Annotated in this window: 168 protein-coding genes, 5 tRNA genes, 1 rRNA gene and 15 pseudogenes (2 of these 189 running past the window's edge); 137 read left to right on the top strand and 52 right to left on the bottom strand. The window is 49.4% G+C overall.

Translation table 11 applies throughout. The features are described from left to right. From GHH_RS10995 to GHH_RS10965, 6 genes are all read left to right on the top strand, one after another. A 23S ribosomal RNA gene (locus GHH_RS10995) occupies positions 1-1,280 on the top strand (it extends 1,648 nt beyond the left edge of the window). Between the two features lie 56 nt (positions 1,281-1,336). Further along, a tRNA-Gly gene (locus tag GHH_RS10990) sits at positions 1,337-1,408 on the top strand. A 10-nt stretch (positions 1,409-1,418) separates the two neighbouring features. Next, positions 1,419-1,492, top strand: a tRNA-Arg gene (locus GHH_RS10985). A 102-nt stretch (positions 1,493-1,594) separates the two neighbouring features. Further along, positions 1,595-1,665, top strand: a tRNA-Gly gene (locus tag GHH_RS10980). Positions 1,666-1,978: 313 nt separating this feature from the next. Further along, positions 1,979-2,055 (top strand) — tRNA-Arg (locus tag GHH_RS10970). Between the two features lie 391 nt (positions 2,056-2,446). After that, positions 2,447-5,260: a lipopolysaccharide assembly protein LapB gene (locus GHH_RS10965; RefSeq protein ID WP_015375236.1), complete on the top strand. Its 2,814-nt coding sequence runs from the start codon at positions 2,447-2,449 to the stop codon at positions 5,258-5,260. Between the two features lie 103 nt (positions 5,261-5,363). Here the strand turns inward: GHH_RS10965 and GHH_RS10960 are convergent, their stop codons facing one another. Continuing rightward, complete coding sequence (locus tag GHH_RS10960) at positions 5,364-6,605, bottom strand: aminopeptidase (RefSeq protein ID WP_015375235.1); 1,242 nt, start codon at positions 6,603-6,605, stop codon at positions 5,364-5,366. A 321-nt stretch (positions 6,606-6,926) separates the two neighbouring features. Here GHH_RS10960 and GHH_RS10955 point away from each other — a divergent pair, with 321 nt between their 5' ends. Beyond that, complete coding sequence (locus GHH_RS10955) at positions 6,927-8,363, top strand: sodium/proline symporter (RefSeq protein WP_015375234.1); 1,437 nt, start codon at positions 6,927-6,929, stop codon at positions 8,361-8,363. Between the two features lie 56 nt (positions 8,364-8,419). Here the strand turns inward: GHH_RS10955 and hpaB are convergent, their stop codons facing one another. Continuing rightward, a complete protein-coding gene (gene hpaB / locus GHH_RS10950; protein ID WP_015375233.1) occupies positions 8,420-9,865 on the bottom strand; it encodes a 4-hydroxyphenylacetate 3-monooxygenase, oxygenase component in 1,446 nt (481 codons plus the stop codon). 72 nt (positions 9,866-9,937) lie between these two features. Beyond that, entirely contained in the window at positions 9,938-10,438 is a 501-nt protein-coding gene (locus GHH_RS10945; protein ID WP_015375232.1) for a diguanylate cyclase, read from the bottom strand. A gap of 181 nt (positions 10,439-10,619) precedes the next feature. Between GHH_RS10945 and GHH_RS10940 the strand changes: the two genes are divergently transcribed. The 8 genes from GHH_RS10940 (at position 10,620) to GHH_RS19185 (ending at position 17,305) form a co-directional block, all read left to right on the top strand. Continuing rightward, positions 10,620-11,135: a DoxX family protein gene (locus tag GHH_RS10940; RefSeq protein ID WP_015375231.1), complete on the top strand. Its 516-nt coding sequence runs from the start codon at positions 10,620-10,622 to the stop codon at positions 11,133-11,135. Between the two features lie 253 nt (positions 11,136-11,388). Beyond that, the gene (locus GHH_RS10935; protein ID WP_015375230.1) at positions 11,389-13,044 is read left to right on the top strand and encodes a class I adenylate-forming enzyme family protein; all 1,656 of its coding nucleotides are present in this window, start codon (positions 11,389-11,391) and stop codon (positions 13,042-13,044) included. A gap of 61 nt (positions 13,045-13,105) precedes the next feature. Next, positions 13,106-14,653, top strand: a complete 1,548-nt coding sequence (locus GHH_RS10930) for an acyl-CoA carboxylase subunit beta (protein ID WP_015375229.1) — start codon at positions 13,106-13,108, stop codon at positions 14,651-14,653. Between the two features lie 331 nt (positions 14,654-14,984). Next, positions 14,985-15,269, top strand: a complete 285-nt coding sequence (locus tag GHH_RS10925; protein ID WP_015375228.1) for an autorepressor SdpR family transcription factor — start codon at positions 14,985-14,987, stop codon at positions 15,267-15,269. Then, positions 15,256-15,903: an SdpI family protein gene (locus tag GHH_RS10920; RefSeq protein ID WP_015375227.1), complete on the top strand. Its 648-nt coding sequence runs from the start codon at positions 15,256-15,258 to the stop codon at positions 15,901-15,903. Before GHH_RS10925 ends, GHH_RS10920 begins: the two co-directional genes overlap by 14 nt. A gap of 24 nt (positions 15,904-15,927) precedes the next feature. Next, entirely contained in the window at positions 15,928-16,710 is a 783-nt protein-coding gene (locus GHH_RS10915) for a YhfC family intramembrane metalloprotease (protein WP_015375226.1), read from the top strand. After that, entirely contained in the window at positions 16,707-17,075 is a 369-nt protein-coding gene (locus tag GHH_RS10910; RefSeq protein ID WP_015375225.1) for a VOC family protein, read from the top strand. Before GHH_RS10915 ends, GHH_RS10910 begins: the two co-directional genes overlap by 4 nt. Before the next feature lie 92 nt (positions 17,076-17,167). Further along, complete coding sequence (locus GHH_RS19185; protein WP_015375224.1) at positions 17,168-17,305, top strand: hypothetical protein; 138 nt, start codon at positions 17,168-17,170, stop codon at positions 17,303-17,305. A gap of 46 nt (positions 17,306-17,351) precedes the next feature. On the opposite strand, the gene GHH_RS10905 is transcribed toward GHH_RS19185, so the two are convergent. After that, entirely contained in the window at positions 17,352-17,534 is a 183-nt protein-coding gene (locus GHH_RS10905) for a small acid-soluble spore protein H (RefSeq protein WP_011231614.1), read from the bottom strand. A gap of 207 nt (positions 17,535-17,741) precedes the next feature. Here GHH_RS10905 and bioF point away from each other — a divergent pair, with 207 nt between their 5' ends. After that, positions 17,742-18,914 (top strand): 8-amino-7-oxononanoate synthase, encoded by a 1,173-nt coding sequence (gene bioF, locus GHH_RS10900; protein ID WP_015375223.1) that lies wholly within the window; start codon positions 17,742-17,744, stop codon positions 18,912-18,914. A 79-nt stretch (positions 18,915-18,993) separates the two neighbouring features. Here the strand turns inward: bioF and GHH_RS10895 are convergent. Together GHH_RS10895 and GHH_RS10890 are read right to left on the bottom strand one after the other, a co-directional pair. Continuing rightward, a tRNA-Pro gene (locus GHH_RS10895) sits at positions 18,994-19,067 on the bottom strand. A 367-nt stretch (positions 19,068-19,434) separates the two neighbouring features. Further along, positions 19,435-19,896: a Uma2 family endonuclease gene (locus tag GHH_RS10890; RefSeq protein ID WP_015375222.1), complete on the bottom strand. Its 462-nt coding sequence runs from the start codon at positions 19,894-19,896 to the stop codon at positions 19,435-19,437. Positions 19,897-20,031: 135 nt separating this feature from the next. Here GHH_RS10890 and GHH_RS10885 point away from each other — a divergent pair, with 135 nt between their 5' ends. From GHH_RS10885 to GHH_RS10850, 8 genes are all read left to right on the top strand, one after another. Next, positions 20,032-20,607: a Uma2 family endonuclease gene (locus GHH_RS10885; RefSeq protein ID WP_015375221.1), complete on the top strand. Its 576-nt coding sequence runs from the start codon at positions 20,032-20,034 to the stop codon at positions 20,605-20,607. 174 nt (positions 20,608-20,781) lie between these two features. After that, complete coding sequence (glsA, locus tag GHH_RS10880) at positions 20,782-21,708, top strand: glutaminase A (protein WP_041470525.1); 927 nt, start codon at positions 20,782-20,784, stop codon at positions 21,706-21,708. A gap of 13 nt (positions 21,709-21,721) precedes the next feature. Further along, positions 21,722-22,126 (top strand): hypothetical protein, encoded by a 405-nt coding sequence (locus GHH_RS10875; protein WP_015375219.1) that lies wholly within the window; start codon positions 21,722-21,724, stop codon positions 22,124-22,126. 428 nt (positions 22,127-22,554) lie between these two features. Next, positions 22,555-23,871 carry an ABC transporter substrate-binding protein gene (locus GHH_RS10870; protein ID WP_015375218.1) on the top strand — a complete coding sequence of 439 codons (1,317 nt, stop codon included), beginning with the start codon at positions 22,555-22,557 and terminating at the stop codon, positions 23,869-23,871. Between the two features lie 173 nt (positions 23,872-24,044). Continuing rightward, positions 24,045-25,352 carry a carbohydrate ABC transporter permease gene (locus GHH_RS10865; protein ID WP_015375217.1) on the top strand — a complete coding sequence of 436 codons (1,308 nt, stop codon included), beginning with the start codon at positions 24,045-24,047 and terminating at the stop codon, positions 25,350-25,352. Between the two features lie 15 nt (positions 25,353-25,367). Continuing rightward, positions 25,368-26,195 carry a carbohydrate ABC transporter permease gene (locus GHH_RS10860; RefSeq protein WP_015375216.1) on the top strand — a complete coding sequence of 276 codons (828 nt, stop codon included), beginning with the start codon at positions 25,368-25,370 and terminating at the stop codon, positions 26,193-26,195. A gap of 263 nt (positions 26,196-26,458) precedes the next feature. Beyond that, the gene (locus GHH_RS10855; RefSeq protein ID WP_015375215.1) at positions 26,459-26,905 is read left to right on the top strand and encodes a MaoC/PaaZ C-terminal domain-containing protein; all 447 of its coding nucleotides are present in this window, start codon (positions 26,459-26,461) and stop codon (positions 26,903-26,905) included. A 159-nt stretch (positions 26,906-27,064) separates the two neighbouring features. Continuing rightward, positions 27,065-28,360, top strand: coding sequence for an MFS transporter (locus GHH_RS10850; protein WP_015375214.1), 1,296 nt, complete (start codon positions 27,065-27,067; stop codon positions 28,358-28,360). Between the two features lie 100 nt (positions 28,361-28,460). Here GHH_RS10850 and GHH_RS10845 read toward each other — a convergent pair whose 3' ends face one another. Both GHH_RS10845 and GHH_RS10840 read right to left on the bottom strand, forming a co-directional pair. Next, on the bottom strand, positions 28,461-28,898 hold the full coding sequence (locus GHH_RS10845) for a GNAT family N-acetyltransferase (RefSeq protein ID WP_015375213.1): 438 nt from the start codon (positions 28,896-28,898) through the stop codon (positions 28,461-28,463). Positions 28,899-29,102: 204 nt separating this feature from the next. After that, on the bottom strand, positions 29,103-29,999 hold the full coding sequence (locus GHH_RS10840) for an Rpn family recombination-promoting nuclease/putative transposase (protein WP_015375212.1): 897 nt from the start codon (positions 29,997-29,999) through the stop codon (positions 29,103-29,105). A 258-nt stretch (positions 30,000-30,257) separates the two neighbouring features. On the opposite strand from GHH_RS10840, the gene GHH_RS10835 reads away from it, so the two are divergent. The 5 genes from GHH_RS10835 to GHH_RS10815 all read left to right on the top strand — a co-directional run bounded on the left by GHH_RS10835 (position 30,258) and on the right by GHH_RS10815 (position 35,551). Beyond that, positions 30,258-31,262: a LacI family DNA-binding transcriptional regulator gene (locus tag GHH_RS10835; RefSeq protein WP_015375211.1), complete on the top strand. Its 1,005-nt coding sequence runs from the start codon at positions 30,258-30,260 to the stop codon at positions 31,260-31,262. 142 nt (positions 31,263-31,404) lie between these two features. Beyond that, positions 31,405-32,484 (top strand): Gfo/Idh/MocA family protein, encoded by a 1,080-nt coding sequence (locus tag GHH_RS10830; RefSeq protein WP_015375210.1) that lies wholly within the window; start codon positions 31,405-31,407, stop codon positions 32,482-32,484. A gap of 60 nt (positions 32,485-32,544) precedes the next feature. Continuing rightward, positions 32,545-33,294 (top strand): ThuA domain-containing protein, encoded by a 750-nt coding sequence (locus GHH_RS10825; RefSeq protein ID WP_015375209.1) that lies wholly within the window; start codon positions 32,545-32,547, stop codon positions 33,292-33,294. Continuing rightward, a complete protein-coding gene (locus tag GHH_RS10820) occupies positions 33,291-34,445 on the top strand; it encodes a Gfo/Idh/MocA family protein (protein ID WP_015375208.1) in 1,155 nt (384 codons plus the stop codon). The genes GHH_RS10825 and GHH_RS10820 overlap by 4 nt, the downstream gene beginning before the upstream one ends. A gap of 134 nt (positions 34,446-34,579) precedes the next feature. Further along, on the top strand, positions 34,580-35,551 hold the full coding sequence (locus tag GHH_RS10815; RefSeq protein ID WP_013144983.1) for a sugar phosphate isomerase/epimerase: 972 nt from the start codon (positions 34,580-34,582) through the stop codon (positions 35,549-35,551). 96 nt (positions 35,552-35,647) lie between these two features. On the opposite strand, the gene GHH_RS10810 is transcribed toward GHH_RS10815, so the two are convergent. The 7 genes from GHH_RS10810 to GHH_RS10785 all read right to left on the bottom strand — a co-directional run bounded on the left by GHH_RS10810 (position 35,648) and on the right by GHH_RS10785 (position 41,079). Next, a complete protein-coding gene (locus GHH_RS10810; RefSeq protein ID WP_015375207.1) occupies positions 35,648-35,980 on the bottom strand; it encodes a hypothetical protein in 333 nt (110 codons plus the stop codon). Positions 35,981-36,376: 396 nt separating this feature from the next. After that, the gene (locus GHH_RS10805; protein WP_015375206.1) at positions 36,377-37,657 is read right to left on the bottom strand and encodes an IS110 family transposase; all 1,281 of its coding nucleotides are present in this window, start codon (positions 37,655-37,657) and stop codon (positions 36,377-36,379) included. A gap of 163 nt (positions 37,658-37,820) precedes the next feature. Then, positions 37,821-38,042 (bottom strand): CBO0543 family protein, encoded by a 222-nt coding sequence (locus GHH_RS19550; RefSeq protein ID WP_231925949.1) that lies wholly within the window; start codon positions 38,040-38,042, stop codon positions 37,821-37,823. A 40-nt stretch (positions 38,043-38,082) separates the two neighbouring features. Further along, a complete protein-coding gene (locus tag GHH_RS19545) occupies positions 38,083-38,289 on the bottom strand; it encodes a hypothetical protein (RefSeq protein WP_015375205.1) in 207 nt (68 codons plus the stop codon). Between the two features lie 301 nt (positions 38,290-38,590). Continuing rightward, on the bottom strand, positions 38,591-39,121 hold the full coding sequence (locus GHH_RS10795) for an IS630 family transposase (protein ID WP_015375204.1): 531 nt from the start codon (positions 39,119-39,121) through the stop codon (positions 38,591-38,593). Continuing rightward, positions 39,118-39,648, bottom strand: coding sequence for a winged helix-turn-helix domain-containing protein (locus GHH_RS10790; protein WP_015375203.1), 531 nt, complete (start codon positions 39,646-39,648; stop codon positions 39,118-39,120). Before GHH_RS10790 ends, GHH_RS10795 begins: the two co-directional genes overlap by 4 nt. An 81-nt stretch (positions 39,649-39,729) precedes the next feature. Next, positions 39,730-41,079: a 5'-deoxyadenosine deaminase gene (locus GHH_RS10785; RefSeq protein WP_015375202.1), complete on the bottom strand. Its 1,350-nt coding sequence runs from the start codon at positions 41,077-41,079 to the stop codon at positions 39,730-39,732. A gap of 463 nt (positions 41,080-41,542) precedes the next feature. On the opposite strand from GHH_RS10785, the gene GHH_RS10780 reads away from it, so the two are divergent. The 6 genes and pseudogenes from GHH_RS10780 (at position 41,543) to GHH_RS10755 (ending at position 47,690) form a co-directional block, all read left to right on the top strand. Continuing rightward, positions 41,543-42,868 carry an NCS2 family permease gene (locus tag GHH_RS10780; protein WP_015375201.1) on the top strand — a complete coding sequence of 442 codons (1,326 nt, stop codon included), beginning with the start codon at positions 41,543-41,545 and terminating at the stop codon, positions 42,866-42,868. Positions 42,869-42,953: 85 nt separating this feature from the next. Next, positions 42,954-43,406 (top strand): annotated as a pseudogene (locus tag GHH_RS19540) (XdhC family protein). Positions 43,407-43,425: 19 nt separating this feature from the next. Further along, positions 43,426-44,091: a nucleotidyltransferase family protein gene (locus GHH_RS10770; RefSeq protein ID WP_256380232.1), complete on the top strand. Its 666-nt coding sequence runs from the start codon at positions 43,426-43,428 to the stop codon at positions 44,089-44,091. Then, a complete protein-coding gene (locus GHH_RS10765; RefSeq protein ID WP_015375199.1) occupies positions 44,042-44,908 on the top strand; it encodes an FAD binding domain-containing protein in 867 nt (288 codons plus the stop codon). The genes GHH_RS10770 and GHH_RS10765 overlap by 50 nt, the downstream gene beginning before the upstream one ends. Before the next feature lie 2 nt (positions 44,909-44,910). Further along, positions 44,911-47,208: a xanthine dehydrogenase subunit D gene (gene pucD / locus GHH_RS10760; protein ID WP_015375198.1), complete on the top strand. Its 2,298-nt coding sequence runs from the start codon at positions 44,911-44,913 to the stop codon at positions 47,206-47,208. Continuing rightward, a complete protein-coding gene (locus GHH_RS10755; protein WP_015375197.1) occupies positions 47,187-47,690 on the top strand; it encodes a (2Fe-2S)-binding protein in 504 nt (167 codons plus the stop codon). The genes pucD and GHH_RS10755 overlap by 22 nt, the downstream gene beginning before the upstream one ends. Before the next feature lie 114 nt (positions 47,691-47,804). Here the strand turns inward: GHH_RS10755 and uraH are convergent, their stop codons facing one another. The 4 genes and pseudogenes from uraH to GHH_RS10735 all read right to left on the bottom strand — a co-directional run bounded on the left by uraH (position 47,805) and on the right by GHH_RS10735 (position 52,282). Next, a complete protein-coding gene (gene uraH / locus GHH_RS10750; protein WP_015375196.1) occupies positions 47,805-48,167 on the bottom strand; it encodes a hydroxyisourate hydrolase in 363 nt (120 codons plus the stop codon). Then, entirely contained in the window at positions 48,164-49,663 is a 1,500-nt protein-coding gene (pucL, locus tag GHH_RS10745) for a factor-independent urate hydroxylase (protein ID WP_041470521.1), read from the bottom strand. Before pucL ends, uraH begins: the two co-directional genes overlap by 4 nt. Positions 49,664-49,684: 21 nt before the next feature. Beyond that, positions 49,685-50,453 (bottom strand): annotated as a pseudogene (locus tag GHH_RS18345) (solute carrier family 23 protein). 212 nt (positions 50,454-50,665) lie between these two features. Further along, on the bottom strand, positions 50,666-52,282 hold the full coding sequence (locus GHH_RS10735) for a PucR family transcriptional regulator (protein ID WP_015375193.1): 1,617 nt from the start codon (positions 52,280-52,282) through the stop codon (positions 50,666-50,668). A 176-nt stretch (positions 52,283-52,458) separates the two neighbouring features. On the opposite strand from GHH_RS10735, the gene GHH_RS10730 reads away from it, so the two are divergent. The 12 genes and pseudogenes from GHH_RS10730 to GHH_RS10670 form a co-directional block, all read left to right on the top strand. Then, complete coding sequence (locus GHH_RS10730) at positions 52,459-53,697, top strand: allantoate amidohydrolase (RefSeq protein ID WP_041470520.1); 1,239 nt, start codon at positions 52,459-52,461, stop codon at positions 53,695-53,697. A gap of 32 nt (positions 53,698-53,729) precedes the next feature. Beyond that, entirely contained in the window at positions 53,730-54,986 is a 1,257-nt protein-coding gene (locus GHH_RS10725) for an ArgE/DapE family deacylase (RefSeq protein ID WP_015375191.1), read from the top strand. 300 nt (positions 54,987-55,286) lie between these two features. Continuing rightward, positions 55,287-56,774 (top strand): NCS1 family nucleobase:cation symporter-1, encoded by a 1,488-nt coding sequence (locus GHH_RS10720; RefSeq protein WP_015375190.1) that lies wholly within the window; start codon positions 55,287-55,289, stop codon positions 56,772-56,774. 13 nt (positions 56,775-56,787) lie between these two features. After that, the gene (locus GHH_RS10715) at positions 56,788-58,152 is read left to right on the top strand and encodes an allantoinase (RefSeq protein WP_015375189.1); all 1,365 of its coding nucleotides are present in this window, start codon (positions 56,788-56,790) and stop codon (positions 58,150-58,152) included. Positions 58,153-58,525: 373 nt separating this feature from the next. Next, positions 58,526-59,571 (top strand): annotated as a pseudogene (locus GHH_RS18340) (IS630-like element ISBs2 family transposase). Between the two features lie 89 nt (positions 59,572-59,660). Further along, on the top strand, positions 59,661-59,966 hold the full coding sequence (locus tag GHH_RS17755) for an AraC family transcriptional regulator (protein ID WP_081601535.1): 306 nt from the start codon (positions 59,661-59,663) through the stop codon (positions 59,964-59,966). Further along, complete coding sequence (locus tag GHH_RS10695) at positions 59,963-61,054, top strand: XdhC family protein (protein ID WP_015375187.1); 1,092 nt, start codon at positions 59,963-59,965, stop codon at positions 61,052-61,054. The genes GHH_RS17755 and GHH_RS10695 overlap by 4 nt, the downstream gene beginning before the upstream one ends. 21 nt (positions 61,055-61,075) lie before the next feature. Beyond that, on the top strand, positions 61,076-61,681 hold the full coding sequence (locus tag GHH_RS10690) for an NTP transferase domain-containing protein (protein WP_015375186.1): 606 nt from the start codon (positions 61,076-61,078) through the stop codon (positions 61,679-61,681). Positions 61,682-61,772: 91 nt separating this feature from the next. Then, positions 61,773-63,053 (top strand): IS110 family transposase, encoded by a 1,281-nt coding sequence (locus GHH_RS10685; RefSeq protein ID WP_015375185.1) that lies wholly within the window; start codon positions 61,773-61,775, stop codon positions 63,051-63,053. A gap of 394 nt (positions 63,054-63,447) precedes the next feature. Then, positions 63,448-63,639: pseudogene (locus tag GHH_RS10680) on the top strand (IS982 family transposase); the annotation flags it as partial. A gap of 151 nt (positions 63,640-63,790) precedes the next feature. Next, a pseudogene (locus GHH_RS19535) lies at positions 63,791-64,349 on the top strand (DUF6431 domain-containing protein). Between the two features lie 140 nt (positions 64,350-64,489). Further along, positions 64,490-64,906: pseudogene (locus GHH_RS10670) on the top strand (helix-turn-helix domain-containing protein); the annotation flags it as partial. 151 nt (positions 64,907-65,057) lie between these two features. Here the strand turns inward: GHH_RS10670 and GHH_RS10665 are convergent. After that, the gene (locus GHH_RS10665) at positions 65,058-66,425 is read right to left on the bottom strand and encodes an ISLre2-like element ISGsp3 family transposase (RefSeq protein WP_015375182.1); all 1,368 of its coding nucleotides are present in this window, start codon (positions 66,423-66,425) and stop codon (positions 65,058-65,060) included. 191 nt (positions 66,426-66,616) lie between these two features. On the opposite strand from GHH_RS10665, the pseudogene GHH_RS10660 reads away from it, so the two are divergent. The 3 genes and pseudogenes from GHH_RS10660 to GHH_RS10650 form a co-directional block, all read left to right on the top strand. Continuing rightward, positions 66,617-67,460 (top strand): annotated as a pseudogene (locus tag GHH_RS10660) (DDE-type integrase/transposase/recombinase); the annotation flags it as partial. Next, complete coding sequence (locus GHH_RS10655; protein ID WP_015375180.1) at positions 67,453-68,253, top strand: ExeA family protein; 801 nt, start codon at positions 67,453-67,455, stop codon at positions 68,251-68,253. The pseudogene GHH_RS10660 and the gene GHH_RS10655, both read left to right, overlap by 8 nt. A gap of 202 nt (positions 68,254-68,455) precedes the next feature. Further along, positions 68,456-69,055: pseudogene (locus tag GHH_RS10650) on the top strand (IS66 family transposase); the annotation flags it as partial. 105 nt (positions 69,056-69,160) lie between these two features. On the opposite strand, the gene GHH_RS10645 reads toward GHH_RS10650, so the two are convergent. The 4 genes from GHH_RS10645 to GHH_RS10630 form a co-directional block, all read right to left on the bottom strand. After that, complete coding sequence (locus GHH_RS10645; protein WP_015375177.1) at positions 69,161-70,192, bottom strand: ABC transporter substrate-binding protein; 1,032 nt, start codon at positions 70,190-70,192, stop codon at positions 69,161-69,163. Between the two features lie 209 nt (positions 70,193-70,401). After that, on the bottom strand, positions 70,402-71,262 hold the full coding sequence (locus GHH_RS10640) for an ABC transporter permease (protein WP_015375176.1): 861 nt from the start codon (positions 71,260-71,262) through the stop codon (positions 70,402-70,404). Next, positions 71,263-72,045: an ABC transporter ATP-binding protein gene (locus GHH_RS10635; protein WP_015375175.1), complete on the bottom strand. Its 783-nt coding sequence runs from the start codon at positions 72,043-72,045 to the stop codon at positions 71,263-71,265. Between the two features lie 18 nt (positions 72,046-72,063). Further along, positions 72,064-73,491: an 8-oxoguanine deaminase gene (locus tag GHH_RS10630; protein WP_015375174.1), complete on the bottom strand. Its 1,428-nt coding sequence runs from the start codon at positions 73,489-73,491 to the stop codon at positions 72,064-72,066. Positions 73,492-73,912: 421 nt separating this feature from the next. Between GHH_RS10630 and GHH_RS18325 the strand changes: the two are divergent. Next, a pseudogene (locus GHH_RS18325) lies at positions 73,913-74,957 on the top strand (IS630-like element ISBs2 family transposase). 107 nt (positions 74,958-75,064) lie between these two features. Further along, the gene (locus GHH_RS10615; RefSeq protein WP_015375171.1) at positions 75,065-76,162 is read left to right on the top strand and encodes a nuclease-related domain-containing protein; all 1,098 of its coding nucleotides are present in this window, start codon (positions 75,065-75,067) and stop codon (positions 76,160-76,162) included. 2 nt (positions 76,163-76,164) lie between these two features. On the opposite strand, the gene GHH_RS10610 is transcribed toward GHH_RS10615, so the two are convergent. Together GHH_RS10610 and GHH_RS10605 are read right to left on the bottom strand one after the other, a co-directional pair. Next, the gene (locus tag GHH_RS10610; RefSeq protein ID WP_015375170.1) at positions 76,165-78,225 is read right to left on the bottom strand and encodes an exodeoxyribonuclease V subunit beta; all 2,061 of its coding nucleotides are present in this window, start codon (positions 78,223-78,225) and stop codon (positions 76,165-76,167) included. Positions 78,226-78,228: 3 nt separating this feature from the next. Beyond that, the gene (locus tag GHH_RS10605; protein ID WP_371198445.1) at positions 78,229-81,066 is read right to left on the bottom strand and encodes a hypothetical protein; all 2,838 of its coding nucleotides are present in this window, start codon (positions 81,064-81,066) and stop codon (positions 78,229-78,231) included. Between the two features lie 163 nt (positions 81,067-81,229). Between GHH_RS10605 and GHH_RS19180 the strand changes: the two genes are divergently transcribed. Genes GHH_RS19180 through GHH_RS10595 form a run of 3 tightly spaced genes read left to right on the top strand, consistent with a single transcriptional unit; the run spans position 81,230 to position 83,804 of the window. After that, a complete protein-coding gene (locus GHH_RS19180) occupies positions 81,230-81,403 on the top strand; it encodes a DNA modification system-associated small protein (RefSeq protein WP_015375168.1) in 174 nt (57 codons plus the stop codon). Between the two features lie 17 nt (positions 81,404-81,420). After that, on the top strand, positions 81,421-83,436 hold the full coding sequence (dndD, locus tag GHH_RS10600) for a DNA sulfur modification protein DndD (RefSeq protein WP_015375167.1): 2,016 nt from the start codon (positions 81,421-81,423) through the stop codon (positions 83,434-83,436). Then, entirely contained in the window at positions 83,433-83,804 is a 372-nt protein-coding gene (locus GHH_RS10595; protein ID WP_236612613.1) for a hypothetical protein, read from the top strand. The genes dndD (GHH_RS10600) and GHH_RS10595 overlap by 4 nt, the downstream gene beginning before the upstream one ends. 65 nt (positions 83,805-83,869) lie before the next feature. On the opposite strand, the gene GHH_RS10590 is transcribed toward GHH_RS10595, so the two are convergent. Genes GHH_RS10590 through dndC form a run of 4 tightly spaced genes read right to left on the bottom strand, consistent with a single transcriptional unit; the run spans position 83,870 to position 88,798 of the window. Further along, positions 83,870-85,018 carry a cysteine desulfurase family protein gene (locus GHH_RS10590; protein WP_015375165.1) on the bottom strand — a complete coding sequence of 383 codons (1,149 nt, stop codon included), beginning with the start codon at positions 85,016-85,018 and terminating at the stop codon, positions 83,870-83,872. Further along, positions 85,015-85,401 carry a DNA sulfur modification protein DndE gene (gene dndE, locus GHH_RS10585; protein ID WP_015375164.1) on the bottom strand — a complete coding sequence of 129 codons (387 nt, stop codon included), beginning with the start codon at positions 85,399-85,401 and terminating at the stop codon, positions 85,015-85,017. The genes GHH_RS10590 and dndE overlap by 4 nt, the downstream gene beginning before the upstream one ends. 3 nt (positions 85,402-85,404) lie before the next feature. Then, positions 85,405-87,426 carry a DNA sulfur modification protein DndD gene (gene dndD / locus GHH_RS10580; protein WP_015375163.1) on the bottom strand — a complete coding sequence of 674 codons (2,022 nt, stop codon included), beginning with the start codon at positions 87,424-87,426 and terminating at the stop codon, positions 85,405-85,407. Continuing rightward, complete coding sequence (gene dndC, locus GHH_RS10575; protein WP_015375162.1) at positions 87,416-88,798, bottom strand: DNA phosphorothioation system sulfurtransferase DndC; 1,383 nt, start codon at positions 88,796-88,798, stop codon at positions 87,416-87,418. Before dndC ends, dndD (GHH_RS10580) begins: the two co-directional genes overlap by 11 nt. Before the next feature lie 403 nt (positions 88,799-89,201). Between dndC and trpB the strand changes: the two genes are divergently transcribed. Further along, positions 89,202-90,365: a tryptophan synthase subunit beta gene (trpB, locus tag GHH_RS10570; RefSeq protein WP_015375161.1), complete on the top strand. Its 1,164-nt coding sequence runs from the start codon at positions 89,202-89,204 to the stop codon at positions 90,363-90,365. Positions 90,366-90,574: 209 nt separating this feature from the next. Next, positions 90,575-91,687 carry an IS200/IS605 family element RNA-guided endonuclease TnpB gene (gene tnpB, locus GHH_RS10565; RefSeq protein WP_015375160.1) on the top strand — a complete coding sequence of 371 codons (1,113 nt, stop codon included), beginning with the start codon at positions 90,575-90,577 and terminating at the stop codon, positions 91,685-91,687. A 312-nt stretch (positions 91,688-91,999) separates the two neighbouring features. Here the strand turns inward: tnpB and GHH_RS18320 are convergent, their stop codons facing one another. From GHH_RS18320 to ade, 3 genes are all read right to left on the bottom strand, one after another. Further along, a complete protein-coding gene (locus tag GHH_RS18320) occupies positions 92,000-92,584 on the bottom strand; it encodes an exosporium glycoprotein BclB-related protein (protein WP_236612565.1) in 585 nt (194 codons plus the stop codon). Further along, positions 92,571-93,677: a glycosyltransferase gene (locus GHH_RS10555; RefSeq protein WP_015375158.1), complete on the bottom strand. Its 1,107-nt coding sequence runs from the start codon at positions 93,675-93,677 to the stop codon at positions 92,571-92,573. The genes GHH_RS18320 and GHH_RS10555 overlap by 14 nt, the downstream gene beginning before the upstream one ends. Before the next feature lie 254 nt (positions 93,678-93,931). After that, positions 93,932-95,665, bottom strand: coding sequence for an adenine deaminase (gene ade, locus GHH_RS10550; protein WP_015375157.1), 1,734 nt, complete (start codon positions 95,663-95,665; stop codon positions 93,932-93,934). 196 nt (positions 95,666-95,861) lie between these two features. Between ade and GHH_RS10545 the strand changes: the two are divergent. The 3 genes and pseudogenes from GHH_RS10545 to hxlB form a co-directional block, all read left to right on the top strand. Then, a pseudogene (locus GHH_RS10545) lies at positions 95,862-95,933 on the top strand (DUF4004 family protein); the annotation flags it as partial. Between the two features lie 413 nt (positions 95,934-96,346). After that, positions 96,347-96,982, top strand: coding sequence for a 3-hexulose-6-phosphate synthase (hxlA, locus tag GHH_RS10540; RefSeq protein ID WP_015375155.1), 636 nt, complete (start codon positions 96,347-96,349; stop codon positions 96,980-96,982). A 3-nt stretch (positions 96,983-96,985) separates the two neighbouring features. Continuing rightward, positions 96,986-97,543, top strand: coding sequence for a 6-phospho-3-hexuloisomerase (hxlB, locus tag GHH_RS10535; RefSeq protein ID WP_015375154.1), 558 nt, complete (start codon positions 96,986-96,988; stop codon positions 97,541-97,543). Positions 97,544-98,061: 518 nt separating this feature from the next. On the opposite strand, the gene GHH_RS10530 is transcribed toward hxlB, so the two are convergent. The 4 genes from GHH_RS10530 to GHH_RS10515 form a co-directional block, all read right to left on the bottom strand. Further along, a complete protein-coding gene (locus tag GHH_RS10530; RefSeq protein WP_015375153.1) occupies positions 98,062-99,105 on the bottom strand; it encodes a bis-aminopropyl spermidine synthase family protein in 1,044 nt (347 codons plus the stop codon). A gap of 287 nt (positions 99,106-99,392) precedes the next feature. Next, positions 99,393-100,064, bottom strand: coding sequence for a hypothetical protein (locus GHH_RS10525; protein WP_015375152.1), 672 nt, complete (start codon positions 100,062-100,064; stop codon positions 99,393-99,395). A 15-nt stretch (positions 100,065-100,079) separates the two neighbouring features. Beyond that, positions 100,080-100,754, bottom strand: a complete 675-nt coding sequence (locus GHH_RS10520) for a GNAT family N-acetyltransferase (protein WP_015375151.1) — start codon at positions 100,752-100,754, stop codon at positions 100,080-100,082. A 519-nt stretch (positions 100,755-101,273) separates the two neighbouring features. Then, positions 101,274-101,639 (bottom strand): helix-turn-helix domain-containing protein, encoded by a 366-nt coding sequence (locus GHH_RS10515; RefSeq protein ID WP_003252445.1) that lies wholly within the window; start codon positions 101,637-101,639, stop codon positions 101,274-101,276. Between the two features lie 303 nt (positions 101,640-101,942). On the opposite strand from GHH_RS10515, the gene GHH_RS10510 reads away from it, so the two are divergent. The 20 genes from GHH_RS10510 (at position 101,943) to GHH_RS10415 (ending at position 119,041) form a co-directional block, all read left to right on the top strand. Further along, the gene (locus GHH_RS10510; protein ID WP_015375150.1) at positions 101,943-103,109 is read left to right on the top strand and encodes an iron-containing alcohol dehydrogenase; all 1,167 of its coding nucleotides are present in this window, start codon (positions 101,943-101,945) and stop codon (positions 103,107-103,109) included. Positions 103,110-103,447: 338 nt separating this feature from the next. Next, positions 103,448-104,905 carry a glucose-6-phosphate dehydrogenase gene (gene zwf, locus GHH_RS10505; RefSeq protein WP_015375149.1) on the top strand — a complete coding sequence of 486 codons (1,458 nt, stop codon included), beginning with the start codon at positions 103,448-103,450 and terminating at the stop codon, positions 104,903-104,905. A 99-nt stretch (positions 104,906-105,004) separates the two neighbouring features. Then, complete coding sequence (gene gnd / locus GHH_RS10500) at positions 105,005-105,907, top strand: phosphogluconate dehydrogenase (NAD(+)-dependent, decarboxylating) (protein ID WP_015375148.1); 903 nt, start codon at positions 105,005-105,007, stop codon at positions 105,905-105,907. Between the two features lie 72 nt (positions 105,908-105,979). Beyond that, positions 105,980-107,317, top strand: coding sequence for a glucose-6-phosphate isomerase (locus GHH_RS10495; RefSeq protein ID WP_015375147.1), 1,338 nt, complete (start codon positions 105,980-105,982; stop codon positions 107,315-107,317). A 233-nt stretch (positions 107,318-107,550) separates the two neighbouring features. Next, on the top strand, positions 107,551-107,829 hold the full coding sequence (locus GHH_RS10490; RefSeq protein ID WP_015375146.1) for a hypothetical protein: 279 nt from the start codon (positions 107,551-107,553) through the stop codon (positions 107,827-107,829). Positions 107,830-107,871: 42 nt separating this feature from the next. Then, complete coding sequence (locus GHH_RS10485) at positions 107,872-109,380, top strand: hypothetical protein (protein WP_015375145.1); 1,509 nt, start codon at positions 107,872-107,874, stop codon at positions 109,378-109,380. A gap of 255 nt (positions 109,381-109,635) precedes the next feature. Beyond that, positions 109,636-110,601, top strand: a complete 966-nt coding sequence (locus tag GHH_RS10480; protein ID WP_015375144.1) for an RNA-guided endonuclease TnpB family protein — start codon at positions 109,636-109,638, stop codon at positions 110,599-110,601. 499 nt (positions 110,602-111,100) lie between these two features. Beyond that, positions 111,101-112,363 (top strand): glycoside hydrolase family 18 protein, encoded by a 1,263-nt coding sequence (locus tag GHH_RS10475; RefSeq protein WP_015375143.1) that lies wholly within the window; start codon positions 111,101-111,103, stop codon positions 112,361-112,363. A 274-nt stretch (positions 112,364-112,637) separates the two neighbouring features. Continuing rightward, on the top strand, positions 112,638-113,027 hold the full coding sequence (locus GHH_RS10470; protein ID WP_011231562.1) for a DsrE/DsrF/DrsH-like family protein: 390 nt from the start codon (positions 112,638-112,640) through the stop codon (positions 113,025-113,027). Between the two features lie 16 nt (positions 113,028-113,043). Continuing rightward, positions 113,044-113,613: a class I SAM-dependent methyltransferase gene (locus GHH_RS10465; RefSeq protein ID WP_015375142.1), complete on the top strand. Its 570-nt coding sequence runs from the start codon at positions 113,044-113,046 to the stop codon at positions 113,611-113,613. A gap of 89 nt (positions 113,614-113,702) precedes the next feature. Next, positions 113,703-114,095, top strand: coding sequence for a hypothetical protein (locus tag GHH_RS10460; protein WP_015375141.1), 393 nt, complete (start codon positions 113,703-113,705; stop codon positions 114,093-114,095). Then, positions 114,062-114,322 (top strand): metal-sensitive transcriptional regulator, encoded by a 261-nt coding sequence (locus GHH_RS10455; protein WP_013145015.1) that lies wholly within the window; start codon positions 114,062-114,064, stop codon positions 114,320-114,322. The genes GHH_RS10460 and GHH_RS10455 overlap by 34 nt, the downstream gene beginning before the upstream one ends. A gap of 103 nt (positions 114,323-114,425) precedes the next feature. Beyond that, on the top strand, positions 114,426-114,653 hold the full coding sequence (locus tag GHH_RS10450) for a sulfurtransferase TusA family protein (protein WP_015375139.1): 228 nt from the start codon (positions 114,426-114,428) through the stop codon (positions 114,651-114,653). Positions 114,654-114,704: 51 nt separating this feature from the next. Then, positions 114,705-115,187 carry a DsrE/DsrF/DrsH-like family protein gene (locus tag GHH_RS10445; RefSeq protein WP_015375138.1) on the top strand — a complete coding sequence of 161 codons (483 nt, stop codon included), beginning with the start codon at positions 114,705-114,707 and terminating at the stop codon, positions 115,185-115,187. Between the two features lie 12 nt (positions 115,188-115,199). Further along, positions 115,200-115,565, top strand: coding sequence for a rhodanese-like domain-containing protein (locus tag GHH_RS10440; RefSeq protein ID WP_015375137.1), 366 nt, complete (start codon positions 115,200-115,202; stop codon positions 115,563-115,565). A 12-nt stretch (positions 115,566-115,577) separates the two neighbouring features. Beyond that, the gene (locus GHH_RS10435; RefSeq protein WP_015375136.1) at positions 115,578-115,874 is read left to right on the top strand and encodes a rhodanese-like domain-containing protein; all 297 of its coding nucleotides are present in this window, start codon (positions 115,578-115,580) and stop codon (positions 115,872-115,874) included. Positions 115,875-115,895: 21 nt separating this feature from the next. Then, positions 115,896-116,465 carry a sulfurtransferase TusA family protein gene (locus tag GHH_RS10430; RefSeq protein ID WP_015375135.1) on the top strand — a complete coding sequence of 190 codons (570 nt, stop codon included), beginning with the start codon at positions 115,896-115,898 and terminating at the stop codon, positions 116,463-116,465. A 48-nt stretch (positions 116,466-116,513) separates the two neighbouring features. Further along, positions 116,514-117,650 carry an MBL fold metallo-hydrolase gene (locus tag GHH_RS10425; RefSeq protein ID WP_015375134.1) on the top strand — a complete coding sequence of 379 codons (1,137 nt, stop codon included), beginning with the start codon at positions 116,514-116,516 and terminating at the stop codon, positions 117,648-117,650. Between the two features lie 72 nt (positions 117,651-117,722). After that, entirely contained in the window at positions 117,723-118,505 is a 783-nt protein-coding gene (locus GHH_RS10420; RefSeq protein ID WP_015375133.1) for a sulfite exporter TauE/SafE family protein, read from the top strand. A 149-nt stretch (positions 118,506-118,654) separates the two neighbouring features. Further along, entirely contained in the window at positions 118,655-119,041 is a 387-nt protein-coding gene (locus GHH_RS10415; protein ID WP_015375132.1) for a DUF302 domain-containing protein, read from the top strand. Between the two features lie 149 nt (positions 119,042-119,190). On the opposite strand, the gene GHH_RS10410 is transcribed toward GHH_RS10415, so the two are convergent. After that, complete coding sequence (locus GHH_RS10410) at positions 119,191-120,309, bottom strand: acyl-CoA desaturase (protein WP_015375131.1); 1,119 nt, start codon at positions 120,307-120,309, stop codon at positions 119,191-119,193. A 280-nt stretch (positions 120,310-120,589) separates the two neighbouring features. Next, positions 120,590-121,003: an EamA family transporter gene (locus GHH_RS10405; protein ID WP_011231547.1), complete on the bottom strand. Its 414-nt coding sequence runs from the start codon at positions 121,001-121,003 to the stop codon at positions 120,590-120,592. 370 nt (positions 121,004-121,373) lie between these two features. On the opposite strand from GHH_RS10405, the gene GHH_RS10395 reads away from it, so the two are divergent. The 10 genes from GHH_RS10395 (at position 121,374) to GHH_RS10350 (ending at position 133,295) form a co-directional block, all read left to right on the top strand. Next, entirely contained in the window at positions 121,374-122,225 is an 852-nt protein-coding gene (locus GHH_RS10395) for a Cof-type HAD-IIB family hydrolase (RefSeq protein ID WP_015375130.1), read from the top strand. A gap of 187 nt (positions 122,226-122,412) precedes the next feature. Further along, positions 122,413-123,807, top strand: coding sequence for a hypothetical protein (locus GHH_RS10390; RefSeq protein WP_015375129.1), 1,395 nt, complete (start codon positions 122,413-122,415; stop codon positions 123,805-123,807). A gap of 318 nt (positions 123,808-124,125) precedes the next feature. Next, positions 124,126-124,968, top strand: a complete 843-nt coding sequence (locus GHH_RS10385; RefSeq protein ID WP_014196107.1) for a citryl-CoA lyase — start codon at positions 124,126-124,128, stop codon at positions 124,966-124,968. Between the two features lie 9 nt (positions 124,969-124,977). After that, entirely contained in the window at positions 124,978-126,405 is a 1,428-nt protein-coding gene (locus tag GHH_RS10380) for an aldehyde dehydrogenase family protein (RefSeq protein WP_015375128.1), read from the top strand. 17 nt (positions 126,406-126,422) lie between these two features. Next, positions 126,423-127,421 (top strand): zinc-binding dehydrogenase, encoded by a 999-nt coding sequence (locus GHH_RS10375; protein ID WP_015375127.1) that lies wholly within the window; start codon positions 126,423-126,425, stop codon positions 127,419-127,421. Continuing rightward, positions 127,418-129,181 (top strand): thiamine pyrophosphate-binding protein, encoded by a 1,764-nt coding sequence (locus tag GHH_RS10370; RefSeq protein ID WP_013145031.1) that lies wholly within the window; start codon positions 127,418-127,420, stop codon positions 129,179-129,181. Before GHH_RS10375 ends, GHH_RS10370 begins: the two co-directional genes overlap by 4 nt. A gap of 31 nt (positions 129,182-129,212) precedes the next feature. Then, positions 129,213-130,049, top strand: coding sequence for a sugar phosphate isomerase/epimerase (locus GHH_RS10365; protein WP_015375126.1), 837 nt, complete (start codon positions 129,213-129,215; stop codon positions 130,047-130,049). Positions 130,050-130,324: 275 nt separating this feature from the next. Then, positions 130,325-131,341: a TRAP transporter substrate-binding protein gene (locus tag GHH_RS10360; protein ID WP_015375125.1), complete on the top strand. Its 1,017-nt coding sequence runs from the start codon at positions 130,325-130,327 to the stop codon at positions 131,339-131,341. 79 nt (positions 131,342-131,420) lie between these two features. After that, complete coding sequence (locus GHH_RS10355; RefSeq protein ID WP_015375124.1) at positions 131,421-132,011, top strand: TRAP transporter small permease; 591 nt, start codon at positions 131,421-131,423, stop codon at positions 132,009-132,011. Next, positions 132,012-133,295 (top strand): TRAP transporter large permease subunit, encoded by a 1,284-nt coding sequence (locus GHH_RS10350; RefSeq protein ID WP_015375123.1) that lies wholly within the window; start codon positions 132,012-132,014, stop codon positions 133,293-133,295. A 189-nt stretch (positions 133,296-133,484) separates the two neighbouring features. On the opposite strand, the gene GHH_RS10345 is transcribed toward GHH_RS10350, so the two are convergent. Continuing rightward, entirely contained in the window at positions 133,485-134,798 is a 1,314-nt protein-coding gene (locus tag GHH_RS10345; RefSeq protein ID WP_201764075.1) for an MFS transporter, read from the bottom strand. 588 nt (positions 134,799-135,386) lie between these two features. Here GHH_RS10345 and GHH_RS10340 point away from each other — a divergent pair. From GHH_RS10340 to GHH_RS10315, 6 genes and pseudogenes are all read left to right on the top strand, one after another. Continuing rightward, on the top strand, positions 135,387-136,154 hold the full coding sequence (locus GHH_RS10340) for an IclR family transcriptional regulator (RefSeq protein ID WP_015375121.1): 768 nt from the start codon (positions 135,387-135,389) through the stop codon (positions 136,152-136,154). A 13-nt stretch (positions 136,155-136,167) separates the two neighbouring features. Continuing rightward, positions 136,168-136,941: a type I 3-dehydroquinate dehydratase gene (gene aroD, locus GHH_RS10335; protein ID WP_015375120.1), complete on the top strand. Its 774-nt coding sequence runs from the start codon at positions 136,168-136,170 to the stop codon at positions 136,939-136,941. A 24-nt stretch (positions 136,942-136,965) separates the two neighbouring features. Then, positions 136,966-138,165: a CaiB/BaiF CoA-transferase family protein gene (locus GHH_RS10330; protein WP_015375119.1), complete on the top strand. Its 1,200-nt coding sequence runs from the start codon at positions 136,966-136,968 to the stop codon at positions 138,163-138,165. A 174-nt stretch (positions 138,166-138,339) separates the two neighbouring features. Then, entirely contained in the window at positions 138,340-139,377 is a 1,038-nt protein-coding gene (locus GHH_RS10325) for a LacI family DNA-binding transcriptional regulator (RefSeq protein ID WP_015375118.1), read from the top strand. A gap of 6 nt (positions 139,378-139,383) precedes the next feature. After that, positions 139,384-139,950 carry a shikimate kinase gene (locus GHH_RS10320; protein ID WP_015375117.1) on the top strand — a complete coding sequence of 189 codons (567 nt, stop codon included), beginning with the start codon at positions 139,384-139,386 and terminating at the stop codon, positions 139,948-139,950. A gap of 138 nt (positions 139,951-140,088) precedes the next feature. Next, positions 140,089-141,111, top strand: a pseudogene (locus GHH_RS10315) (hypothetical protein); the annotation flags it as partial. Between the two features lie 115 nt (positions 141,112-141,226). On the opposite strand, the gene GHH_RS10310 reads toward GHH_RS10315, so the two are convergent. Then, positions 141,227-141,670, bottom strand: a complete 444-nt coding sequence (locus GHH_RS10310) for a hypothetical protein (RefSeq protein WP_015375115.1) — start codon at positions 141,668-141,670, stop codon at positions 141,227-141,229. Between the two features lie 153 nt (positions 141,671-141,823). On the opposite strand from GHH_RS10310, the pseudogene GHH_RS10305 reads away from it, so the two are divergent. The 3 genes and pseudogenes from GHH_RS10305 to GHH_RS10295 all read left to right on the top strand — a co-directional run. Beyond that, positions 141,824-142,195 (top strand): annotated as a pseudogene (locus GHH_RS10305) (ArnT family glycosyltransferase); the annotation flags it as partial. Continuing rightward, positions 142,188-142,682 (top strand): annotated as a pseudogene (locus tag GHH_RS10300) (glycosyltransferase); the annotation flags it as partial. The pseudogenes GHH_RS10305 and GHH_RS10300, both read left to right, overlap by 8 nt. Then, entirely contained in the window at positions 142,654-143,058 is a 405-nt protein-coding gene (locus GHH_RS10295; protein ID WP_015375112.1) for a GtrA family protein, read from the top strand. The pseudogene GHH_RS10300 and the gene GHH_RS10295, both read left to right, overlap by 29 nt. Positions 143,059-143,149: 91 nt before the next feature. Here the strand turns inward: GHH_RS10295 and GHH_RS10290 are convergent, their stop codons facing one another. Next, positions 143,150-144,394, bottom strand: a complete 1,245-nt coding sequence (locus tag GHH_RS10290) for a glutamate-5-semialdehyde dehydrogenase (protein WP_015375111.1) — start codon at positions 144,392-144,394, stop codon at positions 143,150-143,152. Continuing rightward, entirely contained in the window at positions 144,391-145,515 is a 1,125-nt protein-coding gene (gene proB / locus GHH_RS10285) for a glutamate 5-kinase (RefSeq protein WP_015375110.1), read from the bottom strand. The genes GHH_RS10290 and proB overlap by 4 nt, the downstream gene beginning before the upstream one ends. A 504-nt stretch (positions 145,516-146,019) precedes the next feature. Between proB and ilvD the strand changes: the two genes are divergently transcribed. The 16 genes from ilvD to GHH_RS10210 all read left to right on the top strand — a co-directional run bounded on the left by ilvD (position 146,020) and on the right by GHH_RS10210 (position 160,721). After that, on the top strand, positions 146,020-147,699 hold the full coding sequence (gene ilvD / locus GHH_RS10280; protein ID WP_041470513.1) for a dihydroxy-acid dehydratase: 1,680 nt from the start codon (positions 146,020-146,022) through the stop codon (positions 147,697-147,699). A gap of 259 nt (positions 147,700-147,958) precedes the next feature. Beyond that, the gene (locus tag GHH_RS19670; protein WP_164832339.1) at positions 147,959-148,069 is read left to right on the top strand and encodes a phenylacetate--CoA ligase; all 111 of its coding nucleotides are present in this window, start codon (positions 147,959-147,961) and stop codon (positions 148,067-148,069) included. Further along, on the top strand, positions 148,044-148,415 hold the full coding sequence (locus tag GHH_RS10275; RefSeq protein WP_236612564.1) for a phenylacetate--CoA ligase family protein: 372 nt from the start codon (positions 148,044-148,046) through the stop codon (positions 148,413-148,415). Before GHH_RS19670 ends, GHH_RS10275 begins: the two co-directional genes overlap by 26 nt. Positions 148,416-148,510: 95 nt before the next feature. After that, positions 148,511-149,479, top strand: a complete 969-nt coding sequence (gene paaA / locus GHH_RS10270; RefSeq protein WP_041470508.1) for a 1,2-phenylacetyl-CoA epoxidase subunit PaaA — start codon at positions 148,511-148,513, stop codon at positions 149,477-149,479. Positions 149,480-149,491: 12 nt separating this feature from the next. Beyond that, positions 149,492-149,845 (top strand): 1,2-phenylacetyl-CoA epoxidase subunit PaaB, encoded by a 354-nt coding sequence (gene paaB / locus GHH_RS10265; RefSeq protein ID WP_014196085.1) that lies wholly within the window; start codon positions 149,492-149,494, stop codon positions 149,843-149,845. Continuing rightward, entirely contained in the window at positions 149,821-150,654 is an 834-nt protein-coding gene (gene paaC, locus GHH_RS10260; RefSeq protein ID WP_015375106.1) for a 1,2-phenylacetyl-CoA epoxidase subunit PaaC, read from the top strand. The genes paaB and paaC overlap by 25 nt, the downstream gene beginning before the upstream one ends. Positions 150,655-150,809: 155 nt before the next feature. Continuing rightward, the gene (gene paaD / locus GHH_RS10255) at positions 150,810-151,286 is read left to right on the top strand and encodes a 1,2-phenylacetyl-CoA epoxidase subunit PaaD (protein WP_015375105.1); all 477 of its coding nucleotides are present in this window, start codon (positions 150,810-150,812) and stop codon (positions 151,284-151,286) included. 24 nt (positions 151,287-151,310) lie between these two features. Next, positions 151,311-151,622 carry an EthD family reductase gene (locus GHH_RS10250; RefSeq protein WP_015375104.1) on the top strand — a complete coding sequence of 104 codons (312 nt, stop codon included), beginning with the start codon at positions 151,311-151,313 and terminating at the stop codon, positions 151,620-151,622. Next, positions 151,615-152,391: an enoyl-CoA hydratase/isomerase family protein gene (locus GHH_RS10245; RefSeq protein WP_015375103.1), complete on the top strand. Its 777-nt coding sequence runs from the start codon at positions 151,615-151,617 to the stop codon at positions 152,389-152,391. The genes GHH_RS10250 and GHH_RS10245 overlap by 8 nt, the downstream gene beginning before the upstream one ends. 12 nt (positions 152,392-152,403) lie before the next feature. After that, positions 152,404-153,177, top strand: a complete 774-nt coding sequence (locus GHH_RS10240) for an enoyl-CoA hydratase-related protein (protein WP_015375102.1) — start codon at positions 152,404-152,406, stop codon at positions 153,175-153,177. Between the two features lie 17 nt (positions 153,178-153,194). Continuing rightward, the gene (locus GHH_RS10235) at positions 153,195-154,712 is read left to right on the top strand and encodes an aldehyde dehydrogenase (protein ID WP_015375101.1); all 1,518 of its coding nucleotides are present in this window, start codon (positions 153,195-153,197) and stop codon (positions 154,710-154,712) included. Between the two features lie 251 nt (positions 154,713-154,963). Further along, entirely contained in the window at positions 154,964-155,827 is an 864-nt protein-coding gene (locus GHH_RS10230) for a 3-hydroxyacyl-CoA dehydrogenase (protein ID WP_015375100.1), read from the top strand. A 26-nt stretch (positions 155,828-155,853) separates the two neighbouring features. Next, the gene (locus tag GHH_RS10225; RefSeq protein WP_015375099.1) at positions 155,854-157,065 is read left to right on the top strand and encodes a 3-oxoadipyl-CoA thiolase; all 1,212 of its coding nucleotides are present in this window, start codon (positions 155,854-155,856) and stop codon (positions 157,063-157,065) included. Between the two features lie 209 nt (positions 157,066-157,274). Further along, on the top strand, positions 157,275-158,132 hold the full coding sequence (paaX, locus tag GHH_RS10220) for a phenylacetic acid degradation operon negative regulatory protein PaaX (RefSeq protein WP_015375098.1): 858 nt from the start codon (positions 157,275-157,277) through the stop codon (positions 158,130-158,132). A gap of 300 nt (positions 158,133-158,432) precedes the next feature. Further along, the gene (locus GHH_RS10215; RefSeq protein WP_256380228.1) at positions 158,433-159,392 is read left to right on the top strand and encodes a nitronate monooxygenase family protein; all 960 of its coding nucleotides are present in this window, start codon (positions 158,433-158,435) and stop codon (positions 159,390-159,392) included. A gap of 186 nt (positions 159,393-159,578) precedes the next feature. Next, entirely contained in the window at positions 159,579-160,721 is a 1,143-nt protein-coding gene (locus GHH_RS10210; protein ID WP_015375096.1) for a Glu/Leu/Phe/Val dehydrogenase dimerization domain-containing protein, read from the top strand. Positions 160,722-160,773: 52 nt separating this feature from the next. Here the strand turns inward: GHH_RS10210 and GHH_RS10205 are convergent, their stop codons facing one another. Continuing rightward, positions 160,774-161,652 carry an IS982-like element ISGsp1 family transposase gene (locus GHH_RS10205; RefSeq protein WP_015374857.1) on the bottom strand — a complete coding sequence of 293 codons (879 nt, stop codon included), beginning with the start codon at positions 161,650-161,652 and terminating at the stop codon, positions 160,774-160,776. Between the two features lie 391 nt (positions 161,653-162,043). On the opposite strand from GHH_RS10205, the pseudogene GHH_RS19530 reads away from it, so the two are divergent. The 3 genes and pseudogenes from GHH_RS19530 to GHH_RS10190 all read left to right on the top strand — a co-directional run. Then, positions 162,044-162,355: pseudogene (locus tag GHH_RS19530) on the top strand (ABC transporter ATP-binding protein); the annotation flags it as partial. A gap of 25 nt (positions 162,356-162,380) precedes the next feature. Then, entirely contained in the window at positions 162,381-163,451 is a 1,071-nt protein-coding gene (gene pdhA / locus GHH_RS10195; RefSeq protein ID WP_015375094.1) for a pyruvate dehydrogenase (acetyl-transferring) E1 component subunit alpha, read from the top strand. Beyond that, positions 163,448-164,443: an alpha-ketoacid dehydrogenase subunit beta gene (locus tag GHH_RS10190; RefSeq protein WP_015375093.1), complete on the top strand. Its 996-nt coding sequence runs from the start codon at positions 163,448-163,450 to the stop codon at positions 164,441-164,443. The genes pdhA and GHH_RS10190 overlap by 4 nt, the downstream gene beginning before the upstream one ends. Positions 164,444-164,582: 139 nt before the next feature. On the opposite strand, the gene GHH_RS10185 is transcribed toward GHH_RS10190, so the two are convergent. Both GHH_RS10185 and GHH_RS10180 read right to left on the bottom strand, forming a co-directional pair. Next, positions 164,583-165,107 carry a gamma carbonic anhydrase family protein gene (locus GHH_RS10185; protein ID WP_015375092.1) on the bottom strand — a complete coding sequence of 175 codons (525 nt, stop codon included), beginning with the start codon at positions 165,105-165,107 and terminating at the stop codon, positions 164,583-164,585. Positions 165,108-165,271: 164 nt separating this feature from the next. Next, positions 165,272-165,481, bottom strand: a complete 210-nt coding sequence (locus GHH_RS10180) for a hypothetical protein (RefSeq protein ID WP_015375091.1) — start codon at positions 165,479-165,481, stop codon at positions 165,272-165,274. A 449-nt stretch (positions 165,482-165,930) separates the two neighbouring features. Between GHH_RS10180 and GHH_RS10175 the strand changes: the two genes are divergently transcribed. The 6 genes and pseudogenes from GHH_RS10175 to GHH_RS18295 form a co-directional block, all read left to right on the top strand. Then, the gene (locus GHH_RS10175; RefSeq protein ID WP_015375090.1) at positions 165,931-167,421 is read left to right on the top strand and encodes a peptide MFS transporter; all 1,491 of its coding nucleotides are present in this window, start codon (positions 165,931-165,933) and stop codon (positions 167,419-167,421) included. A 195-nt stretch (positions 167,422-167,616) separates the two neighbouring features. Then, the gene (locus tag GHH_RS10170) at positions 167,617-168,720 is read left to right on the top strand and encodes an ABC transporter ATP-binding protein (protein WP_015375089.1); all 1,104 of its coding nucleotides are present in this window, start codon (positions 167,617-167,619) and stop codon (positions 168,718-168,720) included. Continuing rightward, positions 168,717-169,661: a carbohydrate ABC transporter permease gene (locus tag GHH_RS10165; RefSeq protein ID WP_015375088.1), complete on the top strand. Its 945-nt coding sequence runs from the start codon at positions 168,717-168,719 to the stop codon at positions 169,659-169,661. The genes GHH_RS10170 and GHH_RS10165 overlap by 4 nt, the downstream gene beginning before the upstream one ends. Continuing rightward, entirely contained in the window at positions 169,658-170,470 is an 813-nt protein-coding gene (locus tag GHH_RS10160; RefSeq protein ID WP_015375087.1) for a carbohydrate ABC transporter permease, read from the top strand. The genes GHH_RS10165 and GHH_RS10160 overlap by 4 nt, the downstream gene beginning before the upstream one ends. A gap of 17 nt (positions 170,471-170,487) precedes the next feature. Further along, complete coding sequence (locus tag GHH_RS10155; protein ID WP_015375086.1) at positions 170,488-171,807, top strand: ABC transporter substrate-binding protein; 1,320 nt, start codon at positions 170,488-170,490, stop codon at positions 171,805-171,807. 1,082 nt (positions 171,808-172,889) lie between these two features. Beyond that, positions 172,890-173,090: pseudogene (locus GHH_RS18295) on the top strand (PTS transporter subunit IIC); the annotation flags it as partial. A 150-nt stretch (positions 173,091-173,240) separates the two neighbouring features. Here GHH_RS18295 and GHH_RS10140 read toward each other — a convergent pair. Further along, positions 173,241-173,693 carry a hypothetical protein gene (locus GHH_RS10140; protein ID WP_015375083.1) on the bottom strand — a complete coding sequence of 151 codons (453 nt, stop codon included), beginning with the start codon at positions 173,691-173,693 and terminating at the stop codon, positions 173,241-173,243. A gap of 235 nt (positions 173,694-173,928) precedes the next feature. Between GHH_RS10140 and GHH_RS10135 the strand changes: the two genes are divergently transcribed. Then, positions 173,929-175,092, top strand: a complete 1,164-nt coding sequence (locus GHH_RS10135) for a CapA family protein (RefSeq protein WP_015375082.1) — start codon at positions 173,929-173,931, stop codon at positions 175,090-175,092. Positions 175,093-175,137: 45 nt separating this feature from the next. On the opposite strand, the gene GHH_RS10130 is transcribed toward GHH_RS10135, so the two are convergent. Then, positions 175,138-175,731, bottom strand: a complete 594-nt coding sequence (locus GHH_RS10130) for a class D sortase (protein ID WP_015375081.1) — start codon at positions 175,729-175,731, stop codon at positions 175,138-175,140. After that, the gene (locus GHH_RS10125; RefSeq protein ID WP_015375080.1) at positions 175,732-177,045 is read right to left on the bottom strand and encodes a processed acidic surface protein; all 1,314 of its coding nucleotides are present in this window, start codon (positions 177,043-177,045) and stop codon (positions 175,732-175,734) included. Between the two features lie 199 nt (positions 177,046-177,244). Here GHH_RS10125 and GHH_RS10120 point away from each other — a divergent pair, with 199 nt between their 5' ends. The 3 genes from GHH_RS10120 (at position 177,245) to GHH_RS10110 (ending at position 179,924) form a co-directional block, all read left to right on the top strand. Next, positions 177,245-177,565 carry a hypothetical protein gene (locus GHH_RS10120; protein WP_015375079.1) on the top strand — a complete coding sequence of 107 codons (321 nt, stop codon included), beginning with the start codon at positions 177,245-177,247 and terminating at the stop codon, positions 177,563-177,565. Positions 177,566-177,817: 252 nt separating this feature from the next. Next, positions 177,818-178,792: an MBL fold metallo-hydrolase gene (locus GHH_RS10115; RefSeq protein WP_015375078.1), complete on the top strand. Its 975-nt coding sequence runs from the start codon at positions 177,818-177,820 to the stop codon at positions 178,790-178,792. A gap of 154 nt (positions 178,793-178,946) precedes the next feature. Next, positions 178,947-179,924, top strand: coding sequence for a bile acid:sodium symporter family protein (locus GHH_RS10110; protein WP_015375077.1), 978 nt, complete (start codon positions 178,947-178,949; stop codon positions 179,922-179,924). Between the two features lie 191 nt (positions 179,925-180,115). On the opposite strand, the gene GHH_RS10105 is transcribed toward GHH_RS10110, so the two are convergent. From GHH_RS10105 to GHH_RS10095, 3 genes are all read right to left on the bottom strand, one after another. Beyond that, positions 180,116-180,934, bottom strand: coding sequence for a rhamnogalacturonan acetylesterase (locus tag GHH_RS10105; RefSeq protein WP_015375076.1), 819 nt, complete (start codon positions 180,932-180,934; stop codon positions 180,116-180,118). Positions 180,935-181,024: 90 nt separating this feature from the next. Then, on the bottom strand, positions 181,025-181,417 hold the full coding sequence (locus GHH_RS10100) for a CBO0543 family protein (protein ID WP_015375075.1): 393 nt from the start codon (positions 181,415-181,417) through the stop codon (positions 181,025-181,027). Then, positions 181,407-182,558: a DUF2515 domain-containing protein gene (locus tag GHH_RS10095; RefSeq protein WP_015375074.1), complete on the bottom strand. Its 1,152-nt coding sequence runs from the start codon at positions 182,556-182,558 to the stop codon at positions 181,407-181,409. The genes GHH_RS10100 and GHH_RS10095 overlap by 11 nt, the downstream gene beginning before the upstream one ends. Before the next feature lie 85 nt (positions 182,559-182,643). Here GHH_RS10095 and shc point away from each other — a divergent pair, with 85 nt between their 5' ends. From shc to GHH_RS10050, 9 genes are all read left to right on the top strand, one after another. Further along, entirely contained in the window at positions 182,644-184,500 is a 1,857-nt protein-coding gene (gene shc / locus GHH_RS10090) for a squalene--hopene cyclase (protein WP_041470505.1), read from the top strand. 230 nt (positions 184,501-184,730) lie between these two features. Beyond that, complete coding sequence (locus GHH_RS10085) at positions 184,731-185,981, top strand: lipase (RefSeq protein ID WP_041470719.1); 1,251 nt, start codon at positions 184,731-184,733, stop codon at positions 185,979-185,981. A gap of 126 nt (positions 185,982-186,107) precedes the next feature. Continuing rightward, the gene (locus GHH_RS10080; RefSeq protein ID WP_015375071.1) at positions 186,108-186,695 is read left to right on the top strand and encodes a Uma2 family endonuclease; all 588 of its coding nucleotides are present in this window, start codon (positions 186,108-186,110) and stop codon (positions 186,693-186,695) included. A gap of 2 nt (positions 186,696-186,697) precedes the next feature. Next, a complete protein-coding gene (locus GHH_RS10075) occupies positions 186,698-186,988 on the top strand; it encodes a 4a-hydroxytetrahydrobiopterin dehydratase (RefSeq protein WP_015375070.1) in 291 nt (96 codons plus the stop codon). A 102-nt stretch (positions 186,989-187,090) separates the two neighbouring features. After that, positions 187,091-188,464 carry a sigma-54-dependent Fis family transcriptional regulator gene (locus GHH_RS10070; protein ID WP_144052013.1) on the top strand — a complete coding sequence of 458 codons (1,374 nt, stop codon included), beginning with the start codon at positions 187,091-187,093 and terminating at the stop codon, positions 188,462-188,464. A 254-nt stretch (positions 188,465-188,718) separates the two neighbouring features. Then, positions 188,719-189,405: a CoA transferase subunit A gene (locus tag GHH_RS10065; protein WP_015375068.1), complete on the top strand. Its 687-nt coding sequence runs from the start codon at positions 188,719-188,721 to the stop codon at positions 189,403-189,405. Positions 189,406-189,434: 29 nt separating this feature from the next. Continuing rightward, complete coding sequence (locus GHH_RS10060; RefSeq protein WP_041470504.1) at positions 189,435-190,094, top strand: CoA transferase subunit B; 660 nt, start codon at positions 189,435-189,437, stop codon at positions 190,092-190,094. Positions 190,095-190,116: 22 nt separating this feature from the next. Beyond that, positions 190,117-191,436, top strand: a complete 1,320-nt coding sequence (locus GHH_RS10055) for a GntP family permease (RefSeq protein WP_020279038.1) — start codon at positions 190,117-190,119, stop codon at positions 191,434-191,436. Between the two features lie 240 nt (positions 191,437-191,676). Then, a protein-coding gene (locus GHH_RS10050) for a 3-hydroxybutyrate dehydrogenase (RefSeq protein ID WP_015375065.1) crosses the window boundary here: on the top strand, positions 191,677-191,749 show its start. 707 nt of this gene lie beyond the right edge of the window; the window shows 73 of its 780 coding nt (coding positions 1-73); its start codon is at positions 191,677-191,679; its stop codon lies beyond the right edge, outside the window.

The raw sequence follows: 191,749 nt of genomic DNA, 5'->3' as shown, positions 1-191,749 counted from the left end.
CGCAAACCGACACAGGTAGGCGAGGAGAGAATCCTAAGGCGCGCGGGAGAACTCTCGTTAAGGAACTCGGCAAAATGACCCCGTAACTTCGGGAGAAGGGGTGCTCTTTGGGGTGAAGAGCCCTGAAGAGCCGCAGTGAAAAGGCCCAAGCGACTGTTTATCAAAAACACAGGTCTCTGCGAAGCCGAAAGGCGACGTATAGGGGCTGACACCTGCCCGGTGCTGGAAGGTTAAGGGGAGCGCTTAGCGGAAGCGAAGGTGCGAACCGAAGCCCCAGTAAACGGCGGCCGTAACTATAACGGTCCTAAGGTAGCGAAATTCCTTGTCGGGTAAGTTCCGACCCGCACGAAAGGTGTAACGACTTGGGCGCTGTCTCAACGAGAGACCCGGTGAAATTATACTACCTGTGAAGATGCAGGTTACCCGCGACAGGACGGAAAGACCCCGTGGAGCTTTACTGCAGCCTGATATGGAATTTTGGTATCGCTTGTACAGGATAGGTGGGAGCCTGGGAAGCCGGAGCGCCAGCTTCGGTGGAGGCGGCGGTGGGATACCACCCTGGCGGTATTGAAATTCTAACCCGCACCCCTTAGCGGGGTGGGAGACAGTGTCAGGCGGGCAGTTTGACTGGGGCGGTCGCCTCCCAAAAGGTAACGGAGGCGCCCAAAGGTTCCCTCAGAATGGTTGGAAATCATTCGGAGAGTGCAAAGGCACAAGGGAGCTTGACTGCGAGACGGACAGGTCGAGCAGGGACGAAAGTCGGGCTTAGTGATCCGGTGGTTCCGCATGGAAGGGCCATCGCTCAACGGATAAAAGCTACCCCGGGGATAACAGGCTGATCTCCCCCAAGAGTCCACATCGACGGGGAGGTTTGGCACCTCGATGTCGGCTCATCGCATCCTGGGGCTGTAGTCGGTCCCAAGGGTTGGGCTGTTCGCCCATTAAAGCGGTACGCGAGCTGGGTTCAGAACGTCGTGAGACAGTTCGGTCCCTATCCGTCGCGGGCGGAGGAAATTTGAGAGGAGCTGTCCTTAGTACGAGAGGACCGGGATGGACGCACCGCTGGTGTACCAGTTGTCCCGCCAGGGGCACCGCTGGGTAGCTATGTGCGGACGGGATAAGCGCTGAAAGCATCTAAGCGTGAAGCCCCCCTCAAGATGAGATTTCCCACCGCGTTAGGCGGGTAAGATCCCTCGAAGATGACGAGGTCGATAGGTCCGAGGTGGAAGCGTGGCGACACGTGGAGCTGACGGATACTAATCGATCGAGGGCTTGACCTATAAGCGGCTTCTTCCGACGGTTATCTAGTTTTGAAGGAATGAATTCTTCTCATGATGCGGAAGTAGTTCAGTGGTAGAACACCACCTTGCCAAGGTGGGGGTCGCGGGTTCGAGTCCCGTCTTCCGCTTTTCCATCATGCGCTCGTAGCTCAATTGGATAGAGCATCTGACTACGGATCAGAAGGTTAGGGGTTCGAATCCTCTCGAGCGCGTTTATTAACTAACTTCAAAAAAAGATATTGACAAAAAAAACAATTAGCGATTATATTTTTATTGCAGTCGTTTCTAAGACAAGTCCTAATGATATTGATCATGCGGGTGTAGTTTAATGGTAAAACCTCAGCTTCCCAAGCTGAAGTCGTGGGTTCGATTCCCATCACCCGCTTTCCTTTATTTTATCGTGAATATCGTATGGATATTGTTCCAGCAGCTCAGCTGGATAGGGCAACGAGCAAAGTCATCTTCGAAATGGCTACGAGTTGTCCCGACGCACCAAGCTTCCTTGAGTAGGCTTGTAGAGGAAGGGACAGCAGGAATGTTGGGGTGTCCTGTTGATTATGTCCCAGTAGCTCAGCAGGATAGAGCAACGAGCAATAGCTTCTTTGAAACAACTGCGAGTTGCCCCGACGCATCGGGCTTCTTCGAATCGGCTTGTAGAGGAAGGGGCAGCGGAATAATGAGAGTGTCATGATTGCTATGTCCCAGTAGCTCAGTAGGATAGAGCAGCGGCCTTCTAAGCCGTCGGTCGGGAGTTCGAGTCTCTCCTGGGACGCCATTTACATACGGAAGGAACGCACGAAGTAGCGTGAAAAAAAGTCTCCTATTGCGAGCGCCGGATCAGAGGGCGCTGTGATAGGAGACTTTCGTTTTTTGATTAAACATATACGGCGAAATCGCACGGAAATCAATCTCCTATCGCGGTTTAGCTGAATTGTGATGGGAGATTTTTTTCTTCCGTACGCAATAGAACCTCTATTTGTCTGGGCCGGGCTTGCCGACCTTTCTCTCTTTTGGCATCGCACGCTTACTGCGATCGCAGAAGCATTTTCTCGTTAATGGAACAGCTGTGTTTTGTCTTGCAAATGAAAACAAATTGAAACGTTCCTTTCGGCGAAAGTTTGTTAAAATGTATAGGATAGAAATAAAATCATAAAACGTGCCATACAATGAACATGCATGGCAAATATACGAGTCAGGTGATCGACATGGGGTTTGAACAGCAACTTGTTCATAAAACATTTTACGAGACGCTCGTCGAGGCGGGGGAACGCGACGTTGTCAGCGCGCTTGGCGATATTTTTTTCACGGCGCATCGGGATGGCGCTGATTTGTCGTCGATTCGCTTTGCCCAAGGGGAAGTGTATTTCCACCGCCGCGACTACGAAGCGGCGATCTTTAAATGGGAACAAGTCCATCACGACGATTTGCGCCCGTGGGCGCAAAAAAATATCGCCGACAGCTACTATGAGCTTGGACGGCTCGAGCTGGCCGAGGAGCTGTACCGTTCGATTGAGACGGAAAGCGAAACGTTGCATGCGGAAATCATTTTGCGCCTGTTTTCGCTCTACCGTGAGTTGGGGGAAAACGCGAAAGCGGATGATATGATTAAGCGCGGTGTGACGTTGTATCCGGATTATCCGAACATGACCGAATGGGCGCGCGCCTTTTTCGAGGAGCAAGGTGATTGGGAAAGCGCCGTCGAGCTTGCTTTAGGAGAGGCGGTGCGGACGTCGGCGCGCCGCTGGGCGGACATCTTGACCGGTTATGTGGAACAAGGACATGCGCGAACGATGGCGCCTGCGCGGTTTTCACGCTGCCTGGCGCTGTTGTACGAAACGGATCGGGTGAAGTTTGAACGGCTTGTGCAGGCGCTATGGAACGGTTATCGGGATGGTGACCTCTATTTTTCGTGGCTCGCGGAGTGGAATCGCCTCTATGATGAGTTGTCGATCGGCCGCGACTACGACTGGAAGCGAATTCCTGGCCTTTTAGGGGAAGCCTATGCAGGATTGATGAAAGGCCCGTACCGATTGAAAGAGTTGGTGGAAGTGGCGCCGCCGCTTGTCAAAAGCTGGGTGAGTTTAGCCGACGGTCCGGAGACAGCGGTGGCCGCGGCTGCCTTGTTGGCGTGGAGCGAGAAATTTCCTGAGGCGTTTGAAGAAGAGACGGTCAACGACGCCGCTAAGCGGCTCGTCCATGCGAAACGGCAAGCTGGGGAAGCGGGTGTGTCGCTATTTGAAGAAATTGCCGATTGGGCGGAAGAACAGCGGGCGGGTTCGCACTTCCGCTTCCGCTGGGTCGTGCGGCAGTTGTCCGATTCGCGGACGCATTGCGTTTTGGTCGCTGGAGCGTCGCGCCATGAACGGTTGGCGTTTTTGCGGACGTTGGTCGGCGAGGCGGCGTTGGCGGCGCCATCTGCGCCGGTGCTGGCATGGAGAAACGGCGGGGAGCTGGAAGTGGCGAAAATCAGCGATGATCAGTTTACCGTTTTCTCGAGCATTGATGAATTTCAACAGGCGGCGGGAGGACGCGCCAACCGATTTCCTGATGATGTTGTCATTGAATGTGCGGCTCCGTTCTCACTCGTGCCGCAAGGGATTGTCTTGCTGGATATCGGGCCGCTCGGCGGGCGCGCTTCATTCGACCATGAAGCGTTCGTATCGTTTTCGCTCGCTGACAGCGTTCTTTTTCTTCTGAACGGCGAGGATCCGCTTTCCAGCGCTGATGAGCAGCTGTTGCTGCGGCTTCATGAGCGGGCGCCGCATGTGCCGATGTACGTGCTGCTTCCTCCGGGCGACGGGATGGTGGATGAAGAGGAGACGGCGCGAATGGTGGAGGAAGTGGAAGCGCACGTTCGTACGATCGTTCCGGAAGCCCGTGTCATCGTCTATTCCCCGCATGCGCCAAGCCGCAAGCAGCAGCAAGCCCTCGTCGGCTGGCTTGAGGAGATGCGCCGATGCGTGTCCCCTGTCCGCCGCGAGGAAGCGATTTTAACGACGATCCGCCAGTTCATCGCTCATTTGTTCCGGCAGCGGGCCGAGGCGGAAAGCCGACTGGCGGAGCTGGTCGTATGGAAAAAAGAAATGGCGGCCAAACTGAGCGGCGCCATTCATCAGCTTGGCGACCTGCAAGAGGAGAAAACGGCCAAAACGGCAAAGTCGTTCCACACCGTCTTGGCGGAAATGCGGGGCGAGCTGTTGACGGCGATTCCCGATCTGTTGCGCAGCATGGCGGATCTTGTGAGCGAAGACAGCGATTTTTCCCGCTTGCATCTTGAACTGAACGACAAAGCGAACGAACGGCTTCGCGCTTACCTTGATGAAGAGGCGCTGCCAAAGCTGCGCCGCGCCATGGAACAGTGGATTGCAGCGACGGAAGACGAATTCAACGAATGCCAGGTGTTTTTGCATGAAATGGGCGAAGGGTTTAACGCCATGTTCGGCCAGGAACGGCTCAAGCTCGAATGCGATTTTCGCATTCTCGCCGATTGGCGGCGCGATACGGATCGGTTGATCAACGGGGTGCAAGTGGGCAAGGTGAACGTTTTCTTGCGGAGAACGCCAAGCCAGCTGCTGTTGAAAGGGGCGGGCAAACTGCTCGGCGCCTTTGCGCAAAACAAGGCGATGCTGGCGCAAAAGTATAAGCAGTTGATCCAGACGCAAGATTACGCTGAGGTGGTGGAGGCGATCATCCAGCAGTTGCTGCTGCCGTTTGAATGGTTTGCCAAATCGCTTGAGCGTGATGTCACTCAATTTTTCCATGCGCCATTGACGGCGCTCGATGAAATGTTGAAACGGCTGGAGCTGGAGATCGCTGCCCAGGAAGGCGAGCTCAAACATATGCGCAAAAACCCTGAGGCGTACCGCGACCCGCTCGTGCTCTTTGGCATTCGTTTGCGGCAATGCGAGCAGCTGGCGCAGGCGGCATCTGCCGCTGTGCAATTGCTGCAGGACGAAAACAAACCAATCCGTTCGGTCTAATGGTTCCGTGCAAAACCGTGCTTGAACGGAATAAGGCTGCGCCAACGGTCGGGTCTGGCCGCTCGTTTGGCGCAGCCTTATTGTTTAGAGCTGGTGAAACCGATTACGCCAGTTCGAATGCCCAGTTGCCGCTGCGGAAAATCGGCTCGCGCTTCCCGTCTTTCGTCACGCCGTCAATGTTCAGATCAGCTGAGCCGATCATAAAGTCGACGTGGACGAGGCTGTCGTTGACGCCGCGGCGGTCGAGTTCGTCTTTGGACAATGAAGCGCCGCTCTTGATATTGGTCGGATACGCCTTGCCGAGCGCCAAATGGCAAGCGGCGTTTTCATCAAACAGCGTGTTGTAAAAAATGAGATTGGACAGCGACACCGGCGATTGGTGCGGCACGAGGGCGACTTCCCCGAGGCGGCGCGCGCCGTCATCGGTGTCAAGCAAGTGCTTAAGCGTCTCATATCCTTGTTCGGCGCTGAAGTCGACGACTTGACCGTCTTTGAACGTGAGCGTAAACCCATCGATCACGTTGCCGTTGTAATTGAGCGGCTTCGTGTTGCGCACCGTGCCGTTGACGCCGTCTTTATGCGGCATGGTAAACACTTCTTCGGTCGGGATGTTGGGATTGAAGCGCACGCCGCTTTGACTCGTCGCCGCGCCGCCGTGCCAGACGTGCCCGTCGACGAGCTCGACTGTGAGATTGGTGCCGGGCGCTTCGTAAACGAGTTGTTTGTATTGCTTGTTGTTTAAGTAATCGACGATGCGGGCGAGCCGGTCGTTATGTTCGCGCCAGGCAGCGATCGGATCGTCATGATCGATGCGGGTGATGCGGAAAATCGCTTCCCATAATTTGTCGATGGCTTCTTCATCGCGCAGATCGCCAAATACTTTTTGCGCCCACGCCGGTGTGGGGACGGAAATGAGCGACCAGCAGTTCCGGTCGGCCATAATGGCGCTCCGATAGTTGGCGAGCGCTTGCGCCGCTGTTTTATTGGCGGTCGCGATCCGCTTTGGATCGACGTCTTTTAACAAGTCCGGATTCGGGGCGTAAATGGATAAAAAGGCAGCGCCTTGTTCGGCGAGTTCTTCCATCGCTCTTGCCCGCCACATCGGATATTCGGAAAACGCTTCCTCTGGGGCGTGGTGAAATTTAATGTATGTAAGCGCCTCGTCGTTCCACTCGACATACACATGCTTTGCCCCGGTTTCGTACGCCGTTTTGGCGATTTTGCGGACGAGCGGCGCCGCCTCGAGCGGGGCGTTGACGAACAGCGTTTGCCCAGGCTGAATGTTGACGCCGACTTTCACGGCCAATTCAGCGTATTTGTGTAACTCGTTTTCCCAGCGATCCATATCGTTCACTCCTTTTTTTGGTGTCAAGTCCACTTTATTACATGACGATGCGTTTCGCAACTTTTTGAACAACGAAACGTGATGACTGCCTAAGGAAAAGAAAGGTGACAACGAGTTGAGTTAGGATTTAAAAAAGCAAACCGGCATAAATCGCTTCTTATCGTCATAATGGTAGTAATGAAATAAATAAGTCATGAAGCTGCACTTTTATTGGCTGCACCGGCATTGTCGTCTTCGTTCGATGGCAATGTCGGTTTTTTTACGGGGGAAACGGTGGGCGGTGGTGTCGTGAGGCAAACAATATAGCGAGGGGGAGAAACAATGAATGGCATCATCTTGGCGGAACTCGTGCTGTATTGTCTTGTGATGGCAGCGCTTGGCTATTGGTATGGGAAAAAGGAGATGAGCCATTCCGACTTTTTGCTTGGCGGAAAAAAACTTCCCGGTTGGGCGCTCGCGTTTTCCGAGCGGGCGACGGGCGAATCGGCATGGCTGCTGCTTGGCTACACGGGGTTTGTGTTTGCGAGCGGTCTTTCCGCGATTTGGGTGGCGGTGGGCATTGTGATCGGCATTATCGGCGCCTGGCTTTTTTTGGCTGACCGGTTTCGCCAAGAGGCGGAGCGGTACGGCGCGCTGACCTTGCCCGGCTATTTGGCGAAACGGTTCAGCGCGCATGGGCAAACGATTTTATGGCTTGCGACCGTCCTTATTTTTAGCTTTATGATGTTTTATTTCAGCGCACAAATTGCCGGAGCGGGCAAGACATTGTTTACCGTTTTCCATATCGACCCAGCGCTTGGCATGGTCATCAGCGTGGCGATTGTCATTATCTTGTCATACACCGGCGGATTTGTCAGCGTCGTCTGGACGGATATGATTCAAAGTGTGCTCATGCTGGCGACGCTCGTGATTTTGCCTATCGTGGCAGTGGTGGAAATTTACAGTGGTGGCTTGTCGATCAGTGAAGCGCTCCATCACGCAAAACCGGGCCTCGATTCATGGACGGGGGGAGTCACTGGATTTGCGCTTGGGCTATTGTTGTTTAACAATTTTGCTTGGTTTTTCGGCTATCTTGGCGGACAGCCACAGTTGAGCGTCCGCTTCATGGCGTTGAAAGACGCCCGCGAGGCGAAAACGGCCAAAACAGTGGCGATCGTTTGGACATTATTGGCGTATGGCGGAGCGTTTTTGATCGGCCTTGCGGCGATTGCCCTTTACCAAGGACAATCATTCACCGATGTCGAGACCGTGCTGCCGCAAATGGTGTTGGACTTGTTGCCGCCATGGTTGGCCGGGCTGCTGTTATCCGGCATTTTGGCCGCCATCGTGACAACGGCCGATTCGCAGCTGCTGGTGATCACGAGCTCCATCAGCGAAGATATTGTCCGCCGCTCGCTGCGCCTCCGCCTGTCGGAAAGGCAGCTTGTCGCGCTTTCCCGCGCGGTGGTGGTCATCGCCGGGCTGCTTGGCTTGGTGCTGGCGATGACATCTGAGTCGCTTGTGTATTTCATTGTCAGTTGGGCATGGGCAGGGATCGGCTGCACGTTGTCGCCGGCGATTTTGCTCTCTTTCTTCTGGAAGCGGTATTCCGGCGTCGGCGTCATCGCAACGATTGTGGCCGGTTTTGTCAGCACGGTCATTTGGATTTCTTCTCCGCTTGAGGCCATCGTTAGCTCGCGGTTTACGACATTTGCCATTGCGCTGGCGGCCGGGGTGCTGTTTAGCCTGTTGTTCCCTGACCGGCAACGGACGAAGTAGCCTGCCACGCGGCTGATACGGATGCCTCCCCCGCGCGTCAGGGGGAGGCATCGCCGTCATGGCTGTTCGCTGTCCAAAAACTGACGCACGATCTCGGCGCATGCCTCTCGGTCGTACCGGTGGTAGAACGTCGTTGCAAACCGAGCCGGATCGCCGAAGAAAAACCGCTCATACAGCGTTTGCCGCGTCCCGAAGGCGCTCATCGCCATATCCCAGGCGAAGCGGAACAGCCGCACCCGTTGTTCGGCGGGAAGCATCGCCGCTTGCAAGTACCGATCCAAATCTGGACGGAGCGGGGAAGAAAAGTCCGCTTCCGTCGGCAGGCAGACAAGCCCGCTGGCGCCAAGCAGCTGAATGATGTCGGCAAAGCGTGGATACAGGCGCTGGTATAAAAAGGCAGCAGCGTAAAGCGGGGCGGCGTCCGGCACCATTGTGCCGCGCCGGTCTGGTTTGGCATGGAGTTCCGAGGCAAGGAGCATTCCCCTGAGCGCCTCCAAAGCAGCGGCGATTTCTCCGATTTTTTCCTGCACATGCTGGTACCCGCCGATTTGGATCGCCTCGCTAAGCAGTTCCACCGCCCCAAGGAAAAACTCGGTTTTGACAATGCGCCGCGCCAACACTTGATGCAGCAGCATAATGGACAGGTGGGTTTCCTCATCCAGTTCTTTGGCAAGCCAGGCGTTTTTGTAGAAAAATACCCGGTCCCAGGGCACAAGCACTTCATCGAATACGACCATGGCATCGATTTCATCAAAGCGCGAGCCAAGAGGGGCGTCAAACGACGAAGTTCCTGCAGCCAACGGCGGCCGGCAAACGAACTTCAGCCCCGGCGTATTGCTCGGGATGGAAAAGGCGTACATGTATTCATCGCCAAGAAGCGTCCCGCCGGCCGGCAAAACGAGCAGTTCATCGGTCATGCCGCCTTGGGTGGCGAGCAGGCGGGCGCCTTTGATGAGGAGTCCGTCCGCTGTTTCACGGACGACTTTGGCGGCGATCGGCCCGCCGTCTTCTTCCATATAGCCGAGGGAGCGGTTCACTTGCGGATTGACGAACGTATGGGTAAAGGACAAGTCATTGGCGACCGCCCGCTCATATAGACGCTCGATATGCTCGGCATAGGACGGGTGCTGCTGTCCAAAAAAGTCAGCCGCAGAGGCAAGTGCCATCACCGCGGTATTCATGTAATCAGGAGAGCGCCCCATCATCCCGGCGGTCAGGCGTGCCCATTCCTGAAACGCCAAGCGCCGGTGTTCGAGATCTTCTTTTGTCATCGGCCGCAAAAACGATGCGCCGGCCAGTTCCCCCGTTGATGTGTGGAATGTCAGCACCGGCTGCTTCGTTGGGTCGTGCTGGGCATCGTATAGACGCGCCTGGCTTCGGATCGCGCCGGCGAAGGCCGGGTGCTCCGACAACTTTCCCACGACCCGCTCGCCGTTGATCCATACATTGGACCGAAGATGGTCAATGCGCTCGATATATTGGGTTCCGTTAATAATGGCCATAGTTTCCATCCCCTTTTTCCGTAAAAGCCGTTTATGACCATTGTATGCGCGCCTAGGAAAAAGGGGAGGGATTCATTCACGGACGAAACAGGCTACTTCCGTCCGGTTGCGCCCGTTTTGCTTGGCCCGATAAAGCGCCTGATCGGCAAGGGAAAGAAGGGACTCCGCGCCTTCATTTGGCTGTGGGACGGCGACGGCGGCTCCGACGCTGACCGTAACAACACAAGCAGCAGGGGAGGAATCGTGCGGAATGGCGAGCCGTTCGACGTTTGCCCGCACCGCCTCAGCGGCAGCCGCTGCTTCGGACGGCGAAGTGTGCGGCAAAATGACGGCAAATTCCTCACCCCCATAGCGCGCTGCCGTCCCGCCGTATTGCTTGGCTGTTTGTTCAAGCGACAAGGCGACTTTGCGCAAACAGTCGTCCCCGCATTGATGGCCGTACGTGTCGTTGAACCGTTTGAACGCATCGATGTCGACCATCATGACGGCAAACGGCGCTTTCTGCCGCTTTGTGCGTTCCCACTCGCTGGCGAGGCGCTCATCGAATGAACGGCGGTTGGCGATGCCGGTCAATCCGTTTTCCTATGGATAAAGACCTAATGCTTAATATTGTGAATGGATCTCGTAGTCATAATTCCACCATAACTTTTTGAATATATTGTGAAATAGTGAGCAAATATGCTCCGCCAGACGAAAAAAACGATTAAGATAAAAGTGTAAAGAACATTTTCTAAAACGAAAGGGGAGAAATACGATGGTTGTCAAATGGTTGCGCGAGCACGTCACAGCGTCGTGGTTGATGATGGTGTTCCGGTTGTATTTAGGGTATGAGTGGGTAATGGCGGGATGGGGGAAAATCACGCAAGGGTTTGACGCCACCGGATTTTTAAAAGGAGCGTTGGCGAAAGCCGCTGGGGAACATCCGGCCGTGCAAAGCTGGTGGGCGGCGTTTATCGAACACGTGGCGTTGCCGAATGTCGGATTGTTCAACGTTCTTGTGCCATGGGGTGAATTTCTCGTCGGGATCGCGCTCATTCTCGGATTGTTTACGACGTTTGCCGCCCTCATGGGAGCTGTTATGAACTTCGCCTTCATGTTCTCAGGCACGACGAGCACGAACCCGCAAATGGTGCTTCTTACCGTCTTTCTCCTCGTCGCCGGGGCCAATGCGGGACGCTGCGGTTTGGACCGTTGGGTGTTGCCATATCTCCGCCATTGGTGGATAAATAAAACGCATCGTCCACACCGTCCGGCTACGGCGCATCAATGACCGCCATCAAGCCGCGTAAGCTGCGCCGGGCTTTCCTCCTTTTCCGAACGGCCGCTCCTTCTCCAACGTGGAAGGGGGTGGTCGTTTGCCGCGTCGGATAAAATGATTGGCTGTTCGAGAAAGGAATTTGGCGAATGACGGCGAAATGATATGCATATGGATGAAGCAGGAGACATGAACAAGTATTTGAAAGCGTTTTCTGCAAGGTAACATACTAACCGTTCAGTATTTTTTATAAGGGATGGTGAAACGAATGAATGAAACACGCCCATACTGGCCGAGCGGGCTGCCGAAGGAACTCCGCTATGAGCTCGGCGAACAGCCGCTCTATGGCTATTTGCGCCATCGCGGCGAACGCGAGGAAAACGAGCCGGCGTACATTTTCTATAACAAGGTGATCACGTGGGGAACCTTGCTCGATCACGTTCACCGTTTTGCCCGCTATTTGCGGGAAAAAGGGGTGGGGAAAGGAAGCTATGTCGCTTTGTACATGCAAAACTGCCCGCAATACATCATCGCTCACTTTGCCGTTCAGCAGCTCGGCGGCATTGTCGTCCCGCTCAACCCGATGTACCGCGAATCCGAGCTCGCCTATTTTTTCGCTGAAGTGCCGCTTGCCGGCATCATCGCCGGAGAGGAAGGAGTGCCGCGCGTTCGACAAGCGGAACAACAAACAGCGCCGTTGTCGTTTACCGTATCGTGCCATTACGGCGAGTACCCTGATCCATCTGGAGAGATCCCACTTTGCGAGGAGGTGCTGCAACCGAAGCAGGCGTGTGAAGGCGTGGATGAGTTCGCCGCCATCATCGCCGCTTATTTGCCGTTTGATGAAGCCGCCCCTATTGACTTATGGAACGATGTCGGGCTGATCATTTTTACCTCAGGGACGACCGGACGGCCGAAAGGAGCGATGCTGACATACGGCAACGCGCTGTTTAAGACGGCTGCATCCGCGCAGGCGAACCGGCTGACGGAAAAAGCGGAAGTGCTGATGGCCCATTCGCCGCTTTGCCATATTGCCGGGATGGTGATGGGGTTGAATACCCCGGTGTATACCGGCCACCCGTGCGTGCTGTTCACCCGCTTTGACCCGTTGGCGACGATCAAGGCCATCGAAACGTACAAGGTGACCGCCTGGTACAGCATCGCGCCGATGAACGCTGCTATATTGCAAGTGCTGCCTACGACTTCGGCTGATGTGTCAAGTTTAAAGCGCAATTTGGCCACCAGCTTCGGTCTGCCAGTGACGAAAGACCTTGCCGAGCGGTGGGCGGAAGCGACCGGCGGCTGCCTGTTGTACGAAGCCGCCTACGGGTTGAGCGAGACGCATACGTGCGACACGTTTATGCCGGATGACCGTGTGAAATTTGGATCGTGCGGCATCCCGACATATGAGACGGACATTCGCATCATCGACCCGGAAACGAAACGGGAGCTTGGGCCTGGGCAGTCGGGGGAAATTGTCGTCAAAAATCCAGGTGTCTTTAAAGGCTACTTCCGGCGCGATGACGCGACGAACGAGACGCTGAAAGACGGGTGGGTGTACACGGGCGATATCGGGTATGTTGATGAAGACGGCTATTTGTATTTCCAAGGGCGGTTGAAAGAAATGATCAAAGTGTCCGGCTACAGCGTCTTTCCGGAAGACGTCGAGGCGCTGTTGAACGAACATCCGGCCGTCAAGCAATGTGCGGTCATCGGCGTGCCTGACCCGATGAAAGGGGAAGTGCCGAAAGCGTTTGTCGTGCTTCATGATTCGCGCAAAGGAAAGGTGGCGCCGTCTGAGTTGATCGAATGGGCGAAAGCGCATATGGCGGCGTTCAAGTATCCGCGTTATATCGAATTCATCGATGAATTGCCGGCGACGCCGTCAGGCAAAGTATTGCGAAAGCTGCTTCCAAGAGAATAAATATAGCGGCGGAGTTTGGCGCGGGCCGCCCCGCCTTTTCCGAAAAAAAGGGGGGATCACGGTGGACAATTTGCGGCAATTAACAGACGAACTGATGGCGAAAAAAGCGCGCGCCGTGTTGGGCGGCGGCGAAGAGAAAATCGCCAGGCAACATGAAAAAGGGCTGCTGACGGCCAGGGAGCGGATCAGCTTGCTTGTGGATGCAGGAACTTTTATCGAGTTCGGACAGCTGAACACATCCGATCAGCCCGGCTTGGAAGAAACGACGTACGGGGATGGACTTGTCGCCGGCATCGGCAAAGTGGACGGCCGCCCGGCGGTCATCATCGCCGGGGATAAGACGGTGCTCGCGGGAACGGAGGGGAGCGTTCATTTGCGCAAGTCGCGGCAAATGCATGCGCTGGCCGTAAGAAACGGCTTGCCGATGTTTTTTCTCCATGAAGGCGGCGGGTTGCGCATGCCGGATGGGATGGGCTCGGACGGGATCAGCGACAAATTGTTTCCTCGCGAGCTGCTCACCCACCACCGGCAAGTGCCGACGATGGCGGCAATTTTGGGGGACAGCTACGGCGGGCCGACATGGACGGCGGTCAGCTGCGACTTTGTCACGCAGCTGAAGGGGACGTGCATGGCGATCGCTGGACCGCGCATGCTTGAGTTGGCCAACGGGCAGCGCGTCGCGCCGGAAGAGCTCGGCGGCGTCGACATCCACCATCAATACACCGGACAGATTGACGCCGATGGCAAGACAGAGGCAGAATGCATTGGGCAACTAAAAAGGTTTTTTTCGTACATGCCGCAAAACGCGAACGAGCGGCCGCCGCTGCGGAAGACGGACGATGATCCATACCGGATGGTGGAGGAAGTGTTTTCGATTTTGCCGGACAGACGAAGCCGCGTCTATGATATGCGGCGAATCATCGCCTGTCTTGTCGATGACGGCGATTATTTTGAGTATCAGAAATCATTCGGCAAAGCGCTGATCGCCGCTTTGGCGCATCTAAACGGCCATGTCGTCGGCATCATCGCCAATCAGCCGAGCCAATATGCGGGGGCGCCCGGGCCGCAGGAATGTCAAAAGGCGACGGAATTCATTTGCTTGTGCGACTCATACCATATTCCGCTCATCTTTTTGCATGACACACCGGGGTTTCGCATCAGTGTCGAGGCGGAAAAAGCGAAAATGGCGACGAAAATCATGGTGTGGAATCAGGCGCTGGCGCTATCCACTGTCCCGAAAATCTCCGTTGTCATCCGCAAAAGCATCGGCGCGGCGTACGGCAATATGTGCGGGCCGGGGATGGGAGCGGATGTTGTTGTCGCTTGGCCGAGCGCGGAAATCAATTTCACCGGTCCGGAAGTCGGCGTCAACGTCGTATACGGCCGCGAACTTGAACGCGCCGACCACCCGCACGAGCGGCGTCAGGAGCTGCTCAAGCAGTGGTCGTTTGACAGCTCGCCGTATGGAGCGGCGCGCAAACATTTGATCGATGACGTCATCCATCCAGCAAAGACGCGGAAATTCCTTTGCCAGACACTTGAATATTTGCTGACATCGAAGCGCGAAAAAAGCGAGCGGCTGCTCGCCGCTTGGCCGACGGGGGTTTAATGGAAGTTAATGGGGAATCCCCCTCCGCCAGTGGCGGAGGGGGTGGCGCTGGGCTGTTTCTCTTTCATCGAGGGGCAGCGGTCGGATGCCGCATGTGAGAGGTGAAAAGTCGAAAAATACATTGACAATCCAATGGAAATGGAATATTCTTTAATTAGAAAGATGTCTAAATATCGAATGTTTTTGTCCGTATTTAGATAATTTCCTAAATGTCTAACTATAGACCGGCATGAAAAATCGTTTGCATGTGCCGCGTACGAAGCTGTGATAAACGAAAGATGCCCCTCAGCGGTTCATCCAACGAAAACTCGTTTGCAGGGTGGGATCGCCATTGTCATTCAACGAAGCGTTTAAAGCGATCGCCGACCCGACGCGCCGGAAAATTTTATCCTTGTTGCGGAACGGGGAGTTGACAGCAGGGGAGATCGCTTCGCATTTTGATATGCAAAAACCGAGCGTCTCGCATCACTTGAAAATTCTCAAACAGGCTGATTTGGTGCAAGACCGGCGTGAGGGACAGCATATCTACTACTCTCTGAACACGACGGTGTTTCAAGATTTGCTGCGCTGGTTTTACGATTTTGTCGAAAGGGGAGAGAAACATGTGGAAGAGTAATCGGCTTGCGATCATGCTTACAGTTTTCGCCTATGTCATCAGTCTGGCTGCCATTCCTTATTTGCCGGATCAAGTGGCCATTCACTGGAACGCAGCGGGTGAAGCCGACGGCTTCAGCAACAAATGGTTGGGTGCCTTCCTTCCCCCCTTATTGATGACACTTCTCATCATGTTGATGGGAGTGTTGCCGAAGTTTGACCCGAAAAAAGAAAGTTACGGCCGTTTTCAAAAAAGCTATCGCATTGTCAACGCGGCGCTCGCCTTCTTTTTCTTGCTCCTGCATATCGCAACATTGGCGTACAATCTCGGAGTTCCGGTCGATGTTGGACGGCTTGTGCCGATTGGTGTCGGAGTGCTGTTCATCGTGTTGGGAAACTACATGCCGAAAATCAAACCGAATTATTTTATCGGCATCCGCACGCCGTGGACGTTGGAAAGCGAGGCCGTTTGGAACAAAACGCACCGCCTTGGCGGCAAGGTGTTTATCGCGATGGGGATTTTGTCGATGCTCACCGCGTTTTGGCGCGGAGAGATGAGGGCTGTTTTGTTTCTCGTCATCATCGTTGTCGGCAATTTGTATCTCATCGTTCAATCGTTTCTTTATGAGCAGCAAGAACAGCGCAACCGTTCATAAATAAGCGGCAGGGGGGAGAGGGACGTGGGAATGATCGGTGCGGCGGTGCAGCTTGCCATTTCACTGCTTGTTCCTGTTGGTCTCGCATGGTACGGGAGAAAAAAAGGATGGCTTTCATGGAAAGCGCTCGGCGTCGGGGCTGTTGTGTTTCTCGTTTTCTCACAAGTATTGGAAAAAGCGCTGCACATCGCTGTGCTCGAACCGGGCCGGCCAGCGTTAAAAGGAACAGACAGCGTTTGGCTCTTTGTCCTGTACGCCGCGCTCGCCGCTGGCGTGTTTGAAGAACTTGGCCGCTATGTCGGGTTCCGTTGGCTGCTAAAGCAACATCGCGGATATGGCGATGGTTTATCATTCGGGCTTGGGCACGGCGGGACGGAAGCGGTATTGCTCGGGGCGGTTGGCGCGGTCAATGTCATCGTGCTTGCGAGCTTGATTCAATCCGGATCATTCGACAAAACGATCGCCCCATCGCTTCCGGCAGGACAGGCGGAGCTGATCAAGGAGCAAGTGTTGCACACGCCGTTTGCGATGTACGTGTTAGGCGGCTTGGAACGGCTGTTTGCGCTTACAGTGCACGTGGCGCTGTCGCTCCTCGTTTTGTTTGGGGTGCGGGAGAAGCAATTCCGCTATGTCCTGTACGCCATTTTGATCCATGCGGCGATGGACGTGATGCCGGCGCTTTACCAAGCGAAAGTGGTCACGAACGTTTGGGCGGTCGAAGCGGTGCTGCTTGTTTGGGTGCTCGCCGCTGTTTCGTTCATCCGCCGCATACAACCGGCATTCGAACAGGGAGGGGAAAACCGATGATTCGTGTCAAACGGCTTGACCATGTGCAAATTTGCATTCCGTTTGGCGCCGAAGACGAAGCGCGCGCCTTTTACACCGGTGTGCTTGGTTTTCAAGAAATCGAAAAGCCGGCATCGCTGAAAGGAAACGGTGGGCTTTGGTACAAAGTCGGCGATATCGAGCTCCATATCGGGGCGGAACAACGCGACGGCTACAACAGCAAAAGCCACCCCGCTTTCGAAGTGGAAGATGTGGAAGCGGCGCGCCGTTATTTGGAAGAGCACGGCGTCGCGACGCAAGACGAAAAACCGATCCCAGGAGTGAAGCGCTTTTCATTTCGCGATCCGTTCCGCAATCGGATCGAGCTGTTGGAAAAAATCAGGTGAAACCGTGCTTGAGGCGAGAAGGGCCGCTTTCCCCTTCGCTATCGTAAACCCGTCTCATTTGGGGCATGCTAGGGATGAAGGAGGGGAGGGCGATGAAACGGAAACCGGACAACCAACGCGCCGGGCATCCGGCCCGCGCCGCCGACACACGGACGGCAGGCCGGACAGCGATGAAGGAACAAACGGTGCAAGAGGCCTACAAAGAGCGGGAAGAGCTGACGGCCGATTAAATCAAAAAGCGGGAGAAAGGACGCGTCCTTTCTCTCGCTTTTTTCGTTACGAATGCTCCTCTAAGCTTGCGACCGGCACGCTTTGCTTTTGATTTGGGTTGTCAAGCGGGTGGATCGTTGCTACGCCTTTTTGTTGGTCAACATGCTCAATGTAAATGCGCTGGCCGTTGTACGTGACGTTTGCCATCACCGGCGACGACGCGATTTCTTGCGCCCGACGGACGTCCATTTCCACCACCTCCTTTTTGCCGATAACACGCATAGTATGACATGTCTGCGATTGAACTATGCATGCGGTCGAGGGTGGAAAAGAATAATTTCCAAAACAATGTGCTAAATAATCAATTAACAAAACCGATCATCTTTTCCTAGCCGAGTTGCGGGTTTTAATGTAAACTATTTTTTATAAACAGTTTACATATAAGGAGGGATAGGGATGAAAACCGAACTGACCGTCAAACTGCACGAATGGGAACAAAAAGCGCAAAAACGCCAGCTGCGCCGGGCAGAGGCTTCAGGCGCTACGGTCATCCTGAACGGAAAGCCGATGTTGAATTTAGCGTCCAATAATTATTTAGGGTTGGCGGATGATAGGCGGCTCATCGAAGCGGGCTGCGAAGCGATGCGGGCCTACGGAGCCGGAGCGGGCGCGTCGCGGCTCGTCGTCGGCAATCATCCGCTCTATGAGCGGGCGGAAGCCGCATTGAAACAATGGAAAAGAGCAGAAGCGGCGCTTATTTTCAACAGCGGCTATACAGCCAACATCGGCGTATTGACAGCGTTAGTCGGCCGCGATGATCTTGTTTTTAGTGACGAGTTGAACCATGCGAGCTTGATTGATGGCATCCGCTTGAGCAAAGCCGCCTGTTTCTGCTATCGGCATAACGACATCGATCAGCTGGAATCATTGTTGAAGCAATCTCCGCCCGATAAGCGGAAATGGATCGTCACCGATGCCGTCTTCAGCATGGACGGCGATCTAGCGCCACTACCGAAGCTTGTCGAGTTGAAACGGCGCTACCGCGCGATATTGATTGTCGATGAAGCGCACAGCGGCGGCGTGTTTGGACCGAACGGCGAAGGGCTGCTTCACCATTTCGGGTTTGACAAGGAAGAGGATGTGATCGCCATCGGCACCTTCAGCAAAGCGCTTGGCAGCTTTGGCGCGTATGTAACAGGAGAGCCGTGGCTGGTCGACTATTTGATCAACAGCGCCCGCAGCTTCATTTTTACCACCGCCTTGCCGCCGGCGGTTCTCGCCGCCAATGAAGCGGCTATTCATATCGTTCAATCCGAGCCAAAGCGGCGCGAGCGGCTGCACGCCCTAAGCGAAAGATTCCGCACCAAGCTGAAGCGGCTTGGGTTTGACATAGGCGGCAGCGAGACGCCGATCGTTCCGGTGATTGTCGGTCCGAACGACCGGGCCGTGGCCATGAGCGAGCAGCTGCAAGAAGCTGGCATCGCGGCCGTCGCCATCCGGCCGCCGACCGTCCCTGAGGGAACGGCGCGCATTCGTTTTTCCGTCACCGCCGCCATGACGGCAGAAGACATTGATATGGCGGTTGACCGTATCGCTTGGGCAGGAAGGCAGATCGGATTGATTTCATAGGGAAAAACGGCGTCACGAGGAGGAAACGCGTGAGAGAACAAAAAACCAGCCGGACGTTTTTTCGGCTGGTTTCCTTCGATCGGGATGACAGGATTTGAACCTGCGACCCCACGCACCCCATGCGTGTGCTCTACCAAGCTGAGCTACATCCCGAAATGGATGGTGAGACATCTTCAATTATACAAGAAAAGCAGGACAAAATCAATGGCGAATTTTGCGTTGAGTTGGAAAAGGATGCCGTTGAAAGACTAGCGGCATCCTTGTTGCTGACAAGTCTGTTTTTTTCTGTTTTCATGCTCCTTTGAACGTATCTTCCTCTGTCTGTCCGCCCCTGCTTTTGCGACAGGGAATTCGCCATTGATTATACGACAAAGCATGCAAGATGTCCCGCTAAAGAACTCGTGATGGGAAACGAGTTGTTCAGCAGAGACTCTTTTTAAGTTGAGGAACTTTGCAAAATCGACTCGACTTCCGCCACAAAAACCGCCGATAGGCCGAAAAGAATGGTTTTCCCCGTCTTCTACACGCCTTGGAAAACGAGCGCGGTGTCAATCGTTCCGATCACAGAATCGAACGTTTCTCCGCAGGCGATGATCGTCTCGGCGTATCGATCATGTTCGAGTGTGCACTGACGGATCGTTTTGTTGTATGGGTCAACGATCCAGTATTCTTCCACTCCGTAGGCGCAGTACAAATCTTTTTTCAGTGTCACATCGATTTTGTAGGTTGACGGGCTGACCACCTCGATGACGATGAGCGGCCGCCCCTTATAGCCGCCGATGATTTTTTCCGGCCGTTCGCAATAGACAGCGACATCCGGCTGGATAAACTCGTTCATCACGTTTCCGTTCTTCTCGAGTTTCACGGACAAGTTGGAAATCGGTTGACATGGGCTTTTTCCTTTGATCACGGAAACAAGATTGTCGCAAACGATTTGATGTTCCCATGACGGGGATGTGGACATGTTGATGGCTTCTTGCACGCTCCTCACCTCTTTTTCATTATACTTGAAACGGTTCTCCTTTGTCTGCAACGGGTTGTGGAGAAAAAGAAAACGCTAGGTTGCCAGGTGGTATTCAAGTATACTAAAAAGAAAAGAGGAAAGGAGGCCGTTTTCATGCGAGCGCCGGGAAAAGGGCAGCCGTTCACTTATGCGCAATATATGTTGCTCGACGAAGATGTACGCTATGAGGTCATTGACGGCCAAGTCTTCAACATGTCCCGCGCTCCGACGCCGAAACATCAGGCCGTGCAACGTGAATTGTTGGTGGAATTTGCGACATATTTGCGGGGGAAAGAATGCACCGTATTTGGTGCTCCGATCGACGTTTGTTTGGCGGATCGGGATGATCCGGAACAAATTCGCGAATGGGTTGAGCCAGATCTTGTCGTTGTCTGCGACAAAAGCAAAATTCGCGAAAAACGAATTGTCGGCGTGCCGGATCTCGTTGTGGAGATTATTTCAAAATCGACGGTGCGCAAGGACAAAATTGTCAAATTTCACCGTTATGAGCGGGCAGGGGTGAAAGAATATTGGATTGCCGATCCGATGAATGAGACGATTGATGTCTATGTGCTCGAAGAAGGAAGATTCCGCCATCAAGGGATGTATGTCCGCGATGATACGATTCCTGTCCGTCTGTTTCCCGGATTTGCGATCGAATTAAAAAACGTATTTGCCGAAGAAGAATAAGAAAAACGGCTGCTGTTCAAACAGCAGGTTCAGGCCGCCGACTGGAGGAGAGCGGGGCGGTTTTTGCCGGCGGTCCGCTTGGCGAGGGCAAAGCGCCCCCCCTGTCTGAAATCGCCGCTGTTTGCATCGTTTGGGCATAGAAACGGAAAAAACAGGCGATACTAACGATCGGTGATGCCTGTGTACAGTCAAGAACAATTGGTCCGCTTTGTCGAAGAAGCGAAACAGTACGCCCGCTATGGAAAAGTAGCCGATTACATTCCCGCCTTGGGCAAGGCCGATCCAAATGAACTGTCAGTTGCCGTTTACACCCCGGACGGCAAGGTGGCAAGCGCCGGGGATGTGACGGTGAAAGTGACGCTGCAAAGCATTTCCAAAATTCTTGCCCTGGCCCTTGTGTTGATGGATCACGGAGAAGATGAAGTGTTCCATAAAGTCGGCATGGAGCCGACGGATTATCCGTTTCATTCCATTGCCAAATTAGAGGAAAAGCCTGCCAAGCCGCTGAATCCGATGATTAACGCCGGCGCGCTTGTCGTCACGTCGATGATTCAAGGCGGCTCGGTGTCCGAACGGCTGGAACGGCTGTTGGCGTTTGTTCGCCGATTGGCGGGCAACGAACAGATCGCGTATTCGGAGGAAGTGGCCCGCTCCGAATTTGAAACCGCGTTTTTGAACCGTTCGCTTTGCTATTTTCTCAAGCAGCATCGTATCATTGACGAAGATGTCGAAGAGCTGATGGATTTGTACACGAAGCAGTGCGCCATTGAAATGACGTGCATCGACCTGGCGCGCATCGGCTTGGTGTTCGCGCTTGACGGGCGCGACCCGCATTCGGGCGAGCCGATCATGCCGCTTGATGTCGCCCGCATTTGCAAAACATTTATGGTCACGTGCGGCATGTACAACGCATCCGGCGAATTTGCCATCAAAGTCGGCATCCCGGCGAAAAGCGGCGTTTCAGGCGGCATTCTCGCCGCCGTCCCGGGCCGGTGCGGCATCGGTATTTTCGGCCCGGCTCTCGATGATAAAGGGAACAGCGTGACCGGGGTGAAACTGCTCGAGCGGCTGTCAAAAACGTATTCATTAAGCATTTTCTAAGGAGGCAATCACGATGAAAACATTTACGGTCCAGTTTCACCGCGAAGACGACGTCGAAGCGATGAACGTCGGCAAGTTGAGCCAAGAGGATTTTGACAAGGCGACCGAAGGCGGGACGCGGCATTTGTTTGACCTTGACACCAATATCGGCTATTTCGTCTTTTTCGACGCTGAGGACAACGAAGGCAACGTATCGTATTTAATGCTTCAATATGAAGAAGACAACGAAGACCCGAGCGCGTGCTACAGCTTTGAGCTGAAAGACTTTTACGAATTTATGGCGCTGTATTTGAACGACCTTGAATTCGCCGACGAAGAAGAAATGACGGAAGACGGCGAAGAGGAATACGGACCGATCCACCACCTGGCGCATTTGCTTTATCATATCGTCGAGGAAGGGAAGACGGTGGAGGTGTGAAGGAACATCCCAAGCGAGTTTGCTTGGGGTTCTTTGTTTATAAAGCAAAAAAAGCATTTAGGGACTTGACGAACGATTTTTCGGCAATGTAAGATGATTTTGTAATCGATTACATAACCAAGGTGCAAAAAGAAGCTGGCAAAGCGGGCAGGGTGACCGACGGCCTAGACAGGTTGCTTTGGTTGAACAGGGAAGCATGGGAACACTGCACGTTTTCAGCTTCGAGAGGAAAGAAAAAAGCGGACATGAGGGTGTTCATCGTTTTGTATGTAATCGATTACAAAGAATGTGTATAGACAAGCAGTGGGGGATGCCAAGTCAAACGTCAATGGATGTCATGTCCAGGAGGTGATTGGGGCAGTCGAAGCAACCACTATACGCGATGCCATGCGGTGTTTGACAAATCCAAAATTTAAAGGGGGAGAATCATGGTGAAAAAGACACTCAAAACATCGGCTGTTTTGTTAGCGCTTACGATGGGGCTCGCGGCATGCTCCGGCGGCCAAAGCGAGAGCCAGACGGGCCAAGACAGCAAAAACGAAGAAGGGAAAACGAGCCAGTCTGAAAAAGTGAAAATTGTCTATGCCCGCGGCCAAGATTCCACGAAAGCCACCGAAAAAATCATTGAAGCGTTCGAGAAAACGCACCCGAACATCGATGTGGAATTTCGCGAAATGCCGGCTGACACCGGGAAGCAGCATGATGCTTACGTTACGATGTTAAATGCGCAGTCATCGGAAATCGATGTCATGGATCTTGACGTCATTTGGCCGGCGGAGTTTGCACAAGCGGGTTATACGCTGCCGCTCGACCGTTTTATTGAGAAAGACGGCATTGACCTCAGCAAATACAACCAAGGGGCGCTTGCGGCCGGCAACTTTAATGGCAAGCAATGGGCAATGCCGAAATTTATTGACACCGGTATGCTGTTTTATCGCACCGACCTCGTGCCTGAGGAGAAAGTGCCGAAAACATGGGATGAATTGTTAAAGACGGCAAAAGAGCTGAAAGGAAAAGGCGGCACGAAGTTCGGTTATTTGATGCAGGCCAAGCAGTATGAGGGGCTCGTCTGCAACGCGGTAGAATTTATCGCTTCGTATGGAGGGAAAATTGTCGACGAAAACGGCAACGTCGTCGTCAACAGTCCCGAAGCTATTAAAGGTTTGAAAAAAATGGTCGAAATCGTTCAATCGGATGTCGTGCCGAGCAACGTGACAACGTTTATGGAACCGGAATCCCATACCGCGTTCATTGAAGGACAATCGCCGTTTATCCGCAACTGGCCTTATCAATACGCGCTAGCGAACGACAAAGAACAATCGAAAATCGTCGGCAAAGTCGGCGTGGCTCCGCTTCCGGCCGGAGACAAAGGTTCGGCTGCCGCGCTGGGCGGCTGGATGACCGCGATCAACAAATATTCGAAACATCCGAAAGAAGCATGGGAATTTGTCAAATTTATGACGGGGCCGGAGGGGCAAAAAATTTCTGCGATTTACGGCGGTTTAGCGCCAACGCTTCCGGAATTGTTTAAAGATCCAGATGTCTTAAAAGCCAATCCGTTCTTTGCGGAAGAAGGATTTGTCAATGCGTTGAACGCCGCTGTGCCGCGCCCGGTCGTCCCGAACTATCCAGAAATTTCGGAAATCATCCAAATCAACGTATCGAAAGCGCTGGCCGGGGAGCTGACGGTCGAACAAGCTGTGGCCAATATGGAAAAAGAAATGAAAGCAGCCTTGAATAAGTAAGTCGAATGACTGGGCCAGCGCGCTGCAGCCGATCCGAATCGGGCCAGCGCCCGGCTGAGGCCCCATCAGCCAAACACGTTGTTTGACTACTTTTGGTTCATTAGCCTTCAGCCCGTCATCTACCCGGTGCTGAAGGCTAATATCCTTTTCCAAGCAGAAGGGAGAGAACAGCGATGAGGAATGAAAAGCGAATGGAGCGCCTATTAGGCTATTCGCTTGTCGCACCGGCCATGCTGCTCATTTTAGCGATCGCCATTTGGCCTGTCATCCAGTCCTTTTATTACAGCTTGTTCGACTATCGGCTCAACGACCCGACCAAATCGTCGATTCACTGGAGTTACAGCCTCGATCTGGAAGGATATCTACAAAACTATCCGTTCCTCAAAAGCGCTCTTAAGCAGGAAATGGCGGCTGCGGATGGACAAACGAAACAAACGTTGGCGCAAATCGAACAAAAGCTCGCGAAACTGGATGCGGCGATCCGTTCGAATGATCAAGTGGCAAGGCAATATGACAAAGTGAACGAAGTGCTCGACAATTTCGAGACGCCAAGCGATGAGCTGAAGATCGTCGAGCTGGACAAACAGACGGCCGAGCGGCTGACCGACACGGTTGATGATGTCGTCCGAGCGCTGAAGGAGATGAAAAAAGCGGGCGAACTGCAGCAGGCGGATAAAGTCGTCGGCTTGGCCGAAGGGCTCGAAGGGGTTGTGATCGAGCCGAACTTTGTCGGCCTCAAGCATTATAAGGACAGCTTCAGCGACATGCGCTTATGGAAGGCGTTATGGAATACGACGTTCTTTACGGTCGTGTCGGTCGCCATTGAGCTAGTGTTAGGGCTCGGAATTGCGTTGCTCATCAATAAGGCCTTTTTTGGACGAGGGGTGGTGCGGGCGACGATTTTGATTCCGTGGGCGATTCCGACTGCCGTATCGGCGCTGATGTGGAAATTTTTATATGATGGACAAAACGGCATTGTCGCCCATTATTTTGAAACAATCGGTTTGGTCGACCGGATGGGAGATTTGTTGACGACGGAAGCGGGGGCGATGTTTGCGGTCATTTTTGCCGATGTATGGAAGACAACCCCTTATATGGCGCTTTTGCTGCTGGCCGGGCTGCAAACGATTCCGAGTTCGTTGTATGAAGCCGCCTCGATCGACGGGGCTACCAAATGGCAGCAATTCACCCAAATCACGCTGCCTCTGTTAAAATCAAGCATTTTAGTCGCATTGTTGTTCCGCACGCTCGATGCGTTCCGCGTGTTCGACCTGATTTACGTCTTAACCGGCGGAGGGCCGGCGAACTCGACGGAGACGATTTCGATTTTAGCGTATAAAGTCATGTTCTCGCAGACGAATTTCGGTGCGGGATCGGCGCTCGCTGTCATCGTGTTTCTCTGCGTGGCGGTGATTTCCATGATCTATATTCGCTGGCTTGGGAAAGATTTGTTGTCTGATGGCTCCAGCGTCAAACGATAACGAAGGGGTGAGACGATGCAAAAAAAAGCCGGTCCGTTCTTTTACGTGTTTTTGGCCCTGTTTGTGTTCTTTGTGATGTTTCCGTTTTTATGGGTTTTGCTCAGTTCCGTTAAACCGCTCAGCGAATTGTTTGGCGACAAGGCGTTTGAATGGTTTACAAGCCATCCGACGTTGAAGTCCTATGTATCGGTCTTTGTCAATTACCCGTTTTTGCGCTATTTATGGAACAGTACGGTCGTGGCGACCATTACGACGGTGTATACGGTCTTTGTTGCCGCGTTTGCGGCTTATGCGATTGCGCGCTTGGAGTTTAAGGGCAAGACGGTCATTCTCGGCTTGGTGTTGGCTGTATCGATGTTTCCGCAAATTGCCACCATTTCTCCGATTTACATGTTTGTGAAAAAGTTCGGGTTGACGAACAGCTACTTGGGATTGATCATTCCGTATACGACGTTTGCCTTGCCGCTCTCGATTTGGCTGCTTGTCACCTTTTTCCGCAAGATTCCGTTTGACTTGGAAGAAGCGGCGAAAATGGACGGGGCGACGCCGATGCAGACGTATTTTAAAATTATTTTGCCGCTCGCTGTGCCGGGGGTGTTTACGACGTCCATTCTCGTCTTCATTGCCGCATGGAACGAATTTTTATTTGCCTTGACGATCAACACAGCGGAAACATACAAAACCGTTCCGGTCGGCATTGCCATGTTCCAAGGCCAGTATACGATCCCGTGGGGCGAAATTTCTGCAGCCACCGTGGTGGTGACGATCCCGCTTGTGATCATGGTGCTGTTGTTTCAGCGCCGCATCGTTTCCGGGCTCACGTCCGGTTCGGTAAAAGAATAAAGAACGAACATGAAAAAGGATGCCAGGTGAGCATCCTTTTGTTTTTTGGGTAATGCCCATTTTGAAACACGAAACAGAGGAGGAGCAGTTCTATCCGCTTCACTCCGTTCATATGTTAATGACAGACGGCTGGCGGGGAGGGATGCGCAAAGGAAAATCTACACAGACAATATTCTGAATATTAGAAAAATATAGCTGTCAGACCGGAAGGGGGTGGAATTTCATTTTACTCTTTTTTGCACCAATCAAGAGGAGGGGAAGGCGTGCGATTTGACCGTCCGTTTGAACAGTATGCACTTGGCGAGCGCCACCGTTCGCGCGGGCGGACGATTACCGAAGCTGATATTGTGCAGTTTGCCGGCGTTTCCGGTGATTTTTATCCGCTCCATCTCGACCGCGAGTACGCACGGCAGACGCGGTTTGGCGAACGGATCGCCCACGGGATGCTGACAATGTCGGTGGCGACGGGACTATGGGTGATGGAGCCGGGATGTGTGCTCGCTTTTTACGGCATCGACGCGCTCCGCTTCGTCCGTCCGGTGAAAATCGGCGATACGATTTACGTGGAATCGGAAGTGAAGCGGTTGACGGAACGGGGCGAGGAAGCCGGGCTCGTCACGGTGCATCAGCGGATTGTCAACCAGCGGGAAGAAACGGTCGTCGATGCCGTTGTGCATGTGCTTGTAGCGCGGGAAGGGAAAGCTCCATGACGGGCTTGTGAAACGTCATGACGGTCTGACAAAGAAACGAGTCCATGACGGTTTGTTTTTGGAAGCGCTAACATTATGTTCGTTTTTTTGCTATCATCCATTTGTTTTTCCGTTTCCATGAGATGCGCGCACTTTGATTGCGTGAAAGGGGTGTTGTGAATGGCTGTAACGATGATGGATACGGTGGAATTGAAGCGTCAAAAAAAGCGGGCGGCGATTTCCAGTGTGGTCGGCACGACGATTGAATGGTACGATTTCTTCCTTTACGGGACGATGGCCGCTCTCGTGTTTCCACAATTATTCTTTCCAGAGGGAGATTCGTACGTCGCCCTGATGCAATCCTTTACCACCTTTGCGTTAGGATTTATCGCCAGGCCGGTCGGCGCCGCGATTTTCGGCCATTTCGGCGACCGCATCGGGCGGAAGGCGACGTTGGTCGCCACGCTGCTGTTGATGGGATTGGCGACGGCGTTGATCGGCCTGATGCCGACCTATGAGCAAATCGGCCTGTGGGCGCCGGTGCTAGTGACCGCGCTGCGTCTCATTCAAGGCATTGGCGTCGGCGGGGAATGGGGCGGCGCAATTTTGATTGCGATGGAGTGGGAAGAAGGCAAACGGCGTGGGTTTATGGCCTCGCTGCCGCAAATGGGCGTGCCGTTCGGGCTGTTGTCCTCTTCCCTTGTGACGACGCTGATGCTTGCGGCGGGCGGCGACAGCTTTTATGCGTGGGGATGGCGCGTTCCGTTTCTCATAAGCTTCCTTCTCATCGCCATCGGGCTGTACATCCGGCTGAAAGTGCTCGAATCGCCGCTGTTCCAAGAAGCGATGAAAAAACAAGAAACGAGCAAGATGCCGGTCGGCGAGGTGCTGGTCAAGCATCCGCGCGAAATTCTATGGTCAGCGCTTGCGCGGGTGATTGAAAACGGGTCATTCTACATTTTTGTCACATTTATCGTCAGCTATGGGACGACATTTTTGGGGATGGAAAAAAGCGTTTTCGTCAATGTGACGATTATCGCTGCGGTGATCAACGCGCTTTCGATCGTCTATTCCGGCCATTTATCCGATCGGTGGGGCCGCCGCCGCGTCTACATGACGGGCACGATTTTGTTGATGCTTTGGGCGTTTCCGTATTACTGGCTGGTCAATACGAAAAGCGTCGGGCTCATCTTCTTGGCGACGGTCGTGGCCATGGTGTTCCACGGCATGCTGTATGGCCCGCAGGCGGCCATGATCGCGGAAAACTTCCCGACGCGGCTTCGCTACAGCGGCGCTTCGCTCGGCTACCAGCTGGCCTCGATCATCGCCGGCGGCCCAGCCCCGCTCATCAGCACGTGGCTGTTGCACAAATACGGCAGCGCCACCGCCATCTCCTTCTATATCGTCGTCATGGGCTTGATTTCACTCGCTGGGGTGAAAATGCTGCAAGACCGTGCGCGCCAGGCGATTGATTAGATGAATCGGACTGAACACCACTATGGGCGCCTTTGCGTTCGGGCAAAGGCGCTTCTTCTTGCCGCCTGCTAAGGATGACGGTGGGCGGGATATGTTTGCCTTACACGTTCATGCTCATGATAATGGTGTGGTGCTTGAATCCGAGTGTTTCATACAGTTTCATCGCTTGATTTCCTGCATATACACGCAAACGAACCTCTGAATATCCATCTTGTTTCAAATGTTCGATGCCGGCTTCTATTAATTTCCTTGCCATTCCCTTTCCTCTAAATTCTTCTAACACAAACAATTCATAGATGAATCCATATCTTTTCCCAGTAAGCAGGTCTTGACTTGCTCCGATTAAAATCCAACCTATCAGATGATTGCCTTCCGTTGCGATCAAATAATAGCTCCCTTTCTGCAATAATGGCTCAATCAGTTGTTTGACTTTTTCATCTGACGGTTTTGCTTCGCCTAATGTGCCTTCGAATAATGCTTGTGGTGTGAGTGATAAAATCGTTTTGTATTCCGAATCGTTTGGTTTTCTAATTTCCATGGAGTTCCCCTCTCCCAATGATTCATAGATGGTTGGTTAGGCTTTTTTAGGCACTGGATCTTCGAAAGTCACGGGCTTCACAAACACGGCGGTCTCCGGGCATCTTTAGGCCATGCTGTTCGTACGACGATCGGTTGGCCGCTTGTCGCCGCCAACCGTCTTCTTTCGGTATTTTCCAGGGCCATCCACTTGCTTTTGATTTCCCTACTTTTCAAGCAATCCCCGAACATCTTCCTCTGGGAGATCCACCAACCGGGCAATGTCTTCCACCGTCATTCCTTTGCGCGCCATGTTGCGAATCAGTTGCTTCATTCCTTGTTTCATTCCTTGCTTGATCCCTTGTTCAATCCCGCGTTTCATTCCTTCTTCCAATCCCTCTTTCCTTCCCTTTTGCTCATAGGAAATGATCAGCTCCAACACTTTTTCTCTTTCTTTCGTTTCCATCGCCTTCACCTCTCTTTGCAGTTGTTGCTCTTCCTCCTCCGACAGCTTCACATACGTTTCAAAAAAGCCCAACAAGAGCCGCTGCCTCGCTTTATCCAGCTCCAATCTCGCCAACATGCGCAAACACTCTTTTTTCAACTCGACTTTCTCACTTTCAGTATACCCCATTTTGCCAAGGAGGGCAGCTGCGATCGGATTGTCATGCCGGATGTAGTCTCTCCAATGTTTCTTGCGCAGCTCTACGGGGAAAAAGCGAAACTGCAGCACGTCGCCAAAGGGAAACTCGATTGAGAACACGGATGGTTCCTCGCGAAGGGCATCATGGCTGAAGACAGCGATCGGAACGATGCGCGTGCGGTATTTTTCAAACAGACGGCTGAAATAGATAAACATGCGCTCTGGAAACGATGGTTGCACGTAGCTTTGATTCTCCACATGAACGATGATCAGCCCATTTTCCCCTTTCAGCTTCGTCTCGACCAATAGATCGACGCGGTATTTTTCACCTGCCGTGACATCGGTAAACAGTTCTTCGGACAGAAAAGACAAATGGCTGAAATCAATGTGTTCGTGCATGTCGGGGAAAAAGAGGAGAAGAAACTCTTCGAAGAACGTTTGAATCAGCTCTTTGAACAATCGGTCATGGTCAATGGCCATTCGATCACCTCATTTTGAAACGTTACATGATAAACTGGTTCGTGAGCAGAAGAAAAAATCCTGCATGGAAACTATAAAAAATCGATTACGAGAAGGCTGGTGGAAAAACGGCTGTCACCAGCCAATCAACGGCATTTCGCCAAAAAGAAGGAGCAACCCATGTCTGAGACGGATAGGAAAAACAACGCTTGACAACCGTCCTGTCTTTCCGATACGATGGTGATGTAATCGATTACATAAGCGAGAGGACTACGACCAATGGCAAGCATAAAAGACGTGGCGAAGCGGGCGAACGTATCGACGGCGACCGTGTCGCGCGTGTTGCGCAACACGGGCAATGTCACCGAAGAGACAAGGCAGCGCGTGCTTGAAGCCATTGAAGCGCTGAACTACCAGCCGAACGTGCTCGGCCGGTATTTGCGGCGGATGGAGACCGAGACGGTGCTCGTCGTCGTGCCCGATATTACGAATCCATTTTTCTCGAAAGTGCTGCGCGGCATTGAAGCGGTCGCCCTCAAGCACGGCTATCAAGTGCTGCTTGGCGATACGCAAAACGATGCCCGGCTTGAGGAGCAATATTTGAACGTATTGCCGCAGCGGCAAGTCGACGGGATGATTTTTTTGACCGCCCGCATCCGCAAAGAGCTGGTGGAAGAGATGGCGCGGCAGTTTCCGATCGTCTTGGCGTGCGAGTATTTGGAAGGGGCGGACATCCCGACCGTTTCGATCGACAACATCAGCAGCGCCCGTAAGGCGACCGAACACTTGATCCGCCTCGGCCATCGCCGCATTGCCCACCTGTCCGGGCCGATGGACGTCATTTTAAGCCGCGACCGGCTGCGCGGCTACCAACAGGCGCTGGCGCAGCATGAGCTTGAGGCGGACGCTGCGCTCGTGCAGGAGGGTGATTTCACCTATGAGTCCGGATATCATTTGACGCTCAAGCTACTCGCCCTTGAGAAGCCGCCAACCGCGATTTTCGCCGCCAACGATGAGATGGCGATTGGGGCGATCAAAGCGGTTCGCCATCGCGGCGGGCGCGTTCCCGACGATGTAGCCGTTGTCGGATTTGACGACATTCAAATGGCCTCGATTTTTGAACCGAGCCTTACAACCATCGCCCAGCCGATGTTTGAGATCGGCCAAAAAGCGATGGAGCTGCTGCTTCGGCTCATTGAAGGAATCGATGTCGAGCGGCGCCAGCTCGTTCTTCCCGACCGGCTTGTCATCCGCGATTCATGTGGAGGCGGGCGCTCTGTCTGAAGAACTGGACAGAGCGTCCCGTTCCGGTCCTGGGGGACGGGCGGATTTTCCGGTGATGATGTAATCGATTACATCAAGCAAATGATGGGAGAACCGATGGAATATGGAAGCCGCAAACATAAAATGCAAGGGGGAAAAGGACATGGGGAACACGATTCCAATCCGCCTCGGCTTGATTGGAGCTGGAGGCATTTCCAAAGAACATATCAAGGCGGCGCTCGCCCTGCCCGAGCGCGTCGTCTTGCAGGCGATTTGCGACGTCAATGAACAAGCGGCCGCGGAGAAAGCGAAAACGTACGGCATCCGTGAAGTGTATCGCGACTACAAGGAACTGCTCGCCTCACCAGATGTCGATGCCGTCATCATTACCGTGCCGAATTTTTTGCACGCCCAAGTGGCGGTCGACAGCTTGCGGGCCGGGAAACACGTGCTTTGCGAAAAGCCGATGGTGACGAAAGCGGAAGAGGCCGACGCCATCATCCGCGCCCGTGATGAGTCGGGAAAACAGTTTATGGTGTCGTTGAACAACCGCTTCCGCCAAGCGGCGCAATGGCTGCATGAGCGAATTCAATCCGGTGCGTTCGGCGAGATTTATTACGCGAAAACGGGCTGGGTGCGCCGCCGCGGCATTCCCGCATGGGGGGCATGGTTTTTTGACCGCGAGCGCTCCGGCGGCGGTCCGCTCATTGACTTGGGTGTCCATATGCTCGATGTGACCCTTTGGCTGCTCGGCAATCCGAACCCGGTTGCCGTGACGGGGAAAACGTACGCGAAGTTTGGCCCGCGTCGCCAAGGGGCATGGCCGGGAACGACGTTTTCGCCTGATGCCGCCTATACGGTCGAAGATTTCGCCGCGGCGTTCATCCAGCTCGAAAACGACGCGACGGTGCTGCTGGAGACGAGCTGGGCGTCGCACATTGAAGAAGAGCGGGCATATGTCGAATTTCTTGGCACGGAAGGCGGCGTGCGCTGGGAGTGGAACATCGCCGGCAACCGCCAAGAAGTGAAATGGTTCCGCAACGAACACGGCGTTCCGGCCGATGTCACGCTCCATTTTGAGGACCAGGGCGAACGGGTGGCGCTCCTTGACCACTTTGTCACGAGCATCACGGAGGAGACGGCACCGCTTTGCACGGCGGAACAAGGGCTTATGATCGCTAAAGTGTTGGAAGCGATTTACGAGTCGTCCGAACAAGGGCGGCAAGTCCGCATTGAATGGTAAAGATTAACTGATTTGTGCTTGCCGCGGCAAGCCGAAATCCAATCGAGGGGGAACGAACCGATGACCACACCCATCCGCGTTGTCGTCTGGAACGAATTTCGCCATGAAAAGAAAGATGAACAAGTAAGAGCGATTTATCCGGAAGGAATGCATACCGTCATCGCGCGCTACCTGGCTGAAGCGGGGTTTGACGCTGCGACCGCTGTCTTGGACGAACCGGAGCACGGCTTGACCGACGAGGTGCTCGACCGGTGCGACGTCCTCGTCTGGTGGGGGCATATCGCCCATGACGAAGTGAAAGATGAGGTTGTCGAACGCGTCCACCGCCGCGTGCTGGAAGGAATGGGGCTCATCGTCCTTCATTCCGGTCATTTCTCGAAAATTTTCAAAAAGCTGATGGGGACGACATGCAATTTGAAATGGCGCGAAGCCGATGAAAAAGAGCGTCTCTGGGTCGTCGCCCCGGGCCATCCGATCGTGGAAGGAATCGGACCGTACATCGAGCTTGAGCAGGAAGAAATGTACGGCGAGTTTTTCGACATCCCCGAGCCGGACGAAACGATTTTCATCAGCTGGTTTGAAGGCGGAGAAGTGTTCCGCAGCGGCTGCACGTTCACGCGCGGGAAAGGGAAAATTTTCTACTTCCGCCCCGGCCATGAAACGTATCCGACGTACCATCACCCGGATGTGCTGAAAGTGATCGCCAACGCCGTCCGCTGGGCCGCGCCGGTCAACCGCGGGGAAATCGTTTTCGGCAACGTCAAGCCGCTTGAGCCGATCAAAGCGAAACAAGGAGGAGTGACGCCATGAACCGGATCAACGTCGGCATTATCGGCACGGGCTTTTCCGCTTCTTCCCATATTGAGGCGCTCCGCCGCCTGCCGTTTGTGAACATTGTCGCCATCGCCTCAAGCAGCCAAGAAAAAGCGGAGGAAGCCGCGCGCCGGTTCGGGATTCCGAAAGCATACGGCGACTACCGCGCTTTAATTGACGACCCCGATGTCGAAGCCGTTCACAACTGCACGCGCAACGTCCTCCATTTCCCGATCAACAAGGCCGCGCTCGAGGCAGGGAAACATTTGTTGTCGGAGAAGCCGCTCGCCATGGACAGCGAACAGTCGGCGGAATTAAAGCGGCTCGCTGCACAAAGCGAAAGCCTTAGCGCGGTCTGCTTCAACTACCGCCACTACCCGCTCGTTGTCGAGGCGAAAGAGCGGCTCGCCCGTGAGGCGAAGCGCGTTCATTTCGTGTACGGCGGCTATGTGCAAGACTGGCTCTTGTATGACACGGACTACAACTGGCGGCTCGACCCGGCGCAAAACGGCCCGTCGCGCGCCATCGCCGACATCGGCTCGCACTGGTGCGACACGGTGCAGTATGTGCTCGGCAAGAAAATCGTCGAAGTGTTTGCCGACTTGCGCACCGTCCATCCGGTTCGCTACAAGCCGAAACAGGAAGGGAGCACGTTTGCATCCGGCCGCAGCCAAGACGCGGAGCCAGTCCAGATTGACACCGAAGACGGCGGCAGCGTGCTCGTCCATTTTGACGACGGCACCCACGGGGCGTTTACGATTTCCCAAGTGAGCGCTGGCCGGAAAAACCGGCTCTATTTTGAAATCGCCGCCGATGAGATGACGCTCGCCTGGGACCAAGAGCACCCGAACCGCCTCTGGGTCGGACGCCGCAACGGCCCGAACGAAGAAATCGTCCGCGACCCAGCGCTCTTGTCGCCGCAAGCCGCTGCTTACGCCCATTATCCAGGCGGTCATGAAGAAGGCTGGCCGGACGGGCTGAAAAATTTGTTTCGTGATTTTTACAGCGCCATCATCCGGAAACAACGCGGCGAGGCGCTCGGGGAACTGCCGTTTGCGACGATCGCCGACGGCCATCATACGATGAGGATCGTCGACGCCATTTTGGAAAGCCATCGCACCAAACGGTGGGTGCGGGTGGCGGAATAAGCGGCGTCAGCACCGCGGAGACGTCGGCCTCGTTTCGCTGGCTGGGTGCTAGAATGATGCCACAACAAAATGGAACGGCGGAGCCGGCCGCCGACCGGCCGGCTTCACACCGCTAGAAAGGGGAGAAGAACGAGATGAAAGTAGGCGTATTTACCGTTTTGTATCAACAGCTGCCGTTGGAAGACATGCTCGACAAAGTCGCCGCCATGGGCATTGAGGCCGTTGAGCTTGGCACCGGAAATTACCCGGGCAACGCCCATTGCGATCCTGACGCGCTGTTGGACCAACCGGAAAAAATCAAAGCGTTGAAAAAAGCCGTCGCCGACCGCGGCCTTGTGATCAGCGCGTTAAGCTGCCACGGCAACCCGCTTCATCCGGACAAAGCGTTCGCGAAACAGTCGCATGATACATGGAGGAAAACGGTCAGGCTCGCTGAGCAGCTTGAAGTACCGGTCATCAACGCCTTCTCCGGCTGCCCGGGCGACCATCCCGGCGCCAAATACCCGAACTGGGTCACGTGCTCTTGGCCGCCGGATTACTTGGAAATTTTAAAATGGCAATGGGAAGAAGTCGTCATCCCGTACTGGCGCGAAGAAGCAGCGTTCGCCAAGGAGCACGGCATCACGCAAATCGCCTTTGAAATGCATCCGGGCTTCGTCGTCTACAACCCGGAAACGCTCCTCAAACTGCGCGAACACGTCGGTGAAGCGATCGGCGCCAACTTTGACCCGAGCCACCTGCTTTGGCAAGGCATCGACCCGGTTGAGGCGATCAAACTGCTCGGCCGCGAAAAAGCGATTTTCCATGTCCATGCGAAAGACACGTACCTAGACGAAGCGAACATCCGCAAAAACGGCGTGCTCGATACGAAACATTACAGCCAAATCCTCGACCGCTCGTGGGTGTTCCGCACCGTTGGCTACGGACAAAGCGAAAAAATGTGGCGCGACATCGTCAGCGCCCTGCGCGCCGTCGGCTACGACTACGTGCTGTCGATCGAACATGAAGACATGCTCGCTTCGATCGATGAAGGGCTGTCCAAAGCCGTCGCGCTTTTGAAAAAGGTGCTGTTCAAAGAAGAACTGCCGGAGATGTGGTGGGCGTAAAAAGAAGGCGGCAAGGGAAAATGATCCCTTGCCGCCCGCCGTTTCAGCGTAAGCGCGAAAAAGACCCTCCAACGCCTGCCAAGAGGCGCACCTGCTTTAGACCACTTGCGCCGTCTCGCGGCCAACGCGCCCTTTCATGAACAGCAGCCGGTGCCCGTCCACCGTCAAATCGATCATCGCGCCATCCAACACATCATCGCCTGACTTTTTTCCGTTTGCCTGCAAGTACGCGACCCGGTACCACTTGCGCCCGTACTCAAAATACATGTACCGCCCGCGCCGGAAATCGATCCAAAACTTCACCGCCTCGCCATTTACGTTCTTCCATACATACCCCCACGCCCGGTCTTGGCGGATCGGCGCCATTTTTGGACGCGCGGAATTGATGGCTTCATAATACAGGCGGTGTTTGATGTCAAACAGCACCATCCCGTTTGCCTCCCTCTAGAAATGTTGATTTATCAAGGCTTTTCGGCCCCTCAGGGGTGTCCAAAAAATATTTTTCGACAAAATCTCTTACATCCTTTTTCAGTTTTGTGGATATCTTACAGACCTAGGGTGCGCTTCGCGGCCACGGCTGGTTATATTTTCCTGCCGTGGGGGGAAGCGTATTCGATGCACCCTTTGGATCTCCGCGTCGCTGATGAGGACGAACCCTCCCATGTCTCCGGGCGTCTTCGCGCCAACATTCCCTCGTTCGGTCTCGTCATCAGGCGGAGGCCGGCCAAGCTCCTTTGGGGACTCAAGGTCGAATGGATAAAATCACGCCAGCTTCTCCGGTGTCATCCTGTTGTCCAACGATTCTTCCGTTCGCAGGGGGAGGCCTTAGGCCGCCCGTTGCACCTGGGACAAGACGTCCTGTTTCATTCGCTCCGCGTCAAAGGCTTGTTTCTTCGTACAAATCGCAAACAGCACATTCAACAGCTTCCGGCACAAGGCGACGATGGATTGCTTTCCGGTCAGCGGGTTGACGGATCGGGTCGTGTAATATTCATGCAGCTCGCGAAACGCCTCGTTGTGCCGGATCAGCGGAATCATCGCCCGAAACAGCACCGAGCGCAGCCGTTTCCGTCCCCGTTTGGAGATGTGCTTTTGCCCTTTGCGCTGGCCAGAGGAGTGCTCCTTGAGCGTCAGGCCCGCCAACTTCACCAATTGGCGCGGGTCCCGATAATGGGCGAAGCTGCCGATCTCCGCCAACAGATCGATGATCGTGGCGTCTCCCAACCCGTCGACCGTTTTCAACCATTGATACTCCATCGTCGTTTGAACCAATGCCTTCAACTCGGCGTCCAGTGCGGCGATCTCCGTCTCCAATTGGCGGTATCGGCGGACGAGCGCGGCGATCTCAAACCGGGCCATCGTCGTCCCTTCCGTCACCCCAATGGAGTCCTTCGCGGCGTTGATCAACGCCTGAATTTTGGCCTTCTGCGGGCATTTCAGCCCTTCGCTTTGCCGGTACACCTCGATGAGCTCCTCGGCGGTCCGACCGGCCATATCAGCCGGAAGCGGCGTCCACTCCAACACCGAAAGCGCCGTTTTCCCCAAGTCACGAAACACGGTCCAAAACTCTGGAAAATACCGATCCGTCCAGCGGACGATCGCGTTTTTCACCGCCGTCTGTTCCTTGCGGAGCTTCTCTTTGAGCGTGCTCCCCACGCGCAAATCGGCTTCAATCTCGTGCAGCAGCCGGGGGACGAGGAATCGTCCGTCTTTCGCCAGTCTGGCAATGACCAGGGCGTCTTTGGCGTCGTGTTTCGTCGGCAGGTTGTCATCGAGTTCTTTCGACCGGCACACATGCGCCGGGTTGACCATGACCAACGGGATCCCGTGCTCCTCGAGGAAGTAGGCCAGGTTCAACCAGTAGTGCCCGGTCGGCTCCACCGCGACGATCACCTCTGACTTCCCGAACGCTTGCATCGCCTCCTGAATCGCTTCATACAGCTGGCGAAAGCCCTCTTTCGACTGGAAGATCGGGAACGATTTGCGAAGCACACGCCCCCGGTCATCCACGAAGCAGGCGTAGTGGGTTCGTTTCGCGATATCGATGCCCACGACAAGCGTTTGTTCGGTGACTTGATCAATTTTATAGTTTTGTGTACAATTCATCTGAAGTCCTCCTTGGTATGGTGAGTGATGTGTTTGACACCCCTGCATCATACCAAGAGGGCTTTTTTTGATCAAGTCCCCGGAAAAGCTCCTAACGGGAATGCTCCTTTTGGACATGATACTATATGTATAGCGCCAAACGGGCAAAAATAGACATGCTGGCTCACTCATTTCGTCTCAGCATTCGCCCAGCGAGCAACCGAACGGCCAACGTCAACAGAAACATTGTAACGAGTGAGTATTCCCACTTCCAACCATGATATTCGATCAAATCCGTATGCCGTTCAAAGACAACCTCAAGGGCTGTCAGCACCGCCGCATACCCCGCGCATTGCGCCGCCACACCCGGCCAGCGCGCTCGGCGCGAGGTGGCATAGACGTACACACTGACAACCGGATAGAGAAGATATTCAAAAATGACGCTGTTATTTGTAGTTATTTGTATAAGAAGCAAAAAAACGGACCGGATACTCGAGCAGCCCGGCCCCCGCCACGATCGAACCGAAAAAACTCGCCGCATATGCATTCAGCAAAAACGACACCCATACATCCCGCGCCGGCAAAAAGCGGAAACTCAACAGCAAAAGCCCCACCCCGACCGCAACAAGCGCCCAAAGAATCCATTGTTCCATGATCGCCCCCTGGATGCGAATGATGTCGATTTTTCTTTAGCATGGGATGAAAGAGGGGGGAGTATGTGAAATTTTTGGTGTTTTCATTTTGCAACAGGCAATAGGCCTTAGAAGTGATGGTCTTATGTATGTTCTGTCCTATGAAAAAAAGTGGAATTTTGTAAAATAGTAGGCTCTTCACCACAAAATATACTTGACAATCAGGTTGTTTTCTGATCAAGGGTACAAAAAATGCGAAATTTCCTGTATGGTAAAGGTGACCAAACCATTATAAATGCACCTTGAAAAGTTAACCTTTGCATCACGCTGCACACCCCAAGCGTCGAAGCACCTCTTCCGGTTGTTGATCTATATATTCCATAAACCGGGCAATGGCTTGGTCAATATCCATTTGATCTTTGTGAAACACATTGGCAATGACCGCATCCTTGAGCCATTTCCACAAGCGTTCGATGGGATTCAGCTGTGGGGAATAAGGAGGTAAAAAGATCAAGTGAAACGATTCCCCTTCTTGGCGCAAGAAATCTCTCACCATTTTGGCATGGTGGATGCGGGCATTGTCGAGCACGAGCACGATCAGCTGGTCTGGATAACGGCTCTTCAAGATCTTTAAAAAATCCAAAAACGTCGTCGCATTCGCAGCGACTGCTCGATGAAGAACGGTGTCCCCATTGAGCACATTCACCGCCCCAAATACAGAAACGTGGGCATGATGGCCGTACGTGGGCACTTGTTTTTGTCGGCCTGCCTCCGACCAAGTGGCCCGCAGGATTTGATAAGACCGGACATGAGTTTCATCGGCATATAAAAGAATCGTATCGGGAGTGATCAATTTTTTTTAATGAGATCCATTTGTTTCTCAAACGCCTGCTGTTGTTCGGCATCGCCTTTGGCCAGGGTATAGGTGGGACGAGTCCAAGACAATCTCATTCGATGTAAAAGTTTGCGAATTCCTTCCCGGGACATGTCCACCTCGTAGTGTTCACGGATATAAGACTGAAGAATCCGCGTATTCCAAGAAGAAGCGATGTCCCAACCGAGTTCGGCCGGGGTGTGGGTCAAGATCGTCTGTTTCAGTTCCTGTTGCTGTTCCAGTGTCAAAAACGGCTCCCGGCCCGGCGGATATTTCCGATCGAGCAGGAGATCGAGCCCTCCTTCGTTGAATAAGGAGACATAAAATGCGACGCTTTGGCGGCACAGGTTGAGCATGGAAGCGACGTCTTTCCCCAGATACCCTTCCATGACGAGGCGAACGGCCATGACGCGTTGACGCAGGGAAATGTTTTTGATTTTTTTCTCTTCCTTTCGAAGGGTTCGTGGCGTCCATCCATGGTCATTGGTGATTTTCAATCGTTTCATTCCGTTTCCGCTCCTTTTCTTCGTGAAGTACCTAGGAGCAGTATAACCGGGGTGGAAGCCACTTATACGGACGTTAATGTTTCAATGTGCATCTATATAAATAAAGCTTGCTCTTTTTAAAAGTCTTTTAATGGAACGGTTTGCTTCATATAAAACAATATTTTGGTCAATAGTTTTTAACACTTTATTTTCCATGACAATTTGTCCGTTAATGATGGTTGTTTCGACGTCATCTCTCGAAGCAGAATAAACGATTCGAGAAATGGGATCGACATCATAGGAAGGATACGTATGGAAATTGTTCAAATTTAAGATAACTAAATCTGCTTTTTTGCCAACTTCAATACTTCCAATTTCATTCTCTAATCCTACTGCTTTGGCACCGCCAATTGTGGCCATTTCGAAGACGCTTCTGGCATTCATAGCTGTAGGTCCGTATGTAGGTTTCTGGATAAGTGCTGCTAGTCTCATTTCATTAAACATATTTAAATTGTTATTGCATGGGGCTCCATCGGCACCTAGGCTTAAAGAAACGCCCATGCTGAGTAAATCTGGAATATCAGCGATTCCTGATGCCAGTTTTAAATTTGATCCGGGACAATGACTGATATGAACCCCTTTTTCTTTGATTATTTTCTTTTCCTGCTCATTTAGCCATATGCAGTGGGCTAGTATCAATCGTTCATTTGCCAGCCCCAGATAATCAAGATATTCAATGTTTCTCATGCCTGTTTCTTTTTGCACTATTTCAACTTCTTTTCGATTTTCTGCTGCATGGGTATGGACTTTCACATTATACTCTTCTGATAAATTTCTGATCTCTTTCAATAACTCTTCCGTACATGAAATGACAAAGCGAGGAGAGAAGGCATAGCGAATTCTCCCATTATCAAACATATTCCATTTTTCTAACAAATCGACGCTTTTTTGTATAGAATCAGACGTCTTTTCTTGTAATCCAATTGGAACATCATCGCCTTTATCCATCATCACTTTTCCTGACAAAGCTCTTATCCCGCTTTTGGCGATGGCTTGAAAAGCAAACTCTGTATGATGGACTGTTTCCATATCGACTACCGTCGTTGTCCCGCTTTGAATAAGTTCCCCGATTCCAAGCATTGCAGAATAATAGATTGAATCTTCATCATGTGCTGCTTCCAATGGCCATATTCGCTTTTTCAACCAATCTAGTAACTCTAAATCATCTCCTCTCCCTCGGAAAAGAGTTTGGCATAAGTGAATGTGAGTTTGTATAAATCCCGGTATAACGGTACGATTTTTCGCATCGATGATTTTATCAACATGATTTGGATTTAATTCTGAACCGATTGAGTGAATCGTGTCATTTTTTATGAAAATGTCGCCAATTATAATCTCATTAGCTGGATTCATTGTAATAATTTGTGCATTTTTAATTAACAAAGTTCCCATTCGATTCCCCCCCATTGCTTGTCGCAACTATTTTATTGTTGGCTAACATAGCGTAAATAATAGCTGTTTATATGAATGCAAATTGACTTTTCAGCATGAGTGAAACGTTTTAACAACTCGTTTTACTGATGTTTTTTAATCTATGGTTGGTGTACAAGCATATGTATTCGTCGTTGATAACGATATCCTAAAATAAAGATAAATACATTTCAACAAATATGTAACAAATTATTACATGTATTCAAAGCGGAAAATAAAATTAGCCGTATTCGAAATTATTTCATTTTTTGTGTTATAAAAAATAACAAATTAAATGATAAAAAATTCTAAAAAAAATATAATCGAAATCGAATCATTAATATTTCGTGAGGAGGTCGATTGTTTGGAGAGCGGTATTTTACTTTTACTTAGTCTCAATAGGCACAACTGAACATTTATATACTAAAGGGGGACAAAGAAGGAAGTGAGAAAGTATTTCCAGTTTGATGAACTCGGCACAAACTACCGGACAGAAATCGTTGCCGGGTTAACGACGTTCTTATCGATGGCTTATATTTTATTTGTAAACCCGTTCACGCTTTCATTGGGAGCGGTGAAAGATTTTCCGAACGAACTTCGAATTGATCAAGGTGCGGTGTTTGTCGCAACCGCATTGGCTGCGGCGTACGGCTCGATTTTGATGGGGATTTTAGCAAGATATCCGATCGCGTTAGCGCCAGGGATGGGATTGAATGCGTTTTTTGCATTTACGGTTGTATTGCATATGCAAATTCCTTGGCAAACAGCGTTAGCAGGCGTATTTGTTTCAGGAATGATCTTTACAGTTTTAACGTTGACAGGTATTCGCGAAAAAATTATTGATGCGATTCCGATAGAATTAAAATATGCGGTCGGAGCGGGAATTGGTCTATTCATTACATTTATCGGATTCCAAAACGCTGGAATCATTGTCGACAATCCAGCGACGTTAGTCGGTTTAGGTGATTTTAAAAACGGGAATACGTTATTGGCCATTTTCGGTTTGTTTGTTACTGTTGTTTTAATGGTGAAAAAAGTAAATGGCGGTGTTTTTTACGGAATGGTGATTACCGCTGTTGTAGGAATGATTGTTGGATTAATTGAAGTTCCGCATAAAATTGTTGGAGCGATTCCTGACATTTCTCCTACTTTTGGAGTGGCGTTCGAACATTTGGACGACATTTTTACCTTAAAAATGTTAGGGGTTGTGTTAACGTTCTTTATCGTTGACTTTTTTGATGCGACCGGAACGCTTTTAGCGGTGGCGAACCAAGCGGGATTGTTAAAGGACAACAAGTTGCCGCGCGCAGGAAAAGCACTGCTTGTCGATGCGACAGCAGTGATGGTCGGAGCGATTTTCGGAACATCAACAACGACTTCTTACATTGAGTCATCCGCAGGTGTTGCGGCAGGCGGACGTTCAGGATTTTCAGCCGTTGTCACAGGGATTTTATTTTTGTTAGCGTTATTCTTCTCGCCGTTATTAAGCGTTATTACTGCTCCGGTAACAGCGCCAGCTCTAATTATCGTCGGGGTGTTAATGGCGTCTTCAATTGGGGAGATTGATTGGAAAAAATTAGAGGTTGCTGTCCCAGCCTTTTTCACGCTGATCACGATGCCGCTTTCTTACAGCATCGCCACGGGAATTGCGGTCGGTTTCATCTTCTATCCAATCACTATGATCTTAAAGGGCCGCGGCAAAGAAGTTCACCCAATTCTATATGTATTGTTTTTTGTTTTCCTTGCTTACTTTGTGTTCTTAAGAGAATAGAACGAAAAGAGGGTGCTCGCGAAAAAGGGTATCCCGTTTTACTTCTTTTTGTTATTTTCACTGTTTCCAACCAAAACCTCGGCTTATTATTTTCGGCGCCAGCCCTGATGCGGTTTCTCTTGCCAGTTTTGCAGCAAAAACCGGCTTTTCTGTTACTGTATGTGATTGGAGAGCAGCGCTATGCAATAAAAAAATTTTTCCTAATGCAGATCAGCTCATTGTTGGATCCCTGCAAGAAGCAGTATCGAAATTACAGTTTACCCCTCGGGATTTTGTTGTCATTTTAACTCATCAATTTCAACGAGATAAAGAACTGTTGTAATTGCTGGCGGAAAAAGACTTGCGGTACATCGAGGTGATAGGTTCTAAACAACGAACTTCTCGATTACTTGACTTCGGAGAATTGCCATTTCAAATCAGCACACCGGTCGGATTGACTATTGGAGCTGAAGGCCCTGAAGAAATTGTTATTAGTATTCTTGCTGAATTAATTCACGTAAAAAAGATGCTGTTAAAAAGCAAGGTGCCATTTTTATGAAATCCGTTAGAATTTTGGGATTTTCTTAGCGGCGGGAAAAAGCAGCCGAATGGGGACACATAAGCTTTCCCTTCCCATCAGGGATCGGACGATAGGAAGTTTATCTCTGTATGCGGCTGTTACATCTGAACTTGACCATATCTTTGCAATTACAAGAGGGGATGACACGTTAGATTGGATTGATTGGGTGTTAAGAATGAAAGCATTGAAAAATCGCTGGACGGTTGTCCGTTGTTGCGAGGCAGAAAAAGGGCAATCGTTCTCTTTAAAAGCGGGTTTATCTAGGGCAAAAGAGGAGAAAGCAGATGGGGTGGTCGTTCTCCTTGCTGATCAGCCTTTTATTCGAGCAGAAATGATTAACGAACTAATCTTTCAGTACGAACAATACGTAAGCAACCATAAAAAACTAGATTTTGTAGCCGCGATGTTTGGGAACTTATTAAGGCCGCCTGTTTTACTATCAAAAAATCTTTTTCTAAAACTGATAACACTCACAGGAGATGCTGGTGCACAAGGAATTATACGCCAAAATCCCGATTTAAACGGGATTTCCATCATCTATGAAGATCGAAAGGCTTTTTTGATATTGATACAAAGGAAGATTACCAATTGGCGAGAGAAGGAGGGATATAAAAATGAGCATGAGGATACTGGCTGCAAAAGTTTGGACTCCAACAGACATTAAAGAGGCATGGACATTAAGGGAAAAATTTCATTTGCAATCATGCTTTGTTGCTGGAGGGACACTGCTACAAACTCAGTGGGAAAAGGGGGTACCGTATCCTCCTCAACTGATAAGTCTTGAAAAAGTAGAAGGACTTGAGGGGATTAACTACAAAACGGAAGGAACAAAACGTTTTCTACAGATTGGTGCAATGACCAAGTTGGCCACTTGTCGCAATCATCCTGTTATTAAAGAAAAGTGGTCTTTATTATCAACAGCAATTCAGCAAATTGCTGCGCCAGCCATTCGTAACTTAGGAACGATTGGTGGAAATGTAGCCTATGGATTTGGTGATGCCATTCCTGCTCTTTTAACGATGGATGCGGAAGTGTCATACTTTGATGGAAAAACAATAAAAACCGAAAAACTAGATCATTGGTTGAATACAAGACAAAATAAGGAGGTTCTCCTTACTGGCGTCATTCTGCCAGAATATCGTCACTCTTCATTTGTTACTCAATTTTATAAAAAGGTTGGACGGAGAGAGGCTTTTTCAGGATCAGTTGTGACGGTTTCAGGAGTGATAGGCAAAAATGATGCAGGGGTGATCGATTTTGTTCGATTAGCAGTAGGTGGAGGAGATAATCGTCCTCATCGTTTAAAAGCAACAGAACAATTGCTAATAGATCAAATGATAAATCCCAAGTTGTTAAGGAATGTATATGAAACGATCCTTAATGAATTTCATCCCATTTCTGATGTTTTTTACTCTGATGACTATCGGCGATGGGTGACGGCCAATATCATTATTTCCGAATTAAGTAGATTGGAGGGATAATCATGAAATTTACCTATTCTAACAATTTACAGAGATCCCTTATACGACCAGATGGAGTAGATAAGGTAACAGGTAAATTAAAGTTTTTAACAGATCTTTCTTTTCCTAATATGCTTCATGGGAAAATTTTACGTAGTGCGTATCCTCATGCCAAAATTATTTCTATCTCTACAAAAAAAGCGGAAGAGTTGCCGGGAGTGCGAGCTGTTATTACTAGTAAAGATGTGCCGGGATTAAATCGATTTGGGTTAATTTTTCCCGATCAGCCGGTTTTGTGCGATGAGCGGGTTCGATATGTAGGAGATGCTGTTGCTGCTGTGGCAGCAGAAACGGAAGAAATAGCGGAAAAAGCGCTTCAGCTAATCGAAGTGGAATATGAGCCTTTGCCTGTTATCGATGATCCGGAACAGGCTCTTCTTCCTTCAGCACCTCGATTACATCCTGACGGAAATATTCTTCATCAAGCTTCCTATCAAAAAGGAAATGTAGAAGAAGCCTTTCAAACATGTGATGTGATTGTGGAAGAAACGTATGAGTTGCCTCGTCAAATGCACGCGTATATGGAAACGGAAGGAGGGGTGATTGTTCCAGAAAAGGATGGAAGGATTACTGTGTATGTCGGAACACAACATGGATATAAAGATCGTTTCCAATTAGCCCGAATTTTAAATGTTCCTGAAAGTAAAATCAGGGTGGTTTCCAGTCCAATCGGCGGATCTTTCGGCGGCAAAGATGAGTTGAATATTCAGCCGTACGGTGCATTATTGGCGATAAAAACTGGATGTCCGGTGAAAATTCACCAAAGCAGACGCGAATCTGTTAGATCCGGACTAAAAAGGCACCCAATGAAGATTACGATGAAGACAGGTGCCAGCCGTAATGGTAAAATTCTTGCTCATCAAGTACGAATTATTGCGGATACGGGTGCTTACGCTACGTTAGGTCCGGCTGTATTAGATTTTGCGGTTGAGCATGCAACAGGACCTTATATTATCCCAAATGTGCATGTTGAAGGGTTAAGTGTCTATACAAACAATGGTGTTGCTGGAGAGTTCAGAGGATTTGGAGGAAATCAAGTGACCTTTGCGTTGGAGGGGCAAATCGACCGTTTGGCGGTCAAGCTTGGAATCTGTCCAATGGAGTTGAGAAAAAGAAATCTCCGCAAAGCCGATGATCTAGGTCCAGTAGGTCAAGAGATTGCACCTACTGATGGGGCAGCACAAGTTTTAAAAGCGATTAGTCAATCTCCTCTTTTAAATAAAAAAGAGAGCATAGAGTGGGGAGAAGGCACTGATCGATGGAAAAAAACAGGTATAGGCGTTGCCATTGCGATGCACGGAGGAGGACTTGGATATGGACGTTTAGACCCAGCAGGGGGCCGTCTATCGTTAAATGAGGATGGAAAAATTGAAATTGCTTTCGGCTTCGAAGAATTTGGCCAAGGGCTGCTTTCTGTCATTGAACAGCTAGTAATAAAAGAAATAGGCTGCTCAGCAAATGATATAAAAATCACGATTGGCGATACTGATCGCGTTCCCCGCTCCGGTTCTTCTACCGCTTCACGGGGAACAAGCATGGTGTGGCATGCGCTTCAACGGATGAAAGATCCTTTTAAAAAAAGATTATTAGAAAAAGCTTCTCAATGCACTGGAGTGCCAGCCACTCAATTGTATTTAGGTCCCATTGGAATTTGGTCCTGCGGATTGAATTCTGAGCCTCTCATCACTTATCAGCAAATAGCCCATGAAACGAAGGATGATCCCATCCAAATCGAGACGGAATTTCATTTTCCAACGACTCCTCATTCCATTCCTGGCGGGCACTATTTATATTCTTTTGCCGCTTGTGCGGTAAAAGTCGAAGTAGATGAATTAACGGGAATAGTGCGAGTGAAAAATTTGGAGCAGGCGGTTGCTGCAGGTCCGGTGATTTATCCAACAGGCTACTTGGGGCAAATTGAAGGTGGCTCAGTTATGGCATTAGGATATACGTTACTAGAAGAAGCGATAATGGAAAAGGGAAAGTACGTAACAGAAAATTTCGACTCCTATCTTATTCCTACCATAAATGATATTCCGCATTCTATGGATATAACAGCTATAGAAGAATTGTACGAGGGAGATCCTTATGGTCCAAGAGGTGTAGGCGAAATTGGGACGGTGGCCGTTGCTCCGGCGATTGCTAAAGCTATTTATGACGCGATTGGCTTGTGGGTTACTAAGCTGCCTGTGTCTCGTGAGGAAATTGTAAAAGCAGTGAATCAAAGGGAGATGAGAGAGTGGTTGACAACAAAATTGTAGGAAAAGCTAAACCTCCGTTGGAGGAAAAAATAAAAATCTCGCTTATTGTTAATGAACAAGCAAAGGAACTGTTTGTAGATGCAACTATGCGTCTTGTTGATATACTAAGAGAAGAATTGCAATTAACGGGCACAAAAGTTTCTTGTGGAATTGGTCGATGCGGTGCCTGTTCAGTCATTATGGATGGAAAATTAGTCAATTCTTGCTTAGTGAGGGCCTATCAATCAGATCAGAAGGAGATTATAACGATTGAAGGTCTAGGAAGGAATGGACTTCATCCGATTCAAAAGGCTTTTTTGGAAGAAGGAGGCTTTCAATGCGGATACTGCACACCGGGAATGATAATGGCTGTAAAATCCATTTTTGATCAATATGCCAATCCAACTGCGGAGCAAATTCTCGAAGGATTATCAGGAAATCTTTGTAGATGTACCGGTTATGGCGGCATCATCAGAGCGATTCAGAAACTGGCTCAATTATAAAAATATAAAGAGTACGGGTTTTCCCGCAAGTTTGCGGGAGATCTTTTTATAATCGGTTTCATAGCGTAACAAAAGGGCTGATTCAACGTGTATTTGAATCAGCCCCATATATTTTTAGCTTCCTCGATATACTTGATATCCCCACGGAGAGATGAGCAAAGGAATGTGGTAATGGGAATTAGGTTGGGAAATTCCAAAGTGAACTACAACTTTATCTAAAAATAGAGGTTCATCCAATTTTAGGCCTTTTCTCAGAAAATAATCACCGATGTAAAATACAAGTTCATATTTCCCTGGAACGATTTCGTGCTCATCTAATAATGGCCGGTCAATGCGACCATGTTGATTTGTGATAGTCGTTTGCAGCAACCATTTTTTTGTTTCCAATTCATCATCGAAACGAAACAACTTTATTTTTACATTTTCAGCTGGTGTTCCATGTGTTAAATCTAAAATATGTGTCGTTAACCCGCTCATCTAAGTGCTCCTTTATATTGAATTTCAGCAGAAAGCATTTTGTGTTGCAAGTCTTCTTGTGTAACAGTAAAGCACTGAAATCCGTATGGTGGTCGCGGTTCAGTATATACTTTTCCTTGTGATCCAGGAATTTCTTCAACGATTTTATCCCATGTATGGTTTTGAGATTCAAAGTTTATTTCTTGGAGTTGAGGGAATCTTTCTAATATTCTGCAACCGATTAAATAAATTAAGTGTTGGATGGAAAGTGTTTCTGTTTCATGAAATACCGAAGTGGCAATGTCGCGAATTTGTTCGGCTGCAACATAATATTCTGGATTATCACCAAATGAGTCTTCAATGTTTTTGTATTTCCATTTGATGTTTAAGTAAACAAATAGCGGGCGGTTTGTATCCTCTGGAAGGGTTGTGTATTCGTCGCGAATAAAACCGACAAAAGAATTACCGCTAACTTTAATTAATTGAAGGTCAGAAATTCCGCTGTATTGATCGATAATATCTATACTGTCATTTTCTCTTCGAACCATGTTTAAAGTAGCAAAGGAATATTCATTTCGGGATCTTTTAAAAACTAGGTCACTAGCTGTTATATTTCCATCACTTAATGTGAAAGTTGTTTCAAATGGAATTTCCTCTCCAATCAATGAAATAGTTTCAATATGAGAATATTTCTTTAAAAATGAAGTTGCTACATATTTTAAAAATCCTTCAATCGTTGTTCCTGTATAGCTGGCTAAATGTCTTTGAATAAAATTTTTCATCGAGTCCGTTGCAACGACTAAGCTATTATCTCCTTCCGTAAAAGAGGTTAACAACTTTGCTCCTCCCACTGCTATTTTTACATTTACTCCAAAAATAATATTATTTCGACCAGAAAAAGAAGATTCAGGAATCGTTCTTATCCCTGTAAGTGGTTTTAAATTTGTGCGGTAGGCAAATACGTCTCCTTTTCCATAATACATGACTCTTTCTTTATTATTGGTCATAGAAATCATCTCTCCCCCATTAATTATTTCTTGTAAACGAAACATCGCGATTTTTTTTATTTCTTCTAATGCTTGTTCAAACTCTGTTCTATAATTATTTTTTAGTCTTTCTTTTATCGTTCTATAAATATCTTGTTTTGTTTTTCCGCGAACTGCCATTACGAAAGGGAATCCAAACTTATCCATATATTCTTTGTTGAGTAGCATTAGATGATTATGTTCATCTTCTGTTAATTCATTTAATCCAGCATGTTTCTGTTCCTTTTGAGAGAAATCTGTTACTTTTGCATTAGTGCCTAAATGTGGGTGCATTCTAATTAATTTTAATTTTTCGTTCTCCGAAGCTGTTTCGACAATCTCCACCATTTTATCATATAGAGATTGAAATGAGGAGAATGGCCGATAGGGCTCTGCCCGTTCTGCCACCCATGAAGAATGCTCAAAAACTCCTCCTAATTGATTAATAAATTCAGAAGCACTCATTTCGTTTAATTGTTCTAATCGCATCATTTTCCCCCTTTTCTTGTGATTCTATTCTATTGTTGTTTTTAAAGTGTTATTAACAGTTGGCTTTTCCTTTAATGAAAGATTAAAAAACAAGTTTAAGATAATAGCAGTTAAGCTGCCTGTTACAATTCCATCTCCTAAAAGAATTCGCATGATTTGCGGCAATTGAGCAAAGAGATTAGGGACCACTGTTGAACCAAGCCCTAATGCAATCGAGCAGGCTACGATTAATAAGTTATTTTGCTGTTGAAAATCTACAGAGCTAAGCATTTTAATGCCTGAGGAAACTACCATTCCAAACATGACAACCATTGCTCCCCCTAATACAGGAGTAGGGATAATGGTTGTAAAGGCAGCGATTTTAGGAATTAACCCAAGCAAAACAAGAATGCTGCCAGCGGCAATTACAACGTTTCTCGTTTTAATCTTGGTTAGTTGAACAAGTCCGACATTTTGAGCAAAAGTGCTGTAAGGAAATGCGTTAAATAGGCCGCCTAAAATAAATGACAATCCTTCAGCGCGGTATCCGCGAACTAAGTCTTGATCGTTAATATCTTGTTCACAAATTTTGCTTAGCTATTCCAAAAAACTTGTTCTTCCAAGCTTGAAGTAATGTTGCAATTCCGCATGTCAGCAAATCGATGGCTACTAAATATGCTAGCTCCTTTGACGATAGATGTAACGCTCTTCCGACGATCAGAGGAACTAAAATGGCGCCAGCATACATGGCTAATACATGCTGTAAACCGAGAGAAACAATTTGGGCCTTTCCAAGATTTTTGTTCAATGGCATTCCCTCCTCTTTTTTGTAAATAAAATGACATTAATTGTTGCTTTATATAACATAATAAAGTAAGGTGATGTAGATGTCATTAGTTAATTTGTACAATTATTTTTTTAGAGGAGTTGACAAATTGCATAAAAAACAAAAAGTTCAGTATGAAATTAGGCGGAGTAGGTAAATATCGATGTTACAAAATCTAACAATTATAAAAAAGACTTTTTTTATAAATGAAGTAAATTTTTGATGCGAAACGCTAAACGAAGGCGGAAGGTAGTATCAGGATCTTTTAGGCTTTTTCCGATTAGTTTTTCGCAATTTTCTAAACGATAAATTACGGTATTTCGATGAACGTATAGTTTCTTCGCTGTTTCTGAAATTTGACAATGGTTCTCTAGAAATACAAATAATGTATGCAATAGGATTTGGTTTTCGTGTATAGACTGATCTGATAATTTTTGTAATGTTTCGTTGTAAAAATCTTTTAAATCTTGTGTGGGGATCATCTGTAAAAGTTCGGAAATATCTTTTCTTCGATAGATTTGAATAAACTGGCGATTTCCTGACAGCCGGCCAGTCTGCAATGCTTCCAAAGCTTCCCTGAATCCTTTTTGGACATCTAAAAATTGTTGGCATAAGTTGCTAAGTCCGAAAGAAACAGTCCGATTATATCTGTTTTTGATTTTAATCTGCAGCTCTTCTAGGAAAGGGAGAATGATCGTATTGAGTTCTGTCCAAGATTCTGTGATAGGGAATAGTAAAATACAAATATTTCCTTTTACGAAATGATGAATGGATTTAGAAAAGATGTGACTTTCTTCTTCTATAAACTCAAAAATAGTATCAATTTCTTTGTGGGATTCTGTGAAACTTAACATCGTCCTGCTCTCATCAAGTTTTCCAACTGCACAAATATAGGATTGGTCGTTGATAATCTGAAATTCTTTTGCCTTAATAGTCACTTCTTCTAGGGATTGAAATGCCCCTTCTGTAAAATTAATAAAAAACTCATTGCGCACTTTTTTTGTGTATTGTTTTAATGCATTTTCTTTCATTAATTCAAAGGAAATAACATTGGCTGCTTGCTCAATGGTTAAAATCATTGACGGGTTAGAAAAGGGAATCATACCTATTACAGCTAAGCAACCGCTGTTTTCCTCATGGGTGTAGATTGGAAATACAGAAACAACCTCTCGGTTAGATATAATGGAAAAACAAGAATAAGAAGTGTTTGGTAAAAAAAAGCGAAATCCATTTGTGTATAGTTTCCTGAGTTCATCAGAAAGATTGGAGAACGGATGAGAAGAACCGATAATTCGAAAATGCTTATTCAGTAATATAATTGGATATTTAATCATGGAAGATAAGCTTCTGAGCAAGGATGTTAACCCTTTGCCACTCATAATATGCTTGGTAAATTTTTGATGCGTTTCAATAGCTAAGAGCAATTCATTTGTTCGTTTATCAAGAATATAACTTAATAATTGGTTGACAACTTCTCCTAATGAAATATCTATTGGCAGTTCTATGATGGGGAATCCGATTTCATTGGCATAGGCAAGAGCGTTTTCCGGAATTTCTTCTAAAAACCGTTTTGTTTTAATGGCAAGACCTGCACATTGTTGTTCCACCATGCTTTTGATTAACTCAAGTAAGTCGTGTGGGTTGTCTTTAAGGTGATATGCTGTAGTTACAAGTAATTCATTCGGTTTTAAGTAATAGATGATATCGGGAGCATCCATCATATTTACACTATACACCTCTCTTTCTTTTCCCTTATGCCCCGCAATTAATCTTGCATTGTGGAAAGCAGGTATATGTAATATATCTGAAATCTTCATACTCCTCACTCCTTTTGGTTAAATTGCACAAAAAATTATAAAATTTATAGCGATTTTACCAATGATTATAGAGGAAAATCAAGCTAAAATCAACTTATATAACACAATATGTTATATTTTATAACATTTTATATAACATTTATTTTCATTTGAAAAAGAAAGAGGCGAGAGTGGGGATGCAGACGCTTTATCAAAAAGTAAACGCAGATCGAATCGTACGGCGGATTGAAGAACTTGCGAAATGCAGCATGACTAAAAAAGGAGTGACCCGCCTTTCCTTTTCAAGGGAAAGCGAAATGGCTAATGAGCTGGTGGCGCAATGGATGCAGGAAGCAGGCATGACAGTTCGCAGGGATGGTCTTAATAATATCATCGGTCGTTACGAAGGGAAATGGCCTGACGCGCCAGTACTGCTCATTGGGTCGCATCTCGACTCTATCATTGAAGCTGGGAAATATGACGGGGTACTTGGCGTGATTGCAGCGATTGAAGTGATTCAAACCCTATATGAAAACGGTATGAGACCCAACAATCCAATTGAAGTGATCGGCTTTTGCGATGAGGAAGGTGCTAGATTTCATACAACGCTGCTTGGCAGTCGGGCAATTGCGGGTAATCTGCGGGAAGAAGAACTGTTTGCGAAAGATGCAAATGGGATTACATTGGCAGAAGCCATGAAAGAGATCGGTCTTGATCCATTTCAATACCACACGGCTGCCCGTCATCCGAAAACAATCCTTGGTTATCTTGAATTGCATATTGAACAAGGTCCAATTCTTGAACAAATGAATCAAGCCTGCGGGGTCGTATCCGGGATTGCTGGACAGTCCCGATATAAATTCCGGGTGGAAGGATTAGTGGGGCATGCGGGAACCGTACCGTTGCCGCTGAGAAAAGACGCACTTGCCGGAACAGCAGAAATGATCCTGGCAATCGAACAGATCGTTCTCCAATATGAGAATCTGATGGCTACCGTAGGAAAGCTGTCTGTATTTCCGGGGGCCAGCAATGTGATTCCGGGATTGGTCGAAGGAACACTTGATGTCCGGTCGATTGACGATGGAACTAGAAGAACCGCACTGAACCGAATCATAGAGGAATGTAAGGAGATTGCCAAACAACGGGGATTAGTTTGCGAGTTTACAAAAGTCATGGAATCTCCTGCTGTGCTATGTTCGAGTCGTTTTATCGATGTGATTTCTTCGGTTCTCGAGGAGCGCAAAATGAAGTCAGTTCGACTTGTTAGCGGAGCGGGACATGATGCGATGGCATTAGCTTCTATAACTGACATTGGCATGATCTTTGTCAGATGCAAAAATGGTCTGAGTCATCATCCTGACGAATTTGTAGCAGCCGAGGACATTAAAATAGGAACCTCTGTGCTGCTGGATGTTGCTCTGAAGTTGACATCATAAAAAAGTCTTAAGATTAGAAGGGGGAATCATCAATGGCAACTATCAAATGTCAAGCGAAGCAGGAAATTTTGCAATGGATTGAATCTGAAAGGCACAACCTCATCAAATTTCTACGGGAACTGGTCGCCATACCGTCGGACAATCCGCCGGGCGACTGTTATGCCATCGCAGAGCACATTTATAAACGTCTGCATGATTTTCAATTTGAAGATGTCGCGCTGTTGGAAGTAGACCCGGAGGAAGTCAGGGAAAAAGGGATGGTTCGGGTGGCAAACGTTGTCGCTAAAACCATCTTTGGGGACGGAAAAGGGCCTGAAATTGTCCTCAACGCTCATGGAGATGTGGTGGCGCCGGGACTTGGCTGGACGTATGATCCGTATGGCGGACAAATCGTTGACGGGAAGCTGTATGGTCGCGGTGCTGCCGTATCCAAATCGGACATTGCATCGTATACCTTCGCGGTCATGGCCCTTCGTCAAGTGACAGAGAAGTTGTCGGGCAAAGCGTCCTTGGCATTTAACTTCGATGAGGAGACAGGCGGAGAAATCGGTCCGAAGTGGATGATCGAAAAGGGATATATTCAGCCGGATATGGCGTTTTCAGCTGGATTCACGTATTCGATTGTAAACTCCCATAACGGATGTCTGCACCTTGAGATACGAATCAAAGGCAAGTCGGCACATGCAGCAGCGCCGTATACAGGACATGACGCCATCGAAGCGATGACCGGTGTGCTACAGGCGCTGTACGACTATCGCCGGACGTTAGATCAAAAACGTTCCAGTGTTCCTGGAATCGAGTCTCCCACATTAGTAGTCGGATTAATCTCGGGAGGAATCAACACTAACGTGGTGCCGGATCAGTGCACAATCCGGATTGACCGCCGGTTGATCCCTGAGGAAGACGGGGAACAGGTGGAAATGGAAATTCGCGAACTGGTGGAACAGGTGGTTAAGCGCTATGAAGGAATCCGGGCGGAGTTTGAACGCATACTGCTGGCGAAAAGCTTCAAGCCGACACCGGTAGATTCCCCATTGATCCAGACGCTTATGGCAAACTGGAAAGAAATTATGGACGGAGAGCCAGAGATTCACGGAATTCCGTTGTACACCGATGCGAGACATTTTGCGGAAGCCGGAGTTCCTGTCGTCCTGTTTGGCGCGGGTCCTCGGACCTTGTTGGAAGCCAACGGCCATCGGGCGGATGAACATGTCCGGATTGAAGATTTGGTCAAAGCAACAAAAATTGTGGCACTTACTCTTTATGATTTGCTTCGGACAGACAAATAACTTTATTCTCTTTGCGCTTTAAACAACAAAAGAGGACTCCTTGGTACCGCGAGTTGGCTGGTCGTTGTGGAAACAGAATTGCCTACCAAGGAGTGCCCAAAATCCTTTGAATGTGATGGAATCCAACCGTGTTCTTGTCATTACACTTTTTGTTTATTGCTATAGCACAACGAACATCCTTGCGGTTTGGTGTTTGAAACAAAAATGAGAGTACAGTGTACAGACAGTGTGAGTAAGTAACACGGTATGACCAAATCTAGTAATCAAGTTCATAACAATCTATGGGGAGGGGGATTACAAATGAACAATAAAGTGGACAATGTGCAGGAGGAATTATTTACTGAAACGATTACCGACTATAGCGAGCGGCTCTACAACGAGGACTTGGCTCCGCCAAAGGAGCGAAAATGGGGTTTCTTTAGCCTGTTGTCAATGTGGATGTCTGACGTGCACAGCATCGGCGGCTATACATTTGCTGCAGGACTGTTCTTTTTGGGGCTTGCAGGCTGGCAAGTTTTCATTGCGATCATTCTCGGTGCCCTGCTTGTAAATTATTTTGTCAACCTACTCTCTATTCCCGGAACGAAAATGGGTCTTCCGTACCCCGTTATGGCGCGTATTTCATTTGGCGTGTTTGGTGCAAACATACCGGCGCTTATACGGGGAATTATCGCGATTTTTTGGTATGGCATACAAACATACCTTGCCTCGAATGCGGTGGTCGGTGTACTGCTACTATTTATGCCGGGTTTAGTTACTCTAAATGATACATCTTTTCTAGGCCTTTCTTTATTGGGGTGGATCGGATTCCTGATTCTCTGGGCTTGGCAATTGCTTATCGCAGTATATGGCATGGAGAAGATTCGCAAATTTGATAATTTTGCGGGTACCGCAGTATATGTGATGATGCTGTTCTTGCTTATTTGGATCGTTGTTAAGGCGAATGGAAATATCAACATCATGGACAGATTTGTTGAAGCGTCTGCAGGTAAACAAATTCATTCTTTCTTTGCGGCAATCGCATTGGTAGTAGCGTATTTCTCGACACTGATGTTGAATGCCTGTGATTTTACACGTTTTTCTACTTCAACAAAGGTAACAAAACGTGGTAATTTCTATGGTATACCAGTTAACTTGACAGCATTTTCCTTGGCTACTGTAGTTATTACAGCAGGTACAATTACAGTTTTTGGTGAGGCAATTGTTGATCCTGTTTTGATCGTGCAAAAGATTGAGAATAGTGTGGTCAATTTAATTGCAGCAATTGTTTTCATCGTTGCAACGTTAGCCATTAATATTGTCGCGAACCTTGTATCTCCTGCATATGATCTTGCCAATGCAGCGCCGAAACATATAAATTTCAAGAAAGGAACGATTATTACCGCGATTCTGTCCGTTCTTGTCATGCCCTGGAAAATTTATGGGAGCCCTGTAGCTGTCAACTATTTCTTGGGAGGGCTTGGAGCTTTCCTCGGTCCAATTTTCGGAGTAATGGTTATTGACTATTACTTAGTTAAGCAGCAAAAAGTTGATGTTCACTCTCTTTATAAGGAAGGTGCCACATCCCCTTATTGGTATAAAAATGGGTTTAACCTACAGGCGTTGGCTGCCTTTATTATCGGATCTATTTTCGCTGCAATTGTCGCACTAGTTCCAATGTTTTCATATTTTGCTCCCTTTTCATGGTTTATTGGTGCAATGATTTCTGCCGTCGCCTACCGCGGATTAATGCAACGCAATCAACAAATAGTTGTGGATAAAACTCAATCTATATCTGTAATCGAGTAAAAGGGGGATTGGCGTGAAAGAAAGTAGTTACGATCTTATTATACGCAATGGGCAGATTGTTACCGAAGATGGAATATTTCAAGGGGACATTGCCGTGTGCGAGCAAAAAATCGTTCAAATTGGATCTATACCGTCAGGGAGAAAAGCCAAGCTAGAGATTGATGCTTTCGGTCTGCACGTCTTGCCCGGTTTGATCGATACCCATGTTCACTTTAATGAACCCGGTCGGACGGACTGGGAAGGTTTCTACACAGGCTCCCGAAGTTTGGCTGCGGGGGGAGTCACAACTTTCTTTGATATGCCTCTTAATAGCAGTCCCCCGACTACATCGACATACGGCTTTCAAGTCAAAAAAGAAGCGGCCATACAAAAATCGATTCTTGATTTTGGCCTTTGGGGAGGACTTGTTCCAGGAAATCTGGATTCCCTGGAACATCTTAAAGATTTAGGTGTTATTGGATTCAAAGGTTTTATGTCCGATAGCGGCATCGATGAGTTCCCTCACGTAGACGATTGTACTTTATTTAAAGGAATGCAAAAAATTGCAAGGCTGGGTTCCATCCTGGCCCTCCATGCCGAAAGTGATGTCATTACGAAACAACTCGCAGATTGGTATAAATCACAAGGGAATCGGACTGCACGGGATTATGTGGCTTCCCGTCCCGTTATATCAGAAATCGAAGCTGTAGGCAGGGCAGCGGCATATGCGGAAATTACGGGATGCAAGTTGCATATCGTACACGCAAGCAGTGGTAAGGTCATCAAGTATATAAGCGAAGCAAAACAAAGGGGGGTTGATATAACTGTTGAAACTTGCCCCCATTATCTGTCTTTTACCATTGAGGATCTGGAACGGCTTGGCGGAATGGCGAAATGTGCACCGCCTCTGCGGGAACGGGAGGATGTAGAATCGCTGTGGGAAGCTTTAAAATCCGGTGAAATTGATATCATCGGTTCAGATCATTCTCCTTCTCCTCCAGCAATGAAAGTTGCTTCGGATAACGGTGATTTCTTCAGTTTGTGGGGCGGAATATCGGGCGCACAGACAACCTTGAATGTTATGCTTGAGGAGGGGTATTGGCGGCGTGGAATTCCCTTGGAAGTCATTGTACGAGTAACAGCGACCAATCCGGCAAAACGGTTTGGTCTGTATCCACGGAAAGGTACTATTGCCGTTGGGAGTGACGCTGACCTGACATTGGTCGATTTGCAATCTTCTTTTGTCCTGAAGGAAACAGATCTTTTATATCGGCATCAACAAAGTCCGTATATAGGGAAAAGTTTCCGGGGGATAGTAACGCATACAATTCTTCGCGGAAGGGTTGTTTTTCAAAGAGGTGAAATAATTGACAGCAACATTTCTGGGCAAATAGTATAAATTATAGCCTGTTTCTTCTTCTAAGAAAATGGCATGAGTATTTCAGCTAAAGAGTAGAATGATAAGAAAATGAATGGATAATATTTGAAGAAATATAAAAATTCAGAATAATAATGCATATTCGCGCATGTAACAGACGGCGGAGAAACCCGTACCAACGTGGCTGTTCCAACTGGTTCAGGACATTTAAAGAGTCCATCGCAAAGTAGGTTTTCAATAAAGAAACATTTGATCGGCGTCTTTTTCAACACTGGTGGTTTTCTGTTACATAAAATAAATAAGAGGAAATTGATCTATATAAATTGAAATAAAGGTTTTCTCCCGTTCCACGGCGAATAAATACAAAGAGAAAATAGGGGAACGGAGAGAAAATATGATGCCAAATCACAAAGACGAGATCGAAAAGTTGTCCACTGCCATGAAAGAAGCAAAAAGTAAACGAGCATATGAACGCTACCAAGCGATTTATCTTCATTTGCAGGGATATACCAAAGGAGAAATCGCAACGATTATTGGTCGATCCAAGAAAACTATTTATAACTATATTCATGCCTACGCCCAGCGCGGTCTTGATGGACTGGAGATGAAATACTCACCTGGCGCCCCACGTCGATTGACCCCTGAGCAGGAAAAAGAGCTGGCTTTGATCATTGAACATCAGCTCCCCGTAGATGTGGGATTCGAAGCAAAATATAATTGGACGCTTGCGATAATCGCTGAACTCATTCAACAAAAGTGGGGGCCAACATACACGCTTCGCGGAACAAGTGACATTCTGCATCGGTTAGGGCTAAGCTATACGAAACCGACCTATACACTAGCCAATGCCGATGAAGAGAAACAAAAAGAATTCGTCGAAATCACCTTCCCTGAAGTAAAAAAAAACTGGTAGATGGGAACATCGCCCATGTCCTCTTTCAAGATGAGTCGATGATTCGTGATTACTAAGCAATTCAAAAAACATGGTTTGTCAAAGGAAAACAACGAATCATTCCGACGTTTGGAAAACATCAAGGGCTGAAGCTGATTGGCACGTTGAACTACGAAACAGGGGAAGTGTTTTGCATCGAAGAAGAACGCTATGACGCGGAAACATTTCTTCGATTTCTTCAACTTGTGTTAGAACGCTATCCCACAGGCAAAATAGTGATGATTTTAGATAACGCTCGAATTCACCATGCCAAACTCATTCAGCCATTTTTAAAAGAACACGAAGATCGGTTAGAGCTCGTCTTTTTGCCACCATACAGTCCGCAATTGAACTTGATTGAAGGGCTATGGAAATGGCTGAAATCAGACGTGATTTACAACGTGCTCTATTCGAGTGTGCAAGAAATTAGAAAGAATGTCCAAGCCTTTATTCAGCGAATCAACCAGAAACCAGAACAAACGATCGATCGTTTGTGTGTTCAGTTGTAAATCTTTAATTCAACTTATATATCAATGGGAATAGAAATTTTTCTTCAGACTTAAAAAACCCTATTGAAAGCGCTATTCAGTTTATTCAGATGAACTATGGATACTCTCTTACGCTAAAAGAGGTAGCAGATCAGGTATATTTAAGCCCATCTTATTTCAGTCGATTATTTAAAGAAGAAGTCGGTATGACATTTGTGGAATATTTGTCGTTTGTTAGAGTGCAGAAAGCGAAAAGTTTACTTAGATTTTCCAGTCTGCCGATTGAAGTCATAGCTCATAATACGGGATTTTCTAATCCTGGCTACTTTGCGACTACTTTCAAAAAAATTGTGGGAAAAACGCCAAGTGAATATCGGGAGCAATTCTATTTTCAGGAAAAGGGGGTAAAGTCGTGATTGCTATAAAAAAAGAATTGGAACGTTGTAAACAGGAAGGGCTTTCAGGAGTACTTGGAACGATTATTTCGACAGAAGGATCTACTTATCAAAAAGCAGGAGCAAAATGTTTTATTTCAGAAGACCGGAAGCTTACTGGGCTTTTAAGTGGCGGATGCGTGGAATCAGATATTATTGAACACGCCATGAAAGTTCTAGAGACTGGAAAACCGACCATCATCCATTATGATTTTTACGGAGACGATGACATCGTTTGGGGTCTTGGGGTTGGTTGCAACGGAAAAATGAATACTTTTTTACAGCCGTATCTTCCTGCCAAACAACCTGAAAAGGCAGCTATTATTGATCGGTACTTTTCGGACTCTCTTCAAAAAACGTTACACACTGTCACGATTGTGAAAGCGAAAGACGAATCGCTGCAAGGGAAAATGTGGGTCATTGATAGTGCTTTCGATAATAGCGACATACCTATCTCTGTTCGGGAGATTGCCGTCGATTATATGATGAGAAAAAAGGATTTGAAAAATGAAATGGTTTATTTAGGTGGCGAGCAAGATTTGTACGTGTATTATGAATCAATAAGTCCACCGCCTCATCTTATCGTTTTCGGCGCGGGTCCTGATGCCATTCCACTTGTCAAGATGGCGAAAAATTTGAAGTGGCTAGTTACTGTGCTTGATTATCGCTCATCTTATTGCAATGAGGAAAATTTTCCAGAAGCCGATTTCATTCATGTCTATCCTGCTGGTAGCGTACCAAACGTTTCCCTTCATGAAAACTCATATGTTGTCATTATGACACACAACTTCTTGCATGATAGGGAAATTTTAGAATCTATTTTAAATTCAAATGCGGCCTACATCGGACTATTAGGACCGAGAAAAAGAACGGATAGATTGATTGCGACAAGCAACACCCTCCTATCCAATGAAAATGTCTATCGCATCCATAGTCCGATTGGACTGGATATCGGAGCGAAAACGCCAGAAGAAATCGCACTCAGTATTTTGGCTGAAATCATGATGGTATATAGAGGAGGAACTGGAAGAAAACTGTCGCAACTGGCATCTATGGCGCATTCTGTATGAAGGAGGTGCCAGTCTATTAAGATGAGAAAGAACATATGGGGAATTATCTTAGCTTCAGGTTTTTCAAAGCGCATGGGAAAACCAAAGCTGCTTCTTCCGTACAAAGGTAAACCTATTATCCGGCATGTGATTGATGAAAGTATGGAGTCGCGTTTAAGCGGTGTGGTTGTCGTAGTCAATCCCGAGGTTGCCGAGCTTAGAAATGAAGTTTCTAGGTCGTGCGTGAGCAAACTCGTTTTGAATGAACAGGCGGGACAAGGAATGTCAACATCGTTAAAAGCAGGGTTGATGAATCTGCCTTTAACGGCTGATGCTGCTGTTGTGTTGCTTGGTGATCAGCCGCTTGTCTCATCAGATGATATAGATGCGGTAATTGAATGTTATGAATCGAATGGCGGCCCCCTCATTGTCCAAGCAAGCTATCAATCGAAAAGAGGGCATCCTGTTCTGTTTGATTGCTCGATGTTTCCGCATCTTTTCAATGTAACAGGCGATGAAGGCGCGAGATCTGTTTTAAAAATGTTCTCGAATAAGATCTGTTTTGCTAGAATCGATAAACCATTCCCAAGTGATATTGATACACCGGAAGACTATGAGCAGCTTCTTAGGAAGGAGCATTCCCGTTAGGAGCTTTTCCGGGGACTTGATCAAAAAAAGCCCTCTTGGTATGATGCAGGGGTGTCAACCACATCACTCACCATACCAAGGAGGACTTCAGATGAATTGTACACAAAACTATAAAATTGATCAAGTCACCGAACAAACGCTTGTCGTGGGTATTGATATCGCGAAACGAACCCACTACGCCTGCTTCGTGGATGACCGGGGGCGCGTGCTTCGCAAATCGTTCCCGATCTTCCAGTCGAAAGAGGGGTTTCAACAGCTGTATAAAGCGATTCAGGGGGCGATGCAAGCGTTCGGGAAGTCAGAGGTGATCGTCGCCGTGGAGCCGACCGGGCACTACTGGTTGAACCTGGCCTACTTCCTCGAGGAGCACGGGATCCCGTTGGTCATGGTCAACCCGGCGCATGTGTGCCGGTCGAAAGAACTCGATGACAACCTGCCGACGAAACACGACGCCAAAGACGCCCTGGTCATTGCCAGACTGGCAAAAGACGGACGATTCCTCGTTCCCCGGCTGCTGCACGAGATCGAAGCCGATTTGCGCGTGGGAAGCACGCTCAAAGAGAAGCTCCGCAAGGAACAGACGGCGGTGAAAAATGCGATCATCCGCTGGACCGACCGGTATTTTCCGGAGTTTTGGACGGTGTTTCGCGATCTGGGAAAAACGGCGCTTTCGGTGTTGGAGTGGACGCCGTTTCCGGCCGATATGGCGGGTCGGACCGCCGAGGAGCTCATCGAGGTGTACCGGCAAAGCGAAGGGCTGAAATGCCCGCAGAAGGCCAAAATTCAGGCGTTGATCAACGCCGCGAAGGACTCCATTGGGGTGACGGAAGGGACGACGATGGCCCGGTTTGAGATCGCCGCGCTCGTCCGCCGATACCGCCAATTGGAGACGGAGATCGCCGCACTGGACGCCGAGTTGAAGGCATTGGTTCAAACGACGATGGAGTATCAATGGTTGAAAACGGTCGACGGGTTGGGAGACGCCACGATCATCGATCTGTTGGCGGAGATCGGCAGCTTCGCCCATTATCGGGACCCGCGCCAATTGGTGAAGTTGGCGGGCCTGACGCTCAAGGAGAACTCCTCCGGCCAGCGCAAAGGGCAAAAGCACATCTCCAAACGGGGACGGAAACGGCTGCGCTCGGTGCTGTTTCGGGCGATGATTCCGCTGATCCGGCACAACGAGGCGTTTCGCGAGCTGCATGAATATTACACGACCCGATCCGTCAACCCGCTGACCGGAAAGCAATCCATTGTCGCCTTGTGCCGGAAGCTGTTGAATGTGCTGTTTGCGATTTGTACGAAGAAACAAGCGTTTGACGCGGAGCGAATGAAGCAGGACGTCTTGTCCCAAGTGCAACGGGCGGCCTAAGGCCTCCCCCTGCGAACGGAAGAATCGTTGGACAACCAGATGACACCGGAGAAGCTGGCGTGATTTTATCCATTCGACCTTGAGTCCCCAAAGGAGCTTGGCCGGCCTCCGCCTGATGACGAGACCGAACGAGGGAATGTTGGCGCGAAGACGCCCGGAGACATGGGAGGGTTCGTCCTCATCAGCAACGCGGAGATCCAAAGGGAGCATCGAATACGCTTCTCCCCACGGAAGGAAAATATCCCCAGCCGTGGCCGCGAAGCGCACCCTAGGTCTGTAAGATATCCACAAAACTGAAAAAGGATGTAAGGGATTTTGTCGAAAAATATTTTTTGGACACCCCTGAGAGGCCGAAAAGCCTTGATAGATCAACATTTCTAGAGGGAGGATCCCTATGCAAGAGCACTTTCATTTTACTACAGATCGGGCCAAGATTCAAAAGCAATATGCCGCCATTTTCGTTTTTGTTTCTGCTCAACTTTCATGCATTCAGGTGCATCTTCATCGTCGAAATCGCCATTTGGTCAAGCAAGAGGACGCTGTCATCATCGCCATTCATCTTTTAGGAAAGCTGCTCGGTTTTACTGTAAATTATCACTTTATTTCGGAACAAAAGAGCCATTTTTTTGCACATTCCTTCAGAAAGCCCTCTCCCCTTTTCTGAAAGAATGTGCTAAATTTTTTGTGAATTATTTCGGAAGAGAAAATCCATCGGTTCATAGGAGGGGGAGGAGGACGTGATTCAATTTCATGACTTTGGCATTGACGTCCAAACGTATGCAGAGCGTGGAAAAGAAAACGACTTCCCTCTTCTGAAAAAGTGTCCGCATTGCCGGGCCAAGCGCCCGTTGCACCGCCACGGTTACGATGAGCGAAACGCATTGACCCCACATGGTGATGATCGCATTTGGATTGTCCGGTATCGCTGTCGGGAATGCTTGAAGACGGTGAGTGTGCTGCCTTCCTTTCTCCTCCCGTATTTTCAGTATACGTTGTCCGCCATATGGCAAGTTGTGAAAAGAGCAGTTGGGATTGACCGAGGGGACGAACCGGGCTCCGTTCCTCCTGACAAAGGACGGCATCATCTTTTATGTCCGACGGTTCTACCGAAACCTATCAAGCCTTCATAGCTTTTTTGCGAGGCGGTGGAGGATCATAGGCCCTATCGTGAAAAAAGAAAAGGAACGGGCTTCCTGGTGGATCCGGACGTTGGAGAAACACGGTCTTGATTCGGTCATCAGAGACATGTGGGAGGACGGATTCCGACACCCTTTTGCGAATCAAATGGGATCCTGATTTTACATACATGCCCTAAATTGGAAATAGTTGAGGTTCCCACAAACCTTTCCTATCGACGGAGAAAAAGCGATCCGGTACGATAAGGGCAGACGGACCGGAACGGTCCTGATTCCAAGTGAGACCAGGAGGAGATTCGAATGGATGAGTCGATGAGACACGACATTGCCCTGTTTCGGTACGGGCTAATCGCTCCGTTGGTGAATGGGCAGGTGGAACCGAAGACGTATCTGAAAGAGGTGAGCGAGCGAGTGCACCATGTTCCCCACCAGGGCGACAAACGAATCGCAGCCAAGACGATCCTCGATTGGTGCACCCGATACAAAAAAGGGGGCTTTGACGCCTTAAAGCCGAAGCGCCGTTCGGACCGCGGCCACTCAAGGCGTCTGTCGCCCGATGATGAGGATCATATTTTAGCCCTAAGAAAAGAACATCCCACCATGCCCGTGACGGTGTTCTACGAACACCTGATCGAGCAGGGGGAAATCCCAGAAAATCATACCTCTTACTTTACTATATACCGATTGTTGAAAAAACACAACCTGGTGGGAAAAGAAGAGTCAGTCAAGACTTTGTGGAGAACATTTTTTCGGTTCACTACGGGCGTTGTCAATCACTAGTTAGCGAACCATTTTCAGGAATTAATATCGTAAGCGCTTTCGGACTCTCATCCCTCATCTTGAGGCGATGATACGATATTCCATTTTTTTACACCCAACCACCATCCCGGAGCGCCGACAACGCTTGATGGATCGGTGTCCCGGATGACCGCTGCAGACACGGTAGATTCTGACGCACCACATCTGCCCATAACCGTCCGGCCTTCCGTTTGGCCTGTTCGATCCGCTTGGACTTTGTTGAGGCCGAGGCCGCCGTTCGGGTCTCTTCTTCCTCCACCAACTGCCCATTTCTCCGCCAAATCCCGTCGATTCGGGCCGCCATCGCCCTCAGAAACGCCCGAAGCCCTTGGTCTTTCCAGCTGCGGCGGGATTTCACCCGATGCGCAAACCGGCTCATCACGCTCTCGGCGTGGCCCATCGGACGCATGCCGGTCGTCTCCACCCCTTGCTCCGACAGCCACTCCCGATAGTCCCGGATGCATCCCGGCATCGACTCGATCCGGCGGATCATGGCAGCCATCTGCTTCTCTTTCGCTTCGTCCTCCAACGTGCCGACCGCGCTGTTCAGCTCCACGAGAAGCCCCTCTTCGTCTTGTTTCGCCAGCTTCTTCCGCACCTCCCGCCAACGCGGATGGCCGGACAGACACTGACGCAGCTCCCGCGCCACATGAAATCGATCCAGCTGAAAGCACGCCCGCTTCCCAAAATACTCCCGGCAGGCCGTGATCCACGACGCCGCGTCGCCGTTGATGATCAACAGGTCCCGGCACGGATCATAGGCATATTCGTTCATCAGCCACTCTTCGAACCGTTCCCACACGTCTCCCTCCCCTTCATGGAGGTAGTGGCGCCGGTTCACGAGCTCGAGCTGCGAACCGTTTCGTTTCCATCCCTGGTGAACCGCCAGGATTTTCTCTTCTTTCGCCCGTTTCCCTTTCCCCTGGCGGGAAATAAACAGTCCATCCGCCTCCACAAACAGCACCCGGCCGTGCCGTTGGGAAACAGGGCGGTGCAGCGAGACAGGGGCCTCCAGCACCAGTTGGCGAATCGCCTCGTGGCTCATGACCGCATACCCCACGATCGACTCCAACGTACGGGCCGCTTTGCGGTAGGAAGAGCACTCTACGGCCAACTCGACCGCCGTTTCCTCGAGGCAAGGACTGATCGATCGGGCCCCATCAAAGCCTAATTCGGCATCCAGCAAGAAGGTATAGTTCCCCGTTTGCCGGTCATAGTAGTAGTTCCGTCGAAACGTCACTTCTCCAAACAGCGTTTGGATCGTAGTCGGCCGTTTGTCTTTCAGCTGATACCGGCGCTTGTCCCGCGCTTCCGCCAGTTGTTGATCAATCTCCTCCAAAAGGGCCGCCAACAAGACAGCGAACACCTTTTGAAGAGTTCTGACTAATTGTTCCTCCAGCTCTTTTAATAAAGGCCATTCTGTGGTAAGATGTTTCATGGACTCTCTCCCTCCTGTTTTCGGTTGATGTTGACAATCACCATCATAGCAGGGAGAGAGTCCTTTTTGCATGACATTTGCTTTTTTCTACCGCGCTTCGCTTGGTGGCCCCGACGAGCGTCGCGAACAAAAGTTCGCAACCCTCGTCGGGGATCATTTCGGAATGTCACCCACAAATATTTTACTCACACGGAAAAGAAATCTTGCCGATGCCGGAGCGAAAGCGTTTTGCGTATGACCAGATCAATGAGCTATGGCAAGGGGACTTATCCCATGGACCCACGATTCGCGTCCATGGGAAAGCCCAGAAAACGTTTTTGATCGCGTATATCGATGACTGCTCGCGGTTTGTGCCGTACGTATAGTTTCCCTTCGGAGAAGTTTGACGGGCTGCGGATCGTCACGAAGGAAGCGGTGCTTCGTTGCGGGAAGCCGAAACGCATTTACTCGGACAACGGGAAAATTTATCGGTCCGAGGTGCTGCAGTATGCGTGCGCCGAGATGGGGATTACACTCATCCACACCCAGCCGTATGACCCGCAAAGCAAGGGAAAAATCGAACGGTTCTTCCGCACCGTACAGACACGGTTTTATCCACTGTTGGAGCTGAATCCGCCGAAATCGCTTGACGAGTTGAACGAGCGTTTTTGGAAGTGGCTTGAAGAGGAGTATCATCGAAAACCGCACGCCTCACTGGACGGAAAAACGCCGCATGAGGTGTTTCAATCGCAAGTGCATCTCGTGTCGTTCATCGAAGATGGCGATTGGCTGGATGCGATTTTTCTGAAGCGGGAGCACCGCAAGGTCAAAGCCGATGGAACGATCACCTTGAACAAGCAGCTGTATGAAGTGCCGCCCCGGTTCATTGGGCAATCGATTGAACTCCGCTATGACGAACGGGGCGTCTATGTGTACGAAGATGGAAGGAAGGTGGCGGAGGCCGTTCGGGTTCGTTTGGAGGACAACGCCTATGTAAAACGCCATCGGTCCCCGTTTGCGGCGATTCCGGCGAAGGAGGGAGAACACGGTGTATAAATCGTTTTACTCCCTTTCGCGGGAGCCGTTTGCGAAAGAAACAGACCCGTCCGAGGCGTATCAAGGGGCGTCATTTCAGGAAGCGTTGCGGGCGCTGGAGTACGTGAAACGAACCCGGGGGATCGGGCTGTTGATCGGAGAGCCGGGGGCGGGCAAGACGTTCGCCCTTCGGGCGCTGAAAGAGTCATTGAATCCATCATTGTATCATGTCGTCTACTTTCCGTTATCCACCGGAGGCGTGATGGATTTTTACCGTGGACTGGCCTTGGGATTAGGAGAGGAACCGAAGTACCGCAAGGTAGATCTCTTCCGCCAAATCCAGCAGGCGATCGAGCGATTGTATCATGAACGACGGATCACGCCGGTGTTCATTTTGGACGAGATGCATTTAGCAAAGGATGCATTTTTACAGGACATCGCGATCTTATTCAACTTTGAGATGGATTCGACCAACCCATTTGTCTTGATTTTGGCCGGGCTGCCCCATTTACAGGGGAAGCTGCGGCTCAATCAGCACCGCCCTCTCGACCAGCTGATCATCATGCGATACCGGATGGGGCCGCTGGAGAAGGAAGAGGTGGCGGGCTACATCGAACATCGGATGAAACAGGCCGGGGCGAAGCATCAGATCTTCACTCCATCGGCGTTAGAGGCGATTGCCCTGCAGTCGCGGGGATGGCCTCGGGTGATCAACACGTTGGCCACGACGTGCCTGTTATACGGGTATCAGCTGAAAAAGGACGCCATTGACGAAGAAATGGTGCGCATGGCCGCAGAGGAAATGGGGTATTAGCACGAAAGGGGCCGAATCGGCTCTTTTGTGCTTTCTCTTTTCCATAGGTCCATCAGGCGCGCTGGAAATCTTCATCTGAAAGAGCGTGCAAATGTTCCGAAAGAATGTGCAAAATCCGGAACAATCCGCAAAAATTTTGCACATTATTTCCGAATCCGCCTGAAATAATTTGAAAAAGGGATTCTGAAATAATGTGCTAGTTTACACTCATGCGCGTAGAGGATTTACAGACGCCATAAGATCCATGCCCGCCAATAGTGTAAAACCAGTGACCGCAACCGAAGGCCTGAATTTCTGTAATCAACTGTTTGCGGTGGAACGTAAATTAAAAAAATTAGATCCTAAAGATCGGTATGAAGAACGTCTAAAGCAAAGCAAGCCTATCTTAGACGCTTTTTTGTCATGGCTTCAAAAGCAAGAACAACAAGTGTTGCCAAAGAGCGCACTAGGAAAAGCCATTGCATACTGTCTGAACCAATGGGACAAATTAATAGCCTTTTTAGAGGATGGGCGACTGGAGATCGATAATAATCGCAGCGAACGCTCCATCAAATCGGTGGTCATAGGAAGGAAAAATTGGCTTTTCGCCAATACACCACAAGGTGCACGAGCAAGTGCCATCATCTACAGCATTGTGGAGACAGCGAAAGCGAATCAATTAAATCCATATTACTATCTTCGCTATCTTTTTGAGCAGCTTCCCAATATGGATTTGTCAGACAAGAATGCATTGGATCAAATGCTTCCTTGGTCAACCACACTCCCTGTTACATGTATTGCTTTTAATCAGCTAACTAAATAATACCTTAAGCTCCGGCCTTCAAAAAGGTGGGGGCTATTTGACGTTTACATTTATAAAACAAAAAACTGAGCAACCATGAAGCTGCCCAGCTTTTGTTTTCAGATTTTACTTCGATTCACGTCTTGGCAAATATTTGGTTGTAAAAATTTCTTTTGCATCAAACGTCTTTTCTAATAAACCTAGATCATACAACTGTTTAATAAGTGTTGCCCAGCGTTCTTCAGTCATATACCCGACTCCATGCTCTGCTGCATCCCCTCCATATACAAAATCTTTTTGTGCTTCCGCTTCAAATTTCAAAGATTCTAACTCCATATCAGTGTTGTTTTTCTGAATCACTTTATTGATCTCTTCGTAAGAATCTTTATATAAATACCATCCTTCAACAAAAGCCTCTACAAAAGCTTTTACAGTTTCTTCATTTTTTTCTAAATAGTCTTTTGTAACATATAAGACTATGTTATACGGATTATACCCTGCATCAGATATTAACTTCGTTTCGACCTCTACTCCATCTTTTTTTAAGAAGAACGGCTCTGATGTAACAAAGGCTTGGCTTACGGAATTGACATCGCTAATAAAATTCGAATGTTGGCCAGTATAAGCCAATTCTTGTACATTATTTAAATTGTATTTTGATTTTAAAAAATCCCAATACGTAATACCAGGTTGAATATACACTTTTCTTCCATTTAATTCATCAAAATCATTGATTCCTTTCCCTTTATGGAACATTAATGCTTGCGGGCTTCCTTGCATGGCAGCAGCTACGGCGACTAATTCAATTCCTTGATTTCTAGCAATAACCATTTGGTCAGCATGTGCAAGTCCAAAGTCAGCACTTCCAGATGCAACCATTTGAATAGAGGATACTTGCGGCCCGCCCGGTTCAATCGTGACTTTTAAACCTTTTTTTTCAAATAATCCATTTTCTTGTGCTGCATACAAACCGCCATGCTGCGCTTTAGGGAACCAGTTTAATACAATTTTTACATCTTTTAAGTTTTTTTGTTCTTCATTTGAATTGCTATTTCCCTCGCTTGTCGAACTGTTCGACTCTTGCCCACTGCAGGCGGCAAGGATAAACATGAATATAATCCCAATTAATAAAAAATTTGCTTTGCGCAATGCCTTCATTTTATTTTCCCCCTCGTATAGCACTTTGTTTTTTACTACCAAAATTGTAGTTTTGAAAATATTAAACTGCTCCCAACTTTATCCCTTAATTCAGCAAGCCATTGGCTATTAATTGCTCTGATTTTAAACTTAATTCCACTCATGCCAGTAATAAGCAATATTATGTTAAATTTATATAAATCTCTTTTTAAACGCGCATTGCGTAGATTTTATTTGTCTCCCTTCATCGCTGATTCGTGCCATGATCTAAGCATGAAATGAGAAAACAAACTTATGAGAAGGTAAAAGACAATCCCAAAAATAGCAGCGGCAATTCCACAAGCAAATAAATATGGTGTTTTTAATTGAACAGCTGCGACCGTAATACCATAACCTAAACCACCTTTCCCTCCGCCAATCCCTGCTATATATTCACCCGTAATAGCACCAACGATAGATAGTGTGCTAGATATTTTTAACCCGGTCATCATGTAAGGCATAGCAGCTGGTATTCGAAGCTTCCACATTCTTTGCCATTTTGACGCATTATATAAAGTAAATAATTCGCTCATGTTTTTGTCGACTGAATTCAATCCCATTAAAGTATTTGAAATGATGGGAAAAAATCCGATTAAAAATGAAATCATCACAATCGAGTTGAAGCCTGAACCGAACCAGATAACAACGATCGGTGCAACGGCCACAACTGGTATCGTTTGTAAAATAACCGCATATGGGTAAATGCTTATTTCTAAAATTCTGGAACTAGCTAATAAAACCGCGACGCCAATCCCAATGATGGCACTTATTAAAAATCCAATCACAGATTCAGCTACCGTTATTTTTATGGCTGGCCATAATAAATCCCAATCTTCAATCGCCGCTTGAATAACATCTGTCGGTTTTGGAAGTATAAACGGCTTCACACCAACCATAATCGGAACAAACTGCCATAAAGAAAGAAAAACAACAAGCGCAACAATCGGACCAATGAACTTCCATTTTGACTTGTTCCGTACTTTAAGTCTGCCAGTATTATTGGGTTGAGTGACAATTTCCTTCGTTTGAGTAGTTGCTGTTTGTACAGACATTTATCCCAACTCCCTTCGAGTTGTACTATCCTCAAGACTTCGCGCGGCAATATTGACATACTCTGTAAACCTTTCATCTGTTCGCTCCCTTGGATAAGGAAGGTCGACATCGATAATAGAGGATAATCTGCCAGGCCGCGCTGACAACACTGCAATTCTAGTAGAAAGATATACAGCTTCATATACATTATGGGTCACGAACAAAATCGTCATATTCTCCCTTTTCCATATTTCGAGCAGTTCCGTCTGCAAAGTCTGTCTTGTAATCTCATCTAATGCAGCAAACGGTTCATCCATTAAAAGCATTTTAGGTTTTGCAGCTAACGCCCGAGCAATAGACACTCTCATCTTCATTCCGCCGGATAACTGCCTAGGATAAGATTTTAAATGATCTTTTAACCCCACCATCTCTAATACTTTGATCGCATCCTCTTTACGTCTTTTTTTATCAGCCCCCCTTAATTCTAACGGTAATAATACGTTTTCGAGCACTGTTCTCCATGGAAGTAAATTAGCATCTTGGAAAACGAACGCAATATCATTTGTATTTTTTATAATTTCTTTAGGGTTTTGCCCAAACACTTTTACCTTGCCCTCAGTAGCTTCGCCTAATCCTGCTACCATTCTTAATGCCGTTGATTTCCCGCAGCCTGATGGACCGAGAAAACTTATAAATTCCCCTTCTTTTATCGAAAAATGAAATTGGCTTAAAGCGACAGTGCCAGTATTGTAAATCTTACTAACATGTTGAAATGAGACAACTTCGTTTTGAATTGCGTCCACCGCTATCCCTCCTCATAATTATTTTGTTAGAATAGCTGAGTTTGTTAATCTCGATTTTCTATAATTGACTTTTGTATGCTTTGCAGCCGTTTCCAGCATTTTTTCGGCAGCTTTTTGCGCCCGAATGGCAAATTGTTCTTCATCGATATTCACGAGACGCCCTTCATCTACAACAATCTTCCCGCCAACGATGGTCATATCAACTTGCGGTGTGCCCGCAAGAATCGGAAGCGCCGTATCATTAAAGAGAGCACCGGCAAACTCTAATCGATTCGTATCGATCAAAAACATATCTGCAGCCTTGCCGACTTCTAAGGAACCAATGGCATCTTCCCAACCAAGCACTTTAGACGAACCTCTCGTTGCAATCGATAAACAATCTTCAGCGCTCAGCGCTGTTGTTCCATGCTGAAGATTATGGAGCAAGTTCATGATTTTTAAATCAAGTAATAGATTAGATGAATCATTGGAAGATGAACCATCGACACCAAATCCCACTTTTACTCCTGCATGTAACATGTCCATAATTCGCATCGTTCCGGATGCCATTTTCATATTGCTGCTCGGACAATGAGCAACTCCGCAGCCGCAAACACCCAGCTTTGCAATTTCCTTGTCATTAAACCAAATTCCATGCGCATACCACACGTCACCGCCAACCCAACCTGTTTCTTCCATTAATTCTAACGGACGCATGCCAAGCTTTTCTCTGCAAAAGTCCTCTTCATCGATCGTTTCCGCCAAATGGGTATGCATCCGAACACCATAACTGCGGGCTAAATTTGCTGATTCACGAAGCAAGTCTTTACTAACTGAAAATGGCGAACATGGTGCAACACCTACCCGCAACATTGAAAATTTACTAGGGTCATGATAGGTTTCAATAACCCTCATGGAATCTCGAAGAATAACATCTTCGCTTTGAACGACTTCATCTGGCGGCAATCCCCCTTTTGATCTACCTAAACTCATAGAACCTCTAGTTGGGTAAAAACGAATTCCAATCTCACGAGCTGCCCGTATTTCTTCATCGATTAATTCCCCACTTACTCCATTTGGAAACACGTAAAAATGGTCAGCGGTTGTTGTACAGCCACTTTTAAGCAATTCGCCTAATCCGACCATAGCACTTAAATACACATCTTCTGGCTTTAAATGGCGCCAAATATCGTACAAAGTGATTAACCAATCAAACAACTCAACATTCTGCACCCAAGGGATATTTCGAGTGAAAGTCTGATATAAGTGATGATGTGTATTGATTAACCCCGGATAAACAATTTTTCCACGTGCATCAATAACAGTGTCCGCTGTCTCAAAAGGCAAATCATATCCGATCGCTTTAATTTCTTGTCCAACAACATACATGCTGCCGCCTGGGTATTCCGTTCGCTTTTCGTCCATCGTAATGATGTTTTTGGCATTTTTTATTAATAATGTCCTCATTTGTTCAACCCCTTATGCCAATCTCAACTTTATGTTAATTTTTATAACATTACACGTAATATATTCTTATTATATACGCTTTTTAATAGTTTAACATTAGAGGATATTTACAATTTTGAATATTATTTTGTGCATTTTAACTAAATTTTTTTGAATGATATTATTTATAACAATTATATGTAATATATTTTAACAAATAATACAATCACCTTATGAAAAGGATTCAATTAAAAAACTGTAGTTTCCCCTTTTTTTGCTATTTGTTCAATAAAAAAAGCCCAGTTAACTGAGCTAATGATCCCTTTGTCAACTACCACTGCGTCTCCATTATTTTTTACCTTCTATATAAATTGAAATAAAGGTTTTCTCCCGTTCCACGGCGAATAAATACAAAGAGAAAATAGGGGAACGGAGAGAAAATATGATGCCAAATCACAAAGACGAGATCGAAAAGTTGTCCACTGCCATGAAAGAAGCAAAAAAGTAAACGAGCATATGAACGCTACCAAGCGATTTATCTTCATTTGCAGGGATATACCAAAGGAGAAATCGCAACGATTATTGGTCGATCCAAGAAAACTATTTATAACTATATTCATGCCTACGCCCAGCGCGGTCTTGATGGACTGGAGATGAAATACTCACCTGGCGCCCCACGTCGATTGACCCCTGAGCAGGAAAAAGAGCTGGCTTTGATCATTGAACATCAGCTCCCCGTAGATGTGGGATTCGAAGCAAAATATAATTGGACGCTTGCGATAATCGCTGAACTCATTCAACAAAAGTGGGGGCCAACATACACGCTTCGCGGAACAAGTGACATTCTGCATCGGTTAGGGCTAAGCTATACGAAACCGACCTATACACTAGCCAATGCCGATGAAGAGAAACAAAAAGAATTCGTCGAAATCACCTTCCCTGAAGTAAAAAAAACTGGTAGATGGGAACATCGCCCATGTCCTCTTTCAAGATGAGTCGATGATTCGTGATTACCAAGCAATTCAAAAAACATGGTTTGTCAAAGGAAAACAACGAATCATTCCGACGTTTGGAAAACATCAAGGGCTGAAGCTGATTGGCACGTTGAACTACGAAACAGGGGAAGTGTTTGCATCGAAGAAGAACGCTATGACGCGGAAACATTTCTTCGATTTCTTCAACTTGTGTTAGAACGCTATCCCACAGGCAAAATAGTGATGATTTTAGATAACGCTCGAATTCACCATGCCAAACTCATTCAGCCATTTTTAAAAGAACACGAAGATCGGTTAGAGCTCGTCTTTTTGCCACCATACAGTCCGCAATTGAACTTGATTGAAGGGCTATGGAAATGGCTGAAATCAGACGTGATTTACAACGTGTTCTATTCGAGTGTGCAAGAAATTAGAAAGAATGTCCAAGCCTTTATTCAGCGAATCAACCAGAAACCAGAACAAACGATTGATCGTTTGTGTGTTCAGTTGTAAATCTTTAATTCAACTTATATAAAAACAGAGAAGCGGTATAATAAATGCATGAGAAAACTTAATAAAATTTCTATGACGAATGGCATGTTTGAGAGAGGGAAAAGAAAATGGCGTATATTATTCCAGAATGTCCGACATTTAAAACAAGAGGAGAAGAGAAGCTATTTAATGCTTTAAAAGCAAACCTGGACGATTTATGGACAGTGTATTATGAACCTGTAATTAACGGGAAATATCCGGATTTTGTACTTTTTCACGAATATTACGGCATTCTTATACTGGAGGTAAAGGATTATACTACCCAGACGATTCTGGAAATTAGAAAAGATTACTGGAAAATATACAGCCAGGGGAAGGAGGTCAGTATAAAAAACCCGTTTAGTCAAGCAATTGAGTATCGAAATGAGTTAATAAATCTACTAAGCAAACACAAGGAATTAGTGGAACAAGCAGGAAACTTTCAAGGGAAATTGAAGTTTCCAGTCGCTGTAGGATGTGTTTTTGTAGATTTGACAGCGTCTGATATTATCAACTTGTGCATTGATCAGGTGATTCCGCTAGGACAATTGTTCTGTATGGAAGATCTTGAGGACAGTCATGTCTTTAACGAAAAAATCAACGGCATAATGGAAACACTCTTCACCATTAACAGTCTTTCACGAGAAGAAGCCCGCATTGTAAAACAAGTTATTTATCCAGTGATTAAAGTTAATTATTCTGGACAAGTAGATAGATCATTGGAAGAGGAACAACAAACGGGAAAAGAGGAGAAGGAACGAAAAGAAATATTGAATGTCCAATTGATTTCTTTTGAACATTATGTTGATGAATTTTATTATGTTGTTGATCGAATCCATCATCTTTGCCAAACGGGAGCAGCAAGAAACATAACGATTGCCTATCCGTTAAATCGCTTCTTGAGAAGAGGAACAGTAAAGGAGTTTATTAGTGATTTATTAAAAAGCAGAGGGCTTTTGGCAAAAAGAGGGCTAACACTGAAGCTTTTTGAGCTGGAACAGTTAAGCGACTATTGTAGGAGTACCGACTATCTCTTTATTGTCGACATTAACTCTATTCGTTCAACTGATGTTTATGAACGACAGCTAAGACCAATTATAGAGGGAAAGATTTACAACGGTCCTATCATGTTAACGGCGAATAAGCCATCATGGCTGACGAAGAAGCTAAAAAATCGATTAGCGTAACGCTAATCGATTTTTAACCAATTTTGATAGCAAATTTTGCTTTTTGGACAGTTCGCAGAGCCAACGAGTACAAGTTTTTCCTTGGCTCGTGTTAAGGCAACATATAACACTCGCAGTTCTTCCGAATAAATTGAATATTGATTTAAGTTTACGGCTTCCTCATAGTTTTTTGAAACAATTTTTGTGCCTGTTGAATAATATTTTTCATAACAAAATTCGAGTGTCATTTGGTGACGATGATATAAAATTTCAGGATTTAGCGCCCGTTGGCTAATGCTTTGATCCAAATTTGGAAGGATCACAATCGGAAACTCGAGTCCCTTAGCCTTATGAATCGTCATCATTGTTACATACCGGTCATCGGAATCAGCATCCAAAACATCTGCCTGCGGTTCATCTTTCTTCGCTTGAATCATAGCTGAGAGCCATTGGATGAACTGCCCTAACGTAATGTGTTCATTGAAGCCTAGATCTCTTGCAAGCTGTTTTAATTTTACGAGATTGGCATAAGCTTGTTTCGGATACGCTTTATGGGCAAGGGTAAACTTATAAATATAGTCTAATATTTGTGCCGGAGTAAATTTTGGGATTAACGGCTTTATATTTTTATAAAGTTCGTCGAGTTTATTGTGATCATAATTAATAAAAATAGTACCCAATGCCTCAAAAGCGTACTTGCTCATTGTTGGCATGTATAGATATTGGAGCAGCTTCAGGGCATCGATGATTTCCCGGCAGTTGTAAAAATCTCCGCTTCCAATCACCTTGAAAGGAATTTTTTGCTTTGTAAATTCTTTCTCAAATGCTTTAATCTCAAAGTTCTTTCGAAATAACAGACAATAACGGCTAGGATCGTCATTGCTTAATTTTTTCTTCAGCCACTCAGCTACCTTTTTCTCCTGCGATTCCGTCGGATTGCATAGAATCCATTCCGATATTTCGCTAAAGCTTATATGGGCCTCCTCTTCTTTTGGTTTCAGTGGTTCTTGGTAAAAAGTATAATTGCTGCTTTCCTTTTTCTTAATGCGGTCAAAAACGGTGTTGACAAACATTACTAGCGACGGATTGGAGCGCCAGTTTGTTGATAATGTCAGCACCATGCCATCCTTGGCAATCCATTCCTCAATTTTCGAGTATGAGTCGATATCAGCTCCCCGAAACTCATAGATCGATTGTTTCAAATCGCCGACGAGAAATAAGGCAGGGGCATCGTCGGATCCATCGCAAATTAATTTTACCATTTCCGCTTGGTATAGCGATGTATCTTGAAATTCATCAATAAAGATGTATCTGTACTTTTGTTGGATTTTCCGCAATAAACCATAATCGTTTTTGAGTATTTTATAGCAGTACTCAAGAAGATCATCGACGTCTAACGAGTTATATTTAAGCAAATAATTGTGTTCATGAATGCGTTTTAGCAATTCAACCAACTCTATTTTTAATCTCCTTGTTGTCCGCTCTTCCAACGACGAATAGCGTTTCGTGCGAGTCAGCACTGTCTCAATGTCCAAGCCTTTCGTACGGAGCAATTCATATGACGTCGAAAGTATATCTTTTAACTTATGGACAGGCATAATATTTAGATGTTCTACAGGCTCGTTATTGGCTCTTTTTTCTTGAATCCAGACTTCGATGACTTCAGTAATGGCCTGTTTATGTGAATCATTTTTTATATGGAAGTTTGGATTAAACAGTACATCATCTAAATAATAAGGGCCAGCTTCATTTAAAATGTTCTTGCAAAACTTATGAATGGTCGAAATTTGGGAAGAGTTGAGCAGTTCAAGTTCATACCGAAACCGTTTCCGCTCGCTTTCCGATGAACAACTGCTCCATTTAGCATAAAGGCGATTTTTTAATCGTGCTTGCAATTCTTCTGTTGCTTTATTCGTAAACGTAATGATCGCCATCTGCGTGATGGATAAAGATGGGTCTTCCTCGATTAACCGAACAATTCGCCGAATCAATACTTCTGTCTTCCCAGTTCCAGCACCGGCTTTAACTAGAATTTTTCGGCTGTTTGCATCAATCACTGCTTGCTGTTCTTTCGTCAGATTCATGTCTCAGCCTACTCCCTTTTCTTTACAGGCATTTTCAAAAGCGCAGTAGCGGCAGTGCGCTCCAGCTTTTTTAGAAAAGTGGCCTGATTCGATTTGTTGTGCGTAATAGGATAATGATTGTTCTGCCGCGCGTTCTTTTCGGCAAAACCTGCTAAGCAAATCAAAGTAATCCTTTTTAACTTGATCGAGCTTTTGCTGTTCATCCCTCGTTTCATTTGCAGAGAATGATAATATCTTCCTCATATTGGTAATAGAGTAATAATGAGTGATTGTTGGATAGGAAACGCGCAATTGACGCTCGCCGACAAATGTATATCCTTTAATTTTTGATTCTTGTCTTTGTTGTGTAATGGATAATGATGCTCGGTTGTAATCTGGGTTTGATAATATTTGGTTAAGCAATCTTTGTAGATGGAAATGAACACGCATTTTTACATCTTCCCAATAACGCTGCGCCATTGGAAAAGCAGTTTTTAGTTCTTTCTCTGCATGAGCAATAATATTAGGCAAGGCATGCGTAATTGTATGCATATTTTCCTTGGAGACTTCAGGAAACTGATTTACTAATAAAACAACAGCCTTCTCATACAAAAAAGAAGCTGCATAGTTTTGAAGGTGGAAGGCGGATGAATATACGTATTCATGCTCCAAGTTTTTTTCGTAATAAAATCTCCTTGGACAGAGTTGGTAAACTGCAACATCTTCAATCGTGATGATTTTATCCTTAGACATAGGCGGCAGATTTTGTTCATAGAATGGCAAAACCTGAGCATCGGAAAGTCTGCCGGCGTCAAATAGCAGACCTTCTTTTTCTAATAGGTTTTCAATGGATGACAGGTCGTCGTCTGTTTCCCCAATTCCGAGTGCTTTAGCTATGTCATATAAGTAATGAGATGGGGATAATTTAATTCCGTCCTCAAACCGCGAATAGCAAATAAAAACAGACTTTTTCGCTGCTTGTAGAGCAGTATAGATATAATATACTGAGCGGTCTGCATAATAACGCAACAAGGAAATTTCATTCGAAAACTTTTGTACAGTGGCGGTGTTTAAAATTTTTCGTTCAATGTCCGCCGACATCGGCCATGCATAAGCAATCCGTTCTGGATACATATGCTGGTTGAATCGGGTAATAAAAACATATTCGTATTTTTGGTACTCTACGTTGTTTGGTCCGGTGACCAAAACTTTGCTCAGTCGTACTTTTCTTTGATCATTCTCTTTTTCATGCTGCTTGTCATTCAAAACTGCATAAATGCGTCTTGCAAATTCGGAACGAGTAATTGCAAGATGGTTATGAAGAGTCAATTCTTCCACAATTTCCGAAAGCCGCTCTTTGATTTCCTCCTCTATTTCATTTGTATAAGGTGATTCTTCAAAGTAACGAACAATATGGTCAAGATGTTCTGTAAACGTCATATCCGATGCGGACATTAAATCAGAACTGATCGTTGCAATGATTTCAATGATATTTTTTACGTTAATTAATGTGTCCTTGCTAATGTAATATAATGGGTGAGATGTATAATCATCATTTATTTGATCCTTCGCTGCAATTAGTTCGTCGATTTTGTTGAACCAATCAGGAAATGTTTTACAGTCCTCGAAAAAGGCCTGCAGATCGACGATGCACTGAAATACAGCTTTATCAGGAATCTGTATTAAATCACCTTCAATGAGTTCAAGAACCATGTTTATATCTATAAAATGAGGAAGTTCTAGCACTCCGATACGGTCATCGGTATGGATTTTGAGCAAATTAAAAACGGCTCTTCCATGAGGAAGATGAATCAACGAGCGTTCAGGAACTTCCATTGCAATTCCATAGATTTCGGCAAGTTCTCGAACCGTCGGGCGTAGCTCCATTGGATTCGGTGTAATTAAGGCAATTTCATGAGGTTTTGCTGCTCCTTGTTCGATCAGTTTGCCTGCACGCTCTACAATATAGTCCAGTTCTTCCTCTTCAGAAACGAAACGCAATACTGTTACTGAACGATCGCTAATCTCATTAACTTTAGAGTGAAAAATGGATTGCGCAAGTTGCCGGACAGTACTATGGGCAATTTGTTGTGATTTGATCGATTTCCACTCTGTCATAGGTGCGAAGTTCACATAGGTTGTTTTAACTGCTTCGAACGCAGGGTTATTCGGAAAGTCTAGGTCGATAGGAATAAAGCAAATAATTTTTTTATCCACTTGTTGAAAACGGTTGATGAGCATTTGATGTTTTGGCAATATGGGCAAGAAGGCACCATCAAGCAAAAGCATATCAAAACTTTCAAAGTCGCATTCTTGAAGAAGCCGTACACACGCCTGTCCGTAGTCAAGTACACCTTGTTGTGAAAGCTCTGCTAAATAATTTTCATACAAGTCGCAAATGAGTCTCCACGACTGTGTAGCATCAAGAGCGCGAATTTCCTCTAGGGATAGGCCGCTTTGCGAAAGTGTAATGAAGCACTCAGAGATATCTTGTAATGAAGATTTCCAAGCAATATTATTAGAGAATGAATGACTTTCTAAAACCCGCCCAATTATTACTGCAGATTCTCGTTTGGACAAAACGGTATATGGTCCAGTTTTGATTAATTTTAGCAGGAAACGGTCCATTTCATAAAGGAAAATTCCTTTTTGTTCTAATGTTTTAGCTACTGTTCGAAAATCAGTTTCATTATTTTGAAATAACTCTTTGTGTTGATTTCTGTAACTTTGCAATCTCTTTCGATACAAAATAAGGGTTGGTACAATATGGAGTATTTTTTTTTGACTGTATAAACTAATCTTTTTATTAAGCCATTTGTCTACGTCGTCTGTATAAGGGGTACAAAGTATTTCCAAGTTCATCCCACCTGTATATATTTTCTAAGAGATATAGTATAATATGAAAATAGGAATTATCAACCTTTATTATAAAGCAGTTTTTGTGGCTATGGATCCCATCAATTGTATATTTTTGCGGAACAAAAGACATTAATTTAAGTCAAAAGGCATAAAAGGAGGAACAGCAATGAATAAGGATGATGAAAAACTTCTGGAATCTATATGCCAAAAACATGGCGTCCATCCTTCCTATCTTAAACAGTTGTTTCTTATTGAGAAAGAATATGCGGATAGAAATATGTATACAAGAAGTGGTATCTATAAGGATATTAAGCGTAAAATTGACGAATGGACGAAATGAGGTAAGGAGAGAGGGTCATGATTTTTGAGTATATAAAATTCAAAAACTATCGCCCTTATTATGGGGAGCAGATCCTTCATTTTCGCGGCCGGAAAAAAGAGCCGCCTTCGGCATACAAGAAAAATATTATATTAATTGGAGGATTAAACGGTCACGGAAAAACGTCATTAATTAACGCGATCTTTATTTGCTTTTATGGTCGCCGTAAATTCAAGGCCAAAGAGTATGAGGAATTGCTTCGAAATGCAGTAAACAAAAAGCATCTTGCCGAGGGGGGGAACGAAGGGTCCGTTGAACTTGCTTTCACCGACCATACGGGGAGCTATGCCATTGAGGTGGTCTTTAATCACCGGGATCTTAAGGAAACTCGTCGCATCTATCAATTAAATGAAGAGATGCAGAAAGTACGGGAAATCGCCACGACAGAGCAAGCATTTTTCGAGTTTATCGACCAACGCATTCCAATGGATGTATCACAATTTTTCATATTCGACGCAGAAAAAATTCGCGATTTAGTCGGCGAACAAGACAGCGCAGAGACGATCCGCGCCATTCAAAAAGTTGTTTCTTTGGAGCTTTACAACCAATTGTTAAAGGACTTGGATCACATATCGAGGGAGTTGACAAGGGATTTAAAGAAACAAGTGAAAGATAGCGACATTGAGGCGATTCTTGACCGCGCTGATGAAATAAGTGACAAGCTTGATAAATACAAAGATGAAGAAACTAAGATCGATGAACAGCTAGCTGTGCTGTCTGATCAAGTAAGGCATCTTGAGCGTGAGCGGCGGCAGCTTATTGCGCAATCGAGCGCGACAAAGCAAGAATTGAGCCGATGGATTGGCGAGTACGAAGAAAAGGTTAATCAATATCGGGCCTTTTTAAAAAAATTTAAAGAAAAAGAGCTTTATCAGTTGATCTTGCTTCCGGCAATTCGTCAATTAAAACAAAACATAAGAAAAGAACGGGAATATTTAGATGCGAAATATAAAGAAAAAATGCAGTTTGCGCCATACGAGCAGTTTATTGAGAAACTTCTGGAAGTGAGTGTTTTTCCACCTCTCTTAAAAAGTCAGAAAAACCAATTAAAAGCGAAAGGTAAAGACATTTGGGCCCAACTAAATAACATTCAACGGTCACTTCTTAAAGAAGATGTAAATGTTATTCATGATTTATCGAATAAGGATTATCACTTTTTATTGCAGTACCCTGAAGCGAAAGCGCAGAACATTCGCACGGTTCTCGAAGAAATGAAAAAGGCGGAGGATATGTTAGAAAAGTATAGAGCTCAATTTGATGAGGCTCCTGATGCGGTGGATACAACCGAGCTTGATGAGCAAATTAAGGAATCCCATCAGCAGCTTGGGGAGTTGCGGCAAAAAAAGAAAGATGTATTTTCCATTGTTCGTAAGTTGCGTGATGAACACACAAAACTTCAACGAGAAATTACAGAAAAGCAAAAGTTAAGGGACGAGCTCGGGCCGGTCGAGAAAAAAATCCAGTTGTTAAACAAGCTCCGTAGCGCAACACAAGAGTTTATCGACCAAGTGACGTTGTTGAAAGCCAAGCAGTTGAAACTTCAAGTAGAGACGATCATGGAACAAATGTTTCGGAAAAGCGAATTTGGTGAAGTAAAATTCCACCCAGAAAAATTCACGTTAACTATTTACAACAAAGAAGGCCAAGAAGTTGACTTAATGTCACGATCGGAGGGTGAGAAGCAGTTGATTGCCCTCGCGATGATTTGGGCGTTGACGAAAGTATCGGGAAGCCAGATTCCGTTTGTCATTGATACGCCATTAGCGCGCTTGGACAGCATTCACCGGTCTAACCTTGTACAACATTACTTTACGAAGCTAAGCGACCAAGTCATCATTTTATCAACGGATACAGAGATCACAAGCGATTTTTATAGTGAACTTGCTCCGTTTATTGAAAAATCTTATATTTTAAACTTTGATGAGGAAGAACAATATACGAAAATTGAGGAAGGATACTTTTTTGAGAAGGTGAAAAATCCGTGGCTGGTATGAAACTATCAAAGAATGGATTCGAAATTTTACAAAGAGTGATGGCAGAGCTCGAAATGGAACGTCCTGACGTGTTAAGACTCGCGTTTGCCAAGGGATTGACGGAATCGGAACTAATTCAGGAAAGAGAAAAAGAGGAGATGGCGAATATCGATATTCCGGTATCTGTTATCGCGAAAGGTGATGATATCGTATTGATCAAACATCTGTTGATCGATAAAGTGCAGACTCAAATTAATGATGAAGCGTTGGATAAGCTTATTATCAGCTGCATTGAACAAGGATTAGAAATTATGAATGAGGAATTAAATCAGCTGACAGGGGCGGATAGCTATTTTTTCTACTTATTAGAAAAGCATGGGATTGCATAGGGATGTATAAAAAACAGGGGATGATGAATTTTATGATCATCCCCTGTTTTGTTTTAAGTAGATGTTTAAATAGACAAGCTTTTTACAGCATGATCCAAACAGACGCAAAAACGGTCGATGTCTTCTTGACTGATGTATTTATTCAGCGAGACCCGGAAAGAACTACGGATTTGAATAGCATTAAGCCCCATTTCTTTCAAAACATATGAAGGTTCGTTAATGGAGCAAGCTGAGCCGGTCGAGATCGCAAATTGATCCTTTAAGGTACGAATGATCAACTCATTGCTTACATTAGGGATTGTAAAGTTTAATATTCCAGGAATTTTGTCGATTGGATGTCCGTTAAATTGAATGGCCGGAAACAAATCCTTTAGCTTATTTACTAAGTATGTTTCCAATTCCATCAACTTCTGATGTTGATCTTTGTAATTCAGTTTTGCCAGTTCGGCAGCTTTCCCTAGCCCGACTATATTATGGACGCTTAACGTCCCGGAACGGTATCCGTTCTCCTGATTGCCGCCATGGAGAAGGGGAGTGATTTTTGTCCGCAAACCAAGCTCCTGTTTCCGGATAAAGCAAGCGCCAATTCCTTTTGGTCCATACAGTTTATGGGCAGATAACGAGAGAAAATCGACCGGTGTTTTAGAAAGATCGACCTCAATTTTCCCGACCACTTGGGTTGCGTCTGTATGAAAAAACGCATTCGGATAGTGCGATTTAACATATTGGGATAAAGCGGGGATATCATTCAAAGTTCCGGTTTCATTGTTTCCCCACATGATCGATACGAGAATGGTATCCCCACGCATGGCCTTTTTCAACGATTCCAATTGCACTTGTCCAAGAGAATCCACGTCTAAGTAGGTGACCTCAAAACCTTCTCCCTCTAAAAACTTGCACGTTTCTAAGACGGATTTATGTTCGGTTTTGGATGTAACGATATGCTTTCCCTTCTCTTTGTAAAAATGGGCAACTCCTTTTAGGACAAAGTTGTTGCTTTCAGTAGCACAGCTTGTAAAAATAATTTCATCTGGATCGCAAAAGAGGAGGGAAGCGACGTGGGAGCGCGCTTCCTCTACCGCTCTTTTTGCATTTTCCGCAAGGGTGTAATATTTGCTTGACGGGTTACCATACTCTTCAGTCAAGTATGGCCACATCGCTTTGCTGACTTCCGGATCGATCGGAGTCGTAGCGCTGTTGTCGAGATAAATCATCGTATCATCTCCAACTCAAAGTTTGCTAACCCTTTAATTAACTTTTCATAATTGCCGGCATACTTATACTCATTTTCTAACCATTTAGCCCCGCGGTCCAGATGTTTTTTGATCAAGGACGGAAAGTATTCATCATCTGTGATGGGACGGCCCAGCTGCTGAGCGATCAGCGCTTTGTAAACAAAATCGTACTCCCCCGTCAACGTATTGCGGTTGAATTCCAAGCCGTTAGTATCCGACTCGAACGATTCGATTGGCTCTTTCGACAGCAGGGACAATGCAATAGCCAGACGTGCGAGGACGTTAGGCGTAAGATTTGTGCTGGATTGCAGCTGTTTTAAAATATCCATTGTCTCCTTTGACGTTTTTAGGCGAAACTGCATAGATCAAATCCTCACTTTTTGGAAGAAGTAATGGTTATTAACATGGACTCGGTTTGAACTGCGGTCATAATGTAAAGAAAATTCCCGCTGGATATAAGGTTTCATTTGATTATAGTAGTATTCGTCCACTTCTGTATTCGTTGACAAGATAATGACCTGATTGGCAGCGATAGGCAAGTATTTTTGGATTAAGTTTTCTTTATGCGTCCGATCGAGGCGGCCAAACAAGGTGTCCAGTACAAAAGGTATTTGCCGTTTAGACGCTTTTAATAGCGCCCAAAGCAGTGATAAAAAGAATAATTGTGTTTCCCCTGCTGATAAGGAGTGTTTAAATACAGGTTTATTGGAATAGTTTAGCATCGTGATTTCAAACGTTTGCGGGTCAATTCTAAAAGAGTTTAAAAATTGGCCTTTCCGCATCAACGAGTTAAACATTTGCAGGAAATACCGTTCTACTGTTCCTAGATATTTTTTGATCTGTTCCTCCTGATAGCGAGATAAAACGCGGCTCAGCTTTTGACACAGTTCAAAAATGTTTTCATCTTTTTGCGCTTGGCGGATTCGTTTCTGTACTTTTTCTCTCTTAGCAATCAATTCTTGATAAAATTTTTGCGCTTCAAACAGTTTGGCCGTGTTTGCCTCAGTTTCATATTTGATTTGTTCATGGAGACGGGTATGCTCGTTTAGCTTGTTGATGATCTCCTTCAGCGACTCGTCTGTAAGACTGTGCTCAATCTGCTTTTTTATCGTATAAATTTCATTTGTCAAATGTTGAATCCTTGCGAACCATTTATCAATCAGTTCTCCATCAAAATGACGCACTTGCTTGAACAAATTTCTAATCGTCTGCTTTTGTTCCGAATTCATTTGGTGAATAAATTGGAAACGCTCAAAGTTAATGCCAACCGGTTTCATTGACTGAAACAATTTCTCTTTCATCGCCTCGGTGAAAGAGGACGTTGCTTCTCTTCCATCAAGGTCCGTAATGCGGAAATGGCGCGAAAGCTCCTTAAATAACAGCGGAAGTGTTTCGTTGTTTAACTCTTCTTTCAATGTATTGTATCTCTCGACACGTTCCTCTGCATCAATTTGGGTAACCGTCTGCTGCAAAAGACTCTGCACAATGACAAAAGGAAGCAACTCCGAAGCCGTTTCTTTAATTTTTTCGGCGATCTGTTTCTTTTCTTGCTCCATAAGAAAAATTTGTTCGTTTAGTTTTTCTCGCTCGCGAGCCATCATTCCCCCTTTGACGGAGAATTCCCGTTGGAGCTCTTGGATAGTTACTTGAATATCTTTCTCCTGTTCTTTCAATTCCTCAATCCGCCTTTCGAGGCTACGGATCACATGTTCCTGATTGCGGAGATCATATTCGATTTGTGTGTACTCTTTTTGTTCCTGGGTCAGGCTGGTAAATATGTTGTCCTGTTTCAAATACTTAAGCAAGTCTTCCTTTAACGTATCAAACAAGTCTAAGTTGAACAGTGTCATAAATGCTTCTTTTACGTTCTGTTCAAATTGTGCATCGAGGACGTATTGCTGAACTCTTTCACCGTCAAAAAACAAAAAGTCAAACAGGCTTGGCGGCAGGTTGCGCCGCAAGAAGTGATAAAACTCCTCCATTTGGTTGTCGGTAAGCGGAATGCCGTTTTTGGAAATTTGCAGATGCTCCTTTACGGTCTCTCTCGTGAGCTCCCACTGCCGGATTATATAATAATTTTCCGGCTCTCCATTATTATACAGAGTAAAATCTATTTCCACCCCGGCCATTTTGTTGCCTTCGGCTCGGGAATAGATATTGATTTTATCTTTAATAAAATCGATATATTTGGCGTTTGCCGATTTATATCCTAAAAACAGCGGACCGTAAAGCGCCAATTTGATGGCAGACAGGAAGGTCGTTTTCCCTGTTCCGTTCTCCCCCCCAATCAAAATAATGTTGGCGCGCCCCTTTTTGTTTCCAAAGACAAATTCATTTCGTCCATAATAAATGCCAAAGTTTGTAATTACTAGTTGGTTAATCTGCATAGTCGTCACCTTGTTGTAGTTGATTAAAATGTAGCCATTCCTCATTCAAAATCCGGTTGATATCTTTTAAAATGCCGTATCGATGCTTATATCCATAATGTTGAAATTCAAGGTGCACAAGTTTTTGGACAAGTTCAAACTCCAATTCTTCTTCATGGCACAGCTTTTTAAGCAGCTTGATGTCCTCGCTTTCAAGAAACTTGCTTTCTTCTATGTCCCAATTCGGGCGATGTCCGTATACTTCCTCGTAAATGGCTAAAACGGAGTCTTCCCAATCCCCTTTTTCAAACCAAATTTTACGTATTTCTTTCAGTTCTTCGACAGTGATCAATTCATATTTGGGTTGATGAGGATGTTGCAACTGCTTTTCTGTTTCCAACAGCTTTCTTAAAATTTCTTTCCGATGTTCAAGGGTATATGGACCTAACCCTAACCGTTTATTGTCCTCGTCGCCAATTAAATATACTGAACCGTTCGCCCGCTTCTTTTCGCGATAATCTTCTTTGTCACGGTTTTCCATGAGCCAGTTTCGAAACTTTAGGAGCGGTGTTAACCATTCATCACCAGACTCGATAAACCCTTTTAACGATTTATCTTCTTGCACAACTGTACATACCCAGCAACCGAAGCGGCTGTTGCCGCACGAGGGCGTTGAATTGTCGATGACTAATGGACATTCCCCCTGACTGTCTTGGTACAAGGCAAGCAAGTCGGCGTTATCAGCTCCCCAAGGATTTGGCACTTGCATTAAATATGTCCAAACATCGTCTAACGAGAAATCTTCAATCGGCGCATAAACGTAAGAATTAGGGAGTTTAGTATGACGCCGTAAAATTTTCCCTTCAATTTTATGGGTATTCATGACTTGCGCCCTAGTCGAGCTTTCCGATTTCCGCACTCCGAGTACGACGACCGTTTCACCAAACTCTGACACTTTGTTTAAGATGAAGTTGTTGGCTGGGTCTATTTTTAAACGGTCTGTACACCACCTGAATTTCTGTCGAGGAGCCGGGTAACCCCGACCGATCAAGTTGACCCAGAAAGTGTTTGTAATGTTTGGCATTACTTTTTCAACATGAATAGGAAGTTCAAGCTCGTTGGCAGCTTTTTTCATTTTCAATAGCTGTGTATCGATGTGTTCAAGTATTTTAGGGTTTTCTACCATCGTATCGGATGAGATAATGTAGACAGGTTTTGTCAATTCATTTTTGCTCATTGATGACAGCGCATAAAAAATAATCTGAACAACAACAGTAGAGTCCTTGCCACCACTAAAGCCCACAACCCAGGGGCGGTCATCCGATTTGTATACTTCCTGAACGTTTTTATACAAATCTTCTTTTTTATGATTTAAAAAATAATGAAGTCCCATTCGCTTATACTCCTTTTTTTCAAAAATACAACATAATGCAATCGACAAGAGATTTATGTAACAGGTAGTTTTTGTGTATTGATAGAAACTATGTGCACATAGTACGTTGTTCGATAATCATCGGTAATGCAAAAGGGATCTATTATATTATTTTAAACTATTGATTATATAGATTCAATTTGAAGGTTTGACATTTATATATACATGCAACATGAAGTCCAAAAATCCAACAATATCGCGGCATGGGCAGCGGTCGTTGGATGAAACACCGTTTCGCCATCGTGGATAGATTCGGAAGTCTATTTATTTAAATGTTTGAAAAATATAAATTATTTATTGACTTGCTTGCCAAAACGGTTTATGCTGATGTTATGACTTTTAGAAAGCAGAGGAGAGATGAGCAATGAGTGTAGCGCAGGAAAGAAGAGGGTATTTTGGCGAGTTTGGCGGCAGCTTTGTTCCGCCTGAACTGCAGGAAGTGCTTGACTACTTGGAAGAGCAGTTTCTGAAATATAAAGATGACCCGGAATTCAATGAGGAGTTTCGAACCTATTTGCGGGAGTATGTCGGCCGTGAGAGTCCGCTGACGTTTGCGGCGCGGTTGACGGAGCGGCTCGGCGGGGCGAAGATTTATTTGAAGCGCGAAGATTTGAACCATACCGGTTCGCATAAAATCAACAACGTGATCGGGCAAATTTTATTGGCGAAGCGGATGGGCGCGAAGCGGGTCATTGCGGAGACAGGCGCAGGCCAGCACGGGGTGGCGACCGCTACCGCATGCGCCATGTTTGGCATCGATTGTACCATTTATATGGGAGAAGAAGATACGAAGCGCCAGGCGCTTAATGTGTTCCGCATGGAGCTGTTAGGGACGAAAGTCGTGTCGGTCTCGAAAGGTCAAGGACGATTGAAGGATGCCGTGGACGAGGCGCTGAACGATCTTGTGCAAAACTATAAGACTACATTTTACTTGCTTGGTTCGGCGGTTGGTCCGCATCCGTACCCGTCGATGGTGAAACATTTTCAGTCGGTTATTAGCGAAGAGAGCAAGCGGCAGATTGTAGAGAAGGAAGGACGTCTTCCGGATGCGGTAGTGGCCTGCGTCGGCGGGGGAAGCAACGCCATCGGGGCGTTCGCCCACTACTTGGATGAACCGAGCGTGCGGCTCATCGGTGTCGAGCCGGAGAAGGCAGCGACGCTAACGAAGGGCGTTCCGGCCGTGTTGCATGGATTCAAGTGTTTGGTGCTCCTTGATGAAAATGGAAACCCGCAGCCGACATACTCGATTGCCGCCGGGCTTGATTACCCGGGCATTGGTCCGGAACATAGCTACTTGAAAGTGTCCGGGCGGGCTGAGTATTATACGGTCACGAACGAAGAAGTGCTTGAGGCGTTTCAACTGCTGTCTAAAACAGAAGGAATCATCCCAGCTCTCGAGAGCGCCCATGCGGTGGCGTACGCTATCAAGCTCGCGCCGACGTTAAGCAAAGACCAAATCATCATTGTGAATTTGTCGGGGCGCGGGGATAAGGATGTTGAGCAAGTGTTTTCCATGTTGCAATCGTGAAGAAAGCAGGCGGTTGTTCACGACGGTGTTCGCGTGAAGCCGCCTGCTTATTTGTGATCATCTTCCGCCGAGAAAATCTCGCTTTTACCCGTAAATGTAAGTCGGGATGAATCCGGGCTTCCTTTGCGAATCTCCCTATTGCCCCCAATGGGCAAAAAGTATACAATGGATGTAAATAGAACAAACGTTCTTTTTGAGGAGGGAGGGCTATGCACAAAGCCTATCGCTTTCGGCTGTATCCCACCCGAACACAGGCAAAACTCCTCAACGAGACGATTGGGTGCTGCCGATTTGTGTACAATCACTTTTTGGCCGAGTGGAAGGAGACGTATGAAACCACGGGAAAAGGACTCGGCTACAACGAGTGTTCCAAACGATTGACAGCTTTGAAGAAAACCCTTCCATGGCTGAAAACCCCTGATTCAACCGCCTTGCAAAACGCACTGCAGCAGTTGGCCGAGGCGTTTGACCGGTTCTTCGAGGGAACGGCGAACGCTCCCCGCTTCAAAAGCAAAAAACACCCGAACCAATCGTACACCGCCCAGTGCAACTACCCAAAGAACGGACGCCCTACGATCGAAGTGGACGGCCATCGGTTGAAACTTCCCAAGCTCGGATGGGTGAAGTTCGCCAAAAGCCGCGAGGTGGAAGGCCGCATTCTCTCCGCCACGATTCGTCGAAATCGAGCGGGGAAGTATTTCGTCTCCATTCTCGTGGAAACGGATATTCCCCCATTGCCCCAAACCGACAAGAAAGTGGGCGTCGATTTGGGGTTGAAACAGATCGTAGTGCTTTCCACAGGCGAAACGATCGAACACCCCCGGTATTGGCGCCGGTATGAAGAAAAGCTCGCCTACTGGCAGCGGGTGATGGCTCGTCGAAAGCCAAGCGGTTCGAACTGGGAGAAAGCCCGTTTGAAAGTGGCCAAGCTTCATGAAAAAATCGCCAACTGCCGGAACGATTTCCTGCACAAACTGTCCACCCGCCTCATCCGCGAAAACCAAGTGGTGTGCGTGGAGGACTTGCGTGTTAGGAACATGCAAAAGAATCGCAAGCTGGCTAAATCCATTTCCGATTCCGCGTGGGGGAGTTTTCTTCGCATGCTCGAGTATAAAGCGACATGGTACGGGCGGACGGTGGTTCGTGTTGCGAGCACGTTTCCCTCGAGTCAATTGTGCTCGTGCTGCGGGCATCGGCACGTCGAGGTGAAATCGCTTGGCATTCGCGAGTGGGTGTGCCCCGCCTGCGGAGCCGAACATGACCGGGACCATAACGCTGCCCGGAATATTCTAAATGAAGGGCTTCGACTGCTGTCGTTGTAGGGCGGCTGAACCGTGGGACGCACGGGGATGGCTTGGCGGACATCCTGCCGCGGGGCGGGTGTTCCCAAGAATCTCCCACCTCGAAATGCGGGCGGGAGAGCGTTCAACTGAACGGAGAGGGATTATAAGGCCGCTTGTTTGCAGCGGCCTTAGTTGAGCGCTCCAATGAGCGCATCCTTGGTATCACAGTGAGGCGCTAACTAATCGCCACTCCTGCACTCGCATACCCCATGACGGAAGCGGCGATTGAAAGGCCGGAAGTGGTGATGAAAAACGCCATGAGCAGCCGGTCGCCAGTATTGACAGGCACGTTTATCCTGTGACAATGCCGCTGGCGTTTTGGGCTAGGGAGATGGGAAAGGTGATTGATGGCGTTAATGTAATGAGCGTGCCGGGAATAGGCGAAAATACGTTGCTGGATGGAGAAGTGGCGATATACAATTGAGCGCGGATCGTAGCCGTTCCTAAAAGCGCTGTGCCCGTTGTGGCGGAAAAATTGGCTGCGACAGCAGTAATGATTCCTGAACGCGGAATGGTAAGGGAAAAATTCGATGTGCCCCCAAGGTTTATGGTTCCTCCCACTAAACTGATGCTTGAAGCAGCGTTTCCAAATCCGATCAAACTTGCGGTGTTGGCCAACCCAGCTATAGTGGCAGTCAAGACAACCGTTGTTCCTGAAGCGAATGGAATGATGGCTCCTGCTCCAGCGGGTCCCGTAGGTCCGGTCGGTCCTTGGGGTCCAATGGGGCCCGTGGGCCCTGTAGGTCCCGTGGGTCCTGTTGGTCCGGTATAGATTTTTACAATCGGCGGCCATGTTCCGCATAAAGGGGAAAGACATTTTACTCGAATAGGACGTCGGTCAGACAAGCGGCATAACCTCCTTTCATCGCGATTCATCGGCTTGGTGGAACGTGCTTTCGGCGGCGAGAATGGATTGCAGCAAGCATTCGTTGTGCAACACTGCATGATGCTGAGGAACGTATTGTTTGGCTTTTTCGTTATGTTGGTATGCTAACTCGTACTCGCCCATGTAAAAGTAACATACACAAAGCTGCAAGTGGGGAAGCCAAGTCCAACAAGCATGATGAACAAATCCCCAGCTGTCGGAAGGCATTGTGAGCTGAGTGGCTAAATGGTACCAAAATGCGGCAAGCCGATATTGCTTGCGCTGAAGAAAGTAATAGCCGAGCCGGCAGCAGCATTCAGCCCGAGGGGTATCGTATTCGAAAGATTGGTACACATATCGAAATGCCTGTTCTTCATCACCAAGTGCGTAAAAACAGTCTGCCAACTTTCCGCAGGCGGCGATGCAATCTTCCACCCACCCTTTTTTTGTCTGCAAAAACTGTTCATAATACTGAATGGCCCGCTCGTATTGTTGATGGTCGAACAGTTCGTTGGCGAAGTAAAAGAGATCTCTTGGCGAAAATTCTGCTCCTTGTGCCAACTGCCTTTCATAAATTTGCAAATTTCGATCTGAAGCGCAGCGATTGGGTTGATGAATAACCGTAATATCGCTGTTGAGAATCGTTCCCCATACTTCTAGATATTCATGAACCATCCCATGCCATCGGAAGCGGTTGGACCGTTTGACGAGGCGGTTTCGACGGACGCTCGAAATCGTCTTCCCATATTCATCTTGGGCAAGGCTGTAAATCATGGTGACTGAATCGATGTCAGACGGAAGGGTGTGCTTCAGTGTGAGAAATTTTGTTTGCTCTTCTGCCGGCAGGATATCGTCTGCGTCCAGCCAAAAAATATAGTCCATTGCGGCGTGGGAAAAGGAGAAATTTCTCGCCGCCGAGAAATCATCGCTCCAAGGAAAGTCGATGACTCGTGCGGTGTAGGATCGGGCGATTTCTTTCGTGCGATCGGTCGACCCTGTATCCACAATCACGATCTCGTCTACGAGATGTCGGACGCTGTCCAAACAGCGGGCAAGGACGTCTTCTTCATTTTTGACGATCATGCAAAGACTGATGGTGATCAATTTCCTTGCACCTTCCTTTCGACCATGTTGCTGCTTTACAATCATGCAGGAATGTGCTTATGCCAATGCCGCATGGCGCTGTAAAAAAGAGAAAAATAGGCGGGGCGAAGAAAATCCCTTCATCCCCTTGGCTGATAAATGGAGGAGATGAAGGGACTTGGTTTTTTGGCGGGTCGGCTTTAAGTGGCAGCTTTCTGTAAGGCGGGTGCTCGCCAAATCTTATCGCTTCGAAGCGTCAGCACAAATAGGAGGGTTTAAACCGCTTCAATAGGAATGAATTCCCATTTGTTCACATCAAATAACCCTTGGTCGGTCAGCTTGAGCTCCGGGATGACCGGCAAGGCGAGGAAGGACAGTGTGATAAACGGGTTGAAGGCATGGCTTGAGCCGAGCGAGTCCAGCGCTTCATGGATCTGTTTCAATCCATTTAACACTTCAGTATAATCTTTTCTTGTCATCAATCCGCCGATCTCAAGCGGCAGGCTGGCAAGCACCGCTCCGTCTTTGATGACCGCCAAGCCGCCGTGCTGCTGGCGGAGCTGTTCGATGGCGGCGGCGAGGTCGCGATCGTTTGTTCCGGCGGCGATGATATGGTGTGAGTCGTGCGCGATCGAAGAAGCGATGGCGCCTGCCTTGAATCCGAAGCCGCGGACGATGCCAAGGCCGATGCCGAGGCCGCGATGGCGTTCGACGACAACAAGCTTCAGCAAATCCCGCTCGATCGACGGGCAGAAAGCCCCTTCCTGGACATCAACGTCCGTGATGAGGTGGTTCGTATGCAAATGGTTCGGGATGATCTCGATGACATGGGCTTTCGTTCCTCTTTTCATCGGGATGCGAAGATCGGTTTCGTCCACTGCTTGGCAACGGATGGAGTGAAGCAATGGCTGTTCAAGGCTTTCTGCCGATCGTTCGGCCGGAAACACCGTCTGTCCATGTTGGGCCACTAGTCTTCCCGCTTTGAAGACGTGGGTGATGTTCAATGTTTCCAAATCGTCAACGAACAAAAAGTCGGCGTCATATCCTGGAGCGACAGCGCCTTTTGTCGGCAAACGGTAGCACTCTGCGGCGTTCAGCGTGGCCATTTGGATGGCCAGAAGCGGGTCGAGCCCGGCGCGAATGGCGAGCCGCACATTATGGTCGACGCTTCCTTCGAACCATAAGTCATCAAGATGTTTGTCATCCGTGCAAAACAGAAAGCGGCGCGCGTTGTGCTCAGTGACGGCAGGAAGAAGTTTTTCGAGGTCTTTAGCGACTGATCCTTGGCGAATGAGCACGTACATGCCGCGGCGAATGCGTTCAAGCGCTTCGTCGACGGTGACGCATTCATGATCCGTATGGATGCGGGCGCTTCGGTAGACGTTGATGGCGTTGGCATCAAGGCCGGCCAAGTGGCCGTCGATGAGGCGGTTGGCGTTTGCCGCGAGCGCCAGTTTGTCGAGCATCGACGAGTGTTGTTCCCTTAATGACGGATAGTCCATCACTTCCGCCAATCCGAGAACGCGTTCATCGTTGAAAAACGGCGCCAGTTCCGCAGCGGATAAGGAGGCTCCGGCATGTTCGAACGAAGTGGCGGGCACGCACGACGGCAGCATCATATACACATCGAGCGGCGTCCGTTTCGCATCGTCGAGCATAAATTGTATGCCGCGGACGCCAGCGACATTGGCGATTTCGTGCGGATCGGCAATGACGGTCGTCACGCCATGCGGGAGAACGACGCGGGCGAATTCGCTCGGGGGCACCATCGACGATTCGATATGCACGTGTCCGTCAATCAGCCCCGGGCATATATAACGCCCTTCGGCATCGATCGTTTTCCTTCCCTCATAGCGGCCGATGCCGACGATCATCCCTTCCGCAATGGCGAGATCCCCTTCGATGATTTCGCGCGTAAACACGTTGACGATTTTCCCGTTTTTGACAACGAGATCCGCTTCGGTTTGTTTCGCTGCGGTGGCTAGCTGTTTTTGTAAGATCGAATTCATGCTGCTGACTCTCCTTTCCTCATGTCCATCGCCTGATCATCGGCGGAAATTGGTTTCATTGTAATGAGCCAGCTGACAAGTTGTCAACCGCTTTGGTTCGTTTTTTGCCATGCGTATGGCGCTGTTGTTTTCGCCTCTCTTTATAAATGTAACAATGTTATGCTGCAATTAACAAAAGGAAGGGGGTGTGCGGCTCATGGAACAAGAATTGATCTCGAAAAAAGGACTGCTTGAGCTGACGGGCATTTCGTACGGCCAGCTTTACCGCGATATCACAGCATTTTGGCCATGTTCATTTGCCTGAAATGGCCTCAAAACTGTCGAACTCAGGAAATAAAATCCGGCGTTTTAAGGCTGTCTCACAAAGATGAGATAGCCCTTTTTACATATGGCTTGACAAAGAAACAGTTCTTCAGTTAATGCCACAAGCAATGGATAGCATATTGCTTTTCTTATTTTTGGGCCATTTCAAAATAAAATTTGTCTGGAAATGGAGAGCCCCTCTTTCCCAAATAGTATACATAATGAACAATAGTATATTTTTTGATACTATGTAAAAATAAAGTGCGTACTTTTAAAGGCAAAACATACATAGTATACTCATCAGTGTGTAAGAGATAAACACATAAAAATGCTACTGCTTATGCAACCTGCAAAATTTTTATGAGAGGTGAAGGATTCATGGAATTACAATTAGCATTGGATCTCGTAAACATTCCAGAAGCGAAACAATTAGTAAAAGAAGTTGAGGAGTATGTGGATATTGTAGAAATCGGCACTCCAGTTATCATTAATGAAGGTCTTAGAGCTGTAAAAGAAATCAAACAAGAATTTCCTCACTTAAAAGTATTGGCAGACTTAAAAATCATGGATGCCGCCGCATATGAAGTCATGAAAGCGTCCGAAGCCGGAGCCGACATTATCACGATACTTGGAGTTGCTGAAGATTTGTCCATCAAAGGTGCTGTGGAAGAAGCTAAAAAACAAGGCAAAAAAATATTGGTGGACATGATCGGGGTTAAAAATTTAGAAGAACGAGCGAAAGAAGTAGATGGGTTTGGAGTCGACTATATTTGCGTACACACAGGTTATGATCTTCAAGCAGTCGGCAAAAACTCTCTTGAAGACCTTGCCACAATCAAACGTGTCGTGAAAAACGCAAAAACTGCGATCGCAGGCGGCATTAAATTAAACACATTGCCTGAAGTCATTAAAGCAAAACCTGATCTTATCATCGTAGGCGGCGGTATTACTGGCCAAGAAGACAAACGCGCTGTAGCTGCTGAAATGAAAAAAATGATCCAACAAGGTGAATGAATGATGCAAGCTACGCAATATTTAGGAGAAATCATCAAAGAGTTAAATCGGACAGCCGATTTAATCGCCGCGGGAGAAGCGGAAAAATTGGTGAATGAGATTCTCAAAGCAAAGAAAATTTTTGTAGCTGGCGCAGGCAGATCTGGATTTATGTCCAAATCTTTTGCGATGCGAATGATGCACATGGGGCTAGACGCCTATGTCGTAGGCGAAACCATCACCCCTAACCTAGAACAAGACGACATTTTGATCATTGGATCGGGTTCAGGGGAAACGAGAAGTTTAGTTTCCATGGCTGAAAAAGCGAAAAGCTTAGGGGCAACCGTAGCGTTAGTGACCATTTTCCCTGAATCGACCATTGGACAATTGGCTGATATCACGGTCAAATTGCCTGGCTCGCCTAAAGACCAGTCAGATAACGGATACAAAACGATACAGCCGATGGGATCGCTTTTTGAGCAAACCCTCTTGCTGTTTTATGATGCGATCATATTAAGATGCATGGAGAAAAAAGGATTGGACTCCAATACCATGTTCAAAAGACACGCCAATCTGGAATAGAGTATAAGGAATGCTGCGCAGACATCTTTAACCATTCGAAATTTTAAACTATTTAAACGAAATTTTCAACTTAATCACGGGGGAAAGGAGAAAAGGCCGCAAAGCTTTCTTTAAGAAACGCTTTGCGGTCTTTTTTTGATCGGGAGATTGGATTCTTGTGATCGATCCATGATCGTTCATTCCCTTCGTGCACATCAGCCGCTCTCCCACTATCAGCATTCCCTCGATGATCATTACAAATCAAATCGGTTATAGTCGGAACGCGGGGGGGGGGGGGGGGGTGCCAAGACTTTTTGCAAAATCGATGACCACTCCTTTCATGGTTGCACGCGGCGTCAAAAACTCTCAAAAGTCTGTTGCCTTCCATAATCCATCGGTAAAATCGTGCGATGGTGGCAAATGTCATTCAGCAAACCTTGAAGAACGCAACTCCGCATGCAGATGTCAGGAAACGGCGAACAAAACGCCCGCCCTCGGCAACGGGTATTCCCGCTGCAGAAGGCGGGCAGTCTTTATCGCTATTCTTTGCCGCAGAACTCTTCGTCGTAATAGAAGTCCTGCTCAAACTCCACCCACCCGAAAAAGAGGGGACGAGGCTCCTCGACCATCTCTAAGCGATAGACGGTGCTGACGTAGAAGGGGATATCGGGTTCTTTGACCGGCGCCGGTGCCATGTGCGCCCAGTCTAGGAACACAATATCCTCTAACAGATAGTCTTGGAAGGCGCTCAGCATGTCAGTGATGGCAAAGCCCATGTCAAGGATGCCCTGCTGGATCTGCCGCCATTTCCGCCAAGAGGCCTCCAAGTAAGAGAGTCCAAAATAGCCCGCGGCACCGGGCCCACGCACCCCCTCTGTACAGCGGCTTAGAAAAAGCAGGAGTCCCTTGACGGTGTCGACCGGGTCCGTGAAGAACACATCAAACTGGCCGCGGAGATGGGACGGCAATTCATCCCGCACATCGTAGACCTCGGCGTGGACGTGGTCCCAACCTTGGTCCTGAGCCACATCGCGTACAAAGCGGACAATGCGTTCATCCACGTCCAAGACACAGATGCGCCGCGGCAGCCCCGAGAGCGCAGCTGCAATGCTTGTAAGGTCATCATCGCCCAGCAGCAAAATGTCTCGCCCCATCAGATCTCCCTGTTGGGCCATCAGTGCCAGCCGCCGAACGGTTGTCTCGGGCGTCACATACCCTTGGTCAAAGTCGGGCGTCGCCTTGGGCCGCATGGCTGCGATATCTTGAAAAGCAGCAAGGACGCTGTCAAAAGGCGGCCTCAGAACAATGCCGCGCCCCGCGCAAACCTCACAGCGCTGTTCGGCCACCCGTTCTAGGCCCATAGTTTCTGCCTGACGACGCCCTTTCTCAGTGATCACAAAGCGGTCGCCGTTGTAGGCCGCCAGCTCTCCCTCCAAGAGCGACTGCAGCGCCTTCAGCACTTGGTGCGTCTGGGCTTTCCCTTCCCTCATCAGTTCCCAGTAGGATTTCGGGCCAAAGCAAAGCGCACGAAGCAGAAGCGTGTCGATCCGACGACTTTCCGCAGCAATACCGACTTTCGACATGGGTACCACTCCTTTCGCCCTAAAAGAGTAAAGACCGTTCCGCTCCGGCACCCCTTCGTTTTCATCGAAAGGAGCGACATGAAACATAGAAAGCAGCGGTTCAAACGTTTTTGGAACGCTTGCCTTCTTAGCGTGAGGCCTAACGATCATCCGAAAGATAAAGCATCCTTCCCCTTTCCAGCATCGAAATAGCATTTTTGCTGCTTTCGATAGGGAAACGATAAAAGACGCGCTGAAGTTGGAAGAATTTTTTTAAGGTTCCATAAGCATGGTGTTTTTATTAAGGTTTAAATCGGTAATAGCGGTATGGTGTTTTTCGCCTCTAGTTTTTCCATCATTTCATACCAATCCCTTGGTTTGTTCGATAAGACAGAATAATAACGTTTCAAAAACTTCACAACAAGATCCGCTGGAAGTTCATTCACGCTATCGTCCATCGGAAGGAAACAAAGATCAAGCCCGGTTACGGCTTCTCCATCATTGTTCCAAGATGGATGGACATAAGGGAAGTCAAGCCGCTTATATCCCAAATGAGATAATACCTCACGACGAACATATGGATCCATCGGCTTAATCCCGCCAAATTCATAATGCTTCACCCGATAAGGATCATAAATCTCGGCGAACATGCCATACAACTGCTTTCCATTTGCAGCGGCCCAATTTTGCAAATCCTCCAGCCGCTTTTTGGCTAAAAACCGGCCGATCCCCAGTCCTGCTTGGCCGATAATGGTGAAATCTGTCATCGCGACATTTAAATCTTCATAATAACGGTACTCCGTTGCGCCTACTACCTCTCCTTCGTGAACAGCAACGCACACACGAATTCCCGGATCTTCCAGAGGCTCTTTCCACAAATCAAATGCCAATACTTCTTCCGGAGGAAATACATTTGGCATCAATTGATGCATTTTCTTAAACAAAGGGTCTTCAATGCTCGTAATTCTGCGATACTCCATTTTCATCATTCTCCTTTAAGATTTTGCGCGATAAAAAGGATTTTTCCATTCCATCAGTGCAGCATAATTGCACGATTCTTCATCTTCTAAATAGTTCGCCACCACTTTGACAGGTGTGCGGCCGCAGCGAAGCAGGAAGGTAATAACAGGATCTTTCAATTTGCCTTTTACTACCGCTTCGAGATATTGCTCCGCTGTCATCTCATGCGCTTTTTTATGATAGCCAGGCATCCTCCCTCCGCCTAACAGCCGCTCTAGTCCCAAATGAACAACCACTTCATACATGGATAGCATCAGCCATTTTCCCAGCCCCCATTTGCGGTAGGCAGGGCGCACGCCAATATCAACGACATAAAGCGTATTCCCGTTTGGGTTATGGTTGCGGATATATCCATGATCCGTGATCTCTTCCCATGTATGGTCCGGATGGCTGGGGTCAAAGTCGACAATAAGCCCTGTCATTGACCCCGCAATTTCGCCATTCACCTCAACACATAAGGCTCCCTCTGGAAAGAGTGTCACATGGTTTTTCAGCTGTTCCGTATTCCACCATAATTCAGACGGGAATGGCGGAGGAAAACTTTCCTGTTGAATGCGGATTAATCCAGGAAAGTCCTTTTCTTCATAATTTCGGATCACCGCTGGAACAGGACGATCTTGGTCAAAGACATAAAACTCCTTTCGATACATTCTTACCCCTCCTCTCTCATTATCCATCTAGCAACGTATCGCCCATTCATGTGGCGATACTGATATTATTAGGCACATCATTCCATTTAACAAGTAGATACTTTCGTGTTACATAGTGTGAAAAATTATACCTAAAAATAAAAAAAGAAATTCGGAATATTTTTTCCAGACCTTCCTCGCATTCGAACAGCCATGCCTAGTCCACATTATTGTGTAAAATCCATTCTCCATCCAGTGAACTTGGATCACTGGAAAACAAAAGCACTTTTTTGCCGTTTTTCTTTTTACGCCATTTTCGGGACTCCATCAACAGTCATCAACGCATATACAGAAAAACCAACGGACAGCGGTTCTTTCATAAAGATGGTTGTCCGTTGGTTTTTCGCGTCTAATTATAAAACTTATTGCTTTCCTCATTATCTTTCATGTGTGTATTTCTTTGTTTACCAGCAAAAAAAGAAAAGTGCATATAACATACACGCAGATCGTTTTCGAAGCTTTCATAACGGAGAAAGCTTTCTACTTGGCTGCTTCATTGATTTTTACTTGCCCCTTTACGACCGTCTCCATATAGTTTTTGCCCCATTCATACATCGCATCAAGAATTGGCATCAAACTTTTTCCATGTTCGGTCAATGAATATTCCACTTTTGGCGGAACAACCGGATAGACTTCGCGATGAACAATTTGATCTTGCTCCAGCTCCCGCAGCTGGTTAACAAGCATTCTTTGGGTGATCCCAGGCATGAGGGCTTTTAGTTCGCTAAACCGCTTCTTTCCCCCTTTTCCTAGATGCCATAAAATAAGCATTTTCCATTTACCGCCAATAACAGCGAGTGTTAATTCTTTTTCACAATTATACGTCTTGCCACAAACGTGTCCCATCATTTCACCCCCATGTTGATTATAACGCGATAGTATACTTTTTGTCACTTTATGATCATAAAGAACATACTTACAAATAAATGTTATATATCTGTTATTTTCACTCATTGCAAATGGTATTCATTCCTTCGGGATAATACAATCCATTCATTGCATCTGGATGCCTTTTATATCATTAAGTATATTTTTTTACACTATATTATATTTTTGTCACTACATGATAATAAAGTGCGTACTTCTCAATAAGTTTTATACACATTATACTAGCATCTGTAAACAATCACGGGTACTGGAGGGAGCAGCATGAATCGTTTTACTATTCCTCGCGATATTTATTTTGGAGAGAATGCTCTCGATGTTTTAAAAACATTGGAAGGAACAAAAGCTGCCCTCGTCATTGGCGGCAGCTCCGTCAAGAAAAACGGAAATCTTGATAAAATTCAGCAACTTCTTTCAGAAGCCAATATAGAAACAAAAGTGATTGACGGAATTACGACAGAACCAACCACCCAAATGGTAAAAAAAGGAGTGCGCATTCTTAATGATTTTCAGCCAGATTGGGTGATCGGGATTGGCGGCGGGTCAGTAATGGATGCGGCAAAAGCGATGTGGTTGTTCTATGAACATCCAGAATTGACATTTGAAGAAGCGACACGTCCATTTAGCCTGCCACGCTTACGCACAAGGGCAAAGTTCGTAGGAATCCCAACGACAAGCGGAAGTGCATCGGAAATATCCAATTTATCGGTTATTACTGATGCAGAAACAGGGGTCAAATATCCACTGGCTGATTTTGAACTGACGCCAGACATGGCGATTATTGATCCGATTATGGTCCAATCCATGCCGAAGCACGTTACAGCCTACAGCGGGATGGACGCAATCACACATAGTATTGAAGCATACGTAGCAAAGCCTCGTACGATTTTCACAGATTCCTTGGCTATTGAAGCAGCTCAAGTACTGAAAGAAAATCTTCTTGCTTCTTACCACGGAGATGCTAAAGCCCGCGAACAAGTTCATTACGCTCAGGCGATGGCTGGAATGGCCTTTGCTAACGCGGTGCTAGGAAATGTGCACAGTCTTTCACACAAAAGCGGCCCAATATTTAACATTCCGCATGGATGTGCCAATGCGATTTATTTACCATATGTAATCCAATTTAATCGCACGGTAGTCGAGGAACGTTATGCAGCAATTGCCAAACGGCTCGGTCTGGATGGGGAAAACAACAAAGAATTGGTGGATTCACTCATTGCTTGGATTCGTGACTTGAATAATAAGATGAATATTCCAAATACACTTCAAGAATACGGAGTGTCCGAAGAAACGTTCACCGCACACGTGGATGAAATGGCGGCCAATGCCGTAAAAGATCCTTGTACAAGCACAAATCCGCGTGAAACTTCTGTAGAAGAAATGAAAAAATTATATATCGCAGCGTTTTATGGTCTAGATGTCAACTTCTAAACAAATAAAAAAAGCAAAGCCTGTCACTAACATTCTTACCAGCGATAAAAAGATCGGATTCCATTGAATCTGATCTTTTTATCCCACCGTTTGCTTTTATATTTATATTACCATAGATGCCTTAAAAAAGGTACTAGGTTATTTTAATCATTTGCCTTTTAGCGGATGTATTTTGTTTAAACGTTCATGCACGACAAATACATGGACAAGACTTTCTCCCTGAAATGGGCATTATTCATAAAAAATACCAATTCAAGCAATGTAGTAAACGTTGTTATATCTGCTCTATCCACTTTATTCTTTTGGGAAAATGTTTCGAAAAGTCAGGGGGGATCACATTGGATTCAATGACCTTTATCTTGTTTGGAGCAACAGGTGATTTAGCGAAACGAAAAATTTTCCCTGCATTATATAATTTATTTCTTGATCAAAAAATGCCGCAGCCATTTTCCATTATTGGCGTAAGCAAAAGAGAATTGTCCGATGAAGCGTTTCAAACATATGTGGAAAATTCGGTAAAAACCTTTTCCAGACGTTTGGCAAATGACCGTTCCAAAATGAAGGAGTTTCTTCGCGCGTTTCGCTATATTTCTCTAGATGTAACGAATGTACAAGGGTATAAAAAGTTGCTTGAAATGGTTCAACAACGGGAAAAAGAATTGAATATTCCTGAAAACCGCATGTTTTATTTATCTGTTGCGCCGGAATTTTTTGATGTGATCGCGTCGAACATCAAGGAAAGCGGATTAGGATCCACAACAGGTTGGAAACGTCTGATTATCGAAAAACCGTTTGGCCACGATATCCAATCGGCCCAAGATTTAAACGAAAAATTAAGCCAAGCTTTCGAGGAAGAAGAAATTTATCGGGTAGATCATTACCTTGGAAAACCGATGGTGCAAAACCTTGAAGCTTTAAAATTCGCCAACCCTGTGTTTCAAGCGATATGGAATAATCAATTTATAGCCAATGTGCAAATTACAGCTAGCGAGACCGTTGGGGTAGAACAAAGAGCAAGCTATTATGATCAAGCAGGCGCCATTCGCGACATGTTTCAAAACCATATGTTGCAACTGTTGATGATGACAGCCATGCACTTGCCAAAACAAATTAGCGCAAAAGACATCCGTAACGAGAAAAGAAAAATTATGGAATCTCTTCGACCAATACAGAAGGAAGAAGTAGGCTTGCACGTTGTTCGCGGCCAATACGGTCCTGGAGAAATCGATGGCAGACCAGTGGTTGGATATAAAGAAGAACCTGGCATCGATGCTTCTTCGACAACGGAGACGTTTGTTGCGGCCCGTCTGTGGATTGATGATGAAAACTGGAGCGGGGTGCCATTCTACATCCGTACAGGTAAAAGAATGAAGGAAAAGTCCACACGTATCGTGATGGAGTTTAAAAATCCATTAAAGGAATGGTACTTGCCAAAAAATGAAGAAACAGCTCCTAATCTTTTGGTGATTCAAATCAATCCGAACGAAGGCGTTTCGCTGCAATTCAATAGTAAAAATGTATTCAACAACGGAAAGATGGAGCCTGTCCATATGGACTTCGCAACGAATCAGAAAGAGGTGCCTGAAGCGTATGAACTCTTAATTTTTGACGCTTTGCACGGCGATTCGACTTTCTTTGCCCATTGGAAAGAGGTCGAACTATCTTGGAAATGGCTGCAACCTATTTTAGAGGCATTTGCGGAAAACCTCCTTCCTCTTTACTCCTATCGTTCAGGATCGATGGGGCCAGAGGCGTCTTATCAATTATTGAAAGAAGACGGATTTTATTGGCGGTAAATAAGCTTTTCCGGAGCAAACCTGAAAACATAATTTCTGGATAAACTAATAGGAATAGCCAATCTTCTTTGACCAAGATATTTTTAGGAGGTAGTCAGCATGAGAGTCGGGCTAGTCTGTTTAGGAAAAATGGGATTAAACTTAGGCAAAAATCTTATGGACCATAAGCACGAAGTAGTGGCGTTCGATATAAATGCAAATGCGGTGGAAGAAATAAAAAAATACGGTGCTAAAGGCGCATCCACTTTAAAGGAACTCGCCCTATCATTAGAAAAACCGAGAATTGTCTGGATAATGGTTCCCCATACCGTTGTTGATTCGGTGATTAGTGAAATTGCTCCATTTTTAAGCAAAGGAGACATTGTGATCGATGGTGGCAATTCTCACTACAAAGAATCGATTCGCCGCTATAACGAGCTAAAGGAGATTGGAATTCACTTTATGGATGCGGGAACTTCTGGCGGAGTCGAAGGCGCTCGAAACGGAGCATGTTACATGGTTGGAGGCGATCCCGAAGCTTGGAATATGGTCGAGCCTCTTTTTCGCGACACTGCTGTAAAAAATGGGTATTTATATACTGGAAAAGCAGGCAGCGGCCACTTCTTAAAAATGGTCCACAATGGGATTGAATACGGAATGATGGCTTCCATTGGCGAGGGATTCGAAATATTAGAAAAAAGCGAATTCGATTACGACTATGAAAAAGTGGCGAGAGTGTGGAACAATGGTTCGGTTATTCGTTCATGGCTCATGGAATTAACAGAACGCGCGTTTTCAAAAGATGCAAAATTAGAGGAAATCAAAGGAATTATGCATTCTTCCGGCGAAGGAAAATGGACGGTCGAGACAGCATTAGATCTGCAAACGGCCACTCCTGTCATCGCCATGGCCTTATTGATGCGGTATCGTTCATTAGAAAGCGATACATTTACAGGAAAAGTGGTAGCCGCTCTACGCAATGAATTTGGCGGACATGCTGTAGAAAAAAATGAGAAGAAATAACATAAAATCCCCTTGCAGGAAGGCATACAATGGACATGCGCTGCAAAATAGAATGAGAAAGGAGAAGTGTATATGGCTATCTCTTTTGATTACTCCAATGCCTTGCCATTTATGAAAGAGGGTGAACTACATTATTTAAGCGAATTTGTAAAAGCGGCTCATCATATGCTTCATGAAAAGAAAGGCCCAGGATCCGATTTTCTTGGTTGGGTGGATTGGCCGATTCGTTATGATAAGGACGAATTTGCGCGAATCAAGCAAGCAGCCGAAAAAATCCGGAATCATTCAGACGCTCTTGTCGTTATCGGCATTGGCGGATCTTATTTAGGGGCAAGGGCCGCTATTGAAGCATTATCCCATGCCTTTCATAACCAAATGAACGATATGACGCAAATTTATTTCGCTGGCCAAAATATCAGTTCCACTTATCTTTCTCATTTATTAGATGTACTAGAAGGCAAAGATCTCTCTATCAACGTCATTTCTAAATCAGGAACAACGACAGAGCCAGCCATTGCTTTCCGGATTTTCCGCGACTACATGGAGAAAAAATATGGAAAAGAGGAAGCAAGAAAACGGATTTACGTTACTACCGATCGCGCAAAAGGAGCATTAAAAAAGCTCGCTGATCAAGAAGGCTATGAAACTTTCGTTATTCCGGATGACATAGGCGGAAGATATTCTGTGCTGACAGCAGTTGGCCTGTTGCCAATCGCCGTCGCTGGATTGAATATTGATCGAATGATGGAAGGCGCAGCATCGGCATATTATAAATATAACCATCCTGATCTTTCAACCAATGAAAGTTATCAGTACGCTGCCGTGCGAAATATTCTCTATCGCAAAGGCAAAGCGATCGAATTATTGGTGAACTATGAGCCATCCCTTCATTATGTATCGGAGTGGTGGAAACAGCTGTTTGGCGAAAGCGAAGGGAAAGATCAAAAAGGACTCTTTCCTGCATCCGTTGACTTTACAACAGATTTACATTCCATGGGGCAATACGTTCAGGAAGGCCGCCGCATTCTGATCGAAACAGTGCTGCAAGTGAAAAAACCGCGAATCGAACTGACGATTCAAGAAGACCCAGAAAATATCGATGGATTGAATTTCTTGGCCGGCAAGACACTGGATGAAGTAAACAAAAAAGCTTTCCAAGGCACGCTATTCGCACACGTAGACGGCGGAGTGCCTAACTTAATTGTTGAACTGGATGAAATGAATGAATACACCTTTGGGGAAATGGTATACTTCTTCGAAAAAGCTTGCGGCATCAGCGGCCATTTGCTCGGTGTAAATCCATTTGACCAACCGGGAGTGGAAGCATACAAAAACAATATGTTTGCCTTACTTGGCAAACCGGGGTTTGAAGCGGAAAAAGCGGCTCTCATGAAACGGCTATCGAAATAGCGTTTTCCTTACAGCTGTTTGAAATAACGCTCTACATGTAAACTGCCTGTTTTCCTGAACTCTGCAGGAGACAGGCAGTTTCCTTTTTTCCTGAAACTTGATGATCCTCCATTATGGAAGGAGAGATGGATTTTCATGCCTGGGTGGGGAGCAAGGCTTGCTCATGGATGTTTTTTGTTTCTCCCTTCTCTTTTGATTTTCGATAGAATACAATAAATATAGGAGGTGAAACCATGTATCGAACGCTGAAAACCCGTTTTCGAGCAAAAAAAGAAGTGATTGATAAACTTTTTGAATGCAATCGCATCTCCGCAGAAGTTTGGAATGAGTGCCTTCGTTTGGCGAAAGAACATCATTTGAAAACAGGAAAATGGATAACCAAAACGGAACTGCAAAAAGCAACAAAAGGTCGATATCGTATTCACGAAACTTTTGCAAGGAAGCCCCTACCTTCAGGCATGGGGAGGAATTGCCTGATTTTTTATATATTGCAAAATCGATCCAAAAAATGATATTCTACCTATAGAATAACCAATCAAAGGAGGGAACGAGACATGACAAAGAAAAATGGACCGACGTTTGTGTTAACCTTGCCGATGTACGCGAATCGTGTTCAACTCATTCAATTGGACAAGATCTTTGAACAATCTCGTTCCCTCTATAATTATATGCTAAATGAAACATTGAAACGATACAATAATCTCATGCAAAGCAAAACATATCGAAAAACCATTCGTCAAATTCAAGGTATCAGTAAAAAAATCAGACAGTTAGAAAATAAACTGTTGAACGAAACTGATAAAAAAGCCATCAAAACTTTAAAAGAGGAACTCCAAACATTAAAAAAAGAACGGAATCAATTATACAAACAACAAAACGACATCGAAATGGAATTTGGCTATAACGAATATGTCCTTCATGAAGTGGTGAAAACACCAAAATATTATTTCAATCGTATCGACATCAACACCGCACAAAAATTAGCAACAAGAGCCTTTGACGCGGTCGAAAAAATACGCAAAGGAAAAGCAAAAAAGGCTCGCTTTGTGAAATATAAAAGTCTGACTAGCATTGAAGGAAAAAGCAATGCTTCTGGCATTCGCTTTCGTTGGGAAAATAATCAGCCAGTGGTAAAAATCCAAGGAATGACCATTAAAGTAAAAGTATACCAACGCGATAAATATGCACAAATGGCATTGATGCAAAATAAAGTGAAATACTGTCGAATCTTACGAAAAATTATTCGGGGAAGAGTGAGATACTATGTTCAACTCATTATGGATGGCATTCCGCCGAAAAAGGATCGAAAATTAGGAAAAGGGAAAGTCGGAATTGACCCTAGCCTTCAATCGATGGCAGTTGCTTCTCCAACGAAAGCGTATATCGCCAAACTCGCTCCGATGGTGGATCCACTCGAAAAAGAAATTCGTCTGTTGAAACGAAAACTGGATCGTTCTAGAAGAGCAACTAATCCCAACAACTACAACCCAGACGGAACCATTAAAAAAGGAAAGAAAACATGGGTTTGTTCCAACAATTATATGAAAACATTGTTTCGTTTGAAAGAAATATACCGAAAACAAAAAGAAATGAGAAGGCAAAGTCATGAACGATTAGCGAATGAAGTATTATCGTTAGGGAATGTATTTTTCATCGAGAAAAACAATTTCAAAGCGTTCCAAAAACGAAAAAAGAAAACAACCAAAAAGAATGGTCGTTTTCAAAGCAAAAAACGTTTCGGAAAATCCATTGCGAATAAGGCGCCTAGTTTATTTCTATACATTTTAAAACGAAAAATTTTATTGTTAGGTGGAACCTTTTATGAGATCAATCCGATGGTTGCAAAACCAAGCCAATACGATCATCAAAAAGATGTTTATATCAAAAAGAAACTATCGGAGCGATGGCATGTATTTGAGGATGGAACGAAAGTCCATCGGGATTTGTATTCTGCTTTCTTATTAACGTGTGTGGATACCAACACGCATCTCATTGACCGAAACGAATGTTTGAAGCATTTCAATCATTTCAAACAACTGCATGATAAAGAAATCCAAGCATAAAAAGATTTTTCTTTTCAAGGTATGACAACGCCTACCGTCACCATAAGTTGCAATGGATGGCAAAAGCCATCCCCGAAGGAAGGATTGTTTTTCTTTCCTTCGTCAGAGCGACTGGTGCAAGAAGGTTCTTCAAAGCCAAGCGAGGTCCCGTTGTTGTACCCGACAAGGACGGGGAGAGACGGGAAGAAACTTGGTTAAAGAGAACCCCCCGCCTTTAGGCGTGGGGAGTGTCAGAGCCAAAGCATCCAAGCGGTTGTGCATAAATATATCTTTGCCCGTGATGGGGCAAAAGAAGCACGGAAAAAAGGCGAAAAAATCAAATATCCATACAAAAAGAAAAAACATTTCAACACGAAATGGGCAAAAGATGGGTTTGTTTTGCATGAAGACGGAACATTGGAACTGTCATTGGGAATTTGGAAACGGAAAAGGCAACAACCGCTCGTAGTCAAAATCGATAAAGAACAAATTCCAAATGGACAAGTGAAAGAAATCGAACTCGTGTATGACCGTGGATTATGGCTTTGTTTATCGTATGAAGATGGGAAGCAACCAAAGGAAAATCATCATACGAATCGTGTCGCGATTGACCCAGGGGAAATTCACACCATCGCAGCCGTTTGTGAAAATGGGGAAAACCTCATCATCACGGGAAGAAAAATAAGAAGCATCCATCGGTTGAGAAACAAAAAATTAAAAGAACTGCAAAAACTCATGAGCAGATGCAAAAAAGGCTCCAAACAATGGAAAAAGTACAATCGGGCAAAACAATATGTACTTTCGAAATCAGAGGCACAACTAAAGGATGCGTTGCACAAAACCACGAGACAATTTGTTCGTTGGTGTTTGGAAAACCAAGTGAAAGAAGTCGTCATTGGGGATGTCGAGGGGGTACAACGGAACACGAAAAAGAAACGAAACAAAAAGACCAATCAGAAATTATCCAATTGGTCGTTTGGAAAACTATTTGATTATCTCAAATACAAATTGAATGCCGAAGGCATTGAAATGGAGAAAAAGGACGAGAGCTACACATCGCAAACATGCCCTGTTTGCGGGAAGAAGAATAAATCTTCTTCTAGAAATTATACATGTCAATGCGGATACAAACAACACCGTGACATCCACGGAGCGATGAATTTATTTGCCAAAGTATATTATGGCGAAATTCGCCCGTTGGAATTTACGGTCAAACCGTTTACGTATCGACGGATTGCATAAGCAAGAAGTCGTAGATGGCGAGTTCCCGCCCTTGAGTATCGATGATACTCATGTTGCCTGTCGCTCCCAACGGGACGGATGCCAGGCGTTGCCTGCAGATAGGCTGCCGACCAACCTATCACGCATCCACCCCGAAGGGGAAACAGGAAACTCCCACTTCTGTAAGTGGGAGAGGTTCATTGAACAAACGTTCCGGCCGTCGCGCCCGCTTATTTGGTTTTTGGCTTCTCTGTTGCTGCTGATCACCGGATTGTTTGGATATTATTTTTTTACCTTGCTTTAATAGCGGCTTTTTGGCCGCTTTTTATTATCCTGAACCGAGAAGACACCCGCTTCCGCGTGTGAGCATTGGTGTGCGTGGAGGACTTGCGCGTTAGGAACATGCAAAAGAATTGCAAACTAGCCATGTCAAGACAAGGTGCGGTTGCGGTCGATAAGCATATATATATTTATCATGATGCCAGCGCCGAAGCTTTGTTGATTCAACGGGGGGATGGTCATGTTTATCCACATTGTTCAACCTGGAGATACGCTTTTTTCAATCAGCAGGCGATACGATTATCCGCTGGAAAGTCTGCGCCTTGTCAATGGCTTAGTTGAAACGAATATTGTTCCTGGTCAAGCTTTGCTTGTTCCTAGCTATACGTATACAGTGCAGCCAGGAGACACGCTAAGCGCCATTGCACAGAAAGCATTTGTGACGGTCGAACAGTTGCGGGCAGCCAATCCGGCGGTGGATCCGTACAGGATGTATCCGGGAATGAAAATTTATATTCCTGATATTTCCTGGTATCAAGCTATAACGTTAGCCTATTACATTCTCCGCGAACCGAACTTAGATCGGGCGTTCGTGCGAGATTTTGCCCCGTATTCATCGTACATTGCCCTGTTCGAATATCACTTTGCCCCTAATGGCGACATTGTCACTACGCGGGATGACGCCGCAGCGATTGAAACAGCATGGCAAAACCGCGTCACACCCATTGCGGTAGTGACGAACCTAACATCAGAAGGATTTAGTGCGAGACTGGCAAGCCAAGTGCTGAACAATCCGGAAGCAAGGGCGAACTTGGTTGAAAACATTTTTTATTTAGTATCCCGGAAAGGCTATGGCGGCGTCAATATTGACTTCGAGCAGGTTCGCGGAGAGGATCGTGATTTGTTTACGGGTTTTTTGCGCCAGTTGCGTGATCGGTTAAAACCGGCTGGGTATGTTTTGACGATCGCCGTTCCAGCGAAAACGAGCGAGGAGATCCCTTGGCTCAGGGGCTACGATTACGGCGGCATTGGTGCTGTCGTCGACTATATGTTTATTATGGCGTACGATTGGCACCATTTAACAAGTGAACCTGGTCCAGTCGCTCCTATTAGTGAGGTGAGATCGACGCTTCAGTTTGCCGTCGAGCGCGTCCCTCGAAAAAAAATCTTGCTCGGACTCCCTTTATATGGATACGATTGGATCATTCCGTACCAGCCTGGGACATTGGCGGAGGCCCTCTCCAGCCAAGAGGCGGTTTTAACCGCTATGCGTTACCAAGTGCCGATTCAATATTCGTTTCAATATGAATCCCCCTTTTTTCGATATACGGATGAACTTGGAAACATTCATGAGGTATGGTTTGAAGATGTCAGAAGCATAGGACAGAAAATGAAATTGGCCCGCCAATTTCAGATTGCGGGCATCGGTGCATGGGAGTTGGGGCTGCGATTTGCGCCAGGCCCATGGTTGGTGCGAAAGTTTTTTACTGTTCGGAAAGTATAAGAAACACCCATTTCCGTTGGTTGTCTAGTCAGCGGGGAAATCGGGAAAATGGATGCTTCCCGCTTCGTTTGAAGTGGGAAGCGTTTTTTGGAAGCTGGCTGAAAAGTCGTTGCATTGGATTTTGCGTTTTTTTGTTGACAAGAAAACAATGATGCGATAGTATGATTATTTCAATACGTATACACGTATATGTATAATACAGCGTGTATATGTGTATAAAACATTATGAGGGTATCGAAATAGAATAGCGACATACGTGAAGGAGGTTGTTGTCATGAAAGTGGCGATTATTGCAGCAAACGGCGGGTTGTTTGATGCGTACAAGGTGTTTAACATCGCGACGGCCGCTGCGGCGGCAGACGCGGAGGTCGGGGTGTTCTTTACGTTTGAGGGGTTGAATCTCATCCATAAAGAAGCGCACAAACAATTGCCGATTCCGGAAGGGAAGGAACATTTTCAACAAGGGTTCCAAAAAGCGAACGTTCCATCGATTGCCGAATTGCTTCAAATGGCGCAAGAGATGGGGGTAAAGCTGATCGCTTGCCAAATGACGATGGATGTCATGGGGCTTGACAAAGACCAATTCGTCGATGGCATTGAAGTAGCGGGGGCGGCGACGTTCCTGCAGTTTGCGAAAGACGCCGATATTACATTGGCCTTCTAATAAGGGAGGGAAAAGGATGACAGGGCATCGTTTTCATTACGAACATGCTGAACGATTATTGGATCCGAAGCGCAAGGAATGGATCGACCCGCAACGGGTCATTTCGATGTTGTCCGTGAAACCGGATGACACGGTCGTCGATCTTGGCGCCGGGAATGGTTATTTCACGATTCCTCTCGCGCAGGCGACAAACGGAAAAGTGTATGCGGTCGATGTGCAGCCAGAAATGATTGAATTGCTAAAACAGCGAGCCGCGAAACTAGCGGTCACCAACATCGAATATCGGGTGGCGGATGTCGCTTCGACCGCCTTGCCTTCGCATTCGGTGGACAAAGGGATCATGGCATTTGTCTTTCATGAGGTGGAACAAAAAGAAGCCGCCCTTGACGAAATTCGCCGTGTGATGAGGCCAAACGGGCAGTTTCTGTTGATCGAATGGGAGACGATGGAAAGCGAAATGGGGCCGCCGCTCCATGAGCGGATTCCGTCGGAGGAACTGTTTTCCTATGTGAAGCAAAAGGCGGGCAACGTGGAACTTGTCCGTTTTCACCCGGCTGTCTATGGTCTGTTGATTCGCTGGGAATAACCAATTGTTGAGGAAAATATTTCTTATTGTCATTATACCGTATAGGGTATATAATGATCGTGCATAGGGTGAATAGAGGGGGTGAACCGTTGATCGTTAGCAGTTTGTTATTCTTTCTCATTCTTTTGGGCGCAGCGTTGTATCGACGCTACTATCCTGTAAAACATATCCCATGCCTTCCGGTAGAAGAGGTGCCGGACGGCTTGCTTCTTCTTGACTTGCGCGATTATAATGAAAGCAACGGCTCCATATTTGGCCAAGCGTTGCATATTCCGGTGGCGTATTTGAAACGGCATGCGCGGGATATTCCGCGAAAGCCGCTTCATATCATCGTTCAGGATGACATCGAAAAAAACGTCGGCATCCGCCTGTTGCGCCGCTATGGCTATGAGGTGAACAGCTATTCGATCACGGCTTGCGATTGTCAAGAAAGGGGGCGAACGAGCCGATGGAATATAACAAAGAGATCAAAAACCGCTTAAAACGGATTGAAGGACAAATTAAAGGCGTCCTTGGCATGATGGAACAAGGGAAAGACTGCAAGAGCGTCGTTTCCCAACTTTCAGCGGCGCGCAATGCCATTGACCGCGCCATTGCCGTCATCGTCAGCACCAATTTGGAACATTGCCTGCGTGAAAGCATGGAAAAAGGAGAAAGCACAGACAGTCTTGTCAAAGAAGCAGTGGAACTGCTTGTGAAAAGCCGTTAATGCGTTGCTCAACAAAAAGGTGTTGACAACGTTCTTTTTCTCGTAGTAATATACCCATAGGGGTAATGGTAATAAAACGTATGATATCAAGGAGGTTATCAAAATGAACGCAACGAAAGTATTGGATGCAAAAGGATTGGCCTGCCCGATGCCGGTGGTGAGAGCGAAAAAAGCGATGGACGAATTGCAATCAGGTCAAGTGCTCGAGGTGCACACGACCGATAAAGGGGCGAAAAACGATTTGCCGGCATGGGCGAAAACAAGCGGCCATACGGTGCTTGAGATGAAAGAAGACAACGGTGTGTTGATGTTCTGGATCCAAAAAGGATAATGTGTGCACATTTTTATACCCATACAGGTATGAAGGGAAGGAGGCAGCCAGATGACACAGCCGAAGAAAAAGACGACGATCATTTTGTTCAGCGGCGACTATGACAAGGCGATGGCGGCTTACATCATCGCCAACGGCGCCGCTGCCTACGACCATGACGTGACGATCTTTCATACGTTCTGGGGGCTGAACGCCTTGCGGAAAGAGGCGTCGGTTCCAGTGCAAAAAGGGTTTCTTGAAAAGATGTTCGCGAAGATGATGCCGCGCGGCGCGGACCGCATGGGGCTGTCGCGCATGAATTTTGCCGGCATCGGCCCGAAGTTGATCAAAAAGGTCATCAAAAAACATAACGCCATGCCGCTTCCGCAGTTGATCGAGATGGCGAAAGAGCAAGGCGTGAAACTCGTCGCTTGCCAAATGACAGTCGATTTGCTTGGGCTGAAGCCGGAGGAATTGATCGATGGCGTTGAGTTTGCTGGCGTCGCCGCGTATTTGGCTGATGCGTCGGAAGGGAACGTGAACTTATTTATTTAACGAGGGAATCATATGTCGCAAACTATCATCAACATCATCCTGTTTGTTTTGCTTGTTTGGTTTTTTGCCAGCCGCTTCATCCCGCCGAAAGGGGTGCGGATGATGACGGCGGCGGAATTGAAACGCCGGTTGAAAGAACCCGGGGTACAGTATATTGATGTGCGCACCCCTTTGGAGTTTCAGTCTTACCATCTGCCAGGGTTTCGGAACATCCCGCTGCACGAATTGACAGCCCGTGCTCACGAACTATCCAAAGAAAAAGAAGTGATTGTCATTTGCCAAAGCGGGATGCGAAGCCAAAAAGCGAGCAAATTGTTAAAGAAAATGGGATTTCAGCACGTGACGAACGTCAAAGGCGGCCTAAACGCCTGGCAGTAGAGGAGGATGATGATGAAAACGATCACGCCAAAAGAGGTAGAAGAGCGGCTTCGCGCTGGAGAATCGCTTCATATCATCGATGTGCGCGAGCCGGAGGAAGTCGCTGCGGGCAAAATTCCAGGAGCGGTCAATATTCCGCTCGGTTTGATCGAGTTTCGCATGCATGAATTGGACAAAAATGAGGAATACATTCTCGTCTGCCGTTCCGGCGGCCGCAGCGGCCGTGCGGCGGAGTTTCTTGACAGCCGCGGTTACCGCGTCGTCAACATGACAGGGGGCATGCTGGCCTGGGAAGGGCCTGTCGAATAAGCCGTAAGGAGGGATTCGTTCATGATTAAAGTTGATATGACCGTTGATGCGAAAGGACTGTCCTGCCCGATGCCGATCGTTCGAACGAAAAAGGCGATCAATGAATTGCAGCCGGGGCAAGTGCTGGAAGTGCAGGCGACGGATAAGGGATCCAAAGCCGATATCAAAGCATGGGCGGAAAGCACAGGGCATCAATATGTAGGAACAATTGAAGAAAATGGGGTTTTGAAACATTATATCCGCAAGGCAGCAGAAAGTGAAACACGCAAAGAAACGACATTCCCTCATGTCGTATCGAATGAACAATTGCAAGAAAAACTTCACGATCCTGATTCGTTTGTTTTGGATGTCCGCGAACCGGCGGAGTATGCGTTTGGCCATATTCCGGGCGCCGTTTCAATTCCGCTTGGGGAGCTTGAAAATCGGATGGCCGAACTTCCGAAAGACAAAACGATTTATGTCGTGTGCCGCACAGGGACACGGAGCGATTTGGCTGCGCAAAAGCTGGCCGAAAAAGGATTTGACCGTGTGCGCAACGTCGTTCCCGGCATGTCGCAATGGAACGGGCCGCTTGATTCCGCTCAATCGTAATGAGCGGCCTTTTTTAACAATCAAATATACATTAGGGGGTATGTTAATATGGTGAAAGAAATGACCGTGCAACAAATGACGGAAAAGGTGTTCAACAAAGAATCGCTGTTCATCTTGGACGTCCGCAACGAAAGCGATTTTCGCGATTGGAAAATCGAAGGGAAAAACTTTGACTATTTGAACGTGCCGTATTTTGAATTGATTGATGGGGTTGACTCGATTGTCGACCGTCTTCCGAAAGACAAAGACATCGTCGTCGTGTGCGCGAAGGGCGGATCGGCGGCGTTTGTCGCCGAACAGCTGACGGAAGCCGGGTTTGACAACGTTTATACGCTCGCTGGCGGGATGCAGGCGTGGAGCGAGCATCTCCATCAAGTCAACGTATACAAAGACGATCAATTGAAAGTGTACCAATTCATCCGCGTCGGCAAAGGATGTCTGTCGTATATGGTCATCTCTGGCGGCGAAGCGCTTGTCGTCGATCCGTTGCGGTTTATTGACGTGTACGAACAAGTGGCCCAACAAGAAGGGGTGAAGATCACGCATATCGTGGACTCGCACTTGCATGCCGACCATCTTTCCGGCGGCAAGGCGCTGGCCGAACGAACGGGGGCAACGTACTACTTGATGAAAAGCGAGGGAGCGGTGTTTGATTTCGAGCCGCTAGAGCAGCATGACACGATCGACTTTGCCAACGTTCATTTGGAAGTGTTGGCCGTGAAAACGCCAGGCCATACGCCAGGCAGCGTCTCGTTCTTTGTCAACGGCAAATGGCTGTTCTCGGGTGACACGATTTTTGTCGGCGGTCTCGGGCGGCCGGACCTTGGCGGCAAAGTGGCGGAATGGGCGGCGGATTTGTATGACACCGTGTACGAAAAAGTCGCGGCCATGGCGGATGATGTGATCGTCTTGCCGGCTCACTACGCGAACTTAGACGAAGAAATCAACGCGGAGGGGTATGTCGGCGATACGTTGGGCCGCATCCGCGCCCGCAATGAGATGATGCAAAACAAACCGAAAGACGAATTCATCGACCTCGTCATCCAAAGCGCCAAGACGGAAACCCCGCCGAACTTTGAAGACATTGTCGCCATCAACCGCGGGCTCAAAACCGTGGATATCGAAACAGAGCGGGAGCTTGAGATCGGCCCGAACCGCTGCGCGCTGCATCATGCCCATGCCTAAAGAAGCGGCACAGATTGACAGGGGGCGGGGGCGTGCCCCGTCCCTTTTGAAACGAAAAGGGAGGAATGATCGATGGATGTTTCGCTCGCGTTTCTCATTGTCATCTTTTTCATCGGTTTTGTCGGTTCGTTTATTTCTGGGATGGTGGGGATCGGCGGATCGATTATTAAATATCCGATGCTTCTGTATCTTCCGCCGTTGTTTGGGCTGGCGGCGTTCAGCGCCCATGAAGTGTCGGGAATCACCGCGGTGCAAGTGTTTTTCGCCACGATCGGCGGCGTGTGGGCGTATCGAAAAAGCGGCTATTTGAACAAATCGCTCATTCTCTATATGGGCGCAAGCATTCTTGTTGGCAGTTTTGTCGGCGGTTACGGCTCGAAGCTGATGAGCGAGGGAACGATTAACGTCGTTTACGGCGTCTTGGCGGCATTAGCCGCGATCATGATGTTTGTGCCGAAAAAAGGGATCGATGACATTCCGCTTGACCAAGTGACGTTCAACAAAGGGGTGGCGGCCGCCTTGGCGTTCCTCATCGGCGTCGGGTCCGGCATCGTCGGGGCGGCGGGGGCGTTTTTGCTTGTGCCAGTCATGCTCGTGGTCCTGAAAATCCCGACGCGAATGACGATCGCCACGTCTTTGGCCATTACGTTCATTTCCTCCATTGGCTCTACGTTCGGGAAAATCGCCACCGGCCAAGTCGATTACATCCCGGCGCTCATCATGGTCGTCGCGAGCTTGCTTGCCTCTCCGCTAGGGGCGAAAGCGGGGCAAAAACTAAACACGAAAGTGCTGCAAGTCATCCTTGCCGTGTTGATTTTGGCGACGGCGGTGAAAATTTGGGTGGATATTTTATGATCGAAGCGCTTGAAAGGCGACGGGTCACGGGAAAAGACATGTGAACGCTGGAACTGATCATGTGTCGCCGTCCGTTTTCTGCGTGATGGTGAGCGATCGATTTGGGCATGCTAAACAACGGGAAAACATAACGAAGGGAAGAAGGAGCGATGTTCCATTACACGGTTGACGTGCCAACAGACATGGACGAAACGATCGAGCATTTGGAAGAGAACTTGAAACAAGAAGGATTTGGCGTGCTCTGGCAGTTTAGCGTAACCGAGAAGCTGCAAGAAAAGGGGCTTGATTTTTCCACGCCGATGGTCATTTTGGAAGTGTGCAACCCGCAAGAAGCGGCGCGGGTGTTAAATGAAAACTTGTTGGTCGGTTATTTTTTGCCGTGTAAACTCGTTGTCTATCAAGAGAACGGCACAACGAAAATCGGCATGCCGAAGCCGACAATGCTTGTTGGCATGGTGAACGAGCCGGCGTTGAAGGAAATCGCGGAAGATATTGAGAAAAGGTTGGTCGCTTGCATTGACCAATGCCGTCAGTGAAAAGGAAAAAGGTGTCCCACAGACGGGGCACCTTTTGGTTGTGCACATATAAACGGAAACGCAGGTTTGCCGAAAGAAAAGCGCTCTTTTCCCCTCTTCGCCGCTATTTGATCCACATAGGAGGCGGACGGCCGCAAAGCCCATCCTTTCTACAAATTCTCTTGCCCCGCTGCTTTTTTTGTTTTTGCCCGTTTTTTGGCTGCGCGCGGCTGTTTTTCCGTTTCCAGCTCGCGATGCACAATCCGGTCGGGGTTGAGCCCATTGCCGAGCGTGCCGTACACATGGCCTTGCTTCGGCTCGATGAGCTCGTTGTGCTCGTAGTAGACGCGCGGCGTTTTCCAAAGGGCGGCCAACGCTTTTCCCATCGGCATTTCGTGGTAGCGGTCGGGCCACATTTGTTTGATGTGTTTTTTCACGAGCGGGTAGTACTTCGAGCTCATCGCAGGAAAGAGATGATGTTCAGTATGGTGCGAAAAGTGGAAGTGGAGGATATCCACCCACTTTGGCACGGTGACCGACAAACTGTTCGCCAACGGATCGTTGACCGGCACTAACGGATTGAGACGATGGTTGGTTGCGATATAGCTCATGACGATCGTGTTGGCGACGAGCAGCGGAAGCAAAAAGGCGAACAGCCATTTTTCCCAGCCGACAAGCCATAACAGCCCGAGCCATGTCGCCCAAGGCAAGAAAAATTGAAATAGGACAACCGCGCGGTTTTTCCAGCGAAAGTCGTGGAAAAAGTAAAACAGCATCCGCACCGAATGAAGGGTAAACATCACCGACAAGGAACTAAACGAGAAAAACGCGCGAATCGGAAACGGGATGCGGTATACCCAAGAGAGCAGGCGGCTTTTCGCTAATTTCTCCATGCTTGGCCACGCGTCCGGGTCTTTTTCTTCATGCTGGGTATGCACATGGTGGCTGGCGTTATGCCATTTTCTCCACAACTTCGGACCGGTGCAAAGCGGCCAAAACGCGATTGCGCCGAGAAGATCGCGCAGCCAAGGTGTACGGACGACGGTGCCGTGCAAAATTTCATGTCCTAAAAATCCTAACGCGGCAAAACTGAAACCAAGCACAACAGAGATGAGGAGGTTCCATACCGGGTGAAGATGAAAAAGTGATACAGCGAGGATGCCGGCGATGACGAGCCCTACATAAGCCAAACCTCCAAACAAGCGGGACTTCACGGGTTGAAACGCTTTTTTCGGCAAATGCGGGGCCATTTTCGCCGCGTACCAGCCGAACGGGTGAAAATCATTCATTCAGTGATCTCCTTTCAAACTACTCTCCGTTTGACAAGCAGCGGCGAAGCCATTCACACACTCTTGGTCGCAACGAAGACCTTATTTCATAAAGTGATCCCAAAAGCTGTCCTCTATGCCGAAATGATGTGGAGGGCGGAGAAAAGCTCTAGGTCACTATAAAATTTATCATAACATCTTTTGGATTGTCCTGTCTATAGGCTTGATGGAAAACTGCCAAAATTGAGTATGGCGGCAATATTTCGAGAAGAACAGGCTAAACGATTGAGAAGGCGGCTGGCTAAAACATCATGATCAATGTCCCGATGGTAATGAGCAGCACCCCGATCACCACTTTCGCGGACAGCGGTTCGCCGAGAAACATCGCCGCAAACAAAATCGTCAGCACCAAGCTCGACTTGTCAATGGCGGTGACGCGCGAGACATCGCCGATTTGGATTGCTTTGTAGAAACAAAGCCACGACAATCCGGTTGCTGCTCCTGAGAGGCAGAGAAACACCCAGCTTTTCGTTGAGATCACTTTGACGCCTTGATGGGCGCCTGTCATCCAGACGATCAGCCATGCGAGCACGAGCACGACAACGGTGCGAATAGCGGTCGCGAGATGGGAATTGACGTTTTCAATGCCGATTTTTGCCAGCACCGATGTCAGCGCCGCAAACACCGCCGCCAACAAAGCATACACGATCCACATATCGATCCCTTCGCTTTCGTTGAGAATTTTTCTCATCTATTATACTATGAGAAGGAAGAACATTTCACCATTTTTCCATTCGTTTGTTATAATGGAGGGCAAGCACCACTTTTGTGAGCTGGGCGTTAAGATGAGCACAAATCCCCCTCGTTCTGATGAAGTGCGCCAATGGTTCGCACCGTTTGTGATCGAAGAACCCGACAGCTATCAGAATAAAAAGGAAGCGTTGCAGAACAAGAGCAGATGGAGTCAGGCGCTGACGTGCGGAGAGAAGAGGGCGGACATTTCCAACTTTCCACTAGCCCCTGCTTCTGTCGGAACACCGTTTTTCCAGCCGCTTTTGGCATGACGAAAGAAAGAGGGATCAGAGATGTTGATTGCACTCGATATGGACGGAACGCTATTAAACGGGGAAGGAAAAATCAGTGAACGAAACCGGGCGGCCATCACCGCAGCGCAGGCGCAGGGCCACATCGTCGCCGTCGTGACAGGGAGGGCGCGCAAAGACGCGCTCGCCCCGCTTCGCGAGGCGGGCATTATCTGCCCGATTGCCAGCTTAAACGGCGCGGTCGTTTCGCTCGAAGACGGCACGGTCATCAGCGAGGCGCCGCTCGAGCGGACAATCGTCCGTCCGACGCTTGAGTGGGTGCGCGAACAGTCCGATTTGTATTGCGAGACGTACACGGGCGATGCGGTCTATGTCGGCCTGCACAACCGCGCCCAATGGGAGGCGCTCGCTTCCGGGATGGCCGATGCGGCGCCAGAGGTGAAGTGGCTCGTGAACAAGCAGTTCCAGCAGGCGCGGGTGATGTATGTCGATGACATCCGCACGGTGTGGGACGACCCGCAGACGGTGATGTATAAGCTGCTGATTTTCGCCCTCGACCGCGAGCGGCTGCGTGATGCAGCGTCGCGATTCGCCGCGCTCCGTGGCGTCACGGTCACCTCGTCGCACCCGCACAATATTGAGATGAACAATGAACGGGCGACAAAAGGCGAGGCGCTCAAACAGCTCGCCGCCCATTACGGCATCGATGTGCGCGACACGGTCGCCTTTGGCGACAGCCATAACGATTTGTCGATGTTTAAGGTCGCAGGCTATCGCGTGGCGATGGACAATGCCGAGCCGGAGCTGAAAGCCATCTGCGACATGGTGACGTCCTCCCACGAAGAAGATGGGGTGGCGGCGGGGCTTGAGCGGCTGCTTGCGAAACGGGTGTAGCGGCACCCGTTTTTTTCGATTGGACGTTCACCACATCGCTTTGGATGTAGAGGGGAGCTCAGGTTTCCGGTGCTTGCCCCGTCTGCTGAAACGTGAATGTGTGCTGTCGGAGAGGGGAATCGTTTTCGCCGCTTATGGACAACAGTCGCATCATCATCTCAACGTATGGCAACGAAAGGGGAGAACAATGACGCACGATCGCATTCAAGACTGGATTGGAATATGGCGGGTGCCGGTGTATACAGCGGCGGTGGCGCTGTATATGGTGGCCCAGTTTGTCGAGACGGCCCCCGTTCACTATGCTATGGGAGCTGCAGCGCTGTCAGCGTTTATTGTGTCCGCGTTTTTCGCCCGCGGGGTGTACCAGGTGTCGGGAGCTCTGTTTTTTGCATTTGGTGTTGGATTGTTTTTGTTCTATGGCGATGCATGGCCGACGTTTGTCTTGCATTTTGAACGGGTGTTGGGGCTGTTGGCGCTGTTTTTTGTGCTTCCGTTCATGAATACGCTTATTCGCGTCGGGCGGTATGATCAGAGTTTGAGCGAATGGCTGAAGCGGAACGTCGGGGGCGTTTCGTCGCTGTACCGCCGCAGTTTCAGCGTTTGTCATTTGCTTGGTTTGTTTTTGAACATTGCCACGATTCCGCTTCTTGTCAAATCGTTGCGCACCGCGCTGCGAAATGTAGGAGGACGGAAGGCCGAGTCGTTTTATGTTCGGAATTTGCTGCGGGCGTATGCGCTTTGTTTGACGTGGAGCCCGATGGAAGTGATGATCAGCACGACGATTGATTTCACCGGTGTGCACTATTATGAAGTGGCGCTGTTTTTGCTGCTTCTGGCTTTTACGATGGCGATGATCGACTGGGGAACGGCCGCTGTTTCGTATCGATCCATCCCATTGGACAACGGCGAGGAAGCGGGGCGGGAATCAGCGGTTTCGATCGGGAAAAAGGCCGCCCAGCTGCTAGTGGTGCTCGTCGTGTTTACGGTGCTCGTGTCGCTCGTTCAGCGTTGGCTTGGCAAAGGATTTTTGTTTTCGATCGTCTTATTGCTTGTCCCGTTTTGTTTCGGATGGGCGCTGCTTGTGCGCCGGGTGAAGCGGTATGCGGTGATGGCGCTCTGCCATTGGAAAGAGCGGACAGAGGGATTGGGAAACTACTTTTTCATGTTTTTAGGAGCCGGGTTGTTTGTCGAGATGCTGGCCCGGTCTCCGCTGCTCGCTGGGCTTGGAGGCTGGTTTCGCGTCGGGGCGGAACATTCCGTCTGGCTGTATGGAATGATTGCCGTTTATTTTTTCGCGACGTCGTTTGTTGGGTTTCATCCGTTGGTCAGCTTGACGCTGCTCATGCCGCTGCTTGAGCCGGTGCGGCTGCTTGTTCCGGCGGTGCCGTTGTCGATTGTGCTCATTTGTTGCAGTTTGGCGACGGTCATGTACAGCCCGTACAATATTTCTGTTTCTTTGCTGGCGGAGGAGCTGGGGGACAATCCGTATCGGATCGGCAAGCGGAATGTCCCGTTTGCGCTCGGTTATATGGCCGTGGGAATCGGCATTGCGCTGTTGGCGGAGCGGCTGTTTTTCGGCTGATATCTATGGCGTTGTGGGGTCGTTTCCTTCTTTATTTTCAAAGAAAGAAGATTTTTAGGTTGACAACGTTTTCAGCAGAACGATATAATGAGATTGAATCGATTGAATTGTTTGTCATTTCTTTTTTAGATCGATCTAATAAATAGGCGTGCCTAGTTGGTGCGCTCGGGATCGTCTGCTTAAAAATGGAAACAAAGAAGATTTGTTCTGGAGGTTTTTAGATCGATCTAATCTTCATTCTTTTGTTTTAGATCGATCTACTAAAATTCCATTCTTTTAGATCGATCTACAAAGAGCGGCAAAGGGGGATCGACTCGGATGAAGCAGCGAAGTGCGCTCGATATGTACGCCGATGGAGGGGCGTGGTGGGAGACGTCGATCAGCGACGTCCGCAAAAATGAAATTCTCATTCGCGGATATCCGATTGAGGAATTAATCGGCAATGTGTCGTACACGCAAATGTTGTACCTCTTATTATGCGGGGAGATATTGAGCGAGAAAAAGGCGAAGTTATGGGAAAGCGTCCTTGTCGCCGGGGCGGATCACGGCCCGCGCGCCCCGTCGATTGCGGCGGCCCGCATGGCGGCGACATGCGGCATTTCGTTCAACTCGTGTGTGGCGACGGGCATCAACGTGCTTGGTGATGTGCACGGGGGAGCGGTGGAGAAGGCGATGGCGCTGTTTTACGAGACAAATGAGCAAATCGAAATCCGCGGCGGGGAAGGTGCGATGGCCGATGTGATCGGCGAGCGGTTTGAACAGTTTCGCCGTGAAGGGCGGAAGCTGCCGGGATTTGGCCATCAGCTTCATGATGACGACCCGCGCGTCAGACGGCTGTATGCATTGGCGGGCGAACTCGTGGAAGAAGGGGAGATCAGCGGGCGGTATTTAGCGATCGCCGAAGCGTATCGTTCCCATTTGGAGAAGACGAAAGGGAAGCGGATGACGATGAACATCGACGGGGTGGCGGCGGCGATCCAGTGCGAGCTCGGCGTGCCGGCGGCGGCGGCGAAAGGTGTGTTCGCTCTGTCGCGCGGGATGGGCATTGTCGCCCATGCGTTTGAAGAGTGGCAAAACGGCGTGCTGATCAAAGGACCGTGCCCGAACCGCGATGATTTAGTCCGCTATACCGGACCAGCCAAACGTCATTTGGAAAAGTAGGTGATCAAGATGAGAAAAGCACAGCTGTATATTAACGGGACATGGATCGAAGAACCGCGTGCGGCGGAGCCGGTGAAAAACCCGTATACCGGGGAAGTGATCGGCGAACAGCAGCTGGCGACGCCGGAAGATGTGGACAGGGCGCTCGCCTGTGCGTTTGAAGCAAAAAAAGAGATCGCGAGAATTCCGTCCTATGAGCGAGCGCGCATCTTAAAAAGGGCGTCGATGCTGCTGGAGGAGCGGAAAGAAACGTTTGCCCGCTGGATTTCGGAAGAGCTTGGAAAGCCGCTGAAAAACACGTTGGATGAAGTGTCCCGCTCCATCGAAACGCTCGAGCAGTCGGCCGAAGAAGCGAAACGGCTGTTTGGGGAAACGATCCCGGGCGACGCCTCGGCGCGCGGGGTGAAGGCGGTGGCAGTGACGTTTCGCGTGCCGGTCGGCGTCGTGGCGGCGATTACGCCGTTCAACGCTCCGCTCAATTTGATTTGCCATAAAGTCGGACCCGCGTTTGCGGCGGGCAACGCCGTTGTGTTGAAACCGGCGCCGCAGACGCCGCTCATTGCGGCAGAGCTGTTGAAGCTGCTGCTGGAGGCCGGTCTTCCGCCGCGCGCCATCAACATGGTGCTTGGCGGCGCCGAGGTCGGGCAGCAAATCGTCAAAGACGACCGCGTCAACGTCATTTCATTTACTGGCGGCGTCGTGGCGAGCCGCAACATTTGCGCGTTGGCCGGCATGAAAAAAGTGCTGCTGGAGCTTGGCGGCAATGCGGCGACGATCGTCCATGAAGACGCCGATTTGAAACGGGCGGCCGCCCTGTGCGCGAAAACCGGCTACAGCAACTCCGGGCAAAGCTGCATTTCCGTTCAGCGCATTTACGTGCATGAGTCGGTCGTTGGACCGTTCACCGAGTTGCTCAAACAGGAAGTGGAAGCGTTGAAAGTCGGCGACCCGCTCTTGCCCGATACGGATGTCGGCTGCATGGTCGATGAGCGGGCGGCGGATCGGGTGATGAGTTGGATTGATGAAGCCATCGCATCCGGCGCGACGCTGGTGTGCGGCGGAAAACGGCGCGGGGCGACGGTGGAGCCGACGGTGCTCTTCAACCCGCCGAAGCGAAGCAAAGTCGTTTGTGAAGAAGTGTTCGGCCCGGTCGTCAGCGTCATCCCGTACCGGACGATTGACGAAGCGATCGCCGAGACGAACGATTCCGCCTTTGGCCTGCAAGCCGGGCTGTTTACGAACCGGATGGACATCGTCTATCAAGTGGCGGAGGCGCTTGAGGTCGGTGGAGTTGTCATTAACGGCACCTCGAATTTCCGGTTGGATCATTGGCCGTACGGCGGTGTGAAAAACAGCGGCATCGGCCGTGAAGGTCCGCGGTATGCGATTGAGGAAATGACGGAAATGAAGATGATTGTATGGCAGTTTCCACAGTGATGATAGGTGGTGGCAACATGTTAGCGCTTTATGTGGCAAAGCCAAATGAATTAGAACTGCGGCGCCTCGAGACCGTCCGTTCTCCTCAAGGGGATGAGGTGAAGATCAAGCTCATCTATGGCGGAATTTGTGGGTCGGATCTTGGGGTGTTGAAAGGAAAACTTCCGCACGCGAACTATCCCGTTCGCGCTGGGCATGAGCTCGTCGGCGTCATCATTGAGAAGGGCGAACAAGCCGCCTACGACATCGGGACGCGGGTCGTTGTGCTGCCGAACACGTATTGCGGCGCGTGCGACTTGTGCCAAAAAGGGTTGACGAACATCTGCCGCCATAAACAATCGCTTGGCATCAACACGGACGGCGGGTTTTCGCAGGAATTCGTCATCTCATCCAAGTACGTGCTTCCTGTTCCGGATGATCTCTCGGATGAAAAGGCGGTGCTCGTCGAACCGTTCGCCGTTGTCGTGCATGCCTTGAGCAAAGTGCGGATCGAGCCCGCCATGCGGGTAGCGGTCATCGGCTGCGGAAATGAAGGGATGATGGCGGCCGTCCTCGCCCGCCATTTAGGCGCGGATGTGACGGCGGTCGATGTGAATCCGTTAAAACTAGAGACGGTGAAAGCGATGGCCGACATCCGCACGCTTGCGCCTGATGCGCTGTCGGGTGAAACGTTTGATGTTGTCATCGAGGCGGCCGGTGCGCGCGAAGCGGTCGAACAGGCGGCGGAGCTTGTCGCTCCAGGGGGGCATCTTGTGTTGATCGGTCTGGCGAATGAAGCGACGTTTCCGGTCGTGCGCCTCGTTCGCAACGAAGTGACCGTGCATGGTTCCATCATCTACCGCTTCCCGGATGACTATTTGCAAGCGATTCATTATTTGCGGACGATGCCGCATCCGATCGAACGGGTCATTTCCCGCATTTTTCCGGTCCGCGACTATGAGCAGGCGTATGAACTGGCGTCATCCGGCAATGCGGGCAAAGTCGTGTTACGTTTCAAGGAGGAGGAAGAGCGATGAAAAAACCAGTAGCCGAACAGTTAGTCCGGTATTTGGAAGACCGCGGCGTTACGCATATTTTTGGGCTTTGCGGCCATACGAACATCGCAGTGTTGGCGGCTTTGGAGCATAGTTCAATCAAGTTCGTCAACGTCCGCCACGAACAAATCGCCGCGCATATGGCTGACGGCTATGCACGCGCCAAAAAGGAAACGGCGGTTGTGTTGTGCCATGTCGGCCCGGGGCTGACGAATGCGGCGACCGGGGTGGCGAACGCGGCGCTCGACTCCATTCCGATGGTCGTCATCGCCGGTGATGTGCCGAGTCATTATTACGGAAAGCATCCGCACCAGGAGATCAACTTGCACGCTGATGCGTCGCAATATGAAATTTACCGCCCGTTTGTGAAGCGGGCATGGCGGGTCGACCGGCCGGATTTGTTCCCGGAAATTTTGGAAAAAGCGTTCCAGCTGGCGGAGAGCGGCCGCCCAGGGCCGGTGCTTGTTTCCGTGCCGATGGACATTTTCTCCAAAGAAGTGGATGTGGCGCTGTTTGAAAAGCAAAAGCGGCATACGAAAACGCTGCATAAGCCGTCGATTGACGATGAAACCGCGAAACACATCATTGAGAAGCTGATGCAGGCGGAACGCCCGCTTGTGTACGTCGGCGGCGGCATTATGCTGGCGGATGCGGCGGAAGAATTGAAAACGTTTGTCGAACATTTCGATCTCCCCGTTGCGCACACGCTGATGGGCAAAGGGGCGCTGCCGGATGACCATCCGCTGACACTGGGCATGAGCGGATTCTGGGGGACGAAATTCGTCAATGACATGTGCCGCAACGCCGATGTCATTTTGGCATTGGGAACGAGATTTTCCGAAGCTGATTGCAGTTCATGGGAGCCGGAGTACACGTTCAACATTCCGGAAACGAAGCTCATTCATATTGACATCGACCCGAACGAAATCGGGCGCAACTATCCAACGGAACTCGGCATCGTCGCCGATGTCAAGCAAGCGCTTACCGTGTTGAACCGCGTGGCGAAACAAACCGTGCCGCAAGGGCGGACGGACGAGGCGCTGAAAGAACGCATCGCTAACTATAAGGAGGAATTCCGGCGGCAAAACGCGCCGCACATTCAAGACGACAGCTATCCGATGCGTCCGGAACGCATTTTGCATGAGGTGCGGGAAGTGCTGCCGAAAGATGCGATCATCACGACCGATGTCGGCTGGAACAAAAACGGGGTCGGCCAACAGTTCCCAGCGTATGGTGCAGGAACGATTTTGACGCCAGGCGGTTATGCGACGATGGGCTTTGGCGCTCCGGCCGCGCTCGGGGCGAAAATCGCCTGCCCGGACCGCGTCGTCGTGTCGCTCGTTGGAGATGGCGGATTTGGCCAAAACCCGGCGGTGTTGGCGACAGCCGCCGAGGAAAATATCGCCGTTGTTTGGGTCATTATGAACAACTACGCCTTTGGCACGATCGCCGGGCTCGAGAAGGCGCATTTTGGCACGACGCACGGGACGGTTTTCCAAAAGGACGGTAAGCCGTATTCGCCGGATTATGCAGCCATTGCCCGGGCATACGGCGTTGAAGGAGTGAAAATCCGCTCGGCGGAAGAGTTTAAACCGGCGCTCGAGCGAGCCATCCAAGCGAACAAACCGTTTGTCATCGATGTGGAAATGATCAACGTCCCGACGCCGACGTCCGGCCACTGGAATATTATGGACATCTATTCCCCAGGTAAACGTGTTCACCATGTGGCCGTAGAGCGGTAAGGAGAAACCTTCAAGATCGGGGGGGAAGGATATGGCGAGAACGTTTTCCTTGGCCCATTTGACGGTACTCGGCTGCCCGCCGCCGGAGATGGCGCATATTGCCGCCCGGGCAGGGTATGATTACGTCAGTTTTCGGATCATCTACATGGGGCTGCCCGGCGAGCCAAACTATGCGTTGGCGGAAAATCCACAGCTGTTGCGTGAGACGAAAGCAGCGTTGCGGGAAACCGGCGTCAAGCTGCTGGATATTGAGCTGGCCCGCATTGATGCCGATACGGATCCAAAGCGGTATGAACCCGCCTTGGAAGTGGCGGCTGAACTGGGCGGCCGCCACGTCTTAAGCAGCATTTGGACGACCGACCGCAGTGTTTACATCGAGCGGTTTGCCGAGCTGTGCGAACTGGCGAAACCATACGGGTTGACGGTTGATTTGGAGTACGTGCCGATTGCGGCGGTGACGAATTTGGCAGGAGTCGTCGATGTGTTAAAGACGGTAAAGAAAGACAATGCTGGCGTTATGATTGATTTGCACCATTTTCATCGCGCCGGCGATTCGCCAGAAGCGTTGGAAGCCGTGCCGCGGGAGTGGTTCCATTTTCTCCATCTTTGCGACGCGCCGGGCGAGATTCCGGCGTCAAAAGAAGAGATGACGAGAATTCTCCGCGAAGGGCGGCTGTACATCGGCGAAGGCGGGATCGACATTGCCGGCATTGTCCGTCGCATTCCAGAAGTTCCTTGCTCGATCGAGTTACCAAACATCAAACGTGTCAAGGAGCTCGGCTACGAAGAACATGCACGCCGCTGCCTGCAGTCGGCAAAAGACTATTTTGCCCGCCATATTGCAACGCAAAGCGATCTATCGGCGTGACTAGTCAACAGAGAAATATGGCAGCGCTTCCGATACGGGAGGCTGCCTTATGAACATTACTAATTGACAGAAAATTATATATATTAATTCTATTATTAGAAATAAATGGTTTGCTCATTTGGTTGTTTCCCGCATGACCGGACGCGGTCGAGAGAGAACAGAATGGCCTGCGGCCAAACGGGAATGCGGGTTCAACATACAACACGATGCCAGCCGGTTGATCCGTTCGGCTGCATCAACCATTGCACTATAGAGGAAAGAAGGGGGAAAACGTAATGAAAAAGATGTTGGTGTTGTTGTTTGCCTGCCTGTTGGTGCTTGCGGGGTGCTCATCGAAATCCGAGCCGCAAGGGGGCGGCGCGGCGAAGAAAGCCGAACCGAAAGTGATGAAAATGGCCGTTGCGACATCGAAGGATCGTTCGCTGACGAAAGGATTGTACAAATTCGCGGAAATCGTGGAAAAAGAAACAAACGGCTCGATCAAAGTGGAAGTGTATCCGGATGGACAGCTCGGGGGAGACGTAGCCGTGTTTGAAGCGCTGAAGATGGGCACGATTCAAGGATCGACGATGTCGACCGGTCCGATCGCTTCATTCGCTCCGCGCATCGGGGTGCTAGACTTGCCATTTTTATTCAAAGACCGGGAAACCGCTTACAAAGTGCTGGATGGGAAAATCGGCCAAGACTTGCTCAACGATTTGCCGTCTGTCGGCGTGATCGGCTTGAACTATTGGGAAAACGGCTTCCGCCATTTGACGAACAATAAGCGGGAAGTCAAGAGCGTCGACGACATTAAAGGGTTGAAAATTCGGACGTTGGAAAATGACCTTCATATTGATTTGTGGAAAGAGTTGGGCGCCACACCGGTGCCGATGGCATTTACGGAGCTGTTTACCGCTTTGGAGCAGCACGTGGTCGACGGCCAAGAAAACCCGATCGGGAATGTGGCGATCAATAAGTTTTACGAAGTGCAAAAATATTTGACGAAAACCGGCCACGTCTACAACGCAAGTCCGTTGCTCATCAGCAAAAAGTTTTGGGACACGTTGACGGACAAGGAAAAAGACATCATCAAAAAAGCCGCGGAAGAAGCGAGAGACTATCAGCGCAAGCTCAACCAAGAAGAAGATGAGAAAATGTTCGACTATTTGAAACAGCAAGGCATGGTCATTACCGAACTCTCTCCGGAGGAGAGGCAAAAATTTGTCGAAAAAGTGCAGCCCATCTATCAAAAATACGCGCCGAAATTCGGCCAAGATCTCGTGAACGAATTGGTTAACGCAGGAAAATAACCGAATGGCAAAGCCGGCTCTTAAGGGGAGTCCACCCCTTAAGAGTTCTTCCATTCTTGCAGACTTGGAGGGGACAGCGATGAAAAGGATCGGAGCCGTACTGGAGAAGGCGCTGAACGCCTTAATGGCGTTCTGCCTCGCGTTTATGTCCATTCTTGTATTCGGCAACGTCGTGCTCCGCTACGCATTTAACTCCGGCATCACGTGGTCGGAAGAAATGTCGCGCTTTCTGTTCATTTGGATGTCGTTTTTAGGCGCGGTCGGTGCTTTGAAAGACCATGACCATCTAGGCGTCGATACATTGGTGCGGAAGCTGCCGACCGGCGCCAAGCGCGTCGTGTTTGTCATCAGCAATGCGATCGTGCTGTATGTTCTCTATTTGCTTTTGGATGGAAGCTGGAAGATGACAATGAGCGGATTGGAAAGCAAAGCCCCGGCCACCGGGCTGCCGATGGCGTTCATTTATGGGACCGGGCTTGTCGTGAGCATCGGCATGGGCCTCATTATTTTGTACCATTTGTATCAGGCGCTGTTTCGCCCCGGGGCGATTGAGGAGCTGACGAGAATGAAAGAATCGGAAGAAGAAATCATGACGGCCGCTCCCGTCGAGCACGAAGCGGCAGAATGGGCGCACGGGCGAACGCAAGGCGCCGCTGGAGGTGAGCGGTAAATGGCGTTGGTCGTTTTTATCGGGTCGCTGTTAGGGGTCATGGCGCTCGGGATGCCGATCGCGTTTGCGCTCTTGGTCAGCGGCGTCGCCTTGATGTTTTATTTGGACATTTTTGATACGCAAATCATCGCGCAAAACTTGATCAGCGGCGCAGACAGCTTTCCGCTGATGGCGATTCCGTTCTTTATGCTCGCCGGGGAGCTCATGAACGCCGGGGGCATTTCGAAGCGGATCATCCGCTTTGCGATGGCGCTTGTCGGCCATATCCGCGGCGGGCTCGGGTATGTGGCGATCATCGCGAGCGTGTTGTTCGCCGGGTTGTCGGGGTCGGCGGTGGCCGATACAGCGGCGCTTGGGGCGATTCTCATCCCGATGATGGTCAAAGCTGGGTACAACCGCAACCGGTCAGCCGGCCTCATCGCTGCCGGCGGCATCATCGCCCCGATCATCCCGCCGAGCATTCCGATGATCATTTTCGGGGTCACAAGCGGCGTGTCGATCACGAAGCTGTTTATGGCCGGCATTGTTCCCGGGATTTTGCTTGGCATTTCACTGGCCATCTGCTGGTGGTGGGTGACCCGAAGAGATCAAGTGGAAGTGCTTCCACGTCAGTCGGCGAAAGAGATTTGGCGGGCGACCCGCGAGGCGTTTTGGGCGCTGCTGCTGCCGGTGATCATTGTCGGCGGGCTGCGCGGAGGGGTGTTTACGCCGACCGAGGCGGCGGTCGTGGCCGCGTTTTACGCGTTGTTTGTCGGTCTATGCATTTACCGCGAGCTGAAATTGAAAGACTTGTTCCACGTGCTCGTGGCCGCGGCGAAAACGACAAGCGTCGTCATGTTTTTGGTGGCCGCCGCCATGGTGTCGGCCTGGCTCATTACAGTCGCCAACATTCCGTCGATCGTGACAGATGTGCTCGCGCCGCTCATCGACCATCCGCTGGCGCTGCTTTTGGCCATTAACGCCTTGGTGCTGTTGGTCGGAACGGCGATGGACTTGACGCCGACAGTGCTCATTTTGACGCCGGTGCTGATGCCGATTATTGAAAAAGCGGGAATCGATCCGGTGTACTTCGGGGTATTGTTTATTTTAAACAACTGCATTGGGCTGCTCACGCCGCCGGTTGGCACGGTGCTGAACGTCGCCTGCGGGGTGGCGAAAATCAACATGGAGGACATCATGAAAGGAGTTTGGCCATTTTTGCTTGTGGAAACGCTCCTGTTGCTTTTGTTGATTTTCTTCCCGTCTCTTGTGACCGTGCCGCTTGGGTGGTTTGCGGGGCATTGATGCAAACTTGATCTTGGAAGGACAGAAGTCATTGCGAGAAAAGGTAGGTCCGAGAGCCGCTGTCGAGGCTTCGGACCATTGTTTTGAATGTGGCTAGTGCAATCTCACATCATTCGGCAGCGAACTGATGAAAAAGCGCCTCCATCCGGCTTGTTCATCGCTCGGGTGAAGGCGCTCCTAGCTTGTTTATCACGCTTTGATGTGTGGGATGACTGTTCTTTGAGCTGCTTCAGGCTTTGGGATCGGCTCGATCGGCTCCAAATCGGTTAGCAAAAAGATATAACTGAAAATGCCGGCGAGCAAAATGAACGCCGCAACGAGAAACGCGTACATAAACGAGCCGGTCGCTTGAACGATAAAGCCGGTGACGATTGGGGCGACAATCGCCATCGAGTTGTTGCCGAACGTCAACAGGCCGGTCAACGTCCCGACCGTGCCTGGCGGTGCAATAAATGTCGGGATGCTGTAGGCGATCGAGGATGTGATGACTAGGCCGCCAAGGGCAATTGAAATGCAAAGGATCGCGATGTTCGGGTTTGTCGTGAAAGCGGCGCCGATGACGGACAGCCCAAGCAGCATGCCGATGACCAAAAACGTTTTTCGCACGCGCGTTGAATGGCCTCCTTTGTTGATGAGCCGGTCGACGAGCCATCCGCCGATCGCGATCTCCGAAATCGTGCCGACGATCCACGGAATCGAGGCGTACCAGCCTGATTTCAGCACCGACATGTGCATTTCCGTCGCCAAATAGCCGGGAAGCCACGTGAGAAACAAAAACCACGAGTAGCCGTAGGCGGCAAACCCGATCAATGTCGCCCACACTTTTTTCTTCGTCAGCAAATACCGAATCGTCTCCCAAACGTTTCCCGATGTTTCATCCGACTTTTGCGCTCCGCCTTGGACAATGTAGTCATATTCTTCTTTCGAAAGCTTCTTGTCCTCATGCGGATCGCGGTACGTTGCCCAAAAAATGATGGCATAAATCAAACTAAGTACAGCGGTCACGTAGAAGCCGGCCCGCCATCCCCATTCGGTGATGATCCACGCGATGATCGGGGTGCCGATGGCGTTTGACAGCTTCGACTGGGCGTCGTAAAGGGAAATCGCGGTCGCCCGCTCATGGCGCGGGAACCATTGCCCGACTGCTTTGGCGGCTGACGGGAAATACGGCGCTTCCCCGATGCCCAACAAGACGCGTGACAACATGACGAGCCCTTGGCCGCTGGCGATGGCGGTCAAAAAGCATGCCACTGCCCAAATGATCGTCCCGATGCGCGTCACCCATTTGACGCCAATTTTATCCAAGATGACGCCGGCCGGGATTTGCAAAATGGCATAAGACCAGGCAAACGCAGACAACAAAATGCCGAGCTGCCCGGGCGTGAGGCCGAATTCTTCGGAAAGCGGCTGGATGCCGACGGACATGTTGATGCGGTCGAAATAGTTGATGATGACGCCTAACGCGATCAAAAATGCAATCGCCCAACGTCGTTTTTTCTTCATGGTCATTCACCATCCTTGTTTGGTTCTTAGTAGGAAAACGTATACAGTTCTTAGTGAAAAAAATGGACGTGAGATTTATGAGAAATGATGGTTCCATAGCAAGTGTTGGGCTAAACGGTTTGACAACGTTGTTTGTCTTCCTTTTACAGTGAAGCCGAAAGTCTTGTCGTTCGTCCCTCCTTCTCTTTGTTCCGTTCTATGTAATTCATTTTCTATCAATGGAACTCTTGAATGGATTATAACAAATTTCACTTTCTTTTGTCTATAACTTGCTGAAAAATTTGAACTATTTATGCGATGAGTCATGAAAATCAATGGGGCGGGAACTTATGGATGTCAAAAGAAGAGTTCGGCAAAAAGCGGCATTTCTTCTCAATCGCTGATTCTCGAAGATCGGGAAGGTCAAGCTGCATAAACCTTCTCCATTTGCGGAGCGTCGTTGTCTAGCTATATTTCCTCTGAAATCGAAAATGTAAAGAAAAGTGAAAAATGCTTGAATAGCGATGAGACAAGATGCTAAAATGAAAATAGAGTTCCACTGATAGAAATTAAATTCCATTTGTCGGAACAATGAAGAAAGGAGGGACAATGAACGAGTTGACGGAAGAAAAGAAACATGAGACGAGCTTGCGCACGGTGCAACGGGCCATTGACATCTTATATTGTTTCACCCTGGAGGAACAAGCGTTATCGCTCACCGAAATTGCGAAAAAAATTTCGCTGGCCAAATCAACGACAACGCGCCTGCTCGCTACGCTGGAGCAAAACCGCTTGGTCGTCAAAGATCCGGAGACGTTAAAGTACCGTCTTGGACAAGGATTGTACTATTTAGGATATATTGCCGGCAAATCGATTAAAGTGCGGGAAATCGCGCGGCCTGTGATGGAGCGGCTGCGCGACGAGACGCGGGAGACGGTGAACTTATACGTGCTGGAACAAGATGCCCGCGTTTGCGTCGAACAGTGCGAGGGGCTTCAGGCGCTGCGCCATATGGTGAGAATCGGCGAGCGGCTGCCGCTTTGGGCGGGCGCGGGAGGAAAAGTATTGTTGGCATACCAATCGCCCGCCTTTCAAGAGCGAATTTTCGCGCAAATGCCGACAAAGGAACGCTTGGCTCGTCTAACGGCGGAGCTTGAGGTGATTCGGGAGCGCGGCGTTGCGTCTAGCATCGATGAACGGGAAGTCGGCTCTGCGGCCGTTGCGGCGCCGATTTTCAATATCCGTGGGGAAGTTAGCGCCTGCTTGTCCATCTCCGGGCCGACGCATCGGTTTACGCCGGACGTGCTCGAGAAGTTCGAAACGATCGTGAAAGAAGGAGCGCAAGCGATTTCAGAAAAACTAGGTTATCGACCATAAGGGGGAAGAGCATATGGCGATTTCAAAACGCGCCGTCCGTGTGCGCAATGTCTTGATTGGGGGAGACGAGCCGTGCATTTGCGCCCCGGTCGTTGGAGCGGATGCGGGGCAAGTGTTAGAGGAAACAAGGCAAATCAGCGCGAAAAAGCCGCATCTGATTGAATGGCGTGCGGACTTTTTCCAGGCGATTCATGACGAACAGCAAGTGGCGGCAACGGCGAGAAAGATGCGGGCGATTGCCGGAGACATCCCGATTTTGTTTACGGTTCGTTCCGAACTGGAGGGCGGCCGACCGATTTCCTTGACAGAAGAGGAAAAGCTTCGGTTGTTTGAAACTGTATGCCAAAGCGGCGCGATCGATTTGCTTGATTACGAGCTTGTCCATGAGCCGCATGTCCCCGCAGTCCGGGAGCTGACGCGCCGCTATGGGGTGCGCCTTGTGCTGTCCTATCATAATTTTACTGATACGCCCTCGAAGGAAGAGCTTGTTGCGAAAATGCGTCAAGCGGAACAATGCGGCGCCGACATCGCGAAAGCAGCTGTGATGCCGAAAACGCGGGGGGATGTGCTCACGCTGCTGCAGGCGACGGAAGAGGCGCGGCAAGAGGTGGAAATTCCGCTCATCACGATGTCGATGGGGGCATTGGGCGCCATCACCCGCCTGGCAGGCGGATTGTTCGGCTCTGCCGTCACCTTTGCAGTCGGACGGCAAAGCTCGGCGCCGGGGCAAATTCCGATTGAAGACGTCCGGACCGCGTTGTCGGTCATCATGACATACGGACAATAAATCGAAATGGGGGAGGAGATTGTCATGGCGCGTTTGCCGCTGGAAGGCGTCAAAGTGCTCGATGTGTCGACAATGATCGCGGCGCCGTTTGGGGCGGTTTTGCTCGGTGATTTTGGCGCCGATGTCATCAAGGTGGAATTGCCAGGAAAAGGGGATACGCTCCGCCATGTCGGGCCGTTCAAGGATGGGGAGCCGCTCCGCTGGCCCGGACTGGCGCGCAATAAACGGTCGCTCACGTTGGATTTGCGCAAAGAAGAAGGAATGAACATTTTCAAACAGCTCGTCCGCCACGTCGATATTGTCATTGAAAACTTCCGTCCCGGCACGCTTGAAAAATGGGGCGGCGGATATGAAGAACTGAAGCGGATCAATCCGAAGCTGGTGATGATTCGCGTCTCGGGCTACGGGCAAACAGGTCCGTTTCGCGAGAAAGCCGGATTCGGCACGCCGGCGACGGCGTTCAGCGGGTTTACGTATTTGCAAGGGTATCCGGACCGTCCGCCGGTCAGCCCGTCGTTCTCCTTGACGGACTACATTACCGGCATTTATGTGGCGTTTGCGGCGGTGACGGCCATTTACCACCGCGATGTCCATCCGAACGGCGAAGGGCAGATGGTCGATATCGGCCTTTACGAATCGGTGTTCCGCATGATGGAGTTTTTGGTGGCGGAATATGACCAATTGGGCAAAGTGCGCGAGCGGTCGCCGGGATTGTCCGGCCATTCGAGCCCGGCGGGCACGTTTATGACGAAAGACGGGCATTGGGTCGTGCTTGTCACCAGCACCGATTCCACATTCGAGCGGCTGGCGAAGGCGATGGGGCGGGAAGATCTGTTGACGGATGAGAAATTTTGCACAAACGAACGGCGGCTCGCCCATCATGAAGAGACAAACGGCATCGTCGCCGACTGGATCCGCACGAAGACGCGCGATGAATTGCTTCACATTTTGGATGAGCATGGCGTGCCGGTCAGCCCGATTTTGAGCATTAAAGATATTTTTGAGCATCCGCATTACCAAGCAAGGGAAAACATCATCGAAGTCGCCCATCCGCGCCTTGGCAAAATTAAAATGCCCGGCATTGTGCCGAAATTCGAAAAAACGCCAGGCGCCATCCGCCGCACTGCTCCGGATTTAGGCGAGCATACCGAAGAGATTTTGCAAACGATGCTTGGCATGTCCAAGGAAGACATTGAGCGGCTGCGAGAAAACGAGATCATATGAATGAACGAACGGCGGCTTGCCGCCTTCCCGGCTCCTTGCCTTGTGCGAGGCTGCCGGGTTTTTTTGTTTCGAAGTTTGTTTTCCCGGCAGCCCACGCCTTGCATTGACACTGCTTGCCGCCAGCCTTTATACTTTTGATAGGTGAAAGCGACGGTAAAGCAGGTGATTCGAACGGTGTCAGATAAAAAGCGTTCCCGCGTGACGCTCGAACAAGTCGCCAAACACGCCGGCGTGTCGCGGGCGACCGCCTCTCTTGTCGTCCGTGGGAGTCCGAATATTTCGAAAGAAACGCGAAAAAAAGTGCTCCAAGCGATGAAAGAGCTTGGCTACGTCTATGACCGCGTGGCGGCCAATTTGCGTTCGCAGCGTTCGTCGACAGTTGGTCTTATTATCACCGAACTTGACAACCCGTTTTTTTCCGAATTGCTCGTTGGCGTCCATGAGGCGCTCGATCAGGAAGGATATACGGTCATTTTAGGCACGACGTTTGACCGGCCGGAAAAACAAGACGCCTTATTGTCGACGATGCTGGAGCATCGGGTGGGCGGTGTGATCATGAGCCCGGTTCCCGGATGTTCGGCAGAGATGCTCGAGCAGCTGCGGCAGTGGGATATTCCTGTTGTATTGTTTGCCCGTGATGAACTTCCGGCCGGACAGTTTGATTATATTGGGATCGATAATATGGCCGGCGGGCGGATGGCGGTCGAGCATTTGCTCGAAGGCGGCCATCGGCGCATCGCCTTTATCGGTGGGTCTCCGCAATCGTCCGTATGGAAAGCGCGCCGGTCGGGGTACAGTGAAGCGTTGCGTGCGGCGGGCATCGAGATGGATGACACGCTGCTTGTGCCATCGGCGACGACAAGGCAAGGCGGGCGGATGGCGGTCAAACGCCTGTTGCAGCACCCGAACCCGCCGACAGCGCTCTTTTGTTACAACGATGTCGTCGCGTTTGGGGCGATGCTTGGCTTAAAAGAGGAAGGGATCGTTCCAGGGCGCGACATCGCGGTCGTCGGGTTTGACAACATTCAAGAATCGGCGCTGTTTCAGCCGCCGCTCACAACTGTCGCCGCATTTCCTGAGAAGATCGGCGCCTATGCGGCCAAGCAGCTGCATGAACGCATGAGAGGGGATGCGAGTGCACCGAAACGGACGATTTTGCAGCCGGAGCTTGTCATTCGCCAGTCTTCTGGGAAGAGAGAGGAAAAGAGGTGAAGCAGCGTGGAGAGGCAGACGGTCATCCCGCTTCGCGAGCGGAACATTATTTTGATCGGCTTTATGGGGGCGGGGAAAACAACGATCGGGCAGCTTGTCGCGAAGAAGCTGTACCGCGACTTCATCGATGTCGACGCGGAAATCGAGCGGCGGCACGGGATGACGATTCCGGAGATGTTCGCGCAAAAAGGGGAAGCGTATTTTCGGCAGGTTGAGCGCGAGCTGATCGTTGATTTGTGCACGAATACAAGGTTGAAAATTCTTTCGCTCGGCGGCGGCGCGTATTTGCAGGAAGACGTGCGGCGCGCCTGTTTGGCCCACGGCATCGTCTTTTTCCTTGACTTGTCGTGGGAGCATTGGAAGGAAGAGCGGCTGCCGCTTATTGTCGACAGCCGGCCGGTGTTGAAAAACAAAACGTTGGAAGAAGTGGAGCAGCTCTTTTTCCAGCGCCAATCAGCCTATGCGCTCCATCATTCCCGCGTCATTATCAATGAGCTCGAGGCTGAACAGGCGGCGGACCAAATTGTTCAGTCGATTAAATGGACGTGGGATGTGTACGAGCCGAACCGTTGAGAGGATTTAGCCAAGGTATATAAGGAAGATGGCAAGCTGCAGGACGCCGTTCAAACGGCGGAACAAAGCGGCGTCCGCTTGGCGGGAACGGTCGGGCGCGACTATCTTCAAGTATATCGCAATGGACGGTGGGAGCCGCTGCTTATTAAAGGCGTCAACCTCGGCATCAGCAAGCCCGGCGCGTTTCCGGGAGAGGCGAAGATTACGAAGGAAGAATATTTCCGCTGGCTGCAATACATCGGGGCGATGGGCGCAAACGCCATCCGCGTCTATACGATCCACCCGCCGGCGTTTTACGAAGCGCTTTACGAGTACAACCAAATAGCGAAGCAGCCGCTTTATTTGTTCCATGGCGTCTGGATCGATGAAGGGGCGATGCTGCGGACGAAGGATGTGTGGGCGCCCGAAGTGAACGAAGCGTTTCGCACCGACATTCGCCGCACGATTGACCTCGTTCATGGCAAGGCCCGCATTCCAAAACGGCCGGGTCATGCCGGCGGGGTGTACCGATACGACCTTTCCCCGTATGTTCTCGGCTGGATTTTCGGCGTCGAGTGGGATCCGGACGTTGTGGCGGCGACGAACGAAAAACACCCGAAGCAGGGCGACTACCGCGGCAAATACGTGTACACGAAAGGAGCGAGCCCGTTTGAGGCATGGCTGGCCCGCGTGATCGACGAAGCGGTGGCGTATGAAACGGAGACATACGGCTGGCAGCGGCCGGTCAGTTTTACGAATTGGGTGACGACCGACCTCCTCCGCCATCCGGCCGAACCGTTTGTGAAAGAAGATTTTGTTTCCGTCAACCCCAATGTCATGTACGCCACTCACGAGCTGCAGGCCGGGCTGTTTGCGTCATACCATATTTATCCGTATTACCCTGACTTTTTGAATCGTGAGGAAAAGTACGTCAGCTATGTTGACCAGCGCGGCGAGCAGAACAGCTATGCCGGCTACTTGCACGACATGAAGGCGGCGCACCGGATGCCGATTTTGGTCGCTGAATTTGGCGTTCCTTCTTCGCGCGGCATGGCGCATCGAAATGTGCACGGGAAAAATCAGGGGTTTTTGTCGGAACAGGAGCAAGGAACGATCGACCGGGAGCTGTTTGAGGACATCGTCCATGAGCGGATGGCGGGAGGGCTGTTGTTTTCCTGGCAGGCTCGACATCGCGATCATTCATCAAAGCAAGCGCCTGTTTAAACAACAGAAGACAGAAGCCAAACCAACCGTCAAGCAGGAAAGCGCGGGCGGCCGGTTTGGCTTTTTTCGTTTTTTAAGAGATTTCGTTTTGTCCAGCCCGGGAACGGAGTTTTCGTTCATGTTGGAGGGTTTTGCGGGCGAGGAAGTCGACGGTTTCCTGTGTTTCCGACCATTCAAGGCGCCAATAGTTCATTTTCGTTTCCAAGCGCTCAAACCGAGCGTCGGTGCGTTTTTCCAGATCCAAGAGTTTTTGGTGCAACCGGTCTTCCGTTTCGCGAATTTTGGCATACAGCCGATTTTCTGTATCTTGGATCTCCGCGCGCAGTCGGTTTTCCGTATCTTGGATCTCCGCGCGCAGTCGGTTTTCCGTGTCTTGAATTTCAGCACGCAGTCGGCTTTCAGTATCTTGGATTTCGGTGCGCAGCCGATCTTCCATTTCCTTCATTTGTTGTTGGATTTTTCCGGAATGCAAGTCGAGCGCCTTTAAAATTTGTTGCACGATGGTGGCTCCTTCCACACGATTCACCTCCTTTCGCCTTTTATCATAGCACACGTCTGCGGTCAGCGAAATGAAAACCTTGTCCATTCGCTCGATTTTTTCACCAAACTTTCACCAACACGGGGTAACGTAACGGCAGGAGACGAAGAACATGACGGAAAGGGAGAGTCGATGAAGAAAATACAATGGAAATGGGATGGATGGATTGCTGCGATCATGGCTTGGTCAGCTTTTTTGCACTTCTATCAAATTGGAAACAGCGGTTCCAATGTGTATTATACGGCGGCGGCGAAAAGCATGGCCGCAAGTTGGAAGGCGTTTTTCTTCGCCGCGCTTGATCCGGAGGGATTCATTACCGTTGATAAGCCGCCGGCGGCGCTTTGGCTGCAGGCGTTGAGCGTGAAAGTGTTCGGAGTGAGCGATTTTAGCGTGCTTCTTCCGGAAGCGTTGGCGGGGGTTGCCTCGACGTGGATGATGTACGTGATCGTCAAGCCGTGGGCGGGGCGGATAGCGGCGCGCTGGGCAAGCTTCGTGTTTTCCTGCTATTGACCGGAAAGTGTGCGATCAGTTACGCTATATGAGAGAGCGGAGCCGGTTTGTTCGGGGGCTGGTAAGCTGGGTCGGCTTCCGGCAGACGGCGGTTGAATACGAGCGGGAGCCGCGTTTCGCCGGCGAGACGAAATACCCGCTCAAAAAGATGATCCGGTTTTCGCTTGATGGCATCACCTCGTTTTCATACAAGCCGTTGAAGCTAGCGAGTTGGCTTGGGTTCTTGATGTCGGCGGCCAGTGTGGTGGGGATGTTCGTTGTCCTTTATCTTAAATGGTTTGCTCATTCAACGGTCGCTGGCTGGGCGTCATTGTTGATGGTCATGCTGCTTGGCAACGGGGTGACACTGCTCATGCTCGGCGCGATTGGCGAATATATCGGCCGGATTTACGATGAAGTGAAAGAGCGTCCGCTCTATATTGTCAACGAAACGTGGGGAGTCGGAACGAAACATGAACGAAAGCCTTCGTATATTCCGTAAAGAAAAACAAGCCGTATGGCGGTTTGGCCTCGTTGGGGTGAGCAATACCGCGGTGGACTTCGCCGTCTTTTTTTTGTTGACTGCTGCAGGCGCTAAGGCGGCGGTTGCCCAAGCCGTTGCCTACGGCGCCGGGATGGCGAACAGCTACATTTGGAATCGGCGTTGGACGTTTCAAGTCAAACGGAAAGCCAATATAAAGGAAGTTTTGCGCTTTCTTGCCGTCAACGGGCTGTCGTTCGGTGCATCGCTTGCCGTTTTGCTGGCCGCGGAACGGCTCGCGCCGCTCTGGCTGGCGAAACTGGCGGCGACGATCGCCGGGATGGCGGTGAACTTTATCGGCAGCCGTTATTGGGTTTTTGTGGAGACGGGAAAATAAGAAAACGATCCGGAAGCCATGCGTTGGGTCCGGATCGTTTTATGCTTTAGAAACTTAGTGAAAAAGGAAGCCGTCTTCGTTGCAGCCATCGTTATGACTCCCGAATTTGCCCCGTCCCGTACACGAGCGATTTCGTTGTCGTGATGGCGACAAGCCCCATCGGACCGCGGGCGTGCAGCTTTTGCGTGCTGATGCCGATTTCCGCTCCGTAGCCGAACTGTTCGCCGTCCGTGAAGCGGGTGGAGGCGTTATGGTACAAGACCGCCGCGTCGACCGCTTGGAAAAAGCGGCGGACGTTCGCTTCGTTTTCGGTGATGATCGCTTCCGAGTGCTTCGTCCCGTAGCGGCGGATATGGGCAATCGCCTCATCGACATCGGCGACGAGCTTAACCGCTAAAATCGGCGCCAAATATTCCGCATGCCAGTCGTCTTCTGTCGCCGGTTTGATGAACGGGTGCGATGACGCGAGGCGGTCGTCGCCGCGCAGCTCGACACCGCGGGCGTGCAGCGCCTCAAGCAAGTCGTCGGCATATGGCCAACGCTCATGGATGAGCACCGTTTCGATGGCGTTGCAGACGGACGGACGCTGCAATTTGGCGTTCAGGACGATGTTGATCGCCATTTGCCGCTCGGCTGATTCGTCGATGAACATATGACAGTTGCCGACGCCGGTTTCAAGCACGGGCACGGTGGCGTTTTCGACGACCGAGCGGATGAGCCCGGCGCCGCCGCGCGGGATGAGCACATCCAAATAATCATTGAGGCGGAACATCTGTTGTGCCGTTTCCCGGCTCGTGTCTTCGAGCAGTTCAATCGCCGTTTCCGGAACGGTCGTCGTGCGGAGCGCCTCTTTCATGACGCGAACGAGCGCTTTGTTCGAATGAAGCGCTGATGAGCTGCCGCGGAGCAGGACGGCGTTTCCGGTTTTCAGGCAAAGGCTGGCGGCGTCGACCGTGACGTTCGGCCGCGCTTCATACACCATGCCGACCACTCCGAGCGGCACGCGCACCGTTTGGATGCGAAGCCCGTTCGGCCGCGTCCACTCGCTGACAACTTCCCCGACCGGGTCGGGGAGGGAAGCGACTTGGCGGACGCCGCCGATGATTTGATCCATTCGTTCGTCGGTGAGCTGCAGCCGGTCGAGCAGAGCCGGTGACAGCCCTTGCTCGCGGCCTTGGGCCATATCTTTTTCGTTTTCTTGCAAAATGAAGGCGCGTTCGCGGTCAAGCGCTTGGGCGATTTGTTCCAATGCGGCGTTTTTTTCCTCTGTTGACAGCATAGCCAGCGTCTGCGACGCGGCTTTCAGACGCTCGGCTTTTTCAAGCAGTTCGGTCATTTGAATACACTCTCCTTTCGCAACGTGACCCAATTGTCGCGGTGAATGACTTCCGGGCGGTGCAAGTACGAGTATTGCCGCGCTTCCTCGCTCGGAAGTCCTTTTACTTTTTCTAAATCGGCGGCGGCATAATACACTTGGCCGCGGCCGATCGTGATCCCTTTCTCATTGACAACATCGACGACATCCATCGCATGAAAGTCGCCGGAAACGGCCGTGACGCCGGCGGGAAGCAAGCTTTTGCCGCGCGCAAGGAGCGCTTCCTCCGCGCCGCTGTCGACGGTGATCGTGCCGGCGACAGGCGCGTGATACGCGATCCATTGCTTGTGCATTTGCATTTGCTTCGGAAATGGGGCGCCGATGTACGTCCCATCACCTTTTCCGGCTAAAATATCGGCGAGTGCTTCTTTGCCTCGCCCGGTGCCGATAAAGACGCTGACGCCGAAGGACAACGCTTTTTGAGCGGCGAGAAGCTTTGAGCGCATGCCGCCGGTGCCGACTGCCGAGCCGCTGCCGCCGGCCGCTTCGATCATTTCGTCGGTAATGTGCGGCAAAAAGGCGTATTTTTTCGCTTGTGGATTCGTTTTCGGGTTGGCGTCATACAGCCCGTTAATGTCGGTAAGCAACATGAGCGCATCGGCGTGCAAAAAGCCGGCGACAAGCGCCGACAGCATATCGTTGTCGCCAAACGTCAATTCTTCAACGGAAACGGAGTCGTTTTCATTGATGATCGGGATCGCCCCGTGTTCGAGCAGCGTCGTCATCGTGGCGAACAAGTTGCGAAACCGTTCGCGGCTGTAAAAGTCGCTGCGCGTCAACAACAATTGGGCGGCCGTGAAGCCAAAGCGGGCGAACGCCGAGCTGTACGCCTGCATGAGCAAGCTTTGCCCGACGGCAGCCGCGGCCTGTTTGCCGGCGATCGTCGTCGGCCGCGCCGGGTAGCCGAGCGGCCCGAACCCGGCGGCGACAGCGCCGGACGTGATGAGAATGACGTCATGGCCGAGCTGTTTCAGATAGGCGATGGCTTCAACATGGCCGTGCAGCTTGTCGCGGCAAAGGCCGCCTTTCGGATCGGTGAGCGAGCTGCTGCCGATTTTGACCACCACGCGCTGCCGTTTCATCGCGTTCCTCCCTCCTTTGCGTGTTGAATGGCATGAGTTGGATTGCCTAGCCGTCCTGCGAAGCGGCCGGCCAATAAAAAACGCTTTTCCTCCTTTCGCAAAAGGACGGAAAAGCGTTCCGCGGTACCACCTTTTTTGGCGCCTAAAGCGCCCCCTCGAGCCTGTAACGCAGGCGTGCGGCTTATGTTTGCATAAGCGGCCGTCTAGGGCAGGTTCAACCGGCTTCCCGCGAGGAACCTTCCAGCCTGTGGGTTCCACTCTCTGGCGCGTTCCCTCGGTTTACTAGTCCCGTGCCGTTCCTGTTGTTTTCTTGTCAAGGAGTGCAATTTGTAAGAAATTATGACGCCAAATGCTCCGGTTGTCAAGAGGAAAGGCTGATTTTTCTGACTTGTTTTTTCGAAGCGGATTTTGAAAACGCATTCATAATAAAGGTAATTGTCTTTCTATTAGAAAAAGTGGTACAATACTAGCAATCAATCAAACCGCATGATGGAGGGACCGATGATGAAAAAACGGCGCAGCGACATGATCAAAAAAGGATTTGACCGTGCTCCGCACCGAAGCCTATTGCGAGCGGCGGGCGTAAAAGAAGAAGACTTTGATAAACCGTTTATTGCGGTGGTGAATTCATACATCGACATTATTCCGGGGCACGTTCACTTGCAAGAGTTTGGGAGAATCGTGAAAGAAGCGATTCGCGAAGCGGGCGGCGTGCCGTTTGAAATGAACACGATCGGCGTTGACGACGGTATTGCGATGGGCCATATCGGGATGCGCTATTCGCTGCCGAGCCGGGAAATCATCGCCGATTCGATCGAAACGGTTATCTCGGCGCATTGGTTTGACGGCATGGTGTGCATTCCGAACTGCGACAAAATTACGCCGGGAATGATGATGGCGGCGATGCGTCTTAACATTCCGACGATTTTCGTCAGCGGGGGACCGATGAAAGCCGGCGTGACGAAGGATGGGCGGAAAATTTCACTGTCATCTGTATTTGAAGGCGTCGGGGCGTATTTAGGGGGAACGCTCGATGAGAAAGGGCTTGAAGAACTCGAACGGTACGGCTGTCCGACGTGCGGATCGTGTTCGGGCATGTTTACGGCCAACTCCATGAACTGTCTCGCTGAAGCGCTCGGGCTCGCTTTGCCGGGCAACGGCACCATTTTGGCGGTCGACCCGGCGCGCAAAGAACTTGTCCGCCAGTCGGCGAAACAGCTCATGTATTTGATCGAGCATGACATTAAACCGCGCGACATCGTCACCGAAAAAGCGATCGACAATGCGTTTGCCCTCGACATGGCGCTTGGCGGCTCGACGAATACGGTGCTGCATACGCTGGCGATCGCCAACGAAGCCGGCATCGAGTACTCGCTTGAGCGCATCAACGAAATCGCCGCGCGCGTGCCGCATTTGGCCAAACTCGCCCCGGCGTCGGACATCCATTACATCGAAGACTTGCATGAAGCGGGCGGCGTTTCGGCCGTGTTGAACGAGCTGGCGAAAAAAGAAGGCACGCTTCATTTAGATACGCTCACCGTCACGGGCAAAACGCTCGGGGAAAACATCGCCGGCTGCGAAGTGAAAAACTATGACGTCATCCGGCCGATTGACAACCCGTATTCGGAAACGGGCGGGCTCGCCATTTTGTTCGGCAACTTAGCGCCGGACGGCGCCGTCATCAAAACCGGCGCGGTCCAAGGCGGCATCACGCGCCATGAAGGTCCGGCGATCGTGTTTGATTCGCAGGAAGAGGCGCTTGAAGGCATCGCCAGCGGCAAAATCAAGCCGGGTCATGTCGTCGTCATCCGCTACGAAGGACCAAAAGGCGGCCCAGGGATGCCGGAAATGCTTGCGCCAACGTCGCAAATCGTCGGCATGGGGCTCGGTACGAAGGTAGCGCTTGTCACCGACGGCCGCTTCTCCGGCGCCTCGCGCGGCTTGTCCGTCGGCCACGTTTCACCGGAAGCGGCGGAAGGCGGACCGATCGCTTTCATCCAAGACGGCGATATCATCGAGATCGATACGGTGAAACGAACGATCAACGTCAAGCTGTCCGATGAAGAGCTCGAACGCCGGAAAGCGAACTGGAAAGGCTTTGAACCAAAAGTGAAAACCGGGTATCTCGCCCGCTACTCGAAACACGTCACATCGGCGAGCACGGGGGGGATTATGAAAATTTAGGCGAAATAGGATCAAGGAAGGTGGCGCTCCATCAGCATGAGCGCCGCCTTCCTTTTTCATGTTCAAACCCTTAATAAAAGCCCAAGTCGCCATCCCTCTTCTTCATGCTTTTGCCTGTTTGGCGCCTTAAAAAAGTATTGACATTTTAAAATATTTCACCTATTTTAAAATTAAATATGATAATTTAAATATATAACGTTTATATAACGTTATATATTTAACATTTTTGAAAGCGCTTTAAGATAGGGGGGCGGAAACGATGATTTTGCATGATATCGAAACGGCTGCGCGCAGCGAGCTTGAGGCTCTCCAGCTTGAGCGGCTGCGGGCGGACGACGGCGCGCATGTCGCGGGTCAAAGGGCGGGTTGACGACATGATCATCATCCGCGGCGTCAATGTGTTTCCATCGGAAATTGAGCACCATCTGCTTCGCGTCTCGGAACTGGCTCCGCACTATCAGCTGCATCGGTTTCTTCACGGGCGTCTCGAAGCGCTTGAATTGCATGCCGAGGTGACGGAATATTTTTACAATCAGGTTGGCGGTGATTTGCAAAGCGGGGCAGCGATTGAGCTTGTTCGGCGCATCCAGTCGTTGTTAAAAACGCATTGCTTGATTTCCATTGGCGTTCGTCTTCATCCTCCCAAAACGCTCCCGCGCTCAGAAGGGAAAGCAGTGCGCGTTATTGACCGCCGCAAACAAGAGAATCCCGTGTAAAAAAGCGAGAAAAATAGTTGCTATTTTTATAACGTTTAAATACAATAACGTTAAATAAACGTTATATAATAAATTTTTAATAGAGGGGATGGAGGATGGCAGCGATGATGATGTTCACCCGCCTGTCGGAACAAGAAAAGCATGAACGGTTTATGCAGCGCATCGAGGCGGGAGAGAAGATCGAAGCCGATGACTGGATGCCTGACGAATATCGGACGGCGCTCATCAAGCTCATTGCCATGCATGCGGTGAGCGAAATTATGGGAGCGCTTCCGGAAAAAGAATGGGTGCCGAAAGCGCCGTCGCTGCGCCGCAAGCTCGGCATTATGGCGAAAGTGCAGGATGAAATGGGGCACGGCCAGTTGCTGCTGCGGGTGGCGGAAGATTTGATGGCGCCGCTTGGCAAAACGCGGGAAGATATTCTCGAAGATTTATTGAACGAACGGTTGAAGTTTCACAATGTCTTTCATATGGCGGCGCCGACATGGGCGGATGCCGGGTTGATCGGCTGGCTCGTCGACGGAGCAGCGATTATGACGCAGACGAACATGCTCGATGCCTCGTACGGACCGTATGCGCGGGCGCTGAAGCGCATTTGCGCCGAGGAGGTGTTTCACGCCCAGCACGGCGAGTCGATTATTTTGGCGCTCGCCGAAGGGACGAAGGAGCAAAAAGAGATGCTCCAAGAGGCGCTCAACCGTTGGTGGGAGGCGCTGCTTATGTTTTTCGGTCCGCCGACGGCCGATACGACAGGAACCTCGAAGCAAGACATCACGATCAAATACCGCATCCGCACGAAAACGAACGAGCAGCTGCGTCAAGACTTTTTCACGAAATACGTGCCGCGCATTTGGGCGCTCGGACTGAAGATTCCTGATGAGACCATGCATTTTGACAAAGAGAAGGGCCAATGGATTTACCGGCAGCCGGATTGGGAGCGGTTTAAAGAAATCATCCGCAACAACGGACCGAAGTCGCAGGAGCGGCTTGAGCTTCGGCGGACGGCGTACAAGCAAAACGCGTGGGTGCGTGAGGCGCTTGGCGCGGTCCGGACGGCTGGATGAGGAGGGATGGCCATGGCGGGAAAAGAACAAGGATTTTATCAAGTGTTTGAAGTGTTCAGCCGCAAAGCGCCGGATGCACCGATGCAGCATCAATTCAGTTTGCTTGCCCCTAATGAGGAGATCGCGCTCGTGATGGCGCAGGAGAACTTTATGCGCCGCGAGCCGGTTTCCGACCTTTGGGTTGTGAGGCGGGATTATATCCGGCGGATCAACGAAGAGGAAAAAGCGGCGCTCAAACGGCTTGACAACAAAGATTATCGTCTGACGCGGGGATATGGGGATGTGAAGAAACGATGGCGCAAATATGAACAAGAGGCATTTGATGAGAAGGAAATTTTGTCATGGAAAGGCGAGATTCAGCGATGAGCAAAACACAAGTCCATTTTCATCCCGATGGTCAGGAAGCGCTTGTCGAGCTGTTGTTTCAGCTTGCCGATGATGATTTTTTGCTGGCCTACCGCGGCTCGGAATGGCTTGGGTTGGCGCCGCATATCGAGGAGGACATCGCGTTTTCTTCTATCAGCCAGGACACGATGGGGCATGCGGCCATGTATTATCAGCTGCTTGAAGATCTTGGCTGTGGATCAGCCGACGAACTGGCGCACGCCCGCCCGGCTGCGGTCCGGCGCAACGCGGTGCTGCTCGAACGGGTAAACGGCCCGGGGCATTATTTGCGCGAGCCTCGCTATGACTGGGCATTCACCGTTGTTCGCCAGTACTTTTATACACAGGCGAAGCGCATCCGTCTTGAATCATTGACAAAAAGTGTGTATACGCCGTTGGCCGAGGTGGCGGCGAAAATTCAAGTGGAGCTGCACTACCATTTGCTTCATTGGCATACGTGGTTTGTCCAGCTGACGAATGCCCCGGGTGAAGCGCGGACGCGAATGACGAAAGCCATCCAAGACGTGGCGGCGGATTTTGCCGGCGTGTTGACGCTTGGGGCGAAGGGAGCGGACATGGTGCGATGGGGATTGATTGACGACGAAAAGGTGCTGACAGAACGGACGATTGCCGCGCTGGCGCCAGCGTTTGCCGAAGTGGGGCTTGATTGGCCGATGCCGTTTGGCATGAAACATGGCAACGGCCGCAACGGCGAACATACGCCGGATTTGGACGAAGCGCTGGCGACGTTGTCAGAAGTATACCGCGCCGTCCCGCATGCGGTCTGGTGATGCCGGCGCCGCTGTTTGCCAACGTGCAGCGTTGGGCATGATGCCTCTTTGTGCCGGCGAGGTGTTTGTTGAAGAAGCAAAACGATGCAACATTGGCGGCGCCAGGCAGCCAAAGCGGGAAAACGGCGGCGGATTGGGAAATGCGAGGGAGAATCATGACAAAGGAAGAGGTTTGGAAAACGTTGGAGTTGGTGAAAGACCCGGAAATCCATTCCGTTAGCATCGTCGATCTCGGGATGGTGGAACGGGTTGACGTTCATGACGGAGCGGTCTCGATCTCTTTGCTGCCGACGTTTCTCGGGTGTCCGGCGCTTGACATCATCCGCGCCAAGGTGGAGGAAGCGGTGAAGCAGGCAGGGGCTTCGGCGGTGACGGTGGAGTTTCTCCGCCATCCGCCGTGGACGTCCGATCGGATCAGCGAAGCCGGACGGGAGCGGCTAAAGCAGTTCGGCATCGCCCCGCCGCCTCGGCAAATGTCGCCAGGGGCATGGCAAGTCGAGTGCCCGTATTGCGGGGCGGAGCGGACCGTGATGGAGAACTTGTTCGGTCCGACCGCCTGCCGCAGCATTTTCTATTGCAAACAATGCAAAAATCCGTTTGAAGCGATGAAGCCTGTATTGGTTTCACGATAAGAAAAGGGAGAGGAGATGTTCGCCATGTTTAAAATGATCGCTTTGTACAAACAGCCGAAAGATAAAGAGCAATTCGACGCTCATTATTACGGAACGCATGTGCCGCTGACGGAAAAAATTCCGGGCCTGCGCAAAATCACAGTGACGAAAATTACCGGCACGCCGATGAGGACGGAAAGCGAGTATTATTTGTTGTGTGAAATGTATTACGACAGCCAAGAGGCGTTTCAAGAAGCGATGAAAACGAAAGAAGCGAAAGCATCGGCCAAAGATGTCATGTCGTTTGCCGGCGATCTCGTCACCTTTATGGTCGGTGAGGAAGTAGAGCATGAGTGAATGGAATTCCATTGCGGTGCGGCAAGAAGGAGCGGTCGGGATCATCGAACTCGCCCGTCCGCATGTGTTGAACGCGTTGAGCCGTCAAATGGTGGCGGAAATCGTGGCGGCGGTGGAAGCGTTTGACCGGGATGAAACAGTGCGCGTCATCGTGCTGACCGGGCGCGGGCGGGCGTTTGCGGCAGGGGCGGACATTCAAGAGATGGCGGATGATGACCCGATTCGCCTTGAGTGGCTGAACCAGTTTGCCGATTGGGATCGCCTGTCCATCGTGAAAACGCCGATGATCGCCGCGGTGAACGGGTTGGCGCTCGGGGGCGGTTTTGAGCTGGCGCTTTCGTGCGACTTGATTGTCGCGTCGTCGGCGGCCGAATTTGGCTTTCCAGAAGTGAACCTTGGCGTCATGCCAGGTGCGGGAGGCACGCAGCGATTAACGAAACTCATTGGACCGAAGCGGGCGCTTGAGTGGCTATGGACCGGGGAGCGCTTGCCGGCGGAGGAGGCGCACAAACTGGGCATCGTGACGCGCGTCGTCAGCCCGGAGCTGCTAATGGAAGAAACGATGCGGTTGGCCGGGCGGCTCGCCCAACAGCCGCCGTTGGCTCTTCGGCTGATCAAAGAGGCGGTGCAAAAAGCGGTCGACTATCCGCTCTATGAAGGCATGCAATTTGAGCGAAAAAACTTTTACCTATTGTTCGCCTCGGAAGACCAAAAAGAAGGGATGGCGGCCTTCCTCGAAAAACGGAAGCCGCGCTTCCAAGGAAAATAAGGGGGGCGCTTTATGTACGAAACGATCCGGTATGAAGTAAAGGGGCAAGTGGCCTGGCTGACGCTCAACCGTCCGGATCAGCTCAATGCGTTTACGGAGCAGATGAATGCGGAAGTGACGAAAGCGCTCAAACAAGCAGGGGCGGATCCAAACGTCCGCTGCATGGTGATCACAGGCGCAGGGCGGGCGTTTTGCGCCGGGGAAGATTTAAGCGGCGTGACGGAAGAAATGAACCACGGCGACGTGTTGCGCACCCGGTACGCGCCGATGATGAAAGCGCTTCACCGCTTTGAAAAGCCGGTTGTCGCGGCGGTGAACGGGGCGGCGGCCGGCGCGGGCATGAGCTTGGCGCTGGCGTGTGATTTCCGGCTTCTTTCGGAAAAAGCGAGTTTCGCTCCTGCGTTTATTCACGTCGGTCTTGTGCCGGATGCGGGCCATCTGTACTATTTGCCGCGCCTCGTCGGACGGGCGAAGGCGCTTGAGCTGGCGGTGCTCGGGGATAAAATCTCCGCTGAACAGGCCGCCTCGCTCGGGCTGGCGACCAAGGTCATTCCTCTCTCCGAGTGGGAGGAGGGAGTCAAGCAGTTTGCCGAGCGGCTCGCTGCCATGCCAACGAAGGCGATTGGACTCATCAAACGGCTGCTTCGCGAAGGCGAAGAAACGACGTTTGACCGCTACTTGGAACGGGAAGCGGAATGCCAACGCATTGCCGGCATGACGGCAGATCACCGCGAAGGCGTCAAGGCGTTCTTTGAAAAACGAAAACCATTATTCCGAGGAAACTAAGCAAGGGGGATGAAACGATGGCGACTGTGAAACAAAAGAAAATGGAACCGATGCCGACCAAACGCGATTTCTATCATTTGATTGTGAACGGGGAGCGGGTGGAAAGCGCTTCGGGAGAGACGTTTGAAGTGATCAATCCGGCCACTGGCGAACCGGTCGCCCGCGTCGCCAAAGGGACGCGCGAGGACGCCGAACGGGCGGTGCAGGCGGCGCGGCGGGCGTTTGATCATGGGAAATGGCGCCATTTCCCAGTGCAAAAACGCGCCCGCATCTTGTACCAAATTGCATCCATCATGCGCGAACGTTTCAATGAATTGGTGGAATTGGAAATTTTGAATACCGGAAAAGCACTGTCAGCAGCTCAAGGACAAGTAATGCAAGCCATTGAAGACTTTGAGTTTTTTGCCGGAGCGATCATTGGCCACCGCGGGGCGGTCAACCCGATGCCAGGGGCGTTTCACAACTATACGGAAAAAGAGCCGGTTGGCGTGTGCGCCCAAATCATTCCGTGGAACTACCCGCTCATGATGGCGGCTTGGAAAATCGCGCCTGCTCTTGCCGCAGGATGTTCGGTTGTCGTCAAACCGGCGTCGCTGACGCCGCTCACCTGCCTGGTGCTGGCGGAAATTTGCCACGAGGCCGGGGTGCCGGAAGGGGTCGTCAATGTGGTGACCGGCGCCGGGGCGGAAGTCGGCGACTATTTGGTGGAGCATCCGCTCGTCGACAAAGTCGCGTTTACCGGATCGACGCCGGTCGGGAAGGAAATTATGGAGAAAGCGTCGAAAACATTAAAACGGGTGACGCTCGAGCTGGGCGGCAAATCGCCGAGCCTTGTATTTGCGGACGCCGATTTGGAAGCGGCTGTCGCCGGCTCATTGTTCGGCATTTTCTACAACAGCGGACAATCGTGCGAGGCGCGCTCTCGCTTGTATGTGCATGAAAGCATTTATGACGCCTTTATGGAATCGTTCGTGGCCAAAACGAAGCAGCTGAAACTCGGCAACCCGTTTGATGCCGGCACGCATGTCGGGGCGATCATCAGCCGCGGGCAGCTGGAAGTGATCGATGAATACGTGCAATCGGCGGTCGCGGATGGAGCGACGATCGTTGCCGGAGGGAAAGAAGCGGTAGTCGAGGGATTTGAAAACGGTTACTGGTATGAACCGACGATTTTGACGAACGTCAACCATCAAATGAAAGCGGTTCGCGAAGAAATTTTCGGACCGGTTGTCGTCGTCATGAAATTCCGCGATGAAGCCGAAGCCGTTGAATTGGCGAACGATAGCGACTATGGGCTGGCCGCCGCCGTTTGGACGAAAGATCATGGCCGCGCCGTTCGTGTAGCGAAGCAGCTGCGTTCCGGCATTGTCATGGTCAACAGCCCATTCTCCGCCTTCCCGGGCACGCCGTTTGGCGGCTACAAACAGTCCGGATTCGGGCGCGAGCTGTCTGTCGAGGCGCTTGATTTGTACACAGAAACGAAAAGCGTGCTGTCGTATTACGGGCCGCGTCCGCTTAATCCGTTTGGCGTCTAAGGGCTTTTGCCGTTTGGCGTTTGCCAACATACGAGAGCGGGTCGCGTCCTTGGACGCAACGTTCAAGTTGCCGCCCTTGAAGGCAAGAGCGAATTCGGGCAAGCGTGAAGAGACGCGCCTGTCCGTTTGCTGAGCACCCCGTCGCGCGTGATGGGGTGCCCATTCATTTGACGGCGTCCGCCGCTTGGTGAGAGAGAACGCTAGCTCGATGCATCAGCCACCGTACATCAACACACGGGAGGGGGAAGACGATGATCGAACGCCTTGTTGTCGTCGGCAGCGGCGTGATGGGGAGAGGCATTGCGTATGTCGGCGCTGTCGGCGGGTTTCAGACGACCTTAGTGGACATTAAGCAAGAACAATTGGAGAGCGCCCAGAAGGAGATTGCTTCAATTTTTGAACAAGCGGTCGCTCGGGGGAAATTGACAACGGGCGAGCGGCAAGAAGCCGAGGCGCGCCTGTCGTATTCGCTTGATTTAGCCGGCGCTGTGCGCGATGCCGATTTGGTGATCGAGGCCGTGCCGGAAAAACTTGAATGGAAAAAGCAAGTGTTCGAGACGATTGACGCTCATGCGCCGGCGTCGTGCTATTTTGCGACGAATACGTCCACCATGAGCCCGACCGAAATCGGTTCGTTCACCAAACGGCCGGAGCGGGTGATCGCCATGCACTTTTTCAACCCGGTTCATAAAATGAAGCTTGTGGAAATCATCCGCGGGTTGGAGACGAGCGACGAAACGGCGCAAATGGCGAAGGAAGTCGCCGCGCGGATGGGGAAAGAAACCGTTGTCGTCAATGAATTTCCGGGATTCGTCACGAGCCGGATCAGCGCTCTTGTCGGCAATGAAGCGTTTTATATGCTGCAAGAAGGCGTGGGGACGCCGGAAGAAATCGACAAAGCGATCAAGCTCGGCCTCAATTTCCCGATGGGTCCGTTTGAGCTCGCGGATTTAGTCGGGCTCGATACGAGATTGAACAACTTAAAATATTTGCACGAAAAACTCGGAGAAAAATACCGCCCGGCGCCGCTGTTGGAGCAATACGTCAAAGCGGGGCGGCTCGGCCGCAAAACAGGCCGCGGCGTCTATGACTATACGAATCGGGAAAACGGCTGATCTGTCGAAAAAGGATGGGGGAGAATATGAACAGAGAAGTTGTGATTGTCGATGCGGTGCGCACACCGATTGGCCGCTACAAGGGCGCGTTGAAAGACGTCAGGCCGGATGATTTGGCGGCTGTTGTCATCCGGGCGCTTATCGAGCGAAATCCGGGTTTGCCGGTCGAACAAATTGATGATGTCGTTTTTGGCAACGCCAACCAAGCCGGCGAGGACAACCGCAACGTCGCCCGCATGGCGGCGCTGTTGGCCGGGCTGCCCATTGAAGTCGCAGGGGTGACGGTCAACCGGCTGTGCGGTTCAGGGCTTGATGCGGTCAATTATGCGGCGCGGGCGATTTTGGCTGGAGAGGCGGATATCATGATCGCGGGCGGCGTGGAAAGCATGACGCGCGCTCCGTTTGTCATGCCGAAACCGGCAAGCGATTTCCCGCGCGGCAACATCGAGATGTACGATACGACGATTGGCTGGCGCTTTATCAATCCGAAAATGCACGAAATGTACGGCACCGACAGCATGCCGCAGACGGCGGAAAACGTGGCGAAGCGGTTCGGCGTGACGCGCGAGGCGCAAGATGAGTTTGCCTATGAAAGCCAAATGAAAGCGAAACAAGCGATCGAAACGAATCGGTTTGCGGATGAACTCGTGCCGGTTGTATACCACGATCGAAAAGGCAACCGCGTTGTCGTCGATAAAGACGAGCATCCGCGTCCGGATACGACGTTGGAGAAGCTGGCGAAGCTACCGCCGTTGTTTGAAAACGGCACGGTGACAGCCGGCAACTCGTCCGGCATTAACGACGGGGCGGCGGCGCTTTTGTTAATGAGCGCCGAAAAGGCAAAAGAACTCGGGCTCAAGCCGCTGGCTGCCTATGTCACTTCAGCGGTCGCCGGCGTTGAACCGGCCGTCATGGGAATCGGCCCGGTTTTTGCGACGCGCAAAGCGTTGCGCCGCGCCGGGTTGTCGCTTGACGACATCGGGCTTGTCGAGCTGAACGAAGCGTTCGCCTCACAGGCGCTAGAGTGCATTCGCCAGCTAGAGCTCGACCGGTCGAAAGTGAACGTCAACGGGGGAGCGATCGCCCTCGGCCATCCGCTTGGGGCGAGCGGCGCCCGCATTTTGACGACATTGATTTACGAAATGCGAAAACGCGGCGTCGCCTATGGCTTGGCGACGATGTGCATTGGCGTCGGCCAAGGAATCGCCACCATTGTGAAAAACGCAGACGAACGGTGAGAGTATTTCGCCAGGTTGGCCTTGTCGCGGCGGCTTGGCGAAATGACGCCGGACCGGGCTGCGGCCGCCCGTTGGAGCGCCGCTGAGAGCCGCCTGCTTTTTAGCGGTGCGGCTCTTTTTTATTCCGTTTGTTTTTCGTCCGTCTTGCCAGCGTGAGAAAAGTTTGTTACGATTATAGTTCGAAAACAAGATAAAGGGAGTTTCATTGGATGAATACGCGCTCACTCATTTTTACCATTTACGGCGACTACATCCGCCGCTACGGCGGTGAAATTTGGATCGGGAGCCTCATCCGCCTCCTTCGCGAATTCGGCCATAACGACCAAGCGGTGCGGGCGGCGGTGTCGCGCATGAGCAAGCAAGGATGGATTCAGGCAGAAAAACGCGGCAATAAAAGCTACTATTCCCTTACGGCGCGCGGCGTCAAGCGGATGGAAGAGGCGGCGCGGCGCATTTACAAAACGCGTCCCGAGCATTGGGACGGGAAATGGCGGATCCTGATCTATACGATTCCTGAGGAGAAGCGGCATTTGCGCGACGAACTGCGAAAGGAGCTTGTTTGGAGCGGGTTCGGCACGATGTCCAACAGCTGCTGGATGTCCCCGAACAATTTGGAGCAACAAGTGTACGACTTGATCGACAAGTATGACATCCGCCCGTATGTCGACTTCTTTTTGGCCGAATACGACGGTCCGCATACGAACAAGCAGCTTGTGGAAAAGTGCTGGAACTTGGATGAGATCAACCAAAAATACGAGCAGTTTATTGCCGTCTACAGCCAAAAATATGTCATTGACAAACATAAAATCGAGCGCGGCGAAATGTCGGACGCGGAATGTTTTGTCGAGCGGACGAAGCTCGTCCATGAGTACCGGAAGTTTTTGTTCATCGACCCCGGCCTGCCGGAAGAGCTGCTGCCGAATGAATGGATGGGAAGCCATGCCGCCGCCTTGTTCAACGACTATTACCAACAGCTCGCCGCGCCGGCTAGCCGTTTCTTTGAAGCGGTGTTTCAAGAAGGGGCAGAGCTTGACAAAAAAGAAGAGGAAGAGACCTCCGTGGAATGAACCGGGATGCACGGCGCAACAGCAGCTGGGCATCCCGGTTGCCGTTTATGGAACGTTTGGTATAGGAGTGTGGAAGAAGTATGTTGCGGTTCAAACAATCATCGTTAGTGCGGGTGGGCCTACCAATCGTTATCGATTTTACATCGCTGCGGGGGGATGACTTGAGCCAGTCTCATTGGCGAAAAATAGGCTTCAAAGGGAATTCATACGGGTGAATTGGTGTTCGTTTTTTCTTCATCATCCATTCTCATCGTCTAAAAAATATGGTATCGTTTATATATAACGTATTTTTTACGGAGTGTGAATGTAATGAATGATATTTGCCGTTTGCTCAATCTTCGTTATCCGATCATTCAAGGGGGGATGGGCAACATCAGCAACGCCGAGCTGGCGAGCGCCGTGTCGGAAGCAGGGGGGCTCGGAACGATCGGCGCGGGGACGATGCCGCCCGATGAGGTGGAGGCGCTGATCGTTGAAACGAAGCGGCGCACGAATCGCCCGTTTGCGGTAAACATTCCGCTGCAAGTGACGCCGCACGCCGCGGAGATCGCCGAGCTTGTCATCCGCCATCAAGTGCCGGTCGTTTCGCTTTCCGCCGGCAATCCGGCGCCGTGGATTCCGCGTTTTGCGGAACATGGCATCAAGGTGCTTGTCGTCGTCGCTTCGGTCAACCAAGCGCAAAAAGCGGAGGCGGCCGGGGCGGATGTCGTCGTCGCCGAGGGGTATGAGGCGGCAGGCATCAACTCACCGCTTGAGTTGACGACAATGACGCTCATTCCGCAAGTCGCCAGCGCCGTCCGCATCCCCGTCGTCGCCGCGGGCGGCATCGGCGATGGGCGCGGGCTGCTTGCCGCGTTGGCTCTCGGCGCCCAAGGGGTGCAGCTCGGCACAAGGCTTGTGGCAACGAAGGAAGCTCCGTTTCATGAAGCGTATAAACGACGGCTTGTCGAGGCGAAAGAAAATGAAACGGTCATCGTCGGCCGCTCGGTCGGGCGCATCCGCCGCGTCATGCGCACGCCGTATGCCGAGAAGCTGCTTGAGTATGAACAGCAAGGCATGCCGCTCGAGCAGTTTCAAGAATATACATCGGAGGATCGTCATCGCCGCGGCGCCCTTTTTGGCGATTTCCATGAAGGATTTATCAACGCGGGGCAAATCGCCGGTTTGATCGACGACGTGCCAACGGTGGCCGAGCTGTTTGAACAAATGATGACGGAAGCGAAAACGCAGTGGCAATCATTATCCGAACTGTTTCGCTGATGTACGAAAGACGCCTGTCAAACGGCGTCTTTTTTTGGCGATGAAAAATGGGGTGGCAGAGGGTTGACACGGGTAACCAACATCGTTACTATAAAAATAGTATAACGTTATTATAACGTAATAATATTTTTTGTTATATTAACTTGAAAACGCTTTCAAGCAGTAAAGCAAAGGAGAGGGGACGCGATGAAGGTCATGCTATCGCCAAACATGTCGCAAAGCTTCGATTTGTTTTTCCATATGCGCGAACACGAACAGGTCGTGTTTTGCCACGATGAAGCGACTGGCCTAAGGGCGATCATTGCCATTCACAGCACCGCGCTTGGGCCGGCGCTCGGCGGCTGCCGGATGCATCCGTATGCCACGACGGAAGAGGCGCTTGCCGATGCGCTGCGGCTGTCGAAAGGGATGACGTATAAATGTTTGGCCGCAGATGTCGATTTTGGCGGCGGCAAAGCGGTGATCATCGGCGACCCGCGCAAAGACAAATCGCCGGAATTGTTTCGTGCTTTCGGTCAGTTCGTGGAGTCATTAGGCGGCCGGTTTTACACGGGCACCGATATGGGGACGACGCCGGACGATTTCGTGCACGCCATGAAAGAGACGAATTGCATCGTCGGCGTTCCGGAAGCGTATGGCGGAAGCGGCGACTCATCCGTGCCGACTGCTGAGGGCGTTGTTTACGGCATTCAGGCGACGAACGATGTTGTGTTCGGCAGCCGGCACTTGCATGGCAAAACGTATGCCATCCAAGGGCTCGGAAAAGTCGGAAAAAAAGTGGCGCTTCGTTTGCTTGAAGAAGGGGCGGATCTGTATGTGTGCGATTTGAACGAAGCGGCAGTCAAAGAGGTCATGGCGTACGGCAAGCAAATCGGGGCGTCCGTCAAGCCGGTGAACGGAACGGATATTTATCGCGTCCAAGCCGATGTGTTCATCCCGTGCGCATTTGGCGGCGTCATCAACGATGACACGATCGCCGTCCTGCGGGTGAAAGCGGTCGTCGGTTCGGCGAACAATCAGCTGGCCGACAAACGCCACGCCCGAATGTTGAAGGAAAAAGGCATCGTATACGCCCCCGATTATATCGTCAACGCCGGCGGCCTCATTCAAGTGGCTGATGAACTGTACGGGGCGAACAAAGAGCGGGTGTTGGCGAAAACGAAAGCGATTTACGATACATTGCTCGCCATTTATGCACGGGCTGAATCAGAAGGAATGACGACGGTTGAGGCAGCCGACCAATTTTGCGAAGAGCGGCTCGAGAAACGCAAACGCCGCAATCATTTTTTCACGCACCAAAAGCGGCCGAAGTGGGATGTTCGCCATTAACGTGCATTCATGCGAAAAGATTTATCTGAAAACCCGTGGTGCTAGTTGAGTGTCAGCGCTCAACCAGCCCTAGTGTGACCAAGGAATAAGCCAACAAGATGCCATCGAGTGCCACTTCAAACCCGGCCATGGAATTCGCTCGAATGTCGGTGATCCGGTATTGGTCTACGAGAATCGAAAACACCGTCTCGATGACTTTGCGTTTTTTTTGGATCCATTCTTCCCATGCCTTGGATGGGCCGTGCTTTTGATTGTGTCGAGACGGTGTCCAGAACGCGGCTTGGTGTTCTTCGTACAGCTTTTCTCGAAGAGCGTGGCTGATGTACCCTTTGTCCCCAAAGTTGTAGGGATGAGGGATTTGAGTCATCACCGTTTCAGCGGCTTTGACGTCGTGGCAGGACGCTTCCGTCACGACATAGCCCATGGCCAGCCCTTGATTGGTCACTTGAAGATGCAGCTTGAAACCGTAGTACCATTGCTTTTTGGAAGCACAATACCCCATATCCGCGATCCCTCGAAACCGCTTGACGCGCTGCATTCTTGCGGGATGGCACAACGGAAGAGGCAAGCTGTCGACGACCGCATAAGCATGGTGTTGGCCGCGTTTCGCCAGCTCATGACGGATCCATTTGATGGCGAAACCAAGCGCCCGGCAGCGGCGGTTGTATCGGGAGCGTTCAAGAAACGAGCCGTTTGTGAACAAATTTCCCGTGACAAAACGATGCCAGGCTCGTTCGGAAGAAAAGCCCAGCAGCTTCCCCAAAAGGTGAACCGCCATGACCACTTCGTCTTCTTGCTTGACCAAGTGACGGTTGCGGCGATGAAGATACATTTGAATCAACGACAGTTGGGCAGAAACAAAACAGAAAATAGCGGCATATTGTTTTTGAAGTTTGGCTGGATCTGTAGTAAAATGAAAGTGCTCTTGCATGGGGGATCTCTCCTTTCGAATGTTGGGTGACACTTTCATTCTACTGGAGATCCGCCAGCAAGGGCTATTTTTATGCTTGATCAAGTTTATCTAGCACCACGGGTTTATCTGAAAATAAATAATCGTATTATCATTCGAAATACAAAGTAGAAGAAGTCGTGGGGGGAGAAGGATCATGAACCAGATCGTGTCACGATTGGCCATTCCCATCTTGTTCGGAGCACTCATGCTCTCTGGCTGCGGGGGAGGGGAAAAGACGGCGACCAATGGCGGAAAAGAAAAAGCGGCGGAGAACAAAACGGTTACGATCGGCGTCACGCCGGAATATCCGAAAAAGCTGAAGCTCGTCATCAATAAACAAGCGGCCGAAAAGCAAGGAATCAAACTGAAGCCGAGCTTCACCGAACCGTCCATTTTGCTTCTCGATGAACATACAGCAGCGCTTGACCCAGCGAGAGCAGAGTTGATCACCAACTTAACAAAAGAGATTGTCGAGCGCTACCGCCTGACGACGTTGATGGTCACCCACAATATGCAGCAAGCCATCGAGTTAGGAAACCGCCTCATCATGATGGATAAAGGGCAGATTATTTTGGAAGTGGATGAAGCGGAAAAGAAGCGCTTGACGGTGGAGAAGCTGCTGGCGGAATTTCGGCGCATTCGTGGGGAACAGCTCGCAAGCGACCGCGCGGTATTGAGTTGATATTGTCAGGATGAGGAGGAATGGTATGGAACTCAACTTCCCGATCGTGCAAGTATTGAATGAAGACGGAACGGTCGTGCAGCCTGAGTATCGTGAACGAATGACCAAACCGTTGACGATGACGATGTACCGTCATCTTATTCGAACGCGGACGTTTGACCGAAAATGTGTCAGTCTCCAACGACAAGGCCGCATCGGGACGTATGTGCCGTACGAAGGGCAAGAGGCGTGTCAAGTTGGAAGTGCGCTCGCGCTCAACGATGGGGATTGGATGTTTCCTACTTATCGCGACCATGGAGCGATGATGACGTTCGGCCGGCCGTTGACGACAACCCTTTTGTACTGGAAAGGGCGGACGGAAGGATGCGTCCCTCCTGAAGGGAAAAAGATTGTGCCGCCAAGCGTCCCGATTGCCACCCAGCTTCCTCAAGCAGCGGGGGCGGCATGTGCGGAAAAGTGGAAGGGAACGAACAACGCAGTCCTTGTGTACTTCGGCGACGGCGCGACATCGGAAGGGGATTTTCATGAAGGGTTGAACTTTGCGAGCGTTTTTGACGCACCTGTCGTCTTTTTCAACCAAAACAACCAATATGCGATTTCCGTTCCGATCACCCGGCAGATGAAGACGAAAACGATTGCCCAAAAGGCGCTGGCGTATGACATTCCCGGCATCCGCATCGATGGGAATGACGTGTTTGCGGTGTATTTCAAAACGAGAGAGGCGCTTGAACGGACGAGAAGCGGAGGGGGGCCGACGTTAATCGAAGCGGTGACATGGCGTTACGGCGCCCATACGACATCCGATGATCCGTCCAGATACCGCGACCAGGAAGAGAGCAAGAAACGGCGCGAAACGACCGATCCGATCAAGCGGGTCGAACGCTTGATGCAGCGAGAAGGATGGTGGGATGAAGAATGGGCGAATCAAGTGCAAGCGGAAGTAGATGCGGAAATCGAGCAGGCGGTGGCCGAAATGGAACGTTATCCAAAGGCGGATGCGTCGGACATGTTTGACTTTGTGTTCGCGCAGCCGACATGGACGATCGCCGAACAAAAAGAAGCGTATCTTCAATGGAAGCGGGGGATGGCAAGATGATCACCGAGGTGGGGACGAAATCGCTGACCCTTGTGCAAGCGGTCAATGACGCGCTTCGCATCATGTTAAAAGAGCGTGAAGATGTCATCGTGCTCGGAGAAGACGTCGGGAAAAACGGCGGGGTGTTTCGCGCCACGGACGGATTGCTGGAGGAATTTGGCGAACAGAGGGTGATGGACACTCCGTTAAGCGAAGCGGGATTTACGGGAGCGGCGATCGGAATGGCGCTTGGCGGATTTCGTCCGGTCGTCGAAATTCAATTTTTAGGTTTTATCTATCCAGCTTATGAACAAATCATGACCCATGCAGCGCGCATGCGGTCACGGACGAGAGGGCATTTTGCCGTACCGTTGGTCATTCGCGCTCCGTACGGCGCAGGGGTGCGGGCCCCGGAAATTCATTCCGACAGCACGGAAGCGCTGTTTACCCATATGCCGGGGATCAAAGTCGTCTGCCCCGCGTCGCCGTACGACGCCAAAGGGCTGCTGATTGCCGCGATTGAAGACCCGGACCCTGTCCTCTTTTTGGAACCGATGCGCAGTTATCGTGCGTTTCGCGAGGACGTTCCGGAAGGGAAATATGCGATTGAAATTGGCAAAGGAAAAAAACTTCGCGAAGGGGACGACGTGACCGTCATCGCCTGGGGAGCTATGGTGCCGGTCGCCATAAAGGCGGCGGAAGAAGCGAAGAAAAAAGGGATTTATGCCGATGTCATCGACTTGCGTACGCTTTACCCGCTCGATAAAGATATGATTGCCGAGTCGGTGCAAAAGACAGGAAGAGCCGTCATTGTCCAAGAAGCGCATGCGACCGGTGGGTTAGCCAATGACATTCTCGCCGTCATCAATGACACATCGTTTTTCTATCAACATGCACCAGTCGAACGGGTGACGGGATTTGACGTTCCTGTGCCGTTTTTCGCTTATGAAGACGATTATTTGCCAACGCCAGCGCGCGTGCTGCACGCGATGGAAAAAGTGATGCGTTTCTAGTTGCATCCGACATGAATCGGAAGCGCAAAGAAAGAGCCATGCCTTTTCGGCTGGCTCTTTTTCTTTCTTCGATAAGCCGTATGACGGCCGCGTCGATCGTTTTTTGCGCAGCCATCTCGTTGATGGGATGGTGCTGATGTTACTCCCGATGATCGGCCAGCTGTTCGCGATACTCTTTTCCTTTTTGCACGTATGTATCAATCGACAGCTGGATGAGCTCAAGGTCTTTGTCCGTCAGTTCACGCACCACTTTTCCAGGCGAGCCAATGACGAGTGAGCGGGGCGGAATCTTTTTGCCGGACGGAATCAACGTGTTGGCGCCGATGATGCACTCTTCGCCGATTTCGGCTCCATCCAAAATCGTCGACCCCATGCCGATGATCGACCGTTTGCGGATCGTGCAGCCATGAAGGATCACATTATGCCCGACCGTCACCTCATCTTCAACGACAAGCGGCGACCCTTCGTACAAATGGCAGGTCGTATTGTCTTGAATGCTCGTTCGAGCGCCGATCGTAATCGGTCCTTCATCGCCGCGCAGGACCGCGTTGAACCAAATCGTCGATTCCGGACCGACAGTGACGTCTCCGATCAAATAGGCTCCCGGAGCAATGAATGCGGTTTCATGAACATTCGGACGTTTTCCGTTATACGGGTATAGCATCCCCATATCCCCCTTCATTTGGTGAACTGTGTCATGATCAGTATAACACATTTTGCACGGGGACGGAAATAAGCGGAATGCACGATATCTTTTCCGCTGCCAAGAACCATCCATTCATGTACCAATGCCTTACGGGGCGAGCAAAAGCGGCAATGAGGCGGTCGTCATCCTTTGATGGCAAGGCGCAAATCTGCAATCGCCGTTTCGTGTTCAATCGATCGGCGGCATAACATATCGATGATCCGTTCTTGGCGCAGCCATAGCTGCATTTGTTGCTCTTGATTTTGTTCAAGCCGTTTGACGATCACATCGATTTCCTGAATGGCTTGATGAACAGCGGCAACTCCTTTTTGCCATTTCAGCTTTGACTTCATTCAGCTCTGCTTTTGTCGCCGCATTGGTTTTGATGTCCTCGAGCTCCTGCTTGGTCGCCAGATTGTTTCTCATCTCTGACATTTCTTGCTGTATGACCCAATCTTGTCCAAAACAAGACGCCACGTTCGCTCATTGGCAACATCCGTTCTGAATTGGCAATGAAGATAAGGAATTTGCGGTGGGCGCAAAGATGCAGGTGAAATGGAAGAGAGGAAATGGTGCTGTTGCGGAAGCGACGATTCCCTGTCATTGATTATACATGAATCAACAAGACGCGGAAAAGGTTTTTTCTGTACGATGAAAAGATGTATTTTTTATTTGAATAATATTATTTTTCTTAATGTTTCTTTATTATAATGTGAAATTATGAATCATGCAAAATTTTTTTGACAATATAAACATAATGAATTATTATATTAAAAGAATTTAAAGGAGGTAGGTAGTGGTTATGTCACCCATTGACAAGCAACAAATCGCTGCCAGCGTTCCCCAGCGCGGCTTTTTCGGCCATCCGAAAGGGCTGTTTACGCTCTTTTTCACCGAGTTTTGGGAGCGCTTTTCGTACTACGGCATGCGCGCCATTTTAGTGTATTACATGTATTATGAAGTATCGAAAGGCGGGCTCGGGCTTGATGAGCATCTGGCGCTCGCGATTATGTCGATTTATGGGGCGCTGGTGTACATGTCCGGAATCATTGGCGGTTGGCTTGCTGACCGGGTGTTTGGCACGTCGCGCGCGGTCTTTTACGGCGGCCTTCTCATTATGGCCGGTCATATCGCCTTGGCGATTCCAGGCGGGGTGGCGGCGCTGTTTGTGTCCATGGCGCTCATTGTCTTGGGAACTGGGTTGTTAAAACCGAACGTTTCGAGCATTGTCGGCGATATGTACAAGCCTGGCGATGACCGCCGCGACGCCGGATTCAGCATTTTTTACATGGGGATTAACCTTGGCGCCTTTTTGGCTCCGCTTGTTGTCGGTACCGCGGGGATGAAGTATAACTTCCACCTCGGCTTCGGACTTGCGGCCGTCGGGATGTTTCTCGGATTGATTGTCTTCATCGCGACAAGAAAGAAAAACCTCGGGTTGGCCGGGACGTATGTGCCGAATCCATTGACGCCAGCGGAAAAGAAAAAAGCGGCTTCCATCATGGCCGTAGGGGCGGTCGTGATTGCCGTGCTGCTAGCCATCTTGATTCCAAACGGCTGGTTCACTGTGGAAACGTTTATTTCTCTTGTCGGCATCTTAGGCATCATCATCCCGATCATCTATTTTGTCGTCATGTACCGCAGCCCGAAAACGACGGCTGAAGAGCGGTCGCGCGTGATCGCGTACATTCCGTTGTTCATCGCTTCAGCGATGTTTTGGGCCATTCAAGAACAAGGATCGACCATTTTGGCGAACTATGCGGACAAGCGGACACAGCTGGATGTCGCCGGCATTCACCTTTCACCGGCTTGGTTCCAATCGCTGAACCCGCTGTTTATCATCCTCTTAGCGCCGGTGTTCGCATGGATGTGGGTGAAGCTCGGTAAACGGCAGCCGACGATCCCGCAAAAATTCGCGCTCGGCTTGTTGTTCGCCGGCCTGTCGTTCATCGTCATTCTCGTGCCGGGGCATTTGAGCGGCGGAGGGCTTGTCCATCCGATTTGGCTCGTGTTAAGCTACTTCATCGTCGTGCTCGGGGAGCTTTGCCTGTCGCCGGTCGGCCTGTCGGCGACGACGAAACTTGCCCCTGCCGCTTTCTCAGCGCAAACGATGAGCCTTTGGTTTTTATCGAACGCCGCCGCGCAAGCGATCAACGCCCAGCTCGTCCGCTTCTATACGCCGGAAAACGAAACGGCCTATTTCGGCACGATCGGCGGGGCGGCGGTTGTGTTAAGCGTCATCTTGTTTTTGCTCGCCCCGAGCATTCAGCGGCTCATGAAGGGTGTTCGTTAATATCACGCTGACTTTTGTATCAACAGGGAAAACAGATGATCCAAAAGATTACAAATCTGTGACAGGATGCTCTGCGTTGGCAGAGCTTCTTTTTTTATTCAAAAAATATTTACATAAATCAAAAAATAAGTTCAGATGGTGTTTACAAAAATGGATTACGATGGAATAGAAAAAGAGGAAAGGGGAGAAAAGCGGATGGCGTTTCTTGAGCTGGTCGAGGTGACGAAATCGTATGGAGGCAAAAAGAGCGCGGTCGAGAATGTGAATGTCGCGATTGAATCAGGGGAGTTTTTTGTTCTTGTCGGCCCATCGGGATGCGGCAAAAGCACGATTTTGCGGCTGATCGCTGGCCTTGAGCCGCTGACATCAGGATATGTGCTGATCGATGGGCAGGTGGCGAATGATTGGCCCCCTCACGCCCGCCGGTTATCGATGGTCTTCCAAAACTATGCACTATATCCGCATCTAACCGTGGAGCAAAATATGCGGATTGTCTTGCAGGCGCAAAAGGTGCCGAAAGAAGAACAAGTGAAACGTTGCATGGAAGCGGCGGAATTGCTTGGATTGACCGATGTGCTGCATAGGAAGCCGCGGGAATTGTCAGGGGGGCAGCGTCAACGCGTTGCCTTAGGGCGAGCGATTGTCGCGCAGACTCCGCTTTGTTTGATGGATGAACCGCTCTCCAATTTAGATGCCAAGCTGCGTGCGAAAATGAGGAGCGAGCTTCGACGCTTGCAGCGTCAGCTCGGCATGACTGTGATTTATGTCACGCACGATCAGACGGAAGCGATGACCATGGCTGACCGGATGATGATTTTGCATGACGGCCGTCCGCAACAAATCGGCAGTCCGCTTGATGTATACAATAGCCCAGATAACACGTTTGTCGCTTCATTTATTGGAACACCGCCGATGAATTTGGCGGAAGCGCATGTGCTGGAACATTCGCTCTTATTGCAAAACGAGCGGCCCATCCGTCTTCGGCGTCGTTCTTTGCCGAAGGCTGAACGGGTGATCGTCGGATTACGGCCGGAACATATTGAGCCGGCGGAATCAGGAGAAGAATCTATGGCCGTCCAAGTCAGCCATATCGAGTGGCTTGGCAATGAAACGTTAGTGACGTTTGAGTTGGCGAAAAACCTTTATTGGACGGCACGGTGGAACGGACAATGGCGTATCCGTTTGGGAGACGTGATGCCGTTGGCGTTTGATGAGCAGGCTCTCCTTTTTTTCGATGAGCGTGGAAAGCGGATCGGGACGCCGCCCATCAAGCGGGAGGAGGTGCGGGTTCACCAATGAATGAGCGTGTTTCAACGGTTTCCACCCCGACGCCATGGTCGGTCCGGACGAAACGGGCGGGGCGGCAGTCCGCCATGAAATCGTGGTTGGAAGGGATGATGTATCTTTTTCCTTCGCTCCTGCTGTTTGGTGTGTTTCTCTTTTACCCGTTGGGGAGAACGATGTATTTAAGCGTGTTTCGCACCGATTATCAAGGGCACCCGACGGAGTTTGCCGGTTTGGCGCATTTTGTCGCCCTTCTTCAAGATGCATCGTTTTGGCATAGTTTAAAGACGACGATTCTATTTGCAGCGCTCACTGTTCCGACGACGGTCGCCGTTTCGTTCGGTTTAGCGTTGCTCGTTCATGAAAAGCGGAAAGGAATCGGGATCTTCCGGACGATTTTTGCCTCTACGATGGGGATGAGCGTGGGAGTCGCTTCGGTGATTTGGATGTTTATGTACAATCCAGCGATCGGGATTATCAATCGTTTGGTGTCTGCGATCGGCGGGACTCCTGTTTCATGGCTTCTTGACCAGGACACGGCATTGTATGCGGTGGCGGCGGCGACGGTTTGGATGAATATCGGGCTGACCTTTTTATTGTTGCTGGCCGGCCTGCAAAACATCGATCCATCCTTATACGAAAGCGCACGCGTCGTTGGAATGAGCTATTGGCGCCAGCTGTGGACAGTGACTGTGCCATTGTTGTCGCCGACGTTATTTTTTGTCACGACGGTCTCGCTTATTCAAGCGCTGCAAACGTTTGGACAAATTGACTTTTTAACGAAAGGCGGGCCGGTGGAGGCTACGAATGTGTTCGTTTACGCGATTTACCGGGAAGCGTTCGTCAACTATCAGTTTGGTTCCGCGAGCGCGCAAGCCCTTGTCCTTTTTCTCATCATCGCCATCGTCACGTTTTTGCAGTTTCGGTTTGCTGAGAGGAAGGTGCACTACCAATGAAAATAGCGCGGGCAACGGCTCACTATATGTTGTTATGCCTATGCTCGGTTGTCATCTTGTTTCCAGTGGCTTATGCTCTTCTGATGAGTTTGATGGATGGAGCCGCTATTTTGTCAGGACGCCTATGGCCTGAGAAGGGGACATTGGTCAATTATGAGGCCGCGTTTCAACAGGCTCCGCTTGGGAGATATTTATGGAACAGCTTTTTTGTGGCTTTCATGATTACAGTGGGGCGCCTCATCGTGTCAAGTCTCGCCGCTTTCGCTTTTGTGTTTCTCCGCTTTCCCGGTCGGGATCGGTGGTTTTACGTGTGCATTGCCACGATGCTCGTTCCGTGGGAAGCGACTGTGATCCCAAATTTTTTGACCATCCAAGCGCTTGGCTGGACAAACCATTACGCAGGACTCATCGTGCCGTTTTGGGCGATGGCATTTGGCATCTTTTTATTGCGGCAACAGTTTAAGCAAATTCCGCACGAGCTGTATGAGGCGGCGCAGTTGTCTGGGGTGGGGAATTTCCGCTTTTTTTGCCGCGTCGTGCTGCCGCTTTCAAAAACAAGTTTGGTGACGCTGGCTGTTTACAGTTTTTTGGACGCTTGGAATATGTATTTATGGCCGCTGCTCGTTACAAACGATGACCGCGTCCGCACCGTGCAGATCGGGCTCAAGCAGCTGCAGACGCAAGAGATCGCCAGCAGCTGGGGCGTCGTTATGGCAGCGGCGGTTATCGCGATGCTTCCAACTTTGTTGCTGTTGTTTGCTGGACAGAAGCAATTGCGAAAAGGGCTTATGCAAGGAGCGATTCAATAGCGAGGAGGAGAAACAAGATGAGAAAGGTTTTAGCCAGTTTCTTAGCTTTAATGTTTATTGGATTTGCCGCGGGATGCTCAAGCGAAGATGCGGGAGAAGCGGCGGGAGGCAAAACAGAAGTGGTGTTTTGGCATTCGATGAGCGGGGATTTGGAGCCGGTCTTAAATGACATTGTCGCTGATTTTAACCAAACCCATCCAGAGATTGAGGTGAAGCCAGTATTTCAAGGCACCTATGAGGAGGCGCTGACGAAATGGAATGCGGCAGCAGGGACAAAAGACGCCCCGACGATCATGCAGACGTTTGAAGTCGGAACAAAGCATATGATCGACAGTGGAAAGGTTGTACCAGTGCAGACATGGATTGATAAAGACAAGTATGATGTTTCACAATGGGAGAAAAATATTGTCAATTATTATACAGTCAACGGGCGAATTTACTCAATGCCGTTCAACTCATCCACCCCTGTACTCATTTATAACAAAGATGCGTTCCGCGAAGCCGGGCTTGATCCGGAAAAACCGCCTCTCACCTATAGCGAGTTGAAGGAAGCGGCGAAAAAGCTGACAAAGAAAAAAGGAAAAGAAACCGAACGGTACGGATTCTCGATTTTGAACTACGGCTGGTTTTTTGAAGAAATGGTGGCCGTACAAGGCGGACTGTATGTGAACAACAACAATGGACGGAGCAGTGATGCGACAAAAGCGGTATTCAATGGAGATGAGGGGAAGCGCGTATTTGAGCTGATCAGCGACATGTACCGAGACGGCACGTTTTACAACGCCGGTCAAAACTGGGACGACATGCGCGCCGCCTTCCAAGCAGGAAAAATCGCCATGTATTTGGATTCGTCCGCTGGTGTAAAAACGTTGATCGATAACTCGCCATTTGACGTTGGCGTTTCGTATTTGCCTGTCCCGGATGGCGTGGAACGTCAAGGCGTCGTAATTGGCGGCGCTTCGCTCTGGATGATGAAAGGAAGCAGCGAAAAGGAGCAAAAAGCGGCGTGGGAGTTCATGAAATACTTGACAACCGCTCCTGTCCAAGCTGAGTGGCATGTGCGCACAGGGTATTTTGCCATTAACCCAGCTGCGTACGATGAGCCGCTCGTCAAAGAGGAGTGGGCGAAATACCCACAATTAAAAGTGACGGTGGATCAGCTGCATGAAACAAAATCAACCCCTGCTACCCAAGGGGCGCTCATCACCGTCTTCCCTGAATCTCGGCAACATGTCGTGAAAGCGATGGAACGGTTGTACGAAGGAATCGATCCGCAAAACGCGCTCGATCAGGCGGCGGAAGAGACAAATCGGGTGTTGCAGGAGGCCGGAAACTGACCTGACCAACCGGACAAGCGTCCAGGTGGAGCTGCCGGATAGGCAAATCCAATGCTCGTTCGGGAAACCGATCTCCTTAATCAGTGAAGGGTTCTGCAAGGACCAGGCATGGACAAGGGCATTTACGTGTAATGTCATACGGAACGATTAGCGATGGCAAAAAAGATTGCCATCGCTAATCGTGTTGATCGGAAAGTTATTCTAAAAAATCAAATAAATAATTTTTTCCAAACTGTAGGGTGCGAAATGTAAGTTGTATCGATTTTATTTTCTTAAATATTGCTTTTTTATTGAGTATGTTATAATCCAAAAAACACAAGGGGTATACACAAATAAAAATACATTATAGGCTATTTCAGGCTCCCCTATATATATTATTTTATCTACTCCAAAATTGATCACCCAATATATTATTACGATAATAAAATAGGCTATAGCATGCAGGAGAAATGATATAGGAGGATTCATTTGATTTATTCTTTGTAATACGTAGTCTATCAATAAGGAGATTGGTATACCGAACAAAATAACTAGCGGAAGTACACATATTATAGAGTAGAGTAAGGACTTGACAAGAACTTCTAATAGTCCCTCTAAAATATTTAATTCCTTTGATACAGTGACACCTTTGGATTCAATTAGATAATATAAAAAACCTGAATTAATTGAAGTTAGTATCCCTGATATCAATTTTATCTTTATATCCCTAAACAATGAAATCCTCCCTCTAGAAATGTTTCCTTGATGAAAAGTCGTTAACGTCGTCTTCTTTTATCGTATCAACAGTTTGCGACTATTGTAAAGATGTTTTGTCACGGATTTAGGGAAGATATTGAAGATAGTGAACTACCCCCCACCTACGCTTCGCTTAGAGGTGGGGGCTTCAAGCGACTTGTGTGTGTTCGCTGAACGGTAAGCCACACACAAGAACCCTTTACGCTTCCCTTCGTTCCGAAGGTGTCCGTTCTAGCCATATTCTATCATATTCGTTGGCTAACGCCAACCGAAATTCATCTCCCACTTTCACTGGTGCTGGCGCACCTTCACGTTTAGAAGTAGGAGACTTCTTTCGGAGGGAAGTTAAAGCGCCAAAATCATAGAGTTTTCTTCGTGATACACCGGTGGCTATGTCGTTGACAATGGTGCTGTTATTTTTTGTCGTTGCTCCGTTTGCCGGAAAATCGTTTATCGAGAAGGAGTTAAGCGGCGGTGTCAATTTTCTTGTCTTCTCTCTTATGCAAGGAATCACGTTTGCTGCAGGAGTCTATGTCGTACTAGCAGGCGCACTGGTCACAGGTGCGCCGCCCATGGGGTACATCCTAACCCGATGGGACGGGGTGATGACACACCCCGAAGCTTTTGCGTTGTCCGAACCAGAAATGGATGAGGACGTGAGCGACCCAAGAATCCCACGCCTTTAAGCGTGTGGAGTGTCAATCCACTTTCTTCAGCAAATACATCTCCTCCTCCACTCTCGCGATGCGGCCAAGTTGATAATCAAGCCGCTGATGAATGAGGGAGATGTCTTCTTTTGTCGCCATTTGCTCGCGAAGGCGGGAAAGATCGTCTTTTGTGGCCATCTGCTCGCGAATGCCGGCCATTTCTCCGCGGAGGCTGGCGATTTCATGGCGCATGCCGTCTTGAATGCTGTGCTGCTCGAGTTGATTGTCGCGGATCGCTTTGATCATGTCCGTGTTTTCTTTCATCTGCTCTTTCAGCCAGCGCAACTCTTCTTCCTGCTTGTCCATCCGTTGTTCCAGTTTGTCCATTCGTTGTTCAAGTTGGCCCAATTTTTGCTTCACCGTTTGCATGTCTTGCTTCAGGACGGACATGTCATCGACAAGCCCTTGAACAAGTGTGGTTAACTGCCGCAACAGCTCTTCCATGAAGAAACCTCCTTATCGAGATGGGATTCACTCGGGGCGTTTCAACTATGAAACGTGAGGAGTCCAGGATGTGGAAATAGGAGAGGAAACGCCTGCAAGCTCATTATATCATGGCTTGGCTAGGCCATCATTCCTAAATTGAGGGAAAGAAAAGGGATAAATAGGGGGTGTGTTGAATACGTCATTAGCAGAAGTTGTGGTAGTTTGAAGAAAATAGATGGATAGGAGAGGGAACATGAACGCATGGATCAAGGGGAGAAATGCGGCGCTTATGTGTATGTGTATGGCGTCCATCTTTTTATTTTCCTGCAGCAATGCGGCTGATCGCGGCGTCGAGGAAGTGCTGGCGGCGCCAAACGAACTGGCGGGGCAAACAATCGAGCATCCACCGCTGCCGAGTCCGATCGATAAGATGGTGATAGCGTCAGCCTCTGCCAAACAAGCGGCGCCGAACCCGAACGAAGTGCGCATCACCATCAGCGCGGCGGGCGATGTGACGCTCGGGCGCGATGAAAATTATGGCTATGCGTATTCGTTTGATGAAGAAGCGAAGAAGCACGGCTTGCGCTATTTTACGAAATACATTGAGCCGATCTTCAAAAAGGACGATTTTACGACCGTCAATTTGGAAACGACGCTGACGACCTCGACGCGGAAGGCAAGCAAGACATTTCGTTTTCGCGGCCACCCGAGTTATGCGAAAATCTTAACTTATGGCGGCATTGATGCGGTGAATCTGGCCAATAATCATACATACGATTACTTGCAAAAAGGGTATCAAGATACGATCGCCAGTCTGAAAAAAGAAAAGGTCGGTTATTTCGGCCGGACGCTTCGGCTGTTGAAAACGGTCAAGGGCATTCAAATTGGAGCGCTTGGTTATGAAGGCTGGAGCAGTACAAGTGCACTGCGCAAACAAATTGCTGGTGACATCCGCGCCTTGCGGAACCAAGGAGCCGATCTCGTCCTCGTTCATTTTCATTGGGGAGTGGAACGAAGCTATGTGCCAAACAGCACGCAAAAGGCGCTCGGCCGCTTTGCGATTGACAGCGGCGCCGATTTGGTCGTCGGTCATCATCCGCATGTCATTCAAGGGATTGAGGAGTATAAAGGAAAGTTCATCGTCTACAGCCTCGGCAATTTTATGTTCGGCGGAAACAAAAATCCGAGCGACAAAGATACGTTTGTCTTCCAGCAAGTGTTCTCTTTTCAAAACGGGAAGCGGACGGCCAAAAAAGAAATCCGCGTCATCCCATTTCGCATTTCATCGGTGACGACAAGAAACAATTATCAGCCGATGCCGTTAGCGGGAGGGGAAGCAGCCCGAGTGAAACGGAAAATTGTCTCGCTGTCGGCGAAAATCAAAAAGCCGACTTGGACCGCGTACGAAGTGAAGTAAAAAAGGATGGCCCTTGTTTCGGCCATCCTTTCGCTTTTTGCAAGGTTAAGAGCGATCATTGATTAAGTTGGCGACGAGCACGTACCGCTGCGGAGCAGGGCCGACGTAGCGGAACGGATAGCACGTGGAAACGGTGAGTGTCGCTTTCGGCTTTGGAACGATGACCGTCCGGTCGTCGGCGTCGACGATGCGCACTTTGCGCACTTTATAGGTGAATGTGCCGGCGGACGTACGGACGATCAAGAGATCGCCTTGGCCGACTTCGCCAAGACGGCGGAAGACCGTGTCGCGATGGCCAGAAAGCACGCAGTTGTCCGCCTCTCCTGGCAGGACACTGCCGGCGTAATGGCCGACCCCTTTTTCCAACTCGTCTTCATCTGTACCGTGGTAAATCGCTAGGCTCATGTTGAGCTTCGGGATGATGAGTTCGCCGATTTGTTCGCCGATTTTGGGCTGTTTTGGGTAGAGTGAACTTTGGATTTGCATCGGCGCATCGCCTGTTTGTCTCTCTATTTCAACAGACAGCGGTTTGACCGCCTCGAGGCCGTTTTTCCACTTCAAGCCGCTAACGGCGGCTACGGCGATTCCAGCTGCGATCAAGCATGCTCCAAAAAAGCGCACGAGCCGTTTCCGGTTCATTTATTTCGTCTCAACTCCTTGGCGGAAGCGGACAAGGAATGCGCCGGCACCGATTAAGGTCAAACCAAAAAGCATATAAGCGGCATACGGGGATGCCGTCTTCGGCAGTTTCGCTCCGGCTTCGGTCCGCTTCAGCGGTTTCGGCGGCGCCGGTTTCACCACTTTTTCGATTTTCGCTGCCTGGCCGCTCTGTTGCAAGTCTTCGCCGATTTCATCGAATATGTCGGAGGCAAACATCTCTTCGGTCACGACAAAATCAGCCAGCAGCTCGCCTTCGGTGCTGTAAATTTCAACAAGCAAATCGTAGCCGTTCGCTGATTCCATTGTCAGCAGCGTCGACAGGCTGAGCGGCTTTTTCTCGCCACCGTTTGTCAAATAAAACTTCGCTTCCAGCTGAAATGTGGAAAGCAGGTCGGTCCATACATTGGCGATCTCAGCGATTTGCGTTGGCGATAGCTCCGTAACGCTTGTAAAATCGTACGCACCGATCGCCTCAAGCTGTTGACCGATTTCTTCCATTTTCTCGGCGAATTGTGGATCTTCCATATTAAGCGATTCAAAATGGTGATAGAGCTTTTCCAACTCTGCGTCCGTCAAACCAAGCTCGTCTAAATCCGGAAGCAAGTAGTCGATGACGGCCTCCGACAGTTCCTCGACCGTCGCATAATTGTCAAGCGAATCGCCGTTTTTAGACAGCAGTTTTTCCAATTGCGTTTTCGTCATGCCAATTTCTTGTAAAAATTTGTTTAATGTTTCTTCGGTCAACGGCGTCAAATTTCGATAATAATCGACGATATCTTTCAGCTCGCCGATCGAGTGGTAATCGGCCAACGATTCGCCATGCCGATCAAGAAGGGCGATGAGCTCTTCCTTTGTCATTCCGCGTTCGTTTAGAAAGGCGGCCAACGTTTCATCCGTGATCGGAACGGAGTAATCTTTAAACAGTTCGATATATTCTTCCAGATCATTGTAAAATAAAAACACATCAGTAATGGCCTGTGACTCTTCCATTTCTCCATTGTCGATGAGCATTTGTCGAAGCTGTTGTTCGGTCAATCCGTGTTTGGCGAGCAACTGAGCTAAATTTTCTTCTGTGAGCGGCTCGCCGAACTCACGGCGCAATTCGTCCACGCTGTCAAACTCATCGAGCGAATAGCCTTCATAGTCCAAATAATTTTCCAGCTCTTCGACTGTGATCCCTGCTTCATTTAAATACTGCTCTAAAGCTGGATCGTTGCGTTCAATGGCGAACGCTGAAGCTGGCCATATAGTGGTGATGGATGCGGCCAAGGCAAAAGGAACGATGTTTTTCATGTCGTGACCTCCGTTTGTTTGTATATACGAATTCAGTATATAGGGACATGAGAAGGTTGAAAATAGTGAAATATATGGAATTTTTTATATAGAAAGAACTTCCCGTTGGCATCGAATGTTTTCCATGTATGACTTTTTCAGAGGAAACGTATGCTAACCGTTGAACGGGAGCTGTCGAGCAAAAGGAGGTGGAGGTACAATGGATCGCTTATTCCGTCTGTTCCGCGTTCAGCGCGGCCGCGGGTTGTGGAATCCATGGTTGGGGGTTGTTAGACGGCGAAGAAACCATAACGCCATTTGGACGCTCGTCAGCGTAAGCTTAGGAGCGGTGGCAGCCGCGATGTTGGGGGCGAGACAAGGGAGACGCATGGCGCCGATGACGCAAGGACCGATGCGAAACGTGATTCGCGGCCTCAACCGCTGGATGAGCCGGCGGATGGGAACGATGCAGCCTGCTGCGGCGGAGTTTGCCGAAGAAATGGCTTCTTGGCAGATCAACGATCAGAAAAATCCAAAATAATAAAATACAGCGACTCGCTGTATATTGGCCTAGTATTGGATCTATATAAGATGATCTTAACAAGGTGCCCCGATTATATGGAGGGGCGCCTTCTTTGTTTTAGAACCATGGTTTTCAAAGTTGAAAAAGATGAAGGGTTGTAGCATAATATTTTTGTTAACTAAATATTCAGAAATATAAAATAAAACTAAGTTGTCTTTGTTGTTTGGTGAAAAAAAGAGGTGTTGATGTAAAGAAAAGGGGAGAGAATGGATGACGCAGATTGAAATGGAGCGGATAGGAGATGAAATGTACCGCGTTCCGATCCCAGTCCCATTTCCGATGAAGCATGTTTATTGTTATGTATGCCGAGAAACGGATGGATGGAGCATTGTCGACGTCGGCTTTCGCTATCCTGAGGCGATTCGCGCCTGGGAAGCAGTGTTTCGGCAACTTGGAATCAAGCCGCGGCACGTTCGCGCCATTTACATCACGCATTTTCACCCGGACCATTTCGGCCTGGCTGGGTGGATGCAGCAACAAACGGAAGCGCCTGTATGGATCAGTGAGCCTGATTATGCGATGGCGGAACGAGTGTGGGGGGAAGAGAGTCGCCAGGCGAGCGAAGTGGCTGCGCTGTTTCGCCGCCACGGCGTCCCGAAAGACCTTGTGGCGGACATCGAAGAGAGTATGGAGAAGTTGTCGCTCCGCGTCAGTCCGTTTCCTGTACTAACAGTGTTGGCTGACGATGAAATTGTGCTCGGCCAACGGCGATGGACCGTCATTCCGGTTCCGGGGCACAGCGATGGGTTGATCAGTTTTTATCAGCCAGAGTCACGCCAGCTGCTTGTCTCTGATCATGTGCTTGACCGCATTACCCCAAACATCGGGGTATGGCCGGGCGCCCATCCGAATCCGCTCGAGCAATATTTTGTTTCGCTGCGCAATGTGGAGGCTCTCCATGTGGAGGTGGCTTTGCCTGCTCATGGCGCTGTCATCCGTCAATTTCGCGAGCGGATCCGTGATATTTTCCGCCATCACGAGCACCGGTTGAAAAAAATGAAAGCGTTGACGGAAAAGGGGCGCACCGCTTATGACATCGCTGATCTTGTGTTCGGCCATAAGCCGCTGACGGCGCACCAATGGCGGTTTGCGGTGGCGGAAACGTTGGCGCATTTGGAGTATTTAGTGTCCATTGGCCAAGTACAAAAAGATGAGCGGAACGGCGTGTTCGTATATGAATCATGATCGTCGTCTGCCATACGGAAAACAGCTGGAATTTTTGTATGTTGAGACAATTCGGTTTTGTGCTTCTCTTTGCACGGCTACGGTGTATAATAGAAAAATGTAGGCATAGGAAATGCGAACGCGTCCTTGAAGGCGAGATGGGGAGATGAAACCGATGTGGCAATCGATCAACCGCCGGCTTGAGAAGGTGTTGCCGCTGCTGACGCCGGCGAGCGTAGTGATCGGTGTATGGCTGTCTAACGAGTTGCACGATTATGCCGCACTTGTGCCGTGGTTGTTTGCGTTTATGACGTTTAGCGGCAGTTTGCGGCTGCGGTTGGCTGATTTGAAAGAGGCGCTTATTCACCCCGGTCCGATCGCGGCGGCGTTATGTTTGCTTCACCTCGTGATCCCGCTTTGGGCGTTTGGGCTTGGGCATTTGTTTTTCGGCCACGATCGGCTGACGGTGATCGGCTTTGTGCTGGCGGCGGCCATTCCGACTGGGGTGACGAGCTTCATCTGGGTGTCGATCGGACGGGGAAACTTGGCGTTGGCGCTGTCCGTCATTTTGATTGATACGTTTTTGTCGCCGGCCGTTGTGCCGCTGACGTTGCTGCTGTTTGCGGGAAGCGCGGTCGAGATCGACGTTTGGCAAATGGTGCTCGGGTTGTTTTTCATGATTATTTTGCCATCGCTTGGCGGGATGTTGGTCAGCGAGCGGTTGTCCGGCCGCGCGAATGAACGGCTGGCGGGGGGATTGGCGCCATTTTCCAAACTGGCGCTTGTGCTTGTTGTCATGATCAATAGCGCGGTTGTCGCTCCGTATTTTGGTCATGCTGACGCCCGCTTGGTTTTTATGGCGTTTCTCGTCTTCGTGATTGCGGGCTCCGGCTATTTTCTTTCTTGGATGGCGGCCCGCTGGCTGAAATTTGCCCCGCCGGACATCATTGCGCTGACGTTTACCGGCGGCATGCGCAACATCAGCGCCGGTGCGGTGCTGGCGATGACTTACTTTCCGCCGCCGGTGAGCGTGCCGGTTGTGCTTGGCATGCTGTTTCAGCAAGTGCTGGCGTCTATGTACCATCGCCTGCTGGACAAAACATATCATTTGTCGTCGGGCCGTCAGGCGCCGTTTGCCGGCAGCGCTCGATAGCCAGCGGGAGGCGGACAGCGGCGTTCGGCGAGGGAGCGGAGGGAAAAGGCGAAGGAGCGAAGAGCCAAAAAGATTGCTCATCCGGGATCGGACGGGCATGGGCAGCAAGCCAAAAAAAAGGCGTTGCCGGCGGCAGCAGTTCGCGGATGGGCGATGGATCTGCTGCGGTGGAGGGACGGGGCTGAGCCGGCCTAGCGGCTTGGCGCATGTTCCCGTTCCGGTGAACGGATGAGGTGGCGGCGAAGAGGAAGGTTGAGTTCGACAATTCCTTCCACGACGAGCCGGGCGATTTCCTTCGCCCCTCGCTGGTGAAAGTGGGTGTTGTCGCTGATGCCGTTCGGGTAATTGGGATGTTCGCCCGGTGCGAGCCATAAAAACCACCGTTTCGTCCGCTCCGGACCGAGCTGTTCAAACCGCTGTTTGCTTTTCGCCGTCAAATCGATAAACGGCACGTGCTCTTGTTTCGCCAGCGCTTTCATGGCGGCAGGATAAGGCCCGTGGGAATCGAGCGCTCGTCCGTCGGCGGAAAAGCGCCGCCGCTCGACCGGGGTGATGAGGACAGGAGTCGCCCCTTTGGCGCGGGCGCCGTCAATACACTGTTTCAAATATGCCTGATAGGTGGTGAACGGCTCGGTGTGGCGCGCCGGGTCGTTCACCTTTTCATCGTTATGGCCAAATTGGATGAACAAGTAATCCCCTTTTTTCATCTCATGCAACAGGCGAGCCAACCGCCCCTCCTCGACAAAACTTTTCGCGCTGCGGCCGGAAGCGGCCATATTTTTCACCATGACGTTGTCATCAAACCAATCATCGAGCATTTCACCCCATCCGGCCCGGGGAGCGCGGGAGCGGGGGGCGGCGGCGACGGTCGAATCGCCTGCCAAGTAGATCGTTATGACGGCCCGTCCGCCCGTTTTGGATGCTTTTCCATCCGTGTCCGGTTGGGCGATGAGGGCAACGCTGGCGGCGATGACAGCCAAGCAAAGGAATGCGGCTTTTTTTCTTCTCAATCGGATTCCTCCTATCCGGCAGCTGCTCGTCTTTTCGGTTTGTTCCCCGTTATCGTTGCTCGCTGCCATTGCCTTTATGCGCCATTTGGGCTAGTCCACCGTTTGGAATCGGCGGTAAAATTCCCATATTATTGAAAGAAAAAGACCGTAACCGGCAACTGAATACCAATGGCTCCATTCGGCCGTGTGGGTGAACAAACCGTACGTCTCGGCTTTGGCCTCCAATGCGGCCGCCAATGCCGACAATGCAGCGATGAGCCCCATGCGCCCAAGGCGGCTAAGCCGCTCCATGAGGGCAAGAAAGAAGACGGTGCCGAGCGGAAGAACGACGGCCGTAAAGAAAATATCGATCGAAAAGACAGAAGGAAAGGGCCGTTTCGGGAACGCATACAGCCCTTTTCCCACGAAATACAAATCCAAATACGTCCCCGTCCAAGACGCAAGCAGCGCTGAAGCCACGTAGGCGCGGCGGCTAGCGCGCATGAAAGAAGGCGTGTTTGGCGATGATCGCCAGCTCCATTTTTTCGAGCGTTTCACAATAGGCATCCACAATCTCTCCATTCGTCGGTCGTTCCGGTTTGACAAGATAGCGGACAACGTGCGGGTCGGTAAACCAATCGCCGGGTTCAACCGCTTCATGGACGACGTTTTTCCACGCGTGACGAAGCTGCGGGCTGTATAGGCGCGGGGCGTTAGGAACTATTTGGCAATCGTGGATGCGGCGGCGGTACGGCTCCCGTGGAAACGATTCGCATACGTCGTTAAACAGCTGCGGCCAATAGTCTTTGCGCGAGCCGGTGTGCGGATGGCGCACCGCCCAGCGCACAGCGTTTTCCAATGTTTCTTCATCGTCAAACAAAATCGAGTACAGCCGTTTGCCGAGCAAAATGCGTTCATGGAGCGACTCAAACTCGTGGAGTGTTTGGCCGATCAAGGCGGTGCCGCCCCGGCCGTCGTCATGCGGAAACAAAATATGGTTGAAGCAGAGTAGTTCCTGCAGTTTAAACTCCAGCGTCTGAAAAACCGTTTGCCGAAAAGCAGGATGTTGAATGACGCGGGATTCCAAATAGCTTTGTTCGTTCACGACTAAGGCGATGGCGAGCGTGTACGGGTCGCCGTGGCGCCAAAAATGGTGCCATACCGTTTCCATAAACGTTGAGACGCCAAGCCATGGCAATAAATAAAATAACGGCTCTCCCCGCTTTTTGCTTTCCTCATACAACAAAAACTGTGGATAAATGTCTTGAAAAATGAGCCAATTGCCGCGCTCCAAAAAGGCGAAAAACGACTGCCGGTCGTCTTCCGAGAGCAGCCTCATGAGCAGTTCCCCTTTTAAGTCGGTCATATTCCAGCCGCCGTTGCGCGACACCATATGCCCTAAAAATGCCCAATGAATTTCGCGATGGCGCAAGTAAAAATCGAGATAGGCCGTTGTCCGGGTGACATTGTTTTCGTTTTGTTCCGCCGTCATCGCCTGGATGCGGCGGATGAGCTGCTGCTCTTTGGCCGTCAGATCGCGTTCTGATATCGTTGTTGCTTCTTTCTTTCTCTTTTTCTTCAGCTCCCGATAAAGATCGACGAGAGAAAGGGGAAGAGACGAGGTTTTTGATTTTCGGCAGCGCATGATGAATCCCCCTCTTGGCGCATCGCGGGTTTGCGAATCGAATAAATATGGAAAGAAGCAGATTTTCGAAAAAGGAAGGCGATGAATAGTGGACGATGAACGGCGCGTGCTCATCGATGCGCTCAAGCAATCGCAAGCGGCTGATGGATCGTGGCGGTTTCCGTTTGAAACCGGTATTTCCACCGATGCCTATATGATCATTTTATTGCGGACGCTCGGAATACATGATGAACCGTTGATTCAAGCGCTTGTCGAACGTATTGAAAGCCGCCAGGACCCGAATGGGGCGTGGAAGCTGTTTGCCGATGAAGGCGACGGCAACGTGACGGCGACAACCGAGGCGTATTACGCCCTGCTTTACTCCGGCTATCGGAAAAAAAACGACCCGCATATGCAAAAGGCGAAAGCGCGCATTTTGGAAATGGGCGGCCTAGAGCGTGTCCACTTGTTTACGAAAGTGATGCTCGCATTGACCGGACAGCATCCGTGGCCAAGACGGTTTCCGCTGCCGCTTGAATTTTTCCTTCTTCCCCCGTCGTTTCCGCTCAATATGTATGACCTTTCCGTGTACGGAAGAGCGAACATGATTCCGCTTCTCGTCGCCGCGGAGCGACGGTACAGCCGGAGGACGGCAAAAAGCCCAGACTTGTCCGATTTGGTTGTTTCCCGCAACGACTGGCGGCTGCCTGAAAGCCGATCGCTATGGTCGTACATCAAGCGATCTCTCATCGGACTTCCGGACCAGCTGCATCATGCCGCCGAACAGCGCGCCGTCCGTTATATGTTGGATCATATCGAGCCAGACGGAACGTTGTACAGCTATTTCAGCTCGACGTTTTTGTTGATTTTTGCGCTGCTCGCGCTCGGCTATCCGAAAGATGATCCGTATATTCAGCGGGCTATCCGCGGTTTGCGCTCACTGCGGACCGAAATCGATGGGCATACGCATATGCAATATACGACCGCTTCCGTTTGGAACACGGCGTTGGCGAGCTACGCGCTGCAAGAAGCGGGCGTGCCCTTGACGGACCGGACGATTGAAAAAGCGAACCGCTATTTGTTGTCGCGCCAGCATATCCGCTATGGCGACTGGGCGGTGCACAACCCGTACGGTATACCGGGCGGCTGGGGATTTTCTGATGTGAATACGATGAACCCGGACGTTGACGATACGACCGCCGCGCTGCGCGCCATCCGCCGGGCGGCAGCGAAAGAGACGGCGTTTCGCCATGCATGGGATCGGGCGAACCAATGGCTGTTTTCGATGCAAAACGATGACGGCGGGTTTGCGGCGTTTGAAAAGAATGTCGGCAAACGGTTTTGGCGGTATTTGCCGATCGAAGGGGCGGAATTTTTGTTGATGGACCCATCAACAGCCGATTTGACCGGACGGACGCTTGAATATTTCGGAACGTTCGCTCGATTAACGAAAGACCACCCCGCCGTCGCCCGCGCCGTCGACTGGCTGCTTGACCATCAAGAAGCCGACGGTTCGTGGTATGGGCGCTGGGGGATTTGCTATGTATACGGCACATGGGCGGCGGTGACGGGGCTTTCGGCTGTCGGCGTTCCAATCGATCACCCGGCGATGCAAAAAGCTGTTCATTGGCTTTTAAGCATCCAAAATGCTGATGGCGGCTGGGGGGAATCATGCAAAAGCGACGGAGCCAAGAGGTATGTGCCGCTTGGCGCCAGCACGCCGGTCCATACCGCCTGGGCGCTTGATGCCCTCATCGCCGCCGCCGAGCGTCCGACCGCGGAAATGAAAGCCGGCGTTCGCTCCCTTATTCGCCTTCTTCGCCATCCGGACTGGACGGCTTCGTATCCCGCTGGGCAAGGAATGGCGGGCGCCTTTTACATCCATTACCATAGCTACCGCTACATTTTTCCGTTGTTGGCGCTCGCCCATTATGAGCAAAAGTTCGGGCCGTTTGTGGATTAGCCAACTATCCGTACGAGGGCGTGATGGAACGCTGCCATGACATAGTGCATCACCCTCTCGCTGTCGGCGAGAAACGAAATATGACGGCACAAAAGTGCATTTTTCTCTTTCCCTCATCAGAAAACCCGACAATTGCCGGGATTGAATCAGTCGGTTGATATATATAGAATATTTAGGTAATTATGAACAAAAAGATTCCGTTTATGTGAGGGGAGGAGAAGGATAGGATGATGAAAGGCTGCCGGGTGATGGTTGTGTTGCTCGGATTATGGTTTGTGTTCGGCCTATCGGTCCCGGGAGGGCGGACGGAAGCGGCATCTCCACGCGCCAATGATGCACCCATCGTGCTTCTCCATGGTTTTACTGGCTGGGGAAGAGAAGAAATGTTTGGGTTCAAGTACTGGGGCGGCGTGCGCGGCGATATTGAACAATGGCTGAATGACAACGGATATCAAGCGTATACGCTGGCGGTCGGACCGCTCTCGAGCAACTGGGACCGGGCGTGTGAAGCGTATGCTCAGCTTGTCGGCGGGACGGTCGATTATGGGGCAGCCCATGCGGCAAAGCACGGCCATGCGCGGTTTGGCCGCACGTATCCCGGCCTGTTGCCGGAATTGAAAAGGGGTGGCCGCATCCATATCATCGCCCACAGCCAAGGGGGGCAGACGGCCCGTATGCTTGTCTCGCTCCTAGAGAACGGAAGCCAAGAAGAGCGGGAGTACGCCAAGGAGCACAACGTGTCGTTGTCGCCGTTGTTTGAAGGCGGACATCGTTTTGTGTTGAGCGTGACGACCATCGCCACCCCTCATGACGGAACGACGCTTGTCAACATGGTTGATTTCACCGATCGCTTTTTTGACTTGCAAAAAGCGGTGCTGGAAGCGGCGGCTGTCGCCAGCAACGCGCCGTACACAAGCGAAATATACGATTTTAAGCTCGACCAATGGGGGCTGCGCCGCGAGCCAGGCGAATCGTTCGACCATTATTTTGAACGGCTCAAGCGCTCCCCTGTCTGGACATCGACCGATACCGCCCGCTACGATTTATCCGTTCCCGGGGCTGAGACGTTGAATCGATGGGTGAAAGCCAGCCCGAATACGTATTATTTGAGCTTTTCTACCGAACGGACGTATCGAGGAGCTCTGACAGGCAACTATTATCCCGAACTTGGAATGAACGCATTCAGCGCGATTGTCTGCGCCCCGTTTCTCGGCTCGTACCGCAATGCGGCGCTTGGCATTGACAGCCATTGGCTTGAGAACGACGGCATTGTCAATACCATTTCGATGAACGGTCCGAAGCGTGGATCAAACGATCGAATCGTGCCGTATGACGGGACGTTGAAAAAAGGAGTTTGGAATGATATGGGGACGTGCAACGTCGACCATTTGGAAGTCATCGGCGTTGACCCGAATCCGTCATTTAATATTCGCGCCTTTTATTTGCGGCTTGCCGAGCAACTGGCGAGTTTGCGGCCTTAAAACGGGTATTTTGCGAAAAAGCCATCTCGATCGGATGGCTCTTTTTTTTGAGGAGCAAGCTCTTGAGTTGTATGACGGCCGCGGATGTCCGATGGTATAATAAGGGCAAAGCAAGCGGATGGGGGAATGGACGTGAAGCCGCCTGAGCGGCAAAAGGAACGGTATACGTATCAAGATTATGTCAAGTGGGACGGACGGTGGGAGCTGATCAACGGCGTACCTTACAACATGGCACCGGCCCCTTCATTTGTCCACCAGTCGATCGTCGGTGAATGGTATGTCGCTTTGCGAGCGTTTTTTCGCGAAAAAGGATGTGCGGTTGTCATGGCGCCGTTTGATGTGCGGTTCGATGAACAGGCCGACTATGAACAAGCCAAGCATGTCGTGCAGCCAGACATCTCGGTCATTTGCGATCAAAGCAAAATCGGCAGCCGAGGCTGCGATGGTCCGCCTGACTTGGTGGTGGAAGTGCTTTCGCCGAGCACTGCGCTGAAAGATCGGAACGAAAAATATAAGCTGTACGAACAGTTTGACGTCAAGGAATATTGGATCGTCGACCCGCTGCATCGGACGGTGGAAGTGTACGGCCGCGGTGAGAAAGGGTATGAGAAGCGGAGCGTCTTTGGCGAAGGCGATGTGCTCGTCTCGTTTTTGTTCGCTGATTTGACGGTTTCGCTGGCTGGCATATTTCAAAATATAGAGGGTGAGGGATAACGATGCGGTTAGCGGAAGAGGAAGTGCAAGCGCTGCTTGAAAAAGCGGACGGCTGGAAGCTGGCCGATGAGCGGTGGATTGTGAAAAAATACCGTTTTCAAGACTACTTGCAAGGAATCGAGTTTGTCCGGCGAATCGCCGCGATTTCGGAAGACGCCAACCACCACCCATTCATTTCGATCGACTACAAGCTTATCACCGTGAAACTGTCTTCATGGCGGGCGAAAGGGCTGACGAAGCTCGATTTTGACTTGGCGAAGCAGTATGATGAGGTGTACGAACAGATGAGGTAGCACCAACCAAAAGGTTTGATTTTTCAATTGTCAAAAATAAAAGAAAAACTGTGAGTGTAGATGATAAACTTTTGACAATACCAGTATACGAATGGGAGGGAGATGATGGAGAACAAATCTACAGCCTTTCAGAACGAAATGCTGAAAACCATTATTGACAGTGCTCATGAGGGAATTGTTGTTGTGGATGAAAAAGGGAAAATCATTTATATGAATAAAAGTTATTGCGAGTTTTTGGAAAAAGAGCAGGAAGAAGTCATCGGCAAGCACGTAACAGAGGTGATTGAAAACACGAGAATGCATATTGTTGTCCAAACAGGAAAAGAAGAGAGAGCCGATTTGCAATATATAAAAGGAAACTATATGATTGCCAACCGTATTCCCATTGTGGTCAATGGGAAAATCATCGGGGCGGTCGGAACGGTGATTTTTCGCGATATTCAAGAATGGAAACGGATGAATAGCCATATTAAAAGTTTGTTGTTGCAATTACAAACGTATTTAGAGGAATGGAAGGAAGACAATGGAGCGAAATATACATTAAGAGATATTGTTTCCCAGTCAAAACAAATGGAAATGTTAAAGGAGCGAGTAAAGCGTATTGCTGATAGTGACGTTTCGGTGTTGATTCGCGGGGAAAGCGGCACGGGTAAAGAGTTGTTCGCCCATAGCATTCATCAGTTAAGCAGCCGAAGCCATAAGCCGTTTATCAAGGTCAACTGCGGCGCTATTCCCGAGCACTTACTCGAATCAGAATTGTTTGGATACGAAGAAGGAGCTTTTACTGGAGCGAGAAAAGGTGGAAAAAAAGGAAAGTTTCAGTTAGCTGATGGTGGGACGGTTTTTCTTGATGAAATTGGAGATATGCCATTGCATATGCAAGTGAAATTGTTGCGCGTTTTGCAGGAGAAGGAGATTGAACCGGTGGGGTCAACGAAAACAGTTCCAGTCGATGTACGGATTATCGCTGCTACCAACCGGCCATTAGAAAGGATGATCGAAGAAAAGCGGTTCCGTGACGATCTATACTACCGTATTAATGTTGTACCGATTTCCATTCCCCCGTTGCGTGAGAGGCCAGAGGATATCAGCGCATTGGTGCATCATTTCGTGAATAAGATCAGCAAACGCGCAGGAAAACGAATCACAGCCATCGATGAGAACGTATGGCATATTTTTTCTCAACATTCATGGCCGGGGAACATTCGTGAACTTGAAAATGTCGTGGAAGTGGCTGTTCACTTTGCTGATGGAGAAACGATTACGGTTGAAGCATTACCGGAGTATTTAAGAGCCAATTCCGTATATCAATTGGGAGGAAAAACACTAAAGCAGCTGCTTGAGGAAACGGAGAAGGCAATTATCAAAAAAAGCTTGTCGCTTCATCAAAACGATAAATTAAAGGCAGCTGAGGCTCTAGGGATTAGCAAGTCAACGATGTATGAGAAGTTAAAAAAATATGGTCTGGATGGTTAGTTTTCCGGAATCTTGGAATGTGTTCCGAGATTCCGGATTTTTTGTGAAAACAATACACAGGTGAAGTGGTGTTTGTGGTTGAGTAAGGAGTAAAGTTTTTGTATTTTTATTGAACGAATGTCCGAGTTTTCGGAATAAGGAAAGGGATGTTTAACTCGTTATTCTGTCTTCTCTTATATATTTTGTTGGCATCATTCTTGCTTATCATAGATGAATGAAGGAAGCAATAACATAGATGGGGAGGTAAAACGTCCATGAAGCAGATACATTCTTCTTTTATTGAGGCGGTGAAAGACATTCCGGACGGAGCAACGATTATGGTTGGCGGCTTCGGGCTTGTCGGCATTCCAGAAAACTTAATTCTCGCGCTAGTGGAAACCGGGGTCAAGGAATTAACAGTCATCTCTAATAATTGTGGCGTGGATGACTGGGGACTTGGATTGCTCCTGAAAAATAAACAAATTAAGAAAATGATAGCTTCCTATGTTGGAGAAAATAAGGAGTTTGAACGCCAAGTTCTCAATCAGGAAATAGAAGTTGAATTAATTCCCCAAGGAACGTTGGCAGAACGCATTCGCGCCGGCGGGGCCGGAATACCGGCATTTTATACTCCTGCTGGAGTTGGCACCCCGATTGCGGAAGGGAAAGAAGTACGAGTATTTAACGGCAAAGAGTATATTCTTGAAACGGCGTTAGTTGCTGACTTTAGTTTAGTGCGCGCGTGGAAAGGAGATAAAATGGGGAATTTGATTTACAACAAAACAGCGCGTAACTTTAACCCGATGATGGCGGCAGCAGGGAAAGTTACGATTGCAGAAGTGGAGGAACTTGTGGAAATTGGAGAATTGGATCCGGATCACATTCATACGCCAAGCATTTATGTACAACGATTAGTAGTTGGAAAACAAGAAAAACGGATTGAACGTCTAGTTGTTCGCTAGTATGTCAAAGAAGGGAGCAAGTGAAAACAATGAATAAACAATCCATTCGTGAAAGAATTGCCAAGCGTGCTGAACAGGAGATTGAAAACGGTTTCTACGTCAATTTAGGGATTGGAATACCAACTCTTGTCGCCAATTTTATTCAATCGCATAAAAAGGTGGTGCTGCAGTCCGAAAACGGATTGTTAGGGATTGGACCTTACCCTCTCAAGGATGAGGTAGACCCCGATTTAATCAATGCCGGGAAAGAAACGATAACGGCTATTCCCGGAGCTTGCTATTTTAGCAGTGCCGAATCATTTGCCATGATCCGTGGCGGTCATATCGATGTAGCTATTTTAGGAGGAATGGAAGTTTCGGAAGAGGGTGATCTTGCTAATTGGATGATCCCTGGAAAAATGATTAAAGGCATGGGAGGAGCGATGGATCTAGTGCATGGAGCGAAAAAGATTATTGTTGTTATGGAGCATGTTAGCAAGGATGGAAAACCGAAGATTGTGAAAAAGTGTAGTCTTCCGTTGACAGGAAGGAAAGTGGTCAACCGCATTATTACCGAAAAAGCGGTTATCGATGTGACCGAGAATGGCTTGAAGTTAGTAGAAATTTTGGATGGAAGTAGCGTCGAAGAGATTCAATCTCTGACAGAACCAACATTGATGATCGATGAAACGCTTCTTATTCAGGCATAATTTTGTCTAGGGGTGATCGGGGATGTGGAGCATGATCGGTCTAATTGGGGGATTGGCATTACTCATTTATTTAACCATGAGAGGAATGAATTTATTTATTGCTGCGCCACTATGCGCATTCGTAGTGGCTGTTTTCAGCGGATTGCCGCTATTTCCGCAGTTGGTTGGCGAAGGAGAAGCAAATTTAGTCGGAAATTATATGACGGGATTCTCAAGCTTTATTCAATCTTGGTATCTAATGTTTTTATTAGGCGCCATTTTTGGGAAGTTAATGGAAGACAGTGGGGCCGCTCATAGTGTTTCCAAGTGGATTGTGAATAAGTTGGGAATGAAGCATGCAGCATTAGCCATTGTGATTGCTTGTGCCGTTTTAACATATGGAGGAGTCAGCTTATTCGTCGTGGCATTTTCTGTTTATCCGATGGCTGTGAGCTTGTTTAAGCAAGCCAATTTGCCGCGCCGCTTTATTCCGGCAGCCCTTGCGTTTGGCTCTGTAACATTTACAATGACGTCAGCAGGATCTCCGGAAATTCAAAACTGGATTCCGATTGAATATTTAAAGACATCTCCATACGCTGGCTGGGAAGTTAGCCTTATTGTTGCCATTTTTATGGCCTTGTTCGGTTACTGGTGGTTAAAGAAAATGATCGATAAAGCAGTGGCAAGAGGGGAGAGATTTGTTTCTAGACCAGGTGATCCGGTTGAAGAAGGCCAAGAACTGCCTCACCCCGTTCTCGGTCTCATCCCGCTTTTGGTTGTATTAGTGATTTCGTTTGTATTTCATGATTCCTTAAAACAGTCGGCGCTCATTGTGGCTTTACTTGGCGGTGTCATCGCCACGTACGTATGCAATTATAAGTATTTCAAAAATTTCGGGAATGCTGTCTCCGAAGGAACGATCGGAGCATTAATCGCTTTAGGGAATACAGCAGCGGTGGTCGGTTTTGGCGGTGTTGCTAAAGCGGTTCCTGCCTTTCAGACAGCGGTGGAAACAATTACGAGCATTCCGGGTAACCCTTTAATTGGAGGAGCTATTGCGGTTAGTGTTATTGCAGGAATGACGGGGTCGGCTTCTGGGGGGCAGGCCATTGCGTTGCCGCTCATCGCGCCGCACTATTTGGATATGGGAGTCAATCCGGAAGCATTGCATCGTGTGGTTGCCATTTCTTCTGGAGCGCTTGATTCGTTGCCGCATAACGGATATGTAGTTACAACGATTCGAGCGATTTGTGGGGAAACCCATCAGGATGCCTATAATGCGGTAGGGGCTTTAACCGTGATTGTTCCTGCGCTAGGGACGGTGTTGGCAATCATTTTATTTTCGCTTGGTTTAGGAATCTGAAGAAGTATGCAAAAAGGGAAATTTCGGGCTCTTCACCAAAAGTTGTACTTGATTTTTTCTGAACATACCCTATTTACGCTTGTGAGGGAAAATCAACAAATCAGTGATTTTTGCACATCTTTGTGCAGGAAACCGTATTGCTTGTCAAGTACATGTTGTGGTGAAGAGCCAAATTTCGTTTTATTGAGGCATTGAGGGCACCACGTTTTGATGAAACATCGGTGGGAATAGGGGGATCAGATGGTGGTAAAAGGCAAAGTAATGTTTATTACCGGAGCAGCGAGCGGAATTGGGTATGAAATGGCGAAAACCT

This window comes from Geobacillus sp. GHH01, from assembly GCF_000336445.1.
Classification (GTDB): domain Bacteria; phylum Bacillota; class Bacilli; order Bacillales; family Anoxybacillaceae; genus Geobacillus; species Geobacillus zalihae.
This window is presented reverse-complemented; position numbering and strand designations above follow the sequence as displayed.

What these genes read in the sequence shown, in the direction of transcription:
- GHH_RS10185 (WP_015375092.1), bottom strand. Translation starts at nt 165,107, where the DNA reads ATGCTATACCCGTATAACGGAAAACGTCCGAATGTTCATGAAACCGCA.
- GHH_RS18320 (WP_236612565.1), bottom strand. Translation starts at nt 92,584, where the DNA reads ATGAATCGCGATGAAAGGAGGTTATGCCGCTTGTCTGACCGACGTCCT.
- GHH_RS10490 (WP_015375146.1), top strand. Translation starts at nt 107,551, where the DNA reads ATGTATCGAACGCTGAAAACCCGTTTTCGAGCAAAAAAAGAAGTGATT.
- GHH_RS10070 (WP_144052013.1), top strand. Translation starts at nt 187,091, where the DNA reads ATGATGGAGAACAAATCTACAGCCTTTCAGAACGAAATGCTGAAAACC.
- GHH_RS10210 (WP_015375096.1), top strand. Translation starts at nt 159,579, where the DNA reads ATGAAGGTCATGCTATCGCCAAACATGTCGCAAAGCTTCGATTTGTTT.
- GHH_RS10405 (WP_011231547.1), bottom strand. Translation starts at nt 121,003, where the DNA reads ATGTGGATCGTGTATGCTTTGTTGGCGGCGGTGTTTGCGGCGCTGACA.
- GHH_RS10110 (WP_015375077.1), top strand. Translation starts at nt 178,947, where the DNA reads ATGTGGCAATCGATCAACCGCCGGCTTGAGAAGGTGTTGCCGCTGCTG.
- GHH_RS10430 (WP_015375135.1), top strand. Translation starts at nt 115,896, where the DNA reads ATGATTAAAGTTGATATGACCGTTGATGCGAAAGGACTGTCCTGCCCG.
- GHH_RS10730 (WP_041470520.1), top strand. Translation starts at nt 52,459, where the DNA reads ATGCAGACGCTTTATCAAAAAGTAAACGCAGATCGAATCGTACGGCGG.
- GHH_RS10965 (WP_015375236.1), top strand. Translation starts at nt 2,447, where the DNA reads ATGAACATGCATGGCAAATATACGAGTCAGGTGATCGACATGGGGTTT.
- GHH_RS10520 (WP_015375151.1), bottom strand. Translation starts at nt 100,754, where the DNA reads ATGTATCGAAAGGAGTTTTATGTCTTTGACCAAGATCGTCCTGTTCCA.
- GHH_RS10130 (WP_015375081.1), bottom strand. Translation starts at nt 175,731, where the DNA reads ATGAACCGGAAACGGCTCGTGCGCTTTTTTGGAGCATGCTTGATCGCA.
- GHH_RS10845 (WP_015375213.1), bottom strand. Translation starts at nt 28,898, where the DNA reads ATGGAAATTAGAAAACCAAACGATTCGGAATACAAAACGATTTTATCA.
- GHH_RS10920 (WP_015375227.1), top strand. Translation starts at nt 15,256, where the DNA reads ATGTGGAAGAGTAATCGGCTTGCGATCATGCTTACAGTTTTCGCCTAT.
- GHH_RS10240 (WP_015375102.1), top strand. Translation starts at nt 152,404, where the DNA reads ATGTACGAAACGATCCGGTATGAAGTAAAGGGGCAAGTGGCCTGGCTG.
- GHH_RS10805 (WP_015375206.1), bottom strand. Translation starts at nt 37,657, where the DNA reads ATGAATTGTACACAAAACTATAAAATTGATCAAGTCACCGAACAAACG.
- GHH_RS10445 (WP_015375138.1), top strand. Translation starts at nt 114,705, where the DNA reads ATGACACAGCCGAAGAAAAAGACGACGATCATTTTGTTCAGCGGCGAC.
- paaB (WP_014196085.1), top strand. Translation starts at nt 149,492, where the DNA reads ATGGCGGGAAAAGAACAAGGATTTTATCAAGTGTTTGAAGTGTTCAGC.
- GHH_RS10330 (WP_015375119.1), top strand. Translation starts at nt 136,966, where the DNA reads ATGGCGCGTTTGCCGCTGGAAGGCGTCAAAGTGCTCGATGTGTCGACA.
- GHH_RS10135 (WP_015375082.1), top strand. Translation starts at nt 173,929, where the DNA reads ATGAACGCATGGATCAAGGGGAGAAATGCGGCGCTTATGTGTATGTGT.
- GHH_RS10860 (WP_015375216.1), top strand. Translation starts at nt 25,368, where the DNA reads ATGCAAAAAAAAGCCGGTCCGTTCTTTTACGTGTTTTTGGCCCTGTTT.
- GHH_RS10905 (WP_011231614.1), bottom strand. Translation starts at nt 17,534, where the DNA reads ATGGACGTCCGTCGGGCGCAAGAAATCGCGTCGTCGCCGGTGATGGCA.
- paaD (WP_015375105.1), top strand. Translation starts at nt 150,810, where the DNA reads ATGACAAAGGAAGAGGTTTGGAAAACGTTGGAGTTGGTGAAAGACCCG.
- ilvD (WP_041470513.1), top strand. Translation starts at nt 146,020, where the DNA reads ATGAAAAAACGGCGCAGCGACATGATCAAAAAAGGATTTGACCGTGCT.
- GHH_RS10875 (WP_015375219.1), top strand. Translation starts at nt 21,722, where the DNA reads ATGAAAACATTTACGGTCCAGTTTCACCGCGAAGACGACGTCGAAGCG.
- GHH_RS10365 (WP_015375126.1), top strand. Translation starts at nt 129,213, where the DNA reads ATGGCGAGAACGTTTTCCTTGGCCCATTTGACGGTACTCGGCTGCCCG.
- bioF (WP_015375223.1), top strand. Translation starts at nt 17,742, where the DNA reads ATGAAAACCGAACTGACCGTCAAACTGCACGAATGGGAACAAAAAGCG.
- GHH_RS10425 (WP_015375134.1), top strand. Translation starts at nt 116,514, where the DNA reads ATGGTGAAAGAAATGACCGTGCAACAAATGACGGAAAAGGTGTTCAAC.
- GHH_RS10940 (WP_015375231.1), top strand. Translation starts at nt 10,620, where the DNA reads ATGGTTGTCAAATGGTTGCGCGAGCACGTCACAGCGTCGTGGTTGATG.
- GHH_RS10450 (WP_015375139.1), top strand. Translation starts at nt 114,426, where the DNA reads ATGAACGCAACGAAAGTATTGGATGCAAAAGGATTGGCCTGCCCGATG.
- GHH_RS10275 (WP_236612564.1), top strand. Translation starts at nt 148,044, where the DNA reads ATGTCGCGGGTCAAAGGGCGGGTTGACGACATGATCATCATCCGCGGC.
- GHH_RS10815 (WP_013144983.1), top strand. Translation starts at nt 34,580, where the DNA reads ATGAAAGTAGGCGTATTTACCGTTTTGTATCAACAGCTGCCGTTGGAA.
- GHH_RS10170 (WP_015375089.1), top strand. Translation starts at nt 167,617, where the DNA reads ATGGCGTTTCTTGAGCTGGTCGAGGTGACGAAATCGTATGGAGGCAAA.
- pucD (WP_015375198.1), top strand. Translation starts at nt 44,911, where the DNA reads ATGAAATTTACCTATTCTAACAATTTACAGAGATCCCTTATACGACCA.
- dndE (WP_015375164.1), bottom strand. Translation starts at nt 85,401, where the DNA reads ATGCAGTTTCGCCTAAAAACGTCAAAGGAGACAATGGATATTTTAAAA.
- GHH_RS19180 (WP_015375168.1), top strand. Translation starts at nt 81,230, where the DNA reads ATGAATAAGGATGATGAAAAACTTCTGGAATCTATATGCCAAAAACAT.
- GHH_RS10115 (WP_015375078.1), top strand. Translation starts at nt 177,818, where the DNA reads ATGACGCAGATTGAAATGGAGCGGATAGGAGATGAAATGTACCGCGTT.
- GHH_RS10475 (WP_015375143.1), top strand. Translation starts at nt 111,101, where the DNA reads ATGTTTATCCACATTGTTCAACCTGGAGATACGCTTTTTTCAATCAGC.
- GHH_RS10415 (WP_015375132.1), top strand. Translation starts at nt 118,655, where the DNA reads ATGTTCCATTACACGGTTGACGTGCCAACAGACATGGACGAAACGATC.
- GHH_RS10720 (WP_015375190.1), top strand. Translation starts at nt 55,287, where the DNA reads ATGAACAATAAAGTGGACAATGTGCAGGAGGAATTATTTACTGAAACG.
- GHH_RS19545 (WP_015375205.1), bottom strand. Translation starts at nt 38,289, where the DNA reads ATGGAACAATGGATTCTTTGGGCGCTTGTTGCGGTCGGGGTGGGGCTT.
- GHH_RS10180 (WP_015375091.1), bottom strand. Translation starts at nt 165,481, where the DNA reads ATGAAGTCAAAGCTGAAATGGCAAAAAGGAGTTGCCGCTGTTCATCAA.
- GHH_RS10055 (WP_020279038.1), top strand. Translation starts at nt 190,117, where the DNA reads ATGTGGAGCATGATCGGTCTAATTGGGGGATTGGCATTACTCATTTAT.
- trpB (WP_015375161.1), top strand. Translation starts at nt 89,202, where the DNA reads ATGAGTGTAGCGCAGGAAAGAAGAGGGTATTTTGGCGAGTTTGGCGGC.
- GHH_RS10205 (WP_015374857.1), bottom strand. Translation starts at nt 161,652, where the DNA reads ATGCAAGAGCACTTTCATTTTACTACAGATCCAGCCAAACTTCAAAAA.
- GHH_RS10595 (WP_236612613.1), top strand. Translation starts at nt 83,433, where the DNA reads ATGAAACTATCAAAGAATGGATTCGAAATTTTACAAAGAGTGATGGCA.
- hxlA (WP_015375155.1), top strand. Translation starts at nt 96,347, where the DNA reads ATGGAATTACAATTAGCATTGGATCTCGTAAACATTCCAGAAGCGAAA.
- uraH (WP_015375196.1), bottom strand. Translation starts at nt 48,167, where the DNA reads ATGAGCGGGTTAACGACACATATTTTAGATTTAACACATGGAACACCA.
- GHH_RS10360 (WP_015375125.1), top strand. Translation starts at nt 130,325, where the DNA reads ATGAAAAAGATGTTGGTGTTGTTGTTTGCCTGCCTGTTGGTGCTTGCG.
- GHH_RS10100 (WP_015375075.1), bottom strand. Translation starts at nt 181,417, where the DNA reads ATGCGCGCTAGCCGCCGCGCCTACGTGGCTTCAGCGCTGCTTGCGTCT.
- GHH_RS10935 (WP_015375230.1), top strand. Translation starts at nt 11,389, where the DNA reads ATGAATGAAACACGCCCATACTGGCCGAGCGGGCTGCCGAAGGAACTC.
- GHH_RS10160 (WP_015375087.1), top strand. Translation starts at nt 169,658, where the DNA reads ATGAAAATAGCGCGGGCAACGGCTCACTATATGTTGTTATGCCTATGC.
- GHH_RS10235 (WP_015375101.1), top strand. Translation starts at nt 153,195, where the DNA reads ATGGCGACTGTGAAACAAAAGAAAATGGAACCGATGCCGACCAAACGC.
- GHH_RS10345 (WP_201764075.1), bottom strand. Translation starts at nt 134,798, where the DNA reads ATGAAGAAAAAACGACGTTGGGCGATTGCATTTTTGATCGCGTTAGGC.
- GHH_RS10065 (WP_015375068.1), top strand. Translation starts at nt 188,719, where the DNA reads ATGAAGCAGATACATTCTTCTTTTATTGAGGCGGTGAAAGACATTCCG.
- paaX (WP_015375098.1), top strand. Translation starts at nt 157,275, where the DNA reads ATGAATACGCGCTCACTCATTTTTACCATTTACGGCGACTACATCCGC.
- dndD (WP_015375163.1), bottom strand. Translation starts at nt 87,426, where the DNA reads ATGCAGATTAACCAACTAGTAATTACAAACTTTGGCATTTATTATGGA.
- GHH_RS10290 (WP_015375111.1), bottom strand. Translation starts at nt 144,394, where the DNA reads ATGACCGAACTGCTTGAAAAAGCCGAGCGTCTGAAAGCCGCGTCGCAG.
- pucL (WP_041470521.1), bottom strand. Translation starts at nt 49,663, where the DNA reads ATGATGCGATTAGAACAATTAAACGAAATGAGTGCTTCTGAATTTATT.
- GHH_RS10175 (WP_015375090.1), top strand. Translation starts at nt 165,931, where the DNA reads ATGTCACCCATTGACAAGCAACAAATCGCTGCCAGCGTTCCCCAGCGC.
- GHH_RS10590 (WP_015375165.1), bottom strand. Translation starts at nt 85,018, where the DNA reads ATGATTTATCTCGACAACAGCGCTACGACTCCGATCGATCCGGAAGTC.
- GHH_RS10885 (WP_015375221.1), top strand. Translation starts at nt 20,032, where the DNA reads ATGCGAGCGCCGGGAAAAGGGCAGCCGTTCACTTATGCGCAATATATG.
- pdhA (WP_015375094.1), top strand. Translation starts at nt 162,381, where the DNA reads ATGGAACTCAACTTCCCGATCGTGCAAGTATTGAATGAAGACGGAACG.
- GHH_RS10495 (WP_015375147.1), top strand. Translation starts at nt 105,980, where the DNA reads ATGGCTATCTCTTTTGATTACTCCAATGCCTTGCCATTTATGAAAGAG.
- GHH_RS10840 (WP_015375212.1), bottom strand. Translation starts at nt 29,999, where the DNA reads ATGGCCATTGACCATGACCGATTGTTCAAAGAGCTGATTCAAACGTTC.
- GHH_RS10525 (WP_015375152.1), bottom strand. Translation starts at nt 100,064, where the DNA reads ATGGAGTATCGCAGAATTACGAGCATTGAAGACCCTTTGTTTAAGAAA.
- gnd (WP_015375148.1), top strand. Translation starts at nt 105,005, where the DNA reads ATGAGAGTCGGGCTAGTCTGTTTAGGAAAAATGGGATTAAACTTAGGC.
- GHH_RS10470 (WP_011231562.1), top strand. Translation starts at nt 112,638, where the DNA reads ATGAAAGTGGCGATTATTGCAGCAAACGGCGGGTTGTTTGATGCGTAC.
- GHH_RS10455 (WP_013145015.1), top strand. Translation starts at nt 114,062, where the DNA reads ATGGAATATAACAAAGAGATCAAAAACCGCTTAAAACGGATTGAAGGA.
- GHH_RS19670 (WP_164832339.1), top strand. Translation starts at nt 147,959, where the DNA reads ATGATTTTGCATGATATCGAAACGGCTGCGCGCAGCGAGCTTGAGGCT.
- tnpB (WP_015375160.1), top strand. Translation starts at nt 90,575, where the DNA reads ATGCACAAAGCCTATCGCTTTCGGCTGTATCCCACCCGAACACAGGCA.
- GHH_RS10465 (WP_015375142.1), top strand. Translation starts at nt 113,044, where the DNA reads ATGACAGGGCATCGTTTTCATTACGAACATGCTGAACGATTATTGGAT.
- GHH_RS10865 (WP_015375217.1), top strand. Translation starts at nt 24,045, where the DNA reads ATGAGGAATGAAAAGCGAATGGAGCGCCTATTAGGCTATTCGCTTGTC.
- GHH_RS10140 (WP_015375083.1), bottom strand. Translation starts at nt 173,693, where the DNA reads ATGGAAGAGCTGTTGCGGCAGTTAACCACACTTGTTCAAGGGCTTGTC.
- GHH_RS10735 (WP_015375193.1), bottom strand. Translation starts at nt 52,282, where the DNA reads ATGAAGATTTCAGATATATTACATATACCTGCTTTCCACAATGCAAGA.
- GHH_RS10420 (WP_015375133.1), top strand. Translation starts at nt 117,723, where the DNA reads ATGGATGTTTCGCTCGCGTTTCTCATTGTCATCTTTTTCATCGGTTTT.
- GHH_RS10395 (WP_015375130.1), top strand. Translation starts at nt 121,374, where the DNA reads ATGTTGATTGCACTCGATATGGACGGAACGCTATTAAACGGGGAAGGA.
- GHH_RS10870 (WP_015375218.1), top strand. Translation starts at nt 22,555, where the DNA reads ATGGTGAAAAAGACACTCAAAACATCGGCTGTTTTGTTAGCGCTTACG.
- GHH_RS10685 (WP_015375185.1), top strand. Translation starts at nt 61,773, where the DNA reads ATGAATTGTACACAAAACTATAAAATTGATCAAGTCACCGAACAAACG.
- GHH_RS10390 (WP_015375129.1), top strand. Translation starts at nt 122,413, where the DNA reads ATGACGCACGATCGCATTCAAGACTGGATTGGAATATGGCGGGTGCCG.
- GHH_RS10355 (WP_015375124.1), top strand. Translation starts at nt 131,421, where the DNA reads ATGAAAAGGATCGGAGCCGTACTGGAGAAGGCGCTGAACGCCTTAATG.
- GHH_RS10850 (WP_015375214.1), top strand. Translation starts at nt 27,065, where the DNA reads ATGGCTGTAACGATGATGGATACGGTGGAATTGAAGCGTCAAAAAAAG.
- GHH_RS10645 (WP_015375177.1), bottom strand. Translation starts at nt 70,192, where the DNA reads ATGAAGGCATTGCGCAAAGCAAATTTTTTATTAATTGGGATTATATTC.
- GHH_RS10910 (WP_015375225.1), top strand. Translation starts at nt 16,707, where the DNA reads ATGATTCGTGTCAAACGGCTTGACCATGTGCAAATTTGCATTCCGTTT.
- GHH_RS10515 (WP_003252445.1), bottom strand. Translation starts at nt 101,639, where the DNA reads ATGGGACACGTTTGTGGCAAGACGTATAATTGTGAAAAAGAATTAACA.
- GHH_RS10095 (WP_015375074.1), bottom strand. Translation starts at nt 182,558, where the DNA reads ATGCGCTGCCGAAAATCAAAAACCTCGTCTCTTCCCCTTTCTCTCGTC.
- GHH_RS10640 (WP_015375176.1), bottom strand. Translation starts at nt 71,262, where the DNA reads ATGTCTGTACAAACAGCAACTACTCAAACGAAGGAAATTGTCACTCAA.
- GHH_RS10605 (WP_371198445.1), bottom strand. Translation starts at nt 81,066, where the DNA reads ATGAACTTGGAAATACTTTGTACCCCTTATACAGACGACGTAGACAAA.
- dndC (WP_015375162.1), bottom strand. Translation starts at nt 88,798, where the DNA reads ATGGGACTTCATTATTTTTTAAATCATAAAAAAGAAGATTTGTATAAA.
- GHH_RS10485 (WP_015375145.1), top strand. Translation starts at nt 107,872, where the DNA reads ATGACAAAGAAAAATGGACCGACGTTTGTGTTAACCTTGCCGATGTAC.
- GHH_RS10630 (WP_015375174.1), bottom strand. Translation starts at nt 73,491, where the DNA reads ATGAGGACATTATTAATAAAAAATGCCAAAAACATCATTACGATGGAC.
- glsA (WP_041470525.1), top strand. Translation starts at nt 20,782, where the DNA reads ATGCCTGTGTACAGTCAAGAACAATTGGTCCGCTTTGTCGAAGAAGCG.
- GHH_RS10955 (WP_015375234.1), top strand. Translation starts at nt 6,927, where the DNA reads ATGAATGGCATCATCTTGGCGGAACTCGTGCTGTATTGTCTTGTGATG.
- GHH_RS10250 (WP_015375104.1), top strand. Translation starts at nt 151,311, where the DNA reads ATGTTTAAAATGATCGCTTTGTACAAACAGCCGAAAGATAAAGAGCAA.
- GHH_RS10835 (WP_015375211.1), top strand. Translation starts at nt 30,258, where the DNA reads ATGGCAAGCATAAAAGACGTGGCGAAGCGGGCGAACGTATCGACGGCG.
- GHH_RS10825 (WP_015375209.1), top strand. Translation starts at nt 32,545, where the DNA reads ATGACCACACCCATCCGCGTTGTCGTCTGGAACGAATTTCGCCATGAA.
- GHH_RS10165 (WP_015375088.1), top strand. Translation starts at nt 168,717, where the DNA reads ATGAATGAGCGTGTTTCAACGGTTTCCACCCCGACGCCATGGTCGGTC.
- GHH_RS10340 (WP_015375121.1), top strand. Translation starts at nt 135,387, where the DNA reads ATGAACGAGTTGACGGAAGAAAAGAAACATGAGACGAGCTTGCGCACG.
- GHH_RS10765 (WP_015375199.1), top strand. Translation starts at nt 44,042, where the DNA reads ATGAGCATGAGGATACTGGCTGCAAAAGTTTGGACTCCAACAGACATT.
- GHH_RS10610 (WP_015375170.1), bottom strand. Translation starts at nt 78,225, where the DNA reads ATGAATCTGACGAAAGAACAGCAAGCAGTGATTGATGCAAACAGCCGA.
- GHH_RS10410 (WP_015375131.1), bottom strand. Translation starts at nt 120,309, where the DNA reads ATGAATGATTTTCACCCGTTCGGCTGGTACGCGGCGAAAATGGCCCCG.
- GHH_RS10295 (WP_015375112.1), top strand. Translation starts at nt 142,654, where the DNA reads ATGAACGAAAGCCTTCGTATATTCCGTAAAGAAAAACAAGCCGTATGG.
- GHH_RS10820 (WP_015375208.1), top strand. Translation starts at nt 33,291, where the DNA reads ATGAACCGGATCAACGTCGGCATTATCGGCACGGGCTTTTCCGCTTCT.
- GHH_RS10725 (WP_015375191.1), top strand. Translation starts at nt 53,730, where the DNA reads ATGGCAACTATCAAATGTCAAGCGAAGCAGGAAATTTTGCAATGGATT.
- GHH_RS10785 (WP_015375202.1), bottom strand. Translation starts at nt 41,079, where the DNA reads ATGGGAACTTTGTTAATTAAAAATGCACAAATTATTACAATGAATCCA.
- GHH_RS10830 (WP_015375210.1), top strand. Translation starts at nt 31,405, where the DNA reads ATGGGGAACACGATTCCAATCCGCCTCGGCTTGATTGGAGCTGGAGGC.
- hxlB (WP_015375154.1), top strand. Translation starts at nt 96,986, where the DNA reads ATGCAAGCTACGCAATATTTAGGAGAAATCATCAAAGAGTTAAATCGG.
- GHH_RS10375 (WP_015375127.1), top strand. Translation starts at nt 126,423, where the DNA reads ATGTTAGCGCTTTATGTGGCAAAGCCAAATGAATTAGAACTGCGGCGC.
- GHH_RS10245 (WP_015375103.1), top strand. Translation starts at nt 151,615, where the DNA reads ATGAGTGAATGGAATTCCATTGCGGTGCGGCAAGAAGGAGCGGTCGGG.
- GHH_RS10190 (WP_015375093.1), top strand. Translation starts at nt 163,448, where the DNA reads ATGATCACCGAGGTGGGGACGAAATCGCTGACCCTTGTGCAAGCGGTC.
- GHH_RS10960 (WP_015375235.1), bottom strand. Translation starts at nt 6,605, where the DNA reads ATGGATCGCTGGGAAAACGAGTTACACAAATACGCTGAATTGGCCGTG.
- GHH_RS10690 (WP_015375186.1), top strand. Translation starts at nt 61,076, where the DNA reads ATGAGAAAGAACATATGGGGAATTATCTTAGCTTCAGGTTTTTCAAAG.
- dndD (WP_015375167.1), top strand. Translation starts at nt 81,421, where the DNA reads ATGATTTTTGAGTATATAAAATTCAAAAACTATCGCCCTTATTATGGG.
- GHH_RS17755 (WP_081601535.1), top strand. Translation starts at nt 59,661, where the DNA reads ATGAACTATGGATACTCTCTTACGCTAAAAGAGGTAGCAGATCAGGTA.
- aroD (WP_015375120.1), top strand. Translation starts at nt 136,168, where the DNA reads ATGGCGATTTCAAAACGCGCCGTCCGTGTGCGCAATGTCTTGATTGGG.
- GHH_RS10085 (WP_041470719.1), top strand. Translation starts at nt 184,731, where the DNA reads ATGAAAGGCTGCCGGGTGATGGTTGTGTTGCTCGGATTATGGTTTGTG.
- GHH_RS10510 (WP_015375150.1), top strand. Translation starts at nt 101,943, where the DNA reads ATGAATCGTTTTACTATTCCTCGCGATATTTATTTTGGAGAGAATGCT.
- GHH_RS19185 (WP_015375224.1), top strand. Translation starts at nt 17,168, where the DNA reads ATGAAACGGAAACCGGACAACCAACGCGCCGGGCATCCGGCCCGCGCC.
- GHH_RS10385 (WP_014196107.1), top strand. Translation starts at nt 124,126, where the DNA reads ATGAAGCAGCGAAGTGCGCTCGATATGTACGCCGATGGAGGGGCGTGG.
- GHH_RS10380 (WP_015375128.1), top strand. Translation starts at nt 124,978, where the DNA reads ATGAGAAAAGCACAGCTGTATATTAACGGGACATGGATCGAAGAACCG.
- paaC (WP_015375106.1), top strand. Translation starts at nt 149,821, where the DNA reads ATGGAAAGGCGAGATTCAGCGATGAGCAAAACACAAGTCCATTTTCAT.
- GHH_RS10080 (WP_015375071.1), top strand. Translation starts at nt 186,108, where the DNA reads ATGGACGTGAAGCCGCCTGAGCGGCAAAAGGAACGGTATACGTATCAA.
- hpaB (WP_015375233.1), bottom strand. Translation starts at nt 9,865, where the DNA reads ATGGCCATTATTAACGGAACCCAATATATCGAGCGCATTGACCATCTT.
- GHH_RS10125 (WP_015375080.1), bottom strand. Translation starts at nt 177,045, where the DNA reads ATGAAAAACATCGTTCCTTTTGCCTTGGCCGCATCCATCACCACTATA.
- proB (WP_015375110.1), bottom strand. Translation starts at nt 145,515, where the DNA reads ATGAAACGGCAGCGCGTGGTGGTCAAAATCGGCAGCAGCTCGCTCACC.
- paaA (WP_041470508.1), top strand. Translation starts at nt 148,511, where the DNA reads ATGGCAGCGATGATGATGTTCACCCGCCTGTCGGAACAAGAAAAGCAT.
- GHH_RS10075 (WP_015375070.1), top strand. Translation starts at nt 186,698, where the DNA reads ATGCGGTTAGCGGAAGAGGAAGTGCAAGCGCTGCTTGAAAAAGCGGAC.
- GHH_RS10120 (WP_015375079.1), top strand. Translation starts at nt 177,245, where the DNA reads ATGGATCGCTTATTCCGTCTGTTCCGCGTTCAGCGCGGCCGCGGGTTG.
- GHH_RS10530 (WP_015375153.1), bottom strand. Translation starts at nt 99,105, where the DNA reads ATGTCGAAAGTCGGTATTGCTGCGGAAAGTCGTCGGATCGACACGCTT.
- GHH_RS10060 (WP_041470504.1), top strand. Translation starts at nt 189,435, where the DNA reads ATGAATAAACAATCCATTCGTGAAAGAATTGCCAAGCGTGCTGAACAG.
- GHH_RS10155 (WP_015375086.1), top strand. Translation starts at nt 170,488, where the DNA reads ATGAGAAAGGTTTTAGCCAGTTTCTTAGCTTTAATGTTTATTGGATTT.
- GHH_RS10350 (WP_015375123.1), top strand. Translation starts at nt 132,012, where the DNA reads ATGGCGTTGGTCGTTTTTATCGGGTCGCTGTTAGGGGTCATGGCGCTC.
- GHH_RS10440 (WP_015375137.1), top strand. Translation starts at nt 115,200, where the DNA reads ATGTCGCAAACTATCATCAACATCATCCTGTTTGTTTTGCTTGTTTGG.
- GHH_RS10370 (WP_013145031.1), top strand. Translation starts at nt 127,418, where the DNA reads ATGAAAAAACCAGTAGCCGAACAGTTAGTCCGGTATTTGGAAGACCGC.
- ade (WP_015375157.1), bottom strand. Translation starts at nt 95,665, where the DNA reads ATGAATTCGATCTTACAAAAACAGCTAGCCACCGCAGCGAAACAAACC.
- GHH_RS10810 (WP_015375207.1), bottom strand. Translation starts at nt 35,980, where the DNA reads ATGGTGCTGTTTGACATCAAACACCGCCTGTATTATGAAGCCATCAAT.
- GHH_RS10790 (WP_015375203.1), bottom strand. Translation starts at nt 39,648, where the DNA reads ATGAAACGATTGAAAATCACCAATGACCATGGATGGACGCCACGAACC.
- GHH_RS10435 (WP_015375136.1), top strand. Translation starts at nt 115,578, where the DNA reads ATGAAAACGATCACGCCAAAAGAGGTAGAAGAGCGGCTTCGCGCTGGA.
- GHH_RS10225 (WP_015375099.1), top strand. Translation starts at nt 155,854, where the DNA reads ATGAACAGAGAAGTTGTGATTGTCGATGCGGTGCGCACACCGATTGGC.
- GHH_RS10615 (WP_015375171.1), top strand. Translation starts at nt 75,065, where the DNA reads ATGGCGTATATTATTCCAGAATGTCCGACATTTAAAACAAGAGGAGAA.
- GHH_RS10230 (WP_015375100.1), top strand. Translation starts at nt 154,964, where the DNA reads ATGATCGAACGCCTTGTTGTCGTCGGCAGCGGCGTGATGGGGAGAGGC.
- GHH_RS10665 (WP_015375182.1), bottom strand. Translation starts at nt 66,425, where the DNA reads ATGAAACATCTTACCACAGAATGGCCTTTATTAAAAGAGCTGGAGGAA.